The sequence below is a fragment of the Aquamicrobium lusatiense genome (genome assembly GCF_014201615.1).
GTDB lineage: Bacteria > Pseudomonadota > Alphaproteobacteria > Rhizobiales > Rhizobiaceae > Mesorhizobium > Mesorhizobium lusatiense.
This window is the reverse complement of the sequence record NZ_JACHEU010000001.1, coordinates 1,400,284-1,628,461: the sequence shown is the minus strand read 5'-3', so window position 1 is coordinate 1,628,461 and position 228,178 is coordinate 1,400,284. Positions and strand designations below refer to the sequence as shown.

The following is a 228,178-nucleotide window of genomic DNA, read 5'->3' as shown; positions in this document are numbered from 1 at the left end:
AGGCAGGTTGCAAGATCGTAGGCCAGCAGGTCGTTGCAGGCGAAATAGAAGTCGATCAGCCCCGAAAGCTCGTTGCCGAGGAAGAACACATTGTCGGGAAACAGGTCGGCATGAATGATGCCGGTGGGCAGATCGGCCGGCCATTCGCGGCCGAACGTCTCGAAATCGGCATCGACCTCGGCAGCAAGACCGGGCTCGACCTCATCGGCGCGCTCGCGCGAGGCCGCCCAAAGCTCGCGCCAGCCATCGGGACCCAGCGCATTCGCGCGGGACAGGCCGAAATCGGCGCCGGCCAGATGCATCGACGCCAGCACCTTTCCGACCTCGCGGCAATGCGCGGCAGTGGGGCGGCGCGGCCACATGCCTTCCAGGAATGTGATGATGGCGGCCGAGCGGCCGGCAAGCGTGCCGATCATCTCGCCATCGGCACGACGAACGGGAAGCGGACAGGAAAGGCCCTTTGCCGCCAGATGATCCATCAGCCCGAGAAAGAACGGCAGATCGTGCGTCGCCACCCGCTTTTCATAGAGAGTCAGGATGAAGGAGCCGCCGGTGGTGTGAAGCAGGAAGTTCGAATTCTCCGTGCCTTCAGCAATGCCCTTGTAGGAGAGCAGCTCTCCGACCGGATAATCGCGCAGGAACGCGCCCAGTTCACCTTCGGTGACATCGGTGTAGACGGCCATGCGTGCCTGCTATCGTTCGCCGTTGACGAAGGCCATGTCGGCCTTGGTGAGTTCCACATCGCGCAAAACGCGCATGACCGGAAAATCCTCGGTCTCCGTGGCAGTGATGGCAAGATCCACCGTCACCTCGAAGCGAGCCTTGAAGGCATCAATGATCTCATCGACGATGATCTCTGGCGCCGACGCGCCCGCAGACAGGCCGAGGGTCTTGATATCGCCGACGTCGTTCCATGGAATCTCGCTGGCGCGCTGGACCAGCAGCGACATGCGCGCGCCTGCCCGTTCCGCAACCTCGACCAGACGGCGCGAGTTCGACGAGTTCGGCGCGCCGACCACCAGATAGAGATCGACGCCCGGAGCCGTTTCCTTCACCGCCTCCTGACGGTTGGTCGTGGCATAGCAGATGGATTCCGCAGCCGGCGCCTGCATGGCCGGAAACCGTTCCTGCAAGGCTTCGAGAATATGGGCGGTGTCCTCGACGGACAGGGTCGTCTGCGTCACGAAGCCGAGGGCTTCCGGATCCTGCGGCACGAAGCGGCGCACATCCTCGTCCGTCTCGATCAGGGTGACCGCACCCTCCGGCAACTGCCCCATCGTGCCGATGACCTCGGGGTGCCCCGCATGGCCGATCAGCAGCACATGACGGCCATGGCGATAATGCCGGATCGCCTGCTTGTGGACCTTGGAGACCAGTGGGCAGGTCGCGTCCAGATAGAACAGATTGCGCTCGGTGGCGTCGGCGGGAACGGACTTCGGAACGCCATGGGCGGAGAACACCACCGGGCTCTGATTGTGCTCCGGCGGAATCTCGTCCAGTTCCTCGATGAAGACGGCGCCGAGGTTCTGAAGGCCCTCGACCACATAGCGGTTGTGGACGATTTCGTGGCGCACATAAACCGGCGCGCCATATTTCTTGATCGCCAGAACGACGATCTGGATGGCGCGATCCACGCCCGCGCAAAAACCGCGCGGCTGGCACAGCCGCAGCGTCAGCGGCGGCTTGGTCGTCTCAGGTGCGGCATCAGCCGGTAAGGTTTGCAGCATCTTGTCCTTCGCGTGTCAGCCCGACATGGGATGAGCACCCCTGTCCTGTCAAGGGTCAGCGGGCCGCACCCCGACGGTCAGCGCTTCGTCCTGCGCCTGCGTCCCGCAAAAGAGAACAGCATTACGCCGGCCAGCGCCGCGGCAAGCCCGTACCAGGTCACGGCATATTGAAGGTGATTGTTGGGCAGGGAAACGATGGTGACGCCTCCGGCCGGCCAGTCGCCCGGGTTCGGTGACGAATCGGCATCGAGGAAGAACGGCAGCAGGACATAGCCGTCAGGCAGGCCCGCCGATGCGGCCATGACGTCGCGGTCCTTCCAGTAGAAGATGTTCTTTGCCAGATCATTGTCGGGCACCATGCTGGACGGCTTTTCGGAAAGCGGGTTGCGGGCAAGCCCGCTGACCGTGACCACGCCGTCGACCTGCCCGGCCGACCGGGAGGACGCTTCCTTCAGCCAGTAGGGCACGAACCCCCTGTTGACCAGCAGGAAACGGCCGTCCCCGAGCTTCAGCGGCGTGTAGACATAAAAACCCGACTGGCCCTTCCATGTCGCCAGAAAATGCCGCTCGCCTTCATGCACGAAGCTGCCGGTGGCGGTTATCGGCACATAGTCGACGTCCGAGGTTTCGGCGAAAAGACGCTCCGCTTCCGCTAGGGCCAGAGGCTCGGCATGCATGCGCCGGTCGATGGTGGCGAGCAGATCCTCCTTCCAGTAGAGGCGCTGCATCTGCCATGTTCCAAGCGACAGAAGAATGGCAATGGCAATGGCTCCCAGCACGGCGGCGAGCCACAGGCGCCTGGCGGACAATGGCTTTGTCCCCGTCTCCATGCCTGAAGTCATTCGCCGTTGTCCAGCCGGCCCTGCGAAGCCTTGTTACGGTATTGCAGCGTCAGCAGAATGCCCTTGATGACGCGCAGGGAGCCGAGACTGAGGATCAGCGCAAGCGGTATCCACAAGACCAGATGCACCCAAAATGCAGGTCCGTAATTGACCTCCATCCACAGCGCCAGCCCAAGCACCACGAAACCGATGATGAGGATGACGAAGACGGCCGGACCGTCTCCCGCATCCGCATAGGAATAGTCGAGCCCGCAATTCGTGCATTCCTTGCCGACGGCCAGAAAACCGGAAAACAGCTTACCCTCGCCGCAGCGCGGACAGCGGCCGGCGATGCCGGCGCGCACCGGATCGACCGGGGCCCACAGTGCCTGATCTTCAGCAGCGGAATTCTCATTCTGTGTCATCGGCCTACCTTACAGCATGTGGCCCGAAAGTGGGAACCGGTTTCAGGACCACGACATGCGTGAAAACAAGAACTTAAAGCGCAGGTGCAATTCTGAAAAAATCCCGGCAGGGCTCAGAGCATTTGACCGGCGCTTGCCATCGACACCCTGCATCTGCCCGCCAGCCATTCAGGCAGCTTCATTGTGAGCCAGCCCCTGCTCGTCTTTCAAAAAGGGACAGGGCGGCCACGTTGCCGCGGCCGCCCTGAAATTCATTGCATTCACCTGGCCTCAGTGCACGGCGATGTCGGCACCGACAGAAGCCCAGACATAGATCGTGGCGTAAAGGAACAGCCACACCACGTCCACGAAGTGCCAGTACCAAGCAGCCGCCTCAAGACCGAAGTGCTGCTTGGGCGTGAAGTCGCCACGAATGGCGCGGATCAAGCACACGATCAGGAAGACCGTTCCGATGAAAACATGGAATCCGTGGAACCCGGTCGCCATGAAGAAGGTGGCGCCGTAGATGGAGTCCTTGAAGTTGAAGGGAGCGTGCACATACTCGTAGGCCTGCACGAAGCTGAACAGGACACCGAGAGCCACGGTGATCGCCAGACCATTGATCAGCCCCTTGCGGTCGTTGTGCAGCATGGCGTGGTGAGCCCACGTCAACGTCGTACCCGACAGAAGCAGGATGATCGTGTTGTAGAGCGGCAGATAGAAGGGGTCGAGAACCTCGATGCCCTTCGGCGGCCAGATACCGCCGGTATACTCGCTGCGGGTATACTGCACGGCTTCGCCGGGGAACAGGCTGGCATCGAAGAACGCCCAGAACCAAGCCACGAAGAACATCACCTCCGAGGCGATGAACATGATCATGCCATAGCGCAGGTGCAGGGAGACGACGCGGGTGTGATGCCCCTCATGGGCTTCCTTAACCGTATCCGACCACCAGCCAAACATGGTGTAAAGGACGATCAGCAGACCGATGAAGAACAGCCATGGCGTTGCCATGTTGATGCCAAAGACGGGAAACTCGTTGCCCTTCAGGTACTGCATCCAGAAGACGCCGCCGATGCAAAGCACAAGCGCTCCAAATGACCCGAGGAAGGGCCAGGGGCTCGGGGCCAGAATATGATAGTCATGTTGTTTTGCGTGCGCTTCAGCCATATCAGCCCCCGACATCTGCTTCGGTGTTCGTAGTTGTTACAGTGCTCCGATCGATCGAACCGGTTGTCGCCGGTGCCTCCTTGTCGATCGGGAACATGGTGTAGGACAAGGTAATGGTCTTCACATTCTTCAGCTCCGGCACATCCACAATGTCCGGATCGACGAAGAAGATCACCGGCATGTCCATCGTCTCGCCAGCGGCAAGCGTGGTGTCGGTGAAGCAGAAGCATTCCACCTTGTTGAAATAGGCGCCTGCCGTCTCAGGTGTCACGTTGAAGGTAGCGCGTCCGCCGGTTGGCCGGGCCGCCATGTTGGTGGCGGTGTAATGGGCCTGCGCCGTTTCACCGATCTTGACCGTGATAGAGCGGTCGACAGGCGCGAACTTCCACGGAACGCCGCCAGCCGTATTGGCATCGAAGCGGATCGTGATGTCACGATCGAGCACCCGGTCGGAATACTGGGTCACGCGCTGCGTGGTTCCGCCATATCCGGTGACCTGACAAAACAGCGTGTAGAGCGGAACGGCCGCATAGGCCATGCCGACCATGCCGCAAAAGAAGGCGACGCAGAGCGCAGCAACCTTGCGGTTGCTCTTCTGCCTGGCCTCATCCGTGGCTGGGGTATTGCTCATCCTTCGTCTCACATAGGCCGGTTCAGGACCGCCGGGCCAAACTTCGCCAGCGTCGCAACATAGAATATGATGACGAGTGCCACCAAGGCCAGCCCGATGGCGACGGATCGCAGACGCCGGGCCTTTTTCTGCTGTTCGGTCAGATCGACGGTTTCAAGCTTATCCATGGTGCTCATGCTCCCATGCCGCCAAGCCAGGCGACAAGGCGGTCGCCCATATAGGCAGCGAAGATGACGAACAGATAGACCAGCGAGAAACCAAACAGCTTCTTGGCCGGAACCATGGTCTTGTCATCGTCCGACATGCCCAGAACTTTCCAGGAATACCATACGAAGCCCGCACCCAGCACCAGCGATATGACGCCATAGAACAGGGTCGTGTAGCCAAGCAGCCACGGTGCGACGCCTACTGGCGCCAGCAACAGGGCATAGGCGAATATCTGGCGGCGGGTCGAAGCCGGACCGGCAACGTTCGGCATCATCGGGATGCCCGCGCGCTCGTAATCGCCCGACTTGAAGAGCGCCAGCGCCCAGAAATGCGGCGGCGTCCACAGGAAGATGATCAGGAACAGGATAACGCTTTCGAGGCTTATATTGCCGGTGGCGGCTGCCCAGCCGATCATGGGAGGAAAGGAGCCGGCCGCACCGCCGATAACGATGTTCTGCGGCGTCCAGCGCTTCAGCCACATCGTGTAGATGACGGCATAGAAGAAAATGGTGAAGGCCAGCAGCGAAGCCGAGAGCCAGTTGACGAGGACGCCAAGCGTCATCACCGACAGAACCGACAGCACCAGACCGAAGCCCAGCGCCTCGCCGGGCGTGACGCGGCCCGCCGGAACCGGCCGCTTGGCCGTGCGGCTCATTACCTTGTCGATGTCGGCATCGTACCACATGTTGAGCGCGCCGGACGCGCCCGCGCCAATGGCTATAGCCAGAATGGCGATGAGGGCGAGAAGCGGGTTCATCGTCCCCGGCGCGGCGACAAGCCCCACCACAGCCGTAAACACCACCAGCGACATAACGCGCGGCTTCAGGAGCGCGATATAGTCGCCCGGCGTCGCTTCCGACATGCGCAGCGGCGCTTCATCAATGCATCTGTCGTCGATCAGGGCCATGCGTACTCAAACGTCCGATCATTCCGTGTGGCCAAACCGCCGGCCGGAGCCGGCGGTTCGCATCAAAGTCCGTATCAGCGGATACGGGGCAACTGTTCCCACTGGTGGTAGGGCGGCGGCGACGGCAACTGCCACTCCAGTGTCGTGGCGCCCTCGCCCCACGGATTGGCACCAGCCACGCGCTTCCTCTGGAAGGCATCGAAGATACCGTAGAGGAAAATCAGCACACCGATACCGGCGATGTAGGAGCCGTAGGAGGAAACCATGTTCCAGCCGGCATAAGCATCGGGATAGTCGATGTAGCGGCGCGGCATGCCGGCCAGCCCGAGGAAATGCTGCGGGAAGAACACGATGTTCACGCCCACGAAGGTGACCCAGAAGTGGGTGTTGGCGATCGTCTCGGAGTACATGTACCCAGTCATCTTCGGGAACCAGTAGTACCAGGCAGCGAAGATGGCGAACACGGCACCCAGCGACAGCACGTAATGGAAGTGCGCTACCACGTAATAGGTGTCGTGATACATGCGGTCGAGACCGGCATTTGCCAGCTGCACGCCGGTGACGCCGCCAACGGTGAACAGGAAGATGAAGCCGATCGCCCACAGCATCGGCGTGCGGAAGGTGATCGAGCCACCCCACATCGTCGCGATCCACGAGAAGATCTTGATGCCGGTCGGAACCGCGATCACCATCGTGGCGAAGGTGAAGTAGCGCTGCGCGTTCAGCGAGATGCCCGAGGTGAACATGTGGTGCGCCCACACGACGAAGCCGACGGCACCGATCGCGACCATGGCGTAGGCCATGCCGAGATAACCGAACACCGGCTTGCGCGAGAAGGTCGACACGATGTGGCTGACGATGCCGAAGCCCGGCAGAATCAGAATGTACACTTCCGGATGCCCGAAGAACCAGAACAGATGCTGGAACAGGATCGGGTCACCGCCACCTTCAGGCGAGAAGAAGGCCGTGTCGAAGTTGCGGTCGGTCAGCAGCATGGTGATGCCGCCGGCCAGAACCGGGAGCGACAGCAGCAGCAGGAACGCCGTGATCAGCACCGACCACGCGAACAGCGGCATCTTGTGCATGGTCATGCCAGGTGCGCGCATGTTGAAGATGGTGGTGATGAAGTTGATGGCGCCGAGGATCGACGACACACCGGCGATGTGAACCGACAGGATGGCGAAATCCATGGCGGGGCCCGGCTGTCCGGACGTCGAGAACGGCGGATACATGGTCCAGCCGCCACCGATGCCGTGAGCACCCGGTGCGCTCGGCACGAAGAACGAGATCAGCAGCAGGATAAGTGCGGGAGGCAGAAGCCAGAAGGAGATGTTGTTCATGCGCGGGAACGCCATATCCGGCGCACCGATCATGATCGGGATCATCCAGTTGGCGAAACCGCCGATCAGCGCAGGCATGACCATGAAGAAGATCATGATCAGCGCGTGCATGGTGGTGAACACGTTGAACATGTGCTTGCCGGCATCAAGAGCCGCATCACCCTCGACCCCATAAACCATGGACGCAAGACCATGGAAAATCTGGATACCCGGCTCCGCCAGCTCCCAGCGCATCATGATCGACATGACGCCGCCGAGAATGCCCGACATGATCGCGAAGATCAGGTAGAGGGTTCCGATGTCCTTGTGATTGGTCGAGTAGACCCAGCGAACCCAGCCACGCGGCGCGTGGTGATCGTCATGTGTTGCAGCTTCTGCCATTTCCGGCTCCGTTACCTTGTATACCTGGGTTGCGGGCTCAATTCGCGGCGGCCAGCTTGCTGGCGGCCTCAATCTGCGCGGTCAGCGCCTTGTTCGCGGCGGGCAGGTCGCTCTTGGCGGCCGCCAGCCAGCTTTCATACTGGTCCGGAGAAACGACACGGACGGCGATCGGCATGAAGGCGTGGTCCTTGCCGCAAAGCTCGGAACACTGGCCGTAGTAGAAGCCTTCCTTCTCGACCTTGAACCAGACCTCGCTCAGACGGCCGGGCACGGCATCGCTCTTCACGCCGAAGGACGGCACAGCGAAGGCGTGGATGACGTCGGAGGCGGTGACAAGCACACGAACCACGGTATTGGACGGCACCACCATCTCGTTATCGACAGCGAGCAGGCGCGGATAGACCGACTTGTCTTCCTTGCCGGCAGCAGCCCGATCCCCCTCGTGCAACATGGCCGAGTTGAATGAAGGCCCTTCGTTGTCCTGATACTCGTAGTCCCAGTTCCACTGGTTGGCCGTCGCCTTGATGGTGAGCTTGGCCTCTTCCGGCGGAGAGTACTGGTTGGTCAGAAGCTGAAAGGAAGGAACGGCCAGCATCAGCAGCAGCACGACCGGACCGACGGTCCAGATCACCTCGATGGCGGTGTTGTGGCTGGTGCGTGACGGCACCGGGTTCCTGCTGGCGCGGAACTTCAGGATGCAATAGGCGAGCAGCACGAGAACGAGAAGCGTGACCGGTATGATGAAGGCCAGCGTGTAACCCTCGAACCATGTGATCTGGTGCATGATGTCGGTCGCGGCTGGCTGGAACCTGTATTCCCAGTCTACCGGCTGCGCCGCCCAGGCGGACGCTGCGGAAAGCAGTGCGGCGGCAGCACACAATCCCCCTGCAATGGATCTTTTCATCGCCCTATTCTTCTCCCTTGCTCGCGCATGTGCCGCGAGAATAATCCAATTGATGCCGGAACGGGAATCCCGGACAGTCGATGCTGGTTCAAACCATACTCTGTTTCCCTCCGCAAGGAAGGACCCGGCTCATCCATGCGGCATTTTTGCGCGCGTCACAAAAGCCGCGACGCTGCCATGAAACGGGCAATTATTGCTGAAAGCCGCCGCGACGCGCAAAATAGAAGTGAAAAACCGTATTATTGCCGCAGTCGAAGGCGATTGGGCGCTTTCGCATCCTTCCGCTTGGCCCATGTGCGGCTTAAAGTGAGGCGATTCGCAGTGGAGCCGTCATGAAGTCTTGGGTTTCGGGAACCTTGGCGAAGGTCACCCTTCTCGCCGCCTCTCTGGGGGCGATATCCGCATCGGGCACAGCCCTGGCGCAGCAAAGCGGCAGCGTGCGTTCCACGCATGGCGCATGGTCCGTGATCTGCGACACGCCAGCGGGTGCCACGACCGAGCAGTGCGTGATGATGCAGAACGTCGTTGCCGAGGACAGGCCGGAGATGGGTCTTTCCGTGGTGGTGCTGCGCACCGCCGACAACAAGGCGGAGATTTTGCGGGTGCTGGCGCCTCTTGGCGTTCTGCTGCCAAACGGCCTCGGCCTCAATGTCGATGGCAAGGACATCGGCCGCGCCTATTTCGTGCGCTGCTTCCAGGATGGCTGCTACGCTGAGGTGATTCTGGAAAAGCAGTTGCTCGATACGCTGAAGGCAGGCATGGCGGCCACCTTCATCATCTTCCAGACGCCGGAAGAGGGCATCGGCATTCCCGTCGATCTCAAGGGCTTCGCGGACGGCTTCGCCGCCCTGCCCTGACGAGCCCGCGTCAGCTTCGCATTGCCGAACGGGTCGTGTACGCCTACATGGCGTGCAGACCCTGATCCGAGGATGCGCCATGACCAGCCTGCTTTCCGAGTTCGACATTTCCGAAGAGCGCATCCGCACTCTGGTGGCCGATACGCTCAACGGCGCTGACGATGGCGAGCTTTTTCTCGAAAGCAGCGAAAGCGAAGCCCTGCTCTTCGACAATGGCCGGCTCAAGACGGCCAGCTTCAACACCGACCGCGGCTTCGGCCTGCGCGCGGTGGCCGGCGAGGCGACCGGCTACGCGCATTCGAGCGAACTGTCCCATGCCGCCCTGCTGCGCGCCTCCGATGCCGTCGCCACCGTCAAAAGCGGACATGCGGGAACGCTGGCCGACGCGCCTGCGCGCACCAACCGCCACCTCTATTCCGATGACAACCCGATCCCCTCGCCCGGCTTCGACGCCAAGGCGAAGCTGCTGCAGGAGATCGACGCATGGCTGCGCAATGCGGATCCGCGCGTGCGGCAGGTCACTGCCTCCCTCGCATCCTCATGGCAGCATGTGGAGATCCTGCGCGGCGACGGACAGGTGGTGCGCGACATCCGGCCCATGGTGCGGATGAACGTCTCGGTGGTCGTCGGTGACGGCGACCGCCAGGAAAGCGGCTCCTATGGAGCGGGCGGGCGCAAGGCCTTCGGCGAGTTCCTGACGGAAGACAACTGGAAATATGCTGCAAGCGAGGCGCTCAGGCAGGCGCTCGTCAATCTCGAAGCGGTTCCGGCGCCCGCCGGTACGTTCGACATCGTGCTGGCCAATGGCTGGCCGGGCGTAATGCTGCATGAGGCGGTGGGCCACGGTCTCGAAGGCGACTTCAACCGCAAGAAGACGTCCGCATTCGCGGGGCTGATGGGGCAACAGGTCGCCGCCAGCGGCGTCACCGTCGTCGATGACGGCACCATCGCCGAACGGCGGGGCTCGATCACCGTGGATGATGAGGGAACGCCGAGCGCCCTTAATGTGCTCATCGAGGACGGCAAGCTCGTCGGCTACATGCAGGATCGACAGAACGCGCGCCTGATGGGCATGAAAGCGACCGGCAACGGACGGCGCGAAGGCTATGCCCACCGCCCCATGCCGCGCATGACCAACACCTTCATGATGTCCGGCGACAAGACGCCCGAGGAGATCATCGCTTCGGTGAAGAAGGGCGTCTACGCCGTGTCCTTCGGTGGCGGTCAGGTCGACATCACCTCCGGCAAATTCGTGTTCGGCTGCACCGAGGCCTACATGATCGAGGACGGCAAGGTGACGCGACCGATCAAGGGCGCCATGCTCATCGGCAACGGGCCGGACGCCATGCATCGGGTCTCCATGGTCGGCAACGACACCAAGCTCGACACCGGCATCGGCAATTGCGGCAAGGCCGGCCAGTGGGTGCCGGTCGGCGTCGGCCAGCCGCATCTGCGCATGAACCAGATGACGGTCGGCGGCACGCAGGTCTGATGACCGATCTAAGGACGTTCGCAGTCGCGCTTGGGGCCGTGTTGACGGCCCTTTGCGCTCTACCGGCACGAGCGGCAGTTGTCTGCACGGTGATCGCAGATGCCCACACGGGCAGTGTGCTGGTGAACGAAGGCCGGTGCGAAGACCGGGTCACGCCCGCTTCCACCTTCAAGATCGCGCTGGCGGCAATGGGCTATGATTCCGGATTTCTGCGGGACGCGGGCAATCCGGTGCTGCCCTTCCGTCCGGGCTATCCGGACTGGGGCGGCGATGCATGGCGCAGGCCAACAGCCCCTGCCGCATGGATGCGCCATTCGGTCGTCTGGTACTCGCAGCAGATCACGCGCGAACTCGGCGTGGAGAAGCTGCGCGGCTACGGCCGGAGCTTCGCCTACGGCAATGCCGATTTTTCAGGAGATGCCGGGAAGAACAACGCACTGGAGCGCGCCTGGATTTCGTCCTCGCTGACCATCTCTCCGGTGGAGCAGACCGTTTTCCTGCGCAGGCTGATCACTGGGCAATTGCCGATCTCGCGCGACGCCACGGCAAGGACCATGGCGATTGTCGAAAGCAGCGAAATCTCGGATGGCTGGCGGATTTCCGGCAAGACGGGGTCTGCCTATCCCCGGAAAGCCGACGGGACCTTTGATCGCGCGCGCATGTGGGGCTGGTATGTCGGATGGGCGAGCAAGGGCGACGTGACACTGGTGTTCGCGCGTCTCGCGCAGGATGATAAGCGCGAAAAGCGCTCCGCAGGACTGCGCGCGCGGGAGGCATTGCTGGCGCAATGGAGCGCGCTCGCCATGCGGGCGGGCAGGTAAGCCCGAACCTACATCCACGAGGCCGACGATTTCGGCAGCCGGTGGTCGGGGTCGATGACGGCAAGGTCGGGCGCGCCATTGCCGTTCCAGCGCCACAGCGCCACGCAGGTGCCGCCGGGCGACATGAACGACGGATAGATCACGCCATCCCATCCCTGCCGCAGCAACTTTGCCCGCAGCCTGTGGGTATCGGGCACCTTGCCGCGATCCATCATGTCGCGCCATTCGCATTCGTGAATGGCTGGCGTCATGCCGATAGCGTCCAGCGTCTCGTCATCCGTCAGGTCGGCAAGCCGTGCGCCGCTCAGTTCAAGCCGGGCGATCAGCGCCGGGTGCTGGACGAAACCCTGATTGTATTCGGCCCAGGCCGTCGACAATTCGCGCGCCGCATAGATTGTCGGCGCGCCGACCGGATTCCAGCGCCCGCCGAATCGGGCCGCCCCGTCACCCGACAGCGGCAGATAGGCCCATTGCGGCACGAAGGCGCGCCACAGGGTCAGCGGCGCGCTGTCAGGCATAGACGCCGGAGCGCACGGCCTCCAGATAGGCGAGAACCTTGTCGGCCTTGCCCTCGCGGACGAGATCATAAGCCGTCTTGCCGGCCCAGCCGGGTATGGGCTGGTGCTTGAACCAGATCGCGGCGCGGCGTTCGTCGCCCGCCATTTCGCCGGCCATCGCCAATATGCGCACGACAGGGCTGAGCGCCGCATCGACCTTGCGCGCGCCGGTCTTGGCCGCCAGCGTGTTGCGGGCGACGCCGATCAAGGCCGCCAGCTCGGACAGGGTGACGCCAAGCAGTTCGGCCACCCGCCTCGGCGACAGGAAAGGCGAACCGCCTTCGCCGAAGCGGGAAGCATTGATTTCAAGGGCCATGGAGGTCATGATGCACCCTCCTTTCGTATTTTGAACGTCTTCTGTTCAAAATAGGCGCAATCGGCGCTCAATTCAAGCGCAGCGCTTTTACCGCCGCTTCTTCGGCTTTTCCAGCAGCGCCACCGCCTCGACATGCGGGGACCACAGGAACTGGTCGATCGGCGTGACCTTCTTCAGGCGATAGCCGCCGGCAAGCAGGATGGCGAGATCGCGCGCGAAGGTGACGGGATTGCACGACACGGCAGCCACCAGCGGCACGTCGGAGCGCGCGATCTGGCGGCACTGGTCCTCCGCACCGGCGCGCGGCGGATCGAACACCAGACCGTCAAAGGCGTTCAGTTCTTTGAAGGTGAGCGGGCGGCGGAACAGGTCGCGCTTTTCCGAGGTCACGCGCTTCAGCCCCGTCGCGAAACGGAAGCCGCGATCCAGCGCGGCAAGCGCGGCGGCCTCGCCTTCCACCGCATGCACTTCCGATTTCGCGGCCAGCCGCAGCGCGAAGCTGCCGCAACCGGCGAAGAGGTCGGCAACCTTCTTCGCCCGCGCCAGGTGCTGGCCGACCAGATCGGCCATGGTCTGCTCAGCCGGTTCCGTTGCCTGAAGGAAGGAACCCGGCGGCACAGGCACGGCCGCGGCGCCGAACAGCACCATCGGCTTCTTCGGCTCGATGATGATTTCGCCATCGACCGACAGCCGCGCCAGCCCATGGCGGACGACGAAATTCGAAGCGATCTGGCGCTGGCGTTCACCCATGCGCCCCGAATCGGAAGCCGCCACGTCAAGCCCGGACGCGGTGACGGTAACCGTCATGTGGAAGGGCTTTGGCGTGGCGCAGATCAGCGTGCCCAGTTCGCGCAGCATATCCAGCGCGCCCACGATCTGCGGCACGGCGATGGGGCATTCCTCAAGCGGCACGATCTGCGACGACAGATGCCGGTTGAACCCCAGAGCGAGGCCCGTATCGGTGCGCCGGGCGCTGAACGAAACCCGGCGGCGCGTGTGCGGCGCGCAGGGGACGAGATCGTCCACCTCGCAGTCGATGCGCGCGCCCTTCAGCACATGCACCACCTTGTCGCGTTTCCATGCGCGATAGGCGCCATCCTCCAGATGCTGCACCGCGCAGCCGCCGCAATCGCCGAAATGACGACAGGCAGGCTCGATCCTGAGCGGCGACTTTTCCAGAACGGCCATCAGCGTCGCACGGTCGCGCTCGCGGGCGGCGGTTACCACCTCCCCGGCCAGCGTGAAGGGAATGAACACCTGCCCGCTTTCGGTATTGGCCACGCCGTCGCCCTGCGCGCCCAGCCTGTCGATCGTAAAGCGCGCGCTCATCGGTCTTTCACTCCGGCCAGCAGGAATTCGCGGTTGCCGTCACCGCCCTCGATGGGCGATGGGGAGAGGCCGAGCGCGCGCCAGCCCGGCTGCCCATCCAGCCAGTCGCACAAGCTGCCGGCGACCCGCTCCGCGTCATCGGGGTTCTTCAGAAGTCCGCCCTTGCCGATGGCTTCGCGCCCGGCCTCGAATTGCGGCTTGACCAGAAGCACCGCCCTCGCCCCGGGAGCGGCCAGTTCCAGCGCCGGCGGCAGGGCGAGCTTCAGCGAGATGAAGCTGACATCGGAAACGATGAAGTCCGGGACGCGACCGCCCAGATCGGCGGCGGTCAGGTCACGTGCGTTCAGGCCTTCTATCGACGCAACGCGCGGATCGGTCTCGATCTCCCCGCGCATCTGGCCATGTCCGACATCGATTGCGGTGACGTGGGCAGCACCCCGTTCCAGCAGAACCTGCGTGAAGCCACCCGTGGATGCGCCGATGTCGAGCGCCGTGCAGCCCGCCGGATCGAAACCGAAGCCATCGAGACCGGCGATCAGCTTGAGCGCCGCGCGCGAAACATAGGCGCGGGCCGGATCGTCGATCTCCAGGACAGCATCCGCTGCAACCGTTCGGCCGGGCTTGACCGCCACCTCGCCATCAACGCGCACAGTTCCACGCTCGATCGCATCGCGGGCGCGGGATCGGCTGGCGAACAGGCCGCGCTCGATGAGCAGTTCATCGAGACGCAGCCGCCGGCTGGCAGGTGCTTCGGGCTTCATCCGCCTTCATTGACGAAAGGCGGGCTGGAACGCAAGCGTCGTCAGCGCGTCTTCCTGCTTTGCGGCTCCGGGCGCGGGTTGTCGCGGTAGCGGCCATACTGAAGAACCCTGAGCGGCTCGCGCTGTCTTTGCTCTGCCTGCTGCCGGACAAGGACAGGCTGCTGGCCGGGCGCGAAGCTGCCGCGCAGCTCTCCCATCCGTGCGGCCACGATCTCGCGCGCCGCATCGTCTATGCGGGAGTCGATACGCGTCTCGGCGGCGCCTTGCGCCGTCGCCGCCACCAATCCTGCCAGTCCGCAGAAAAACGCTTTCACTGTCATCACGCCCCTTGTCGGGGTCAGAGCTAACAGCGCGACGTTGAGATTCGACCAAAAGGAACGGTAAGCGAAACGCCAAAAACCAGCGTAAACAGAGGGTTATGATCAAACCGACAGAAGCGGATTCAAGTTTCTCATGCAACGATTCAGCAACCATGCCGCAAATGCGGCCACGGAAGCAGAAAAAGCCTTCGCGCAGATCCGCATCGTGCACTCAGGCGCGCTGGGCGCTTTCGACGTGGCCGAGCGCGGCAAAGACGGTCCCGACGATGCCGGTGCTGTCCAGCCCGGCCTCCGCATACATCTTCTCCGGCTTGCCGTGATCGGTGAACTCATCCGGCAACACCAGCGGGCGCACCTTCAGGCCACCGTCCAGCAAACCTTCATGGGCAAGGAAGTGCAGCACCTGCGCGGCGAAACCGCCTATGGCGCCCTCCTCCACCGTCAGCAGAATCTCGTGCTCGCGCGCCAGCCGGCGCACCATGTCGGTGTCCAGCGGCTTGGCGAAACGCGCATCGGCAACAGTGGTGGAAAGCCCGGCCGCGTCCAGCGCCTCGGCGGCAAGCAGGCAATCGGCCAGCCGCGTGCCGAAGGACAGGAGCGCCACGCGCGTGCCCTGCCGCATGATCCGCCCCTTGCCGATGGCCAGCACCTCGCCGCGCTCGGGCATATCGACGCCGATGCCGTTGCCGCGCGGATAGCGGAAGGAGATCGGGCCCTCGTCATATTCAGCAGCGGTGCGCACCATGTGCTTCAGCTCCGCCTCGTCGGCGGCGGCCATGACCACGAAGCCGGGCAGCGAGGCGAGGAAGGTGGTGTCGAAAGCGCCGCAATGGGTCGGCCCGTCCGCCCCCACGAAGCCGGCACGGTCGATGGGAAAGCGCACCGGCAGCTTCTGGATCGCCACGTCATGCACGACCTGATCGTAGGCGCGCTGGAGGAAGGTGGAATAGATCGCTGCAAAGGGCCGGTATCCCTCCGTGGCGAGGCCCGCGGCGAAGGTCACCGCATGTTGCTCGGCTATGCCCACATCGAAGGTTCGTGACGGAAACGCTTCTCCGAACAGATCGAGCCCGGTGCCGGAAGGCATGGCGGCGGTGACGGCGACGATTTTCTCGTCCTCCCGCGCTTCCTGGATGAGGCTTTCGGCGAACACCCTTGTATAGGCCGGCGAGTTGGCGGGGGCCTTGGCCTGCGCTCCGGTGATGACGTCGAATTTGTTGACGCCGTGATACTTGTCGGCAGCGGCTTCGGCTGGCGCATAGCCCTTGCCCTTCTGCGTCACCACATGGATCAGAACCGGGCCTTCGCCATGGTCGCGCACATTCTTCAGCACCGGAACCAGATGCTCCAGATTGTGGCCGTCGATGGGGCCGATGTGGAAGAAGCCCATTTCCTCGAACAGCGTGCCGCCGGTGACGTAGCCACGGGCATGTTCCACCGCCCGCGTGATCGCCCGGTCGGCGCGTTTGCCGAGATAAGCGGTCAGTTTCTTGCCCAGTTCGCGAACGCCCTGATAGGTGCGCCCAGAAGCGAGCCGCGCCAGATAAGAACTCATCGCGCCGCTGGGCGGGGCGATCGACATGTCGTTGTCGTTGAGGATGACGATCAGCCGTGAGCCCTGCGCGCCCGCATTGTTGAGCGCCTCATAGGCCATGCCGGCCGACATGGAGCCGTCGCCGATGACGGCGATGACATTGTTGCGCCCGCCGGCGAGATCGCGCGCCACCGCCATGCCGAGACCGGCCGAGATCGAGGTTGAGGAATGCGCCGCACCGAAGGGATCGTATTCGCTCTCGTCGCGCTTGGTGAAGCCCGAAAGTCCACCCTCCTGCCGCAGGGTGCGGATGCGGTCGCGGCGGCCGGTGAGGATCTTGTGCGGATAGGTCTGATGGCCGACGTCCCAGATGATGCGGTCGGCCGGCGTGTCGAACACATAGTGCAGCGCCACGGTAAGCTCGATCACCCCAAGACCGGCACCCAGATGACCGCCGGTGCGCGAGACGACGTCGATGGTTTCCCGGCGCAACTCATCGGCCAGCTGCGGAAGTGCGCTTTCGGGAAGGGTTCGCATGTCCGCCGGAATGCGGACCTGGTCGAGAAGCGGCGTCTCAAGAGGCTGGGTATGGGGCGTGGCGTTCATCGGTGGCGTCCTCCCGAAGCTGGAGCCTGCGGCCGGAATAGGCCGGCAGGCCGAAAATGTAAACGCCGCCCAAAGCTGGCGAGCGTTATTGCTCAGCCCTTTGGCAACGGTACGAATTCTTCCTCATCGCCCGGCACGATATCGAAGCGGCCGGTACGCCATTCTTCCTTGGCCTGCTCGATGCGTTCCTTCGAGGAGGAGACGAAATTCCACCAGATGTAGCGCTTGCTGCCCAGCGAGTCGCCGCCAAACAGCATGAAATGCGCGCCGGGCTCGGACCTCACCACGATCTCGTCGCCGGGTTTGAAAACCAGAAGCCGATCCGCCGGGAAACGATCGCCGGAGATGGAAACCTCTCCGTCCAGCGTATAGATGGCCCGTTCCTCGGCATCCTGCGGTATTTTCACGCTGGCCCCGGCCTCCAGCCGTATATCGGCATAGAGCGTCTTCGACGCCACCGAGACAGGCGAGTTCATGCCCTCGAACGAGCCGATGACGACCCTGCCCTTCACGCCCTCAGCCTCGAAGCGGGGAAGCCCGGCCTTCACCGTGTGATCGAATACGGGAGCGACCTCTTCCTTGCCATCCGGTAGGGCGAGCCAGGTCTGCAGCCCGGAGACGGACATCGGCGCGCCGCGTAATTCCTCGGGCGTGCGCTCGGAATGGACGATGCCGCGTCCGGCCGTCATCAGGTTCACGTCGCCCGGCTCGATCACCATTTCGGTGCCCAGCGAATCGCGATGCCTGATCTTGCCGTCGAACAGATAGGTGACGGTGGACAAGCCGATATGCGGATGAGGCCGCACGTCCAGAGCCTCGCCGACCCTCAATATTGCGGGACCCATGCGGTCGAAGAAGATGAAGGGGCCAACCAGCCGGCGACGGGCCGTCGGCAACGCGCGGCGGACCTGAAATCCGTCAATGTCGCGGGCATTGGGTACGACCATGAGTTCGATCTGGTCGCAGGCGAAAGCGTCGCCGACATTGGGGTCGTTTCCGGGAAAAAAGCTCATGGCCTGCCTCACAGGTTGGCGTCTGGAGCGCCGTGTGCCCTATCGGAAGCACAAGGACGCTCCAGCACTTTGGAGCATCGGAGCGAAGCTGTCCGACATTTTCGGGTTGTGCCGATGCCCATCCAGAATGCCAGAGCCTGCCTTGCACGACTTTTCTCACGTTCGGCGCTCTGATGCCTGCAATGTAGGCCGCACCAGGCCTGTCGGAAAGCACCGTTCGGATAACGGACCGTTCAATGTCCGTCGCTTTCGGTCCCGCCGCCCGCAGCTTACTCCGCGTCGAGGGGCTCGGTGCCAGCGGGCTTGCCGTCGCGGGCGAGCCTGATCTTCTCCACCTTGTCCTCGGCCGCCTTCAGCAGGCGGTCGCAATGGGCTTTCAGGGCCTCGCCGCGCTCGTAGATGCGGATCGACTGGTCGAGCGGCACCTCGCCACGCTCAAGGTCCTCGACGATCTTTTCCAGAGCGTCGAGCGCCTGCTCGAAGCTCATCGCCTTCACGTCTTCGTTGGTCGAAGCTTCCATGCATTCTATCCCTTCATCAGGCGGCCGACATGGGCCGCAACCGAAAACGCCAGCCCGTGCAGGTCGTAGCCGCCTTCCAGCAGGCTGACGAGCCGGTTGTCGCAATAGCGCGCCGCGCGTTCCAGCACATAGCCCGTCGCCCAGTCGAAATCGTCCTCGGTCAGGTTTATGTCCGCCAGCGGGTCGCGGTGGTGGGCATCGAAACCGGCCGAGATGATGATGAGGTCCGGCGCGAAATCATCGATGCGGGGCAGGATGCGGGTGCCGAAGGCCTCGCGGAACGCCTCGGAGCCCGTATCGGGTGCCAGCGGCACGTTGACGACATTCCCGAACGCGCCGGTCTCGTTGCGCCGTCCGCTGCCCGGAAACAGGGGAAGCTGGTGCGTCGAGCAATAGAGAACGCTCGGATCATCCCAGAAGATGTCCTGCGTGCCATTGCCGTGGTGGACATCCCAGTCGATGATGGCGACCCGCTCGGCGCCATGCTTCTTCTGTGCATGGCGGGCGGCGATCGCGGCATTGTTGAACAGGCAGAAGCCCATGGCCGCGGCTTTCTCGGCATGATGGCCGGGCGGGCGCGAGGCCACGAAGACATTGCTGGCAGCGCCAGAGAACACATCGTCCACCGCCGCATTGGCCGCGCCGATCGCGGTAAGGGCGGCGTCCCAGCTCTTCGGGCTCATGACGGTATCGCCATCGATGGTGGCGATGCCCTCCTCCGGCACGGCCGCACGCAGCCGCTCCACATAGCTTTCGGGGTGGGCATAGAGAAGCGTCGCCTCGTCGCCGTGCGGGGCCTCGGCGCGGTCCAGCAATTCGAATGGCTCTTCCATCAGCACGCGCTCGATGGCGCGCAGCCGGTCAGGCCGCTCCGGATGTCCCGGCGGCGTCAGGTGCTCCAGATAGACCGGATGGCTGTAGAGACGGGTCGTCATCCGACCTGATATAGGCTTTTGCCCGACTTTTTGCCATGCCAGAAGCCACGGGACGGCGCACTGTCAACAGGCGGAACCGGGCGCTGCGCCATCGAGCAGCAATCCATCCAGAAGCATCTTGAAGGCCTCCACCGCCTTGCCCGCAGCGGCGGCAGGGTCAGGCGCATTGGCGATCCACTGGGCGGCGAAGGTGGATGCACCGGTGATCAGCCTAGCGGCGGCTTCCGCGTCCATCTCCCTCACCACGCCCTCTTCCTGAAGCTCCCGGATGCCCGACGATATCACCTCGATGCAGTTCAGCGCGGTCGGCCAGGCGGAGGGATTGCCCAGAACGGCAGGACCGTCACACAGGACAATGCGCTGTATCTCCGGCTCCAGCGCCATGTTCAGATAGTTGACGTTCTGGTCCACGAAACGCTGCCAGCGGCTCGCCGACATGTCCGCAGCAGCAGCCAGACGCTCCGACATCTCGGCATCGATCTCGACGATCACCGCCAGCAGCAGACCCTTCTTGTCGCCGAAGTGGTGATAAAGGGCGCCGCGGGTCAGCCCTGCCTCGGCGGTGAAATCATCCATGGATGCCTCGGCATAACCCTTTTCGACAAACGCCTTGCGGGCGGCATCGATCAGTTTGGCGCGGGTTTCGGCGATCATTTCCGAACGTGGCTTGCGCATTCTCTCCATCCATTCACATATGTTCACTCGCATACGCAATGTATGTCAATTGACATACGCGGCGTATGTCGTTATCTCATTTCGCATACGCCACGTATGCGAAACTATGTAAGTGGCGCTCCACCAAATGTCGAGGAGCATTCCAGATGCCCAATCCCTACAGCGAGATATTCCGCGCGCCCGGCACGAAAGGCTTTGCAGCCGCCGGCTTCGTCGCGCGTCTTCCCATCGCCATGGCGCCAATCGGCATCGTGGCCATGCTGTCCCAGACCCACGGCGAATACTGGCTGGCCGGTGCGGTCTCCGCCACCTATGCGCTGACCAACGCATTTCTGGCCCCGCAGATTTCACGGCTGATCGACCGGCTGGGCCAGACCACAGTGGCCGCGCCCGCCGCCACGATTTCCGCGAGCGCCTTCCTTGTCCTGATCGTCGCCACCAACCAGCATTGGCCGGTGTGGACATTGTTCGCATCCGCCCTGCTTGCCGCCACCATGCCCAGCATACCGGCAATGGTGCGGGCGCGCTGGACCGGCATTTTCAGAGACCAGCCCGGACTGTACACGGCCTTCGCCTTCGAATCCGTCGCCGATGAGTTGGTCTATATCGCCGGTGCATCGCTGTCGGTCGGCTTGAGCGTGGCCCTGTTTCCCGAAGCCGGGATGCTGGCAAGCACACTGTTCCTCGCCGTCGGCACCGCGGCATTTCTCCTGCAGCGTTCCACGGAGCCCCGTCTGGAGCCATCGGCCGAACGCGCCACGGGGTCAGCCATCCGCCTGCGCCCGGTCCAGATCATCACGCTGGCGCTGATCTTCGTCGGGGTCATCTTCGCCACCGCCGAGGTCAGCACGGTCGCGATGACGAAGGAACTGGGCCAGCCGGGCGCGGCCAGCCTCGTGATCGGCGTCTATGCGCTGGGGTCCTTCATCGTCGGCATCATCGTGGGAGGCCTCAACCTCACGATGCCGCTGCCCCGACGGATGCTCATATCGGTAGCTGCGATCGCGCTTACCACATTGCCGCTGCTTCTCGCTGACACTGTGTTGATGCTGGCCATAACCGTATTCATCAGCGGACTGGCGATCTCGCCGACCTTCATCACCGCTTTCGGCCTGATCGAGCGGCGCGTGCCGGAAGCGATGCTGACGGAAGGCATCACGTGGGTGATGACGGGCATCGGCATCGGCATGGCGCTCGGAGCCTTCGCGGCCGGCTGGGTCGTCGACACATTCGGCGCGCACAGCGGGTTCTTCGTGTCGGTCGCAGCCGCCTTTGCCTCCCTGCTGACAGTGCTTGCCGGCCAGAAGAGCCTCGCCGGCGGCCGGCAGGAAATACCCCGAAACACTCTGGCGCAACCGGCGGAGTGAAGAGGCATCAAAGCTCGCAGGCTCCGGGGGATTTCTCCGAAGCCTGCCTTTCAAACGTCTGTCGCCTGATGCCCTGTGAACGCGAAATGCTTATCGGATTTCGGTCGAGACGATGCGAATGCCGAAGCCTTCCAGCCCGACATAATGACGCTCGCGCGAGGCAATGAGATTGATCGACGAAATGCCGAGATCCTTCAGGATCTGCGCGCCCAGTCCGATCTCACGCCACTCATTCTCGCGATTGCGGGCTTCCTCGTGATCCTCGTCTCCGCCCCGGCTGCGGCTTTCCTTCTGGCCGACACCGACGGATCCTTCCCGCAGATAGACGATGACGCCGCGCTGCTGCGCACCCATGGTCTCCATGATGCCATCCAGCCTGCCGCCCGTTCCGAACACGTCGGAAACGACATTTTCCGGATGCAGGCGCACCGGCACTTCCTCGCCATCGCGAATGTCGCCGAAGACCACGGCAAGATGCTGCATCGGGTCCCAGGGGAGCGTATAGGCATAGAGCCTGGCCTTGCCGCCGGGTGTCTCTATGTCGGTGCTGGCGACGCGCTCGACCAGCGTTTCCTGCCGCTGGCGGTAGGCGATGAGATCTGCCACCGAAACCTGCTTCAACCCGTTCTTCTCGGCGAACGCCTGCACCTGAGGCCCGCGCATCACCGTGCCATCGTCATTGACCAGCTCGGAAATGACACCGACGGGTGGCAGATTGGCCAGCTTGCACAGGTCGACGGCCGCTTCCGTATGGCCCGAGCGCATCAAAACACCGCCTTCGCGGGCGATGAGCGGGAAGATGTGGCCGGGGCGCACGAAATCGGACGGGCCGACATTGCCATTGGCCAGATTGCGCACGGTCAGCGTGCGATCGTCCGCCGAAATGCCGGTCGTCGTGCCATGCTTGAAATCGACCGAAACAGTGAAGGCGGTGGTGTGGGCGGAATCGTTTTCCGCCACCATGGGCGCAAGATTGAGCCGGCGCGCATCCTCGCGCAGCATCGGGGTGCAGACGATGCCGGAAGTGTGGCGCACGATGAAGGCCATCTTCTCCGGCGTGCAGTGAACGGCGGCGACGATCAGATCGCCTTCATTCTCGCGCCCGTCATCATCCATGACCACGACGATCTCGCCGCGCTCGAAAGCGCGGATGGCTTCAACGATCTTCTTCTGGTCGTAGGACATGAGGCTCGCTTCGCTAAAAAAAGAACGACGGAATAAGAAACGGCATAAGGCCTCGAACAGGGACGGGCAAGTCCGCCCTTTCGCAGCCGGCTACGCGTCCGCCCTGCCCGTTTGGCCGCGATGGCGCAGATAGTGATCGGCGATGGCACAGGCGACCATGGCCTCGCCCACCGGCACCGCCCGAATACCGACGCACGGATCATGGCGGCCTTTGGTGCGCACTTCCACTTCCGCACCATCCTTGTCGATCGAAAGGCGCGGGGTCAGGATCGAGGACGTCGGCTTCACGGCAAAACGCGCCACCACCGGCGCGCCGGTCGAAATGCCGCCAAGGATGCCGCCAGCCTTGTTGGACAGGAACATCGGGCGACCGTCATTGCCCATGCGCATCTGGTCGGCATTCTCCTCGCCGGTGATGCGGGCCGCTTCGAAGCCGTTGCCGATTTCCACACCCTTGACCGCGTTGATCGACATCAGGTTGCCGGCAATATCCTGATCGAGCTTGCCGTAAAGCGGCGCACCAAGGCCTGCCGGAACGCCTTCCGCCACGATCTCGACAGTTGCGCCGACCGACGAGCCGGCCTTGCGGATCTCGTCCAGATAGCTTGTGAAAACAGGAACCGAAGCCGGGTCCGGCGTGAAGAACGGATTGTCTTCGTGGCCAACGAAATCCCAGTCCCAGTTGGCGCGGTCGATGTCCTTCACGCCCATGGACACCAGCGCGCCGCGCACCACGAGGCCGGGCACTATCCTGCGGGCAAGAGCGCCGGCAGCGACCCGCGCAGCGGTTTCGCGCGCGGATGAGCGTCCGCCGCCGCGATGGTCGCGCAGGCCGTATTTGACGTCATAGGTGTAGTCGGCATGGCCGGGGCGATACTGCCGCGCGATCTCGCCATAGTCCTTCGAGCGCTGGTCGACATTCTCGATCAGCATCGAGACGGGCGTGCCGGTGGTGATCATCGTCTCGCCATCCTCATCGAAGACGAAGCCCGAGAGCACCTTCACCTGATCGGGTTCGCGCCTCTGCGTGACGAAGCGCGACTGACCCGGACGGCGTCGGTCGAGTTCCGACTGGATGTCTGCCAGCGTAAAGCGGATGCCGGGCGGGCACCCATCGACCACGCAGCCAAGCGCGGCACCATGGCTTTCGCCCCATGTGGTGACGCGGAACAGATGGCCGAACGTGTTGTGCGACATTGGCAAATCCCTGCCTTTTCACGCCGGGGCCTGTTGGATGGCCCGGTCCCGATCCGATGTTGCCAGCGTTCTATTGGCGTTTTTTGCGGTGGTCAAACCGTCATCGACGGCGTCTAAGCTTTGACACATTGGGCTGGTTCTGTTCACATCGCCGCGTCTCCGCAATCAACCGGCGTCAGGCCGGAGCAAGAAACAAGAGGACGACACATGCAAATTCGAATCGGGCGCATTTTCGCTGGCGCCGCTGCAGCCCTCCTGATGCTTTCGGGCATGGCCCTGGCCGAGCAGGCCGAAGGGACCATCAAACAGGTCAGCAAGGAAAACATGACCCTGACGCTCGATAACGGCAAGTCCTACAAGCTCAACGCCGAAATGGACGTAGACGCACTCAGCGCCGGAATGGAAGTTGTCATCGCCTACGACGTGACCGGTGGCGAAAACGTCATCACCGACATGCAGGTTGTCGAATAAGGCAGGCGTCGGCGGACAGAAAGGCTTTCAGAGCCAGTCCAGCCTGTCGCCCTGCCAGCGCAGGATGCGATCCTGCGGAATGGTGAGCGCGCAGGCTTCTTCCTTGCTCAGTCCACCGGCGAAGCGGAACAGCCCGCGGATCACTCCGCCATGGGTCACGCAGACTGAGGGACCCTGCAGGGTGCGGAATACAGGCGTCACCCGCTCCAGAAGCATCTGATAGCTTTCCGCACCTTCGCCGGGGGGCTGGAAATCCCATTTGGCAAGATGGCGCTCGCGCGTCGAGCCCGGATGCAGCGCTTCCAGCTCCTCGGCCGTATACCCCTGCCAGTCGCCGAAATTCAGTTCCTTGAGGCGCTCATCCATCCGGTAGGCCATCGGGTCGAGGCCCATCGCGCCGCGCAGCAGCTCCATCGTGTGGCGGGTGCGCGCCATCGGGCTTGCAACGAAATCATATCCTGCCGCATCACCGATCAGGCCGGCGAGCGCGCGTCCGTTGGCCGCTGCCTGCTCCCGGCCAAGGGCATTGAGATCGATGTCGGCCTGCCCCTGAAGACGAAGTTCCGCGTTCCAGTCGGTCTGACCGTGACGCACCACATAAACAGGTGCAGGCATTTTCCGGGGGTATCCTCTGACAACCTCGGCCCGGAGGCCGAAAAGAAATGTGGAGTGTCAGTCCTTGATGGTGGAGATGTCCGGCGCGTCGACCGCCTTCATGCCCACGACATGATAGCCGGAATCGACGTGATGCACCTCGCCGGTAACGCCGCGCGACAGGTCGGACAGCAGATAGAGGCCCGAATCACCGACCTCTTCCGGCGTGACGGTGCGCTTGAGCGGCGAGTTGTATTCGTTCCACTTCAGGATATAGCGGAAGTCGCCGATCCCCGATGCGGCCAGCGTCTTGATCGGACCGGCCGAGATGGCGTTGACGCGGATGCCGCGTCCGCCCAGATCGACGGCCAGATAGCGAACGCTGGCTTCAAGTGCCGCCTTGGCAATGCCCATGACGTTGTAATGCGGCATCACCTTCTCGGCGCCGTAATAGGTCAGGGTGAGCAGCGAGCCGCCATCGTTCATGATCGCTTCGGCGCGTCTGGCGATGTCGGTGAAGGAAAACACCGAGATTTCCATGGTGCGGTTGAAGTTGGCGCGCGTCGTCTCGACATAGCGCCCGTCCAGCTCCTCCTTGTCGGAGAAGGCGATGGCGTGGACCAGAAAGTCGATCTTGCCGAAATGGCGCTCGACCTCCGCAAACACCGCATCCAGGCTTTCCGGATCGGTCACATCGCAATGGCCGGCGATATGCGCGCCGAGTTCAGCCGCCAGCGGCTCGACGCGCTTCTTGAACGCCTCGCCCTGATAGGTCAGCGCGATTTCGGCTCCGTGATCGACACAGGCCCTGGCGATACCGAAAGCGATGGAGCGATTGTTGGCGACACCCAGAATGAGGCCACGCTTCCCGGCCATGAGGCCCTGTACACCCGCCATGTCAGCGTTCTCCGCAAATTGTCCGCTTGAGAGCAAGCCCTATCGCACAGGCGCTTGCGGGCTTCAAGGTCTCAAACGTCAATGAACCGACTGCCGGTCACACCTTCTTCGCGCGCATAAGCGCCTCGAGCTCACTGTCGCCGCCTTCCGGCAGCATCAGCCGGACATGCACATAGAGGTCGCCATGCCCGCCGGCCTTCGTCGGCAGACCCTTGCCCTTCAGGCGCAGCACCTTGTCGGAACTGGACCATGCCGGCACATTGACGGCCAGTTTACCGGTTGGCGTTTCCACAGCGATCTTGGCCCCCAGAACCGCGTCACGCAGGGGCACCGGCAGGTCGACATGCAGGTCGCGCCCTTCCACGGTGTAACGCGGATGGTTCAGGAAGCGGATCCTGACCAGTGCATCGCCCGGTGCGCCATAGCCCTGCGCGCCCTGCCCCTTGAGGCGGATGGTCTGCCCGTCCTCGACAAAAGCGGGAAGCTTGACGGCGATCTTGCGGCCATCGGGAAACTGGGCCGTCACCTTCGGTGTCGTTGCCGCTTCTTCAATGCTGATGCCGAGCTCGACATTGATGTCCTGACCGCGCGGAGCCTGGCCCCTGCGTTCACCGCCAGAGGAACGCGCGCCCTGCTGGCGGGCGAAGGCATCGCCGAAAATGTGACTGAAGATGTCCTCGCCGAAAGCTTCACCGCCGGGACCATTGCCACGGAACTCAAAATGCGCCCCTCCCGGCCCCTGCTGGCGCCGGAATCCGGAGAAGGGATCACCGCCGGCCGCGCCCTCAAAGCCCTGGAACAGCGGCTTGCCGTCCGGACCGATTTCGCCACGGTCGAAAGCTGCACGCTGCTTCTCGTCGCCGACGATCTCATAAGCCTGATTTGCAGCCGCGAAATGATCCTTGGCCTTCGGATCATCCGGATTCTGGTCCGGGTGATACTTCTTGGCCAGTTTTCGATAGGCCGACTTGATTTCCTTTGCCGAGGCGTTCCTTGCAACGCCCAGCACCTCATACGGGTCGCGCATATAACCTGCCTGCCAGATGAACGGGGTTGGTGTCGGCCATTATATGTACTCGCATAGGAAGAAATTCCAGAGCCGCGGGGCAATTCTTCGATCCGGCAGGCCGCGCCAGCCGGACGACGGGGTTCTCGCCTAGATCATCGGCTTGAGGAAATTCCAGCAGGCACCGCCAATAAGGCCGAGGAAGATCAGCCAGCCGACCTGATTGTTCGATCGGAACAGTTTCAGGCACTGGTCGCCGTCATCGATGTCGAGCACGAGGATCTGACGCCCCATATGGACGGCCGCGGCGATGAGGCCAGCCATGGACGGCATCGGCACCTGCGCATTGGCGAAGGCCACGGCAAAGCACATCAGCGCGCCGCCATAGAGCACGATCAGCCATGCCTTCGTATTCTCGCCGAAGAGGCGCGCGGTGGATTTGACGCCAACGATGGCGTCGTCCTCCTTGTCCTGATGGGCGTAGATGGTGTCATAGCCGATCGTCCACATGATCGCGCCGACATAGAGCAGGATGGCCGGCTCATCGACATCGCCGAACTCGGCCGACCAGCCCAGCAGCGCGCCCCACGAGAAGGCAAGGCCGAGCACGAATTGCGGCCAGTTGGTGATGCGCTTCATGAACGGATAGGCCGCCACAACCGCCAGCGAGCAGATGCCGAGCAGGATGGTGAAGCTGTCGAACTGCAGCAGAACCGCAAGGCCGATCAGCGCCTGAAGGAGGAGGAACAGCCACGCCTTGCGGCGGCTGACCTTGCCCGACGGCAACGGGCGCGAGCGCGTGCGCTCGACCTGATTGTCGATGTTCACATCAACGATGTCGTTGTAGGTGCAGCCGGCGCCCCGCATGGCGACGGCCCCGATGAAGAAGAGAATCAGCGTCGACGGCAGGGGCAGAAGCGAGTCCAGCGTATCTTCCGGGCGGGCATAGGCCGATGCCGCCATCGCAGCCGACCACCAGCACGGCCACAGAAGAAGCTGCCAGCCGATGGGACGGTCCCAGCGCGCAAGCTGCGCGTACGGCCACAGGGCGCGCGGCAGAACACGATAAACCCAATGATCGCTCGGCGCATCGGCGACGCGTCCCTGCGATGCTTTCGTCTGAATGGTTTCCATGGTGGTTCAAGTGGCAGGCGCGGGCGCGAGCGTCAAGCCGCAGGTTGAAGCACTCCGCCGCTAAACCTCGCGATACCAGAACAGGGCGATCTCGCTGCTTTGCGGGTCGAGGCCCCGATAGAGGCAGCGGTCGATGCCACCCAGACGAAAGCCATGCTTCTCATAGAGCGCGCAGGCGGCAAGGTTGTTGTTCTGCGTTTCCAGCATCAGGCCGGGCAGCTTTTCCACCTTTGTCCAGGCGATTGCCTGTTCGATCAGCGCGGAGCCGATTCCCTGCCCGCGCATGCTGCGGTCGACACCGATCATCTCGATCAGCGCATAGCCATTCCAGTTGCGTGAAAGGACCATGTGCCCTGCAAGTAGGTCATCCAGCCTTGCGATGAACAGCGCCGCCCCGTCATCAATCCCGCCGTCTTCGCCGTAATTCTTAAGGTACGGTACGACCGGGGTCCTGATCCAGTCGGCCAGCGGCTTGCCGAATTCCGGTTCGGCGAACATCTCGACCATGAAGCCGAAATCTCCCTGTCCCGCCGCCACGAATGCAGCGGTGTCGGCGCGTTCGGTTACGACAGGCATGGCTTCACCTCAGGTTGCATGTATCCCAGATGGGATTTGTCGCCAGCGGACGCAATGAGCTGAGCTTTGGTGGAAACAGCCGCAAATCGGGCATTACGCCTTGACCTTGATAGCCATCGCCAATAGCGGAAACCCTTGCAATCCGACACGCGCGAGGTCTGCCCATGAACGTTCTCCTTCTCGGCTCCGGTGGCCGCGAGCATGCGCTGGCGTGGCGGCTGGCGGCCTCGCCTTTGCTGACAAAACTTTATGCTGCACCGGGCAATCCCGGCATCGCCGAGGAAGCCGAACTGGTGGCGCTCGACATCGCCGATCATGATGCGGTGCGCCGCTTCTGCCTCGATCGGGCCATCGATCTCGTCGTCGTCGGGCCGGAAGCGCCGCTGGTGGCTGGCCTTGCCGACGATCTGCGTGCGGCAGGTATTCGCGTGTTCGGCCCCTCCAAAGCCGCAGCGCAGCTGGAAGGCTCCAAGGGTTTCACCAAGGATCTGTGCGCGCGCTTCAACATCCCGACCGGCGCCTACCGGCGTTTTTCGGCGCTTGAGCCGGCAAAGGCCTATGTGCGCGAACAGGGCGCGCCGATCGTCGTGAAGGCCGATGGCCTCGCCGCCGGCAAGGGCGTGACCGTGGCGATGACGCTGCCCGAAGCCATCGAGGCGCTGGAAGCCTGTTTCGACGGCTCCTTCGGCGCAGCGGGGGCGGAAGTGGTGATCGAGGAATTTCTTAGGGGCGAGGAAGCCAGCTTCTTCTGTCTGTGCGACGGCAGGACGGCGCTGCCCTTCGGCACGGCGCAGGACCACAAGCGCGTCGGCGACGGCGACACCGGACCCAACACCGGCGGCATGGGCGCCTATTCGCCCGCGCCGGTGATGACGTCCGAAATCATCGAGCGCACCATGCGCGAGATCGTGGAGCCGACCATGCGCGGCATGGCCGAAATGGGCCACCCCTTTCAGGGTGCGCTGTTCGTCGGCCTGATGATCGATGACGAGGGCCCGAAGCTGATCGAATACAACACCCGTTTCGGCGATCCCGAATGTCAGGTGCTGATGATGCGTCTGAAGGAAGATCTGCTTGTCCTGCTCAACGCCGCTGTGGATGGGCAGCTCGCCCATACATCCGCGCGCTGGCGCGACGAAACGGCGCTGACCGTTGTGATGGCCGCGAAGGGCTATCCGGCCTCGCCGGAAAAAGGCAGCGTCATCCACGGCGTTGAAGCTGCGGCTACAGGTGAGAATGTGGAAATCTTTCATGCCGGCACGGCGATGCGTGACGGAGAACTGATCGCCAATGGCGGCCGGGTTCTGAACGTCACCGCGATGGGCGCAAGCGCCGGCGAAGCGCAGAAACGCGCCTATGAAGCCGTCGATCGCATCGACTGGCCGGAAGGCTTCTGCCGCCGCGACATCGGCTGGCGCGCGGTGGAGCGCGAAAGAGACTAATCCTTCGCGTTGATTGATCCGGTGGCTATCGGGTCGATCCCGGCTGCGGATTCGGCGTCGGCGATCATCTGCTGGAACGCCTCCAGCTTGCCGGCTGCATATTCCGCCATTCCATGGCGATACCGGCCCCTGTAAGGCCCGCTCATGGCCACGGCCCAGCCATAACGCATCCGGCGCCAGCCCTCGCCAGCCGCTTCCGCCAGCATCAAAAATGTCGGCAACCGGGCGACATCGACGTATGCGATGGTGACTTCACCTTCCAGCGCTTCAGCGCGCGCGACGGGCACCGGCACGCGAAACAGCATATCGACCGGCACGCCGACCAGACCGCCGAAAGGCCAGGCTGTACGCAGTTCCTCTGCCGTCATCGCCGCGACGTTCACGTCGATGTCGGTCGGTGTGCCGGGCACGCGATACGGGCAGCGCCGGGCATTGCAGTTGGCCTGCGTTGCGAACTGCCACAGCGCGTAGCTCCGCCAGTTGCCCTTTGGGAAATGCATGTCGATCTCGGGCTTGTAGCGCGCATACCAGAGCGGCAGCCGCGACAGCAGCGGATAGAGATGGCGGTGGTCGGCGATATGCTGTGCGGTCGAGCCGTTGGTGTAGAGAACCGGGAAGCGCCCGACGCGGCGATGCACATGGCGCACGAACTCCTCGGCGTCGGCCAGCGACATCCATTTTTCCGGGTCGTTGTCCTCGATGTCGAGCGCCATCAGGTCATCCGGACCGGGCCGCGCGAAATCGATGAAATTGTTCGCCTGTTCGATCGGATTGCCGGGGCGGGCAAGATGATAGGCGCCCCATTCCAGGCCGAGCGCCCGCGCCACGGTGCGCCGTGTCTGAAACAGCTCCTTTGCCACCGCATGGCGGCGAAACAGCGCCCGGCACAAGCGCACCTCGGTCTCGTCACCCTTGCAGGCATAGGGCGGAGGCAACCCGTCGGAAGCCTTGTTGATGAAGCCGACGATGCGCTTGTCGCTAGCAAGCTCGGCCCAGTCTATCGAATTATACTCGTAGGCATCGATGACCAGCGCGCGGTCATCGCGTTTCCACGGCTCGCTGAAATCGGACGCAAGCGCGGCGGACGGGGCGGCAAAGGCAATTGCCGCCGCGGCGAACAGCCTGCGCCAAAAGTCTGATTGCGTTGCTCCCAAGCCGGTGTTCCTTGCGATTGACCGGCAATCCTCACCGTTTATGGTTAACAGATTGTTGACATCCCATCGGCCGCACCTTCCCCGAAGGCGAGGATCATGGGTGGGTCCGTAAAATCCGCGTGACAAAGTTTGACGTTTACGTAAAAAGGACAGGCGGGAAGCTGGCGCTCGCCGTTCCCCGCAGTCTGCAAGTGCCGCCAACAGCCTCAGGAGGAGCCCGCATGTATCGCGCACCGGTCGAAGAAATCGCCTTCACTCTCAAGCATGTGGCCGGACTGGAGGAAGCGCTCGCCTCGGGCGCGCTGGGCGATCTGGGCAGCGATCTGGTCGACGCGGTGCTGGCCGAGGCCGGGCGGTTCGCCACGGAAGAGGTAGCGCCTCTTTACAAGGCCGGCGATGAGGTCGGCGCGGTGCTGAAGGATGCGGCCGTCACCACCCCTCCCGGCTGGAAGGATCTTTACACACGCTGGCGCGAGGGCGGCTGGAACAGCCTGACCGGGCCGGAAGAATATGGCGGACAGGGCTTGCCGATGATGCTCTCGGTTGCCGTTCTGGAAATGTGGAACTCGGCCTCCATGGCCTTCGGCATCGGCCCGACGCTGACCATGGGCGCGGTCGAGGCGCTGGAAAAGCATGCCACGGATGAGCTGAAGGCCATCTATCTCGACAAGCTGGTGTCGGGCGAATGGATGGGCACCATGAACCTGACCGAACCGCAGGCGGGCTCCGACCTCGCAGCCCTGCGCACCCGCGCCGAACGCGTGGGCGACGGCACCTACCGCATCTTCGGTCAGAAGATTTTCATCACCTATGGCGAGCACGATTTCACCGACAACATCGTGCATCTGGTGCTGGCGCGCCTGCCGGACGCGCCGGCGGGAACGCGCGGCATTTCGCTGTTCCTCGTGCCGAAATTCTTCGTCAACGCGGACGGCTCGCTCGGCGCGCGCAACGACGTGTTCTGCTCGGGTCTCGAACACAAGCTCGGCATTCACGGCTCACCCACCTGCACCATGATCTATGGCGACGGTTTCGGCGGGGCGGAGCCCGGTGCCATCGGCTGGCTGATCGGTGAGGAAAACAAGGGCCTCGCCTGCATGTTCACGATGATGAACAATGCCCGTCTGGCGGTCGGCATGCAGGGCGTGGCGATTGCGGAGGCAGCGTTCCAGAAAGCGCTGGCCTATGCCAATGAGCGCCGGCAGGGCAAGGCCGCTTCCTATTCGGGCGAAGGCATGGCGCCGATCGTCCACCACCCCGACGTGCAGCGCAACCTGCTGACGATGAAGGCGCTGACACAGATCGCCCGCTCCATCTCCTACAACTGCGCCCATGCCATCGACATGGCGCGCGTGTCGGAAGGCGACAAGGCGCAGCACTGGCGCGACCGCGCCAATCTTCTCACGCCGCTGGCCAAGGCCTTCTCCACCGATGTCGGCGTGGACGTCGCTTCGCTCGGCGTGCAGGTGCATGGCGGCATGGGCTTCATCGAGGAAACGGGGGCAGCGGCCCTTTACCGCGATGCGCGCATCGCGCCGATCTACGAAGGCACCAACGGCATTCAGGCCATCGACCTCGTGACCCGCAAGCTGCCGCTTGGCGAAGGCCAGCATGTGCATGGCTATATCGGGGAGCTTGGCGCAATCGTCGACGGGCTGAAGGGGGTAGAGGGCTTTGGCCGGAGCGAAAAGTTGCTTCGCGAAGCGCTTGATGACCTCACCGAAGCGACGCGTTATCTGCAGGAAAAGCTTGCCGGCAACTCCATGCAGGAGGCGCTGAGCGCTGCAACGCCTTATCAGCGCCTGATCTCTCTGGTGGCCGGCGGCGCCTATCTCGCGCAGGCGGCCCTTGCCGGCCACGACAACGAGCGCGTTGCGCTCGCCCGCTTCTTCGCCGAGAACATGCTGGGCGAGGTCGCGGCGCTGAAAGAGCGGGTGCTGGGCGGTGCGGAGAGCCTCAGCCTTGCCGGCGCATCGCTGATAACGGCCTGACGGGCTGCGGGAGGAACTAATCTTGACCCATCACATACAGATCGAACGGCGCGGCGCGGTTCAGCTCATTCGCATGAACCGGCCCGAAAAGAAGAATGCGCTGACCCGCGCCATGTATGCGGCCATGGCCGACGCGCTGACCGGCGGCGATGCCGATCCGGCGGTGCGCGTGCATGTCTTTCTCGGCGTTCCGGGCGCCTTCTCGGCAGGCAATGATCTTGCCGATTTTCTCGCCATTGCCACCGGTGGCGAAGGCGGAACCGAAGTGTGGGATTTCCTGCTGGCGCTGGCCGGATCGCAGAAACCGATCGTGTCGGGCGTGGATGGCATTGCCGTCGGCATTGGAACGACCATCAACCTGCATTGCGACCTGACTCTGGCCACCCCGCGCACCGTGTTCCGCACTCCCTTCGTCGATCTCGGCCTGGTGCCCGAGGCAGGATCCAGCTTGCTGGCTCCGCGCCTGCTCGGGCGGCAGGGCGCGTTTGCGCTTCTCGGTCTCGGCGAGGGCTTTTCAGCCGAACGCGCCCATCAGGCAGGCCTGATCTACGGCGTCGTCCATGAAGACAGGCTTGAAGAGACGACGCTGGCGGCAGCCGAAGACATCGCCGAAAAGCCGCCGGAAGCGCTGAAGATCGCCCGCGACCTCATGCTCGGCTCCCGCGAAGAACTCAAGGAACGCATCCGGATCGAGAGCGCACATTTCCGCGAACGGCTGACGTCGGAAGAGGCGCGCAACGCGCTCATGGCCTTCATGAACCGGAAGAAGGGCTGAGCGTCAGATCAGGCCGTGATCCTTCATGGCCTGAGCCTCGTCCGGGGTGATCCAGGCGAAGATCTTTGCCTCGCCGCCCGCGAAGTTGACGAAGTAGATATTGCGGAAGGCAATTGTTCCCTTCGCCCCGTCGTGCGAGCGAAGGTAGTCGAATTCCCAGTCCGCCCGGACCATGGCGTTGGCGTCGTCCAGCATCTCCACGTCGAGGGCGATGATCTCGAACCGTGTTCCGCCGATGGCCCGGTAATTCCTGAAGCCCTGCCGCAGGATGTCCGGGAATGACGAATCTTTCGTCCCGCCCATCACGCCTGCCGGGCCAGCGCCAACGAAATGGTCGGCGAAAACGCCGGTCAGCGCATCGATATCGGCGCTGTCCGGCGCCAGAAGGGCGGCGTTGCTGTTGCGGCTGTAGCTGCGGAACAATGCCTGCGCCTGCCCTTCCCGCGTGTTCATTTCCCGCTCATGGATAGAGGCGTGTCGTCTGCCAGCCCGTACCATCGGGTTGGCGTGAGAAAACGACGCGATCGTGAAGCCGGAACGGACGATCGTGCCAGAATTCGATGGTCTTCGGCAGAATTCTGAAACCGGACCAGTGCGAAGGGCGCGGAATGCTCCCCACCGCGTGGCGGGCGGTATATTCGGCAACGGCCTTTTCCAGAGCGAACCTGCTTTCCAGCGGTCGCGACTGCTTCGAGGCCCAAGCACCGATCCGGCTGCCGCGAGGACGCGAGGCATAATATTCATCCGCCTCCGCATCCGACACGATTTCCACAGGTCCGCGCACCCGCACCTGCCGGCGCAGCGATTTCCAGTGGAAGCACATGGCCGCCTTCATGCTGCCGAGGATTTCGCGGCCTTTGGCACTTTCGAAATTGGTGTAGAAGGTGAAGCCGCGCTCATCGAAGCCCTTGAGCAGCACCATGCGCACGTCCGGCAGGCCCTCCTCATCGACAGTGGCCACCGCGACCGCGTTCGGATCGTTGATCTCGGAAGCTGACGCATCGTCAAGCCATTGGGCAAACAGGTGAAACGGCTCCTCCTCCTGCGTAAAGTCATGATCTGTTAACTTGGCATCGCTCATAGTTTTTCTCGAATTTTAACTTTCACCGGAGATGGGCGATTGTCGCGCAACGCGCAAGCTTCTGGCAACCGGCGGACTCCACGTGGGATTTCCGTCTCCGTCAGGGCAATCGCGTCCGTCGTCCTCCTGTCGCTCGGTGGCTGCGGCATGGGCGGTTTCAGCCTCGACAAAGCTGAAATAGACCGTTCGATCATCACCAGCAATGTGCCATCCACCGTGAGTGGCACGGCCACCGATGCCGGCCTCGCTGCCGACCAGATGACCATCCGCAATGCGGCTTCCGCAGCTGACCTCGAAGAACTGGCCGGACAGCCCCTGGCATGGGCCAATGCGGATACGGGTTCACGTGGCGCAATCTCGGCGATTGCCGAAACCAAAGCGAGAGGCGAACTGTGCCGCGCTTTTTCCACCAGCCGTGAAAGTTTCGACGGCGTGACGCTCTACAAGATGCGCATCTGCATGGTCGGGGCCGGCGCCTGGCGCATCGACGAGTTCAGGCCAGCCTAAAGCATGTCGCCCGAAAGTGGGAACCGGTTTCGGAATCACGACATGCATAAAAACAATAGCTTAAAGCGTAAGGAGCGAATCTGAAAGATCGCGACACGCTTTAGGATCAACGCTCAAGCGGCAATCCAGTCTGCTTGTATATCCGGCGACTCTGTGGCCGAAGATCAAGGCTGCGCGCTACTCTTTTCGACAAAGGCTCCGTCCTCATTGCGGATTCCCCGGACGCTTTTGTGCAATCCCCGCCCGTCTCAGAACGAATTTTCGGGCGGCATGTCTCGCCCCGTCCTGCAAGCTGCCTGAAATCGACGGCAGCCTCTCTCCTCAACCGAAAGAAGCCCGGCCCGTGGCTCCTGAGACCGGAACCACGGAGATACAACCTCAGGGTTGTACAAAAGCCCCCGCAGCCAGATGCCCGTCACGCATGCCGGAAGGGACCATTCATCGAAAACGGTGGTCGTGGGGCATTTTTCAGAATCACAAAAGGGAAAAAAGAAGAGGCCTCGTAAAAGGTTACGGCCGCCCCCCTATAGCGAGGCCTCTCTCGACTGGAGATCGAGATCTATACGCTCTCATAGGTTGCATTATTTGTAAATACTCTATTTATAATTGCATATCTGCCCGGTGAAACTGCACCGCCACCCGGCCTCCGGCCGCCCCCGGACATGTGCCCTTAATGCAACATTTGATTGCAATATATAAAATTGCACAACCAAAAGATGTAATTTTCCTTGCCTCAAAAGGCCGGCTGGGAAATCAATCACCACGGAAAGAGGGGGCGACTCGCACGATCTTTTCATTCGCGGCCTTCGGGCTCACAGAAAACCATTCAGTTCTGAACTGGAGAACATAAATGAACATCAAGAGCCTTCTTCTCGGCTCCGCTGCGGCACTCGTCGCAGTCTCCGGCGCCCGCGCCGCCGACGCAATCGTCGTGGCCGAGCCTGAACCCGCTGAATACGTCCGCATCTGCGACGTCTACGGCGCTGGCTACTTCTACATCCCCGGCACCGAGACCTGTCTCAAGATCGGCGGCTACCTGCGTTACGACATCGGCGTGGGCGACGCTCTGGGCCTGAAGTCGATCGACAAGAAGGACGCCTACAACTTCATCCGCGGCAATGGTAACACTGTCGACATTAACGACACCTACTTCAAGCGCATGCGCGCCCAGCTCACCTTCGACACCCGTTCGGAGACCGAGTACGGCACACTGCGCGGCTTTATTGCCACATACTATCAGCGCGATTCTGTCGAAGTTGACATTGGCAATGACACGTACTCCGACACTGAAGCGGCATGGGCTCTTGAGCATGCCATCATTCAGCTTGGCGGCCTGACCATCGCTTACACCGACTCGCTGTTCGAGACGCTGACCGACTCGGCCGGCTCGGTCATCAACGATGACATCGGCGTGACTTACACCCCTGGCAAGACCCACCTGATCGCCTACACCTTCGACGGTGGCAACGGCTTCTCCGCCACGATCGGCGTGGAAGAGGGTTCGGGCGAAGAGTACACCCTTGATTCCTACGTCCCGCATGTCGTGGCTGGCGCCTCGTTCACGCAGGGCTGGGGCAAGATTGCCGGTGTGATCGGCTACGACGCCAACTTCGGTGAAGTTGCCGGTAAGGTCCGCGTCGACTTCAACGTCAACGAAGCTCTGAGCCTGTGGGTGATGGCTGGCTATCAGGACTACAATGCTGAGCGCGCCTGGTGGTCGGACCAGTTCGATCTTTCCGGCCGCAGCAGCTACTATGGCGTCTGGGGCGGCGACTGGGCTGTCTGGGGCGGTGGTCAGTATCGCTTCAACGAGAAAGCCTCACTGGACGTTCAGCTGGCCTACGACGACAACGAAACCTTCGGTGCTGCAGTCGGCGTGAACTACGCGCTGGTTCCCGGCTTCAACATCCGTCCGGAAGTTGTGTACGCCTCGGGTTACGAGCGCGACATCAACAACAACAAGGTCGGCGGCAAGAACGACGGTTGGGGTGGTTACCTCCGCTTCCAGCGTTCGTTCTAAGATCGGTTTCACCGTCTGAACAGAAGAACCCGGCAGTTTCCTGCCGGGTTCTTTTTTTGTTGTGGTCGATTATCGGAAAGCGTCAGGTCCGGGCGATGATTTCCTCACCGTCGATCACCAGCCTCAGACCAAGATTACCGGTGCGGCGGCGGGCAAGGAAGCGGGGACGCCTGCGGGCCGGCGCACGGCCCTGCCGGCGCTCCTGCGGCGGCATGGTCTTGATCGCAGCGCCAAGCGATTCCTCCAGCGTGCGGGCCACGCCATCAGCCTCGATCAGCAGCATGGGCAGACGGTAGGCTTCCGACCAGGCGCGCCAGTCGGCCGCCACATCGTCCAGGTCATGGGCGACCAGAAGCGGCACGGACAGCATGGGATCGTCGTGCAGAAGTTCGAGCGTTACCGTGACATGGCCATCGGCGTCTTCCAGCGCGCGGGCGGCCACACCCCGGAACACATTCGACGGCAGCGCGATGACGGCCGGCAGGCCGCTCATCTCCAGCGTCCGGCGCAGGACCGCGCCGCGATGGTCCACAGTCAGGGTAACGTCGCCATGGTCCTCGCGGCTGGCGTAGCTCACCATCTGCGGCAAGCGAAAGGGGTCGAGGCGCATGTTGCGCCCCGCCCAGACTGGCTTCAGTCCAGTTTGCATTGGTGCCTTCCTGTTTTCTTCCGAGAGCCGGTATCCGGTCTCCCCGGGCCGTTTTCGGCCTCGTTATGCAGGCAAGGTAACGTGAGCCCCTTACCGGGGCGCTTAAGAAATTCGGTTAAATTTTGCTGATCTTCCAGATGGTTAGGAAAATCCAACCGGAAGGCATCGGCGTAAAGGCTCAGATAACCTTACCCGGGTTCATGATGCCGGCCGGATCGAACGCCGCCTTGACGCGGCGCATCAGGTCGATGGCCATGGGTGGCGCCGTAGCGATCAACTCGTCGCGCTTCAGCTGGCCGATGCCATGCTCGGCCGAGATCGATCCTGCGAAATCGCGCACAACATCATGCACGGCATCATTGACGGCACGGTAGAGGGCGAGGAAGGCGGCATCCTCGCCGTCTGCGGGCCGGGAGACATTGTAGTGCAGGTTGCCGTCGCCCATATGGCCGAAGCAGACCGGGCGCGCGCCGGGTGCCACCTGCTCCACGGCCTTGCCGGCCTTGTCGATAAAGGCGGGGATCGCGGCAATCGGCACAGAAATGTCGTGCTTGATAGACGCGCCTTCGGGTTTCTGGGCTTCGGGCAGGACCTCCCGGAAATTCCACAGAGCCTCGGCCTGCGAGAGGCTTGCGGCAATCACTGCATCACCGGCAACGTCTCCTTCGATCGCAGCGCCCAGTATGTCCTCTATCAGGCCACGCGCGTCTTCAGCGGAGCGGCCGGAGGAAATCTCCATTAGCACATACCATGGCCAGTCGCTCGTCAGGGGGCGCACCACGCCGGCGGCATGGGCCAGCGTGAAATCGTAAGGCCGCTGCCCGATCAGCTCGAAGGCGGTGAGTGAACTGCCGGCCCTGTCGCTGGCCATTGCGAACAGCTGAAGCGCGGCCTCCGCTGACGGCAGACCGACAAAAGCGACCTCCCTGCCCTTCGGCATTGGAAACAGCTTCAGGACCGCCGCGGTGATCACGCCAAGCGTGCCCTCCGCCCCAACAAACAGGTCCTTCAGGTCGTAGCCGGTGTTGTCCTTCTTCAGCTTGCGCAGATCGTCGAACACCTCGCCGGTAGGAAGCACCACCTCCACGCCAAGACACAGTTCGCGCGCATTGCCGTAAGCCAGCACATTGGTGCCGCCGGCATTGGAGGAGAGATTGCCGCCGATCTGGCACGAGCCCTGCGCGGCCAGCGAAAGCGGAAACAGCCGGCCAGCCTGTGCCGCCGTTTCCTGCAGGGTCTGGAGAATGACGCCGGCCTCGGCCGTCACCGTATTGGACAGGAGATCGACCTCGCGGATGCGGTTGAGCCGCGATAGCGACAGCACCACCTGCCCGCTGACGGCGTCCGGCACCTGCGCCCCAACAAGTCCCGTATTGCCGCTCTGCGGCACGATTGGCGTGCCTGTCTCGGTCGCCAGCCGCATGATGCGGCTCACCTCATCGACGCTGCCCGGCCTCAGCACCAGCGAGGTGCGGCCATGCCAGAGCCCGCGCGGCTCGATCAGATAGGGGGCGATGTCCTGCTGCGAAGTGAGCGCATGGCGCGCGCCGACGATTTCCGCGAAACGCTGCACCAGACCGGGATCAAGGAAAAGTGCTGCGTCTGCCATCGGTTCTAGTCTCCGTTCACCACATCACGCGGAGCTGCCGCCCGCGCCAGCCGGTCGTTGATCGCTTCGCCAAGCCCCGTCATTGGCACAGGCTCGACCGCAATCGCGGCAGCGCCGCTGCGGTCCAGTTCATGCATGAAGGAAAAAAGGTTGGCGGCCGCCTCGCGCAAATCCCCCGCAGGCGAAAGGTTGAGTACCGCCACCGCATTCTGCTCATTCGCCACGCGCTGCGGCCCGAAGGCCAGCAGCGCCTCTCCGGGAAGAACGCGTTCCACGCCAAGCCGCATTCCGGCCTTCGGCGCGTAATGCGACATCATCATGCCCGGCGCTTCGATGCCCTTCGCGCCGCGCTCAGGCCGCTGGCCGACAACCGCTTCGATTTCGTCCGCCGCGATGCCGCCCGGGCGCAGCAGGCGCACCCTGCCGTCCTCGACCTTGACGATGGTCGATTCCAGGCCGACCGGCGTTGCGCCATCATCCACCACAAGCCTGATGCGCTGGCCGAGATCGGCAGCAACCGCCTGGGCGGTGGTGCCGCTGATGCGCCCCGACGTATTGGCGCTGGGAGCCGCGAGCGGCCGCCCCAGAGCCGCAATCAGTTTCGCGCCGAAACCGCGCGGCATGCGTAGCGCGATAGTGTCCAGCCCGGCGGTCGCCAGCGGATGGATGCCGGCATCCGGCTGCATCGGCATGACCAGCGTGAGCGGTCCCGGCCAGAATGCCTGCGCCAGCCGGCGCGACAGCGGATCGAAGCGGCCGATGCGCTTGGCCATTGCCATGTCGCTGACATGGGCGATCAGCGGGTTGAAGCGCGGACGCCCCTTGGCTTCATAGATGCGTGCCACCGCCTCGCCGCTGGTGGCGTCACCGGCAAGGCCATAGACAGTTTCGGTGGGGATGGCGACGACCTCGCCGGCCCTCAAAAGGGCCAGCGCCGGCTCCAGAGCCTTATTGGCGGGCAGTATCTCGGCCACGCTCAGTCATCCCCTTGCCGGATTAGCCGGCGATGCGCGAGAAATCGGCAACCTCGCCGGTGGCAGTGCGGATGCGGGCAAGCAAGGCGAGGCGATTGGCGCGAACGGCAGCATCCTCGTCATTGACGAGAACCTTGTCAAAGAAGGCATCGACCGGCTCGCGCAAGGCGCTCAATGCGCGCATGGCGGCCGAAAAGTCCTCGTTTCGGATCGCATCGCGCGCGTTGGTCTCGGCCTGACCGATGGCGGTGAACAGGTTCCTCTCCGCATCGTCCCGGAACAATTCGGGTTCCACGGTCCCCGCAACGGCGGTGCCCTTCTTTTCCTCGGCTGCGAGAATGTTGGCCGCGCGCTTTGTGCCGGCCAGAAGGTTCTTGCCGTCCTCCGAATCGAGGAAAAAGATAAGGGCTTCCAGCCGCCTTGCCGCCAGAAGCAGGTTGTCGGTGTCGGCCGTCAGAACCGCATCGATGGCATCGTAGCGCGCACCTTCATCCTTCAGATAGACCTTGAAACGGTCATGCAGGAAGGACAGCATGTCGTCGGTAACGGCCTGCGTGGATGCCAGTTTTTGCGGCGCAACGATAAAATCCTGAACCGCGAAGGAGCCGCTGACATCTTTCAGCTTCAGGAGACCGAAGAAAAATTCTCTCGGGCGCTTTGAAAAGCCTTCTTCCTCATCCGTGAAGAACCATTCGCCGTAGGTATCGTCGTAAATCTTTTCGTCGACATTATCGACATAGGAGAGGAACAGGGCCGAATTCCTTCCCATGTCTTCGACGATAGCGCGGTAAGCATTCCTGATCAGCGTCCTGAGGCTGAGCCGCAGATCGTTTTCCAGAATCAGGCGGATCACGCCAAGGGCCGCGCGGCGCAGCGCATAGGGATCCTTCGAACCCGTCGGCTTTTCGTCGATGGCCCAGAAACCGACCAGCGTGTCGAGCTTGTCGGCGAGCGCCACCGCCACGGACACCGAAGCAGTCGGCACGCGGTCGGACGGACCCTGCGGCTTGTAATGTTCCTCGATCGCTGCGGCGACCTCGGACTTCTCGCCCTGCAACAGCGCGTACTTGTGGCCCATCGCGCCCTGAAGCTCGGGGAATTCGCCCACCACCTCGGTCTGGAGATCGGCCTTGGCGAGCACCGCCGCGCGTGCGGCCAGTTCCGGGTCGGCCCCCGTCAGCGGGGCGATCTCGCGCGCCAGGCCGACGATGCGCTGAACGCGCGCGCCCTGCGTGCCGAGCTTCGCGTGGAAGGTCACGCCCAGATGATCGAGACGGGCCATGCGCTGGTCGAGCGGCTTCTTCAGGTCAAGCACGAGCTTTTCGGCCGAGCCTTTCAGCTGGTCGAGATCGGGCACGTCGGCCTGGTCGGTCTTCCAGAAATGCACCGCATCCGAAAGGCGCGCACGCACCACTTTGCCGTTGCCATGGGCGATTTCCCTGCCGCCGTCCTTCGCTTCGATGTTGGAGATCAGCAGGAAGCGGTTGGCCAGAGCATCAGTCTCGCCCTGCGGGCGGGCGACGAAACACTTCTGGTTGGCGCGGATGGTGAGGCGGATGACTTCCGGCGGTATGGCCAGAAACTCCTCCTCGAATTCCCCCAGCAGCACGACGGGCCATTCCACAAGCCCGGCTACCTCTTCCAGGAGCCCCTCGTCCTCGACCAGATCGAGGCCATTGGCGAAGGCCAGATTGCGCGCATCCGTCTGGATCATCTCCTTGCGGCGGTCGGCATCGAGAACCACCTTTGCGGCTTCGAGCGAGGCGGCATAATCCTCGAAGCGCCGGACGGTGATCGCCTGCGGCGCATGAAAGCGATGGCCATAGGTGACGTTGCCGGAACGCACGCCCTCGACCTCGAAATCGATCACCACCGGCTCGCTGGTTTCGGGGCCAAAGGTGCACAGGATCGACTGCAACGGCCTGACCCAGCGCAACGCATCGCCGCCGCGCCCCGCAACACCGCCATAGCTGCGGCCCTTCGGCCCGGAGGCGGCACCCCAGCGCATGGATTTCGGCCATGGGAAGGCGCGGATGATGCCGGGCATCAGGTCGGCGATGATATCTTCCGCCGCGCGCCCCGGCCTGACGATATGGGCGACATAGAAATCGCCCTTCTTCGGGTCCGAGTGCACATGCGCTTCTTCAATGGAGGCAAGTCCGGCAGAGCGCAGGAAACCCTGAATGGCCGCTTCCGGGGCCTTTGTGCTTGGGCCCTTGCGGTCCTCGCGCACATCGCGCGAGCGGGCGGTGAGGCCGCGCACGTCGAGCGCCAGACGGCGCGGCGTCCAGTAGGCGCGCGCTGCCTCATAGGTCAGGCCGGCATCCACCAGCCCGTCGGTGACCATTTTCTTGAGGTCTTCCGCAGCCTTGCGCTGCATACGTGCAGGAATTTCCTCGGAACGAAGTTCGAGCAGAAGATCGGGCATTTATGCGGCCTCCGGCGCGCGCTGGAAGCCACCGGCTTCGGTCTGGAGAAAGGCTTCGCCGCAAGCCTTGGCGAGGTTGCGCACGCGCAGGATGTAGCTCTGGCGCTCGGTCACCGAAATGACACCGCGCGCATCGAGCAGGTTGAAGACGTGGCTGGCCTTGATGCACTGGTCGTAGGCCGGCAGCACCATGCGATGCGGCTGGCCTTCCGGACGATTGGCCCCGGCGGCGAGCAAAGCAACGCACTCCTTTTCCGCATCAATGAAATGCTGATGCAGAATGCCGGTGTTGGCATGCTCGAAATTGTAGCGGGAATATTCCTGCTCGGCCTGCAGGAAGACGTCGCCATAGGTGACTTTTTCCTCGCCTTCGCGGCCATTGAAGTTGAGGTCATAGACATTGTCGACGCCCTGCACATACATGGCCAACCGTTCGAGGCCATAGGTCAGCTCGCCCGCCACGGGAGCGCATTCAATGCCGCAGACCTGCTGGAAATAGGTGAACTGCGATACTTCCATGCCATCGCACCAGCATTCCCAGCCAAGACCCCAGGCGCCCAGCGTCGGGCTTTCCCAGTCGTCTTCCACGAAGCGGATGTCGTGCAGCAGCGGGTCGATGCCGATGGCCGCGAGCGAACCCAGATAAAGTTCCTGCAAGTCCGGCGGGCTCGGCTTCAGGATGACCTGATACTGATAGTAGTGCTGGAGCCGGTTGGGATTTTCGCCATAGCGGCCATCCTTGGGACGGCGCGAGGGCTGCACATAGGCGGCATTCCACGCCTTCGGCCCAAGCGCGCGCAGCGTCGTGGCCGGATGAAAGGTGCCGGCGCCCACTTCCATGTCGTAGGGCTGCAGAACGGCACAGCCGTAATTGGCCCAGTAATTGTGCAGCGTGAGGATCAGCCCCTGAAACGAGCGGCTGGGATGCATATGGGCAGGAAGTTCGGCGTTCACGGAAACGGCCTCGGCGGAAATGGGAAGGATGGTGCCTTCCCTAGTGCGCCGCTCCCGGAGCGTCAAGAAAAGAGCGCTGGCGAAGTGCCGGGGAATGCGAAGCACTTCGTCGCGCTTCGCATTCGCATGACAGATTTCAGCCCTTCGGTTCCGCAGCAGGCTTCGGCTTGGGGGCCGGCGCATCCTGCGCGGTGCTGGCCGTGATGGGCGGCAGTCCCTTCTGCAACTTCTTCTCAACCTCGGCCAGAACGTCCGGCTCGGGCTTGAGGTCGCGCGCATAGCTCCACTGGAAGGTTGCCTCCAGCCTGCGGCCAACGCGCCAGTAGGCGTCGCCGAGGTGGTCGTTCAGAACCGGATCCTCCGGCCGAAGGGAAACCGCGCGTTCGAGCTCGCGCACGGCATCCTCGAAGCGGCCGAGCTTGTAATAGGCCCAGCCCAGCGAATCGACGATGTAGCCGTCGCTCGGACGCAGTTCCACGGCGCGCTGGATCATCTCCAGCGCCTCCTCAAGGTTCATGTTCTTGTCGACCCAGGAATAACCGAGATAGTTCATGACCTGAGGCTGTTCGGGATTGAGCTCAAGCGCCTTGCGGAAATTCGGTTCGGCCTTCGTCCATTCCTTCAGCCGCTCGTAAGCGATGCCACGCTGATAGAAGATGTTCCAGTCGGCCGGTTCCGGCTCCTTCAGGCGTTCGACCGCCTTGTCGTAAAGCTCCGACGAGGCCCGCCAGTTTTCCTTGGCGCCGTAGACGCCGCCCAGCGCCAGATAACCGCGCATCTCGTCCGGCTTTGACTCGACCAGCGCCTTGAGATGCTCGATCGCTTCGTCGTTGCGGCCGAGATCGGCAAGGTTGAGGCCAAGCTGCAACTCGGCGATCTGCTTGTAAGGCGATGCATCGGAAATGCGCTTGTAATAGGCAATGGCGCGCTCGCCGTCCTTCATCTGCTCGGCAACACCGGCGAGCTGCACCAGCGCGATATCGCTGTCGGGCTTCAGCGCCAGCGCATATTCCAGATAAAGCCGTACGAACGGCTCGCCGCCACCCCGGTTGAGCGCGGTGGCCAGATTGGTGAGGATCTCGGACGCGCCATCTGCCGGCGTGACCACCATCGGCGCGATCTCCGCGCCGCTCCCGATGCTTTCGCGCAGGGCTTCGATTTCGGCCCGGCCGGTCACGAAATCCTCGGACTTGTCGAGAACCGCCAGCGCCTCGTCCTTCTTGCCTTCACGGGCAAGCAGACGGGCATAGGCCTCGGCGCTGCGCAGCCATGTTTCCGGTGCAGCGCCGCCAGCCGCGGTGTTTTCAAAGGTCGCCTTGTAAGCCTCGGCGGCCTTGTCCTTCAGGCCGGCCGCATCGGCGATCAGCGCGCGATGGTATGACTTGAAAAGATCGAACCATTCCGGCCCCTTCAGCTTGCCGACATAATTCACGGCATCATCGGCCTGACCGGCGCCGAGACGTGCCCAGCCGGTCATGACGCCACTGATGAGGCGGTCGAGATCGGCCTGGAGCGACAGCTTCAGCCAGTATTCCGCCTTCTGGTAGTCTTTCTTGCGGAAGGTATCGACCGCAAGCGCGAGCCGCGAAAAGCGCTCGATGTCGGGAACTTCCCTGAGCTTGTCGGCATAGGGCAGCGATTCGTCGAAGCGGCCCTGCGCGATCAGCGTCAGCATCAGGCTTTGCTGGAGCTGGGTGTCATCGGGCGCGAAAGCCAGCGCCTGCTTGTAATAGGTAATGGCGCTGTCGAGGTCGTTATCGCCTTCAGCCACGCGCGCGGCCAGATAGGCGCCGGAGAACGAGGTGATCTCGATCGGCTTTGCCGCCTCCTGCGCAACGACGACCGGGCCGCACAGAGCCAGCGCGGTTGCCACAGTCAGACCCGCGAGCCAGCGAATGCGTTGATGCGGCATCGTCATCCTTTCAGCCGAGAGCGTCCCGGACGCCTTGCCGGAACCGTCGTAATCTTCATGTGACGGCGAAGCATGGCCTTTTTGGGATCGTGCTTCAATCCGGGGTATTTTTGCATCTGCCCAACCGCACAGATGCGCCCTGGCCATTTGTACGATTACCCGCTTGCAGGCGCAATCCTGCAAGACCGGATGCCTGATGCCCTGAGCGGGTGACATAGTTGACCGGAGTGCTTACTTTTCCCTCAACAATGAGGTGAAGACAGACAATGGCTTTTTCAATCGGTGAACTGGCCCGGCGTGCCGACGTGAAGGTTCCCACGATTCGCTATTATGAGCAGATCGGCCTGATGCCGGAAACGCTGCGCACCACAGGCCAGCAAAGGCGTTACGGCTCTGCGGCGGTGACGCGGCTGGCGTTCATCCGCCATGCCCGCGAACTCGGCTTCGACATCGAGGCTATCCGCACGCTTCTGTCCCTGCAGGACGATCCCGACCAGCCCTGCGCACAGGCCGACGAGATCGCCAGAACGCGTCTGGTCGAAGTGGACAGGCGAATCGCAGCCTTGCAGGCTCTGCGCAAGGAATTGAAGCACATGGTGGATCAATGCGCGCAGGGGCGGGTCTGCGAGTGTCAGGTCATCGAGACGCTGGCCGACCGCACCCATTCGCACAAGTCATGGAAGGAACTGGGTAGCTGACGTAAAGCGTGCCGCGATCTTTCAGATTCGCCGCTTACGCTTCAAGCTCTTGTTCGCACACGTATCGTTTTCCCGAAACCGGTTCTCACTTTCGGGCGACGTGCTTCAGGGAAAGGCCGGGTCAATTGACCCGGCTGATGCAGAAGTCGATGACGTCGATCATCGCTGACTTCTGTGGCGTCGCCGGCAGCGGCGCCAGCGCGTCGCGGGCAATCTCGCCGAAGTGGCGGGCGCGGCCGATGGTGTCCGAAATCGCCGCATGGCGCGCCAGCAGGCCTATTCCCTTTTCCAGCGCGGCGTCGTCGGTCTCGTTGTCCTCGATCGCCTTCTTCCAGAAGGTGCGCTCCTGCGCCGTGCCGCGCCGATAGGCGAGAATCACCGGAAGGGTCACCTTGCCCTCGCGAAAATCGTCACCGACATTCTTGCCCAGATCGCTGCTCGATCCGCCGTAGTCCAGCGCGTCATCGATGAGCTGGAAGGCAAGCCCGAGGTTCATGCCGTAGGAGCGAAGTGCCGCGCGGTCGTTGCGCGAGGCACCGGCGACCACCGGCCCGACTTCCGCAGCCGCGGAGAACAGCGCCGCCGTCTTGGCCTTGATCACGGCGAAATGCTCGTCCTCAGTGGTTTCCAGATTCTTTGCCGCAGCAAGCTGCATCACCTCGCCCTCGGCAATGACCGAGGCCGCCGTGGACAAAATGTCCAACGCGTCGAGCGAGCCGACATCGACCATCATGCGGAAGGCCTGCCCGAGCAGAAAGTCTCCAACCAGAACGCTGGCCTGGTTGCCCCAGATCATGCGGGCCGTCTTCTTGCCGCGCCGCATGCCGCTTTCATCGACGACATCGTCATGCAGCAATGTCGCCGTGTGCATGAACTCGACAGCCGTGGCGAGCTTGATATGGCCGTCTCCGGCATAGCCGAACATCTGCGCGGCAGCGAGCGTCAGCATCGGGCGCAGGCGTTTGCCACCTGAGGAAATCAGATGATTGGCCACCTCGGGAATCATCTGCACGTCGGAACCGGCTTTTGACAGGATAAGTTCGTTGACCCGGCCCATGTCTGAAGCCGTCAGATCGACCAGCTCCTTGATGGAAGCGGTTTCGCGCTTGCCGTCCCCGAGATTGACAACGATACCCAACTATCGACTCCTGAACCAGAAAACCCGCCGATACGGCCACATATTGCCAGGACTCTAGGGAGATGGTCACGTCACGGCAAGAGGCGAATTGGCACGGCGGGGCCAGCAATTCGCCTCCGCCTCGCATGAATGAACTGGAAAATCTACCCTTCCGCTGCCTATACCTGAAACCGAATTGCATTCAGTCCCAATGGCGACAGTGAAATCATGTCCTCTTCCGTCAGGTCCCGCACCGGCAATCTCTTTTCCCGCCTCGCTCTTTCCCTGTCCACAATCGGCCTGCTGACGGGAACGCTGTTCTTCGCCGCCTCATTCACGCCTTCGCTGATTCCGCGGGATTATCTTCTGCAGGGCGTGCTGGCCGGCCTCGCCTTCGGCGTCGGATATCTGCTCGGCGTGCTTGGCGTGGGGCTGTGGACCTATCTGGAACTGCCGATGCTGAAGGGGCAGGCTGCACGCCGCGCCAAGCAAGCGGCCGGCATCGTGTGCGCCGCCATCGCGATCACTTTTTTGTGGCAGGCCTCGGAATGGCAGAATTCGATCCGCGTGCTTCTGGACATGCCGCCCGTGGACAGCGTCTATCCGTTCCGCGTCGGGCTGATCACCATCATCACCTTCACCGTTCTGCTCGGCATCACCCGCCTGTTTCGGTGGACACTGGACTTTATCGACAGGCGGCTTCAGGGCTTCATGCCGCGCCGGATTGCGGCAGTCATCGGCGTCGCGGCAGCGGTGCTGATCTTCTTCAGCCTCATCAACGGCGTCCTGCTGCGCTATGCCATCTATGTCGCGGAAAGCTCGTTCCGCGCCGCCGACGAACTGATCGAGCCGGACACGCCGCAGCCGGAAAATCCGGTCAAGACCGGCAGCGCCGCCTCGCTGCTCGACTGGGACGGCATCGGCCGGCGCGGCCGCCAATATGTCGCCACGGCCCCGTCGCGGCAGGATATTTCCGCCTTTACCGGACGGCAGGCGACGGAGCCGCTGCGCGTCTATGTCGGCCTGCGTTCGGCCGAAACGCCGCAGGAACGCGCCCGGCTGGCGCTGGAGGAACTGAAGCGCATCAATGCCTTCGACCGCTCTGTCCTCGTCCTCATCACGCCGACCGGCACCGGCTGGATCGATCCGCCGGCGATCGATACGCTCGAATATCTTCACGACGGCGACGTCGCCACCGTAGCCGTGCAATATTCCTATCTGGCAAGCTGGCTTTCGCTGCTGGTCGAGCCCGAATATGGCGGGGAGACGGCGCGCGCCCTGTTCACGGAAGTCTACGGCTACTGGACCGGCCTGCCGAAAGAGAGCCGGCCGAAGCTCTACCTCTACGGCCTCAGCCTCGGAGCCATGAATTCGCAGCGCTCCAGCGAGCTTTTCGAGGTGCTTGGCGATCCCTATCAAGGTGCGCTGTGGGCCGGCCCGCCCTATTCCAGCCAGTTGTGGCGCTCGATCACCGAGCGCAGGAACGCCGGATCGCCGGTCTGGCTGCCACGGTTCCGCGACGGCTCCTATGTGCGCTTCACCGGGCAGGAAAACGCGCTCGGCCTTCCGGGCGCAAAATGGGGCCCTATGCGCGTCGTCTACCTGCAATATGCCAGCGACGCCGTCGTGTTCTTCGATCCGCTCTCGGTCTACCGCGCGCCTGAATGGATGAGCGAACCGCGCGGCCCGGACGTATCGCCCCAGATGCGCTGGTATCCAATCGTCTCGTTCCTGCAACTGCTGGTCGATATGATGACGGCCACGACCACCCCCATGGGACATGGCCATGTCTATGCGCCGCAGCACTATATCGATGCATGGATCGAGGTGACGGACGTGCAGGGCTGGTCGGTCACCGACATAGACCGGCTGAAGGCGCACCTCGCCAGCCTGATGGAGGAGGAGCCGTGATCCACGCGTTTACATCAGCCCCTCAAACTGCGACATCTCCTGTATGATCGAGCTTGTGCGCACCAACGATGCCGTCGTCATCTCCTTCGTGGAAGCGCTGATGCGTGATGCGGGTATTGCCTGCATGGTGGCCGACCAGAACATGAGCGTCATGGACGGTTCGCTCGGCATCCTGCCGAGGCGCATCCTTGTTGATTCCGAACAGGCCGACGAGGCCCGCAGGATACTGGCCGATGCAGGAATCGCCCATGAGATCCGCGACGCATGATGGCTCGCGAAGAGCAGGCACGCCCTGACGGGCATACCATTGACGCCTTTCATCGTGGCCGCTTCTGGCTGGTCCAGCCGGCCAAAGGCGGTCATCGCGCCGGAATGGACGCCATGATGCTGGCCGCAAGCGTGCCCTCCGGCTTTTCCGGCCGGCTGGCGGATTTCGGCGCGGGCGCAGGTGCCGCCGGCCTAGCCGTTCTGTCGCGTTGTCCGACCGCGCAGGCGGTTCTGGTGGAGCGCGCGCCGGAAATGGCTGCCTGCGCTGAGGCCACGCTTGCCCATCGCGGCAATGCGCATCTTGCCGCCCGCGCCGCGGTTCTGACGGCCGATGTCGCGCTGACGGGCAAGGCCCGGCACATGGCGGGGCTTGAAGACAATACCTTCGAATACGTGATCATGAACCCGCCCTTCAACGCCGAGGCAGACCGGGCGACGCCGGCCGAACTGAGGCGTCAGGCACATGTCATGGAGGACGGGCTGTTCGGGAACTGGCTGCGCAGTGCCGCCGCCGTCATCCGCCCGCGCGGCGGTGTTTCGGTCATTGCCCGCCCCGAATCCCTGCCGGCCATACTGGAGGCCATGGAGGGCCGCTTCGGCAGCGTTGAAATCAAGGCCATCCATCCGCGCGAGGATCAGGCCGCGATACGCATCGTCGTTCGCGCGACATATGGCGCGCGCGGCAAGCTCATGCTGTGCCCGCCCCTCGTGCTGCATGAGGCTGGCAGCGGCCGCCCCCTTCATCAAAGCGACCAGATAATAAACGGCGTGGAATCACTTTTCGGCGATTGACGGCTTTGCTGCGGCGCAGCGAATGCCTACATGCTGCGCAGATCCCGGAGACATTGCCTTGAAGAGACTTCTCAACCGCCTCCTGCCGAAATCCTGGCGCTCCAACGTCACCACCATTCCCGTCATCCGCCTGCACGGAACGATCATGGCGGGCGGTTCCCAGTTCCGCCCTGCCCTGTCGCTGGCCACCACGGCGGGCCTGATCGAAAAGGCATTCGCCTTCGATGCGCCGGCCGTCGCGATTTCCATCAATTCGCCGGGCGGCTCGCCGGTGCAGTCGCGGCTCATCTTCAAGCGCATCCGCGACCTTGCGCGCGAGAAGAACCGCAAGGTTCTGGTCTTCGTGGAAGATGTGGCGGCCTCCGGCGGCTATATGATCGCGCTGGCCGGCGACGAGATCATCGCCGACCCGTCCTCGATCGTCGGCTCAATCGGCGTGGTCTCCTCCTCTTTCGGCTTTCCCGAATTGTTGAAGAAGATCGGCGTCGAGCGCCGCGTCCACACCGCCGGCAAGAACAAGGCCGTGCTCGATCCGTTCCAGCCCGAGAAAAAAGCGGATGTGGAACGGCTGAAATCGCTGCAGCTCGAAATTCACGAGACCTTCATCGACATGGTCCGGCAAAGGCGCGGCGCAAAGCTCAGCGACGATCCCGACCTGTTCACCGGCCTGTTCTGGACCGGCAAGAAGGGCCTCGAACTCGGCCTTGTGGATTCGCTGGGCGACATGCGCGAGGTTCTGAAACAGCGCTATGGCAGCAAAACCCGGCTGAAGCTGATCAGCGCGCCGCGCGGGCTCTTGTCGCGGGTCGGATCGTTCGGAACGCGCGGCCGAAACATCCCCGACATGGCGGCAGCCGCAACCACCGGCCTGATCGATGCGGCAGAGGAGCGCGCCTTGTGGTCGCGCTTCGGCCTTTGAAAAACCGCGCGCACGCGCTACCATCATGCATGATCGGCCGGATGCCTTTCGGCATCGTGCCGCAGGAGAGCTGAGATGCCGCAGATCATCTTCTTCGTCGCCGTGGGCATCGTCGCCTATATCGGCTACCGCACCTTCGTCAGGGAAGCCGAGCGGGTGACGGCAAAAATCCGCCGCGCCGAGCAGCAGCAGAAGACGGGCGCGAACGGCACGCTGGTCAAGGACCCGAAGACGGGCGAATACCGCGTCGCCAAGGACTGATTGCCGTCCGTGAACGCGATTTCCGTGCTTGCCGAGGCCGCCCCGGCCAAGATCAACCTTGCCCTGCATGTCGTCGGCCGCCGGCCGGACGGCTATCATGAGCTGGAAACCCTTGCCGTCTTCACCGAGTATGGCGACCGGCTGAGCGTCGGGCACGGGGAGCGGGACGAATTTTCCATGCACGGCCCCTACGCTGCCTGCCTGCCCGCGGACGACGGCAATCTGGTGATCCGCGCCCTCGAGGCACTCAGAATGGCGTTTCCCGGTGTGCGTTTGCCGCCCGTTTCCATACGGCTTGAAAAGAACCTGCCCATCGCTTCCGGGATCGGCGGCGGGTCGAGCGATGCGGCTGCCGCTCTCAGGGCGCTTGCCCGCCACTGGAACCTCGACGACGCCTCGCCGCTGGCAGCACTCGCGCCACGGCTGGGCGCGGATGTGCCGATGTGCCTTGCCGCCCGGCCCTTGCTGGCGCGTGGTGCGGGCGAGCGCATCGAGCCGGTGAGCGGCCTGCCCCAACTGGCGATGTTGCTGGTCAATCCGGGTGTGGAGGTGTCGACGCCGCAGGTGTTTTCCGCCCTCGCCAGCCGCGAAAACGCGCCCCTGCCCCCTTTACCGATGAATGCCAGTCTTGATGGATTGCTGGGGTGGCTTGCCGCCAGCCGCAACGATCTCGAAGTGGCCGCCCTCTCCATCGCCCCGGCCATTGCCGAAAGCCTCGCCGCACTCCGGGCCAGCGGGGCCGCCTTTGCCCGCATGTCAGGCTCTGGCGCGACCTGTTTCGGCATCTACGAGAGCAGGCAGGCGGCTGAACTTGCGGCGAAAGCCATCAGCCGCGGACGGCGCGACTGGTTCGTCGCCGCCACGTCAACAACAGGTTAGCATCATGTCCGATCAGCGCCCCTTCATCCCCGTGCGTTTCGCGGTGCTGACCGTGTCGGACACGCGCAGCCTCGCGGAAGATCGCTCCGGCCAGACGCTGGCCGACCGCATAGCGGAAGCCGGCCATGTTCTGGCCGCACGTGACATCGTGACCGACGACAGGCAGGCGATCCGCGACAAGGTGCTTGGCTGGTCGCAGGATGACGGCATCGATGCCATCATCACCACCGGCGGCACCGGCTTCACCGGCCGCGACGTGACGCCCGAGGCGCTGGAGCCGATCTTCGAGAAACGCATGGACGGCTTCTCGGAAGTGTTCCACCGCATTTCCTACAACAAGATCGGCACGTCGACCATCCAGAGCCGCGCCACCGGCGGGGTGGTCAACGCCACCTTCGTCTTCGTGCTGCCGGGCTCCCCCGGCGCCTGCCGGGATGCCTGGGACGGCATCCTCAAAGCCCAGTTCGATTACCGGCACATGCCCTGCAATTTCGTGGAGATCATGCCCCGGCTGGACGAGCATTTGCGCCGTACCAAGAGCTGAGCCCGCAGATCAGGAGCCAGCGAATCAGGGGCGGCGGAAGCCGGTCGGAGTTCCGTAGAGATAGCCGATGCGGTCGATCGCATCGCTCAGGCCCTCACGGGCCACGGTCATGGTGTGGCCGTTGGCATGGATCATGTTTTTGCTATCCGTCATGATCGCGACATGCCCTTTCCAGAACACGAGGTCACCGCGTCTCAGACCGGCGTGATCCGCGCCCGGCTCAAGCGGCTCGCCAAGGCCGGCTGCCTGCATGTCGGAATCGCGCAGCACATCGCGACCGGCCATGCGCATGGCGAGCTGGACCAGCCCCGAGCAATCGATGCCGAACCCGGAGGCGCCCCCCCACAGATAGGGCGTGCCGAGGAGGGTTTCCGCCACCGCCACATAATCCGGCGTATGCTGTTCAGCAGGCACCAGATGGCCGGCGATCACCGCCCTGCCATCGTCCAGAAGGGCATAGGCTGTGCCGCGCGTTTCGGCCGCGCCCACCACCGCGACAGCGGAGCCCAGCGACAGAACGCCGGCACGCGGAAAGCGCAGGTCGGGACCCGGATAGACGAAGGTGCGCGGCACGGAGACCAGATGCGTCGGAGCCGGGCCCCGCGCACCGGTTTCAGCCTCGCGCACATAGCCGACATAGCCGTCGCGCTCGGCCTGCACCCATGCCCAGCCATCGGCGACGTCATAGACCAGCACATCGTCGCCGAACAGAAACTGCGTGTTGACGCCGGCATCGGCGCGCGGTGCTGTCAGCACGTCCGCGACAGCCACCGATATACGCGCCGGCTGGCCCGGAACGAAGCGCTGCGCTTCAACCTGTCCCTCCAGCCGGGCATCGGCAAGGTCGGGACGATAAGCATGCAGGCGGCGGTCGGATAGGGTCACGGCGGCATCTTTCAGGTCGGAAGGTCGAGGGCTTTGGCGACAATATCATCGCCGAAGCGCTCGACATAGAGTGCCCCTTCGACGGTGCGGCGGATGAGAACGTTGCGGCGATCGTTCTCGTCTCTATGGCGCGACACCAGCTTCATCGCGCCCATCGTGTCGAGCGCGCGGGTGATGACCGGCTTGGTAACGCCGAGCTTCGCGGCTAGCCCCCGCACCGTATGCGGCGGCGGGTCGAGATAGATGGTGAACAGGATCGCCATCTGGCGCATGGTCAGATCATGCGCATCGTCGCGCACTTCGTGCAGGCACACCTGCTGCCACAGCCGCAAGGCCTGTATCGGACGCATGGAAACAACCATGCGCCCGGTTTAGCCCAAAATCGTTTCGGTTCCGTTTCAGTTTCCGAAGCGTTTCGAGATCACCTGTTCCAGCGCGCGGATGCCCTGCGCCTCGCCGCCCACCGGGGCATGCGGCCGCTCTGCCGGGGTCCAGCCGTAGATGTCGAAATGCGCCCAGGCGGCGGTGTTCTCCACAAAGCGCCTGAGGAACAGGGCGGCGGTGATCGACCCGGAAAAGCCGTCCGTGGTGACATTGTTCAGGTCGGCCACTTTCGACGCCAGTTTGGCGTCATATGGCCGCCACAGCGGCATGCGCCACAGCGGGTCCTCGACATCGGCGGATGCGGCGGCGATCTCGCCGGCCAGCGCCTCGTCGTCTGTATAGAAAGGCGGCAGATCGGGGCCGAGCGCCACGCGCGCCGCACCTGTCAGCGTCGCCATGTCGATCAGAAGCTCCGGCTTTTCCTCATCGGCCAGCGCCAGCGCATCGCCCAGCACCAGACGCCCTTCCGCATCGGTGTTGCCGATCTCGACGGTCAGTCCCTTGCGGCTTTGCAGCACGTCTCCGGGGCGGAAGGCATTGCCGGAAATGGCGTTTTCCACTGCGGGAATGAGAACGCGCAGCCGCACCTTCAGCCCGCCCGCCATGATCATGGATGCGAGCCCCAGCACATTGGCGGCCCCGCCCATGTCCTTCTTCATCAACAGCATGCCGGAGGCCGGCTTGATGTCGAGCCCGCCGGTGTCGAAGCACACGCCCTTGCCGACCAGCGTCACCTTCGGCGCGTCCTCCCGCCCCCAGCGCAGGTCGATCAGGCGCGGCGCCTTGTCGGACGCGCGGCCGACCGCGTGGATCATCGGGAAGCTGGCGGCAAGAAGATCGTCGCCGGCCGTCACCGAGACCTCTGCGCCATGCCTTGCCGCCAGGTCCCGCGCCGCCTTTTCCAGCGCGTCCGGGCCCATGTCATTGGTCGGCGTGTTGATCAGGTCGCGCGTGAGGAAGACGCTTTCCGTCAGGCGCCCGAGCCGTCCTGCATCCACCCCTTCGGGAACGGAGAGCCGCAACCGGCGACCGGGTTTCTTGCCATAGCGGGTGAAGACATAGCCGCCGAGCGCCACGGCGAGTGCGGCGATTTCCGGCTTATCAAGCGCGCCCTGCAACTGCCAGTCGCCATCCGGCAGGGCCCGCGCCAGAGCACCGAGTGCCAGCGCACTGCTTGCCCCATCGCCAAGGCCGAACACGGCGCCGCCAATGTTCCCGCTCTCGCCCGGCAGCACCAGCGTCCTGCCGGCCTGACCGTCGAAGCCGTTTGCCTGCGCCCATGCCAGCGCCTGCTCGGAAAGCCCGGCATCCGCCAGCCTGTCCTTGCCGACGAGATAAACAGGAAGGGCCCGGTCCGGACCGATTGCGGCGAATTCAACAGACATCATGCATCTCCAGCCGGCGCGTCAGGCCCGCCGGCATTTTCAGTTGGATCACTAGGACGATCACGGCTTATCAGGTCGCGAGCAGGCGATAAACAGGGTTCAAAAAGCGGCTTTGCCCCTGTCTGCGCAGGCTGAGAGCCCTATTTTAACCGGAAGGTTCGAATAAGGCCCTTCTTGCGGCTATGGTGGGCTCAGCCGATTCCAATTCCCGAACATTGATCATACAGATGAGGCAGGCGAGACAGTGACGGTCTCCATTCAAGAATTTTTCCAGTCCTATCCCTGGCTTCAGACCCTTACCGCGCTCATCGCGCTGATACTGGCGGCCCTGTTCGCCAACTTCATCGTGAAGTCGGTTCTTCTCCAGATCCTCAACCGCATCGTTGCCAGAACGGCATTCGGGCGCGACGAGGAATTGCGTCGCCATGGCGTGATAGAACGGCTGGCCAATGTCACGCCGGCGCTGGTGATCGCCGCAGGCATCGTGGCGGTGCCCGGCCTTCCGGCCGTCGTGGTCACGGTGGTGACGAATGTAGCCAATGCCTTCATGATTCTCATGGTGGCAATGGCGATCAGCGCCGCTTTCAACATCGTCGACACGCTTTATCACCGCCGGCCGGAAGCCCGGATGAAGCCCATCAAGGGCTACATTCAGGTGGTCAAGATCGCCGTCTATGTGGTCGCCGCACTGCTGATGATCGCAACCCTCATCGACCGTTCCCCGCTGATCCTGCTCTCGGGTCTCGGTGCGATGGCCGCGGTTCTCATTCTGGTGTTTCAGGATACCCTGCTTTCGCTGGTCGCCGGCATCCAGATTTCATCCACCGGCATGGTGCGGGTGGGCGACTGGATCGAGATGCCCAGCCTCAACGCCGATGGCGACGTCATCGAGATCGCGCTGCACACCGTGCAGGTGCGCAATTTCGACAAGACCATCACCACCATTCCGATCCGCAAGCTGGTCACCGATTCGTTCAAGAACTGGCGCGGCATGCAGGAATCGGGCGGACGGCGCATCAAGCGATCCATCTATCTCGACCAGACGAGCATCAGGTTCCTCTCGACGGAAGAGCTCGCAAAACTCGAGTCCTTCGGTCTGCTGGAAACCTATCTCAGGCATAAGAAAAACGAGATTTCCGAGTGGAACGGCAAGCTTGGCGAGAAGGCGAGAGTGGCAGCGAACACGCGCCGGATCACCAATATCGGCACGTTCCGCGCCTATGTGGACACCTATCTGCGCAACCATCCGGGCGTGCACAAGGGCATGACCATCATGGTCCGGCAGCTCCAGCCCGGGCCGGAAGGTCTGCCGATCGAGATCTACTGCTTCACCAACACCACCGTCTGGACTTCATACGAGGGGATTCAGGCGGATATATTCGACCACCTGTTCGCCATCCTGCCCGAATTCGCACTGGCGGTGTTCCAGAATCCAAGTGGTGCCGACCTCAGCTCATGGGCCTCGGCCCGCCCCTATCTGGCAAATCTGGAAGAGGCGAAGGAAGCGGCCGGCGTGAACTGAAGCACCCGGAAACCACCGCGAAACGGCATCGCTCCGGTGCGGCCGTTTCGCGGTAAAATATGAAGTGATCCTCGGGCGAGCCCCGTGCCATTCTCCGGCCCACCGGCGGCTGCTAGACACGGCAGGCCTTTCACAAGGCTGGTTAAATACGAGGAAAAACATGAAAACCTATATTCTTGCCCTGTCCATCATGATGGCTGCCACGCCGGCCTTCGCCTGCACGGCCGAAGAAGTACAGTCGAAGGCGATGGAGGTTTCGACCAAGATGCAGGAACTGGCCGCCACGAACCCGGAGAAGGCAATGGAGATCGGGCAGAAGCTTGCGACTGCGCAATCTCAGGCCACCACCGACCTCGATGGCGCATGCAAACTCTATGACGGCATTCTCGAAGATCTGAAGTAATCTTTTCGGGGCCTGCCCGGCGACTTCGCCGGCGCAGGTCCTTGCCCACGAGTAATACCACGCCTGTTAACGCTTCCGGCGCCCCAATTAACCAACCATTAGGGTTAACGGACTATTGATTTGCATGAGGATCGGCCGCCCTGAAACGGCCGCGCCAGCAGATGGAGGCGGGCTCTCATGCAGATTTGGCGCAATCACGCCGCGAACGGACGCCGTCTGGTAACGGCTGCTCTCGCAATTGTCCTGATGGCAAGTGTCTCGGGCTGTGGCACCGACAAGATGAAGACCGGCTCTATCGGTCGCGCCAGTGGCGGCAAATCGATGGAGACGATGTCCTCCGGTCAGTTGCGCAACGCATCCGCGAGCCTCGGCAAGGCCTATGCTGCAAACCCGAACGACAAGGCAACTGCCATACAGTTCGCCACGGTCCTGCAGATGGACGGAAATGCCCAGCAATCGCTGGCCGTCATGCGCAAGCTGGCCATCGCCCATCCGAAAGACAGGCAGGTTCTTGCCGCCTATGGCAAGGCGCTCGCGGCCAATGGCCAGTTTGAGCCGGCGCTTGACGCCGTTCGCCGGGCCCAGACCCCGGAATATCCGGACTGGCGCCTGATGTCTGCCGAGGGAGCTATACTCGACCAGATCGGCCAGAAGGACAATGCCCGCCAGCTCTATCGCAAGGCGCTCGATCTCAAGCCGGAAGAACCCTCGGTGCTGTCCAATCTCGGCATGTCCTATGTTCTGGAAGGCGATCTGCGAACTGCGGAAAGCTTCCTCGCCTCGGCGGCACGACAGCCGGGCGCCGACAGCCGCGTGCGCCAGAACCTTGCGCTGGTCGTGGGCCTGCAGGGGCGCTTCGACGAGGCCGAACGCATCGCCTCGCAGGAACTGTCGCCCGATCAGGCACGATCCAACGTGGCCTATCTGCGCTCCATGCTGGCGCAGCAGAATTCCTGGAGCCAGCTGAAGGCGCAGGACGGCAAGAAATCCGCGACAAACTGACATTTTCCGGTCCGGCGACACCCCATCCGGCAAGCCATATTGCGTTTACGTCAAGGTAAGGTGATAAGCTCGTCCCCGGCAGGCACTTCAGGCGCGTTGCTCTCTTCATGAAGGCCCGGCATCATTGCCGACCTTTCATGAAGAACAGCCGTGAACCCTGCCCAACTGGGTGATTTCACAAGCCGGACCCTGTATCGTGGCGCTCGACTTTCTGACGCTCTACATCGTCATCCTGCTCAACTCGCTGACCGTCAGCGTGATCTGGGCAGCGGTTTCCTATGTGTACCGCTCTTTCATCACCGCCCGCATCTGGCTGGCAGGCTGCCTGCTGTCGGTAATCGGCGGCGCTGTCCTGTCGCTGCAAGGCAATGAGGGCGCACTGGTCCCGGCTATCGTCGGAAACGGCTTCGTCATCTTCGGCTTCTGTCTTTTCTGGGTCGGCGTGCGCCATTTTTACGGCGCTGGCGGAGGCTGGAAGTCCAGTGTCGCCATCACCATCGTCAGCATGCTGTGCATGGTGGCTGCCTTCGAAAGCTGGAACTGGCGCAACGTCGTTTATGCAACGGCTCAATCCGTCCCGATGCTGCTTGCCGCGATTTTCCTGCTGCGCCGTCCGGAGCGAAAGCTTGGCGACTGGATCGCCGCTGCCGCCATGCTGATCGGCGTGGCTGGTCATGCGGTGGAAACAGCCCTGAATTTTGCGCTCATGGGCGGCTACACGGACCGCAGCTTCTACAATGTCGTCGAGTCCTACGCGCTTCTGTGCGTGATCTTCAGCGGCGTGGTGTGGAACTTCGGCTTTGTCGTCATGGCCATGGACCGGCTCCGCGACGAGGTCGCCGCCCTCGCCTCGAAGGACGCGTTGACCGGGCTGCCGAACCGACGCCTGTTTCTGGAACGCCTCGCCGCCGAAGTCATGAGATCGGGCCGCACCGGACGCCCCTTCGCGGTTTTCATCATCGATCTCGACCTGTTCAAGGAAATCAACGACGAGCACGGCCATGCGGCGGGCGACGATGCCTTGCGTCATCTGGCGCATATCCTGTCATCGCATCTGAGGCCGACGGACTTCCCGGCCCGCTATGGCGGGGATGAATTTTGCGCGGTTCTGCCGGAAACCACGGCGGCGCAGGCGAAATCCTGCGCATCTGCGCTTGTCGAAGCCGTACGCTCGCAGCCATGGCGCTGGCAGGGCCGCAGCTTTCCGCTCAGCGTCAGTCTGGGCGCGGCGGTGTGGTCGAAAGCCTCCCCCACTCAGCCAGAATCACTGATGGAACAGGCGGATCAGGCACTCTACGCAGTCAAAAAGCGTGGCCGCAACGGGTGCGAAGTCTTCAGCCCGGCACTCGCACAGAGCGACGCTGCTTGATCGGACGGAAGTGCAACAGCACCGGGGTTGCCTTGCGGATAGCCGGTCACAAACATGAGGGGCAGGACTGTGCCCTCTTCGGCCGCCGCTACTCGACGCTGGAACTTGAGGTGGCCTTTGGCTGATCGCCGAAGAAACCGCCATTTTCGCGCAGTTGCATGATTGCCGGGCCGATGATGACCGCAAACAGCACGGGCAGGAAAAACAGGATCATCGGCACGGTAAGTTTAGGCGGCAGCGCGGCAGCCTTCTTTTCCGCCTCGGTCATGCGCGCTTCGCGGCTTTCCGCCGAAAGCACGCGCAAGGCATGAGCGACCGGCGTGCCGTATCGCTCTGCCTGAATAAGCGCCTGCGTAACCGACTTCACCGGCTCCAGCCCCGTGCGCTCGGCCAGATTTTCGTAAGCCTGCCGGCGCTCCTGCAGATAGGAAAGCTCGGCGGTGGTCAGGATGAACTCTTCGGCAAGCTCCACCGACTGGGAGCCAATCTCGTCGGCCACCTTGCGCATCGCCGATTCGACCGACATGCCCGACTCGACGCAGATCAGCATCAGATCCAGCGCATCTGGCCAGGCGCGCTTGATCGATTCTTTACGCTTGGTGGCGCGGTTGGTGACGTAGACGACAGGTGCGTAGAACCCCGCATAGGCAGCGCCGATGCAGGCGAAAACACGGATCATCGTCGGCTTTTCCGCCATGACGCCGAGACCGAAGATGTAGAACACCGCAAAAGACAGACCGGCAAAGGGCAGGACGAGGCGGAAGAACAGGAATTTCGTCATCGGATTCTGGCCTCGGAAACCGGCCGTCTTGAGATGACGCACCGTGTTCTCGTCGGCCAGAAGGCGACGCAGATCGAGCTTGTCGACGATGTTGCGCATGCCGGTGGACTGCTGCTCGCGCAGGCCACGGCTGCGGCGCTCGGCCTCCGCCGCCAGACGCGCGCGCTGCTTCGCGCGCAGTTCGTCCCGCTCCAGCGCAACCGCTTTCATCCGGGTCTTGAGCGGATCGCCGCCGAATGCCGGGAGCAGCGTCATCATGGTTGCGAAAACAGCGATGCCGACCAGAATTGCCGTCAGGAACACCGGATCGGTCAGGGTCTTGATGGTCAGATCTGTCACGGCAAACTCCCGTTCAATGCATCCAATAAGCGCGTCCGCTTAAATCCTAGACGTCGAAGTTCATCATCTTGCGCATCACGAAAATGCCGATCGACATCCACAAAGCCGAAACGCCGAGGATCATGTTTCCGCCGGAGGTGGTGAACAAGGGCGTGATGTATTCCGGGCTCGTGAGATAGACGAGAAACGCCACGATGATGGGCAGCGAACCGATGATGACGGCCGATGCCTTTGCCTCCATCGACAAGGCTGCGACCTTGGCTTTCATCTTCTTGCGATCACGCAACACACGCGAAAGATTGCCAAGAGCCTCCGACAGATTGCCACCGGCCTGCGCCTGAATCTGGATGACGATTCCGAAGAATCCCGCTTCCGAACACGGCATGGTTTCAGGCATCCGCATGGCGGCATCGGGAATGGACAGGCCCATCTGCTGGGCATCGACGATACGACGGAATTCGCCGCGTACCGGTTCCGGTGCTTCTGAAGCAATCAGGCGCACCCCGTCGTTCAGAGGCAGGCCCGATTTCACCGCGCGCACGATGATGTCCAGCGCGTTTGGAAATTCGTTGAGGAAGGCCTTTACGCGCCGCGCACGCAGGAAGGATACGATCCAGCGCGGCAGGCCAAGGCCGCCAGCCACAAGAACGCCGGGCAGAATGACAGGCGGCAGACCAGCCACAAAGGCAACCAGCGTCAGGGCAAGTCCGCATATCGCCGAGTAGAGATAGAAACGCCCGAGGCTCAGATCGAGACCGGCCTGCCGGATCTGAAGCTTGAGAGGCGCTTTACTGACATTACGGTCCTGAAGCTTCTGCTTCTCGTCCAGTTCCTTCAGGGATTCCTGAACCGACTTGCGGCGCTTTGCTGCCTCAGCGACACGATCGCGCGAGGCCTTGACCGAGGCTCTGTCAGAGTCGGCGGCCTTGATCGTCTGCAAACGCTTACCGACGTTCTTTTCTTCGCTGATGCGGTTGAACAGAAAGGCGTAGGCCACCGCGCCGGCGCTCATGCCAGCCAGCACAACAAACATCAGGACGGTGCTGTCAATTCCGAACATTGCGGCTGCCCTCCACGCTCATGGTGCTCAATCAGCCCGCTTTTCCATGGCTTCCAACGCGACAGCCAGCCTCTGATCCTCGCCATAATAGCGGGCGCGGTCCCAGAAGTGCGGCCGGCCGATACCCGTCGAGACATGCTCGCCGATCAGCTTGCCGTTCGCGTCCTCGCCCTTGATGTTGTAGAGAACCAGATCCTGGGTAATGACGACGTCGCCTTCCATGCCGATCACTTCGGTGACGTGGGTAATGCGGCGTGAGCCATCGCGCAGGCGGGCAGCCTGAACGATCACGTCGACCGAGCCGACGATGATCTCGCGCACCGTGCGCTGCGGCAGCGAATAGCCGCCCATGGCGATCATGGATTCCATACGGCTGAGGCATTCACGCGGGCTGTTGGCGTGGATTGTTCCCATCGAGCCGTCGTGGCCTGTGTTCATGGCCTGCAGCAGGTCGAACACTTCCGGCCCGCGCACCTCGCCAACGATGATCCGCTCCGGGCGCATGCGCAGGCAGTTCTTCACCAGATCGCGCATCGTCACCTCGCCCTCGCCTTCAAGGTTAGGCGGGCGGGTTTCGAGGCGCACTACATGCGGCTGCTGAAGCTGAAGCTCTGCCGAGTCCTCGCAGGTTATGATGCGCTCGTCACGGTCGACATAGTTGGTCAGACAGTTGAGCAGGGTGGTCTTGCCCGAACCCGTGCCGCCCGAGATCACCACATTGCAGCGTACGCGCCCGATGATCTTGAGGATTTCCGCGCCTTCCGGCGAGATCGCGCCAAAACGCACGAGCTGGTCGAGCGTCAGCTTGTCCTTCTTGAACTTGCGGATGGTGAGCGCGGTTCCGTCGATGGCCAGCGGCGGCGCGATCACGTTGACACGAGAACCATCGGGCAGTCTGGCGTCGCAGATGGGTGAGGATTCATCGACGCGGCGGCCGACCTGGCTGACGATGCGCTGACAGATGTTGAGCAATTGCTGGTTGTCGCGGAAGCGAATGCCGGTCTGCTCGACCTTGCCGTTCACCTCGATATAGACGTTGCGCGAGCCGTTCACCATGATATCGGCGATGTCGTCGCGGGCCAGAAGCGGCTCCAGCGGACCATAGCCGAGAACGTCATTGCAGATGTCTTCGAGCAGTTCCTCCTGCTCGGCAATCGACATGGCGAAATTCTTGATCGCGATGATGTCGTTGACGATATCGCGGATTTCCTCGCGCGCCGCCTCGGGATCAAGCTTGGCGAGCTGCGACAGGTCGATGGTGTCGATCAGCGCGGCGAAGACCTGGCTCTTGGTGTCGTAATAGCTTTCGCTGCGCTCGCGCTGCACGCGCTTTGGCTGGGCCGCCAGCGGGGGAGCCTCGACAACACGGCGCGCAGGCGGTGGCACTGGCGCAGCCGGCTCGGCAATGCGCGATGCCGAAGCGTCCGCTGCGCCTGCAGCAGGAGCTGCCGGCGCAGGCGCTGGCCGCGAGAACAACGGCTTGTCCCTGTCGTCACTGCCTCTTTTTCCGAACATGATCGACTACCTGTCCCCTGCCCCGGCTATGCTCACTTTGCGCGCTTCAGCTTTTCAAGGATCGAGCCCAGTCCGGCCTTCTTGCGAGCCTTGATTTCGGCGCGCCCCGTCAGCACATGGGCGATGTCGTTGATGGTGGCCACAACCGGGCTTTTGGCATCCATTTCGCCCAGCATGCGCCCGTTATTGGCGGCATTGCCGAAAAGCTGCGGATCGAAGGGGATCACTGCCATCGGCTCCGTTTCCAGAGGCTCGGCGAAATCCTGAACCGAAATCTCGGGGCGCTTCGGCACGCCCGTCTGGTTGAGGATCAGCTTTGGCGGCGGATCGTTGGGCCGCAGACGCTTCAGCATGTCCATAAGGTTCTTGGTGTTGCGCAGGTTGGCGAGTTCCGGCGTCGCGGTGATCACCACCTCGTCGGCGTGCATGAGCGTGCTCTTGCTCCAGCCGCTCCAGATATGGGGAACGTCGAGGACGATGACGGGCGCGGTGCGCTGCGCCGTATCGATGATCTGGGCGAAGGCGTCGGCGTCGAAATCATAGACCCGGTCGAGCGTCGAAGGCGCAGCCAGCAGCGACAGGTTTTCCGCGCACTGGGCCAGCAGGCGGTCGAGATAGACCTCGTCGACGCGCTCGGGCGAGAACACAGCCTCGGCAATCCCCTGAGCCGGATCCTGATCGAAATTGATGTTGGCCGTGCCGAAAGCGAGATCCATGTCGGCGACGACAACCTCGGACCTGAACAGCGAGGAAATCGCCCAGCCCACATTGTGCGCAATGGTGGACGAGCCGGTGCCGCCCTTGGCTCCGACGAAAGCGATGGAACGGCCGATCGGGGCCGCTTCCGGATCCACGAAAATCGTGGCAATGACGCTGACGATGTCGGCCATCGATACCGGCGCAACCACATATTCGGAAATGCCGTTGCGGATCAGCTCGCGATACAGTCCGACATCATTGTAGTGCCCGACGACAACGACCTTGGTGGAAGGGTCGCAATGCTCGGCGAGTTGCGCAAGCTGCTCCAGCAGTTCCTTCGGCTCGCTGCGAGACTCCAGAATGATCAGGTTCGGCGTCGGCGCGGTCTGATAGAACTCTATCGCCGTGGCGATCCCGCCCATATGCACCTTCAGATGCGCCTTCGACATGCGGCGGTCATCGCCGGCACGTTCGATGGGAACCGAGACCCCTTCGCTCTCGCAGAACGCCTGGATGGAGATGCGCGGGATCGGCCGCAGCATCTGCATGGAGGTCAGGTCCTGTTCGGCGGAAATTTCCGCCTCGATCGCATGTTCATAAGCCAGATTTGTCATGCTGCTTGCCCCCCGGACAGGCCGGACTTCATCAATAGTTCACTTCGCGAGCAGTGGTGCCGTTTCCGGCTTCCCGGTAAACGTCGATAACCACGTTACGGTTTTCCGCATCTATTGTGGTCCGCCTGCGCGGACCCAGCAGGTCGGCCGGATTGGCGATCTGTGCGGCCAGATTGTTCTGGTACGAGCAGCCGAAATTCGCGTAGTGCCTGTTGTCGGACGTATCCAGAATATCCTTCGGCCAGCGCCCGCATTTGTCGGTCTGCGCCCTGATCGAGCTGTAGACCAGCCGCACCGGCGCGGTCAGTTCATCGGGCGAAGCCTGATAGCGCGCCATCGCGATGCGATTGGGCCTGACGCCGTTTGCCGCGGCCAGGCGAGCAAACTCGCGGGCTACCTTGCCGGCGGCATGCTCGTTTGCGGATCCGGCCGGGACTGCAATCGTAAGAACAGGAGCAGCACCAGTATCATATCCGTCAAGGAACCCGGCCAGCGCCTGACGCTGCATCTTGGAGACGCCCTGTGCCGAGGCAGACACCGGCAGATCCAGTGTCTTGTCCTTCTCCGAAATGACGATCGGATGATTGGTGCGATAGTCATCCGGAATGGACCCGACGACAACGCTGTCGCGATTGGCGCATCCGGCCAGCAGCGCGGCGGCGGCCACGGTCAGGATTGCGACACTTGCCCTTGCTTTGAACATTGCGCTCGACATGCCCGTTTCCCCGCTCACTTATAGATGAAGCCGACCATGCCGTGATAGCGACCGGCAGGCTTGTCGGTTTTCATGGTGCCGTAGACACGGTTCACGCGGCCAAGGAACATGGCGGCGCCATCGCTTGCGGCATTGAAATTGTCATCCGGCTTGGCCAGCTCATTGCGCGCCACCGGCTTCGACAGATAGGGCGTGACGATGATGACCAGCTCGGTTTCGTTGCGCACAAAGTCCCGGCTGCGAAACAGCGTTCCCAGAACCGGAATCTTCGACATGCCGGGCAGACCCGTAGCAACCTGACGCACGTCATCGCGCACGAGGCCCGCGATCATCATCGATCCACCAGAGGGAAGTTCGATTGTTGTGTCGGCGAGGCGCTTACGCAGGGATACCGAGTTGACCGTCATTCCTCGCCCGCCACTGCTCATGCCGGGTGACTCGTTGGTCGGTTCCGAAACAGAAGTCCTGACCTTCAGGCTGATGCGGCCCGCTGAGAGAACGACAGGTCGGAATTCGAGGCCGATCCCATACTCGATCCTGCGGTAATCAAGCACAACATCGCCATCGCGATTATCATCGTTTCTGGTGCTGGATACACCGTCAAATATGTTGAATTCACCACCAACCCGGAACGTCGCCTGTTCACCTGAAATAGCGGTGAGTGTCGGCTCGGCCAACGTTTTCATAACGCCGGCCTGCTCCATTGCGTTCAGATAACCGTCGATCAGTGTGCTTCCGGCACTGTAGCTGCCGGTAATATTGGAACTTGGGATGCCCCCAAGGCCCATTGCGTTCTCACTCAGCGCTCCCCAGGAAATGCCGTTGGAATTTCCACTGGCCAAAATGCCGACATTGAGCTGCTTCATCACGTTGCGGCTGACCTCGGCGACCGTCACTTTCAGCGTGACCTGATCTTCGCCCATGATCTGAAGCATGTTGATGATGGCGCTGCGCTGGCGCTGGCTGTCGGGATTGTTGATGTCCACGCCGGAATTCGAGGACCCGCCGGCCGCCGTCTGGGAATATTGGCCCGTCGTCGCCTCACCGCCGGTCACGAATGCATTCGCAAGCTGCTCGGCGCGCTTGGCATCCAGAGGTGTGTCGACCGTGCCGGTCAGAACCACGTTGTCGTTGACCAGTTCAACCCTGATGTTCGAATTCGGGATGAAGCGCTTGAGATAGTCTTCGATGCCGGCGACATCGCGCTCGATCGTCAGGTCGAAGCTGGCGATCTGCTCGCCGTTGGGTCCGAACACGAAGATGTTGGTTTCACCAACCGCCTTGCCGAAAAGATAAATCCGCCTCGACGTGCGCGTCACCGCGTCGGCGACGCCGGGATTGGCGACCAGAATGTCGTAAGCGTCACGCGGCAGATCGATGACCACCGATTTGTTGAGGCCAAGCTTGATGCGCTGACTGGCTGAGGTCGCGCTCACCTGGCCCGCGGCATCGGCCGTCGTCGTTCCGGACGGAACGGTGACCGCGAAAATAGCGAGAGCGGCGGCGACTGTGACCGGAAGTTTCCTGAATGACCTCATTTCCTTGCCCCCACTTCGGAAACTTCGCCGGACCGGATAAGACGCACGGTGCCGCGGCGGCCGTTGCCGCTGACCAGATAGTCTGCCTCGCTCAGGCCTGTTTCCTGCGTATCCTTGATCGAGCGCAGCGCCAGCGTGAGGCGATCCGCCATCTGCTGGGCGACGGTGATGATTTCCGACTGTCGCGGCGTCAGCTCCAGCGTCGCGGTCTGGCCAACCCGCGTCTTCTTGCCCTCCTCATCCTCCTGGATGGTCTGATCAATGGCGAGGACGCGGATGTTCTTCAGGATCGTTTCGGTGGTGAAGCCGCTGCCGCCGCCGGCATTGTCGGCACGGCGGGTCATGATGACGTCCACATAATCGTTGGGAAGGATGAAGCCGCCGGCTGATGTATCGGCTGCGATCGAAGTGGCCACCGCGCGGTGGCCCGACGGCAGGATCGACGACATGAAGCTCTGTCCTTCGTCGATCAGTTTCGCACGCCGCACCGGCTCGCCACTGTACATCGCCATGCGCGTGACGGAACCTTTCAGCTTTTCGACCGCGTCGGGTTCGTTGTCTCGCGTGATAAAGTGCTGGTTGACGGCATTTTCGGGCCATGCCGACCAGGCCACATTGGAGCCCAGCGGCGCGCCGATCGGCACATCGCCCGACACAACGGCTACATCGACCATCTTCACGGCCGGCTCACGCGGCTGCGGCTCAGCCACGACAGGCTGCGGCGGCGGAACCGCCATGTTCTTGGCGACATAGCCCGCACCGCCCGCAGCGGCGACCGCAACGCCCAAAATTATCAAACGGGATGCAGCCATACGTCCAACCCCTAAGCCCCAGAAGCATCAACCCAGGTCGGATATTGCAGCGCCAATCCTCAAATTATGGTTAATGAGCCGCTTACGAAATTGCTTAACGCAAGGTTATCGTCGCTTTCCGCCAAAAAAATACGCCGCACGGTCAGGTGCGGCGTATTGGAAGCTTGTTCCGGAAATTCTGCGTTTCAGGCGATCAGCCTGCCAGACGGGCGATGGCCCACGCGGCCAGCGCGGTTTTGGGATAGATCACAAGGCCCGCGAAACCCAGCGCAACACCGTAGGGGATACCCACGCTGGTATCGCCGAAATGGCGCAGGAACATGTTGTTGCGCGTGAAATCCGCCAGAAACGACCTGCGATACATGAGTGTGGCAAGCGTCAGCATGCCGCCGACAAACGATGCATAGATAAGGTATTCCGCCAGCAGCATGTCGAAGCCCATCCAGACGGCGGTTGCCGCCATGAGCTTTGCGTCGCCGCCACCCATGCCGCCGATGGCAAACAGTACGAAGGTTGCGCTCAGAACCAGCGCGCCCGCGGCCAGATGCATTCCCACAGTGCTCCACTCCATGCCGGTCAGCGGGGCGATCACCAGGAAGCTGCCCACCAGCACCAGAGACACGCGATTGGCGATGGTCATCGAAAGCGCATCCGAGACCGCTGCGAAGACCATGCAAAACGGGAAAATGACGAAAATCAAAGCTTCAAGCATGGAGGCCCCACCCGACATGTAATGACAGGCGCATCCTTACATGCCTTGCGTTAAAGATCGGTGAGCCTGTGCCTGAATGGCTGCATGCGAAGCTTAACCGTTGCTTCACCAAAACCGTTCATATTCCGTTGATCACTCTGGCGGAGCGGGAGAACGGGCATGGGCATGTCGAGACCGGTGTTGCTTGCGGGCGCTTTGTTCGCGGCGGGAAACTGCACAGTCTGGGCCGCAGAAACGACTGTTGCCGAGCCGGTAGTGGAAACGGCCGCGCCCGCAACAGAAGCCGGCATCGAGGTCGTCATGAACCAGGCCCGCATCGTCAAGCTGTCGCGCCCGGCCGATACGATCGTGATCGGCAACTCCGAAATCGCGGATGCATCGGTTCAGGATGCCACGACGGTAATCCTGACCGGCAAGGGATTTGGGGTCACCAATCTGGTCATTCTGGACAGCGACGGGGCTCCGATCATGGATGAACAGGTGACGGTCGCGCGCCAGACGGCATCGACGGTGCGCATCTACAGGCGCTCAGACGTGCAGACCATGTCCTGCACGCCATATTGCGAAAGCTCCCACAAGAGCGAGGCCGAGAGACTGTCTGACAGCGACATGAGGCGCGAGTAACCGGCTCATCAGGTCAACCGCATCCGGCCGCGGCAATCCAAGGTTGACGCACCCTTAATTGCCACCGTCGGAATTTAGCGATCCCCCAAACGGGACTTCAACGGCTTCCCGCTATGATCCGATCCACTGACAAAGGGGGTCGGCGGTAGAGACATGGAAAGCGTTCCCAACAGGTCCCGCACGAAGGCGAGGCGGAATCTGACGAGTCTTCTCGGCAGGTTCAGGCGCGATGCAAAAGGCAGCACGGCGATTGAATTCGGCATGCTCATCCTGCCGTTCGCCCTGCTGACCTTCGCCATTCTGGAAAGCTGCATCTCGTTTGCGGGAAAACAGATGCTTGCGAACGCCGCCGACGATGTGGCGCGCCAGTTCCGCACCGGCCAGTGGCAGGCACCGGTCACGGCTGCAGAAAAAACAGCCTTGCAGGAAAAGATCTTCACACTTGTCTGCGGCCGGATGTCGGTCATCGTCACCGAGAACTGCCCCGGACTGAAGATAGACCTTCGTCACTTCGACAATTTCACCGATGCCGCGAAACTCGGCTACGCCATCGAAGGCAAGCAGCTGGTTCTGACGGACGACGGCAAGACGGACACCAAGGGCTTCGTCATCGATCCGGGTTCGACCATGTCGCGTAACATGCTGCGCCTCTTCTACGAATGGCCGATCATCACCGACTACATGAGCAAATACATGGCACCGCTGGCAGACAACAAGACGGTGCATTTTGCCACCATGACCTGGCAGAACGAACCTTACTGACACGCGCCGCCGCACACAAACGGCTGAAGATGATCGCTGGTACGGGGGTACTAAGCATGCTGAAAAATCTGAGAGAGAAAATCGCCGGTTTCAGGCGCGACCGGCGCGGCGTTGCGGCGGTCGAGTTCGCTTTCATCGCACCGATCATGCTGGCGCTTTATTTCATGACCGTGGAAGCGGTGCAGGGCATCGATACCAGCAAGCAACTCAGCCGGCTGGGCTCCATGGTCGCCGATCTCGTCGGGCAACAGGATACTCTGACGAAGGAGGCTCTGACAGGCATCATGCGCGTTGGCCAGACGACGATGCGTCCCTACAATCGCTCCAGCCCGACGATCACGGTCACCGGGATCAAGATTTCAAAGAACAAAAGTGGCAGCCTCGAACCCAAGGTCGAGTGGTCGGGAAAACTGACGAACAACACCTACAGCACGGGTATCGCCAAAAACTCCATCGTCACCGTGCCGGAGAACATGAAGACTGACGACACGTTCCTCATAAAGGTGGAAATCAGCCTGGGTTACAGACCGATCATCGCCTGGGCCTCAGGCGCTGAAAGAACCACGGGCCTCACCGGCGCGTTCAGCAACATCAATATGAACGAGGTCTATTACGGCAGACCGCGAATCCGGCGGGAAATCGCCTGTTCCAACTGCTGACCCAGCGGCAGGCCTGACCGGCGTTTGCAGATTGCCAAGGTGCCATGCCGGGCTTATGTCTGGATCTCCTGATCAAGCTGATCCGCGTCCGCAGGACCGCCCCGCCTCGGAGGATGTGATCCTTACCATAAGGTCGTAATGGCGCGCGCTTTCGTTTTTGTTCTCGATTCCTTCGGCATCGGTGGCGCAGCAGACGCGGCCGAGTTCGGGGACGAGGGGGCCAATACTTTCGCCCACATCGCCGATGCATGCCGCTCCGGCAAGGCGGACCGGCCGGGTCTGCGCAACGGCCCGCTTCTTCTTCCCAACATGACGGCACTGGGTCTTGGTCAGGCTGCCCACATCGCTTCAGGATATGATTTCGGGCCTGCCAGCGCACCGCTGCTGCCTTCCTCCTTTCACGGAGCCGCGCAGGAGATTTCAAGCGGTAAGGACACGCCCTCAGGGCACTGGGAGATCGCCGCACTGCCGATGCGCTTTGGCTGGGGGAGATTTCCCGACACGGTGCCCGCCTTCCCCCCTGCCCTGACCGAAGCCATGATCCGCGAAGGCAACGTGCCCGGCATCCTCGGCAACTGCCATTCAGACGGCATGGCGGCAATCGAGATATTCGGGGAAGAACACATCGCCACCGGCAAGCCGATCTGCTACACATCCGTCGATTCCGTGCTGCAGATCGCAGCGCATGAAGAGCATTTCGGGCTCGACCGGCTTTATGAATTCTGCAGGATCGTGCGGCGGCTGTGCGATCCGCTCAAGATCGGCCGGGTCATCGCCCGCCCCTTCCTCGGCGAGACCGCGGACACGTTCAAACGCACCGCCAACCGGCGCGACTATGCCGTCTCCCCTCCCGAACCAACCCTGCTCGACCGGATCACCGAAGCGCATGGGCGCGTTCTGGCCGTTGGCAAGATCGGTGACATCTTTGCCCATCGCGGCGTGACCACTCTGCGCAAGGCCGCCGGCAACATGGCCATGTTCGATCAGGCGCTGGAGGCGATGAAGGAAGCGATTGACGGCGACTTCGTGTTTGCCAATTTCGTCGATTTCGACAGCGAGTTCGGCCATCGCCGCGACCCCGCCGGCTATGCGGCGGCCCTGGAAGCGTTCGACTGCCGCCTACCGGAAGCACTGGCGCTTCTGAAACAGGGCGATCTGTTCGTGCTTACGGCCGACCACGGCAATGACCCCACATGGCGTGGCACCGACCATACGCGCGAGCGTATCCCGCTCATCGGCCTGGCGCCGGGGCTGACAGGCGGGAGCGCGGGCCTGAGAACGACATTCTCCGATATCGGCGAAACGGTCGCCGAGCATCTGGGCATCGGACCCGGAAAATACGGAACGTCCTTTTACGGAGATATCGGCGGCCATGCCTGAACTGCCCGAGGTGGAAACCGTCCGGCGCGGGCTCCAGCCGGTTCTGGAAGGCGCCCGCATCGTCAGGGTCGAGACCCGCCGTCCCAACCTGCGCTTCCCCTTTCCTGAAAAATTCGCTGAACGCCTTGATGGGCGCACCATCACCGCGCTTGGCCGGCGCGCCAAATATCTGACCATGCACACAGATGGCGGCCCGGCCCTCATCTGCCATCTGGGCATGACCGGATCTTTCCGCATCGAGGACGGCAGCGACAGCGCAACACCCGGCAGCTTTCACTATGAACGCTCGAAGGATTCCGCCCACGACCATGTCGTGTTCGATGTGGTGTCGGCCGCAGCGGCGCAATACCGCGTCGTGTTCAACGACCCGCGCCGCTTCGGTTTCATGCTGTTTTCCGAGACCATCCCGGACGAGCATCCGATGCTGGCCGGCCTCGGCGTGGAACCGACCGGCAACACGCTCGATGCGGATCTGCTCGCCGCCCTGTTCCGAAACCGCAAGGCACCTCTGAAGGCTGCGCTTCTGGATCAGCGCCTGATCGCCGGGCTCGGCAACATCTATGTCTGCGAGGCTCTGTGGCGTGCGGGCCTTTCACCGTTGCGCGCGGCGGGCACGATCGCCGTTCCCGGCCGCAAGGCGGCGGAGCAGCGCCAGCGGCTCGCCGAATCGATCCGCGAGGTGATTGCCGACGCCATCGCCGCCGGCGGCTCCTCGCTGAAAGACTACATGCATACCGATGGGTCGCTCGGATATTTCCAGCACAGCTTTGCCGTTTATGATCGCGAGGGCGAACCTTGCCGGAAGCCGGGCTGCCCGGGCAAGGTGGAGCGGATCGTGCAGAGCGGCCGCTCGACCTTTTATTGCCGCAGCTGTCAGAAATAGGCTAGGTCTCTGCAGCGCTCAGGAGAGGAAACGCATGGCTTACGAAAACATCATTGTCGAAACCCGCGGCAAGGTCGGGCTGATCACGCTGAACAGGCCCCAGGCCCTCAATGCGCTGAACTCGGCCGTGCTGGGTGAACTGCTCGTCGCAACCAGGGCGTTCGATGCCGACGACAATATCGGCGCGATCGTGCTGACCGGCTCGGAAAAGGCCTTCGCGGCAGGCGCCGACATCAAGGAGATGCAGACGAAGACTTATGTCGACGTCTATCTGGGAGACCTGTTTTCCGGCTGGGAGGACTTCACCCGCACCCGCAAGCCGATCATCGCGGCGGTTGCCGGCTATGCACTTGGCGGCGGCTGCGAGCTTGCCATGATGTGCGACTTCATCATCGCCGGCGACAATGCGAAATTCGGCCAGCCGGAAATCACGCTGGGCGTCATGCCCGGCATGGGCGGCTCCCAGCGCCTCACCCGTTTCGTCGGCAAGTCCAAGGCCATGGACATGTGCCTCACCGGCCGCATGATGGATGCTGAGGAAGCCGAGCGCGCCGGTCTCGTCTCCCGCATCGTGCCTGTCGGCGAACTGGTCGGGGAAGCGCTTAAAGCGGCGGCGAAGATCGCCGATTTCTCGCTGCCGTCCGTGATCATGAACAAGGAGGCGATCAACCGCTCCTATGAAGTGACGCTGGCCGAGGGCCTGCGATTCGAACGGCGGGTTTTCCAGTCCATGTTCGCGCTGGAAGACCAGAAGGAAGGCATGAGCGCCTTCGTGGAGAAGCGCAAACCCGAATTCCGCAACAGATGAGGCCTCTCAGGAGGTCGAATTCGCGGTTTGGATGCGAAGCAAGATTGACTGACCTGTAAAGCTGAACTATAAGCCGCCCCAACTGAGGTGGCCTCGTTGCTGCCCATTTATTTTGCGCCGTGCGGGTTGCCGCAAGCGTCCACCTATTGAGATCAGAAGAGAGGCACCATGGCCAACACTCCCTCGGCCAAGAAGGCTACGCGCAAGATTGCTCGCCGCACCGCGATCAACAAGAGCCGCGTTTCACGCGTCCGCACTTTCGTGCGCAAGGTCGAAGAAGCTCTGGCCGCTGGCGACAAGGCAGCCGCCGAGACCGCTTTCCAGAATGCACAGCCCGAGCTGATGCGCGCCGCCTCCAAGGGCGTGCTGCACAAGAATACGGCTTCCCGCAAGGTTTCGCGACTGGCTCAGCGCGTTAAGGGCCTGTCTGCCTGATTCCTTAACAAGGAACCGTCAAATTCTCTGAAACCCGGCGCTCGCGCCGGGTTTTTTTCGTCGTCTGAATAAAAGCGGGAATGGCGCACCGGAAGCTTCCGCCGGGGCAGGTTTCCGGTCACCGGAAATTTTGCCGGTATGTGACTTTCCTGCTGCACCAGCGCGCCATGGGCGCCGCCAGGAATGGCAAAAAAATCCCTTTATTTTCATAAGCTTAAAGAAGGTCATCCACAGCTTGTTCATATCGGCGGGGACCGAAAGGGGACAACCGGGTGTCAAGCAAAATATTAAAAAAAAGAATCACGCCAGCTATCGTTTCCGGGCTTTCTCGAAAAGGGTTTGAATCCCAATGGCTTTCAAGATTGCTAGGCGCGAAGCCGCTGCCGTCAAGGGCAATTTGGTAACCAGATTCGCTCAAAACCAGTAAGATGTGGCCTTGCCCTTTCCACAGCGATTTCGTTAGTGTCTGGTCATCGAAAGGGACGGGCATTTAGCCCTCGACCTAATCATAACAAGACAGCATTGGCACCGTGGGCGCTCGCCCGCGTACAGGTCGGTTGTCGCTTTCGATACTGGTAGGGGACCAGTCATTCGTATGGCGCGTTGAAGTTTGGCCGGCCACAAGCCGGACGGCTTGCGTTGTCATGCGCTTGGTTTCCCTGTCGTGGAAAGAACCGGAGACGGTTCGGCCTGCGGCGAGCATATCCGGAGATGGCCAGCGGCGGCCGCGACGGACATAATCATAACGAGGCCGCCACGGGCATGATGCCCCTGGCGCAAGTGCGGGACAAGGATCACGAAATGCAGAGCGGCATGGGCAGGGAACTTGGCGGTGCTCCCTACGAGGGGGACGTTGCCAAAGGACATGACATGACAACTGTTGGGGAGGCAGATCACAAGTTCGAGCGTGTGAAGGCAAAGCTCAAGGCGCGTCTGGGTGCAGAGGTCTATTCGAGCTGGTTCGGCCGCATGAAGCTGGCTGAAGCCTCCAAGGGCGTTGTGCGCATCTCCGTGCCAACCGCCTTCCTGCGCTCCTGGATCAATGGCCACTATCTCGACCAGATTGTCGAACTGTGGAAAGAAGAGGATGCAGAGATCCTCAGGGTCGAAATCATCGTGCGCACAGCCGCAAGGCAGTCACGCGCGGCTGATGCCGAGGCCCCGGCCCAGCAGCGACGTCCGGTTTCGCGTCAGGCGCAGACGGCGCTGGCCTCCACAATGGCCAATAACGGCACCAACAACGGCAAGACCGAGCGCATGCCGGCGCAGCGTCCGGGCCCGATCGAGACCGAGTTCCGCCAGAACGTCCTCGGCTCGCCGCTGGACCCGCGCTACACCTTCTCTTCCTTCGTGGAAGGCCCGTCGAACCGCGTTGCCTTCGCTGCCGCGCGCGCCGTGGCGGAATCGCAGTCCAGCGCGGTGCGCTTCAACCCGCTGTTCCTGCACGCCACCGTCGGCCTCGGCAAGACGCACCTTCTGCAGGCGATAGCGGCGGAATCGCTGCGCCAGAACCCGCGCTCGCGCGTCGTCTATCTCACGGCTGAATATTTCATGTGGCGCTTCGCCACCGCCATCCGCGACAACAATGCGCTGACCCTCAAGGAGCAGCTTCGCGACATCGACCTGCTCATCATCGACGACATGCAGTTCCTGCAGGGCAAGTCGATCCAGCACGAGTTCTGCCACCTCATCAACATGCTGCTGGACAGCGCCAAGCAGGTGGTTGTCGCAGCCGACCGGCCGCCGGCGGAACTGGAATCGCTGGAGCCGCGCGTGCGCTCGCGCCTCAATGGCGGGGTCGCGCTGGAAATGTCGACCCCTGACCTCTCCATGCGCCTGTCGATGCTCCAGCAGCGGCTGGCGGCGGCAAAGGCTGAAGATGCCTCCATCGAGGTCGCCGACGACGTTCTTGAGCATGTGGCCCGCACCGTCACCGGCAGCGGCCGCGAGCTTGAAGGCGCGTTCAACCAGCTTCTGTTCCGCCAGACCTTCGAGCCGCAGATCACCGTGGACCGGATCGACGAGATCCTGGGCCACATCTACCGCTCCGGCGAGCCGAAGCGGGTTCGCATTGAGGACATCCAGCGCATCGTTGCCCGCCACTACAATGTGTCGAAGACGGAACTGCTCTCCAACCGGCGCACCCGCACCATCGTCAAGCCGCGTCAGGTCGCCATGTACCTTTCCAAGGTGATGACGCCGCGTTCGCTGCCGGAAATCGGCAGGCGTTTCGGCGGCCGCGACCACACCACGGTGCTGCATGCGGTGCGCAAGATCGAGGGCCTGTCGGACAACGACAACACGCTGGCGCAGGAACTTGAGCTTCTGCGTCGTCTGATCAACGATCAGGCCTGACGCGCGGCATGAAGGCGTGGCGGCTCATTGTACCGCCATGCTCCGGAGCAGCGGGCGTTCTGACGAACGCAGCCTCGCTGCTCCAGCCTGTTTTGCCTGGCCGCACTTGTGCGGCGTCAGGCTTTTCCGTCTGACTGCAAAATGCTCTAAAACCTTGTAAAACCCGCGCAACAAAGCCGTTTGGTCTTGCTTTCAGGGCGCTTTTCCTGTCAGCTTAATCCCCATTCCGGAGTGTCATGCGTCCTTCCCGAGGGCGGGGCGCTCCGGATATCTTGATTGAGCGTCGGGGGCATTGCGAAAACCGATCCCGCTTTCGGCCCGATGCTCCGAGCAATTCAGACTGTGGCAGGTTGCCGGTCCGGGAACCTGCCCTTTCCTTCAAGTGAGCCTGTTTCGTCATGCGTGTAATTCTGGAACGGTCGAACCTCCTCAAGTCCCTGAACCACGTTCACCGCGTGGTCGAGCGGCGCAACACAATTCCGATCCTCTCCAACGTGCTCTTGTCTACGGACGGTTCCAGCCTCGAACTGAAGGCTACCGACCTTGACCTCGAGATCACCGAGGCAACTGCCGCGCGGGTCGAGCAGCCCGGCGCCACCACGGTGCCGGCGCATCTGCTTTACGACATCGTGCGCAAGCTCTCCGATGGCGCCGAGGTGATGCTCAAGACCGACGAGGACGGCGCGGCCATGACCGTGACCTCCGGGCGCTCATCGTTTCGCCTGCAATGCCTGCCGCAATCGGATTTCCCCGAACTGTCGGCCGGCTCGTTCCCGCATATCTTCCGGCTGGATTCCACCGCGCTGAAGGGCCTGATCGAGAAGACCCAGTTCGCCATCTCCACCGAAGAGACACGCTACTATCTCAACGGCATTTTCCTGCACACCCATGAGGCTGGCGGCAATCTCAGACTGCGTTCCGTCGCGACGGATGGCCATCGTCTGGCCCGCGCCGAAATCGACGCGCCTGCCGGCTCCGAAGGCATGCCGGGCATCATCATTCCGCGCAAGACGGTCGGAGAGCTGCAGAAGCTGGTGGACGATCCGGACGTGGCGGTGACCACGGAACTGTCCGACACCAAGATCCGCTTCACCATCGGCTCCGTGGTGCTGACCTCGAAGCTCATCGACGGCACATTCCCCGATTACCAGCGCGTCATTCCCACCGGCAACGACAAGCGCCTCGTCATCGACCGCCAGAGCTTTGCCGCGGCCGTCGACCGCGTCTCCACCATCTCGTCCGAGCGCGGGCGCGCGGTGAAGCTTTCGATCAGCGAAGGCCAGCTGACGCTTGCGGTCAACAATCCTGACTCCGGCAGCGCGGTCGAGGAACTGGCCGCCGACTATTCGTCCGATCCCATCGAGATCGGCTTCAACGCCCGCTATCTGCTGGACGTTGCGGGCCAGCTCTCCAGCGGCGACGCCGAATTCATGCTGGCCGATGCCGGATCGCCCACGCTCATCCGCGACACCAGCGACGAGAACACGCTCTATGTGCTGATGCCGATGCGCGTGTAAGGCAGTTTGCGGGCCTCTCCGTGAGGCCCGCGCCATGGCCATGCCGCTCAGTTCCCACATCCGCAGGCTCACCCTGACCAACTTCCGCAACTATGCGGCGCTGTCGCTTGAGCTGAAGCCCGGCCCCGTTGTGCTGAGCGGCGACAATGGCGCGGGAAAGACCAATCTTCTCGAAGCAGTTTCCCTGCTCGCCCCGGGTCGCGGCCTCAGGCGCGCGCCCTATGCAGACGTGGCGCGCGAAGGCGGTGACGGCGGCTTTGCCCTGCACGCAAAGCTCGACGGGCCGGAAGGCGAGGTCGATATCGGCACCGGCATCATGGCTGGAGAGGCCGGCGAAGGCGGACGGCGCGTGCGCATCAACGGCGCGCCGGCGCGCAATGCCGACGAATTGCTGCAATGGCTGCGGGTGATGTGGCTGACGCCCTCCATGGACACGCTGTTCACCGGCCCTGCCGGTGATCGACGCCGCTTTCTCGACCGCCTCGTGCTGGCCATCGACGCCGCCCACGGCCAGCGCGCACTGGCCTATGAGAAGGCGATGCGCGGGCGCAACCGCCTGCTGGCCGAAAATTCCCGCGATGGCGCCTGGTTCGAGGCCATCGAGACGCAGCTTGCCGAGACCGGCGTGGCGATCGCCGCCGCGCGTGCGGAACTGGTGCGACTGCTGGCCGCCAAGATCGAGCAATTACCCGGCGGCGGTCCCTTTCCGCAGGCCGACATCGCCCTTTCCGGCGAACTGGAAGCGCAGGTCGGAACCATGCCGGCCGTCGATGTCGAGGAAGGTTTTCGTCGCACTCTCGCCACTGGGCGCGAACGCGACCGGGCGGCGGGGCGCACGCTGGACGGTCCCCACCGCTCCGACCTCATCGTGCGCCACCGGCCGAAATCCATGCCCGCCGAACTGTGCTCGACCGGCGAGCAGAAGGCGCTGCTGGTCGGCATCGTGCTTTCCCATGCGCGGCTGACCGGCGAGATTTCCGGCATGACGCCGATCCTGCTGCTTGACGAGATCGCCGCGCATCTGGATGCCGGTCGCCGCGCGGCGCTGTTCTCCATTCTGGAAGACATGAACTGTCAGGCCTTCATGACAGGCACAGATGCCGCGCTGTTTTCCAGCCTCGAAGGCCGCGCGCAGTTCCTCACCGTGGATCACGGAACGGTGGGCGACACGCCCGCCTGACCAACCGATCCGGCATAGCTGCGCATGACACGTCCAGCCTGACACGATATGGTCGGCGTCATGACCCTGCCCTCCCTGAACGACGATGAACTTGAGCGCTATGCGCGCCACATCGTGCTGCCGGAAATCGGCGGTGCGGGCCAGCGCCGACTGAAGGCGGCGCGGGTGCTGGTGGTGGGTGCCGGCGGGCTCGGCGCTCCGGTTCTCGCTTATCTGGCGGCAGCGGGCGTCGGCACACTCGGCATTATCGATGACGACGAGGTGTCGCTTTCAAACCTGCAACGCCAGATCATCCACGGCACGGAATCGCTGAGTCGACCCAAGGCCGAAAGTGCGCGCGATGCGATCCTGCGCATCAATCCGCATGTGAAGGTCGAGCTTCACCAGCTGCGCCTGACGCCGGGAAACGCCCCTGCCCTCGTCGCTGCTTACGACCTCACCGTAGACGGAACCGACAATTTCGAGACGCGCTTTGCAGTGGCGGATGCCTGCGAACGGGAAAGGCGTCCGCTGGTTCATGCTGCCGTCGGACGTTTCGACGGCTCGCTGACGGTGCTCAAGCCGTTCGAGGTGAATGAAGATGGCGGGCAAAACCCGTCCTATCGCGACCTGTTTCCGGAACCGCCGCCGCCGGGGCTCGTGCCCTCCTGCGCGGCGGCCGGCGTTGTCGGCGCGCTTGTGGGCGTGATGGGCACCCTGCAGGCGATGGAAGCGATCAAGCTGATCACCGGAATCGGCGAGCCGCTGGTGGGGCGGCTTCTGCTCTACGATGCACTTGCCGCCCGTTTCGACACCATCCGCTACAAGCGGAGCGCCGACAGCCAGTAGGCTTACAATCCCTCGGCGATCGCCTGGAAAGCGGCGATGCTCTCCCGCTTCATTTCTTGTCCCGTGTTGTTGTAGTCGGCATAGGCGGATGTCTTGGCAATGACGACCTTCCGCTCGGGGTTGATGTAGATGAACTGCCCGTAAATGCCGACGCCGGTGAAGTCGCCGCCTTTTCGCTCCGCCGGTATCCACCACTGATAGCCATAGCCATATGTCTTGCCGCCTCTGCCGTCGTCACGGCCCGGCATCAGGTGCGGCGCATCCGGCGTGGTGGAGGCCTTCACCCAGTCCACAGGCACGATCTGCTCGCCGGACAGCGTGCGGCCTTCATTCAGATAAAGAAGCCCGAAACGCGCATAATCCCGAAGCACGGCGTTGAGGCCGCCGGCCGCTATGGCCTCGCCTTTCTGATCCGCCAGCCAGTAGGCATCGGCTTCCGTGCCGAGCTTCGACCACAGCACCTCGTTGAAATAGTCGGCCAGGGGCTTGCCCGTTGCCCCTTCCAGCACAAGGCCCAGCACCTGCGTGTCGGCCGAGACGTAGCGGTTCACGGTGCCCTGCGGGATGTCATTCTTCAGATGCGCCGTGAATTCCGTCACCGAGCCGCGCAGGATCTGGATGATGTAGCGCACGATGTCCGAGTTGAGATCGCCATAGTCTTCGTTGAAACCGATGCCGGACGACATCTGCAGAACGTTCCTGACGCTGACGCCCTTGTAGCCGCCTTCGGCCAGAACGGGTGCATAGCTATCCACAGGCTGGCTGATGTCGATCAGGCCATCCTCGACGGCTCTGCCGACAAGGGCCGAGACAAAGGATTTCGAGAGCGACATGGCGATCGACTGGGTTTCCGGCCCATTGCCGCGCAGATAGCGCTCATGAACGATGGCGCCATCCCTGATGACGATGAGGCCTGTGGTCTGCGTGCGCTCGATCCAGTCTTCCACGGAGCGGTTCTCGCCCCCGAAGCTGTAACTTTCGGGCAGCGGACGTTCCTGCTTTTCCAGCGGGCTTGCAAGCGCGCTCTTCGGCACCCGAATCGACGGATATTTTACGAAAAGCGAGCGGAAATTCTCGTCGATCACATCGGGCTTGAAGCTGTCGGCATATTCAAGCGCTGCGCGATAGTCCTGGATCGTGTCCCAATACGTCCAGACAACCAAACCCGCCGCCGCGGTCAGCGCTGCCACGCCGCCCAGAGCCCAACGAAGAATTTTTCTCATGAATGCCCCTCCCGAACATGCGGACGATAGAGAGGCTTTTCATGCCAGACAACAGAGGCCCGGCTTACGCAAGGGGAACGGCGCGGGCGGCCTGATCAGACGCGCGTCGGGATCACCCGATCCGGCGGGCGATGCCCGTCGCAGAATGCGCGGATGTTGATGATGACCTTCTCGCCCATGTCGATGCGGCCTTCCAGCGTGGCCGATCCCATATGCGGCAGCAACACGGCCTTGCCTTTGGTGGCCAGCTTAAGCAGCTTCGGATTCACCGCCGGCTCGTTCTCATAGACATCGAGGCCCGCACCGGCCAGCTTGCCGTCTTCCAGCATCTTGATCATCGCCTGCTCGTCGATCAGGTCGCCGCGCGCCGTGTTGACCAGATAGGCGCCCGGCTGCATCAGCGCCAGACGGCGGGCAGACAGAAGATGATAGGTGGCCGGCGTCGAGGGACAGTTGACGGAGATGATGTCCATGCGCGCCAGCATCTGGTCGAGGCTTTCCCAGTAGGTCGCCTCCAGCTCGTCTTCCAGCGCCGGCATCACCCGGTGGCGGTTATGGTAATGGATCGAGAGGCCGAAGGCCTTGGCGCGGCGGGCGACAGCGGTTCCGATGCGCCCCATGCCGACGATGCCCAGCCGCTTGCCCCAGATGCGGCGGCCAAGCATCCATGTGGGCGACCAGCCTTCCCACTTCTTGCCGTCGGGCAGAATGGCCGCACCATCCGTGAGCCGGCGCGGCACGGCCAGAATAAGCGCCATGGTCATGTCTGCGGTGTCTTCCGTCAGCACGCCGGGCGTATTGGTGACAGTGATGCCGCGGGCAGTTGCTGCCGCGATATCGATCTTGTCGATACCGTTGCCGAAATTGGCGATCAGCTTGAGATTTTCGCCGGCAGCATTCAGAACCTCGGCATCGATCAGGTCGCTCACTGTCGGAACCAGCACATCCGCCTCGCGGACCGCCGCGATCAGTTCGGCTTGGCTCATCGGCCGGTCCTCGACATTCAGCCTCGCGTCGAAAAGCTCGCGCATGCGTGTCTCGACAGGGTCGGGCAGCTTGCGTGTGATGACGACGAGAGGTTTCTTCCTGCCGGCCATATTTACCCCGATCGCAGTTACCGTTGAGACCTCTTTAACCAAGACCGGCGAAACTGCAAAGCGGTCGCGGTTCGATAGCTCATGTACCAAGCCGATCCGCCGAAGACAAAGAAAAAGGGGCGGCCGCTTCATCCGCTCCATCCAACAGAATGCCTGCAAGGGAACGAAAGTGTCTGGTTTCGTGTCGTTTCGCCTTAGCCATCTTGCCCTCGGTGCAATGCTGATCGGCCTTGTTGCGCCGGTTTCCGCCGATGCCCAGTCCGCCGGCGCCCAATCCGCCGGCGCGCAGACCCAGAGTGTGCGGCTCGGCCCCTCCGGCCTGCCGCTGCCGCGCTTCGTCAGCCTCAAGTCCGCGCGCGTCAATTCGCGCGTTGGCCCGGGCACCAACTATTCCGTCGACTGGATGTACACCAAGGCCGGTCTGCCGATGGAAATCATTCAGGAATACGACACCTGGCGGCGCGTGCGCGATGCCGAGGGATCCGAAGGCTGGGTGAACCAGTCGCTGCTTTCCGGCAAGCGCACGGCAATGGTTGCGCCATGGCAGCGCGGCAAGGATGCGCGCATCAATCTTCTGCGCCGGCCTTCCGAGGATGCGGCAGTGACGGCCATGGTGGAGCCCGGCGCGATCGGCACGATCAAGTCCTGCAACGGAAAATGGTGCGAGATGAGCTTCGCCGGCCGCTCCGGCTGGATCAGCCAGTCGCTCGTCTGGGGCGCCTATCCGGGTGAAAAAGTGGAGGACTGAGCTGCTCAGTCCTTTCCAATACGGCCAAGATGCGTGTCCTGAAAGGATGATGCTTCCTTCAGCCCATATCCCAGCGCCCGATCCATGCCGACATGAGCAAGCCAGATCAGCCCGATGCTCAGAGGCAGTTCTGCCGTGAAAGCATAGCCGGCGACGGCCAGCGCGAGCCCCCACACGGTCGTGTGAAAAGCGTTGTAGAGATGAGCGCCGACACGCGGCCCGCTCATATAGCCGAGCATGGACACGTCCGGCACCAGAAGCAGAATGGCAAACAGCCACCAGTTCAGGCCTGATGCGGCATAGATAATGACGGCCGCCAACAGCAGGCCGGCACCTTCCAGCCTGAGCAGCGTCCTTGTCACTGGTCAGGTCTGATTATTGTCTGGGGCGCAGGCGGATCACGATATCGACATTGGCGATTTCCATGCCTTCCGGAGGTTCCGGAATATTGGTGACCGTCATCGCGTCGCCCTCGACGTCGAAGATACGGTTCTCGCCCTCGATGAAGAAATGGTGGTGATCCGAGGTGTTGGTGTCGAAATAGGTTCTGGACCCTTCGAGGGCCAGAATGCGCAGCAGGCCGGCTTCTGTGAACTGGTGCAGCGAGTTGTACACGGTGGCGAGAGAAACCGGAACGCCGGCGGCCAGCGCCTCCTCATGCAGTTCCTCAGCCGAAAGATGGCGATCACCCTTGGCAAAAAGCAGCTCTGCCAGCGCGACGCGCTGGCGCGTCGGCCTGAGACCGGCGTCACGAACTCGCTTATCCACAGCGTTCCTCATCCTGAGCGCTTACACTTCCATCGTTGATTTATGGCCCGGCTTCATCGCCCTGAAAACACCACCATTCCGGCAAATTCAGGAGATCAAGCGAAAACCTTCTGTGTCCAGATATATTCTTTCGGGGGCTTACGATCAATAGCAGCGGATTGACCCGGACAAACCGTCGCGTTAGAGCCACACCTTCAAGGTAAACCACGGTTTCCGGCCTGAAACGGACTGTGTTACTAGAACTAAAGGGCGCACAGCCGCTCACTTGGACGGGGACGTTTTTAATGGCCGCAGGAAAATCCAGCTACGATTACGAAGAATTGCTCGCCTGTGCTCGCGGGGAGATGTTCGGGCCGGGCAACGCCCAGCTCCCCTACCCGCCCATGCTGATGTTCGATCGCATCACCGCGATCAGCGAGACCGGCGGCGAGCACGACAAGGGCTTCATCCGCGCCGAGCTCGACATCCATCGTGATCTCTGGTTCTTCCCCTGCCACTTCATCGGCGATCCGGTCATGCCGGGCTGCCTCGGTCTTGACGCCATGTGGCAGCTGACCGGCTTCTTCCTCGGCTGGCTGGGCGAACCCGGCAAGGGCCGCGCACTTTCCACCGGCGAGGTGAAATTCACCGGCATGGTCACGCCTTCCGTGAAGAAGGTCGAATACGGCATCGACTTCAAGCGCGTCATGCGCGGTCGTCTGGTGCTCGGCATCGCCGACGGCTGGATGAAGGCCGACGGAGAGACCATATACAAGGCCACCGACCTCAGGGTCGGCCTGTTCAAGGAAGCAACGGCCTGATCCGCCACGGGTCCAGCCTGCCATCAAGGAGCACTCCATGAGACGCGTCGTTGTCACCGGCCTCGGCATCGTATCCTCCATCGGCAACAACGCCGACGAGGTCACGGCCTCGCTTCGCGATGCCAGATCCGGCATCAGCTTTTCCGATTCCTTCGCCGAACACGGCTTCCGCTCCCAGGTCTGGGGTTCGCCGACGCTCGATCCGACCGAACTGGTCGACCGCCGCGCCATGCGCTTCCTCTCGCGCGGTGGCGCATGGAACCATGTCGCCATGGAACAGGCCATCGCCGATTCCGGGCTGGAGCAGAACGACATCACAAATGAGCGCACCGGCATCATCATGGGTTCCGGCGGGCCTTCCACGCGCATTCTCGTCGAGGCTGCGGAAACCACGCTGAAGAACGGTTCGCCCAAGCGCATCGGCCCCTTCGCCGTGCCGAAGGCGATGTCGTCCACGGCCTCGGCTACCCTTGCCACGTGGTTCAAGATCCACGGCGTGAACTATTCTATCTCGTCGGCCTGCTCGACCTCCGCCCACTGCATCGGCAATGCTGCGGAAATGATCCAGTGGGGCAAGCAGGACATGGTGTTCGCTGGCGGCCACGAGGACCTCGACTGGACCATGTCGAACCTGTTCGACGCCATGGGCGCCATGTCCTCGAAATACAACGACACGCCGGCCACGGCTTCGCGCGCCTATGACGCCACCCGCGACGGTTTCGTCATCGCCGGCGGCGCAGGCGTACTCGTTCTTGAGGAACTGGAACACGCCAAGGCGCGCGGCGCGAAGATTTACGCCGAGATCGTGGGCTATGGCGCAACCTCGGACGGCTATGACATGGTGGCCCCTTCCGGCGAGGGTGCGGTGCGCTGCATGAAGCAGGCACTTGCCACCGTGAAGGGCGATGTCGACCTTATCAACACGCACGGCACCTCGACGCCGGTCGGCGACTCCAAGGAAATCGGCGCCATCCGCGAAGTGTTTGGCGACAAGGCCCCGCACATTCAGTCAACCAAGTCTCTTACCGGCCATTCGCTGGGTGCCGCCGGCGTGCAGGAATCGATCTACTCGATCCTGCAGATGCAGGCCGGCTTCATAGGCGAAAGCGCCCATATCACCGAGCTGGACCCCGAATTCGAGGGCATGCCGATCGTCCGCAAGCGCATCGATGACGCCAAGATCGACATCGCGCTGTCCAACTCCTTCGGCTTCGGCGGCACCAACGCGACCCTGGTGTTCCAGCGCTACTCCGCATAAAAGGATTCCAGAATGGATTCACTGATGAAGGGCAAGCGCGGGCTTGTCATGGGGGTGGCGAACGACCACTCCATCGCATGGGGCATCGCTCGCCAGCTGGCCGCGCAGGGTGCTGAACTGGCGTTCACCTATCAGGGCGAAGCGTTCGGCCGCCGCGTGAAGCCGCTGGCCGAACAGGTCGGCACTTCGCTGCTCATCCCCTGCGACGTGGAAGACAGCGCCTCCGTCACCGCCACCTTCGATACGCTGAAAAGCGAATGGGGCGGGCTCGACTTCATCGTCCATGCCATCGGCTTTTCCGACAAGAACGAGCTGAAGGGTCTTTACGCCGACACCACGCGCGACAATTTCGTGCGCACCATGGTGATCTCCTGCTATTCCTTCACCGAAGTGGCCCGCAATGCCGCCGCGCTGATGAACGAAGGCGGCTCGATGCTGACGCTGACCTATGCCGGCTCGGTACGGGTCATGCCCAACTACAACGTCATGGGCGTCGCCAAGGCAGGCCTTGAGGCGAGCGTGCGCTATCTCGCCAACGATTACGGCCCGCGCGGCATCCGCGTGAACGGCATCTCGGCCGGTCCGGTGCGTACGCTGGCAGGTGCGGGCATTTCCGATGCGCGCTACATGTTCAATTACCAGAGCCGCAACGCACCGCTGCGCCGCACCGTCAATATCGACGAGATAGGCAATTCGGCGCTTTACCTGCTGTCGGACCTGTCTTCGGGCGTTACCGGCGAGATCCACTATGTGGATTCCGGCTACAACATCGTCTCGATGCCGACGCTCGACGAACTCAAGCGCATGGACAGCGACAAGGGCTGAGTTCTCGCTCTACGCGCTATTTTTCAAAAAGCCGGACCGGCTCTGCCGTCCGGCTTTTTTTGTTCGGGAGAGCCCTCCCGCCGTTTTTTGCGATGCAATTCCGCTTCGCACTTTTGCCGGAATTGTCCTACCTGCGCGCCAGAAACACCTTGAAACGGTTGTCGCGGGCGATTTCCTGCGACGATCCGAAGGCGCTGGACAACACCGGCTCGTAAGGCAGTTGGCGGTTGGCCACCATGACAAGCCGCCCGCCCGGTTTCAGTGCCTTCGCGGCAATTTCGATCAGGCGCTGCCCGATGTCGGGCTCCGCCGCCCTGCCCTGATGGAAGGGCGGGTTCATGACGATCCAGTCGTAGCGGCGCTCGACAGGCTCTGCCAGAAGGTCCTGCCAGAACACGCTGGAGGCCTGCGGCACATTGGTCCGCGCCGCTTCCTGCGCCTCGAAATCGGCCTCATAAAGATCGAGCGAGGCGAGCGGTGGCGTCAGGTCGGCAATATGGGCTGCGAGATAGCCCCAGCCCGCGCAGAAGTCCGCGACATGGCCGGAAATCTTCTCCGGCAGGTGATCGAGCAACAGCTGGGAACCGGCATCCGCCTTCTCGAAGGAAAACATGCCGGGCCCGGTATGGAAGCGGCCTTCCACAATCACCGGCGGATTTTCCGCCCGCAGCCCGGCGGCGGCCTCATCGCCCTCCGGCCGGCACAGCCAGAAGGCTACGCCGTGATATTTTGGCAGAGCGTCGATCAGCGGAACCAGCGACCCTATCCGCTTGCGCAGCGAGGCGATGCCATCGTCCTTGCCGCCGGCTACAAGCACCGTTCCACCCGGCGCGACACGCTCCAGTGCCTCGGCGATCCACAGTTCGTTCTGGCCGCGATGACGACCGGCTAGCACCAGCGCCATGTCGTAATCCGTACCTTCCGCGCGGGGCATGACATTGCGGCCGGCGGATTGCAGGGCGCGCAGATGCGGCCGGAACCCCTGCACGCAATGCAGCTCCGCCGAAAAGCCTTCCGGCAGGCGGAAACCCGGTTCAGATCCGAAGAACAGAACACGGCTGTCCACTCCCGGCGCGTCCAGCGCATCGGTTTCAAAGGGATAGAAAAGGGTTTTCAGGGCTTCGCGTGTCATGAGAGGCTGATAGAGCAATTTTACCCCTTATGCAGCGTCTTTCGTGATCGGCACGGGTTTTGAATGCGCCGGCTTGCATCCGCATCCGGAAAGACCTAGCTATTGGTCGAATTCAACTGATCAGGAGCCCCGGCACGATGGATTTTTCTCTGAACGCAACGCGCATTCGCTTTGTCATCAGGGAAATCCTCACACATGCCAGCTTCGATCGTTCTTTCCAGTCTCAGCTTTTCCACGCCTGACGGGCGTCGCCTTTTCTCCGATCTCGACCTTGCCTTCGGGGCCGGCCGCACCGGACTGATCGGGCGCAACGGTGTCGGCAAGAGCACCATTCTTCATCTGATATCCGGCAGGCTTGCGCCGCAAACCGGCTCCGTGTCCGTCGACGGCACGCTCGCGGTCTTCAACCAGACTGTGCAGATATCTCCCGAGGCCACCGTTTCCAGCCTGTTTGGGGTGGATGCGCAACTCGGCATTCTGCAACGCGCCAGCGAAGGCAGTGCCACCGTCGAGGAACTGGCCGACGCCGACTGGACGCTGGCGGAGCGGATGGAGGCGGCTCTTGCCGGAATGGGCCTCGATGCCTCGCCGCACACACGCCTTCAGACACTTTCGGGCGGCCAGCGCACACGCGCCGGCCTTGCCGCGCTGCTCTTTTCCGACGCCGACTTCCTGCTCATGGACGAGCCCACCAACAATCTCGACAGGGAAGGCCGGCTGGCCCTTCACGAGATGCTCGCCGGCTGGCGCAAGGGCGCGCTCGTCGTCAGCCACGACCGCGAGCTGCTCGGCCTGATGGATGAGATCGTCGAGCTGACCACACTCGGCGCCACCCGCTATGGCGGCAACTGGAGCCATTATCAGGAGCGCAAGGCGCTGGAGCTTGCAGCGGCGCAGCGTGATCTGGACTTCGCCGAAAAGAAATCGGCGCAAGTGGCGCGCGCCGCACAGGTTGCAGCGGAGCGCAAGGCGCGGCGGGACGGTGCCGGACAGCGAAAGGCGGCGAAAGGCGACATGCCGCGCATTCTCGCGGGCGGCATGAAGGAGCGCGCGGAAAACAGCGGCGGGGCCGGCACCCGGCTTGCCGGCAGCCAGCAGGCGCAGGCCCGTGAAGCCCTCGCGGCGGCGCGCGAGCGCATCGAAGTGCTGCAAAAGCTCGCTGTTGAGCTCCCCTCCACCGGCCTCGCCGCCGGCAGAACCGTGCTGAGCCTCGACAATGTTTCCGCCGGCTATCAGCCGGAGCGTCCGGTTTTCGGTGGCATCTCGATGGTGGTGACCGGCCCCGAGCGCATCGCCATTACCGGCCCGAACGGCTCCGGCAAGACGACGCTGCTGGAGTTGATCTGCGGGCGTCTTTCTCCCCTCGCGGGAACGGTGCGCGTGACGGAGGGTGTGGCCATGCTGGACCAGCGCGCCAGCCTGCTCGATCCGTCCGCCTCGATCCGCGACAATTTCCGCCGCATCAACCCGGATGCGAACGAAAATGCCTGCCGGGCGTCCCTCGCCCGCTTCGGCTTTCGGGCGGATGCAGCGCTTCAGACGGTCTCGGACCTGAGCGGCGGGGAGTTGCTGCGAGCCGCACTCGCCTGCGTGCTCGGCGGGCCCAGACCGCCGCTGCTCATTCTGGACGAGCCGACCAACCATCTCGACCTCGATTCCATAGCGGCGATCGAGGCTGGTCTTCAGGCTTATGACGGGGCGCTTGTCGTCGTCAGCCATGACGAGGCGTTTCTCGAAGCGCTGGACATTTCCCTGCGCCTCGAACTGCCGTCAGGCCGCATTCTTCATACCGGATGAAACGAAAACGGGCGCGCCTTTCGGCGCGCCCGCATATTTCAGAGCTGAAGAAAGGCTCAGGCCTCTTCGCCTTCGGCCCTGGCTTCCTTGGCGACTTCTTTGCCGGTGGCCTGGTCGACCACCTTCATGGACAGGCGGACCTTGCCGCGCTCGTCGAAGCCCATCAGCTTGACCCAGACCTTGTCGCCTTCCTTGACCACGTCGGTGGTCTTGGCGACGCGCTGGTCGGAAAGCTGCGAGATGTGGACGAGACCGTCGCGCGGGCCGAAGAAATTCACGAAAGCGCCGAAGTCGGCGGTCTTGACGACCGTGCCTTCGTAGATTTCGCCGACTTCCGGCTCGGCCACGATGGTGTGGATCCACTTCTTGGCCGCCTCGATTTCCTTGGCGCTGGACGATGCGATCTTGACCGTGCCGTCATCCTCGATGTTGATCTTGGCGCCGGTCTTCTCCACGATCTCGCGGATGACCTTGCCGCCGGAACCGATCACGTCGCGGATCTTGTCGGTCGGGATGTTCATCACCTCGATGCGCGGCGCGAACTCGCCGAGCTGGCCACGGCTCTCGGAAAGCGCCTTGCCCATCTCGCCGAGGATGTGCAGGCGGCCGTCCTTGGCCTGGCCCAGCGCCACCTGCATGATCTCTTCGGTGATGCCGTCGATCTTGATGTCCATCTGCAGCGAAGTGATGCCGCCCGCGGTGCCGGCCACCTTGAAGTCCATGTCGCCGAGATGGTCCTCGTCGCCGAGGATGTCGGAGAGCACCGCGAAGCGCTCGCCTTCCTTGATGAGGCCCATGGCGATGCCGGCAACCGGCTTCTGCAGCGGAACGCCCGCATCCATCAGAGCCAGCGAGGTGCCGCAGACGGTGGCCATGGAGGACGAGCCGTTGGACTCGGTAATCTCCGAGACCACGCGCAGCGTGTAGGGGAACTGCTCGGTTGAAGGCAGCATCGGGCGGATGGCGCGCCAGGCGAGCTTGCCGTGGCCGATCTCGCGGCGGCCCGGCGAACCCATGCGGCCGGTCTCACCCACCGAATAGGGCGGGAAGTTGTAGTGGAGAAGGAACTTCTCCTTGTACATGCCGGTCAGCGCGTCGACATACTGCTCGTCCTCGCCGGTGCCGAGCGTGGCGACGACGATGGCCTGCGTCTCGCCGCGGGTGAACAGGGCCGAGCCGTGGGTGCGCGGCAGGATGCCGACTTCCGAGACGATCTGGCGGACGGTCTTGAGGTCGCGGCCATCGATGCGCGAGCCGGTGTCGAGGATGTTCCAGCGCACGATCTTGGCCTGGAGTTCCTTGAACACGCTGGCGACCTGCTCGGACGACCACTTTGCCTCTTCGCCTTCGGCAGGCGTGAAAGCAGCCTTGACCTTGGCCTTGGCGGCGTCGACGGCAGCGTAACGGGCCTGCTTGTCGGTGATCTTGTAGGCTTCGCGCAGATCGGTCTCGGCAATAGCGAGGATTTCGCTTTCAAGCGCGGAGAGATCGGCGACGCTATGCTCGCGCGGCTCCTTGGCGGCCACTTCGGCCAGCTTGATGATCGCGTCGATGACCGGCTGGAAGCCCTTCTGGCCGAACACGACAGCGCCCAGCATCACCTCTTCCGACAGTTCCTGCGCTTCCGACTCGACCATCAGAACGGCCTCGGCGGTGCCGGCGACGACCAGATCGAGCTTCGATTCGGTCATTTCGTCGATATGCGGGTTCAGCACATATTCGCCATTGATGTAGCCGACGCGCGCGCCGCCGATCGGGCCCATGAAGGGAACGCCCGACAGGGTGAGAGCCGCGGAGGTGGCAACGATCGACAGGATGTCCGGATCGTTCTCAAGGTCGTGCTGGACGACGGTGACGACGACCTGCGTGTCGTTCTTGTAGCCGTCAGCGAAGAGCGGACGGATCGGGCGGTCGATGAGACGCGAAACCAGCGTTTCCTTTTCGCTCGGGCGACCTTCGCGCTTGAAGTAACCGCCGGGGATCTTGCCTGCAGCGTAGGTCTTCTCCTGATAGTTGACGGTCAGCGGGAAAAAATCGAAGCCGGGCTTCGGCTCCTTGGCCGACACGACGGTGGCCAGAACCATGGTTTCGCCATAGGTGGCGAGCACGGCGCCGTCGGCCTGACGGGCGATCTTGCCGGTCTCCAGAACGAGCGGACGGCCGCCCCATTCGATCTCGACTTTGTGATAGTTGAACATGCCTTGTCCTTAATATGCGGAAAGGCCACGCGGCTGTGCCGGGCGCGGCTCATCTTTCCTGGCTTCTTTCGGGCAGCCACGGGCAAGACAACGGGAGACTCGGGGCAATTCCGGCTGAGTGCCGGAGCGAGCATCCTGCAATCCTGCCCCATGACCGTCCACGGGGTGGTTCCGGCGGCCCTTTCCGCCATGGAACCATTCGGGCCGATAGGCAGCCCGGATGTGCGACCGGCGGGAATCCTGAGATGCCCGCCGGTCAGATCAGGTCAGCGACGCAGTTCGAGCCTCTCGATCAGCGTCTGGTAGCGCGCAACGTCCTTGCTCTTGAGATAGTCAAGCAGGCTGCGGCGCTGCGACACGAGCGCGAGAAGACCACGGCGGGAATGGTTGTCCTTCTTGTGGTCCTTGAAGTGCTCGGTCAGGTTCTTGATACGCTCGGAGAGGATGGCAACCTGCACCTCAGGCGAACCAGTGTCGCCCTTGGCAGTTGCAAACTGTGCCATCAATTCTTGCTTGCGTTCGGCAGTGATCGACATCGTGCTTTTCCTTATATGTTGGAGGAAACGGGACGCCTTGAGCCGGGATGTCGTCCAGCACAGGCCACTAAGCTCGCGACAAAAAGCGCGATACAGCGGCGCATATAGTGCAATTATCCGCCAAAAGCCAGCCTGATTCAGCATGGCTGCTCCGCGCACCCTTTCCCGGCTCGATCGGGAAGCTTCGGGCCTAGAGCCATTTTCTCCATTTGAAGTAACCGAACAAAGCGATGGCCACGGCAATCATGAACAGCAATGCCGCCGGATAGCCGTAATAGGCGCGCAGCTCCGGCATGTTCCATGGCGACACGTCCGGATCGAAGTTCATGCCCCACACGCCGACGAGAAAGGTCAGGGGAATGAAGATCGTGGAGACGATGGTGAGCAGCGAGATGACGTCGTTGGTGCGCGCCTGGCTGAGCGACAGATGCATTTCGATCAGCCCGCTCAGCGTGTCACGCTGGCTTTCCACCAGTTCGATCAGGCGCATGGCATGGTCGAGCGTGTCGTTGAGGAAAACCTTGGTCTCGCGCGTCACGAAAGGATCGTCATTGCGGATCAGCGCCGCAAGCGCATCGCGCAGCGGCCACAGCACGCCCTTCAGCACGAGCATTTCCCGGCGCAGCGCATGCAATTCCTGCATCTGCCCCTTCTGCGGGCCGCCCAGCATGCTTTCCTCAACCCGCTCGATCTCGTCGCCGATTACCTCCATCGGGGCGAAATAGCTGTCCACGACCGCATCGATCAGCGCATAGGCCAGATAATCGGCCTGCCGGGCGCGCAGGCGGTTTGGGCCTTCGCTGGCAATCCGCCGGCGGACCGGATCGAAGGGATCGCCCTCGCGCTCCTGAAACGTGATGACGAATTTTTCGCCGAAGAAAACGGAAATCTGCTCATAGCGATGCATCGCAGCATCATCGACCATCCGCAGTGCGACAAAGGCGTGATCATCGAAGAAATCCACCTTCGGCCGCTGATCGGCATTGACCACATCTTCCACCGACAAAGGATGCAGGCCGAAGGTCCGGCCGATCTCGCCGATGAGGGTGACGTCAGCCAGCCCGACGCAGTCGACCCAGATGACTGGCCATTCACCGCGATTGTCGACGATGTCGGCAATGCCGGCATTCGCGATGGTGCGGAACTTGTCCGGAGCAATCAGGGTGAGGCTGAGCTTCGTGGGGCTTGCGCCAGGGTCGGCAACCAGCGTGCCGGGTGCAGCCCCTACCGGGGTGCGCCGCTTGCGTCGACGATGCTTTGTCGCCTTGCCTGCCCTCGACATGGAAGCTCCCGGTTGCCGCTGAAAATGCGGCAACCTTACCCGCTTGCGCGGTCAGTTCAAGAAAGCTTCAGCAGGTGAAGACGCGCTTGGGCTTGAACATGCCCTGCTCGATCGCGCCGATTGCAACCAGCCGGCCGCGCGCAGTGATGCAGGCCTCATCGGCTTCCACCGGAGCATCCCGGCCGCGCACCACGACCGGATTGCCGAGCCTTATCCGGTTGGCGGCGTCGTCTCCAACCGGCACCTGCGGCAAGCTTTCCAGAGCCGACAACGTATCCACCAGAAGATCATCAAGGGCTGCAAACCGTGCGCCCGCCGGACGCTCCTCGCCCTCCTGCGGCGGTGGCGGAACGGCAGCCTCAAGCTCTTCAAGCGTCACGAAATCATCCGCCGTAAAGGGATAGACCTCGGTGCGGCGCAGGTCGGCTATATGGCCGAAACAGCCGAGATCACGGCCCATGTCACGGGCCAGAGAACGCACATAGGTGCCCTTACCGCACTCGACCTCGAATATGGTCCTGTCGGACTCATGGGACACGATGTCGAGCCGTGCAATCTCCACCTCGCGGGGCGGGATTTCCACCGCAGTGCCTTCGCGGGCGATGTCATAGGCGCGTTCGCCGGCAATCTTGATGGCCGAGAACTGCGGCGGAACCTGCAATATCACGCCAGTGTAGTTGGGCAGCAGGGCGCGCACCTCGTCTTCGGCGGGGCGCTTTTCGGACGTCTTCGTGACCGGCCCTTCCAGATCGTCGGTGGAGCGCTCCTCGCCCCAGGCGACGGTGAAGCGATAGATCTTGGCCCCGTCCTGAACATAGGGAACGGTCTTGGTCGCCTCGCCCAGCGCAATCGGCAGCATGCCGGAGGCCAGCGGGTCGAGCGTGCCGGCATGGCCCGCCTTTTCAGCCTGAAACAGCCATTTGATTTTTGAAACCGCCTCGGTCGAGCCCAGGCCCACCGGCTTGTCGAGCACCACCCAGCCGGAAACCGGCCGGCCCTTCTTTTTGCCTCGGCGCGCCACTATTCCTTGTCCTCATCATCATGACCGAGATCGCGCGCCACCTCCGGGGAATGGAGGAGATCGTTGATCTTCTGGAAGTTGTCGTAACTGGTATCCAGCCGGAAGCGGAATTCCGGCATGTATTTCATCTGCCTCAGCGCCGGCGACATGCGGCCGCGGATGAAGCGGGCATGGCGGTTCAGCGCGGCGATGACAGCGTCATCATCCTTCGCGCCAAGGGGAGCGACATAGGCATTGGCGATCTTCAGATCGGGCGACATGCGTACCTCGGAAACCGAAATCACCGTCGTCTCGATCAGGTCGTCACGGATTTCACCGCGCTGGAGCATTTCCGCCAGCGCATGGCGCACCTGTTCGCCGACACGCAGCATGCGCTGCGAAGGGCCTTTTCCTGCATTGGACATATTCTTTTATCCTGAACACGCGAGCGCGGAATTGGACCGCGTCCCGCACGAAACATAAAAAGAATGGCGGCCGGGCAGGCCGCCATTCACTCCGTCGGCTGCCGGCGGATTACAGCTTGCGCGCAACCATCTCGACGCGGAAGCACTCGATGACATCGCCGGCCTGGATGTTCTCGTAGTTCTGGAACGCCATACCGCATTCCTGACCAACCGGAACTTCCGACACCTCGTCCTTGAAGCGCTTGAGCGTCTTCAGCGTGCCTTCGTGGATGACGACGTCGTCGCGGATCAGGCGCACGCCCGCACCACGCTCCACACGGCCTTCGGTCACGCGGCAGCCGGCAATCTTGCCGACCTTGGTGATGTTGAAGACCTCGAGGATCTCGGCATTGCCGAGGAACGTCTCGCGGCGCTCCGGCGACAGCATGCCGGACATCGCATCCTTGATGTCGTCGATCAGGCTGTAGATCACGTTGTAGTAACGGATCTCGATGCCGGCAGCTTCAGCCGCAGCACGCGCCTGAACGTTGGCGCGGACGTTGAAGCCGATGATGACAGCACCGGACGTCTCGGCCAGCGAAACGTCGGTCTCGGTGATGCCGCCTGCCCCCGAATGAACGATGCGCACGCGCACCTCGTCGGTGCCGAGCTCTTCCAGCGCGACGTTGATCGCCTCGATCGAGCCGGACACGTCGCCCTTGATGACCAGCGGGAACTCCTTGAGATTGCTGGTCTGGAGCTGCGACATCATCTGCTCCAGCGAACCACGCTGACCGGCATGCTTTGCGGCAGCCTTGTCGCGCGCCTTGCGCTGGCGGTACTCGGTGATTTCGCGGGCGCGCGCTTCGTTGTTCACGACGGCGAAGCGGTCACCGGCGCGCGGCGTGCCCTGCATGCCCAGAATTTCGACCGGCATGGACGGGCCGGCCTCTTCCACATGCTCGCCCCGGTCGTTGACCAGCGCGCGAACGCGGCCCCACTCGTTGCCGGCAACCAGAATGTCACCGGGCATGAGCGTGCCGGTCTGCACCAGAACGGTGGCAACCGGACCTCGGCCCTTGTCGAGCTGCGCCTCGATGACCACGCCTTCCGAGGTACGGTCGGGGTTGGACTTCAGGTCGAGGATTTCAGCCTGCAGCAGGATCGCCTCAAGCAGCTTGTCGATGCCGGTTCCGGTCTTGGCCGAAACCTCGACGTCGAGCACCTCACCACCCATGGATTCGACGAACACCTCATGCTGAAGAAGCTGTGTGCGCACCTTCTGCGGATCCGCAGACGGCTTGTCGACCTTGTTAATGGCCACGATGATCGGAACGCCGGCAGCCTTGGCATGGCTGATCGACTCGATGGTCTGCGGCATCACGCTGTCGTCGGCCGCCACCACCAGAATGGCGATGTCGGTCGCCTGCGCGCCACGGGCACGCATGGCGGTGAAGGCCGCGTGGCCGGGAGTGTCGATGAAGGTGATCTTCTGACCATCCTTCTCCACCTGATAGGCACCGATATGCTGGGTAATGCCGCCGGCTTCGCCCGACTGCACCTTGGCATGACGGATGGCGTCGAGCAGCGAGGTCTTGCCGTGGTCTACGTGGCCCATGATGGTGACGACAGGCGGACGCGACACCAGATCGTCGGGATTGTCCGCGATGTTGAACAGGCCTTCCTCGATGTCGGAATCCGCCACGCGCTTGACGGTGTGACCGAATTCGGTCGCCACCAGCTCGGCCGTATCGGCGTCGAGAACGTCGCCGGGCTTCATCATCTGGCCCTGCTTCATGAAGAACTTCACGACATCCACGGCCCGCTCGGACATACGCTGAGCGAGTTCCTGGATGGTGATCGTCTCCGGCAATGTCACTTCGCGCATAACTTTCTCGCGGGGCTCCTGATACATGGCCCGCTTGAATTTTTCCTGACGCCGGCGCATCGCCGAAAGCGAGCGGGCGCGGGCATCGCCATCTTCCGACGAGAGAGCGCTGGTCAGCGTCAGCTTGCCGCGACGGCGATCTTCCTCGCCCTTGGCCTTGGCCGGACGCGCCACTTCAGGCGTCACGATACGGCGGGGCGGCACGCTCGGGCTGCTCGGTGCGCCTGCGCGCTTGACCGGCTTCGCCTCATCCTCATCGTCAGCAGCTGCCTGAGGCGCACGACGACGCGCTTCTTCCTCGGCCCGGCGACGGGCTTCGGCTTCAGCCTGAAGGCGGGCCTCTTCTTCGGCCTGACGGCGAGCGGATTCTTCCCGCTCGCGCTTGCGGCGCTCATCTTCCTCGGCACGGCGGCGGGCGTCTTCGGCCGCACGGGCGCGATCCTCGGCCTCGCGCGACTGGGCTCCCTCAAGCGCACGACGACGCGCTTCCATCTCCTCGCGGGACAGAGCGTTCAGGACCATGCGCTCGGCCGGCGCCGGCGCGCGGGCAGGCTGCTGCGGCCTCGGCGCGACCTTCGGCGCCTGCTGCTGCACGACGGGAGCGGCTTGCTTTTCAACGGGTTCCGGGGCGGGTGCTGCTACCACTTCAGGCGCTGCCGGCGGTACGGGGGCAGGCTGCGGCTTCGGCGCAAACACGGACGGCTCCGGCTTTTCGCCAGGAATGTTGAACTTGCGCTTCTTGGTCTCGACGACGACAGCCTTCGTGCGTCCATGCGAGAAGTTCTGGCGCACGGTTCCCTGCTCCAGGCCCGGCCGCTTCAGCGTCAGGGTCTTCTTCGGCGTAACGCTCAAAGTCTTGTCATCGCCCGATTTCGTATCGCTCATTCCCAATCCTCTGCGGCATCATCTTCGCCAGCGACGGCCGCAAGCATCGCCAGATCGTCCGGGGATCCGCCCCGGTAACGGTCGAGCGCAACCATGCGCTTCTGCACCGCCGTGCCCGCGTCCGACGCGAGAACGGCTGCATGTATCACATTTGTGCCCCCCAATGCCAAACCCAATTCAGCTTCGGGGAAAAGTTTGTAGGCACGGATAGCGGGTCCGCCCAGATGCACGGTGGCACGGCGGGCCTGGCTGATCTTTCTCACGCCGTCCTCAGCGGCTTCTTCGGCATGAAGAACAAGCAGCGCCTCACCGCTGCGCACCGCTGCCTCAACCTTGGTGGCGCCAAATATGACCGCTCCCGCCTTGCGGGCAAGGCCGAGCATGCCAAGGGCGGACCGGGCCAGCAACCCGTCGACCAGAGCGCCGAGTTCAGCAGGCACGTCCACCTTGGTCTTGAAGGCGCGTGAAAACAGGTTTTTCGCCGCCGCCTTGTCTACATGTAGGCGATCGGCACTCACCCAGCAACCACGGCCGGGCAGATTTCGCTTCAGATCGGGGACGACGGCCGAATCCGGGCCGACAACGAAACGGATCAGTTCATCCGTTTCGGCTGTCTTCCTCGTGACGATGCAGGTGCGATCGTTCATATCCGACAAAGGGTGCCCCGGTCTCCATCACGTCACGCGTCGGCGTCAGCTTCGGCCTCTTCGGCCTCAGCTTCGTCGGCGGTGATCCAGCCAGCCTTCAGGCGGGCGGCTACAATCATCTGTTCTGCATCCGCATGCGAAATGCCGTGGCTTGCCAGAACGCCGGGGAAAACCTTGGTTTCCCCATCCTTGCGCTCCTTCCAGCCGGCGAGATCGTCGGCCGCATATCCGGCGAAATCCTCTACGGTCTTCACGCCGTCCTCGCCAAGCGTCACCATCATCGCAGTGGTCACACCGGGGATTTCGCGCAGTTCGTCCTCGACGCCAAGCTCCCGGCGCTTCGCATCATGCTCAGCCTCGATGCGCTCCAGATATTCGCGGGCGCGGGTCTGGATTTCGACGGCGGTGTCGTCGTCGAAACCGTCGATGGACGAAATTTCGTCGGCATCGACATAGGCCACTTCCTCGACGCTGGTGAAGCCTTCCGAGGCGAGAACCTGGCCGACCATCTCGTCCACGTCGAGCGCATCCATGAACAGGTTGGAGCGTTCCACGAATTCCTTCTGGCGGCGCTCGCTCTCTTCCTGCTCGGTCAGGATGTCGATGTCCCAGCCGGTGAGCTGCGAGGCAAGGCGCACGTTCTGACCGCGACGGCCGATGGCCAGCGAAAGCTGATCGTCGGGAACCACCACCTCGATGCGCTCGGCATCCTCGTCGAGCACGACCTTGGCGACCTCAGCCGGCTGAAGGGCGTTGACGATGAAGGAAGCGGCCGAAGGCGACCACGGAATGATGTCGATCTTTTCGCCCTGAAGCTCGCCGACAACGGCCTGAACGCGCGAACCGCGCATGCCGACGCAGGCGCCGACGGGATCGATGGAGGAATCGCGGGAGATGACGGCGATCTTGGCGCGCGAACCCGGATCACGGGCAACCGACTTGATCTCGATGATGCCGTCGTAGATCTCCGGCACTTCCATGGTGAACAGCTTCGCCATGAACTGCGGATGGGTGCGCGACAGGAAGATCTGCGGACCGCGCTGCTCGCGGCGCACGTCGTAGACATAGGCGCGCACGCGGTCGCCATATTTGTAGATTTCGCGCGGAATCAGCTCGTCGCGGCGGATGATGCCTTCGCCACGGCCGAGATCGACGATGACGTTGCCATATTCTACACGCTTGACCGTACCGTTGACGATTTCGCCGATGCGATCCTTGTACTCGTCATACTGGCGGTCGCGCTCTGCCTCGCGCACCTTCTGGACGATGACCTGCTTTGCCGACTGGGCGGCGATGCGGCCGAAATCCATCGGCGGAAGCTGTTCTGCGATGAAATCGCCGAGCTGCGCGTCGGGATTGCGCTCACGCGCCGTGACCAGCGCGATCTGCGTGGCATAATCCTCTACGGTATCGACGACCTCCATCAGCCGCTGGAGCTTCATCTCGCCCGTCTGTGGATTTATGTCGGCGCGAATGTTGGTCTCCAGACCGTAGCGCGAGCGCGCCGCCTTCTGGATGGCGTCGGCCATGGCGTCGATGACGATCTGCTTGTCGATCGACTTCTCGCGCGCGACCGCATCGGCAATCTGCAGCAGTTCAAGCCTGTTTGCGCTTACAACCATGTCTATCTCCCTGAACCGGGCCGCTTCCTCGCGACGGTTCAATTCGCTTCGTGTTCGTTTCCGTCTTCGGCGTCGTCTTCATCAAACGCGTCGTCGGTTTCGTCCTGATTCTTCTTCGCTTCCTTGCGGGCGCGATTGTCCTTCGACAACGCATCGCGGATGAGGTCATCGGTCAGAATCAGGCGCGCTTCGGCAATCGTATCGAAAGGCACCTGCACCGAAGGCTCCTCGCCATAGGCGGGCACATCGCGCAGCACCAGAATGCCTTCGTCGTTCACCTCGGTGATCCGGCCCCTGAACCGCTTGCGCTCGGCAACGAGGGTCGAGGTCTCCATCTTCACCAGATGGCCGAGCCAGGTGGCGAAATCGCCCTTGCGGACCAGCGGCCGGTCGATACCCGGCGACGAAACCTCAAGATGATACGCCTTTTCGATGGGATCTTCCACATCGAGCGCCGGCGAGACGGCGCGGCTCAGCTCCTCGCAGTCCTCCACAGTCATGGTGCCGTCTTCACGCTCGGCCATGATCTGAAGGGTGAGGCCATTCTGGCCCGACAGTCGTACGCGCACCAGACGGAAGCCGATGCCACGCAGCACCGGCAGAATGATCGCCGCAATGCGCGCATCAATGCCGCTCTCACGGATGATGCGATCATCACCGTTGTCGCGGTCGGGGCGGTCGTCGCCGGAAACTTCGCTTGCCGTCATATGATTCCTGATCCGAAGGCCGGCAGGTAACAAAAAAGAGCGGGACCGGATGGACCCACTCTTCGTCATACCGACCAAGAATTTGCACGCTATATAACCGAATTCGGCATCGGGTTCAATAGCGGGCGCGAGCCACCACCGATTTGCACGAGATGTGCGGCAGACGCAGGCCACGCATGCGGTACAGGCCATGGAAGTACCCGGATTCACCTCCTATATGTATGCTGCATCGCACAACAAGATAATGCGATGCAGCAAAGGATGAAGAGATGAACCGTTACAAGCCGTTCAACCGGCTCGGCACCTTCCTCGGCGTGATGGGAAGCGCGGTTGCCGCAGCCAGCGCCGTCGAGCGCGGCGTTGCTCCGGAAGCGCGTCACCTGCGCAAGCTGGGCATCGACCCGAAGCAGTTCGGTCAGATCCGTCTCAACTGACGGCTGAACAGCAAGCCTGTTCGGGACGGGCCGTGCCGATACGATGAAGGGCGCCCGTGCGGACGCCCTTTTTGCTTTACAGCGCCTGCTTTGCTCAATCCTCGTCGGTCGCAAACTGGGCAAGCACCTTGCCCTTGCCTTTGGCACGAAGATAGAGCGGCAGCGCCACTGCGAGGATCGCCAGAACCCACAGCAATATGGCGATCCATGAGCGGAACAGGATCGCCGGATCGCCCTGGCTTATCTGCAAAGCCTGACGCAGGCTCTTTTCCGCCATCGGTCCCAGAATGAGGCCCACCACAACCGGCGCGATCGGGTATCCGAAGCGGCGCAGCCCGTAGCCAAGAATGCCGAACAGCATCAGAAGCAGAAGGCCAAAGGACACCGGCACCAGCCCGATGAAGAAGGTCGAGCCATCGGCACCGATGGTGCCGAGCGTGGCGAACACGAGAATTCCCGCATAGAGCCACGGCTTGGGGATGGAAAGCAGTTTCACCCACAGGCCGATCAGCGGCAGGTTGAGCACCAGCAGCATGAAGTTGGCCACCAGCAGGCTGGCGATCAGGCCCCACACTAGAGGGGCGTTTGTTGCGAACAGCAACGGACCGGGCTGCAGGCCGAATTGCTGGAAGCCGGCCAGCATGATGGCCGCCGTGGCTGTCGTTGGCAGGCCAAGCGTCAGAAGCGGCACAAGTGTGCCGGCAGCCGATGCGTTGTTGGCGGCCTCCGGACCGGCAACCCCCTCGATCGCCCCTTTGCCGAATTCTTCGGGGTGCCGGGCGAAATTCTTTTCAGCCGAGTAAGAAAGGAAGCTGGACACATCGGCGCCGCCCGCAGGCATGGCCCCGATCGGGAAGCCGATTGCGGTGCCGCGCAGCCATGGTATCCACGAGCGGCGCCAGTCCTCGCGGCTCATCCACACGGAGCCCTTGACCGTTTCCACCTTTTCTTCACCTGTGTTGCGCTGGGCAACGACCGTGAAGGTCTCGCCGATGGCGAACAGCGCGACCGCCAGCGTGGTGACGGAAATGCCGTCGAACAGGTTGGGCATGCCGAAAGTGAGCCGCGCCTGCCCGGTCAGCTGGTCGATGCCGATCAGGCCAAGCGCAAGACCGATGAACAGCGAGGTCAGGCCACGCAGGGTCGATTCGCCGAAAGCGGCCGAAACGGTCATGAAGGCCAGCAGCATCAGCGCGAAATATTCGGCAGGCCCGAAGGAAAGCGCAAACTTCACGACGGAAGGGGCGATGAAGGCAAGGCCCAGCGTGGCGAGAAGCCCGGCCACGAAAGAGCCGATGGCCGCCGTGGCAAGTGCTGGGCCCGCCCTGCCCGACTTGGCCATCTTGTTGCCTTCCAGCGCCGTGACGATCGAAGCGCTTTCGCCCGGCGTGTTGAGCAGGATCGAGGTGGTCGAACCGCCATACATGCCGCCATAATAGATGCCGGCGAACATGATGAGAGATCCGGCCGGGTCGAGCTTGTAGGTCACCGGAAGCAGCAGCGCCACGGTAAGCGCCGGTCCGATGCCAGGAAGGACACCGACCGCGGTTCCAAGCGTGACGCCGATCAGCGCATAGAGCAGATTGGCAGGATCCATGGCCACCATGAGGCCCTGACCCAGCAGGCTGAATGTATCCATGTCGCTCCCCGCTCAGAAAAGGCGTTCGAGAGGACCGGCCGGCAAGGTCAGTTGCAGCCCCTTGGCGAACATCAGCCACACCAGCAGCGCGAAAACCACGCCGACGGGAAAGGTGATCCACATCTGTCCCTTGCCGAAGGCGCGGGCGGTAGCGGCAAACAGAAAGCCGGTGGCGATCGAAAAGCCTATCGTCTTCATGGTCAGCATCTGCGCCACCAGACCGCCGAGAACCCAAAGCATGGGCGGGAAATTCTGCGGTTCGCGCTCCGGAAAATGCCCCCGCATCGCCTCTATGGCGGTGAACACCGAGAGGATGAAAAGGCCGCCCGCGATTATGTAGGGAAAGGTTTTGGGGCCGACCGGCGAGTAACTCGCAACTCCGCTCGACAGCGATGTGCTCCACGCGATCACTATCGCCACAGCGGCAAGGGCGGCGGCTATGCCCAGCGCCGCCTTGTCGGGGCGGCGCCGGAGGTTACGCGAACCCATGTCGCTCATTTGACGAGACCGATGTCTTTAAGAATGGCCGTGGTGTCGTCGGTGTCCTTTTTCAACTGCTCGACGAAGGCATCGCCGGCCAGATAGGTGTCGGCCCAGCCCTTGTCCTTCAGGGTCTTCTGCCAGCTCTCGGATTTGGCCATTTTCTCGATATCGGACTGGATAGCGGATTTCTGCTCATCGGTGATGCCGGGAGCTGCCGCCACCATGCGCCAGTTCTGGATCGACACGTCGACGCCGCCTTCCCTGAAGGTCGGCGCATCGATGCCCTCGACCCGCTCGTCGCTGGAAATGCCGATAATGCGCAGCGTTCCGGCTTCAATCTGGGAAGCGAACTCGCCATAGCCCGAAATGCCGACGGTGACCTGGTTTCCGAGAATGGCGGCAAGCGCCTCGCCACCACCGGCAAAAGCGATGTAGTTGACCTTGGTAGGATCGACACCCACAGCCTTTGCGATCAGGCCGGCCGTGATGTGATCGGTGCCGCCCGCCGAGCCGCCCGCCCACGAAACGCTGCCCGGATCGGCCTTCAGCTTCTCGGCCAGCCCGGCCATGTCCTTGATCTCGGATGCGGCGGGAACGACGATCGCCTCATATTCTCCCGTCAGCCGCGCGATCGGCGTCACCTGGTCGAGCGTGACCGGCGATCCGTTGGTCAGGATCGCGCCGACCATGACATAGCCGCCGACGATGAGCTGTGAGGGGTCGCCGGATGACTGGTTGACGAACTGGGCCAGGCCGATGGTGCCACCGGCACCCGGCACGTTCAGCACCTGGACGCTGCCGGAGATTTTCTCGTCCTGAAGTGCCGCCTGCATGGAGCGCGCTGTCTGGTCCCAGCCGCCACCGGGTGCGGCCGGAGCCATGATCTTGTAATCCTCGGCCATCGCCGGCATGGCCATGGCGCCGGCAATGATGGATGCCCACACGAACTGCTTCACTGGATTTCCTCCCTTGGAGCCTGCCTCATGGCAGGCTGTCATCTGCCGGCTCCCGTGCCGGCCGGCTCATCGCTGAGCCTCGACCGACAAGTTGGCATCAGATGCAGAAGGGCGCAAGCGCCCTCATCCTAAGGTCCAAGATGCAGGCGGACGGAAAGGATTTCAGGCGCGCAGAAAGGTCAGATAGGCGGGCGTTCGGCCCTCACGCAGGGCCTTCGCCTCATAGCGGGTGCCCGGCCAGCCCTCATAGGGCGTGTGCCACTCAGCCGCCTCGCTGGCCTTCCACTCAAAAGCAGAATGCGCGCGGCAATGCAGCAGCGTCCAGTTCACATAGGTATCGATGTCGGAAGCGAAGCGAAAACGTCCGCCCGGCTTCAGCACCCGCGCGAAGCGATCGAGATTGGCAGCATTGACGAAACGGCGCTTCCAGTGCCGCTTCTTCGGCCACGGATCGGGATAGAACAGATCGATCCCGTCGAGCGACGCCGCAGGCAGCCAGTCGAGCAGCAGCGTGGCGTCCTCGTTGAAAAGCCTGATATTGTCCAGCGGCTGGCGCTCCAGCGCCGCCGTCATCTTGGCCATGCCGTTGACGAAGGGCTCCACCCCGACGAAGCCGGCATCGGGGTGGGTCGCCGTCTCGTGCAGGAGATGCTCGCCGCCCCCGAAGCCGATTTCAAGCCGCACATGCTCAACCTGCGCGGTGAAAAGCTGGCGCAGGTCCTGAGGCGCGGGGCGGGACAAATCCAGCCCCATCGTTTCGAGCCCGGAGGCGAGGGCATCCGTCTGGCCGGAGCGCAGGGGCTTGCCCTTGCGCCGGCCGAAGAACGCCTCGCTTGTGCGGCTGGGTCTGGTCGCTTCGGCAGACACGGCTTCGACTATCCCCTTCAGGCCCTTTCAGGCGGAAACCGCGTCCCGGAGTGCCTTCACCAGATCGGTCTTTTCCCAGGAGAACGACCCGTCGCGGCCGGCCTTACGGCCGAAATGGCCATAGGCCGAGGTCCTGGCGTAGATCGGCTTGTTGAGGTCGAGATGACGACGGATGCCGCTCGGCGACAGGTCCATGACCTTGCGCAACGCCTCTTCCAGAACCGATTCCTCGACCTTCCCGGTACCGTGCAGGTCGACATAGACCGACAGCGGCTGGGCGACGCCGATGGCGTAGGAAAGCTGGATGGTGCAGCGCTCGGCAAGCTTGGCGGCAACGACGTTCTTGGCAAGGTAGCGCGCGGCATAAGCAGCCGAACGGTCGACCTTGGTAGTGTCCTTGCCCGAGAATGCGCCGCCGCCATGGGGCGCGGCGCCGCCATAGGTGTCCACGATGATCTTGCGGCCGGTAAGGCCGGCATCGCCGTCAGGCCCGCCGATGACGAACTTGCCGGTCGGGTTGATGTACCAGTTGCAGTCGGCGGCGATCTTCAGGTCGCCCAGCGCCTCGCGGATATAGGGTTCCACGACCTGACGAACCTTCTTCGAATCCCAGCTTTCGTCGAGATGCTGGGTCGAAAGAACGATCTGGGTGACCTCCGTAGCCTTGCCGTTCTCGTAGCGGACGGTCACCTGGCTCTTGGCGTCGGGACCAAGCTTGCCGACGTCGCCCTCGCCCTTGTGGCGGGCGGCAGCCAGCAGCTCAAGGATCTTGTGGCTGTAGTAGATCGGCGCCGGCATCAGGTCCGGCGTCTCGCGGCAGGCGTAACCGAACATGATGCCCTGATCGCCAGCACCTTCCTCGCCCTGACGGTCGGCGGCATTGTCGACGCCCTGACCGATATCCGGCGACTGGCCGTGCAGCAGCACGTCGATTTTCGCCGTCTTCCAGTGAAAGCCGTCCTGCTCGTAGCCGATCGCCCTGATCGCCTTGCGGGCGGCAGCGCGGATCTTCGAGGGGTTGATGACGGCGTGACCCGAAGCGTCCTCGAGGATCTTGCCGTCCTTGTCCTTCTTCAGCAGCGTTTCAGGCACGCGTACTTCACCTGCGATCACCACGCGGTTGGTGGTGGCCAGCGTCTCGCACGCCACGCGCACTTTCCAGGGGTCCATGCCGCTTTTCTTCGCCTCGCGATAAACGAGATCGACGATTTCATCGGAAATGCGGTCACAGACTTTGTCGGGATGGCCTTCGGACACGGATTCCGAAGTGAAGAGATAGTTCTGACGGCTCACGGGATGTCCCCTCTGGAAATGCCGAAGCTCCGTGCCCGGCGTTGCGTCGATATGGCGCGCAACGTGTTAGCGGGGTGGCGCGCGAGTCGTCAAGCTATGGGAATGCCCTCGGGGAAGGACTTTCTCTCAGGCTGCGAACGGCAGCACTTATTTGTCGGTATCGTCGGGAGAAAGAGCTTTGATCAGTTCAACAATCTTGCGACGTACCTTCGGATCCTCGATGCGGCTGAAGGCCCGGTTGAGTTGAATGCCTTCCGCACTGGAGAAGAAATCCATCACCAGCGTAGTGGAAGCTTCTTCGGCGAAACCCTCGCCCGCAGTCAGCTCATCAGTCGGCGCGTTCTCGAAAAAAAACGCCGGCGGCACTTCCATGATCGACGCGATCGCCTGCAGGCGGCTTGCGCCCACACGGTTGGTGCCTTTCTCATATTTCTGAATCTGCTGAAAGGTAATCCCCAGACTCTCGCCAAGCTTCTCCTGGCTCATGCCCAGCATGTTACGGCGCATTCGTATGCGGGCGCCTACATGCGCATCGATCGGGTTAGGCTTCTTTTTGCTCTGATCCGCCATTCGTTCCTCGCCGAATTCCTCCGGCATCTCGTTATTTAAACGCCTTACTTTTTCGGCCCGCACATGGCTCGAATGGGTCCGTGAACCTAACACAAAAAAGCGATCTCAATAGAATATGAAATTCTAATATATGACGAGTCAATTCGTTCGTAGGCTCTGCCTTACATTCACGACAAAGGCACCGATCACAAGAAGCATCACCAGAATTATGCCATTTATGCGACGCTGGCGCTCAGTTATGGTTTCCGCAAGGTAAATGGGAATGCGAGAATCGATTATTCCCTGAGTGCCGATCGCCAGCCCGTCGACGACGATGCCACTTTGTCCGACAACTCCGGAAATGCCTGTATTGGCGGCCCGCAACAGCGGCCGTCCGGTCTCGACGGCACGCAGCTGGGCTTGCCGGAAATGCTGATAAGGGCCCGGCGTGTTGCCGAACCACGCGTCGTTGGTGACATTGATCATGATATCCGCGGAAGCAGAATCGGCGGCCACCAGCCCGGGGAAAATCACCTCGTAGCAGATGAAGGGCGAGGCTTTGACGCCATCCGGCAGGGAAATATCCCTGCGCTGGTTGCCGGCATCAAAGTTCATCGGCCCGGCGACGAGCTGCTCGATGCCGATCGAAGCGAAGAGATCGGCGAAGGGGATGTACTCGCCGAACGGAACCAGATGCACCTTGTCGACCGCATCGACGATTTCGCCCTTGTCGTCGATCGCAACGACAGAATTGTAATAGCGGGTGCGGGTTCCCGGCCCCGACGCCGCTTCTTCGCGCACTATGCCAGCCACCAGCAACTGGCCCTCCTGCAAGACCTCGCCCAGCGTGGTCAGAGCGTCGGGGCGGTCGGTGAACAGGAAGGGCACGGCCGTCTCAGGCCAGATGATAAGCTGCGGCCGCGCCTGCCCTTGTGCCGGCGGCCGCGCCGACAATTCGATCAGCGACGCGAAGATGCGATCCCGGACTTCCTTGTCCCATTTTTCAGAAAGGTCGACATTCGGCTGGACGATGCGCACCTGAAGATATTCAGACGCTTCGGCAACCGGCTTGGTAAGCCGATAATAACCGAACCCCGCATGTGAGATCAGCAGAAGCACGAACAGCGCCGCCCCCAGGCGCCGGCCTGATTTGTCCACCAGAAGCGCTGGCAGCGCGAAGACGAATACGGCCAGCGCGTTGATGCCGTCCATGCCGATCACCGAAACGCTCTGCATCAGCATCGGCACCGGCATGGCAGAATAGCCGATGGCGTTCCACGGAAAGCCGGTAAAGAGAAAACCGCGCAGCCACTCGGCGATCGCAAAGCCTGCGGCAAGGGCGGCGATCCGGCCGATGCCGCTGCCCCACATCGCGCGGGCGATTGCCGCCGCCAGCCCGTAGAAGAAGGCGAGCAGCAGCGGAATGCCGATCATGGCGAAAGGAAGCGCCCAGGCAAAGCTCTCGGCCTCGACCAGCAGGGCCGTGCCGATCCACCACAGTCCGCCGAGGAAATAGCCGAAGCCGAACCACCAGCCCACCGCAAAGGCAGGTTTCAGGCGCCCGATGCGACTGACGGTGGCGTCGCCGGTGGTGCCGTCGAGCAGCCAGACCAGAATGGGAAAGGAAATGAAGCAGGCTGCCGGAAAGTCATAAGGGGCCTGCCCCAGAACGGCAAACATACCGGCGAGAAAGGCGACCAGCGCCCGCCGCCATCCCCAAAGCAGCACTATCCGGCCGGCAAGGCGTTGCATGAGACCTTCCGATCAACGCGAATCACAGATCAACCTAGCAGGCGCGAGTCCGCAGGCCAAACGCTACAGTTGTACAGAAACCCGCCGCAGTTCGCCCGATCAGGCCTGCTCAGCCCTAATTACGCGCTTGCGGCGTTCGCCCTTGGACAGCTGCACGATCCGCACGCGCTTGATGCGGCGCGGATCGGCGTCCAGCACATGGAACTCGAAGCCGGGAACGGCCTGAACGACCTCGCCACGCGCCGGCACACGGCCAAGCGTGTTGAAGATCATGCCGCCGATCGTATCGACGGATTCGCCATGCTCGCCGGGCGCGAAGTCCTCGCCGATCATGGCCTGCACGTCCTCGATCTCGGCCTTGCCGTCGACAATGAACACGCCGTCGCCCGCCTTGGTGATCAGCGCTTCCTCGTCGTCGTGCTCGTCCTCGATGTCGCCGACAACCATCTCGACGATGTCCTCCAGCGAGGCCAGACCGTCGGTGCCGCCATATTCGTCGATGACCAGAGCCATCTGGATGCGCGCTGCCTGCATGCGGCCCATCAGGTCGGAAGCCAGCATGGACGGTGGCACGAACAGCACCGGGCGCATGAGGTTGAGTTCGCCGATGGTGCGGGAAAGATCGACCTGTGAGAGGTCGAGCTGAGCACCGGTCGGGGTGGTCTTGCGAGTCGTGCGGCGCTTCTTGCCTCGGGCAAGGCGCGTGATGTGGCCGAGCAGATCGCGGATGTGGACCATGCCGCGCGGATCGTCCAGCGTCTCGCAATAGACCGGCATGCGCGAGTGGCCGGACTGCTCGAACACGGTCATCAGATCCGCCAGCGTGGTGCCAAGCTCGACCGCCTCGATATCGGCGCGCGGCACCATGACGTCCTCGACGCGAACCTCGCGCAGCCGCAATATGTTGTTGAGCATCGCCCTTTCGCCGGGCGAAAACGCCTCGCCATCGACACCGGTCTCGGCAAGGGCGTCGACGATCTCTTCGCGCAGGTTCGTGCCGTTGCGCGGCCTGAACAGGGCCTTGAACTTCTGGACAAGCCCGGGTCCGGCAGGCGTGGCCTCATGCGGCTGGCTGCCGGTTACGGTACTCGGACTGGGGTCCTCGTCCGGATTCTCGGGCAGGTCCCGAGCGCTGCCTGCATCATTTTGCCGGGCAGTATTTGGCGTGTCGTTCATCGTCGTCCGGTCAGTTTCTCAAAAACGTAATTACGCATAGGGATCGGGAATGGCAAGCCTTGCCAGAACCCGTCGCTCCAGAGCTTCCATTTCCTCGGCCTCTTCATCACTCTCGTGATCGTATCCGAGAAGATGCAGCAATCCGTGCACCAGAAGATGACAGATATGGTTCTCAAGCGGCTTGTTTTCCAGCTCCGCTTCGCGAAGAACCGTCTCGGCCGCCATCACGATATCACCAAGCATCGGCGGCTGGACATCTTCTTCCGGCTCAAATGCGGGGAATGACAGCACGTTCGTCGGCTTGTCCTTACCCCGCCACTGGGCATTGAGTTCCTGAATGCGGGCATCATCACAGAAGACGACGCTGAGTTCGCTCTGCCCCGTCCATCCCGGCTGCAATTCGTCGACAACAGCGCCGACGGAACGTTCCACGAGCCCCAGAAGCTCGCTCTCAGGCGGCCAGTCGCCTGCCTCCAGCAAAAGGTCTATATCCACGGGAAGCGGCGCGGACGCCGCCGGATTGCGATCTTTCATGGGCATCGCAGCGCGTCAGCCTTCCACGCCGAGACCGCGCGAAACCTTGCCGTCGCGGTCATAGGCCCTGACGATTTCGGCCACCAGCGGATGGCGAACCACGTCGACATCGTTGAAGCGCACGGTGACGACACCCGAAACGCCATCCAGCACGCGCAGCGCCTCCACAAGGCCCGATTTCGTATTGGGCGGCAGGTCGATCTGCGTCGGATCGCCGGTGACGATCATGCGCGAATTCTCGCCGAGACGCGTCAGGAACATCTTCATCTGCATGGAGGTGGTGTTCTGCGCCTCATCAAGGATGACAGCGGCATGCGAGAGCGTGCGCCCGCGCATGAAGGCGAGCGGCGCGATCTCGATGACGCCCGCACCAATCGCCCGCTCCACCTTGTCGCCCGGCATCATGTCGTAGAGCGCATCGTAGAGGGGCCGCAGATAGGGATCGACCTTCTCCTTCATGTCGCCCGGCAGGAAGCCGAGACGCTCGCCCGCTTCCACCGCAGGCCGCGACAGGATGATGCGCTCGACCATGCCGCGCTCGAGCAGCATGGCGGCATGCGCCACCGCCAGATAGGTCTTGCCCGTGCCGGCAGGGCCGACGCCGAAGACCAGCTCCGACCGCTCCAGCGCCCGCATATAGGCGTCCTGATTGAGTGAGCGGGCATAAATGGTTTTCTTGCGGGTGGAAATCTGCGCGGCCGACATCTTGCCCTTGCGCTCCATGGTGGGCAGCACCAGCTGGTCGTCGGCCGCCACGGCCATGCGCACGGCGCCATCGACATCCGACTGGCCGATGTCGGCGCCCTTCTGGAGAATCTCGTAGAGACTGTCGAGCGCGCGGCGCGCCTGCTCGGCCGCCACCGCTGAACCACGGATCGTCAGCTGGTTGCCGCGGGAGCGGATATCGACGCCGAGCTTCTGCTCCAGCCGCGCCAGATTCTCGTCAAACTGGCCATACAGGGCGCCGGCCAGCTTGTTGTTGTCGAAGGTGAGTACGATGTGGGCCATATCTGAAGCCCCTGACGGGGCGCTGGAAGATGGGCCGTTACCGGACGTGGCATCGGGGCTCGTATTCGTCAGGTCGGTTGCGCTCAACCGTCTCTCCAGATCTGCCGGGGCCGGATCATACGGGTCATCCGCGATCAGACCGGGTCGGCGAACAGGCTGTTGAAGCCAGTCTTCGTGATTCGCACGTCAATAATGTCACCGATTTCGGCGACCTTTTCATCAACAATAACGGGCTGCAGCCACGGAGAGCGACCCACCTTCTGTCCCGGCTGGCGGCCAGGTTTCTCGATCAGCGTCGACATGGTGCGGCCAATCATCGAAGTGGTGAACGCCTGCTGCTGTTCATTGAGCAGCGCCTGAAGCCGCCGCAAGCGCTCGTCCTTGACCGGCTCGTCGACATGGCCTCCCATCTCCGCACCCGGCGTGCCGGGGCGCGGCGAATATTTGAACGAGAAGGCCGAGGCATAGGAAACCTCGCGCACCATCTTCAGCGTGTCCTCGAAATCGGCTTCCGTCTCGCCAGGGAACCCGACGATGAAATCGCCCGACATGGCTATGTCGGAACGTGCCGAACGAATGCGCTCGATCAGGCGCAGATAGTCGGCACCAGTGTGGCGGCGGTTCATCGCCTTGAGGATGCGGTCCGAACCCGATTGCACCGGCAGGTGCAGATAGGGCATCAGCGCGCCGAGATCGCGGTGGGCGGCGATCAGGTCGTCGTCCATGTCGCGCGGATGGCTGGTGGTGTAGCGCAGGCGCGCAAGGCCCGGAATTTCCGCCAGCCGGAACAGCAGGCGGCCAAGGCCCCATTCGGAACCATCCGGCCCTTCGCCATGCCAGGCGTTGACGTTCTGGCCCAGCAGCGTCACCTCGCGAACGCCGGCATCGGCCAGCCGCTCGGCTTCCGCCACGATCTGGGAAACCGGGCGCGAGACTTCCGAGCCGCGCGTGTAGGGCACCACGCAGAAGGTGCAGAACTTGTCGCAGCCTTCCTGCACGGTGAGGAAGGCGGTGACGCCACGTTTCGCCACCGCCGCGCGTTGCAGCTTCGGCAGATGCGCGAACTTGTCCTCGATGGCGTATTCCGTCTCAACGACCTTCTCGCCGTTGCGGACCTTTGCCAGCACATCCGGCAGGCGATGATAGGTCTGCGGGCCGACGACCAGATCGACGGCCGGCGAGCGGCGTAAAATTTCGCTGCCTTCGGCCTGCGCCACGCAGCCGGTGACGCCGATGACCAGTTCGCCGCCATTGATCTCGCGCTCGGCCTTCATTTCACGAATGCGGCCGAGTTCGGAATAGACCTTTTCCGCTGCCTTCTCGCGAATATGGCAGGTGTTGAGCAGCACCAGATCGGCGTCTTCGATCACTTCGGTCGCCACATAGCCATCGGCGGCCAGCGCATCGGTCATGCGCTGCGAATCGTAGACATTCATCTGGCAGCCATAGGTCTTGACGAAGACCTTCTTCGGCGTGCCCTTTTCGGTCGGGAGCGTTGTCGTCTGTTCCATCGGCGGGCTTCTACCAGCAAAACCCAGCTGAATCTATGGCTTTGGGCGCGACCCTTCCGGCTCGCGCAGGGCCGCGGCAAACTGCGCGCGCACCCTCTCCTCCACGATGCGCGCCGCCTGCTTGCGGTTGTCGCCGGCGGCGAAGATCACCGGCTCGCCAAAACGCACTTCCACATCCATCGCGCCGCTGGCTATGAGGTCGCGGGCATGCGAGGCGAGATCCTGATCGCCGATCCAGCTTGCCAGAGGCCGGAAGCGGCGGCCGAGCGGCATGCCGTGCAGGCGCGTGTAGGCAATGGCCACCGGCTGGATGGCGACTTCCTTTGCTGCACCTTCGGCGACCGCCATGGTGGCGGCGCCAAACAACGTGCTCTTGAAGGGCAGCATCATGTTGCCGTCGCTGGTGGTGCCTTCGGCGAACAGCACCATGGCCTCGCCATTGACCAGCCGAAGCGCGATCTCGCCGGCCTGATCGCCGGACTTGCGCCGCCGTTCGCGCTCGATATAGACGGTGCGCTGCAGGCTCGACAGAAAGCCGACCAGCGGCCATGTCTGCATATCGGCCTTGGCGATGAAGCGAACATCCGTAATCGCACCCAGAACCGGAATGTCCGTCCATGAAATATGATTGGCGACGATGAGCAGCGGGCGCTGCGCTGCCGGCTGGCCGGTCACATGCACACGTATTCCCAGTCCGCGCAGGACGACGCGGTGCCATAGCCTCAGGATGACGGTTTCCCGCCACAGCCCCGTCTTCATGGCAACCAGTTGCAAAGGCACCAAAACCAGCGTCGCCATGCCGACGAAGATCAGCGCGAGCACGATCCTGATCCTTGCGATCATGTGAACGGCACCCGCTTCATCGGCGCAGATCGCGGCGCATGACGAGCGCGCTGGTCGGTGCCTGAACGGGCGTCTGGTAATAGTTTGGCCGCTTGCCGACTTCCAGAAAGCCGAGGCGGCGATAGAGCCCGACGGCGGCAGGATTGGTCTCGTCCACCTCGAGGAACAGCGCTTCGGCGCGGCGGGCGTGAAGCTCGCGCAGCACCGCATCCATGAGCTGCCAGCCGAGGCCGTAGCGGCGGTGCGCGCGCGCCACCACGATGGTCAGGATCTCGGCCTCGCCTGCGGCAAGCCGGGCCAGCACGAAGCCGACCGGATCGCCCCTGCCCCGCCCCACGGCGCGTGCGGCAAACCCGAACACGGTGTCCTGTCCCAGAAGCGAAATAAATTCCTCATCCGTCCATGGGCGGCTGAAACCTTCGCGGTGAAGAGCGGCGGCAGCTCCGCTTTCTTCCGGCGACAGGGGCTGCAACGCATATTCCCGGCGCAGCGATGACAGAAAGGGTATGCGCATGCGAAGTCTCTCCTCCCGGCCCCCCAGAGCATTTCTGCTTTTCCCTGAATCGCAGAAACGCTCCAACCTTTTGTTTTGACGCAATTCCGAACGCAAAACCGCTACGCACTTTTGCTGGAATTGCTTTCGCCGTCATGAACCGCTGCGCGGCAGCACGAAGCCGGCCTGTGGCCTGGCATCGGCGTCACGCAGATAAAGCGGGCGCGGCTTTTCACCCGCCCCCTTGTTCGCGGCAAGCCGCGCGTAAACAGCGATGTCGGCGGTGCGCTCCGGCACCGCGCTGTCGAAGACCTGATCCGCCGTATCGGAGAGTTGTGCCGCTGCGGCTCCGGCCAGAACGGCGTTGACCTGTCCGCCAAGACGCGCAGCCGCCTCCGCCGACATCACCGCCGGGCCAGACAGGGGCTGCAACTGCGCATCGTAAAGGGCTGCATGAATTTCGCCGCGGCCGCCATCAAGGGCAGCAAGCACCGCCCGCCCGGGAAACTGCTGCGCGGCTTCCGCCGCCAGCGCCTCAAGCGTGGTCACGCCGATTGCAGGAATGCCGAGGGCCAGCGCCAGACCGCGCGCGGTCGACACGCCGACGCGTATGCCGGTGAAGGAGCCGGGGCCTATGGACACGGCAACAGCATCGAGATCAGCAAAAGTCCGGCCGGCCCGATCGAGCGCGGCATCGATGACGGCCATCAGGTGTTCGGCATGGCCTTTGCCCAGATCACGAACCTCGCGTCCCAGTTCCCTATCCGAACCGGTATCGCAGACGCAGGAGGCGCAGAGGCCGGCGGAGCAGTCGATGGCAAGAACGATCATGATGTGCAGGGGCTAGCGCATTTCCGCTTTTCTCCGAAGCGTGGAATTGCGCCAACCCTTTGTTTTGACGCAATTCCCGACGCAAAAAGCGCTTCGCACTTTTACTGCAATTGCTCTAGCGCAAGACGAGCCCCGCCACAAGCCGTGGCTCAGGCGTCATTCCCCAGCTTCGCCTTCAGTTCGAGACGACGCTTGTGCAGCAGGGGCTCCGTGTAACCGCTCGGCTGCTCGCGACCCCTGAAGACCAGATCGCACGCCGCCTTGAAGGCGATGGAGGCTTCGAAGTCCGGCGCCATCGGGAGATAGAGCGGATCGCCTTCGTTCTGGCGATCGACGATCGCCGCCATGCGCTTCAGCGTCTCCATCACCTGTTCCTCGCTGCACACGCCATGATGCAGCCAGTTGGCGATGTGCTGCGAGGAAATGCGCAGCGTCGCGCGGTCTTCCATCAGGCCGACATCGTTGATGTCCGGCACCTTGGAGCAGCCGACGCCCTGGTCGATCCAGCGCACCACGTAGCCGAGGATGCCCTGCGCGTTGTTGTCCAGTTCGAGCTGAATGTCTTCCGGGGTCCAGTTCGGACGCACGGCAACCGGAACCGTCAGCAGGTCGTCCAGCTTCGCCTTCGGACGGCTGCGGATCGTGTCCTGCACGGCATGAACGTCGATCTGATGATAATGGGTGGCGTGCAGCGTGGCGGCGGTCGGCGACGGCACCCATGCGGTGTTGGCGCCTGCCTTGGGATGAGCGATCTTCTGCTCCAGCATCGCAGCCATCATGTCCGGCATCGCCCACATGCCCTTGCCGATCTGGGCGTGGCCGGACAGGCCGCACTGCAGGCCGGTGTCGACGTTCCATGCCTCATAGGCACCGATCCACGCCGCCTGCTTCATGTCGCCCTTGCGGATCATCGGGCCGGCTTCCATGGAGGTGTGGATCTCGTCACCGGTACGGTCGAGGAAGCCGGTGTTGATGAAGGCCACGCGCGCCGAGGCGGCGCGGATGCACTCCCTGAGATTCACGGTGGTGCGCCGTTCCTCGTCCATGATGCCCATCTTGATGGTGTTGCGGGCCATGCCCACGAGGTCCTCGACGCGGTCGAAGATCTCGACAGCGAAGGCCACCTCTTCCGGCCCGTGCATCTTGGGCTTGACCACATACATGGAGCCGGTGCGGCTGTTGGCGCGGCGGCCCTTCGGGCCGACATCATTGAGCGCGATCAGGGCGGTGATCGCCGCGTCCATGATGCCTTCCGGAATTTCCGAGCCGTCGCGCAGCAGGATCGCCGGGTTGGTCATCAGGTGGCCGACATTGCGAACCAGCATCAGCGAACGGCCGGGCAGCACCAGTTCGCCGCCACCGGGCGCGGTGTAGTTGCGGTCGCCATTCAGACGGCGGGTGAAGGTGCGGCCATCCTTGACGATTTCCTCGGCGAGGTTGCCGTTCATCAGGCCGAGCCAGTTGCGATAGACGACGACCTTGTCCTCGGCGTCGACAGCGGCGACCGAATCCTCGCAGTCCTGAATGGTGGTGAGTGCGGCTTCGATCACCAGATCGGAAATGCCAGCCTTGTCGTCCTTGCCGATCACGCTGTCGCGGTCGATGACGATTTCGACATGGAGCCCGTTCCTGCGGAGCAGAACCGCCGAAGGCGCAGACGCCTCGCCGCGATAGCCGGCGAACTGGGCCGGATCGGCAAGGGCGGTCTCGCCGACCACCAGCTGGCCGTCCTTCACAGAGAGGGCGCCAGCATCAGCCCACGAGGCGGTCTTCAGCGGCGCGCTTCCGTCGAGGAAGTCGCGCGCCCATGCGATGACCTTCGCACCACGCTTCGGATTGTAGCCCTTGCCCTTTTCCGCACCATCGGCGTCGGAAATCGCATCGGTGCCGTAAAGCGCATCATAGAGCGAGCCCCAGCGCGCATTGGCGGCGTTGAGCGCATAGCGCGCGTTCATGACCGGAACGACGAGCTGCGGGCCGGCCACCTCGGCGATCTCGGGATCGACATTGGCGGTGGTGACTTCGAAATCCGGGCCTTCCGGCACCAGATAGCCAATCTCGCTCAGATAGGCCTTGTAGGCCTCCAGATCGTTCGGCGCGCCGTTTTCACGGTACCACTGGTCGAGCTTTGCCTGAAGGTCTTCGCGCTTCTGCAGCAGCTGGCGGTTCTTGGGGGCCAGATCGTGAGCGATCTCCGATACGCCGGTCCAGAATTTCTCAGCATCGATCCCGCTGCCAGCCAGTGCTTCGTCAGCTACGAAGTCGTGCAGTACGCGCGCAATGCGCAGCCCGGCGATCTCGATGCGATCCGACATTCCCAAACCTCCACATAAGGGCCCGTTGCGGCAGTGCAACATAATCGGGCCCGGCTTTGACACGAAAGGGCGCGAAGGGTCAATGACGGGGTTGGCTCAGAAGGGCGATTGATTTGGCTCAGATGCCGGTTTTGCGGGAAAATCGCCGTCAGCGCTCGCTGTCCAGCCAGATCGTCACCGGGCCGTCATTGACCAGCGTGACCTTCATGTCCGCGCCGAAAACGCCATTGGCGACAGGCACGCCATGTGCCGCAACGGCAGCAGAAAAATGCTCGTATAGCCGTTTGCCGTCGTTGGGCGCGGCAGCGGTTGAGAAGCCCGGCCGGTTGCCTCTGGTCTCGGCCGCCAGCGTAAACTGGCTGACGATGAGCGCACTGCCGCCCACATCCAGAAGCGAGCGGTTCATGCGGTCCTGTTCGTCACGGAAGATGCGCAGATTGACGACCTTTCGCGCCAGCCATTCAGACTGGGCCTCGGTATCACCCTGCATGGCGCAGACCAGCACCAGAAGGCCGGCGCCGATTTCACCGACATTTTCGCCATCCACCGTGACGCTGGCCTCACTGACCCGCTGGACAAGTGCGCGCACGACGAGGCGTCAGTCGCCCATCTTGAGCGCCTGGATGAAGGCTTCCTGCGGAATGTCGACCTTGCCGAACTGCCGCATGCGCTTCTTGCCTTCCTTCTGCTTTTCCAGAAGCTTGCGCTTGCGGGTGGCGTCGCCACCATAGCACTTGGCGGTCACGTCCTTGCGCAGGGCCGAGATCGTCTCTCGCGCCACGATCCTGCCGCCTATGGCCGCCTGAATCGGGATCTTGAACATGTGCTGCGGGATCAGTTCCTTGAGCTTCTCGCACATCACGCGGCCGCGCTTTTCCGCCGCCGAACGGTGAACGAGCATGGACAGCGCATCGACCGGCTCGTCGTTGACGAGGATCGACATCTTGACCAGATCGCCCTCGCGATAGTCCGTCAGATGGTAGTCGAACGAGGCATAGCCCTTGGAAATCGACTTCAGGCGATCGTAGAAATCGAACACCACTTCGTTGAGCGGCAATTCGTAGACCAGCATGGCGCGCTTGCCGACATAGGAGAGATCGGCCTGAACGCCGCGGCGGTCCTGACAGAGCTTGAGGATCGAACCGAGATAGTCGTCCGGCGTAAGGATGGTGGCGCGGATCCACGGTTCCTCGATATGGGCGATCTTCACCACGTCCGGCATGTCGGCCGGGTTGTGAAGCTCCTTCACCTCGCCATTGTTCATAACCATGCGGTAGACGACGCTTGGCGCGGTGGCGATCAGGTCGAGGTCGAACTCGCGTTCCAGCCGCTCCTGAATGATCTCCAGATGAAGCAGGCCGAGGAAGCCGCAGCGGAAGCCGAAGCCCAGCGCGGCGGATGTCTCCATTTCATAGGAGAAGGACGCATCGTTGAGGCGCAGCTTGCCGACGGCGGAGCGCAGATCCTCGAAATCGTCGGCATCGACCGGGAACAGGCCGCAGAACACCACCGGCTGCGCCGGCTTGAAGCCCGGCAGCGGTTTCGTCGTCGGGCGACGATCCTCGGTGATGGTGTCACCGACGCGGGTGTCGGCCACTTCCTTGATGGAGGCGGTGATGAAACCGAATTCACCCGGGCCGATCTCGTCGACATTCAGCATTTTCGGCGTGAACACGCCGGTGCGTTCAACCGGATATTTCGCGCCGGTGCCCATCATGCGGATGGTCTGGCCCTTTTTCAGCACGCCATCGATGACGCGCACCAGAACGATGACGCCCAGATAGGAATCGTACCATGAATCGACCAGCATCGCCTTGAGAGGGGCGGTGCGGTCGCCTTCCCGCGGCGGCGGCAGCTTGTTGACGATGGCTTCCAGAACGTCCTCGATGCCGATGCCGGTCTTGGCCGAGATCATCACCGCCTCGGAAGCGTCGAGACCGATCACGTCCTCGACCTGTTCCTTGATGCGCTCAGGCTCGGCGGCCGGCAGATCGATCTTGTTCAGCACCACGACGATCTCGTGGTTGTTGTCGATGGCCTGATAGACGTTTGCGAGCGTCTGGGCTTCGACGCCCTGCGAAGCATCCACCACCAGCAGCGAGCCTTCGCAGGCCGAAAGGCTGCGCGAAACCTCATAGGCAAAGTCGACGTGGCCGGGCGTGTCGATCAGGTTGAGGACATAATCCTCACCATTCTTCGCACGATAATTCAGGCGCACCGTCTGCGCCTTGATGGTGATGCCGCGCTCCTTCTCGATATCCATGTTATCGAGAACCTGCTGCTGGCCAGCCATCTCACGCGCGTCCATGCCGCCCGTCAATTGGATGAGGCGGTCGGCGAGCGTGGACTTGCCATGGTCGATATGGGCGACGATGGAGAAGTTGCGGATGTGATCGAGGGGTGTGGTCATAGTCGCGGCCTTTATCAGGCGGACCATCCCTCGGCAAGCAGGAGCGCACAGCTCCTGCCCGCATCATGCCGGGATCAGGCGATATCCGCCTTTATTTCGGTTCGCCGGTAACCGGATCGAAGCGGATTTCGACCTTGGCCTTGTCGGTCGTGTAATAGGTCACCTCATAGAGCCCGCGATCCCACTCGATCTCATCGATGTATCGAAAGCCGTCGCGCTGCTCGACCTTGGAGATGATCTCCGAAAGCTTCAGCGCATTCTGCGGCGGGGCCCTGTCGTTGTCCTGCGCATGGGCGGGGGCGAAGCCTGCTCCGGCCACAAATGCAGCTGCAAGCAGGGTCGGGACGATCTTTCGTGTCATTCGCTCGGACTCCGTTCCGTTTCCGATTATGCCATCATCTAGGTGTGCAGGCAGGCAGGAAAAACAATGGCCAGCCGACAATTCCGGTCTTTTTTCGGAAAATGGGGAAAGTCTCAAATCTGCTCTGTCTGCGTGTGGATAGTAACTGTCGCAAAATATAATCGCATACGGCCAGACTTTCGCACCTGATATTTGCGGCAGAAATTCTCCTCAAAAATCAGCGCCGGCGATTTTCGTCGCGAAACTTACCGAGACTGTTTGAAAACGCCAATCAGGCTTCACCCGAAGATTCTGACGGTCGGCAAGATGGACAGGACAGCAATTTGCCGCCCGCCTCAGACGATCAGCTGCAAGTCGGCGGCGTTGACGTGGAAGAAGTGGGTTTCGTGCGCCAACGACAGCTCGACTTCGGCGGAACCATCGGTTCTCAACGCCACCACCCGGAACGGCTGACGCATTATGCCCTCACGGATCACCTTGATTTCCTCTGCCGGCAGACCGGTTAAGAGCGGTTCAAGATCACCAGAAAACCGCACTGGATCGCCGTTTTTTATCTGCAACACGCTATCTCCTGTCGCAAAAACCCCAAAGATTACCCCGAAACTCTTTCAGCGATTTCTGGTGCCGATCGTAGCTGATAGATTGCTGGCATGGCGCATCTTTCAGGCACCGATCATTCCCAACTGCTGCTTCTGCCTCAGATGGTTGACGACTATGTAGGGCCGGACACTCCGGTTCGCTCCACAGTCTCTACTGGTTTTGCGACAACTCAGCCCGCAAACAGCTCAGGGAACCCATGCCGGTCAGTCAGGGCCGCGAGAATCTTGTCTTTGTCGGAGATGAAGGCCCGCCCCTCAAAAATACCGGTCTGATGCGGTGATGTTTCGCCTTCGGCCAATATCAGCAAGGGAAGAGACTGGTTTTCTTCACCTATGAGGGCGACGACCTCCTGCCTTGGCCGGGGCCACGCGACGCGATCAACATGAAGCCTTTTCGCCAGATCAGGGAAAGACGCTAACAAGCCATCCAAAAGTGCGCAGTGCCAGCAGAAGAAGCGCCTCGCGGGGTATGCCGGAACTTCAAAGCCCTGTCGAAGTAGGATCAATCTATCCTGTTTCACAGCGGTAGTTCCTTTCCTTGAATCTGTGGCGAAAATCCCGGCACCTGCGACAGCTTCGATGCTGGCTTTTCGCAGCGTACATAGAGCAGGCTTTGCGAACCCTCTGCAACCGGCAAAAACCAAAATTCAAGCTGAGATCCTGTCGGGAAATGTCAGCAGGCGCATTGACTTTGCCGGCGGCGCACCGACATTCGGGCGGCCAGAAAAAATTTCCAGTCCGAAGCGATCTTCATGCAGCCAGCCATATCCATATCCGGCGTGTCGAAAACCTATGCCAGCGGCTTCAGCGCCCTGAAGCATATCGATCTCGACATCAGGCATGGCGAGATCTTCGCGCTTCTCGGCCCCAACGGCGCCGGCAAGACGACGCTGATCTCGATCGTGTGCGGCATCGTCAACCGCAGTTCCGGCACTGTGACAGTAGAAGGAGCCGACATAGACCGCGACTATCGCACGGCCCGTTCGCTGATCGGGCTGGTGCCGCAGGAGCTGACCGTGGAGTCGTTCGAGACCGTGCGCTCCGCCCTCACCTTCAGCCGCGGGCTGTTCGGCAAGCCGCCGAACCCGGCGCTGATCGAGAAGATTCTGAAAGACCTGTCGCTTTGGGACAAACGCGACGCCAAGATCATCACCCTTTCGGGCGGCATGAAGCGGCGCGTGATGATCGGCAAGGCGCTGGCGCACGAGCCGCGGATCCTGTTTCTCGACGAGCCGACCGCCGGCGTCGATGTGGAGTTGCGGCAGGACATGTGGGCGATGGTGCGCCGTTTGCGCGAAAGCGGTGTGACCATCATCCTGACCACGCATTATATCGAGGAGGCCGAGGAGATGGCCGACCGCGTCGGCGTCATCAACCACGGCGAAATCGTGCTGGTCGAGGACAAGGCAGAGCTGATGCGCAAGCTCGGCCGCAAGCAGTTGCGGCTGGAATTGCGCCAGCCGCTCGGCGCGGTGCCCGAGGCGCTGGCCGGCTATGAGTTGGAACTATCGGCCGATGGTGGCGCACTCACCTACACCTACGACAACCAGAGCGAACGGCCCGGCGTCGCCTCGTTGCTGCGCGACCTCGAAATTGCAGGCATCGCTTTCCGCGATCTCGACACGGTCAACAGCTCGCTTGAAGAAATCTTCGTCAATCTGGTCAGGAAGGCGTCATGAACCATCACGCAATCTGGGCCATCTATCGCGTGGAGATGGCGCGCACCGTGCGCACTCTCATGCAGAGCGTCATTTCTCCGGTCATCTCGACCTCGCTCTATTTCGTCGTCTTCGGCGCGGCCATCGGCTCGCGCATCGACCAGATCGACGGCGTCAGCTACGGCGCCTTCATCGTGCCGGGGCTGATCATGCTGTCGCTGCTCACGCAGTCGATCTCCAACGCATCCTTCGGCATCTATTTCCCGAAATTCGTCGGCACCATCTACGAGCTCCTGTCGGCGCCGGTCTCCTATCTGGAAATCGTCATTGCCTATGTCGGGGCGGCGGCGACCAAATCGGCAGCCATCGGCCTGATCATACTGGCGACATCGTCGCTGTTCGTGCCGCTGCATATTGAACATCCGTTCTGGATACTCGCCTTCCTCATCCTCACGGCCGTGACGTTCTCGCTGTTCGGCTTCATCATCGGCATCTGGGCCGGCACGTTCGAGCAGTTGCAGCTCGTGCCGCTGCTGATCGTCACGCCGCTCACCTTCCTCGGCGGCTCTTTCTACTCGATCGACATGCTGCCCGGCATCTGGCGCACCATCACGCTGTTCAATCCGGTGGTCTATCTGGTGAGCGGCTTCCGCTGGGCCTTCTTCGGCAAGGCAGACGTCTCGCTGGGCTTGAGCCTCGGCATGACGCTGGCGTTCCTGTTCGCCTGCGTGGCCGTCATCGCATGGATCTTCAGGACAGGCTATCGCCTGAGGACATAGTGGACGATTCCCGCCCACACCCTTGACCGCCGGCACCACTTTCGGAAACAAACCGGCAAAGAAGATGCACAGGGAAAAGTCAGGATGAAGCCGATCACCGCCCTCATCGGACGGATCGAACTGCCCATGCTGCTGGCCGGCGTCATCGTCGCGGGCGGCTTGTGGGGTTTCCTGGAACTGATGGAGATCGCCACGGACCGGGCCCCCCACGCCCTGGACAGCGAAATCCTGCTGTGGTTCCGCGTCGAGGGACACCCAGACGTGCCGATCGGCCCCACGTGGTTGCCCAAGATGGTGCGCGACATCACAGCCCTCGGCAGCGCCGCGGTGCTGACGCTCATAACGGCCGCGACCGCCCTCTACTTCTTCGTGGTGCGCCGGCCGGCGAGCGGACTGTTCGTCATCGCCGCCGTGGCGAGCGGGCAGATCGTCGCCACCTTGCTGAAGACCGGTATCGACCGTCCCCGCCCCGATGTGGTGCCGCATCTGATGCAGGAAAGCTCGCTGTCCTTCCCCAGCGGACATGCGATGATCTCGGCACTCGTCTATCTGACGCTTGGCGCACTGGCCAGCCAGACCGCACACAATCAGGCGACGCGTATCTACATCCTGTCGCTGGCGGTGTTCGTATCGCTGCTGGTCGGCATTTCGCGCCTCTATCTCGGCGTTCACTGGCCTTCGGACGTGATGGCCGGCTGGTGCGCCGGTTTCGCATGGGCCATGCTGTGGTGGATGGCGGCGCGGCTGATACAGCCGAACGGAGGCCCGGACACGGATTCTAGTGGTAAGGTTTCAAACATTCATAATGATGTTTGACACATCACAATGAAAGTATCATATATTCATATTGCAGATCCAGACGGGAGACTGTGCCGGTGATCACAGCAGCGCAGATGCGCGCCGCGCGAGCACTCGCCGGCATCGACCAGAAGACGCTTGCAGAGCGGGCCGGTGTTTCGCTTCCGACCATCCAGCGGATGGAAGCCAGCGATGGCGTGGTCCGGGGCGTGGTGGACACGCTGATGAAGGTGATTCAGGCGCTCGAAGAGGCCGGGGTCGAACTCATCGGCGAAAACCAGCCAAGCGAGCGCGGCGGACGGGGCGTGCGCCTGCGGACCCGCTAGGACCGTTCAGCGTTTCACGGAACCGCCGAACGGCTTCAGGTCTTGTTCTGGGGCATTTGCGAACGGGAAAGGTGTGTCCACTTTTCCCGGAGACGCTCTTGCCGCAGCCTTCCTGCGGATCGGCAAACAGGTCGCGACGGCGGCCGGCGATCATTCCGATGCCGACAGTGCCGCCACGCAACGGTGTGAGCGAAGGCCGAGACATGAAACAGCGCCGCAGATCGAGGCAGCGTCCCCAATCCAGCAACCCCTCCTTCCGGGAGCTTTTCACGCCGAAACTGGTGACCGTCCTGCGGGAAGGCTATCACCTTCCCCAGTTCAAAGCCGACGCCATCGCGGGCCTGACCGTCGCCATCGTGGCGCTGCCGCTTTCCATGGCGATCGCCATCGCTTCCGGCGTCGGTCCCGAAAAAGGCCTGTTCACGGCCATCGTCGGCGGTTTCCTCGTCTCGCTGCTCGGGGGCAGCAGGTTCCAGATCGGCGGTCCGGCCGGCGCCTTCATCGTTCTGGTGGCGTCCACGGCGGATCGCCACGGCGTCGACGGCCTCGTGCTGGCAACTATGATGTCGGGAGTGCTGCTGGCGGCGGCCGGGTGGCTCAGGCTCGGCACCTATATCAAGTTCATTCCGTATCCCGTCACCGTCGGCTTCACCGCCGGCATTGCCGTCATCATCTTCGCCAGCCAGCTGACCGACCTGTTCGGGCTCACGCTGACAGAAAAGGAGCCGGGCGACCTGATCCCCAAGCTGATGGCGCTTTTCAATGCCGCGCCGACCGTCAATGCCGGCGCGGTGGCGATCGCGGCGCTGACGATCGCCGTGATCGTCGGCCTGAAACGCTGGCGTCCGTCATGGCCGGGCATGCTGATTGCCGTCGCGCTCGCTTCGGTGGTCGCGGCCGGCCTCGATGTCGAGACCATCGGCACCCGCTTCGGCGGCATCCCCTCGATGCTGCCGAGCCCCACCCTGCCGGCGATGAGCGCGGAGAAAATTCTTGCCGTGCTGCCCGATGCGGTCGCCTTCACCCTGCTGGGCGCCATCGAATCGCTGCTTTCGGCCGTGGTGGCGGACGGCATGACCGGGCGGCGTCACCGCTCCAACTGCGAGCTTGTGGCGCAGGGCGCCGCCAATATCGGCTCGGCCCTGTTCGGCGGCATCTGCGTGACGGGCACCATCGCCCGCACCGCCACCAATGTGCGCGCCGGCGCGCATGGCCCGGTCTCGGGCATGCTGCATGCCGTGTTCCTGCTTGCCTTCATGCTGCTGGCGGCACCATTGGCCAGCTATATCCCGCTGGCGGCATTGGCCGGGGTGCTGGCCGTGGTGGCGTGGAACATGATCGAGCGGCCCGCCTTCCGCGCGCTGATCCGTTCCTCGCGGGGCGATGCGGCGGTGCTGCTCATCACGTTCGGGCTGGTGATCTTCCGCGACCTGACCACCGGCATCGTCGTCGGCTTCTCGCTCGGCGCGCTCATGTTCATCGACCGCATGGCCAAGTCGGTCGAGGTCGAGGCGGAAGCGCCCTTCATGGCGGAAGACCTTGCCGACACCGCCAATGGCGAGCGCGATGCCTATGATGCGGCAGCCGCCAGCGATCCCGATACCGTCGTCTACCGCATCTCGGGCGCATTCTTCTTCGGCGCGGCCTCAACAGTCGGCAGCGTGCTCGACCGGATCGCGGATCAGCCGAAAACCTTCATCCTCGACTGTTCCGGCATTCCGCTGGTGGATTCCACCGGCGCCAACGTGCTGGAAGGGGTCGCGCACAAGGCGGCCAGACAGGGCGTCCTGTTCTACATCGCCGGCGCGTCGCCACAGATGCGCAAGCTGCTTACCGCCCACGGCGTCAAGCCGCCACTGGTGCACTATCGCGCCACCGTCGCCTCGGCGAAGGCGCATGCCCGCGCGCAGGTCCGCCAGTCGCAGCCGGAGGCCGAGCCTGCCTGACGAACGGCAGGAAAGCCGCGCTTCAGGGTGTTTCGTGGGGAAAACCGTTCAGCGCCAGCGAGGCGTTGGAATAGCGGATCTCGCTCGTGATGTCGGGCCCGAGCCAGTCCGGCAATGCATCATTCTGCACCCTGTCCGGCGTCTCCAGCTCGGCTATGACAAGGCCGTCCAGATCGCCTGAAAAGACATCGACCTCATAGAGGTAACCGGCGTGGCGCACATGATGGCGGGTCTTGGTGATGACCTTGCCAAGGGCGAAGGCCTGCATTTCCCGCGCCTCGTCCAGCGGAATGTCATACTCGAACTCGTCGCGCACGTTCAGGTCGCTGCCGAATTTGAGCGTCAGCCGGGCCTTGTCCCCGTTCGAGATGCGCACGCGGATCGAACGCTCGGCGGTGACGGCCAGATAGCACTGGACGATGGTGATGCTGGCCTCTGACCTCGCCAGCCACGCATCGCTCTTCACCAGAAACTTTCGTTCGATTTCCTTGGCCATGCCCATCAGGTAGGCCATCGGGACGGCAAGCGCATCTGTTTTTTCCGCCGCCCTGCGACAGGACGGCACCCGGCAAGCCGTTGACTTCACCAACCTCGACACCTAATTTAGAATAATTCTAAAGTAGATCGAGATCATCATGCTTTCCCGTGTTTTCGGCTTCGGCCGCCGCTCCTTCGAGTCCCTGTCCGAGCAGGAAATCCTGGCACTTGCCATATCGTCGGAGGAGGACGACGCGCGCATCTACCGGGCCTATGCCGACGGGCTGGAGGAGGACTTTCCGCATTCGGCAAAGATATTCGAGGCCATGGCCGAGGAGGAGGACCGGCACCGCGCCGCGCTGATCGATCTGCACCGCAAGCGCTTCGGCGAGCGCATACCGCTGATCCGGCGCGAACATGTGAAAGGATACTATGAGCGCAGGCCCGACTGGCTGGTGCGGCCGCTGGGCATCGACAAGGTGCGCGCCCGTGCCGAAGACATGGAGCGGCAGGCCTTCGCCTTCTACACCGAAGCCATGAAGCGCACCACCGATGCCTCGACGCGCAAGCTGCTCGGCGACCTTGCCGCGGCGGAACAGAGCCACGAAGGGCTGGCGCACCGGCTTGAAGAACGGCATGTGCCGGGCGCCGTCCGCAACGAGGAGGCTGAAACCGAGCGGCGGCGGTTCATCCTCACCTATGTGCAGCCGGGTCTTGCCGGACTTATGGACGGCTCGGTGTCGACGCTCGCCCCGATCTTCGCCGCAGCCTTTGCCACGCATGATACGTGGCAGACCTTCCTCGTCGGCCTCGCCGCCTCGCTGGGCGCCGGCATCTCGATGGGCTTCACCGAAGCGGCTTCGGATGACGGCAGGCTTTCCGGCCGCGGCTCGCCGGTGAAGCGCGGCTTCGCCTCGGGCCTCATGACAGCGCTGGGCGGCCTTGGCCATGCCCTGCCCTATCTGATCCCGGATTTCTGGACGGCAACCACCGTGGCGATCGTCATCGTCTTCTTCGAGCTGTGGGCGATTGCCTATATTCAGAAGCGCTACATGGAAACGCCGTTCCTGCGCGCAGCGTTTCAGGTCGTTGTGGGCGGCGGGCTGGTATTTGCAACCGGCGTTCTCATCGGCAACGCCTGAGCCTTAACCAAGACGGTTTTTCTTCGGGATCGGGCGAAACCGCCGCGACGGCGGGGTTGCGACATGCGGCCGGAAAGCAACAGTCGGCGGAGATCGGCACAGGGGCCAGAAAAGACCGCCAAACAGCCGCAATCCGGTCATGAAGCAGCGCGTTTTACGGGAAAAGTTAAGATCGCGTTCACCACCTATTCATGCTCAGTCGGTAGGGTGTCCGCACTTCGGAAAAACCGTCCGAAACGGAACAAAGACATGACGCTCGTGAACCTTATGCGCCGCCTTTTCGCAGCCATGCGCGAGATGATCGCGCCTTCATACAAACCCGAACGCCACTATATGCGCGGGCCCGGCCCCGCCACGTCCCGCCGCATGGGAAACAGGACATGACGGCCGGCACCATGACCGACAGAAGGTTTCCCGGTACAGCCGTCCGCAAGGGCGTGGACATGGCAGGGCGCGCAGCCCGCGCCACCACCTATCACGCGCCGCGCGCTGCGGATCTGCGCCGCCGCTGAGTTTCCGCATATCGAAATGAAGGAACGGCCCGCGCCTTCAAGGTACGGGCCGTTTTCGTTCGCTCAGCCGCCAAGGCCCTCGAACAGCACCGTCGACAGATAGCGCTCGGCGAAGGATGGGATGACGACCACAAGGGTCTTGCCTGCATTCTCAGGGCGCGAGCCGACCACGGTTGCCGCCTGAAGGGCAGCACCCGAGGAAATGCCGACCGGAACGCCTTCCAGCCGCGCCACCAGACGGGCGTTGGTGATGGCGTCTTCGTTGGAGACGGTGACGATCTCGTCATAGACGGCGGTATCAAGCACCTTCGGGGCAAAACCCGCGCCGATGCCCTGAATCTTGTGCGGACCCGGCGCGCCGCCGGAGAGAACCGGGGAAGCCTCAGGCTCGACGGCAATCACCTGCACGGAAGGCTTGTGCTGCTTGAGAACCTGCCCGACGCCGGTGATGGTGCCGCCGGTGCCGATGCCGGAAACGAAAATGTCGACCTCGCCATGGGTGTCATTCCAGATTTCCTCGGCAGTGGTATGGCGATGGATTTCGGGGTTGGCGGGGTTCTCGAACTGCTGGGGAATAACCGAATCGGGGATCGTGGCCGCCAGCTCGTCAGCCTTGGCGATGGCGCCCTTCATGCCCTTCGCGCCTTCGGTCAGCACCAGTTCGGCGCCGAGCAGGCTGAGCATCTTGCGGCGCTCGATCGACATGGTTTCCGGCATGGTCAGGATCAGGCGGTAGCCCTTGGCGGCAGCCGTGAAGGCAAGCGCGATGCCGGTGTTGCCGGAAGTCGGCTCAATCAGCGTGGTCTTGCCCGGCGCGATCCTGCCCTCAGCTTCCAGCGCCTCGATCATGGCTACACCGATACGGTCCTTGACGGAAGCGATCGGATTGAAAAACTCCAGCTTGGCGACGAGACGCGCCACGATGCCCTTCTCAGCCGCAAAACGGTCAAGGCGCACCAGCGGCGTGTCGCCGATGGTCTGGGTGATGGAATCGTAGATGCGGCCGCGGCCGGGAGCTTTGATGGAGGTTTCTGGCTTGGTCATGGAACTCGCTTTCGCACGGAATTGAGCTTTCTTGGCGGCTACCGCAACAGATAGGGTGCCATGCGCCAATATCCGAGCGGTTTTATTGCTCAGATAATCGCACCAAGGGAAACTTGTTCCGAATTTCAGATCAAACCGAGTATAAAAATCCAAACCCGTAAGATCGCGACATGCCTAGTGTCGGGCGGCGATCGCGGCCGCAGCGCCGACCATGAAGGTCGCGGCAGTGCGGTTGAGCATCTTGAGCGCGCGCGGCGAGGACAGGAACCAGCGCGCCCGCGAAGCCAGAACCAGATAGGGCATCAGCGAGATGGTCAGGACGACAGCCGTGATCACCACAAGGATCGCGTAGTCGGATGGCGTAATGCTTTTCAGGTCGATGACCGTCGGCGTGATCGCCAGATAGAACACCATCGTCTTGGGGTTGCCGAGTGTCAGCGTCAGGCCTCCGAGAAAACTCGAAAACAGCCCGCCGCGCGCCTTGCCGGCCTCGACATTTTCCGGGGTGATGCCTTCGCGCCAGAAGCGCCAACCGAGCCAAGCGAGATAAAGGACTCCGAACCATTTGATGGCCGTGAACACCATGCCGAACTGCTGGGCGACGAATGCCAGCCCCAGAACGGCCGCCGTCAGATAGAACAGGTCGCCAAGGAGCAGGCCGAGCAGCATGGCGAAGGAGGAGCGAAAGCCGGAGCCGAGCGCCCTTGCCACAAGCGCGGTTACACCGGGCCCGGGGATGACCGCCGCAATGCCGAGAGCCGCACTGTAGGCAAGGAAAGTTGCGGGCGTCATGGAAATGTCCGTGAATGTCTCAAGAATGGATGGTCGCTTCTTGCATGTCGCCGCTGCGGGCGAAAATACCTGTACAGGCCTTTGATTGCGCCAGCCAGAGAAAGATTGGCTGCTCAGGCGGTGCGGCAACAGCGCCATTGCCCTGAGGCGCTCTTTTCGCTATGTGCGCTTGAGATGATTTAGGAGGGGTATTTCCTATGGCTGAACATTTGCCCGCGGGTCCTGTCGAACTCGGCGCTCAGATGGATTATTCCGAGCACGAAAAAACCTACAGGATGTTCACTGCCCTGACCAAATACTGCACCCTCGCCTGCGTTGCCATTCTGGTGGCCATGGCGTTCGGCTTCTTTGCAGGCGGCGCCGTCTCAGGTCTCATTGTTTTCATTCTGACCTTCGTGGTCGGCGCCTATCTGCTGCGCTGATTGCCTGTGCGGACCCTCGGAGCGCGATGCACGAGGGTCATCGCCTATGTCGATGAGGCTGCCTGAGGCCAAAAAGGATTTCGCCCGACGCAGGGTGAAGAATGCCTGATCAGCCCTGATTTCGGCGCTGTCGCCCGATCCGGTGCGGAACAGGCTTCCATATCGCCGCAGCGCGTTTGATGAAGCCTCTCGGGCATCAGCCATCCCACCGCCGGCGAGAACAGCATCGACAAAGATTTTGACATTCGCTGCCCCTAAAAAGCGGGGGAGCACCTGATGTCTGGTTTGCAAATCATCCCCGATCAGATTTTAGTGCTGTGATGCGTCCTATGGTGCACGATCTCAGCTTTTCCGCAGCGACATGCAATGTAGCGTGGACGCTTCCCGGAAGGATTGGCGACCTGCGTGTTCCATAGCGCTTTCTTCGCGCTGGCGACTTTCACCGGCACTGTATAGCTTGGCCGGCAATGCCATCACTCTGGTGATCGTGGGCCGCGCATGGCTTGCCGCCATCAACGGGTTCGGCGATTTCCCCGCCATCCAGTCTGTAGTGGCCGGGCTCAGGAAAAAGGACGGACGATGAGACCTCTTGTAAAACTGCTCCTGCCTGTTGTTGCAGCCATTTCCATCCTCAGTTCCGCTGCTTTTTCCACGCCGGCAGACGCCCGTCCGCTGACCGATGCGGAAAAGGACAAGCTGCAGCAGACCGTCGAGACCTTCGACAAGGCCATGCGCGACGAGGATTATGAGCAAGTTGCCAACACCATTCCGCCGCGCGTGATGGAATTCATTGCAAAGCAGGCCGGCCTTGAGGTCGATGCGCTACGCACCGTGGTCATCCAGCAGATGGAGGTCGCACTTGCCGCCGTCACGCTGGAAGATTTCGGCATGGATATGAAGGCGCTGAAAGAAGCCGAGCTTGCCAATGGCGACCCCTATGCGCTGATTCCGACCGAAACCGTCATGACTTCGGAAGCCACCGGGACAATGCGGGTTCAGTCGGAAACGCTGGCGTTGCTGGACGAAGGCCAGTGGTATCTCGTGCGCGTCAACGACCTTCAGCAGGTTGCCATTCTTCGTCAGGTCTATCCGGCGTTTTCGGCGGTTGAGTTCTCCGGCGGCAAGGTGGAAGCCTCGGAGTAGAAGTTCGCCGACCAGAAACGTTTGTCTGCTGCATCACCGTTATTCTGTTCAGTCTGTGCCCGCGCTGGCGGCGCGGCTCATTATGATTTGTGATCGCCAGACCCACGAGGCAAACAGCCCGGAGACCATACCGGGCCGTTTCGCGAAAACCGCCGCCATCAGCCCCAGCGTCCGGCCACCGGCGTCCAGATCACGTCCTCGATGCGGGCGGCCCCTGCCGCAAGCATCACCAGACGGTCGAAGCCCAGTGCTATGCCGCTGGCATCCGGCATGATCGCAAGGGCGGCCAGAAACTCCTCGTCGATAGGATAGCGCTCGCCGTAAATGCGCTCCTTCTCGTCCATGTCCGCCTCGAAACGCTTGCGCTGTTCGACCGGATCGGTGAGTTCGCCGAAGCCGTTGGCAAGCTCTACCCCGCAGCAATAAAGCTCGAAACGCTCCGCCACACGCGGATCGTGCGCAGCGGAACGGGCAAGTGCTGCCTCGACGATCGGGTATTCGCACAGCACGGTTGCCCGCCCCTGCCCCAGTTGCGGCTCCACGCATTCGACCATGACGCGACTGTAGAGATCGGACCATGTGTCGTCAGGCGCCGTGCGCAGGCCGGCCTGCACCAATGCCGCATGGAGCCCTTCGCGATCCGTACCGCCATCCGCCGCTACGGTCGCCAGAAGATCGATCCCGGCATGACGCTGAAAGGCTTCGGCAACGGTGACGCGCTCGGGCGCGGCATAAGGGTCGGCCTCGCGGTTGCGGAAGGCAAATTTCCGCACACCGGCCTGATCGGCAGCCAGCGCCAGAAGCCGCGCGCAATCGCCCATCAGGCTCTGATAGGTCTCGCCCACCCGATACCATTCGAGCATGGTGAATTCAGGATGATGCAGAGCCGAGCGCTCGCGGTTGCGATAGACCGGACCCATGGAGAAAATGCGCTGCTCTCCGGCAGCCAGCAGCTTCTTGCAGGCGAATTCCGGCGAGGTATGCAGATAAAATGGCTGCTCGCTTCCGTCCGGCCGGATTTCGGCAGTGGCGAAGGCCGAAAGATGCGTTTCGTTGCCGGGCGAGATCTGCAGGGCCGCCGCATCGACCTCGATGAAGTCCTGCGATGCGAAGAAACCGCGGATCGCTGCTGCAATGCGGTTGCGCAAAAGGAGGCGTGGCCGGCGGTCGGCATGGACATGCGGGGTCCACCAGGGAGAGGCTTCTACTGTCATTTTCGGATCGTCTTCAAGCTGATGTTTTTGAACCGGCTGGCGATTTGCGCACTTATAGTTTAAAGCGCGCACTATGGCTGCCACAGCCGTTTGGCCGCAACACGATTTTCAGGAAGAACACTAGTGAAGGTAATTGCCAGCTCCCTCCGTAAAGGCAATGTCGTCGACAAGGACGGCAAGCTCTACGTGATCCTGTCCGCCGAGAACATCCATCCCGGCAAGGGCACGCCCGTCACCCAGCTCGACATGCGCCGCATTTCCGACGGCGTGAAGGTGTCCGAGCGCTACCGCACCACCGAGCAGGTCGAGCGCGCCCATGTCGAGGACCGTGAGCACACCTTCCTTTATCAGGATGGCGAAGGCTTCCACTTCATGAACCCGGAAAGCTACGACCAGATCGCGGTGTCGGCGGACGTGGTCGGCGACGCCGCCCCCTATCTGCAGGAAGGCATGTCGGTCACGCTTTCCGTGCATGAGGGCGTCGGCATTGCACTGGAACTGCCCCAGCGCGCCGTTTACGAAGTGGTCGAGACCGAGCCGGTCACCAAGGGCCAGACGGCATCTTCCTCCTACAAGCCGGCGATCCTTTCGAACGGCGTGAAGTCGGCAGTGCCGCCGCACATCACCGTCGGCACCCGCATCGTCGTCATGACCGCCGACGGTTCCTACGTGGAACGCGCCAAGGACTGAGCGTTCGCCCCAACCATACGGGACGCAATCATGAAAACCGCGCTTGTCGCCGCAATCGCCCTCCTGCTGGCAGGAGGCGCGGCGCGCGCGGACGACCCTCCTTTGCGGATGGGCGTGGAGGGTGCCTACGCGCCCTTCAACGCGGTCGGACCGGACGGCAAGGTGCATGGCTTCGACATCGATTTCGGGGAAGAGCTGTGCAAGCGCCTGCACCGGCGCTGCGAATGGATGGTGGTGCAGTGGGACGGGCTGATCCCCGCCCTTCAGGCGGGTAAGTTCGACGTGCTGATGTCGTCGGTGACCATGACGCCGGAACGCCATCAGCAAGTACGCTTTTCAAAGCCCTACTATTTCTCCTATGGGCTGATGATAGCCCGCAAGGATCAGCAAGACCTGCAGTTTAGCCGCGAGGGCCTGGACGGACGCGCCATCGGCGTGCAGGCATCGACCACGCATGAGCACTGGCTGCGCGAGCGCTTCGGCACGGCCATCTCCATTCATGCCTATCCTTCCAGCGACGACATGTTTCTCGACTTCCAGAACGGCCGGCTGGATGCGGTGTTCGCCGAGTCTGTCGCCATGTTTCCGTGGATGGAGCGCAATGGCGGGATCGATGCCTATAAGCAGATCGGCCCCGACATCACCGACCCTGCGCTGGGCACGGAAATGGGCATCGCAGTCGCAAATGGCAACGATGCGCTCGGAAGCGAAATCGACAGGCTGATCGATGAGATCGTGGCCGACGGAACCTTCCGGAAGATCGAACGCAAATATTTCGAGACGTTGCGCCTCAGACCCTGAAGACGCCGGCTTCGGGCCACCGAAAAGAAAAGCCGCGCCGGAAAAAAATCCGGCGCGGCTTTTTCTATCTTTTTCTATAAAGTCCTGCCCGATCAGATGTCGAGATTGGCGACGCTCAGCGCGTTGTCCTGAATGAACTCGCGGCGCGGCTCGACCTCGTCGCCCATCAGGCGGGCGAACAACTCGTCGGCGCCCGACGCATCGTTGACCTTGACCTGCAGAAGCGAGCGGACATTCGGGTCCAGCGTGGTTTCCCAAAGCTGCTCGGCGTTCATTTCGCCCAGTCCCTTGTAACGCTGCATGGTGAGTCCGCGACGGCCAATCGCAAAGACGGCATCGAGAAGCGCCAGCGGCCCGGAGATCGTCTGGCTGCCTTCCTTGCGGCGCAGCACCGGCTGCTGGCTGTAAATCTCGCTCAGACGTGGCGCAAAGCGGTCGAGCTGGCGCGCGTCGGCCGAATTGATCAGCCCCATGTCGAGATGCACGATCTCGCGCACGCCGCGCACCGTGCGCTCGAACGAATAACCGCCCGGGCCCTCGTTGGAGCGGGAGGTGGTGCCTTTCCAGCCACGCTCCGTATCTTCCGAAATCATGTCGAGCCGCTCGGCGATGGCTTCGGCCATCGCGGTCGCCTGACCGAGATCGTTGAACAGCTCCGGATTAAGCCCGCCGGCGATCGCCGCCTGCTCCACAACCGAGTGGCTGTAGCGCGTGTGCAGACCATTGAGCAGCTGGCGCACGGCCAGAGCATCCTCGACAGCCGCCCGCAGATCCTGCCCGGTGCGCACTTCGCCGGAGCCCAGCGTGAGCGATGCATCCTCAAGACCGGTGCTGATGAGGTAGTCCTCGAAAGCCGCCTCATCCTTCAGATATTGCGAGCTCTTGCCGCGCGTCACCTTATAGAGCGGCGGCTGGGCGATGTAGAGGTGGCCGCGCTCGATCAGCTCCGGCATCTGGCGGAAGAAGAAGGTGAGCAGCAGCGTGCGGATATGAGCGCCGTCGACGTCGGCGTCGGTCATGATGATGATCTTGTGATAGCGCAGCTTGTCCGGGTTGAACTCGTCCTTGCCGATGGACGTGCCCAGCGCAGTGATCAGCGTGCCGATCATGTCGGACGACAGCATGCGGTCGAAGCGTGCGCGCTCGACATTGAGGATCTTGCCGCGCAGCGGCAGAATCGCCTGATTCTTGCGATCGCGTCCGCCCTTGGCGGAGCCGCCTGCCGAGTCACCCTCGACGATGAACAGTTCGGACTTGGCGGGATCGCGCTCCTGACAGTCTGCCAGCTTGCCCGGCAGGGAGGTGATGTCGAGAACGCCCTTGCGGCGCGTCAACTCGCGCGCCTTGCGTGCGGCCTCACGGGCGGCCGCGGCTTCCACCACCTTGCCGATGAGCACCTTCGCCTCGGCCGGATGCTCTTCCAGCCATGTGCCAAGCGCCTCGTTGACGAGGCTTTCCACTACGGGACGCACCTCGGAGGAAACCAGCTTGTCCTTAGTCTGCGAAGAGAACTTCGGATCAGGAACTTTCACCGAAAGTACCGCCGTCAGGCCTTCGCGGCAGTCGTCACCGGTCAGCGATACCTTCTCCTTCTTGGAGATGCCGGAATTATCGGCATAGCCGGTCACCTGACGGGTCAGGGCGCCACGGAAGCCGGCCAGATGGGTGCCGCCATCGCGCTGGGGAATGTTGTTGGTGAAGCACAGCACATTTTCGTGGTAGCTCTCGTTCCACCACATCGCCACCTCGACGGTGATGCCATCGCGCTCCGAACGGATGGCGATCGGCTTGTCGATCAGCGGCTTCTTGGCGCGGTCAAGATATTTGACGAATTCTTCCAGCCCGCCATCATAATGCAGTTCCTGACGCTTCACGTCGGCATGACGGTTGTCGGTCAGGATGATACGCACGCCGGAATTGAGGAAGGCCAGCTCACGCAGCCGGTGCTCCAGCGTGCCGTAATCGAAATCGATGACCCCCTTGAAGGTGTCCGGCGACGGCAGAAAGCTGACGGCGGTTCCGCTGCGGCCTTCATAGGTGCCGGGCTCGTTGGTGACTTCGTACTCACCCACCACGGCCAGCGGCGCATCCGCCACGCCATGCGAAAAGCTTACCTCATGAATCTTGCCGTTGCGGCGGATGCTGAGTTTCAGCCAGACCGACAGCGCGTTGACCACCGACACGCCCACACCATGCAGACCACCGGAAACCTTGTAGGAATTCTGGTCGAACTTTCCGCCGGCGTGAAGCTGGGTCATGATGACCTCGGCAGCAGAAACGCCCTCGGTCGGATGCAGATCGGTCGGAATGCCGCGACCGTTGTCGGCCACCGTGCAGGAACCATCCGGATTGAGCGTGACCGAAACCAGATCGGCGTGGCCGGCCAGCGCCTCGTCAATGGCGTTATCGACAGCCTCGTAGACCATATGGTGCAGGCCCGAGCCGTCATCGGTGTCGCCGATATACATGCCCGGCCGCTTGCGGACGGCATCCAACCCCTTCAAAACCTTGATGGAATCGGCACCGTACTCAGCCGGCGCGGCGGCCTGATTTTCGGTCGTATCGCTCATGAAATACTTTCGTCTCTCTGTCGCGGAGGCGGGTGCCCGAAAACATCGCGAATCGAATGCCCACCGATCCGCCAGATATAGGCGTTCCGGGCCTTTTTTCCAAGTTTTCCAAGGAGTTTGCCACTGAAAAACGACCCCGCCGGAGCATCTCCGGCGGGGTCGTCAGGGTAATGATGGATAAGACGTGCCTGCGTATCAGGCCGCGGCGGCGGCCTTCACCTGCGAACGAAGCGCCTTGAGCGCGCCTGCCCAGCGGTCCAGTTCGTCCAGCATGGTGGTTGCGCCGTTGGTGATCAGTTCGTTCGGCCTGAATTCACCGTCGGCCAGGAACTGCGGATAGCCCGGAACCGGCACGCCTTCGGGGATGGGCACGACCTTGAGGGCTGCCAGCAGCGGCTTGGCCGATTCCACGGCGCGCAGGCCACCGGAAACGCCGCCGTAGGAGAGGAAGCCGGCAGGCTTGTAGTTCCATTCGGTGGACAGATAGGTGATGGCGTTGAGCAGCGGCGCGGGAATGATCGAATTGTATTCCGGCGTCACGAACACATAGGCGTCGCCTTCGGCGATGGTCTGCGACCAGCGCTTTGTATGGGCGTTTTCGTACTGGCCGAGGCGCGGATGCTTCGGCTCGTCGAACAAGGGCAGATTGAACTCGGCGATGTCGACCAGAACCGGGTCGAACTTGCCATGCTGGCGGGCGAATTCAACGAACCAGTTCGCGAAGATCGGCCCCACGCGGCCCGGCCGCGTGCTGCCGACGATGATGTTGAGCTTGTGCGTCAATGTAGGAATCCCTGTGATCCGGAGCATTTCCAGTCGAAGCGAAGTCGCTTCGGCGTCGGACAATGCGGTAAAAACAAGAGACCCGCACATTTCCGGTGAGCGTCCGGCTCACCGGAAATGTGCGGGGTCACCAAAAGTGACCAGCGCCAGATGGGCCTTTTATGCGCCTGCGGCAAGAGATGATTTTTCCCGAACCGTTGATTTTCGAGGGTGACGGTGCGTTCACGATTCATGCACGATGGAGAATTGCTGTGGACGCAAGGGTGCGGCGAACCTAGATATCGGGCATGGCCACCGTGACGGAAGCAGTCCCTTTCCCCTTTGTGCCCCCGGCTCCGAAGCCGCGCACCAGCCCGCCTTCGACGCTGGAAATGATGCGGATCGTCTACCGCAATCCGCTCGAATTGTGGGGCGAGCCTTCCTACAACGAGCCGTGGATTTCGATCAGCGGCATCGGCGGGCCGCTGGTCATTGCCAACGATCCCGGCCTTATCCGCCACGTGCTGGTCGACAATGCGAAGAACTACAGGATGGCCACGGTGCGCCAGAAGGTTCTGCGGCCGATCCTGCGCGACGGGCTGCTGACCGCCGAGGGCGCGGTGTGGAAGCGGTCGCGCAAGGCGATGGCGCCGGTGTTCACGCCGCGCCACATATTCGGCTTCGCGGCCCCCATGCTTGCCTGCACCAACACCTTCGTGGAGCGCTACGAGCAGGGCGGCACGTTCGACATCGCCCACGACATGACGATGCTGACCTACGAGATCCTGGCCGAGACGCTGTTTTCCGGCGAAATCGCCGGCGAACCGGGCAGCTTCGCCCGCCAGATCGACCGCCTGTTCGAGACCATGGGCCGGGTCGATCCGCTCGACCTCTTACGCGCGCCGGACTGGCTGCCGCGCCTCACCCGCATCCGCGGCCGCCGCACCATGGCCTATTTCCGCCAGATCGTGGCCGACACCATGGCCTTGCGACGCGCGCGCATGGAGCGCGATGGCGACTGGGTGCCGAACGACTTCCTCACCCTTCTGCTGCGCGCCGAAGGGCCGGACGGGCTGACCCGCGCCGAGATCGAGGACAACATCATCACCTTCATCGGTGCCGGCCACGAGACCACGGCGCGGGCGCTGGGCTGGACGCTCTACTGCCTTGCCGAAGCGCCATGGGAGCGCGAGCGGATCGAGCAGGAGATCGACACGGTTCTGGCGCGCGAGCCCGATCCGGTAAAATGGCTGGACGCCATGCCGCTGACGCGCGCCGCCTTCGAGGAGGCGCTGCGGCTCTATCCTCCCGCGCCGTCCATCAACCGCGAGCCGATCGAGACCGACCACTACAAGGACCTTGAACTGCGCAAGGGCGCGCAGGTTCTGGTGATGCCGTGGACCGTGCACCGCCACCGCAAGCTCTGGGAAGCGCCGGATGCCTTCATGCCCGAGCGCTTCCACCCTGAAAACCGCGACCGCATCGACCGCTACCAGTATCTGCCGTTCGGAGCCGGGCCGCGCGTGTGCATCGGGGCGAGCTTCGCCATGCAGGAGGCGATCATCGCGCTGGCGGTCATGCTGTCGCGTTTTCGGTTCGAGACGGTTCCCGAAACGCGCCCATGGCCGGTGCAGAAGCTGACCACCCAGCCGCAGGGGGGCCTGCCGATGCGGGTGAGCCGGCGGTGAGCGCCCGCACGGTGACGGTGCGTGTCCGGGGCCGCGTGCAGGGCGTCGGCTTCCGCTACTGGACGCAGGAAGAGGCCGAACGGCTCGGCCTTGTCGGCTGGGTTCGCAATGAAGCGGACGGCTCCGTCAAGTCGCTGTTCAGCGGGGCGGACGAGGCCGTTGCCGAAATGCTGGAGCGACTGCGCCAGGGTCCGCGCGGTGCCGTGGTCAGTGATGTGGAGATTTTGCCGCCTGGGGTGCAGAACGTGCCGGCCGATTTTCGCATCCTGCGCTGACGACGCCTCATCCGACCGCCCCGCGGCCACCTTCTCCGTTAAAGGAAGAAGGGACCCCACATCAGCTATACCGCCAAGCCCCCCCTTAATTGCACAGGCGACCATGCAGCACTTTCCTTCTCCCCTTGCGGGAGAAGATGGACTGGCGCGCCATGCCAGAACGGATGATGGGTATTCAGGCAGGCGCTGCCTTCGGCTACCGCCCGTAAAATATATTCTCCACATGTACCGGCCAGCGCCATGGCAGCACGGCGACCATGTCGAAGCGCAGGGAAAACCGGCCATAGTCCGGCTGGCGCGACAGCCAGATGTCGGCGGCGGCTTCGATGCGGCGTTCTGACTGGCGCGCGATCGCCTCCATCGCATCGACCAGCGAGCGCCGCGCCTTGACCTCGACGATGAGCACCAGATCGCCGCGCCGCGCGATCAGGTCGATTTCGCCAAGCCGCGTGCGGTAACGGCGTTCCAGAATGCGGTAGCCCTTGATCATCAGCGCCAGCGCGGCCAGCCATTCGCTGTAATGGCCGCGCCGATAGGCGGCCTTGCGGCGATTGTCCTTGCGTCGATTGTCGTTGGGTCGGGGGGCCGGAGCGTCAGCCACCGCCGCCCTCCTTCAGGGCAAGAAGGCGACGGTAAAGCTCCTGCTTGGGCTGGCCGGTCATGCGGGCCGCTTCAGCGGCTGCCTTCGAAGCCGGCATTTCAGCCGCAAGGCCGATGAGAAGCGCATCCACATCGGCCGGCGCCGCATCCTCATCCGCAGCGGGACCGACGCAAATGACGACCTCCCCCTTCGGCGTGTCGGCGGCGGCATAGTGAGCCGCGAGTTCGCCAAGGGTTCCGTGGCGGGCTTCCTCGAAAGTCTTGGTCAGTTCACGGCATACCGCTGCCCGCCGTTCCGCCCCCAGCACCTGCGCCATCGCATCGAGCGTATCCGCCACGCGGCGCGGTGATTCGAAGAAGATCAGCGTCGCCGGCACCGCCTGCCACTGCTCCAGCCGCGTACGCTTCTGGCCTGCCTTGACCGGCAAAAAACCCGCGAACAGGAAGGCATCCGAAGGCAGGCCGGAGACGGTGAGGGCCGCGAGCGCCGCCGACGGTCCCGGTATGGGCACGACGCGCAGGCCGCGCTCCAATGCCTCGCCGACCAGCCGGTAGCCCGGATCGGAGACCAGCGGCGTGCCGGCATCGGAAATCAACGCGACGCTTTTGCCTTCCTCCAGCGCCGCCATCAGCCGGGGGCCTGCCTCAGCCGCGTTGTGCTCGTGATAGGCTGTCGTGCGGCGGCGGATGCCGTAGCGCTCCAGCAAAACGCGCGACACGCGCGTGTCCTCGCAGGCAAGCACATCGGCAGCCGCCAGCGTTTCCAGCGCTCGGATGGTGATGTCGGCCAGATTACCGATTGGCGTCGCCACCAGATAGAGCGCCGGCTCCAGCGGCCGGGCCGGAAATTCGGCCTGTCCGATCAGGAAGGAGCGTCTCGAAGTCCCGGAATCCATGCCATGTCCTTTTTCAGAAAGACGGTTTGGCATGGCTTGCGCGCCTTGCAAAGCCCGTGCCACAAGCCGCCACAACCAAAGCCCGCGGAAAGACATCCATGACAGCCTCCCTCCCCGCGATTTCCGATCTGCGCGATCAGCCGGAGTTTGCCGAAATCATCGCCGATCGCGTCTGGCAGGCATGGTGGCGCGAACAGGGCGTCGCCCTCTCCGAGATCGAGGCCATGGTGCACGAATGCATGGATGGACAGGACATCCCGCTTTCGCTGGTTGCCCATGAAGGTCCGGATTTCTACGGCTGCGCGCATCTGATCGCCAGCGACCTCGATGAGCGCCCGCAATACACGCCATGGGTTGCCGCCGTCTGGGTCGAGCCAAAGGCGCGCAAGGGCGGGCTCGGCGCGAAGCTCGTGCTCGCCGCCGTCGAGCAGGGGTTTTCGCGAGGTTTCGACACGGTCTATCTCTGTGCCGAACCACATCTGGCGTCCTTCTACGAAAAAATGGGATGGCGCTGCACCGAGAAACGCGTCGCCGACCTCAGCGTCTTCTCGATCTCGCGCTGAGCGGTTTTTCGCCTAACGATAGGCGACCAGAACGGCACCGGCCGCGATGAGCATGACACCCAGCCAGTTGGCGAGCGACAGGCGCTCGCCCAGAAAGATCACGCCGAACACGGCCACCAGAACGACGCTCAGCTTGTCGATGGGCGCGACCTGCGCCGCCTGCCCGAGCTTCAGGGCCCGGAAATAGCACAGCCACGAGGCGCCCGTCGCCAGACCCGACAGCGCGAGAAATATGTAGGTTCTGCCCGAAATGGAGCCGAGCGGCTGCGCCTGCCCGGTCGCCATGACGATCGCGGCGATGACCAGCAGGATGACCGCCGTACGGATCAGCGTGGCAAAGTCGGAATTGACGTTTTCAACGCCCACCTTGGCGAAGATGGCGGTAAGGGCCGCGAAACCGGCCGAAAGCAGCGCCCAGAACTGCCACGAGGAAAAGGAAAGGTTCATGCAATGCCCCGCCGGATTGTGGGCCGCCATACTGGATCGGCGGCCGGCGAAAGGAAAGTCTTCAGAGCTCCGGCGATACTCTATCGATAATTCAGATCGTCCTTTGTGCTTCCGTATGGACGCACAAAGGACGATCTGCAGCAGCGGGCGTTCTGACGAACGCTGCTCCGGCTTGTTTTCGTTGGCCGCATTTGTGCGACGTCAGACGATTCCGCCTGACTGCGAAATGCTCTACCGCGCCAGTTCCGCCACCAGCGAGTTCAGCACGATCATGCCGGAGGGCGTGGCGCGCAGGCCTGAATTGCCCACCGGGGCGACAAGTCCCTCCTCCTGCAAAATGGACAGCTGGCGGCGCGGCAGCGTGCGCCCTGACAGGGTCTCGAAGCGAGCGAGGTCGATGCCCTCGACCAGACGCAACCCCATCATCAGGAATTCGTCGGCCTCTTCCTCGCGGGTCAGCCGCTCGCCATCCACGGTGCCGTGGCCCTGCCGCTCCACCAGTTCCGCCCAAGTCTCGGGATGCCTTTCGGCGATGGTGACGATGCGCGTGCCGTCTTCCACGAAGCGGCCGTGCGCGCCGGGACCAATGCCGACATATTCGCCATAGCGCCAATAAACGAGGTTGTGCCGGCTTTCCGCTCCGGGGCGCGCGTGGTTCGACACCTCATAGGCCGGCAGGCCGCGCGCGGCGGTGACTTCCTGCGTGAGCTGATAGAGATCGGCGGCGAGATCGGGCACCGGCATCTCGAATTTGCGGGCCGCATGGAGCTTGTGGAAGGCGGTGCCTTCCTCGATGGTGAGCTGATAGAGCGACAGATGATCGGCGGCATGGCCGATCGCCTCGTTCAGTTCCGCCTCCCACGCCTCCGGTGTCTGGCCGGGCCGCGCATAGATGAGATCGAAGGACAGGCGCGGGAAGATCTCGCGCGCCAGCCTGATCGCATGGAGCGCCTCGGAAACGTCATGCAAACGGCCGAGGAAACGCAGATCGGCGTCATTGAGCGCCTGCACGCCCAGCGAGACGCGGTTGACGCCGGCTGCGCGATAGCCGCGAAAACGCTCCGCCTCGACCGAGGACGGATTGGCCTCCAGCGTCACCTCTATGCCGGCGGGAACCGTCCAGTTACGGGCGACCTCCCCCAATATCGCGTCCACGGTTGCTGGGTCCATCAGCGAGGGCGTGCCGCCGCCGATGAAGATCGACGTCACCTCGCGAGGGCCGGTGCGTGCCCGCATCGATGCCATTTCGGTGGCGAAGGCGCGCACGAAACGCTGCTGATCGACCTTCTGATGGCGCACATGGCTGTTGAAGTCGCAATAAGGGCACTTGGCCGCGCAGAACGGCCAGTGGAGGTAAACCCCGAAACCGGGAGAGCGATCCAGCGTCACGCCACTCCCAATCGTGCTCGGGCGAACTTCTGGAAGGCGCGAGCACGGTGCGACAGCGCGTCGGGCGCACCGGGCTTCCAGCCGTGCTTCTGCTCGGCACTCATCTCGCCGAAGGTCCTTTCATAGCCATCCGGCAGAAAGACCGGATCATAACCGAACCCCAGTTCGCCGCGCGGCGGCCACACCAGATGGCCTTCCACCTCGCCGCGATAATATTCCGCCTCGCCATCGGGAAAGGCAAGGCAGATCACGGCAACGAAACGGCCTGTGCGCTGCTGCGGCTCCACCGCGCCCGCCTTCTGCATGGCGGCTTCGGCCTTTTCCATGGCCATGCCGAAATCGCGCTTGCCATCCGGCTTTTCGGCCCAGTTGGCGGTGTAGACGCCCGGATCGCCGTCCAGCGCGTCGATGCACAGGCCGGAATCGTCTGAAAGAGCGGGCAGGCCGGTAGCACTGGCCGCCGCGAAAGCCTTGATATAGGCGTTTTCCTCGAAGGTGGTGCCCGTTTCATCCGGCTCGGGCAGACCGAATTCGCGCGCCGACTTCGCCTCGAAGCCGAAAGGCGCCATCAGGTCGGCAAATTCGCGCAGCTTGCCTTCATTATGGCTGGCGACGACGATCTTCTTGTCCAAAGGATGCATTACAGGCCCCAGATACGCGGTTCGGCGAATTCCAGCGAATTGCCGGAAGGGTCGCGGATATAGATGGAACGGCCACCTTGAGGCCACTCGAAATCGGCTTCGATGGCAATGCCCGCCGCTTCCAGCCGGCTCTTCCACGCGTCGATCTCATCGGCGCTGGCGGCAAAGCACAGATGCCCCTGCCCTGTCGTGCCGTGCGGCGGCACCGGCAGCCGCACATCGGGCGCGGGCGGCTCAATCGTCGCCCCGGCATTGAACAAAAGCACCACGCCCTGCCCGCAGCGGAAGAACACATGCCGCCCCTCCACCTTCGCAATCCGTTCCAGACCCAGCACGTCACCATAGAAAGCCTCGGCGGCAGCAAGATCGGTCACGTAGAGCGCAGATTCAAGGACGGCAGCGGGCTTCATGGCATCAGAGCTTTCAGGCGACGGCCAGCTTCTGCAACTCGACCAGCCGGGCGATGCCGTTGCGGGCAAGTCCCATCAGCTCGGCGAACTGCGCGTCGGTGAAGGGCTCGCCCTCGGCGGTGCCCTGGATCTCGACGATGCCGCCCTTGCCGGTCATGACGAAATTGGCATCGGTGCCGGCGGCGGAATCCTCCAGATAATCGAGGTCGATGACCGGCTGGCCATCATGGATGCCGCAGGAGATGGCGGCGACGTGATCCTTCAGCACCCGCTGCACATTCACCATCTGGCGCGCTTCCATCCAGCGCAGGCAATCGTGGAGGGCGATCCATGCGCCGGTGATCGAGGCCGTGCGCGTGCCGCCATCGGCCTGAAGCACATCGCAGTCGATGGTGATCTGCTGCTCGCCCAGCGCCTGCATGTCGACGACGGCGCGCAGCGACCGGCCGATGAGACGCTGGATTTCCTGCGTGCGCCCGCCCTGCTTGCCGGCAGAAGCCTCGCGGCGCATGCGCTCGCCGGTCGAACGCGGCAGCATGCCATATTCGGCCGTCACCCAGCCCTTGCCGGAATTGCGCATCCAGCCTGGCACCCGCTCTTCGAGGCTTGCGGTGCACAGAACGTGGGTATCGCCAAATTTCACGAGGCAGGAGCCTTCGGCGTGCTTTGAAAAGCCGCGCTCGAAGGAGATGGCGCGCATTTCGTCTGGCTGGCGTTTGGAGGGGCGCATGTCGTGTCTTTCCAATCCTGTGATTTTGCGGGCTTGTAGCCCTCCACGGCTGCTTGCGCAAAGGAAAACGGCTTGCTTGCACTGGCGCCCGCCGCGTCTATATCCTTTGTATAGAGGTACGACATGACAAAGCACAGTTCAGCCCCGACACCGCCGGTTCCCGCATCGCAGTGGCAGTCGCTGGATACGCGCTCGCGCGAGATCTTCCGGCGTCTCGTCGATTCCTACCTGAAGGACGGCGAGCCGGTGGGTTCGCGCAGCCTGTCGCGCATTCTGCCCTCGACATTGTCGCCGGCCACGATCCGCAACGTGATGAGCGATCTGGAGCATCTGGGCCTGATCTACGCGCCGCATGTCTCGGCCGGGCGCCTGCCGACGCAGGCGGGCCTGCGCTTCTTCGTCGATGCCTTCATGGAGATCGGCGACCTCGGCGACGAGGAACGGCGCAGCATCGAGACACAGATCAAGGCTTCGGGCAACGACACTTCTCTCGAACACATGCTGACGGAGGCGAGCCAGCTCCTGTCCGGCATGTCGCGCGGGGCAGGCGTCGTGCTGGCGGCCAAGAGCGAGGCGGCGCTCAAGCACATCGAGTTCATCCAGCTTGAGCCGACAAAGGCGCTGACCGTGCTGGTCTCGCAGAACGGCGATGTGGAAAACCGCATCATCGACCTGCCGGCGGGCGTCACCGTCTCGCAACTGCACGAGGCTTCCAACTTCCTCAACGCCCACATCCGCGGGCGCACGCTGGCCGAGGCGCGCACTGAAATCTCGCGCATCAAGGAAGAAACGCGCGCGGCCCTCGATTCGCTGTCACAAGCGCTGGTGGAAAAGGGGCTGGCGGTGTGGGCGGGAGCCGAAAGCGACCTGCCGGCGCGGCTGATCGTGCGCGGCCGGGCGAATCTTCTGGAAAACATCACCGCGCAGGCGGACATGGAACTGCTCAAGAACCTGTTCGACGACCTTGAGACGCAGGACGGCCTGCTGCAATTGCTCAACCTCGCCGAAGAGGGACCCGGCGTGCGCATCTTCATCGGCTCGGAGAACAAGCTGTTCTCGCTGTCAGGATCGTCGCTGGTGGTGGCGCCCTATCGCGACGCAGAAGCGCGCGTGGTGGGCGCGCTCGGCGTCATCGGCCCGACGCGGCTCAACTATGCCCGCATCGTGCCGATGGTCGACTACACCGCACAGCTCGTGTCGCGGATGCTGCGCTGAAAAAGGCGCGCCACATCACGTCCTCGTGTGATGCATCGCCGCGCCCGCTTTCCTAAAGTGCCGCCTGACGGGCCGACAGCGGAAGGAGGACGGCATGATCCACCTCATGAAACGGGTCGCGGCGGCTTCGGTCCTGCTGGCGGGTACTGCCGCGGTGGCGCAGGAAACCGGCGCGACGCTGACCGGCGAAGCGGCGTTCGGCGGCTGGCGGGACGACAGGCCGGGCATTCGGCGGCATTTCACGCCGCAGGACCTTCCCGCTCCCTTTGCGACAGAGTCCACCTCCAACAGCGCGCGGCGGGTCAGCCCGCCGGAAAATGTCAGCCCCCAACTGCCAAAGGGCTTTTCCGCACACATGATCGCTTCCGGCCTCGGCGGGCCGCGTATCGTGCGCGTGGCCCCGAATGGCGACATATTCGTTGCCGAATCCGGCGCCGATCAGGTGTCGGTCTACCGTCTTGAAGACGGCAGCGCGAAGCCTGTGCAAAACTCCGTCTTTGCCGGCGGGCTGAACCAGCCCTACGGCATCGCCTTTCATCCCGCCGCCGATCCGCAATGGGTTTATGTCGCCAACACCGACAGCGTCGTTCGCTTCCCTTACAAAAGCGGCGACCTCGAAGCCTCTTCCGAACCCGAGGTCATCGTTGCCGAGCTTCCTTCCGGAGGCCACTGGACCCGCGACCTCGCCTTCTCCGCGGACGGCGAAACGCTCTACGTCTCGGTCGGCTCGCAATCGAATGTCGCCTCCGGCATGGGCGAGGCGCCCGGAGGGCTGGACGCATGGCGAAGCGCGCAGCCGATCGGCGCAGGCTGGGGTTCCGAAACCGACCGCGCCACGGTGCTCGCCTTCGACGCGGATGGCGCGAACCAGCGAATCGCTGCGACGGGACTGCGCAATTGTTCGGGACTGGCATTGCAGCCGGCCACGAACGCGTTGTGGTGTGCCGTCAACGAGCGCGACGGCCTGGGCGATAACCTGCCCTTCGACTATGCGACAAGCGTAAGCGAAGGCGCATTCTACGGCTGGCCGTGGTACTATATCGGCGATCACGAGGACCCGCGCCATGCCGGCTCAAGGCCCGACCTCGCCGACAAGGTGACGGTGCCGGACGTGCTGATCCAGGCGCATTCCGCGCCGCTCGGCATCGCCTTCTACGAAGGCGACCAGTTCCCTGCCGCCTATCGCGGAGATGCCTTCGTTGCCCTGCACGGCTCATGGAACCGGGGCCTGATAACGGGCTACAAGGTGGTGCGCCTGCTGTTTGACAATGGCCGGCCGACGGGTGCCTATGAGGACTTCATGACCGGCTTCGTCCTCTCCGACGGCTCCGTGTGGGGACGGCCGGTCGGGGTCGCGATTGCCCGCGACGGCGCCCTGATCGTCAGCGAGGACGGCAGCGGCACGCTGTGGCGCATCGCCTATCAGGGGAGCCGGTAAAACGGCTCCGCTTCCGGACGACCTGCTTCAGGCCAGACGATCCGGGATCATGCGGCCCGGAATCACGCGGCGTGGTGCAGATATCGGGCGCTGGGCAGGATGGTCAGCGGCTGCAACTCCCCTGCCCCCACCTTGCCGAACAGCAGGCGACGCTCGGTTTCGGTCGAGCGGAAGAAGGGGAAGCGCGCATAGTAGCGCTCGCGGTTCTCGATGGCGTTCGTGCGGAACAACACCACCTTGTTGAACACGCCTGGATAGCCGCGCGGCTCGCTGATCTGTTCCGAATTGTAGATGCGCCGATAGAAGCCGGCATGGTCTTCCCGCACCGTGGAAAGCCCGTATGGCGCATTGAAATAGATGCAGGCCATGCCCGCCAGCCGCAGCGTCACGTAGATCAGATGCGGATATGCGCGTGCCAGTTCCGGATCGGAGGCAAAACGGCTCATGCACACGAAGGTGTCGCCGGCTTCCAGCATGGGGCGCACGATGTCCCCGAAGGCCTGAACAGAGGGCGATATCGGCGTTTCGAGCGTGACGTGATGGATGCGCATGGTGGAAACCAGATTCTGGTCCACATAGACACCGAACCGATAGACGTTCGGAGCATCGTCCAGTTCATCGATGATCGTGCGCCGATCCGCGTCCGGAACCATGTCGTTGAACCGGTAGGCCTTGTAGCGCAGCCGGTATATGTCTTCCAGATCCTCGCCCTTGTCGCAGCGGCGATATTCGGACCGGTCGAGCAGTTCGAATACCTTGTTGGCGAAGCCCGAGCTGGATAAGCCCGGCTTTAGCTGTTCCGCGTCCGCATCCAGCTTCAACTGCCGGGTCACCATCGGCTTACCCTCTGTCATGCCGCTCTCAAAGCACGGTAAGGGTTGGAACACATCAGTAAAGTTTTAATTAAAGAAATCCTGTTTTACCCGGAATTAACCTTAATAAAACGACATCGCAGTGCAAGGGAAGCAGCCGGAGGCTGCGCCAGGCCAAGGCGGATCTGCTATTTGCGGGTTGCGCCCGAAGCCACCAGCTCGTCGTGCGCGAATGGCCAGCGCGCCGTCGACATGGTTTCGATGCCGGATGCGCTGAGGGCCGCACCGAACAGGAAACCCTGCACCAGCTCAGGCTCGACCTGTCGCGACAGAATGCGCAACTGCTCGAAGGTCTCGACGCCTTCAATGGTCACGGCAAGCCCCAGCGACCGCGACAGGGCCACGATGCCCTTGAGCAGTTCGAGCGACCGCGGATTCTGCGTCACGTCGGACAGAAAGGAGCGGTCGATCTTGACCTTGTCCAGCGGCAGCTTGTGCAGGTAGCTGAGGCTGGAATACCCGGTGCCGAAATCGTCCAGAGCAATCCTTACGCCCAGCGATTTCAGTTCCTGCAGAAGCTGGCGCGTCTCGGATTTGTCGTCCAGAAGCGCCGTTTCCGTCACCTCGACTTCAAGCCGGTGCGGCGGCAGGCCGGAAGCTTCCAGCGCATTGCGCACCTTCTGTATGACGTCGCTGTTGCGGAAGTCCTTGGCGGAGAGGTTGACCGAGACATTGGTATGCTCAGGCCATTTCATGCATTCCGCACAGGCGGCATTCAGCATGAAGGTGCTGATCTGGGAGATGATGCCCATTTCCTCAGCCAGCGGAATGAAGACGCCCGGCGACACCGGGCCCAGCGCTGGATGGTCCCACCGGCACAGGGCCTCGCAGCCGGAAATGCGCATGGTCGCCATGGTCACGATCGGCTGATAGACGACGCGCAACGTGCCCGCCTCGACGGCCGCGCGCAGATCCGCCTTCATTCTCTGGCGGTCGCGGAACGCCGCATCCATCGACGATTCGAACAGCTGCCAGCCATTCTTGCCCAGTTCCTTGGCCTTGTAGAGCGCGAGGTCGGCCTTGACGATCATTTCGTCAACCTCGCTGAACTCAACACGCGACAGCACCGCACCGGCGCTCACCTGAATGCGCAGCACATGGCCGGCGACATCCACTTCGCCTTTCAGTCCGGCAAAAATCTCGTCCATCATGCGGGTGAACTGGCTTTCGCTCTCCACCCTGTCGAAGAAGAGAATGAACTCGTCGCCACCGAAACGGCTTATCTGGATGCCCGGTGCGGCAAACTCCGCAAGCCGCTCCGCCACGGCATAGATGAGACCGTCACCCACGGGATGGCCAACGGTATCGTTGACGCTCTTGAAATCGTCCAGATCGATGGTTGCGATGGCGCAGTAGCGTTTCTGATCGCCCGTGCTGAGGCTTTCCTCGACCAGTTCATGAAAATAGGCCCGGTTCACCAGCCCGGTCAGGCTGTCGTATCGGGCCATGAAGCGGATGCGCTCCTCCGCCTCGACGCGGGCGGTCACGTCCTCGAATGTGATGACGCCGAGTTCCTGGCTGCCTTCGCGGGCCGAAAACTCGTAGTGCTGGCCATTTGCAAAACCCACCAGAACCTTGCGATCGCGACCCTCCCGCAGCGCCTTTGTCAGCTGTGTTTCGACAAGCTGGCAGTCCTTGCGGGTCAGCATGCCGCTGACCACGCCACGCATCAGAAGCGAATGGACCGAACGTCCCAGCAGATCGTCAGGCGAATGGATCGAGAGCAAACGGGCCGCCTCGGCGTTCGCCACCACAACCTTTCCGTCAGGGTCCAGCATGATGAGCCCGTGCGGCATGGTGTTGAGCGCCCGGTTGAAACGCTGAGCCAGCCGGTTGGCGAGCTTTTCAGCCGAGATCGCCGTGAACAGCACGTCCCGCACCGTATCTGCATAGCGATGGATCGCCAGCAGGAAGGGCGCGGAGAGCAACCCCAGCGCAACATGGTAGAAGTCCCCACGCAGGATGAAGCCCAGAGCCATCGGGCAGGCCAGCGTCAGGATCAGGATGTTGACCATCCTCGGCGATCCGTAGTTCCGGCCGGCAATGCCTGTCGCCGTGGCCAGCACGATACAGACCGCGGCAATCTCGGCGAACTCATCCTGTGCGGTATAGATCGCGGTAAGGCAGAAAGTGCCGAGAACGAGACCATGCATGGCCCCGTAGATGATGTAGCGGGTTTCGCGGCGATATGCTTCCTGACGCGTCTCGATGGGCGGCAGGGCCGAGAAGCGGCGCATGTTCATGACGCGCACGATACCGACAAGCACCAGAACAGCAGCCAGAACCAGATAGGAGGGATTTCCGGTTTTCGCGCCCACGATGCACATGAGGGCCGTCTGTGCGGAAATGCCTATAGCAAGCGTGAAGCCGTCGCGGAAAAGCGTCTCCACGAACGGAATGTAGACGTCGTCAGGCAGCTCTTTTCGCTTGATCGCGGTCACATTCGGCACTCACCCCATGCGAAGATGATGACACATTCGCATTAAAAAAACTTTTAGAAACGGGGAGGTGGCGGACTTATCCGACGTCGCTCTCATATCCCCGGTTCAAATCATTTCAAGACAGGATGCATCTATCCCCACCCAGGGCGCAATAGCATCCGGACCTGACGTCAACCTTGTCTCCTTCACAGCGGCATGAAGTTCATGATAAATCCTGCCCGAAGCACAGTTCCTGAAACTTACCGGATTCACACATCATGGCGCAGCCGCTCGTTGCCGTCTCCACGGACGTCAGGCAGTTTGAGAATTACACTTGGCATGCCGCGCCCCAGCAATATCTGGAAGCGGTGATCACCGGCGCCGGCGCCCTGCCCGTGCTGGTCCCCTCTTTCGGCGATCGGCTCGATCTGGATGCGCTGCTGTCGCGGGTCGATGGCGTCATGCTTACGGGCTCGAAATCGAACGTTCATCCCTCGCTTTATGGCGGTGATGCCAGCGAGGAAAACGGCCCCTACGATTCAGCGCGCGACTCGACCACCCTTCCCCTTATCCGCAAGGCCATCGGGCGCGGCGTCCCGCTGCTCGCCATCTGCCGCGGCATACAGGAGCTGAATGTGGCGCTTGGCGGCACCCTCGCCAGCGAAATTCAGGAACGCGAGGGTTCGCTCGATCACCGGGCGCCGGCGAGCGACGATCAGGACAAGCGATTCGCCATCCGCCAGAAGGTCAGCATCCGGCCGGGAACCTGCCTTGCCGGTGTCTTTGGAGCCGGCGACATCGAAGTAAATTCCGTTCACCGGCAGGCAGCCGACCGTCTGGGCGAAAACCTTCAGGTCGAGGCCGTGGCCGAAGATGGAACGGTCGAGGCCGTGTCCGTGAAAGGGGCCCGCGCCTTCGCGGTCGGCGTGCAGTGGCATCCCGAATACTGGGTGAAGTCCGACAGCGTTTCGCAAAAAATCTTCCGGGCCTTCGGCGATGCCGTGCGCCTCCACGCGGCGGCGAGGCCGGAAGCGCGCGTAGCGGCCGAGTAAACCGGCCGCCTGGCGCTACTTCGCCTTCACATGCGCCGTTTCAGGCACCGGTGTCAGCGCCTTGCGCGCACCAAACCACGACACGAGATTGTCGACGCACAGATCGGCCATGGCCCTGCGCGTCGGCACTGACGCCGAAGCAACATGCGGCAGGAGAACGGTGTGCGGCGCATCGAGAAGGGCCTGCGGCACGTACGGTTCATGCGCGAACACATCCAGCCCGGCGGCGGCGATCGTGCCATCTGAAAGTGCAGCCGCCAATGCATCCTCATCGACCGTCGTTCCACGGCCCGTATTGATGAGAACGCCATCGGTACCGAGCGCTTTCAGGATTTCGGCGTTGATCGCCTTTTCCGTCGCAGCCCCTCCGGGCGCGATGCAGATCAGCGTATCGACAGCTTCAGCAAGATCCTTCAGCGTGGCATGATAAGCATAGTCCACGCCATCGACAGGCCGGCGATTGTGATAGGCGACCGTAACGCCGAAGGCTTCCAGACGTTTGGCCACCGCAAGCCCGATCCGGCCGAGGCCGAAAATGCCGATGCTGCGCCCGCGCAAACTGAGAGGGCTCAGCCGGTAGAAGCCCTCTTTTGCCCACCTGCCCTGCCGCAGCCATGCCTCTGCGCCGGGCAGCTCGCGCAGGGTGGACAACAGGAGAGCAACGGTCAGATCCGCAACCTCTTCCGTCAGAACATCCGGCGTGTTGGTGACCATGACCCCTTTCGCACCGGCATGAACGGCATCCACGGAATCATAACCGACGCCGAAATTGGCGATGATTTCCAGATTGGGGAACGCATCGATGAAATCCGCATCGATGCCCCCGAAGGCAGAGATAGCACGCACCGCAGCAATATCCTGCGGCGACAGAAGCGACGGGTCGGCGCGCTCAATGTGCACAAGCCGGAACGCCTCGCCGATGCGTTTTACGGCATGGCCATGCAGATTGCCGCAAACGAGGACAGTGGCCGGCCCGGACGAAATCGACATGAATTCAGCGCTCCACGGGGCGACCGGTCGACTGGCGAACATGCAGTTCCGGTCTTATCAATTCCTGGGTCTGGCCCACCGTCTGGCCATTGAGCTTGTCGAGCAGCGCGCTGGCGGCACGGCGGCCCACCTCACGCTGGCCGTTCCACACGGTGGTCAGGGCCGGTGTCGCGATCGCGGCCTCTTCCAGATCGTCATAGCCGGTAACCGAAATGTCCACGCCCGGCGTAAGCCCGGCGCGGGAAATGCCGTTCATGAGGCCTATGGCGACGAGATCGTTCCAGCAGCAGGCGGCGGTGGGCTTGTCCTTCAGAGCGAGCAACTGGTTCGCAGCTTCAAACCCGCCCTGCTTGGTGCGCGGGCCGGCTATGCGCCATGTCGGCTGCACTTCGAGCCCTGCTGCCTGCATGGCATTGAGATAGCCCTGATAGCGGTCGCGCCCGGTCGAAGTCTGGTCGTTGCCGCCGACCATGGCAATGCGCTTGTGGCCAAGCGAGATCAGGTGATTGGTGGCAAGTGCGGTGCCATAGGCATCGTCTCCACGGAAAACCGGTACATGCGCGCCCTCGACGTCGCGCGCGATCAGGACGGCAGGCAGGCCATTTTCCTCCGCCATGCGAATGTCGGCAGCCGGTGTGTCGATGGCCGGCGACATGATCACGCCATCGGCACCCAGCTGCAGGAGGGTGTCGATAAAGGTGCGCTGCTTGTCGAGCTTGTCGTAGTGGTTGGAGAGCAGGAAAGTCTGCCGCGAGCGGTCCAGCTCATGCTCGATGGAACGCAGGATCTCGGCGTAGAACGGGTTCATGATGTCATGCACCACGACACCGACAATGCCCGAACGCGAGGTGCGCAGGGACGCAGCGCGACGGTTGTAGATATAACCGATCTCGCGCGCATGTTCCTTGATGCGTTCGCGCGTGGATCCCGCCACCAGCGGGCTGTCCCGCAGGGCAAGAGATACCGTTGCCGTCGATACGCCCAGCGCGTCGGCAATGGTGGAAAGCTTGACTTTCTGAGCCAGCGTTGATGCTCCCCCGCTAAACAATTTAAATTTTTTTAAAAGCGTTTAGGCCATCGCTGCGGGTCGAGTCAAAGCTTTTTCGCCACCTCCGCCACATCGGCATCCGCAACGGCGCGGTTGAGAACCCGCAGGCGATGCTCGCGGTGCACGATGTACAAGCCACTGGCCATGATGATGCCGGCGCCGGCAAGCGTCCAGACATCCGGGAACTGGCCGAAGACCAGCCATCCCGCCGCGATGACCCACACCATCTGCATGTAGGGATAGGGCGCGAGCGCCGTCGCGGTAGCGCGCCGGTAGGCCTGAATGAGGCACCAGTGGCCGAGCCCGCCGAACAGCCCGAGCAGCAGCAGCAAGCCCCACTGCAGCAGCCCGACCGACGGCCACTGCGTGAACCAGAGCGTCGGCGTCAGCAGGATCATCGGCGCCAGTGCCGAATAGAGGATGAGGCTTTCGGCGGTTTCCGTGGCCGACATGCTGCGTGTCATGATGATGTAGACCGAGTTCGACAGCATCGAGCACAGCGCAAACACATGGCCGATGCCGAACACGCCTATGCCCGGGCGCGTGATGACCAGAACGCCGATAAAGCCGACCACAATGGCCAGCCAGCGGCGCCACCCGGCCCATTCGCCAAGTAGCGGCCCGGCGAGCGCGGTGATCACCATCGGCCCGAAGAAGTAGATCGAGGTGGTCTCCGCCAGTTGCAGATAGCGCAGCGCCAATATGTTGAAGATGGTGGAGCCCGCCAGCAGCGCGCCTCTTATGAGGTGCGCGAATGGCTTGGAAGTTCGGAAACGGTCCGTTCCCTGCCAGCCTCTGAACAGCGCAGCGACCAGCGCGACATGACTGGAAAAGCGTATCCAGGCGATAAAAAGAGGCGTCACCCCGGCAAGCGCCAGATATTTGATCGACGTGTCGAGAAACGTGAACAGCACATAGGCCGCGGCCATATAAACAATGGCCGCAGTTGGAGCTGCGCTGTCTTTTGAATGACTGGAACTGTTCACGTCAAAGCCGGACGGGTAATCTCGACATCCAGCTTTGGGCCAGTCGCCCTGTGCCCGCAAGCCTCAAAGCGTCTGGCCTGAAATGTAAGCGCTGCTGGCCTCAGGCCTCGACCTTGGTCGCGGTTGCCGGCTCGGCATCGGTTGCGGCTGCATTCTTTGCATCCGGTTTCGTTTCGGCCTCGGTTTCGGGCTCATCGTCGATGAACACGATTTCCTCATTTGTGAGGTTGGCCTCGATGCGGGCCAGGAGCTTGGCCAGCGTCTTCTGCTCTTTCTTGTCGAGCCCTTTGAGAGCCTGCTTCTCCGTCTTCTTCACCGACTTCTCGATCGATACGATGAGATCACGGCCAGCCTCTGTCAGAAAAATGTGAGCCTGGCGGGCATCGAAGATGGAGTTGCGCTTTTCCAGAAAACCCTGCGCCTGCAAGCGGTTGATCGTCTTGGTGATGGTTGGCGGGCGCACGCCCAGCCGATCCGCAAGAGTGCCGGGCGTCTGGCCGTCCTCACGGTCCAGAGCGAGCATGATCTGATCCTGCCCCGCGTAGAAACCGTGCTCCAGAAGTCGTGCAGCAAGCGCTGTGCGGGCAAGCCGCGCAGCCGAATGCAGCCGGCTCATCGTTGCAGTTCTGTCAGCTTTGGCCATGGTTTCCCTCTCGACCGCATCAGCATCGCAAACATGGCCCGGCAGGTCACGGTTTGCAATTGCGCTTTCAAATTCCACACCCGAAACAGCTTTGCCGGCAAGTTTCGCAGCATGTATGACGGCTAATGGCAGATGTTTATTTCAGTTAGATGACAAACAATCCGTCAGGAGGATTTGTCCGACAGAGCCTTTGTTTTGCCCCGTGCAATCGCGGCCGCGACGTCCTATATGGGTCACATATCCATTTCGAGGTTCCCATGAGCGACACCCAGACGCGCGACACCCAAGTGAACGAAGCCGGGGTCAATGAAACCGGGACGCAAATCCCCGTGACCGTGCTGACCGGCTATCTCGGTTCCGGCAAAACCACGCTGCTCAACCGCATCCTGTCGGAGAACCACGGCAAGCGCTATGCGGTCATCGTCAACGAATTCGGCGAGATCGGCATCGATAACGACCTCATCGTGGAATCCGATGAGGAAATCTACGAGATGAACAATGGCTGCGTGTGCTGCACGGTGCGTGGCGACCTGATCCGCGTCGTCGAGGGCCTGATGCGCCGGCCCGGCCGCTTCGATGCCATCGTGGTCGAAACGACCGGCCTCGCCGACCCAGCACCGGTAGCGCAGACCTTCTTCATGGACGACGACGTTCGCTCAAAGACGAAGCTCGATGCGGTCGTGGCGCTGGTCGACGCCAGGCACCTGCCGCTTCGCCTGAAGGATTCGAAGGAAGCCGAGGACCAGATCGCCTTCGCCGACGTCATCGTCCTCAACAAGACGGATCTCGTGACCGAAGACGAGCTGCGCGCTGTCGAAGCCACGGTGCGTGCCATCAATCCGGCGGCGAAAATCCACCGCACCCAGCGTTCCGGCGTCGATCTCGCAGAAGTTCTCGATCGCGGCGCCTTCGACCTGAAACGCGCGCTGGAGAACGATCCGCACTTTCTTGAAGCGCACGATCATGTCTGCGGCCCGGATTGCGACCATGACCATCATCACCACGATCATGACGGGCATGATCATCATGGACATGAGCACCATCATCACGACCATCACGGCCACGACCACGTCTCGCCGATCCATGACGTGACGGTGCAGTCCGTATCGCTGCGCGGTGGCGAGATGGACCCGAAGAAGTTCTTCCCGTGGATCGAGAAGGTCACCCAGCTCGAAGGCCCGAATATCCTGCGCCTCAAGGGCATCGTCGCCTTCAGGGACGACCCGGACCGCTACGTCATACAGGGCGTGCACATGATCATCGAAGGCGACCACCAGCGCGCGTGGAAGGACGGCGAGAAGCATGAAAGCCGGCTGGTGTTCATCGGCCGCGAACTCGACGCGGAGCGCCTGAAGAAGAGCTTCGAGGCTTGTCAGGCAGCCTGATCGTTCACCTGAACGGCTGGCCGGGCGTCGGCAAGCTCACCATCGGTCGCGTTCTGGCGAACCGGCTCGGCGCGCGGCTGGTCGACAATCATCTTTTGCATGACGTCGCCATAGGCTGCACCGGGCTTGCCGATCCCGGCAGATGGCCTCTCTATGAACAGGTGCGGCACGCCGCCTACGAAGCGTTGAAGGACAGGCCGGACGCAGAAACCTTCGTGATGACGAATGCGCTTTGCGCCAGCGATCCACGCGAACGGCAAGCGTGGGATCATGTCATCGATCTGGCCATGGCACGCAATGCAGCGCTGGTGCCCGTCGTTCTCGAAGCCGGTTTCGAGGAAAATTCCCGAAGGCTACGCAGCCCGGAGCGGGTGGGCCGCAAGCTGGCCGATCCCGCTGTCCTCGCCACTTTCATGACGGCTGACAGCATCCAGAAGCCCGACGTGCCGGATCTGTTGGTGCTTGACGTGACGCGGCTTTCCGCCGATCAAGCTGCCGACGCGATTTGCCGCCATCTGCGGTCAGGGGCCGGCGAGCGGTTCCAGCCCGCGACGGACAGGCACCGCAATCTCCAGCCATGAAGCAGGCAAGCAGATATACCCATGCCCACAGTCGCCCCACTTGATCTAGAAGGCCATTGCGTGGCCGCCGTCTTTCTTGGAAATGTGCCGCATTTCGCGCTTGCCGACGGCTCCATTCACCGTCTCGACGAGGGCCACAAGACCGCGCAGGCCAATGACGGGCTGCTGTGCGCCTTTTACGACGCCGCCAGCGACCGGCTGATCACCGGCGGCGAGGACGGCAAGGTGTTCGCCGTGAAGGCCGGCGGCGCGATCGAGGAATTGGCGGAAGCCGGGCGCAAGTGGATCACCAGCGTTGCGGCAGGCCCGCAGGGCGCCATTGCCTATGCTTCCGGGCGCAATGCCTTCGTCCGCTTTGCCGACGGCAAGGTGAAGGAATTTTCACATCCTCGCTCGGTCGAGGGCATCGCCTTCGCGCCGAAGGGCATGCGCATCGGCGTTGCCCGCTACAATGGCGCGACGCTGCATTTCCCGGCCGCCGAAGGCAAGCCCACCGAACTTGAATGGGCGGGAGCCCATACGGGCATCACCTTCTCGCCGGACGGGAATTTCCTCGTCACCACCATGCAGGAGAACGCCCTGCACGGCTGGAAGCTGGCCGACGGCAAACATATGCGCATGAGCGGCTATCCGGCCAAGGTCAAAAGCCTGTCATGGTCGCCCAAGGGGCGCTGGCTGGCCAGTTCCGGTGCGCCGGCGGCCATCGTCTGGCCCTTTCAGGGCAAGGACGGGCCTATGGGCAAGGCGCCGCTGGAGCTTGGCACGCGCGGCAATTCGACGGTCACCTGCGTAAGCTGCCACCCGAGCGAGGACGTTGCCGCCATCGGCTATGACGATGGCATGATCCTTGCCGCCCGTTTCGCCGACGGCAAGGAAGTGCTTCTGCGGCGCGGCGGCAAGGGTGCGATCACCTCCATGGCATGGGACGGCGACGAGCGCCGGATCGCCTTCGCCAGCGCCGCCGGAGACTGCGGCATCATCGACATAGCCGGCTGACACGTCCGCACATGCCCTGCCGAGTGTGGCGGGGCTGGACCGCTGGGCCACAGCTTCGGCAAAGTGGCCGGTTGCCGTGCGCAAACACCCCCTTATAGTGGCGGCGTTTGTTGATCATGGGCGGAACATGGCGGGCATCGGGCAGGAGCGCATCAAAGGGCTGCGTGAGAGCGAGGCGGAAGTCTTTCGCAGGGCGCGGCCGAAAACCGCCGCCAGTCTCGGAAACGGCATTGCCGGTTTCCTCGATGGCGTCCCCATGCACTGGATGAAGGACTGGCCGACGCCCTTTCCCATACTCGTCGGTCAGGCGCGCGGCGCCACCATCACCGACATCGACGGCAACCGGCTGGACGATTTCTGCCTCGGCGACACCGGGTCCATGTTCGGCCATTCGCCGCCGCCGGTGGCGCGCGCCATCCGCCGGCAGGCGGGGCGCGGCCTCACCTACATGCTACCCTCGGAAGACGCGCTGGCCATCGGCCCGCTGCTGCAGGAGAAATTCGGCCTGCCCTTCTGGCAGATCGCCACCACCGCCACCGATGCCAACCGCTTCGCGCTGCGCATCGCGCGGGCGGTGACGGGTCGCGAAAAGATCCTCGTCTTCAACGGCTGCTATCATGGCTCGGTGGACGAGACCATGGTGCGGCTAAGCAACGGAAAGCCGATCAATCGACAGGGGCTGGCCGGCGAATTCCGCGACCTGACGCGAACCGCGAAGATCGTGGAGTTCAACGATATTCCAGCCCTTGAGGCAGCGCTTGCCGACCGGGATGTGGCCTGTGTCATCACCGAACCGGTCCTGACCAACTCTTGCATGGTGCTTCCCGATCCCGGCTTTCACGACGCACTGCGCCGACTGACCCGCGCCACAGGCACGCTGCTTCTGATCGACGAGACGCACACCATCTCGACCGGCCCGGGCGGCTACACGCGCGCCTTCGGGCTGGGGCCGGACCTGTTCGTGCTCGGCAAGCCGGTGGCCGGCGGCGTGCCGGCCAGCATATGGGGGATGAGCGAGGATATCGCCTCGCGCTATGCCGACTATCGGCGCACCCATGAACCGGGCTATTCCGGCATGGGCACAACGCTTTCGGGCAATCCGCTGCAGTTCGCCGCCATGCGGGCGACGCTGGATGAGGTGATGACGGCGGAAAACTACGCGCATATGGAGCATCTGGCCCGCCGCCTCGACGCCGGGCTCACTGCCGTCATCGACCGCTACCGCCTGCCATGGCATGTGGCGCGGCTCGGCGCGCGGGTCGAGTTCATCTGCGCGCCCGGGCCGCTGAAAAACGGCGGTGAGGCGGAAGCCGCCCATGCGCCGGAACTGGAAGCAGCACTCCATGTCGCGCTCGTCAACCGCGGGGTGCTGATCGCGCCCTTCCACAACATGATGCTGGTTTCGCCGGCGACGCGACCCGCACAGGTGAACCGGCTGATAAGCGCTTTCGGCGACGTCGTTAAACGGCTCACCGATTGATCATATTCGCTCTGTCGGCTACCCCATGCGGTGAAGCCGCATTCCTCCCGGAGACCACCCATCATGACCTCCCCATCGGGCTCGACGCCCGGCGAAGCCCAGGCCTTTCTCGATGCTCATCCGGAGATCGAGGCCTTCGACATCCTGCTGACCGATGCCAACGGCATCGGGCGCGGCAAGATCATCCGCCGCCATGAGCTGATGGGCCTTTACAAAAGCGGCCGGCACATGCCGATTTCGATCCTCGGCCTCGACATTACCGGCGAGGATGTCCACGAAACCGGGCTGATCTGGGATTCGGGCGATGGCGACCTGCGCGCATGGCCGATCCCCGGCACGCTGGTTCCCCTTCACGGCACCAGCCCCGCGCGCGGACAGGTGCTGATGGCCATGTACCATCTCGACGGCGCGCCGATGAGCTCCGACCCGCGCCACGCGCTGGAACGGCAGGTGAGCAAGCTCGCGGAAAAAGGCCTGCACCCGGCCGGCGCCTTCGAGCTGGAATTCTTTCTCCTCGCCAACGAACGCGACGGCGACGGCAAGGTGCAGCCGGCAGGCGCGGTTCTGGATGGCCGGCGCTCGGCCAAGACGGAGGTTTATTCCGTCGACCATCTGCACGGCATGGAGCCCTTGTTCTCCGACATCTATGCGGCGGCGAAGGAACAGGGCATTCCGGCCGAAACGGTCATTTCCGAATACGCGCCCGGTCAGTACGAGCTTACGCTTAACTATCGCAAGGACGTGCTGCGCGCCGCCGACGATCTCATCATGCTCAAGCGCATCGTACGCACGCAGGCGCGTCGCCATGGCGTGACCGCCTGCTTCATGGCCAAGCCGATCGAGGAATATGCAGGCTCGGGCATGCATTTCCATGTGTCGCTGCTGGACAGGGAAGAACGCAATGCCCTTACCGAGCGAGAGGGAGAAACATGGTCCCCGCTGCTGCTTCAGGCACTGGGTGGACTGGTCGCAACCATGGCCGAATCCATGCTGGTGTTCGCGCCCCACGCCAATTCATGGCGGCGCTTCGTGGCGCAATCCTATGCGCCGGTCGCGCCGACATGGGGCGTCAACAACCGTTCAGTGGCATTGCGCGTGCCTGCGGGCGACGCAAAAAACCGGCGCATCGAGCACCGTCCTTCCGGCGTCGACGCCAATCCCTATCTGGTTGCCGCCACCATTCTGGCCGGCATCATCAAGGGCATCGAGGAACAGCTCGATCCCGGCCCTGAAACCACCGGCAACGGCTACGAAACCGACACCGGCGACAGCACCATGCCGGCAGACTGGCGCGCGGCAATCGAGGCGGCGAAGGCCTCCGCATTCCTGCGCGAGGCGCTGGGCGCGGATCTTCACAACACCTTCACCGCCATCAAGCAGGCGGAATATTTCCGGGTCGCGCGCACGGTGGCGGAGCTGGATTACCACCTCTACCTGCATGAGGTGTAGGCAGGAAAAGTAAGCTTCTACTTACGGAAAGATTCAGCGCACCAATATGGCGCGCAAATCGTTGACATTGGTGCCGGTCGGCCCCGGCACGAACAGGTCGTCCACGGCATCGAAAGCGGTCCACGCATTGTTGGCGGCCAGGAGAGCGCGCGCATCGATGCCGGCGCTCCGCATGCGGCGCACGGTCTCACCATCGCAGAAGGCACCCGCATTGTCCTCGGAGCCGTCGATGCCGTCGGTATCGGCGGCCAGCGCGTGAATGCCATCAAAGCCGTCGATACCCAGCGCGAAGGAGAGCAGGAATTCGCTGTTGCGGCCGCCCTTGCCTTTGGCGCGCAGCGTCACCGTGGTCTCTCCACCTGACAGCAACAGAACGGGCTTTGAGAACGGCCGGTTGCGCGTGGCGATCTCGCGGGCGATGGCCGCATGGACCGAACCCACCTCGCGCGCCTCGCCCTCGATGGAATCGGACAGGATGACAGCCTCTATACCCTGCCTTTTCGCTTCCGCTGCGGCGGCCTCCAGCGACACGGCGGCCGAGGCGATCAGCTTCACCTCGTTACGGGAGAAGCGCTCGTCATCGGGATGCGGGGCGTCCGCCTCGGGCGAGTTCAGATGTGCCATCACGGCCTGCGGCAGTTCGATGCCATAGGCCTCGATGGCTTTCAGTGCGTCGGCCCGGCTGGCTGCATCTGGAACCGTGGGGCCAGAGGCCACCAGTGCCGGATTATCACCCGGAATGTCGGAAACGATCAGCGAAACGACGCGCGCCGGATGCGCCCACGCTGCCAGCCTGCCGCCCTTGATGGCTGAGACATGCTTGCGGATTGCGTTCATGACCGAGATCGGCGCGCCCGAAGCAAGCAGCGCCTCGTTGACGGCGATCTCGTCGTCCAGCGTGAGCGAACCGGCGGGCGCCGGCAGCAGGGCCGAGCCGCCGCCGCAGACCAGCGCCACGACCAGATCGTCCGCGCTCAGGCCCTCCACCTGACGCAGGAGGCGCTGCGCAGCGTCCAGACCGGCCTTGTCAGGCACGGGATGCGCGGCCTCGATCACCTCGATGCGTTGTGTCGGCGCGCTGTAGCCGTAGCGAGTCACGACCAGCCCCTCCAGCGGACCTTCCCAGACCTTCTCGAATGCAGCCGCCATCTGCGCCGCGCCCTTGCCCGCCCCGATGACGATGGTGCGCCCTTTCGGCGGCTTTGGCAGGTGCTCCCGGATGGTGCGCTCAGGATCGGCCGCGGCAACAGCAGCCTCGAAGATCGACGTCAGAAAAGGCTTCGGGTCCACCACTACCGGCTCCTCCTAATGGCTCCGGCTTTCTGTACGCACTGGCCGGTATCGTCAAGCCATCCCTTCCCTTGCGGGAGGCTTAACCGGCCAGAATGCTCTTCGCCGGCTTGCCCGAGACATAGACCTCGCGCACGGCACGGTCGTCGCCCAGTGTCTGCAACAGGAAAAGCTCCTCGGCCAGCGACCTCACCGTTTCCATGCGCAGTTCCATGACCGAAGTGGCGCGGCTGTCCAGCACGATGATGTCGGCATCGCTGCCTTCATCCAGCGTACCGACGCGATCGGCAACCGAAAGCGCTTCGGCATTGCCGCGCGTGATCTGCCAGAAGGACTGGAACGGATTCAGTTTCTCGCCCTGGATGGCGATGACCTTGTAGCCCTCATCCATGGTGCGCAGCATCGAATAGTTCGTTCCGCCGCCAACGTCGGTAGCCGCCGCGATGCGCAGCGGTTTTTCGCGGCGACGGAAGCGCTGATAGTCGAACAGGCCCGAGCCGAGGAACAGGTTGGACGTCGGGCAGAATACAGCGACCGAGCCGGCATCCGAGATCACATCCGCCTCGCGCTCGGAGAGGTGGATGGAGTGGCCAAGCAGCGTGCGCGACCCCAAAAGACCGTAATGGGCATAGACGTCCGTATAGTCCTTAGCCTGTGGGTAGAGTTCGCAGGTATAGGCGATCTCGTCATGGTTTTCCGACAGATGGGTCTGGATATGCAGGCCGGGAAACTCCTTCGCCAGCGCGCCGGCCATTTCCATCTGTTCAGGCGTCGAGGTGATGGCGAAGCGCGGCGTGATGGCGTAGTGCTGACGGCCTTTGCCGTGCCATTCGGCGATCAGCGCCTTGGTATCGTCATAGCCTGACCGCGGCGTGTCGGTGAGGCCGTCCGGCGCGTTGCGGTCCATCATCACCTTGCCGGCAATGTTGAGCATGTCGCGATCATGAGACTCGGCGAAGAAGGCTTCCGCCGATTCCCTGTGCACCGAGCAATAGGCGGCCACAGTCGTGGTGCCGTGGCGAATCATCTCGTCAAGGAACAGGCGCGCAATGCGGCGGCCGTGCTGGGCGTTCAGGAACTTGGTTTCTTCCGGAAAGGTATAGGTGTTGAGCCATTCCAGCAGTTCAGCGCCATAAGAGGCGATGACCTGCATCTGCGGGAAATGCGCATGGGCGTCGATGAAGCCGGGCACCACCAGATGCGGCCGGTGGTCGATCACCTTCGCGCCCTCCCCGGCTTTCGCAGCGACATCGGCATAGGCGCCGGCGGCAGCGATCCGGCCATCCCTGAGCAGCAGGCCGCCGTCCTCCTCGTAGCGCCATGCGCCATGGTCGTCGATCGCTTCTGGCCAGCGCAGGAAAGTGAGCGTACGGCCGCGCAGAAGGGTTTCGGTCATGACAGGTTCCCTGGCTCTTTCGGCTGAGGATGGTCCGGCGCATCAGCCCGCCGGAAGGCTTACATCATTCGCGCCCGTCTTCGAACCATGCAATGAGCAACTGGCGTTCCCGGTCGGTCATCTGGGTGACGTTGGCGGGCGGCATGGCATGGCTGCGGCCTGCCTGAAGATAAATTTCGCGGGCATGGGAGGCGATCGCCTCGTCGCTGTCCAGAACCACGCCCTTGGGCGCATGATAGATGCCGTCATAGAAGGGCTCGGATGCATGGCACATGGCACAGCGCCCCATCACCGTATTGCGCACGGCGGGAAAATGCGTCGAGGCGATGTAGACTTCACCCGTTGCAGTAGTGGCGGCCTTTGGCTCGCCGGTCAGCACCTTCGGCACGGTCGACAGCCAGATGATGATGACGAACAGGATGGCCGCCGCCAGCCAGGTCCAGGTCGGGTTGCCCTTGCGGGCATGGCCGGTGTTGAAATAGTGGCGGATCAGCACGCCGATCAGGAACACCAGCGAGGCGATCACCCAGTTGTACTGCGTGCCGAACGCCAGCGGGTAGTGGTTCGACAGCATCAGGAACAGGACGGGCAGCGTCAGGTAGTTGTTGTGCACCGAGCGCTGCTTGGCGATCTTGCCGTATTTCGGGTCCGGCTTGCGGCCGGCGATGAGGTCGGCGACCACGATCTTCTGGTTGGGAATGATGACCATGAAGACGTTGGCCGACATGATGGTGGCAGTGATGGCGCCCAGATGCAGGAAGGCGGCGCGGCCGGTGAACAGATGCGTCAGCCCCCAGGCAATGAACACCAGAATGCAGTAGAGGAAGATCATCAGGCCGGTGTCGCTCTTGCCGAGGAAGAGCTTGCACAGATTGTCGTAGGCCAGCCAGCCGACGCCGATGGTGGCCAGCGAAATGCCGATGCCGACGGGAACCGACACGTCCAGCACGTTGGGGTCGATCAGGAAGAGGTCCGCGCTGGCATAGTAGACCACGCACAAAAGCGCGAAACCAGACAGCCAGGTGGCGTAGCTCTCCCATTTGAACCATGTCAGATGTTCGGGCATGGCCGCCGGCGCGACCAGATATTTCTGTATGTGGTAGAAGCCTCCGCCGTGGACCTGCCACTCCTCGCCGAACGCGCCTTCAGGCAGGCCGGCACGCTGGCGCAGCCCGAGATCGAGGGCGACGAAGTAGAAGGACGAGCCGATCCACGCAATGGCGGTGATGACGTGCAGCCAGCGCACGGCAAACGACAACCAGTCCCAGAAAATAGCGAAATCCAGCATGCTCCACCCCTTGTCGGCAGACGACAACTTTACGGACTGTCCTGCGAACGAAAAGAGCCCATTGGCCCGATGACTTTCAAAAAAAAATGGAAAATACTATTGTCGTTCCACGCAGCCGCATGAAAGCCACGAAACCCGCATGGCCTATCTCGACAATATCGCCGTTTTCGTCCGTGTCGTCGAACTGGGGAACCTGTCGGCGGCAGGACGGGATATGCGCATTTCGCCGGCCGTCGCGTCGAACCGTATCAAGGAGCTGGAAAAGCACCTCGGGGTGCGGCTGTTCAACCGCACCACGCGCCAGCTGATGCCGACCGAACAGGGCAATGTTTTCTACACCGGCGCGAAGCAGATCCTCGATGCAGTCGCCGAGGCAGAGGCGGCGGTGACGGCTCTTTCCGGCCAGCCGCGCGGCACCATCCGCGTCACAGCGCCGCTGGGGCTTGGCCGGCGCCTGATCGCGTCGGGCATTCCCGAGTTCCACGACAAATATCCCGACATAGAGGTGCGCCTGCGGCTTTCCGACCACAATGTCGATATTCTGAAAGAGGGCATCGACGTCGCGTTCCGGCTGGGGGTGATCGAGGATTCTTCGCTGCGCCTGCGCGGCATTCTGGAATGCGAGCGGGTGCTGGTTGCCTCGCCGGATTATCTGGAACGGCGGGGCGAGCCGGCCGACATCAACGAACTGATCCAGAACAAGCATGATTGCCTGATGCTGCGTTTTCCGGGATCGCGCGAGTTCTACTGGATTCTCCAAACGCCGAACGGGCCGCAGAAATTCGAGTTTCGCGGGCCCTACGACAGTGACGACGGCGACGTGCTGACGGAATGGGCGCTCGGGGGGCGCGGCATCGTCAACAAACCGCGTTTCGAGGTGGAGCCCTATCTGCGAGAGGGACGCCTGCGCGTCATTCTTCAGCAGACCCCGCCAACTCCGGTGCAGCTTGCCGCTGTCTATCCGCACAAGAAGCTGCAGGACCCGAAAGTGCGCCTGCTGCTCGATTTCATGGCGGAACGCTGCCAGAGGCTCATTCGCGACGCACTGGAGCGGCGATCCCCGGACGCGCCGGCGGATACAGCTGCCAAAAAGCCGCAGCACGCTTGAGGAACCGATCGCGGAAGCGCACATTGTTGTGTGAGGGGGCGGGGTTTTTGCCGTGCCCCGTCGAACAGCAAATGAATGGAGCTTCCCAATGGCAACGATCCAGACCCATAATGACCTGAAATCCAACACGCGCGCGTCCTCGATCGAGGTACTGAACGCGCGGCTGGCAGATGCCATCGATCTGGCGCTGATCACCAAGCAGGCACACTGGAACGTGAAGGGTCCTCAGTTCATCGCCATCCACGAGATGCTCGATACGTTCCGCACTGAACTGGACGAACATGTCGACACCATAGCCGAACGCGCCGTGCAGCTCGGCGGCACCGCCTACGGCACGTCGCAGGTCGTTGCCAGGGAAACCACCCTCAGGCCGTACCCGACCGAAATCCACAAGACCAAGGACCATCTGGCCGCACTCATCGAGGCCTATGCCGCCGCTGCCAAGGGCGCGCGTGATGCCATCAGCGAGACGGACGAAGCCGGCGATGCCGATACCGCCGATATCTTCACGGCCTATTCGCGCTCGCTCGACAAGTTCCTGTGGTTCCTGGAAGCCCACACCCAGGAAAAGGAATAACCGCCCTACGATCCGGGCCGGGCGGCGTTGCTTTTTCCTGCCTCAGACATGGCAGACAGGCTGCGCTGCCCGACAACGTAGAACGCCAGCGACGACATGATCTCGGCGGCGGCAAGTGCTGCGATCACCGCGGGCCGCTTGTCGCGCACCGCCTCGCCGCCGATTGGCGAAATCAGCCGCGCGAACTGCATTTCCGTGCCGCCTGCGGTCTTGAGAAACCAGCTTCGGAAGGTGGCCTTCTTGGTTTTCGAGCCGATCATGCCGACATAGGCGGCGTCGCTGCGCTTCAGGGCTTCGGCCACGATCAGGAAATCCAGCGCGTGATCGTGGGTCAGGATGGCGAAGGCCGAGCCGGCAGGCGCCGCTCGCACCGCCTCCTCCGGCATCGGCGTCAGCATCGTTTCCACGCCGGGCGAAATACCTTCCAGTTCGTTGGCCCGGGTTTCGACGACGATCGCGCGCACGGGCAGAAGCGCCACAGCCGCCGCGATCGCCTTGCCGACATGACCGCCGCCGAAGATATAGAAGTGAGGCAAACCCGCCTCCTCCTGCTCCGCCTCGCGGATCAGCGCGGATGCCAGCTCGTCATCGCCAAGCCGGATTTCAACCTCGACGCGTCCTCCGCAGCACTGGCCGATTTCCGGACCCAGCGGCACATCGAGCATGGTGGACGCATCGTCGGGTCGGCCGAGAACCTGCCGTGCCTTGTCGATCGCCATATATTCGAGCTGGCCGCCGCCGATGGTGCCGTATGTGGTCAGCATCGACACCAGCATCCATGTGCCGGTCTCACGCGGCGTGGAGCCTTTGGTTCCCGCGACCCTGACCTGCGCGAACCTGCCCGCACCGGCAAGGAAGGATTTCAGATTGCGAACGGTCGAGGCCACTTCATGCCTCCGCACATGTCCCGGCTTTGCAAACAGACAAATCTCTCATGCCCTTAAGATAGGCTCCCAACACGCACGGCGCTACTTTGCAAGCTGCGCCTTCAGCCGCTCCACGGCCATCAGCACCCGTTCCGGCGTGGCCGGTGCGTCGAGGCGCGGACAGATCCGGTGATCGGCAACGCTGGCAACGGCATCCGACAATGCATGCAGCACCGCAAGCCCCAGCGGCAGAGGCGGCTCACCCACAGCCTTGGAACGATGGATGGTCGGCTCATAGGCCTCCGACCAGTCCGTCAGCGCCACGTTGAAGATCTTTGGTCGGTCGGATGCCAGCGGTATCTTGTAGGTGGAGGGTGCATGGGTGCGCAGGCGGCCCTTGTCGTCCCACCACAATTCCTCGGTGGTCAGCCAGCCCATGCCCTGGATGAAACCGCCCTCTATCTGCCCGATGTCGATGGCCTTGTTCAGCGAACGGCCGGTGTCATGCAGGATATCGGTGCGTTCCACGACATACTCGCCGGTCAGCGTATCGACCGAGACTTCCGAACAGGCGGCGCCATAGGCATAGTAGTAGAAAGCGTGGCCACGCCCTTTGGCGCGGTCCCAGTGGATTTTCGGCGTCTTGTAGAAACCCGCAGCCGAGAGCTGGATGCGGTTCATGTAGGCCTGCCGCACCAGTTCGTTGAAGGCGATCTCCTCGTTGCCGACGCGCACCCGGTTGGGCAGGAACACCACCTGATCACGCGGAATCTGGTGCTTTTCGGCGGCAAAGTCGATCAGACGGTCCTTGATCTGCCGCGCTGCGTCCTGTGCGGCCATACCGTTGAGGTCCGCGCCCGATGAGGCCGCCGTCGGCGAGGTGTTGGGCACCTTGGCCGTGGTGGTGGCGGTGATCTTCACACGGTCGAGATCGATCTGGAATTCTTCCGCGACAACCTGCGCGACCTTCAGATGCAGGCCCTGCCCCATCTCCGTGCCGCCGTGGTTCATGTGCACCGAACCGTCGGTGTAGACATGGACCAGCGCGCCGGCCTGGTTGGACTCGGTCTTGGTGAAGGAGATGCCGAACTTCACCGGCGTCAGCGCCAGCCCCCGCTTGACGACCGGACTTCCGGCATTGAACTCGGCAATAGCCTTGCGACGCCCGGCATAATCCGCGCTCTCTTCCAGCTCGGCCACGATGCGCTGGATGATGCAGTCCTCGACCTTCTGGTGATATGGCGTGAGATTGCGTGTCCCTTCCACGCCCATCGCGTCGTAAAAATTGAGCTTGCGGATTTCCAGCGGGTCCTTGCCGACCGCGAAGGCCACCTCGTCGATGACACGCTCCGCGCCCACCATGCCCTGCGGCCCGCCGAAGCCACGGAAGGCCGTGTTCGACACGGTGTTGGTGTAGAGCGGCGCTGATTTCGCAAGCACATGCGGGAAGAAGTAAGCGTTGTCGCAGTGGAACAGGGCACGGTCACCCACCGGACCTGAGAGGTCCGCCGAAAAACCGGCGCGAAGCGCAAAGGTGTAGTCGATGCCGAGAATGCGGCCCTCATCGTCGAAGCCGACATCGTAGTCGATGGCGAAATCGTGCCGCTTGCCAGTCGCGGTCATATCCTCGTCGCGGTCGAGACGCAGCTTGACGGCGCGCTTCAGCTTCTTGGCGGCGATGGCCGCCAGCGCCGCGCACTGGTTGGCCTGCGTTTCCTTGCCGCCGAAGCCGCCGCCCATGCGGCGCACCTCGATGGCGACCGAATGGCTCGGAACCCCCAGCGCATGGGCGACCATGTGCTGGGTTTCGCTCGGGCCCTGCGTGGAGCAATAGACGAGCACGTCCTCGTCCTCGCCCGGAATGGCCAGCGACACCTGCCCTTCGAGGTAGAAATGATCCTGCCCGCCAAGGCGCATGCGGCCCTTCACCCGGCGCGGCGCGCTGGCAAGAGCAGCTGCGGCATCGCCACGCTTCAGCGTCAGCGGCGTCGTCACCTGCTTGTGCGTTTCCACATCGACATCCCAGATATCAATGACCGCCGGCAGTTCCTCATATTCGATCTTCGCCAGCCTCGCGGCGCGGCGCGCCTGCTCACGCGTCTCGGCAATCACGCAGAAGATCGGCTGGCCGTGGAACTCCACCTTGCCGTCGGCCAGCACCGGATCGTCATTCATGCCGCTGGGCGAAATCTCGTTGACGCCGGGAACGTCGCTGGCCGTCAGCACATCGATCACGCCGGGAGCAGACCGCACCGCGGACAGATCCATCGAGCGGATGGTGCCATGGGCAATATTGGCGAGGCCGAGGCCCGCATGAAGCGTACCGAAAGGCTCCACGATGTCGTCGATATAGACGGCCGTGCCGGTCACGTGCTTGTGCGCGGAATCATGGCGCGGCGATGCGTGGACGCCGCCGACGATCTTCTCGGCCTTGAGATTGCTTGTGTGCTTCGTCATCGATCCTGCCTCCCCGGTGCCTAAGCACCTCGCGGCCACTCAGGCCGCAACGGTATATCTCGATACGCGCGCCGGGACCTTCGCCCCGGATGTTTCCAGATGGAAGCGGCGCAACAGGTTCTTCGCCGCCAGCATGCGATATTCCGCCGTGGCGCGCATATCGGTCAGCGGTGCAAAATCCTGCTCATAAGCAGGGATAGCCGCTTCGATCGTCGCTTCCGTCCACGGCTTTCCGGTCAGTGCGGCCTCGACCGCGCTTGCCCGTTTCGGTGTCGCCGCCATGCCGCCATAGGCAATGCGGATTTCCTTCACCGTGCCATCGCCGGCAAGTTCGAGAAAAAACGCGCCCAGCGTTGCAGTGATGTCTTCCTCGCGCCGCTTGGAAATCTTGTGCACGGCATAGTGGATGCCATCACCCGGCACCGGCACATGAACGGCCTCGACGAACTCGCCCGGCTGACGATCCTGCTTGCCATAGGCGATGAAGAACTCTTCCAGCGGGATGGTACGCCTTTCGCTGCCCTTGCGCAGGGTGAGCCTGCTGCCAAGCGCGATCAGCGGCGGCGGCGTATCGCCGATCGGCGAGCCATTGGCGATGTTGCCCCCGATGGTTCCCATGTTGCGGACCTGCTCGCCGCCGATGCGGGCCACCAAAGCACCAAGTGCCGGAATACGCTGCGACAGGAAAGCGAAGGCTTCGTTGTAGGTGACGCCCGCGCCGATGGTGATGACGCCATTTTCCTCGCTCATCGAGCGCAGTTCCCGCACGCCGCCGATGAAAACGGCCGGCGAAATGTTGCGCATCATCTTGGTAACCCAGAGGCCTACATCGGTGGAGCCTGCCACCACGGTCGCTTTCGGCTCCGCCTCCAGCACCGCGGCAAGATCATCGACATTCGCCGGCACGATCAGGCGCGCACTGCCCTCGCCGACCTCGACGCGGGTGCCATCGTCCATCCGTGCCAGCCGCGCGAGGATCGAGGCGCGCTCATTGGCCAGCGGATCCTCGCTCACCCGACCATAGGTGGAGATGGCCCGCGCGGAGCGGATGATCGCCTCATAGCCGGTGCAGCGGCACAGATTGCCCTGCAGCGCCTTCTCGATCTCGAAATCGGAGGGATTGGGCGAGCGCATCCACAACCCGTAGAGTGACATGACGAAGCCCGGCGTGCAGAACCCGCATTGCGAACCGTGGAAATCCACCATCGCCTGCTGCACCGGATGCAGCCTGCCCTCGTTCGGCGCCAGATGCTCGACCGTCACGACATGACAGCAATCGAGCGATCCCATGAAGCGGATGCAGGCGTTGACGCCTTCGTAGACGAGTTCATCACCCACCCGCTTGCCGACCAGAACCGTGCAGGCCCCGCAGTCGCCCTCGGCGCAGCCTTCCTTGGTGCCGCGCAGGTTTTGCGACAGGCGCAGCCAGTCGAGCAGCGTCATGTCCGGCGCTGCGGAGGTCAGCACCACATCACGGTCGTTCAGAATGAAGCGTAGCTCGTTGCGTATTGCTGCGGCCATCGCTTTAGCTCCCCCGATAGGTGGAGTATCCGTAGGGCGATATCAGTAAAGGCACATGATAGTGCTTCGGTTCCGCCATGCCAAACCGGATCGGCACGATGTCGAGGAAGGCAGGCTCCGGAAGCGCATTGCCCTGCCCGCGCAGATAGTCGCCCGCAGCGAACACCAGCTCATATTCGCCGGTGCTGAATTCATCACCGGCCAGAAGCGGCGCGTCACAGCGGCCATCGGAATTGGTGACAACGGTCTTCACGGAGGTGCGGCGGTCGCCCTCGATGCGAAACAGTTCGATGGACAGCCCTGCCGCAGGACTGCCGGATGCCGTATCAAGCACATGCGTTGTCAGACGGCCACCCGCCGCCTCTGCCGTTGCTCCCACCTGTTCGCCTCCCGTTCAAGGTACGCCGAATATGCAGCATATGTCATAATTGCAGCATTTGATTGTGCGCCATTTAGCAGCGCCATATAAGAGCCGCCGCCTGACTGGAGCCCAAAAACACTTTCAAATTTTTTGAGGGGAATGCAGCCCTTTCCCTTTGGGTACTCTGTCGACCGTAATTGCCAGCCCGGAGTTTCGAACATGCGTTATCTGCGTGACATGCGCGGCTATGGGGCCAATCCACCGGGTGCGGCATGGCCGGGCGGCGCGCATGTCGCCGTGCAGTTCGTGGTCAATTACGAGGAAGGCGGCGAAAACTGCATCCTTCATGGCGACAAGGCTTCGGAAGCCTTCCTCTCTGAGGTGACCGGTGCCGTGCCATGGCCGGGCAAACGCCACTGGAACATGGAATCCATCTACGAGTACGGCGCCCGCGCCGGCTTCTGGCGGCTGCACCGGCTGTTTACCGAAGCCGATGTGCCGGTCACGGTCTATGGCGTCGCCTCCGCGCTTGCCCGCTCGCCCGATCAGGTCGCGGCGATGCAGGCTGCGGACTGGGAAATCGCCTCCCACGGCCTGCGCTGGATCGACTATCGCGACCACGAGGAAGACGCCGAGCGCGCCGACCTCATCGAGGCGATCCGCCTGCATACGGAAGTAACCGGCGAGCGGCCGCAGGGCATGTATCTTGGCCGCACATCCGTGTGGTCGGTCCGGCTGGCGGCTGCCGAAGGCGGCTTCGACTACATCTCCGACACCTATGACGACGACCTGCCCTACTGGCTCGACCATGACGGCCACGGCAACGCCATTGCTCCGCAACTGGTCATTCCCTACACGCTCGATGCCAACGACATGCGCTTTGCCATTCAGGCCGGCTTCACCGAAGGCGAGCAGTTCTTCACCTATCTGAAGGACGCCTTCGACACGCTTTATGCGGAAGGCAAGGGCGGCAAGGCGAAGATGATGTCGGTCGGCCTGCATTGCCGCCTGATCGGGCGGCCGGGCCGCGTGGCGGCGCTGAAGCGCTTCATCGACTATGTCAAAAGCCACGACAAGGTCTGGCTGCCGCGCCGCATCGACATTGCCCGCCACTGGCAGACGCATCATCCCTACAAGGCTCCGGCGCTCCGTCCCTCGCGCATGGACGAGTCGAGCTTCGTCAAGGCCTTCGGCGGCATCTTCGAGCATTCGCCATGGATCGCCGAGCGCGCGTGGAAGCTGGAACTGGGTCCCGCCCACGACAGCGCCGGCGGGTTGCACAATGCGCTCTGCCGCGCTTTCCGCTCGGCCAGCGAAACCGAGCGTCTGGGCGTGCTGACCGCCCACCCCGACCTTGCCGGCAAGCTGGCGCAGGCGAAACGCCTGACGCCCGAATCAACCGCCGAACAGGCTTCCGCCGGGCTGGACGCACTGACCGACGAGGAGCGCGAAACCTTCACCCGGCTCAATTCCGCCTATGTGGAGAAGTTCGGCTTCCCCTTCATCATCGCGGTCAAGGACAACACAAAGGCGAGCATTCTCGCCGCATTCCAAACCCGCATCGACAACGACCGCGCCACGGAATTCGCGACGGCCTGCCGGCAGGTCGAGCGCATCGCCCTGCACCGCCTCAGAGATCTCCTTCCCCTGTAGGAACCCAATCATGGACATGACCGCCATGCCGAAACGCACCTATTATGCCCCGCAAGGCGGTCTGCCGCCCCAGAGCGACCTGATCACCGACCGCGCCGTCTTCACGGATGCCTATGCAGTGATCCCGCGCCGGGAGTTCAGTGACATCGTCGCCTCCTACCTGCCCTTCTGGGACAAGACGCGCCTGTGGGTCATCGCCCGTCCGCTTTCCGGCTTCGCCGAGACCTTCTCGCAATACATCATGGAAGTGCAGCCTGGCGGCGGCAGCGACCGGCCTGAGCCCGATGCCAACGCCGAAGCCGTACTGTTCGTGGTCGAAGGCGAAATTACGGTGACGCTCGACGGCCAGTCGCATCGCATGGCACCGGGCGGCTACGCCTTCCTGCCGCCCGCCAGCGGCTGGACATTGCGCAACGAAGGCGCGCAGACGGCCCGCTTCCACTGGATCCGCAAGGCCTACGAATTCGTCGACGGCATCGACGTGCCCGATCCGATCTTCACCAATGAGAACGACATCGAGCCCGTGGCCATGCCCGATACCGATGGCAAATGGGCGACCACCCGTTTCGTCGATCCGGTGGATGTGCGCCACGACATGCATGTCACCATCGTCACCTTCAAGCCGGGCGGCATCATTCCCTTCCCCGAAACCCACGTCATGGAGCACGGGCTCTATGTGCTGGAAGGCAAGGCGGTCTACCGGCTCAATCAGGACTGGGTAGAGGTGGAGGCCGGCGATTACATGTGGTTGCGCGCCTTCTGCCCGCAGGCCTGCTATGCGGGCGGCGCCGGCAATTTCCGCTATCTGCTCTACAAGGACGTCAATCGTCACGCGGCTCTCGGCGGATTCGGGAGACAGGAATGACCACGGCGATCATCGCCCGGCCGCTGACACGCGACAGCTTCGCAGCCTTCGGCGATGTCATCGATACCGACTGCGACACGCATTACCCGATCAATGCCGGCAAGTGCGAGCGCTATCACGATCTTGCAAAGGTTGAGGTGGCGGGACCCAATTGCCGGGTCCTGATCTCGATCTTCTGCGGCACGCCCTATGCGTTTCCGCTCCAGCTTTCCATGGTCGAGCGCCATCCTTTCGGCAGTCAGGCCTTCATGCCGCTGTCACCGCGCCCGTTTCTGGTCGTGGTCTGCCCCGACGAGCCCGATGGTCCCGGCGTGCCGCAAGCTTTCGTCACCGCGCCCGGGCAGGGCGTGAACTATCACTGCAATGTATGGCACGGCGTGCTGACGCCGATTGGCGAGCCGCAGAATTTCGTCGTGGTCGACCGCGGCGGCGACGGTTCCAACCTGGAAGAATTCTACTTCTCCCATCCTTATGAAATCCAGCTTCCGGAAGGTTTTGCCGCATGAGCGACGTTTCCCTGATCGACCGCCTGCTCGACGTGATCGAAAGCGACATCGTGCCGAAGACGGCGGCTGGCGTGGAACAGGGAAACAAGCTTTTCGGCGCGGCCCTGCTGCGGAAATCCGACCGCTCGCTGATTCTGGCCGAAACCAACAACGAGACCGAAAACCCGCTCTGGCACGGTGAAATGCACTGTTTGAAGCGGTTCTACGAAATGCCGAAGGCCGAACGGGTCGATACGAAGGATGCCATTTTCGTCTCCACGCACGAACCCTGCTCGCTGTGCCTGTCGGCCATCACATGGGCCGGTTTCGATAATTTCTACTATCTGTTCAGCCATGAGGATTCACGCGACAGCTTCGCCATTCCGCATGACCTGAAGATCCTCAAGGAGGTCTTCACGCTGGAACCGGGCGGCTACAATGCCGAAAACGCCTACTGGAAGAGCTTTTCCATTCGCAGGCTTGCCCGCGAGACACCGGAGCCGGAGCGGACGCGGCTGGCAAAGCGCATAGAAGATATCGCTGCGCGCTATGACGAATTGTCGGCGGTCTATCAGTCCGGAAAGCAGGATAACGACATACCGCTCAACTGACGGAACTGTCTTTTTCGCGACATTTGGAAGCGCCGCCGCCCGAACGGGCGGCGGCTTTATCATTTTCAAAAAATTTGCGTTCCGGCGCTGCCGTTACGCCGCAAACCCGCTAAAAACGGCGTTTCTTGTCTATTTACGACATATCCGTTACGGTGTGCCGGGCAATTTATTGCTCCAGATGCGACATACAAATTACGCCAGAGCGTGTCGCATTCCGTCCGGTGCGGGGTTGACCCAGGTCCCATTATTCCCCGTAATCAGAAGAATAAGAACGGCCGTAAGGTCCAGACAAAGAGATAAGGGAGCTCTGAATATGTCAGCGGAACTCGATTTTTTAAGCCGTGCAGTTGCCACGGGCAGGCTCAGCCGCCGCGATTTCCTTGGCCGGGCCGCTGCACTGGGCGTGAGTGCCGCGCTGGCGAACATGATGCTCTCGGGCGCGGCGCAGGCCCAGACACCCCAGAAAGGCGGCGCGCTGAAAATGGGGCTGGTTGGCGGCGAATCCACCAACAGCCTCGACCCGGCCCAGTTTCTGACGCAGGTGCCGCAGAATTTCGGCTGCACATGGGGTGAGACCCTGGCCATCCAGTCGCCGGCAAACGGCAGCGCCCAGCCGGTGCTTGCCGAATCCTGGGACGCTTCGGCCGATGCGACCGAATGGTCGTTCAAGATTCGCAAGGGCGTGACCTTCCATAACGGCAAGGAACTTTCGCCTGAAGACGTTGCCCAGACCATCCGCCGCCATTCCGATGCCGACACCAAGTCGGCCGCCGTTGGCATTCTCGGCGATATCAACGAAGTCGTGGTCGACGGCGACAATGTCGTCTTCAAGCTCAAGCGCGGCAATGCCGACCTGCCTCTGCTGCTGACCGATTACCACCTGATCATCCAGCCGAATGGGGGCTTCGACGATCCGACGGCCGGCATCGGCACCGGCCCCTACAAGGTCGAGGTCAACGAGCCCGGCGTGCGCCACATGTCGGTGAAGTATGACGGCTACTGGAACGACGATGTCGGCCATGTCGATTCGGTCGAGATCATCGTTATGAACGATACCACGGCCCGTATGGCGGCGCTGCAGTCCGGGCAGGTGCACATCATCAACCGCGTCGAGCCGAAGACGGTGGCCCTGCTCAAGCGCGCGCCCGGCGTGGTGATCGTCAACGTGCCCTCCAAGGGGCACTACATCTTCCCGATGTTCTGCAACACCGCGCCCTTCGACAATGCGGACCTGCGGCTGGCGCTGAAGCTTGCCATCGACCGCGAGCAGATGATCCAGCAGATCATGCAGGGCTACGCCTCGGTCGGCAACGACTTCCCCATTTCGAAGAGCTATGCGTTGTATCCCGAAGGCATCGAGCAGCGCAGCTACGATCCCGATCAGGCCAAGTTCCACTACGAGAAATCCGGCCACAGCGGGCCCATCCTGCTGCGCACCTCCGATGTCGCCTTTCCCGGCGCCGTCGATGCCGCCCAGCTTTTCCAGCAAAGCGCGGCAAAGGCGGGCATCCAGATCCAGGTGCAGCGTGAGCCGGGTGACGGCTACTGGACGGAAGTGTGGAACAAGCAGCCCTTCTGCGCTTCGTACTGGGGCGGACGGCCGACGCAGGATTCCATGTATTCGACCGCCTACATCACCGGCGCCGACTGGAACGACACGCGCTTCTTCAACGAGAAGTTCGACAAGATCATTCTCGAAGCGCGTGCCGAACTGGACACTGCCAAGCGCACCGACCTCTACCGCGAGGCGGCCACCATCGTGCGCGATGACGGCGGTCTCATCCTGCCGATGTTCAACGACTTCATCGACGCCCATCGCGAGGAAGTGCAGGGCTGGGTCCTCGATCCCAACCACGAGACCTCGAACCTGAAGGCGGCAATCCGCGTCTGGCTGAAGCAGGGCTGAGACGCGCACGGATGGGAAGTGCCCATATTCTGCGGCTGATCGCCCAGCGTCTCGTGCTGGGCGGTCTGCTCCTCCTCGCCGTGTCTGTGCTCATCTTCGCAGGCACACAGATCCTCCCCGGTGATGTCGCCCAGTCCATACTCGGGCAATCGGCGACGCCGCAGGCGCTCGAAAACCTGCGCCGGGAGCTCGGCCTTAACGACCCGGCCTATATCCGCTATTTTCGCTGGCTGGGCGGCGTGCTGACGGGCGATTTCGGCACTGCCCTTTCCAACGGGCGAGACATTGCCGACGCGCTGGGCGGACGGCTGAAGAACACGCTGTTCCTCGCCACCTGCGCGGCAGTGATCTCGGTGCCGCTGGCCATCCTGCTGGGGCTTCTGGCGGTGCGCTACCGCAACGGGGTCATCGACAAGACGATCTCCGGCTTCGCGCTCGCCTCCACCTCGCTGCCGGAGTTCTTCATCGGTTACCTGTTCATCCTGTTCTTCGCCGTCAAACTGCAGTGGTTCCCGGCCAGTTCGACCGTTTTCGACACCATGTCGTTTAGCGCGCGCCTGCAGGCCATCGCGCTTCCGGCGCTGACGCTGACGCTGGTGGTGCTGGCGCACATGATGCGCATGACCCGCGCCGCCATCCTCAACGTCATGCAGTCGGCCTATATCGAGACGGCGGAACTGAAGGGGCTGTCGGCGTTCGAGGTCATCCGCAGGCACGCCATGCCCAATGCGGTGGCGCCCATCGTCAACGTGGTGATGCTGAACCTTGCGTATCTGGTGGTCGGCGTCGTCGTGGTCGAGGTGATCTTCGTCTATCCGGGCATGGGCCAGTATCTGGTCGATCACGTTTCCAAGCGCGACGTGCCGGTGGTTCAGGCCGTGGGCCTGATCTTCGCCGCCGTCTACATCGGCCTCAACATCATCGCCGACATCGTTGCGATTCTGGCCAATCCTCGTCTCCGGCATCCGAAGTGAGGGCGGCCCTTGTTTGACATCAGACATATTCCGCCAAGCGCCCTTGTCGGCCTTCTGCTGACCGCGCTGTTCCTGTTCGCGGCTCTTTTTGCGCCGTGGATCGCGCCCTACGGCAATGGCGAGATCGTCGGCGAGGTATGGGGGCCGATGTCGGCCACGCATCCGCTCGGCACCGACAATCTCGGCCGCGACCTGCTCTCGCGCATGATCTACGGCGCGCGCATCACCATCTTCATCGCAGTGACGGCGACAGCCCTCTCCTTCATCCTCGGGTCGGTGCTCGGCTTCACCGCGGCGGTGGTCGGCGGCTGGATCGACCAGACCCTGTCGCGCTTCGTCGATCTTCTGATGTCGATCCCGACGCTGATCTTCGCGCTGGTGGTGCTGTCGGTGCTGCCTTCCACACTGGCGACGCTTATCCTCGTCATGGGCATTCTCGATGCCACCCGCGTCTACCGCCTCGCGCGCGCCGTGGCGGCGGACATCAATGTCATGGACTTCGTGGAAGCCGCCAGACTGCGCGGCGAAGGCCGTTCATGGATCATATTCCGCGAAATCCTGCCCAATGCGCTGTCGCCGCTGGTGGCGGAGCTTGGTCTGCGCTTCATCTTCGCGGTGCTTTTCCTGTCGGCGCTCTCCTTTCTTGGCCTCGGCGTGCAGCCGCCCGATGCGGACTGGGGCGGCATGGTCAAGGAAAACAAGGACGGCATCGTGTTCGGCATTCCCGCCGCACTCATTCCGGCGGGTGCGATCGCGCTTCTGGCAATCTCGGTCAATCTGGTTGCCGACTGGGTGCTGAACCGCACCTCCGACCTGAAGGGAGGCCGTGGCGATGGCTGAACAGGAACGGGCAGACCGGCAGGCCGCCCCGCAAGACGATGTGCTCGACATCCGCAACCTGCGCATCGAGGCGACCGTCTACCCTCCGGGGGAAGATCCCAAAACCATCGTCATCGTGGACGACGTGTCGCTCAGGGTCGGGCGTGGCAGGGTTCTGGGACTGATCGGCGAATCCGGTGCGGGCAAATCGACCATCGGCCTGTCCTCGATGGGCTACGGGCGCGGCGGCGTGCGCATCACCGGGGGCGAAGTGATCCTCAACGGCCGCGACATTCTCGGCAACGCACGGGGCTTGCGCAGGATACGCGGCAAGGAGGTTTGCTATGTCGCCCAGTCGGCGGCGGCGGCCTTCAATCCTGCCCGCAAGCTCATGCAGCAGGTGATCGAGGCCACGCTCGAACATGGCGTCTCCAGCCGCGAGGAGGCGCAAAAGCGCGCCGTCGACCTGTTTCGCCAGCTCAGCCTGCCCGATCCGGAAAACATCGGCGACCGCTATCCGCATCAGGTATCGGGCGGGCAGTTGCAGCGCGTCATGACGGCCATGGCGCTGTGCTCCAGGCCCGACCTCATCGTTTTCGACGAGCCGACCACGGCGCTCGACGTCACCACCCAGATCGACGTTCTTGCGGCTATCAAGAACGCCATCCGCGAAACGGGCGTGGCGGCGCTCTACATCACCCACGATCTCGCCGTCGTGGCGCAGGTTGCCGACGACATCATGGTGCTTCGCCATGGCAAGACGGTGGAATGGGGCGATACGCGCCAGATCATCGAGGCGCCGAAGCAGGACTACACAAGAGCGCTGGTTTCGGTGCATGCGATCAGCCATGAGGAGCAGGCGCCCTCGCCGTCTCCCATTCTCACCGTCGACAAGGTCACCGCTTCCTATGGCGGCGGCCAGGTGAAGGTCCTGCGCGACATCTGCGTCGACATTCATGCCGGCCAGACGCTTGCGGTGGTGGGTGAATCAGGCTCCGGCAAGTCGACGCTGGCGCGCGCCATCACCGGCCTTTTGCCGCCGGAACAGGGCAGCATCACCTTCGACGGGCGCACCCTCGCCAACCGGCTGGACGACCGGCCAAAAGAAGATCTGCGCCAGCTCCAGATGATCTACCAGATGGCGGATGTGGCTATGAACCCGCGCCAGACGGTGGGCACCATCATCGGCAGGCCGCTGGAGTTCTATTTCGGCATGCGCGGCGCCGAGCGCGATGCGCGCGTGGCCGAGCTGCTCGACAAGATCGAGATGGGCAAGGGTTTCGCCGACCGCTACCCGGCCGAGCTTTCAGGCGGCCAGAAGCAGCGTGTGTGCATCGCGCGTGCTCTGGCGGCCCGGCCGAAGCTCATCATCTGCGATGAGGTGACTTCGGCGCTCGATCCGCTGGTGGCGCACGGGATCCTCGAACTGCTGCTGGAATTGCAGGCAGAGGAAGACGTGGCCTATCTGTTCATCACCCACGACCTCGCCACCGTAAAGGCCATCGCCGATTCCATCGCCGTGATGTATCGCGGCGAAGTCGTGCGCTATGGCCTCACGAGCGAGGTTCTGGCGCCGCCCTTCGATGCCTATACCGACCTGCTGCTCTCATCCGTTCCGGAAATGAAAGTCGGCTGGCTGGAGAAGGCGATCGAAAGCAGACGGATGGATGCGGGCGGAAACTGAGGCCTGTCGCCGGGTCCGGCACGCCGGCTGCGGGAGACAGGCCTGGTGATAAACGTCAGCGGGACTCAGGCGGCGCTGCGGCCGGGCTCATCCTGTTCGAGCAGGGCGCGCATCTGCCTTGCCAGATGGACCTGAAGGCGGCCGGCCACGGCGCGGTCCCATTCGCCACAAGCTTGACTGGCGGCCGGACGCGGCAGCGCCATCAGCCGGTCGATGATGGAGTCAGTGCCCCCGTTCGACAGGAGGGCGTCGATTTCGCGATCTTCTTGCATATCGGTTCGCCTCGTTGAGCTTGTTTGCGAGGCTAGTTATACGACGCCCGTGACGGCTGCATGAAGGCAGCAAGGCGGCATTGTGGCGGCAAAAGCGGATCGCTTTTTCACATTTCCCGCAAACCGGCGAAAAAGCCGGCAGCAGGACTTTTGCGACCTACAGGCGCTTTTCAAACAGGACGGTGGTGAGGCCGCTCTTCCATTCCTCGTCCGGATATCGCCCCATTTCGACATATCCGAGGGACTTGTAGAAGTTCTGGCTCTGCTCGTTGAAGGTGTCGGTTTCGAGCCGTGCCTGCCGGAATCCCCGGGCCGACATGTCCTGCTCGGCCCGTTCCATGAGGCAGCGTCCAACGCCCCTGCGCTGAAAAGCGGAACTGACGTGCAGGGCATCGACGAAATCGTCGACGCAATGGATCAGCCCCGCGATCTCGCCGCCGATTTCGGCCACCAGCATATCGGCGCCGGCGCGTTCCACGAAGCGGCCGCCAATATCGGTGTCGAGATAGTTGCGGATGGAGGCCTCGGTGATCTGCGGCCTCCATGTGCTCTCGAACGTATCACGCAAAATGGCCTTCATGGCCGGAAAGTCCTGCGGGCGCGCCGGACGCACAATGATCTCACCCGTCATTTCAGCCCGCACACTCACACTTACACATAACGATTGACCACATTCTCCAGATATTCCTGACGGCCGGAGCGCGGCTGCGGCTCGATCCCGTCCTTCACCACGCGTTCGGCAACCTGCTCAAGCGTACGCCTGCCGGCAAGCATGGCGTTCGCCTCCTCGCCGTTCCAGCCGGCATAGCGTTCTTCGAGCGGTCTGATAAGGGCCTTGTCGTCGATCATGCGGGCGGCAGCCTTCAGGCCCCGCGCGCAGCAGTCCATCGCGCCGATATGCGCAATCAGCAGATCCTGCGGATCGAGCGACTGCCGGCGCAGCTTGGCGTCGAAATTGGTGCCACCGGTGGTGAAGCCGCCGGCAAGCAGCACCTGATAGTAGGCCAGCGCCATTTCCGGCACATTGTTGGGGAACTGGTCGGTGTCCCAGCCAGACTGGTAGTCGTTGCGGTTCATGTCGATGGAACCGAAGATACCCAATGCAGCGGCCAGCGCCAGCTCGTGCTCGAAGGAGTGGCCGGCGAGGATGGCGTGGCCCTGCTCGATATTGACCTTCACCTCGTTTTCCAGACCGAAATCCTTCAGGAAGCCGTAGACGGTGGCGACATCGTAATCATACTGGTGCTTGGTCGGTTCCTGCGGCTTCGGCTCGATCAGGATCGTGCCCCTGAAGCCGATGCTGTGCTTGTAGTCGACCACCATCGACAGGAAGCGGCCGGCCTGCTCGCGCTCGCGCTTCATGTCGGTGTTGAGCAGCGTCTCGTAGCCCTCGCGTCCGCCCCACAGCACGTAGTTCTCGCCTTCCAGCCGTCTGGTCACGTCGATGCATGACTTCACCGTGGCGGCCGCATAGGCGAACACCTCCGGATCGGGATTGGTGGCGGCACCCGCCATATAGCGGCGGTGGGAAAACAGATTGGCCGTGCCCCACAGCAGTTTCACGCCGCTCTGGGCCTGCTTCTTCTCGAAGATGCCGGCGATCTCATCAAGACGCGCGGCGCTCTCGGCGAAGTTTTTCCCTTCCGGGCGCACATCGGCATCGTGGAAGCAGTAATAGGGAACGCCGAGCAGCGAGAACATCTCGAAGGCCACATCCGCCTTGAGGCGGGCCTTGTCCATGTCGTCGCCAAACCATGGCCGCTCGAAAGTCTGACCGCCGAAGGGATCGCCACCCGGCCAGGCAAAGGAATGCCAGTAGGCGACGGCGAAGCGCAGATGGTCCTCCAGCCGCTTGCCCTGCACGATCTCGTCGGGATCGTAGAAGCGATAGGCGAGCGGATTGGTGCTTTCCGGGCCTTCATAACGGATGGGCTCGATATCGCCGAAGAAGCCGGTGCTCATGCTGAAACTCCCTTGATGGCTGGATAGAGGGCGCGGTAGCGCCGACGGGCCTCTTCATACGCCTGCGCCAGCCCCGCATCCGGCTCGATGGTGCGACTGGTGGCGGGCAGCGTGCACACGCTGAACGGATCGGCTCCGGTGGCGGCGATGAGACCGAGGCGGGCCGCGCCGAAGGCGGCGCCGAAATCGCCGTCGGCCGGCACGTCGACGGGAATGCCAAGCGCGGTTGCGATGGCTTTCAGCCAGTAGAGCGAGCGCGAGCCGCCGCCGATCGCCGTCACCCGCTCCAGCCGCGTGCCGGCGCTGACCAGAGCGTCGAGACTGTCGCGGAAGGCGAAGGCAACGCCCTCCAGCACCGCCTGCGTCAGCGCCGCACGGCCGCTTTCATGGGCAAGGCCGGCAAAGGCACCGCGAATGGTTGCATCATTGTAAGGCGTGCGCTCGCCCGACAGGTAGGGCAGGAAGGTGACGCCCGACGGCGCCCTGAGGTTGTCACCCAGTTCGGCGGTAAGTTCGCCGGCCTCGCGACCGGCGATGCCGGCCAGCCAGTTCAGCGAGTCCGTCGCCGACAGGATGACGCCCATCTGGTGCCATGTCTGTGGCAGCGCATGGCAAAAGGTGTGCACGGCACTGGCCGGATTGGGCAGATAGGCAGAGTTGGCGGCAAACAACACGCCGGAGGTGCCGAGTGAGACAAAGGCATGGCCCTCGCCCACCGTGCCCATTCCACAGGCGGACGCCGCATTATCGCCAGCCCCGCCGGCGATCGGAGTACCGGCCTGCATGCCCCATTGCGAGGCCAGTTCCGCGCGCAGCGTGCCTGCCGGTTGCATACCTTCCACCAGCGTCGGCATATGGCTCTCATCCAGCCCCGTCGCCGCCAGCAACTCGACGGACCAGCGCCGCTTGCCGACATCCAGCCACGAGGTGCCGGCCGAATCCGACATTTCGGACATATGCTCGCCGGAAAGCCACAGGCGCAGATAATCCTTCGGCAGCAGCACTTTCGCCACGCGGGCGAAGATTTCCGGCTCGTTCGCCTTCACCCAGACGAGCTTCGGCGCGGTAAAGCCCGGAAAGACGATATTGCCCGTAAGCTCGCGAAAGCGCGGGTCTGCATCGAGCATGGCGGCCTCGGCGTGGCTGCGCGTGTCGTTCCACAGGATGCAGGGCTGCAGCACATGGTCGTCACGGTCGAGCAATGTGGCGCCATGCATCTGACCGGAGAGACCGATGCCCCTGACGGCGGCCAGCTCGTTCGGATGCGACGCCTTCAGTTCGCCAATGGCATGCTCGCACGCCTCCAGCCAATGGGCCGGGTCCTGCTCCGACCAGCCCGGATGCGGGCGCGAAACATCGAGCGGGCCATGGCCGGATGCGACCGGCTGCTGGTCGCCGTCGATCAGAAGCGCCTTGACGCCCGAGGTGCCCAGATCGAGCCCCAGATACATGAAGTCCTCCCGTTCCGCTAACTCAGCGGAAAACAGGAAACGCAAAACGACACTTTTCGTTCGGCTCCCTGATTTATTTCGACTATCGTAAAAATTGCCGTCCCGCCAGCCAAATGTGCCGCCAAAGGGGGCTGGACCAATGGGGCGGAGACAAATTTTCCCCAGCTCCGGTGATTTGCCATCTTGTCGTCACGAATGACAATGTAATAACATCACATCAATCGATATCGAAACGGACGCACATTCGCCTTATGGCTGCTCCCTGCATAACATTCAGCGACCTGACGCTGGGCTACAACAGCCATCCGGCCGTTCATCACCTCTCCGGTGTGGTGCGCAAAGGCTCGCTGACGGCCGTGGTCGGCGCCAACGGCTCCGGCAAATCCACGCTGATGAAGGGTGTGGTTGGCATGCTGAAGCCGATGGTCGGCTCCGTTACCGTCACGCCCGGCACGCGGGTCGCCTACCTGCCGCAGCAGTCCGAACTCGACCGCACGTTTCCCGCGCGGGTGGTCGACCTCGTCTCGCTCGGCCTGTGGCCGAAGCGCGGCCTGCTCGGCCGCCATACGGCGCAGGACCGCGCTGCTGTCTCCGAGGCGCTGATGGCTGTGGGGCTCGAAGGATTCGAGCAGCGCCCGATCGACACGCTTTCGGGCGGACAGCTTCAGCGTGCCCTGTTTGCACGTGTGCTGGTGCAGGATGCGGAGCTCATCCTGCTCGACGAGCCGTTCAACGCCATCGATGCCCGCACCATGACCGACCTGATCGCGCTCATCAAACGCTGGCATGGCGAGAACCGGACCGTCATGGTCGTCGTGCATGACCTTGATCTGGTGCGCACCCATTTCCCGGAGGCGCTGCTTCTGGCGCGCGCGCCGATTGCGTGGGGCGAGGCGAAATCCGCGCTGGCGGCCGAAAATCTGCTGCGGGCCCGCCAGTTCCATGAAGCATGGGACGAGACGGCGCCCTGGTGCGCCTCCCATGACGAGCACGATCATGGGCATGGGCACGGGCATGACCATCATGCCCACGGTGACGGCCACCATCACCACAACCACGAAGATTCAGCGCCCGTGGCCCGCAAGGGGGCCGCGTGATGGAAGCGCTCCACGAATTCCTGATCGCACCGTTCACCGAATTCGCCTTCATGCAGCGCGGGCTGCTGGGCGCGGTGCTGCTGTCGCTCAGCGCCTGCCCCATCGGCGTGTTCCTGATGCTGCGGCGCATGAGCCTGACCGGTGATGCCATGGCCCATGCCATCCTGCCGGGCGCAGCCGCCGGCTTCCTGCTCTACGGCTTGCAGATCGTGCCGATGACCATTGGCGGGCTGCTGGCCGGTGCCATCGTCGCGCTGGGCGCGGGAGCGGTCTCGCGTCTGACCGTCCAGAAGGAGGATGCTTCGATGGCCGCCTTCTACCTGATTTCTCTGGCGCTTGGCGTCACCATGGTGTCGCTGCGCGGCTCCAGCGTCGACCTGATGCATGTGCTGTTCGGCACCGTGCTCGCCCTCAACAATGACGCGCTTTCGCTGATCGGCATCGTCGCGGTCGTCACGCTCGCATCGCTTGGCCTGTTCTGGCGCGCGCTGGTGGCGGAATGCCTCGACCCGCTGTTCCTGCGCTCGGTGTCGAAGCTCGGCTCGCCGGTGCATTTCATCTTCCTCGGGCTGGTCGTGCTCAATCTGGTGGCCGGCTTCCAGGCGCTCGGCACGCTGTTGTCGGTCGGCCTGATGGTGCTGCCGGCTGCTGCCGCCCGCTTCTGGACCCAGCGCGTCGAGACCATGGCGATGCTGGCCGTGGCCTTCGGCCTCGTCTCGTCGGTGAGCGGCCTGCTGCTCTCCTACCATGCGGCGCTGCCTTCCGGCCCCGCAATCATCCTTTCCACCGGCTGCCTCTATTTCGTGTCGGTGCTGTTCGGCCCGCGCGGCCTGCTGGCGACCCGCCGGCCGCGCCCCGCCCACCGGATCGCCTGAAAACAGGAACTGGAAACTTCGAGAATGACCCTCTTCCGTAAGCTCGCCTCAGCCCTGATTGTTATAACATTAAGCTCGACCCTACCCGTCTCCGCAGCTGAAAAGCTCAATGTGATCGCCAGCTTCTCGATCCTCGCCGACTTTGCGCGGCAAGTCGGCGGCGACCGCATCGAACTGCGCACCATCGTCGGCCCCGACAGCGACGCCCATGTCTACGAGCCGAAACCCGCCGATGCCATCGCCGTCGCAAAGGCAGACGTGGTGCTGGTGAACGGCCTCCTGTTCGAGGGCTTCCTCCAGCGCCTGATCGAGGCGAGCGGCACTTCCGCCGCGGTGGTGGAAGCCACCAAGGACGCCGAAATCCTCAACGACCCTGCGGGCGGGCACTATCACTATGTCGGCGGCAAGGCAGTGTTCCATGAAGCCCCGCTCGACCCGCATGCCTGGCAATCGATCGCCAACGCGAAAGTCTACGTGAAGAACATCGCGGACGCCTTCTGCAAGGCGGACACCGAGGGCTGCGCCACCTACGAGGCGAACGCTCAGGCCTATGACGGCAAGCTCGACGCGCTCGACAAGGATATCCGCAAAACGGTCGCCGCGATCCCGCAGGATCGCCGTGTCTTCGTCGTTGCCCACAATGCCTTCCGCTACTTCGAGCATGCCTATGGCGTCACCTTCCTCGCGCCGCAGGGCGTCTCCACCGACGCGGAAGCCTCGGCGGCCGATGTCGCGGGCGTGGTGCGTGAAATCGCCGGCAAGCGTGCGGTGGCCGTCTTCGCGGAGAATATTTCCAATTCGCGGCTCGTAGAGCAGATCGCGTCCGAAGCCGGGCTGAAACTCGGCGGCACGCTTTATTCCGACGCGCTGTCCAAAGAGGACGGCCCGGCCGCGACCTATGCGGACATGATGCGCCAGAACCTCGCCACCATCAGGGATGCGGCCGGCCACTGACCCCGAAACCGCCCGCGCCCTCTAGGCCGGCCGGCGCTTGCCTGAGACGCCGGCCGTCCCTGCCCGAACTTCGCAGCGAGCGCGAACACACCCGGATTGCGTTCGATTTCCGTAAATGTGTAATGTAATAACATCAAGGAGAGTGATATGAGAAAATTCTTCTGCGCGGCCTCGGCGCTGGCGCTGGGAGCCTGCCTTTGGACCGGCCCCGTGCTGGCCGACGAGGACGATGTGACGGCGTGGCGGCTGTTCGTCTCCGACCATGACCAACCCGTGGTCAATGTCATCGACGCCCTCGACGGTGACAAGCTCAGCACCTTCCGGATCAAGGGACCGGCATCGCTCTACCGCACCGAAAGCGGCCAGACCGTGTTTGCCGTGCAGGGCGCGGCCGGCACCGTATCGGCCATCTCCACCGGCATCGCCTTCCATGACCATGGCGACCATGGCGACATCGACGTGGACGATCCCGAACTGCTCGACACCACGCTGGAAGGCTCCAGGCCGGCCCACTTCGTGGAGCGCCAGGGCAATGTCGCGCAATGGTTCGACGGCGAGGACAAGGCCCGCTTCTTCACCGAGAAGGCAGCCCTCGAAGGCAAGCCGCAGCTGCGCGAGATCGGCGTCGTCGCCCCGCATCACGGCGTGGCGGTGCCATTCGACAAGCATGCTGTCGTGACCATCCCCAACCCCGAGGATGCCTCCAAACGCCCGATCGGCGCGCGGCTCGTCGACCTCGACGGCAAACCGGTCGGCGAGGACGTGGCCTGCCCCGGGCTGCATGGTTCGGCCGGATCGGGCAGTCTTTATGCACTGGCCTGCGACACCGGCCTGCTCTTGATCTCGCAGGACGGCGACGTGCCTGAAATCCGCCACCTGCCCTATTCCGACAAGCTGCCCGAGGGCAGTTCCTCGACACTGATCGGCGGCAAGGGGCTGCAATATTTCGTCGGCAACTACGGCCCGGACCGCATCGTGCTGGTCGACCCCTCGGAACAGGACGCCTTCCGTCTGGTGCAGCTTCCCACGCGCCGCGTTCATTTCGCCGTCGACCCGATCCGGTCGAAATTCGTCTACGTCATCACCGAGGACGGCCAGCTTCATCAGGTGGACGTTCTGAAGGGCGAGATCGCCCATTCGCTCAAGCTCACCGAGCCCTATTCCATGGATGGGCACTGGAGCGATCCTCGTCCGCGCGTGACCGTCGCCTCCGACAAGGTGTTCGTCACCGATCCGCTGAACAGCAAGATCCACATCGTCGATGCAGGTTCCTTTGAAAAGGCCGGCGAGATCACCGTCGAGGGCAGGCCCTTCAACATCGTTGCCGTGGGTGGCACGGGCAAGTCGCATGATCACGAGGGCGAGGATGGCCATGATCACGCTCATGAACATGGGCATGACCACGGCGATGACCATGGGCACCACCATGGCGACGATCAGATCTACAAGGGCTACTTCAAGGATGATCAGGTCAAGGACCGCGCCCTGACGGACTGGGCGGGGGACTGGCAGTCGGTCTATCCCTACCTGAAAGATGGCACGCTCGACCCTGTGATGGCGCACAAGGCCGAAGAAGGCGACAAGAGCACGGAGGAATACAAGGCCTATTACGACATCGGCTACCGTACCAATGTCGAGCGCATCACCATCAACGGCGACACCGTGACGTTCTTCGAGGACGGCAAGCCGCTGAAGGCCCGCTATGCCAGCGATGGTCATGAAATCCTGACCTACAAGGCCGGCAACCGCGGCGTACGCTTCATCTTCAAAAAGGTGGAAGGCGATGCGGCTGCGCCGGAATTCATGCAGTTCAGCGATCACAAGATCGCGCCGGATGCCTCCGATCACTACCACCTTTACTGGGGCAACGACCGCGCTGCCCTTTTGGAGGAAGTGACGAACTGGCCGACCTACTACCCCTCGTCGCTGGATGCAAAAGGCATCGTTCACGAGATGCTGGAGCACTGATTTCCAGCACGGACATCGTGTCTTTCGCGTCCGGCCGCTGCGGCCGGACGCTCCGTTTCGACAATCTTCAGGATCAGGAGGCCAGCCATGCCAGACATAGCCATGCCAGAAACAACCGGGCCAAACACAGCGGGGCGTAACCGCCGCCTGCCGGTGACGGTGCTTTCCGGCTTTCTCGGAGCCGGCAAGACCACGCTTCTCAACCACATTCTCAACAACCGCGAGGGTCGCCGCGTGGCGGTCATCGTCAACGACATGAGCGAGGTCAATATCGACGCAGCACTTGTGCGTGACGGAGGTGCGAACCTGTCACGCACCGACGAGCAGCTCGTGGAAATGACCAATGGCTGCATCTGCTGCACCCTGCGCGACGATCTGCTGAAGGAAGTGCGCCGCCTCTCGCAGGAAGGCCGCTTCGATTATCTGCTGATCGAGGGAACCGGCATCGCCGAGCCGCTGCCCGTCGCCGCCACCTTCGATTTTCGCGACGAGAATGGCGACAGCCTCTCCGACGTTGCCCGGCTGGACACCATGGTCACGGTGGTCGATGCCGCCAACCTTCTCACCGACTACGGCTCGCAGGATTTCCTGCGAGATCGCGGCGAGATCGCCGGCGACGCGGACGACCGCGCCATCGTCGATCTTCTGGTCGAGCAGATCGAGTTCGCCGATGTCATCATCCTCAATAAGGTGTCCGACACACCGGCGCGCAATCTGGACATGGCCCGCAGGATCGTGCGCTCCCTGAACCCCGATGCCGAGCTGATCGAAACCGATTTCGGCAATGTGGCGCTCGACAAGGTACTCGACACCGGCCGCTTCGATTTCGACAAGGCCGAGACCCATCCGCTCTGGTTCAAGGAGCTCAACGGCTTCGCCGACCATGTGCCGGAAACGGAAGAATACGGCATCCGCTCCTTCGTCTATCGCGAGCGCCGGCCGTTCGTCCCGGTGAAGCTCAAGGCGTTCGTCAACCGCTCGTGGCCGGGCGTGGTGCGCGCCAAGGGCTTCTTCTGGCTGGCGACGCGCCCGCACTATGTCGGCGAACTCAGCCATGCCGGCGCGCTGGTGCGCACGGGCAAGCGCGGCCTGTGGTGGGCCTCGGTGCCGAAACAGCGCTGGCCCGATCATCCCGAATGGCACGCGGCCATGCGGCCCTATCTCGATGACATGTGGGGCGACCGCAGGCAGGAGATCGTGTTCATCGGCTGCGACCCGATGGACGAGGCCGCGATCCGGGCCGAGCTCGACGCCTGCCTCGTGCCCGAGCGGGATTTCATGCCCGGCCGCTGGCGCGACCTGCCCGATCCCTTCCCGAGTTGGGAGTCGCAGGCCGCCTGACAGGCAAACGGAAATGCAACCGTTCCGGGAAAGCTTCACGGTTTGTAAACCATGACTGCTGAAAATACCTGCGAGTGCCGGACCTTGGGGGCCCGGCCGGTATCGCAGGATCAAACACATGTCAGAGTTGCCGCGGAACCAGTCATCGCCGGCCGCAGGCGAGCCGGGTGCGCCGGTTCTTCCCCGCCGCCTGCTGCTGCAGGGCATGGGCGCAACCGCGCTGATGGCCGCCAGCGGCTGCAGCACAGCCTCATCGGGCTTTGATGCGCTGAACCTCGATTACGGTTCCACCGGCTCGATCAAGCCCATGCGCCCCTCGATCAGCGTCGATCGGCAGATCACCAGCCCGGATGTCATGTATGCGGCGGTGACGGACGGCGGCTTTTCCGTTCCGGAAGTGCCCTATCAGAAAATCAAGCCGCAGTTCCGCCGCCAGATCGTGGTCGACCCGACCGGAGAGGCGCCCGGAACGATCGTCGTTCATACCAAGGAATGCCTGCTCTATCTCGTGCAGCCGGGCGGCGAGGCGATCCGCTATGGCGTGGGCGTCGGCAAGGCCGGCTTTTCGTGGTCGGGCCGCGCCAACATACAATATGGCCGCGAATGGCCCACCTGGACACCGCCGCGCGAGATGATCCAGCGTAGGCCCGAACTGGTGAAATGGCAGAACGGCCAGCCCGGCGGTCTCGACAATCCGCTCGGCGCGCGCGCCCTTTACATCTTCCAGAACGGGCAGGACACGCTCTACCGCATCCATGGTTCTCCAGAATGGTGGAGCATCGGCCAGTCCGTGTCGTCAGGCTGCGTGCGGCTGATCAATCAGGATATCATCGACCTCTACAATCGGGCCTCGAAACGCAATCCGGTGGTCGTTATCTGACCCACTTCCCGAATCGGTTTGAATATACGACTGCGCGTCGATACAAGACGCGCAGTCGTATATATTTCGAACATTCGGGAGGTCAGCATGGCCGGAACTTTCGTCATCGCGCAAGGCGGCGGCCCCACCGCGGTCATCAACCAGACGCTGGCCGGCGCGGTTCTTGAGGTTCGCAAGCGCCACCCCGGCGCGCGCGTGCTCGGTTCCCTGCATGGTGTGCGCGGCATACGCGACGGCAACTATGTCGATCTCACCGACCTTCCCGAGGAACGGCTGCGCCTCATCGCCGGCACTCCCGGTTCGGCGCTGGGTTCCACCCGCGACAAGCCAGATGCCGCCTATTGCGACCTGATCCTGTCGGGCCTGAAGAAGGTCGACGCGGAAGCCTTCATCTATATCGGCGGCAACGACACCGCCGGCACCCAGCAGATTCTCAGCGATGCTGCCGGCGGTTCCATCGCCATGGTGCATGCGCCCAAGACCATCGACAACGATCTGGTGGAGAACGACCATACGCCGGGCTTCATCTCGGCGGCCGAGTTCGTCGCCGGAGCGTTCCTGTCGGTCGATCTCGATTTCCGGGCCCTGCCCGGCATCTATGTCGGCATCGTCATGGGCCGTCATGCCGGCTTCCTCACCGCCGCGTCCGCCGCATGGCAGCAGGACGAGACGAGCGGCCCGCACCTCATCTATGTGCCGGAACGCGCCTTCGACATTCCACGTTTCATCGATGATGTCCGCTCGACCTACGACCGCCACGGGCGCTGCGTGGTCGCGGTGTCGGAAGGCGTGTCCACGGCCGATGGCAGAGCGCTTGTCGAAAGCCTCGTACCGCCGGAGCGGCTGGAACGCGACCAGCACGGCAATGTCAAGCTTTCGGGCAGCGATCTGACCGCAGCGCTGGAACACGCGCTTGCCGAACATCTTCCCGGCAAGCGCGCGCGGGTGGATGCCTTCGGCTTCCTGCTGCGCGGCAATGTCGGCTCCATAAGCCAGACAGATGCTCGTGAAGCCTTCGAAGCCGGCGCTTTCGCGGTGCAGGTTGCGGGCGAAGGCAGCGGCTCGGTTGCACTCCAGCATGACGGCAGCACGGTCCTCGCCAAAGTTCCGCTCGCCGATGTTGCCGGCAAGACGCGGCACATGCCGGACAGCTTCCTGCACCGGCAGGAAAACCGGCTTTCCGAAGAAGGCTATGCCTATCTGAAGCGGCTGGTGCCGGCGAAGCACAAGGTCGGGCAGCCCTTCGTGTAGCAACGACGGAGCCGCGCCTCATAGCCTGACAGCTCAGCGCGCAACCGTCCTGCTGCTGTAGTGGTCGCTGCTCTTCTTCTCCTTGCGGTCTGCCGGCAGGATCGCAGCCCTCAGGGTTTTCATCGCCAGTCCTCTTGCGAGTGCTGCGGCACTGTCTGCGTGCCGCGCGAGCACCACGGCCTGCCTGCGTGGCAAAAGCAGCCCCTGCGCCAGAGGCCCCGGCCGTGAAAGCATGCGCGCGAGGAAGGGTGCCCGGCTCGACCGGTCTCTCGAAAAACGCGCTGCCGCGCCGGATCGGGCTGCGTGAACCGCCACGGCTTCCGTCCAGTCGCCGAGCAGGCGCGCGCCCGGTTCCAGCAGCAGCAGCCAGTCGCCTTTCGCCGTCTTGACGGCATCGGCGATGCCGCCTGTCGTCCACACGCAACCTGCATGTTCCGCGACCTGACGTGTTGCGTCGCCGGAGCCCAGATCGCAGACCACGACATCACGCACCAGCCCCTCCACCGCGCCCGACACCAGCGAAGCGAGCGTCCGTGCCAGAGCTTCCTCGTCGTTGCATGTCTCGATGATGACGCTGAGCATACGTGCCTGATAGCCCACAGGCTGGAACAGCGCCAGTTGCAAGTCGGCCCAGCCCAGTTCACATAACAAAGTTCTTGCTTTGTTCTCATTTTTGGATAGGAATAATTTCATGAGAACAGAGATTCGCCAGTCTCAGCCCACCTCTTGGGAGAAGGCCAGGATGGAACCAATCGTGCAGGCGGATGTTGCAGCTTTCGGAACGGGACGCAGCGAAATGGCCAATGCGATGATAGAGCAGAGCGGCCTGCGCCTGAGGCCTGACAGGGCCCGCGGGCGCGCCGCCGGCATCAATCCCTCCGGTCGCTATGAGACGGTCAGCCGCCATGTGTTCGACGATGGCTGGGAAAGCCTTGAGGAACTGCCGCCGTTCAAGACGGAAGTTCAGGTGGAGCGGCCGCGCACCATCATCACCCGCAACAGCTCCCCCGACATTTCCTTCGACCGTTCGGTGAACCCCTATCGTGGTTGCGAGCATGGCTGCGTCTACTGCTTCGCACGCCCCACCCATGCCTATATGGGCCTGTCACCGGGATTGGATTTCGAGGCCAGGCTGTTTGCCAAGCCGGATGCGGCGCGCCTTCTGGACAAGGAACTGTCGAAGGAAGGCTATACGCCGCGCACCATCGCCATCGGCACCAACACCGATCCGTACCAGCCAATCGAGAAGCAGTACCGGATCATGCGCGAGATACTGGAAGTCCTGGAAGCGCGCGGCCATCCGGTCGGCATCGTCACCAAGTCGGCGCTGGTCACCCGTGACATCGACATATTGGCACGCATGGCGGAGCGGGGCCTTGCCAAGGTGGCCCTGTCGGTCACAACCATGGACCGCAGGCTGGCCCGCACGATGGAACCGCGCGCGGCGACGCCGACGAAGCGGCTGGAAACCATTCGGCAGCTTGCGGATGCGGGCATCCCGACATCGGTTCTGGTGGCGCCGATCATCCCGGGGCTCAACGATCAGGAGCTGGAGCGCATCCTCGACTCGGCGCGCGCCGCCGGGGCACGCGAGGCCGGCTATGTGGTGCTGCGTCTGCCACTGGAAGTGGCGCCCATCTTCAAGGACTGGCTGCTGCGCAACTATCCGGACCGCTACCGGCACGTCATGTCCCTGATCCGCTCCATGCGCGACGGCAAGGACTATGACGCGGAATGGGGCAAGCGCATGAAAGGTGCCGGCCCCTACGCATGGCAGATCGGCCGGCGCTTCGAGATTGCAGCAAAAAAACTTGGCCTCAATACACAGCGCCTCAGCCTGCGAACCGACCAGTTCGTAGCCGGCAAGCACAGCGAACAGCTGATGCTGCTCTGAAACCGGGGGCAGGCCGGAATTGGAAGAGAATGCCGGCCTGATGTCTGCCCTGCCACAAAGACATTGAAGCGGCGGGATCCGGATCTGGTCTCCCGAGGCTTCGGGAGCCGATTGGAACGGCGCCGGCGCGCACGCGGGAGAACGGCACCAGCGTCTGTGTTGCCTGTAGCCATTCGCGCAAAATCGGGTCGGCTGGATCGGCAGCGGTTTGTGTTTGGAGTTGAGTGAGACAAGGGCTGAGAGGGTTTCTGTGGAAAGCAGGACTGCTCTTGAATGTTCGTCCTGACAAGCCGTCGTCCCGGCTTGTCTTCGGCCGGAAGGCGTTCCCCCCGCCTCCGGCTTCCCCTGCCCGCCGCTCCCCTCGGCGGCAGGGGCTTGCGGAGAATCGGGGCCAGTGCGAACTTCGCCGCATCATGGTTCGCTTACGCCCCGATTCTCCACTTCTCTTCGATATTGTCCAACGCCCCGATTTCTCGTTCGAGACATCGGCAAGAGCCGAAGGACTGTGGCCTGTGGCAGGCATGGATGAGGCGGGGCGGGGTCCCCTCGCGGGTCCTGTTGTGGCGGCGGCGGTCGTGCTGGACCCAGACAATATTCCGCCGGGGCTGGACGATTCCAAGCGCCTCAGCCATGCCCAGCGCGAGGCTCTGTTCGAAACGGTGCTGAGTGCGGCCCGCGCTGTCGGCATCTCTTCTGTCTGCGCTGAAAGCATCGATGCCGGCGACATCCGCAAGGCCAGCCTTGAAGCCATGCGCCGCGCCATCTGCGCTCTTTCCGTTCAGCCGAAGCTTGCGCTCGCCGATGGCCGTGACGTACCGCCCGGCCTGCCCTGCCTCGGACGCGCACTGGTCAAGGGCGACCAGCGCTCGCAATCCATTGCCGCAGCCTCCATTGTCGCCAAGGTGATGCGCGACCGCATGATGGCCGATTGCGGGCGGATACATGCCCATTACGGGTTCGAGATCCACATGGGTTACGCAACGGCCCGCCATCGCACGGCCATCAAGGCCCACGGCCCGGTAAAGCGGCTGCACCGGATTTCCTTTGCCCCTTTCCGCAAAGCGGAAGGCGAAGGATAATCGCAGCTCCGGCTTTCGGGTCTGCTCCATCCCGGCCTTGCCGACGAACCGAATACAAGCCGCCTCGCGCTTTGCCGAACGCGCACTGCAAGCTTTTTGACTGTTTCGCCCAACCGTGAACGCGCCATTTCCGACAATGACGTGTCGAACAGGGTGATTGAAGCTGGGCGCTTCTGTGCCTCAATGCTACTGGCCAAAGTCAATGGAGTGGCGCCGGCCTCTGTGCGCCCATGCCGCTTGCTCAAAAGAAAAAGCCGCCGGGTCTCCCCGGCGGCTTTCAATTCTTTCAGGAACGAACCTTGCTCAGTTGAGCCGGGCCTTCACTTCCTCAACAGACTTCCTGAACAAATCAGCGTCGGCCTTCGCATCGGCCTTGTCGGCCAGCACCTTGCGGGCGGCTTCGACGGCAAGCTCGACTGCGCTGGCGCGCACTTCGCTCACGGCATCGCGTTCGGCCTGAGCGATCTTCTGCTCGGCCATGGCGGTGCGGCGTGCGACATAATCTTCCGTCTTGCGCCTGGCATCCTCGGCAAGAGCGGCGGCCTCGCGTTTCGCGACGTCGACGATCTCGGAGGCTTCCAGCTCGGCGGCCTTGCGTTTGGCCTGATACTCGGCCAGCAGAGCCTGTGCTTCCTCACGCAGGCGCTTTGCCTCTTCAAGCTCGTTGCGGATGCGTTCGGCGCGCTGATCGAGCGCCTTGGAAACCATGCCCGGCACCTTGATGTAGATGCACAGAGCGATGAAAATCACCAGTGCGACGGTAGCCCAGACTGTGGCGAGAGATGTTGCGTCCATAGTCTGTGCCCTCAACCGGCGACGGATTTGACGGCGGCAGCCACACCGGCCTTGTCGGCCTTGCCGACGAGCTGCTCGATGATGGCGGAAGCCGTGGATTCAGCGATGGAGCCGACATCCTTCATGGCGCTGGACTTGATCGAAGAGATGTGGGCCTCCGATTCCGCCAGCTTCTTGTCGAGCTCGGCCTCAACCTTCTTGCGGGCGGCATCGGCTTCAGCCTCCGCCGCATCGCGGGCCTGCTGGCCGATGGCCATCGCGCCGGCGCGGGCCTCGGCCAATTCCTGTTCGTAGGCGGCCACCGCAGCGTCCGCCTCTTCCTTCATTTTCGCGGCCTGATCGAGATCGCTGGCAATCTTGCCGGAGCGCGTCTCGACGATGCCGGCAAGACGCGGCATCGCAACCCGCTTCAGGAACAGGTAGAAAAGACCGAAGGTGATGGCCAGCCAGACAATCTGCGAGGCGAAGCTCTCAGGATTGAAGGGCGGAAACAGACCTTCCTCGACAGCCTCGTGCGGAACTTCCGTCCCGATCACAATGCCTGTCTCGGTCGCGCCCTGATCCGCAGGCGCCGTTTCTTGCCCGTAGGCTGGTGTCACGAACATCTTTCGTCCCTGTCATTCGGGCCGGCCGGTTTGCGGCGCGGCCCCATTCAAAGGCAAATCAGCCGAACAGCGCCAGAAGGGCGATGAGCAGCGAGAAGATGCCCAGAGCTTCCGTCACGGCGAAGCCGAACACCAGGCGGCCGAACTGACCGTCAGCGGCGGACGGGTTGCGCAGCGCGCCGCCCAGATAGCTCGAGAAGATGTTGCCGAGGCCAATGGCCGCGCCGCCCATGCCAAGGCACGCGATACCGGCACCGATGTACTTTGCTGCTTCAGCTTCCATTTCTTCAACTCCTTGTGGAATGGCTTTTCAGGTTTCGTCGACGCAGACCGTCTGCGAGCGATTTCGTCAATGCCCCGGATGCAGGGCGTCGTTGAGATACATGCAGGTCAGGATCGCAAACACGTAGGCCTGCAGACATGCAACCAGCACTTCGAGACCGGTGATCGCAACGGTCATGATCAGCGGCAGAACCGCACCGGCAACGCCGACGCCACCAAGGGCGCTCAGCGATACGATAAAGCCCGCGAACACCTTCAGCGTGATGTGGCCGGCCAGCATGTTGGCGAACAGACGCACGGAGAGGCTGACGGGGCGCGACAGGAACGACACGACCTCGATGATCGCAACCAGCGGGATCAGGATTGCGGGAACGCCGCTCGGCGCGAACAGCTTGAAGAAGCCGAAGCCGTGCTTGGCGAGACCGTAGACCAGCACCACGCCAATCACCAGAACCGACAGGGCGAAAGTGACGATGATGTGACTGGTGACGGTGAAGAAATAGGGGAACAGCCCGAGCAGGTTCGCCACCAGAATGAACATGAACAGCGAGAACACGAACGGGAAGAAGCGCATGCCCTGGGTTCCGGCGGAATCCTTAAGCATGTTGGCGATGAATTCGTAGGTCAGTTCGGCGGAAGACTGCCAGCGCGTCGGCACCAGATGGCGTCCGGCAGTGGCGAGATAAAGGAATGCCGACGCCACCAGAACCGTCACCAACATGAACAGCGACGAATTGGTGAACGAAAGATCATATCCGCCGATTTCGATCGGAACGATCTTGTTGATATGGAACTGGTGGATCGGGTCGACCTTGTCAGCAGCTGCCACGTTCAGTCCTCATACGGCCGTTTCCGGCCTTTCTCATTGCCTTCGCGCCCGAAGCGCGCTTACTTTAAATCTTTGGGTCCGGACCCGGACTTCGTCTGTCCGAAACCGGCCACCATGCCGGCCGAACGCAGAACGTTCAGAACGCCAGCCGCAAAACCGACAAGCAGGAAAACAATCAGCCCCCAAGGCGATGTCCCGGCAAGATGGTCAACCATCCAGCCAATCGCTATACCCACCACCACACCGGCGATGAACTCGCTGGACAGCTTGAACGCCTGGCCGTAACCAGTCGAACCGCCCGCTTGCGCGTTGTCTTCCCCCTCGATCGCCTTCGGATGCCGTGCTGCCAGAGATGCCCCAAGCTCACGCCGACGGCGTTCAAGTTCGTCGTCGCGGATGTCGCCTTTGCGGTCATTCCGGGGGCCGGTCTCTCCGGTTCCGTCTGGCCCATTGTTGCCGGCCATCGTAACCTCCCTGCCCGGCCGAAAGTCCGCCGTCGGTCTGCATCCAGTTGGCGCGCAACATAGTTAGAGCCCTCCCGCCCGTCAAGCCACGTGGGAGTTTTCAAAAGCAAAGTATTATGCTTGTAAAATCAGCATCTTAGCCAGATGCGACATCGTGCCCGTCGGCTCGCACCCACAAGGAAGGGAGAATCTCCCCCTTCACGCCGCCACTTCGCGAGGTATCAGCTCCAGCCACCGCCATAGGTGCGATAGAAGATATGAAGGCCGATCTTGGTCATCCTCTTCATGCTTCTGGCCCAGCCGGGGCTGACATAGCTGGCGTAGTAATGGGTGGACGATCCCACTTCAGGCAGGAAGATCTTGCCCGCCGTAACCGCAAGAGCGATTTCTTCGGCAACCTTGTAGTGGCGCGGCTCGGTCACGCGCTTCTTGCGGCCATCGCAGGCAAAGGAAAACTGACAGCGGTTGAGCCAGTGGTCGTTCTGATAGACGACGCCGCAGATCGAGGCCGGATAGGTCGGATTGCGGACCCGGTTGAGAACGACCTGCGCCACGGCGGCCTGCCCGCGCACGGATTCGCTGCGCGCTTCGAAATAGATGGCGTTGGCGAGACACTTCTGCTCAGCCCTGGAGAACACGGAAGCCGGCAGCGGATTGCGCATCCAGGCATGGTCGCCCTTGCCCATCGGCGGAATGAAGCGCCCGCCACCGGGCTCCTCTTCCTGCAAAAGCGCCTTGAACGGCGAGGATTTGGCGTAATCGACAGTGGCCGGCGCATAGGCGGTGGCCAGAATATCCGGCTTGTCGTTGTTGACGAGGCTGGCCAGCATGCTCGAGACGCCCGGCGTTGCCTTCGGCTCCTCGCGCAGGTGGAAAGCGGAAGCGATCTGTACTTCCTTGCCTTTGATCTTCGGCTTGGCAAAAGCCATCTTCATGCCGCCATCAAGGCTCTTGCGCAGCATCAGCGACGACGTGCGCTCGAAGATGGACCCTGCGTTGAAGTTTTTAGGCGGAGCTACCGGCGCGATCTTGACCAGACGGCTGCCTTTGCCCTGACGCACCACGCGGTCCTCATCCGGGACTTCCTCGATGATGCCGTTCTTGGAGCGGAAGGCCACTTTGCCGACACCCGGCAGCGCCACCCCCGACCCTGCAAGGGAGGCTGCGGAAACCGCCGAAGCAGCGGAAGCCTGGAAAGGCATTTCAGCTGCCTGCGTCGAGCCGACGACAGACTTCTCTATATAGGCGTTCCAGCGCGCATTGGCGTCGAGACCGGAAACGAGGCTGGTCATATCCTGAAAAGCGGTAACGGTCGGGAATCCAACCCAGATACCCAGTCCGACGAGCAGGGGAGCGATGAACGAACCTTGCCTGCCACCGGCGGCGGCCAGCGGCCGCTTCACGACACGTCGATGCACGGAAACTCTCCAGAACGCTACAGAACTCACTGGAATCGAAAATGATGCATTAACCTTGATGGGCGGTTAACGGAGCAGGATTTCCTGTCACAAATCCAACCTGACAAGCCGGCACGAATCGGCTTCAGTCCGGGCAGTCATTTCAGCGCGAGGACAGTCGATTGACGATCACCATGTACGGCATCCCCAATTGCGACACGATCAAAAAGGCGCGGAACTGGCTGGAAGGTCAGGGCATCGCCTATACCTTCCATGATTTCCGCGCCGACGGGCTGGACGAGGGCACACTGGAAGGCTGGATCGGCAAAGTCGGCTGGCCGGTCCTGCTCAACAAGGCCAGCACGACGTTTCGCGGCCTTTCTGACGCCGACAAGCAGGATCTCAGCGAAGACAAGGTCAAGGCGCTGCTGCTCAATCATCCCACCATGATCAAGCGCCCGGTGCTGGACATGGGCAAGAAAGTTCTGGTCGGCTTCAAGCCCGATATTTACGCGGCAGAGGTGAAGGCATAGGCGGATAACGCCCGACAGCCTTTGCAGGCAAGGTTCCGACCGGATTCCCGGACCTCCGAGAAAAGCTTCAGGTTTCCCGGAGATACGCAGCCAGCGCGACGGCGTTGTTGTGCTCCGCGTCATGGGCGGCGAACAGAAGCGTGACCTTGCCTTTGGCCATCAGGGCACGCAACTCGGCAAGGGCATCCGGCTTGCCGTGAAGCTCGGCTCTGTGGCGCTTCTGAAATTCCGGCCAGCGTTCAGGATCATGACCGAACCAGTGACGCAGTTCGTCGCTCGGCGCGACATCCTTCAGCCACAGGTCGAGATGCGCCTTTTCCTTGCTCAGGCCCCGCGGCCAGAGCCGGTCGACCAGAACGCGCCGCCCGTCGCTTTCCGCGACGGGCTCGTACACGCGCTTGACGGCCAGCTCAGGCATGTCGATTTCAGGCCCACTCGCCGGCGCGCATCACCGGCACCCTGCGGCCATCTTCATGAACGCCATCGATGTCGACCTTGTCGGAGCCGATCATCCAGTCGATGTGGATAAGGCTCTTGTTGCCACCCTTTGCGGCAACCTCGTCCGGCGTGAGCTTGTCACCGCCGACAAAGCACTTGGAGTAGCACTGGCCAAGCGCGATGTGGCAGGAGGCATTCTCATCGAACAGCGTATTATAGAAGAGAATGCCGCTCTTCGAGATCGGGGAGGAATGCGGCACCAGCGCCACCTCGCCCAGCCGGCGCGCGCCCTCGTCCGTATCCAGAACCTTGTTGAGAACGTCCGCGCCCTTCGACGCCGTGGCCTCGACGATGCGCCCTTCCTCGAAGCGCACCGAAATATCGTCGATCAGCGTGCCCTGATAGGACAGAGGCTTGGTCGAGGAAACATGGCCGGAAACGCGCAGGCGGTGCGGCGTGGTGAACACTTCCTCGGTCGGGATATTGGGATTGCAGGTAACGCCGTTCTTTGCGGTGGAAGCCCCGCCCATCCATTCATGCCCGTCGGCAAGGCCAAGCGTCAGATCAGTGCCCGGGCCGGTGAAATGCAGAGAATGGAAGCGGTGGCCGTTCAGCCACTCGGTGCGCTTTGCCAGCGCCGCGTTATGCTCCCGCCATGCTGCGACCGGATCGTCATTGTCAACGCGGCTCGCCGCGAAGATGGCTTCGGCCAGCTTGCCGACGGCCACCTCGTCGGACACGCCCGGAAACACCTGCCGCGCCCATTCCACTTCCGGATAGGCAAGGATGGTCCAGTTGATGTCGAAGCCGGTGATCTTTTCCAGCGCCGGCTGGTAGGCGGTGGAGTTGGCCTTGTTGGCGCGGGCCACTTTCGCCGGGTCCTGCCCCGACAGGAGCGAAGGGTTGTCGCCGCGCACGGCAAGGCGGGCAGCATTCTGCGCATAAGCCCTGGCCATGCCCTCATGCAGCCAGCCGGCGGCACGGTCGAAGCTGGCATCCGAGCCATAGCGGAAGCGGGCGAGCGTGATCTCGTCATCGGAGAAGATCGGCGTCACCAGACCGGCGCCCGCCTTGTAGGCCTGCTCTACGATACGGCGCGTCAGCGGCAGGGCGGCAATCGAGGAGGTCAGCACCAGATCCTGCCCCGGCTGAAGCTGAAGGCCCACTTTGATCGCCACCTCGGCCAGCCGGTCGAGCTTCACCGGATCGATGACGCCTGAAAAATCGCCGGCGGCCGAAAGCGAGGGGGCATGTGCAGTCATGGGTGGAAAATCCTGAAGATCAGTTGCGTCGAAATCTATAGATAGACCCGTAGCCAATGGCTTTCCAGCCTTGTGCGGGCATGGTGCGCATCTGGCCCAACGAAAGCCGGATTGTATCGCTGGCAAGCGCAAATATTGTGGGCGCCATGAACGCCGCATCCGCCTCCCCCGTCCGATTCGCCCTTGCCGGAACGATTGCGCTTGCCGTTGCCATGGGCATCGGCCGGTTCGTCTACACCCCGATCCTGCCCGGCATGATGGACGGGCTCGGCCTGTCGGCATCCGATGCGGGCCTGATCGCCTCCGCCAATTATGTCGGCTATCTGGTCGGGGCACTGGTGGCTGCGGGCGGCTGGGCGCAGGGACGCGAGCGCGCTGTCGCACTGGCAAGCCTTGCGCTCAATGCGCTGCTTGCAGCGGCAATGGGGCTGGTCAGCGGAATAGGTTCTTTCATCGTCATCCGCTTTCTGGCCGGTGCCGTCAGCGCCATGACCATGGTGTTCATGGCCAGCATCGTCTTCAGCCATCTGGCGAAGAGTGGCCGCAACGAGCTGCAATCCCTGCATTTCAGCGGCGTGGGGACCGGCATCGCCATTTCGTCGCTGCTGATGGTGGCGCTGGCGACGACACAGGCGGACTGGACGGCGGGATGGTACTGGTCCGGCGCGATTTCTTTTGCCGGTCTGGTTCTCGTTGCCTTCCTCGCAAATGAAGGCCCGGCCGGCAGCGGCGGTTCCGGCCGCGAGCTGCCACTCCCCCGGGATGCGGCCCTTTACAAGATCATCCTTTCCTACGGGTTGTTCGGCTTCGGCTATGTGATCACCGCCACCTTTCTCGTCGCCATCGTGCGCCAGAACGGCGAAACGCGCGTGTTCGAAGCACTGGTTTGGCTGGCAACCGGCGTTGCCGCCGTTCCTTCGCTCTTCCTCTGGCAGAGCTTCGCCCGGCGCTCTTCGATCTATAAAGCCTATGCCCTTTCCTGCATCCTGGAAGCGATCGGCGTGGCGGCAAGCGTCATGATCTCGGGTCGAGCGGGACCGCTTGCCGGCGGCATATTGCTGGGCGCTACCTTCATGGCCCAGACGGCGCTCGGCCTGCAGGCGGCGCGCCAGCTTGCGCCGCAGGCGCCCCGGCGCGTCTTTGCCATCATGACCGCCTCCTTCGGGCTCGGCCAGATCATCGGACCGCTGGTTTCGGGACTGCTGGTCGAGTGGTCTGGGAATTATGTGTCCGCCTCCCTGCTGGCCGCTGCCGTGCTTGTCGTCGCGGCGGGCATCGCGTCGTCGGCGGCTCCCCCGCTGAACAAGGTCGCATAATTCTGCCTTCATTTTTCCGGCTTATTGTCGGCAGGTCCCGTCCATGAAAAGCAGCGGTCCGGCCGGGGCTCGGAGCGAATTTGAGGCTTGCCCCTTCCATGCCGGGGAATTTCAGCTAAAACGCAGGCGAACGCACCGCCACGGCGGCAAGAAACGGTTTTGAGTGAATGGCCGACGACAGCTTTATCCGCGAAGTCAATGAAGAGATCCGCAAGGAACAGGCAAAGGCCGTCTGGGACCGGTTCGGCCCGATCCTGATCGCCATCGCCATTCTGGTCGTTCTCGCAACCTCGGCCTTTGTCGGCTACCGCCACTGGGACGAAAGCCGCGCCAACCGTTCGGGCGATGCCTTCTCGCAGGCGCTTACCCTTGCCAATGAAGGCAAGCAGGAGGAAGCGCTGGCCGCGCTCGCGGAAATCCAGAAGGATGGCTACGGGGCCTATCCGGTTCTGGCGCGTCTGCGCGCCGCCACCTTCAAGGCCGACAGCGGCGATGTGGCTGCCGCCGTCACCGAACTCGATGCCGTATCCGCCGACAGCGCCATTCCGCTTGGCCTGCGCGACATGGCGAAGCTGCGCGCCGCCCTTCTTCTGGTCGACACCGGCTCCTATGCCGACGTGTCCGCCCGTGTCGAGGCGCTCGCCGTGGATGGCAATGCGCTGCGCCATTCCGCCCGCGAGGCGCTTGGTCTTGCAGCCTGGAAGGAAGGCAAGTCCGCCGACGCGCTCAAGCTGTTCGACCAGATCGTCGACGATGAGCAGGCGCCGCAGAACATCCGCCAGCGCGCTACCCTGATGTCCGAACTGATCCGCGGTTCGGGCGATGCGTCGTGAGACATGAGCTTCAAAGCCGCAATCATCGGCCGGCCTAACGTCGGCAAGTCCACGCTCTTCAACCGTCTGGCCGGGCGCAGGCTGGCGCTTGTCGACGACACGCCGGGCGTAACCCGCGATCGCCGCACCCATGCCGCCAAGCTCTACGACCTTGCCTTCGAGGTGATCGACACGGCCGGTTTCGAGGATGCGCCGGCAGCCACCCTGCCCGGCCGCATGCGCGCCCAGACCGAGATCGCCATCGACGAGGCCGATGTCATCTTTTTCGTGGTCGATGCCAAGGCAGGGCTGATGCCCGACGACCGCACTTTCGCCGATGTGGTGCGCCGCTCCGGCAAGCCGGTGGTGCTGGTTGCTAACAAGGCCGAAGCGCGCGGCGCTCAGGGCGGATTGCTGGAGGCGTGGGAACTCGGCCTCGGCGAACCCGTGCCGGTCTCGGCCGAGCACGGCGTCGGCATGCCGGACCTGCGCGATGCCGTGGTCGAGGCGCTGGGCAAGGAACGCGCCTTCGGCAAGGACGAAGACGAGGACGACGGGATACCTGCCGCCAGCGAAGTGCTGATCGGCGAGGACATCGCCGACCCCGAAGCCGATGCGCCGGCCTATGATGAAAGCAAGCCGCTGCGCATCGCCGTGGTCGGTCGCCCCAATGCAGGCAAGTCGACGCTCATCAACGCGCTGATCGGCGAGGAACGTCTGCTGACCGGGCCGGAAGCGGGCATCACCCGCGATTCCATCTCCGTCGACTGGGAGTGGCGCGGACGGCAGATGAAGCTGTTCGACACGGCCGGCATGCGCCGCAAGGCAAAGGTGCAGGAGAAGCTTGAAAAGCTTTCCGTGGCCGATGGCCTGCGCGCCATCCGCTTCGCCGAGATCGTCATCATCGTGCTAGACGCCACCATTCCCTTCGAAAAGCAGGATTTGCAGATCGCCGACCTCATCATCCGCGAGGGACGCGCGCCGGTCATCGCCTTCAACAAGTGGGACCTGATCGACAATCCCCAGCAGCTGCTGGCGGAACTGCGCGAGAAGACCGAGCGACTGCTGCCGCAGGTGCGCGGCATTCAGGCGGTTCCGGTTTCGGCAGAAACCGGGCGCGGCCTCGACAAGCTGATGGAAGCGGTGGAGCGCACCCACAAGGTGTGGAACAGCCGCGTCTCCACCGGCAGGCTGAACCGCTGGCTGGAAGGCATCCTCGCCCATCATCCGCCGCCCGCCGTGGCCGGACGCCGGCTGAAGGTCAAATATGTCACGCAGGCCAAGACCCGCCCGCCGGGCTTCGTCGTTTCCTGCTCGCGGCCGGAAGCCATGCCGCAGTCCTATGTGCGCTATCTGATCAACAATCTGCGCGAGGCCTTCGACATGCCCGGGGTGCCGATCCGCGTGGCGCTGCGCACCTCCGACAACCCGTTCGCCGGCCGCGCCCGCAAGAAGAGCTGACAGGTCGAGCTTTCCTGACCCGGCTTGGCAAGGCTGTTGCCGCCGGGTAGTGTGTTCCTGAATGGCCCGGAATACAGGGCCGGGGGAAGCCACGGGCCGCATTTCATCATTCTCGTCCCGGCAGGTCTCCTGCAGCTTCAACGGGGACGAATCAAAATTCCTGGGAACAGGACACATCGGTCGGGCCGACCGCCAGCCACAAACGGTGCGCGCACGCAGCACCACCCCGCTCATTCTTTCATTGCAATCCATTCTGCCGGTGCAATGCCCGGCCCGAACGCGCGTGGCTTCCGAAAAGCCGCGCGCGTCGCCACCCCTATGTTCAACCAACCCGGAGGTATCAATTGAGTGAAGCGATCAGGGAGGTGCTGGACTGGCTGAAGAGCCGGCCTGACATCCACAGCCTGAGGGCCGCTGTGTGCGACCTGAACGGCATCATGCGCGGCAAGCGCATACCCGTCGATCAGGCTGCCAAGGCACTGGAAGGCAAGTTGCGCATGCCCTACTCGGTGTGCGGGGTCGACGTCTGGGGCGAGGACATCGTCGGCAACAAGCTGGTCTTCTCGACCGGCGACGCCGATGGCATCTGCCAGTGGACCGGTCGCGGCATCCTGCCGATGGACTGGACCGCCCATCCCACCGCACTCATTCCGCTCTGGCTGTCCGATGAAAGCGGCGCGCCCTTCCTTGGCGATCCGCGCCGGGCGCTGGCCCGCATTCTCGACCGCTACAAGGCGCTGAAGCTGACGCCGGTCGTCGCCACCGAGCTGGAATTCTATCTGGTCGACCCGAAGCCTGCCCGCCCGCGCGGCCCGGTCTCGCCGATCACCGGCCGCCGGCTCGATTCCGACGCGGCCCTTTCCATCGATGAGATCGACGACTTCGAAGGTTTCCTGCACGAAGTCTACGAGGCCTGCCGCCTACAGGACATTCCCGTCGACTCGGCCATTGCCGAGAACGGCGTCGGCCAGTTCGAGATCAATCTCAACCATGTTCCCGACGCACTGCGCGCCGCCGACGACGCGATACTCTTCAAGCGAACCGTCAAGGGCATCGCGCGCAACCACGGCTTCATCGCCTCCTTCATGGCGAAGCCCTATGGCAAGCGTTCCGGCAGCGGGTTTCATGTCCATTTCAGCCTGCTCGATGAAGACGGCAACAACGTCTTCGATGACGGCACGCCGCGCGGCTCCGACATATTGCGCCATGCGGTGGGTGGACAGCTCGCCGCCATGGCGGAAAGCACACTGGTGTTTGCCCCGCACTTCAACTCGTTCCGCCGCTTGCGTCCGAACTCGCATGCGCCAACCGCCGTTGCCTGGGGCTATGAGAACCGTATGGTCGCGATCCGCATCCCCGGCGGTCCAAACGCAGCACGCCGCATCGAGCATCGCGTGGCCGGGGCCGATGCAAATCCATATCTTGTGCTGGCTGCCATATTGGGGGCGGCGCTCATCGGCATCGAGAAGCAGCTGAACCCCGGGGAACCGGCGACAACCGATGTTTACGAACGCGACATGACCAAGTTGCCGCCCGACTGGGCCTCGGCGATTGCCAGCTTCGAAAACGGAAACCTCGTCGCGGAGATCTTTCCGGACGCGCTGCGCGGCTCCCTCGTCGCGTGCAAAAAGCAGGAACTGGAGACCTTTGCCCTGAGGGTCAACAATTTCGAATTCGAGACCTATCTGGAAGCGATCTGATACCAGCCGGCGGCGGATCGGTTTCCGCCGCCGCATCTTCCTGTGGTTATACCCGTGTTTCTCGTCGGCAGGGAGTTCCGGACGGCATCAAAATGCGTCAGGAATGCCGCCGCCTGCCCGGTCCGGCAAAAAACTTCCGATGAAGACTTTGTGCACAGGCAGCCTTTGGATTGTGGGCATAAGATAAATTCATCCATCAAATTCAAAATCAACCTGTTGACACCAGAACGGCTCCTGATACTAAATGTAGCCATCATGGTTCCTTTCAGCGCCAATATGGATCTGGAGGGCTAAGAGGGAAGTCGGTGCCCTTGCGAGGAAATCCGACGCTGCCCCCGCAACTGTAAACGGTGAGTCGTTGTCCCTTTTCGTGTCACTGGTGCGTTTCAGGCACCGGGAAGGCCGGACAGCGACGATGAGCCGTGAGCCAGGAGACCTGCCGTGATACTGCACGAAACTCGGGCGGGGTGTCCCGGAGGTGCGCTTGCCCACGTGGCCTGAGCCACGCCATCGGGCATGCGTTGCCGTCAGTTCCCCCGTCCACAGCGCCACGGGGATAAGATGCCGGCGACCACTGCACTCCAGACGAACGGGACCGATGCGGTTCCACCTTCCATCGAAAACGAAGCCCGGACCCCGACGGAGCCCGGCTACCGCATCATCCGTCGCAACGGATCGGTCACGCCCTTCGATCCGACCAAGATCACCGTTGCGCTGACCAAGGCGTTCCTGGCTGTCGAAGGCTCGGTGGCGGCCGGCTCGCGCCGCGTGCACGACGTGGTCAAGGACCTGACCGAGCAGGTCGTGGGCAACCTCACCCGCCGCATCGGCGAAGGCCGCACCTTCCACATTGAAGACGTGCAGGATCAGGTGGAACTGGCGCTGATGCGCTCGGAGCACCACAAGGTCGCCCGCGCCTATGTGCTCTATCGCGAAGAGCGCGCCCGCGAGCGTGCGGCCGCCAAAGCCGCCGCTCCTGAATCCGCCGCGCCGTCGCTCCACGTCACCCGCGCCACCGGCGAAAAGGTTGCGCTGGACGAAGCCCGTTTCCGCCGCATCGTCGAGGAAGCCTGCGAAGGGCTGGAGGCTGTCTCCCCGCAGCCGATCCTCAACGAGGCGCTGCGCAATCTCTATGACGGCATCACCGAGGACGAACTGTCGCTGGCGCCGATCCTTGCCGCGCGCACGCTGGTCGAGACCGAGCCCAACTACAGCTTCGTTTCCGCCCGCCTGCTGCTCGACCGGCTTCGCCGCGAGGCGCTGAGCTTCGTCACCGGCCGCTCCGAGCAGGCCACGCAGGCCGACATGGCCGAGCGCTATGCGACCTATTTCCCGGAATTCATCCGCACCGGCATCGAGGCCGACCTGATCGATCCCGAACTCGGGCGTTTCGACCTCAAGCGCATCGGCGCCGCCCTCAAGGCCGAACGCGACCTGAACTTCCAGTATCTGGGCCTGCAAACGCTTTACGACCGCTATTTCCTGCACACCAGGGGCAAGCGCTTCGAACTGCCGCAGGCGTTCTTCATGCGCGTCGCCATGGGCCTCGCCGCCCGTGAGATCGACCGCGAGGCGCGCGCCATCGAGTTCTACAACCTGTTGTCGTCCTTCGACTTCATGTGCTCGACGCCGACCCTGTTCAACTCGGGTACGCTCAGGCCGCAGCTTTCGTCCTGCTTCCTGACCACCATCGGCGACGACCTCGACGCCATCTTCAAGGGCGTGAAGGACAATGCGCTGCTCGCCAAATATTCCGGCGGCCTCGGCAATGACTGGACGCCGGTGCGTGGCCTCGGCGCCCACATCAAGGGCACCAACGGCGAGAGCCAGGGCGTGGTGCCGTTCCTGAAGGTGGCCAACGACACCGCCATCGCCGTCAATCAGGGCGGCAAGCGCAAGGGCGCGGTCTGCGCCTATCTGGAAACATGGCATGTCGACATCGAGGAATTCCTCGACCTGCGCAAGAATACCGGCGACGACCGCCGCCGCACCCATGACATGAACACGGCCAACTGGGTGCCGGACCTGTTCATGGAGCGCGTCGAGGCCGACGGCGAGTGGACGCTGTTCTCGCCCGACGAGGTTCCGGACCTGCACGACCTTTACGGCACGGCCTTCCGTAACGCCTATGAAGCCTATGAGGCCAGGGCCGCGGCCGGCGAACTGCGGGTCTGGCGCAAGATTCGCGCGCTCGACCTGTGGCGCAAGATGCTGACCATGCTGTTCGAGACCGGGCATCCGTGGGTCACGTTCAAGGATCCGTGCAACATCCGTTCGCCGCAGGGCCATGTCGGTGTGGTGCACTCCTCCAACCTGTGCACGGAAATTACCCTCAACACGTCGAAGGACGAGGTTGCCGTGTGCAATCTGGGTTCGATCAACCTTGCCAATCATGTGTCCGAGCAGGGTCTCGACCTCGACCGCCTCGCCCGGACCGTGGGCACGGCGATGCGCATGCTCGACAACGTTATCGACATCAACTTCTACACCATCCCCGAAGCGCGCGCCTCGAACCTGCGCCACCGCCCGGTCGGCCTTGGCCTGATGGGCTTCCAGGACGCGTTGCAGGCGATGCGCATTCCCTATGCTTCGGAAGGGGCTGTCGAATTCGCCGACCGCTCGATGGAAGCGATCAGCTACCACGCCATCTCCGCTTCGGTGGATCTCGCCGCCGAGCGCGGCCGCTATCCGAGCTTCGAGGGATCGCTGTGGTCGAAGGGCATCCTGCCGATCGACTCCATCAGGCTGCTGGAAGAAGCGCGCCCCGGCGTGGACATGGATTCCACCTTCACCCTCGACTGGGCGAGCCTGCGCGAGCGGGTGAAGGAAACCGGCATGCGCAACTCCAACACCATGGCGATCGCGCCGACGGCGACGATCTCCAACATCTGCGGCGTGGCGCAGTCGATCGAGCCGGCCTACCAGAACCTGTTCGTCAAATCGAACATGTCCGGCGACTTCACCGTGGTGAACGCACAGCTCGTCCACGACCTCAAGGCGCGCGGCCTGTGGGACGAGGTGATGGTCTCCGACATGAAGTATTTCGACGGATCGGTGGGCCAGATCGACCGCATCCCCGACGACCTCAAGGCGCTCTACGCAACCGCCTTCGAGATCGATTCCTCGTGGCTGATCGAGGCTGCCTCGCGCCGCCAGAAGTGGATCGACCAGGCCCAGTCGCTCAACCTCTACATCGCCAATCCGAGCGGCAAGAAGCTGGACGAGCTTTACCGCTTCGCATGGAAGAAGGGCCTCAAGACCACCTATTACCTGCGTTCGCGCTCGGCCACCCATGTCGAGAAGTCGACGCTCAAGGGCACCGACGGCAAGCTCAACGCCGTTTCGCCGGCCAGCATGGCTGCAGCGGAAGCCGCGACGCCCATCGTGGTCGACCCAAGTGCGGCATGGGGCAAGGCCTGTGCCATCGACGATCCCGACTGCGAAGCCTGCCAGTAAGCAGGCCCCTGCCCTCCCCGGTCGGGGAGGACAAAGCCGACAGGACGGGATGGGGTGATGTGACCCCATCCTGTGCCTCACCATTCATGCGATCCCGACCGGCCTATGCCGACACCTGAAGCGTCAGGAATGGGGTGCGCCAAGCCTTTCCGGAGAAATAAGATGCTCGACTGGTCCGAACCCAAAAACAACCCTTCCATCCCGCTTCCGGGCAAGGATGCGCCTGCCGGCGACGCCACCGGGCTTGGCGAGATCGAGCGTGGTGCGGCGCGCGTCACCGTCGATGAAAAGCGCATGATCAATGCGCGCGCCGACGTGAACCAGCTTCTGCCGCTGAAATATCGCTGGGCGTGGGAAAAGTATCTCGCCGGCTGCAACAACCACTGGATGCCGACCGAGGTCTCCATGCAGGCCGACATCGCGCTCTGGAAGTCGAAGGACGGGCTGACCGAAGACGAGCGGCGCATGCTCAAGCGCAATCTCGGCTTCTTCGCCGCCTCCGAATCGCTGGTCGCCAACAACATCGTGCTGGCCATCTACCGTCACCTCACCAACCCCGAATGCCGCCAGTATCTGCTGCGTCAGGCCTTCGAGGAGGCGATCCACACCCACACCTTCCAGTACATAGTGGAAAGCCTCGCGCTCGACGAGGGCGAGCTGTTCAACATGTACCGCGAGGTGCCGTCGATCACCGACAAGGCGGCGTGGGCGCTCAAGCACACCCAGAACCTCGACAACCCCGACTTCAAGACCGGCACGCCGGAAGCCGACCAGTCGTTCCTGCGCGATCTCGTCGCCTTCTACGTCATCTTCGAGGGCATGTGGTTCTACACCGGCTTCGCGCAGATCCTGTCGCTTGGCCGCCGCAACAAGATGGTGGGCATCGCCGAGCAGTATCAGTACATCCTGCGCGACGAATCGATCCATCTGAACTTCGGCATCGACGTCATCAACCAGATCAAGCTGGAAAACCCGCATCTGTGGACGAAGGAGTTCCAGGATGAGGTGCGCGGCATGATTTCGGACGCCGCCGAACTGGAAGCCGCCTATGGCCGCGATACGATGCCGCGCGGCTTCCTCGGCCTCAATGCGGCGCTGTGCGAGCAGTACATGCACTTCATCGCCAACCGCCGCTGCGCCCAGATCGGCCTTGCCCCGGTGTTCGCGGAAACCGAAAATCCGTTCCCGTGGATGAGCGAGGCGATGGATCTGAAGAAGGAAAAGAACTTCTTCGAGACCCGCGTCATCGAATATCAGAACGGCGGCGCGCTCGCCTGGGATTAAGCCCGAACGACGGCGTAATCACGCGACATCGCCTGTCGTCCTGCGACGAGGCGATGTCGTTTTCACATGTCCCCCGCACCTGCGAATGATGTTTAGATCGCTGTAGCCCAAGGCATCTGCCTGTTTCCGCCTTCGTCCGAAACAGGCACGCGCCCCGGCACAGTGGTTTCGACTGATCGCGGTGGGCGGTCAGGGAGCGAATGGCGGGTGACCCCTCGCGGGGCCGTTCATTCCCAAATCACCACCAAGTTCAGTCCTTTGGCGAGGACAGGACATGGACGCCCGTACGAGAATGCTTGAGCTCATCCGCACCCGCAAGCCGGGTCATGCGCTGGAGCAGCCCTTCTACACCGACCCCGATTTCTACAAGCTGGATCTGGAGCTGATCTGGTATCGCGACTGGCTGTTCATCGGCCATGATTGCGAGCTGCCAAAGCCTGGCAGCTTCTTTACCGTGCAGATCGGCGACTATCCGGTGGTGATCGTGCGCGATCGCGAGGGGAAAATCCAGGCGTTCCACAACTCCTGCCGCCATCGCGGCAGCCGTGTCTGCACCACGGCGAAAGGCACGCAGGCGCGTCTGGTTTGCCCCTACCACCAGTGGACCTATGATCTCGACGGCAAGCTTCTGTTCGCGCGCCAGATGGCCGATGATTTCGACCCCAGCTCCTATTCGCTGAAGCCTGTCGCCTGCGAGGCGACCGGGGGCTACATCTTCATCTGCCTGGCCGACCAGCCGGCCGATTTCGCGCCATTCCGCGCCATGATGGCCCCCTATTTCAATCCGCACCGCCTCACCGAAGCCAAGGTCGCTTTCGAGACGACGACGGTGGAGAAAGGCAACTGGAAGCTGGTCTGGGAAAACAACCGCGAGTGCTATCACTGCGCCAGCAACCATCCGGAGCTCTGCAAGACCTTTCCGGAGGCTCCGAATGTCACCGGCGTCAACGATGTCGAGAGCGATCCCGAGATGATAGCCCACTGGGCCAAGTGCGAAGCCGCCGGTCTGCCGTCCCATTTCCGCATCAGCCCGGACGGCCAGTATCGCGCCACGCGCACGCCGCTCCTGCGCGATTCCGTCAGCTACACGATGAACGGCAAGGCCGCGGTGAAGCGCAATCTGTCGGATCAGGTCAATGCCGACCGCATCGGCAGCCTGATGCTCTATCACTACCCCACAACGTGGAACCATGTCCTGATCGACCATGCCGTGACCTTCCGCGTGCTTCCACTCGGGCCGGAGGAAACCATGCTCACCACCAAATGGCTGGTGCACAAGGATGCGGTCGAAGGCGTCGATTACGACCCGCATGAACTCGCCCATGTCTGGATGGAAACCAACGAGCAGGACCGCCGCATCGTCGAGGAAAACGCCTTCGGCATCCGCTCGCCCTCCTATGAGCCCGGCCCCTATTCGGAACTTCATGAGGGCGGGACCATCCAGTTCGTGCAGTGGTATGCGGATTTCCTCGAACCGAGGCTGGCAGGTGACGGAAAAACGCGCCTGAAGAACGTCGCCTGACGAAGGAGGAGACGGTGAACGTCATGACCGATCCCGGCCTCTACCGCCATCTCGATGAGATGGCGCCGTGGAACGATCGCCTTCAGGTTCTGGAGGTGATCGGCATCACGGACGAGGCGCCGGAGGTGAAGACCTTCACCTTCCGCTCGGATGCGCAGACATGGTTCCGCTACATGCCGGGTCAGTTCATCACCCTCGAACTGCCGGTATCCGACGAGCCGATCATGCGCACCTACACGCTGTCGTCGTCGCCGTCGCGGCCGTTTTCCATCTCGGTCACGGTCAAGGCCCAGGCGGACAGCATCGGCACGCGCTGGATGTTCGACAATCTTGGCGTCGGCGCGCGCCTCAAGGCCTATGGGCCGGGCGGCGATTTTTCGCATCACACCCATCCGGGCGCCAAATATCTGTTCCTGTCGGCGGGATCGGGCATCACGCCGATGATGTCGATGCTGCGCTGGTTCAGCGACTGCGCGCCGGGCACCGACGTCACCTTCGTCAACTGCGCCAGGCGGCCGGAAGACATCATCTTCCGCAAGGAGCTGGAACTGCTGAATTCGCGGATGCCCGGCCTGTCGCTGGCCTTCATCGTGGAGGAGCGCTCTCCGCGCGAAGGCTGGTCCGGCCATATGGGACGCGTGGATGCGGTGCGCCTGCCACTGCTCGCACCCGACTTCCATGAGCGCGAGATATTCTGCTGCGGGCCGGAACCCTATATGCGTGCCGTGCGCGACATGCTGCAGCAGGCCGGTTTCGACATGGCCTTCTATCATCAGGAAAGCTTCGGCGCGCCGCCGGTGGAGCCCGTATCCCCGCCTTTCGCCGAGGCGCAGACGGAAGCCGCCGAGCAGGCGGCCCCGGTTCAGGAGGTTGTGCCGGTGCACTTCAGCCTGTCGGAGGTAGACGGCGAATGCCTGCCCGGCCAGACCGTCCTGCAGGCGGCACGCGCCAGCGGCGTGCGCATTTCAGCCGCCTGCGAGTTCGGTCTGTGCGGCACCTGCAAGGTGAGGAAGATTTCCGGCCAGGTTGAGATGAACCACAATGGTGGCATCCTCGATGACGAAATCGCCGAAGGCTATATCCTCGCCTGTTGTTCAAGGCCGCTGGGCGAGCTGGAAATCGAAGCCTGACAACTCTGAAGTAGCCGGCCCGATGACAGTGGGCCGGGTCTGAGAATACGCGCCCGCAGCCGGCAAGTCCGGCGGCGGGCCTCCACAGCATCGATAATTCAGATCGTCCTTTGTGCGTCCGAGTGAACGCACGACGATCTCATCAGCTTGCCAGCGCCCGCAATTCGCGCGCCGCCGCCACCATGTTGACCAGCGCCGGCTTCACCTCTTCCCATTTGCGGGTCTTGAGGCCGCAGTCGGGGTTGATCCAGATCTGGCTGTCGGACAGGCGCTTGCGCGCCAGTTTGAGCAGGTCCGTCATCTCTCCCGTATGCGGAACGCGCGGGGAGTGAATGTCATACACGCCCGGCCCGATCTCGTTCGGATATTTGTAATTGCGGAAGGCATCGAGCAGCTCCATGCGCGAGCGCGAGGTCTCGATGGAGATCACGTCGGCATCCATCGCCGCGATAGCATCGATGATGTCGTTGAACTCCGAGTAGCACATATGGGTGTGGATCTGGGTCGCATCCTCCACGCCCGTCGATGCCAGCCGGAAGCTGCCGACCGCCCAGTCGAGATAGGTCTTCCAGTCCGCCCTGCGCAGCGGCAGGCCTTCGCGCAGCGCTGCCTCGTCGATCTGGATCATGACCGCGCCTGCCTTTTCAAGGTCGACCACCTCGTCGCGGATCGCCAGAGCGATCTGGCGGCAGCTTTGCGAGCGCGGAATGTCGTCGCGCACGAACGACCAGTTGAGAATGGTCACCGGGCCGGTGAGCATGCCCTTGACCGGCCTGTCGGTCAGCGACTGCGCATATTGCCACCAGCGCACCGTCATCGGTTCGGGGCGCGAGACATCGCCGTAGATGATGGGCGGACGGACATAGCGGGAGCCGTAGCTCTGCACCCAGCCGGCCTGCGTGAAGGCGAAACCGGCAAGCTGCTCGCCGAAATACTGCACCATGTCGTTGCGCTCGAACTCGCCATGGACCAGCACGTCGAGACCGATCTCCTCCTGCCAGCGGATCGCGGTTTCCGTCTCCCTGCGCAGGAAGGCTTCGTAGTCGGCAGCACTCAGTTCGCCCCTGACGTGGGCGGCGCGTGCCTTGCGCACCTCGGCCGTCTGCGGAAACGAGCCGATGGTGGTGGTGGGGAATTTCGGCAGATCGAGCTTGCCGGACTGCTTTTCACGCCGTTCGGCGAACGTGCTCTTGCGGCGTTCCATGGCCCCGGTGACGGCAGCAAGCCTGTCGCCCACCTTCCTGTCGTGCACGCGCGGAGATTTACGGCGCGAGGTAATGGCGTCGGCCGATGCCTGCAGGGCATCCGCAACCCCGGCGCGGCCCTCCGACACCGCATGCCCCAGCACGACCAGTTCGTCGAGCTTCTGCGTGGCGAAGGCGAGCCAGGATTTCAGCTCCGCGTCGAGCGCCGTTTCAAGCTCCAGATCGACCGGAACATGCAGCAGCGAGCAGGATGACGCGATCTCGATACGATCGAGCGGACGCGCCTCCACCACCGGCTTCAGATAGTCCAGTATGGCATTGAGATCGGCTCGCCAGACATTGCGGCCATCGATCACCCCGAGTGACAGCACTGTGTTGGAGGACAGTTTTGCCGCAACGGCCTCAATCTGCTCCGGCGCGCGGGCCAGATCGACATGAAGTCCCGACACGGGAAGCGAAGCGGCGAGGTCGCGATTGTCGCCAAGCGCGCCGAAATAGGTGGCGAGCATCAGGCTGAGCGCGGGGACCTCCGTGGCGAAATGATTGTAGGCGGTTTCGAGGGCGGCGCGTTCGCCGGCTTCGAGATCGAGAACCAGACAGGGCTCATCGATCTGCACCCAGTCCGCGCCGGCCGCGTGCAGGCGGTTCAGCAGGTCGGTATAGACCGGCAGAAGCTTGGGCAGCAGCGAGAGCAGATCGAACTCCTCGCCGCCGGACTTGGCAAGCCGGAGGAAGGTCACCGGCCCGAGCACGACCGGGCGCGTGTGGATGCCGAGCGCCTTTGCCTCAAGAAAATGATCGACCGGCTTGGTGGTGGCCAGCACGAATTCCTGATCAGGCGCCAGCTCGGGCACCATGTAATGATAGTTGGTGTCGAACCACTTGGTCATCTCCAGCGCCGAGGTGGAATGGACATGGCCGGGATGACCGCAGCCGGCATCCCCCTCACTGCCGCGCGCCATGGCGAAATAGGTGTCGAGCGGCACCTCGCCGCCGGTCCAGCCATAGCGCTGAGGGATCGCGCCGACCATGACGGCCGTGTCGAGCACATGGTCGTAGAGCGAGAAATCATTGGACGGAATGCGCGTGACGCCCTTTTCGGCCTGAAGGCGCCAGTTGTCTGCGCGCAGACGTCTGGCCGTCTCGAGCAGCGCCTCGGCGCTGTCCTTGCCCGACCAGTAGTTTTCAAGTGCGAACTTCAGTTCGCGGCGGCGGCCGATGCGCGGCACGCCGAGCGTTGCGACGGAAACTTTCGATTTGGCCATTCCATAAACCCCGATGGTTGGGGCGGATGCGCAAGGCAGCCGTCAACACCCGCACGATACGGGCATATCATGGCCTCCGGGACACCCCGCCCGTGGACGTGTTTTCGTCATGGCAGGTCTCCTGGCTCACGGGTCATCGCCTGCGTCCGTCTTCCCAGGGCTTTCACCCCAGTGACCTGAATGGACGCAAGGCTATCCGTCTACAGTTGCGGGGGCAGCGCCGGCTTTCCCATGGAAGGCACCGGCTTCCCTCTTAGCTTCGGGGCAAAAGTCCGCCCCGAAGAACCACGACGCCTTCAATCTCGGCGTTTCGACAAACGATGTCAATATCACATAAAGAAATGTTTATATCGTGATTTGCTTTACTGGCAATACTCTTGCTAGGCGCGCAATGCCTGCGCCGGGCTCTGGCGATAGGCGATCAGCGCGGGCAGCAAAGTTGCAATCGCACAGGCAAGCAACAGGCCGGCCAGCGTCCACAGATCAGCCGTCTGGAATTCGACCGGCATGGCGACACCGCTGCTTTTGGCCAGATGCGAGGAGATTGCCCGCACGATTGCATAGCCGATCGCGAAGCCGGCAATGACGCCTGCCGCGACGAGCATGAAGACCTCCAGCCAGACCATACCCATCACCACAGGCCGCGGCGCGCCGAAGGCCCGCAAGGCGCCGATCTGGCGCCGGCGCTGGAGAACGTGAACCGCCACCACCATGAGAATGGCGGCACCGACAAGCCCCTGCGCGCCCATGGCCACGAAGCCGAGCACGCGGCGGGCATCGCCGAGCGTTCCGTAAAGCCGGGTCAGCACCTCACCGGGAAAGACGGCGAGCGTCGTTTCGGTGCGGTATTGCTGGCGCAGATTGTAGGCATCGGCAATGCTCTTCGGCTTGACCAGAATGGCGGGCACGCCCGGATTGTCGGCGCTCAGCAACGCGGCCTCGTCAACCGGATCGCCCGCGAAGCCCGGCCCGTGGTCGTGCCCGTGATCGTGCGGAACGTGAGCTACGGCGGCCAGCCCTGCCGTCTCCGCCTCGTGATCGTGGTCGGCATGTGCGGCCCACACGGACTGGATCGGCACCAGTATGGCCCGGTCCCACGGCGTGCCGGTTGGCGCCATGCGGCCGACGACGCGGTATTCCACATGCGCATGCACCTCGCCCGCCTCACCCACGCTGCCATGGAAGGGGTGGAAGCTGTCGCCTATATCCCGCGTCACCTGGGAGCCGACGATGGCGTCGCCCAGATGGCTGAAGCCCTCGCCCCCGGCCAGTCCGCCCAGCATGGCAACGGCATCGCCGGTGGTGCCGACGATGGGATAGCCGCCCACAAAGTCGCCGAAACCCACCGGGATGGCGTTTTCAACGCGCGGATCGGCGCGCAGGGCCGACAATGTCGCCGGCGGCAGCAGTTGCAGCGGTGCTGGCTGGAGAAAGATGGACGACAGGATAAGCTGGGTTTCCGAACCGGCCGCGCCGACGACCAGATCGAAGGCCGCGGCGGCGCGGGCACTGCCAAGCCGCAATGCGCGCTCCTGCAAGGTAACGGACACGCCGAGCGCCGTCGCCAGCGCGATCAGCAAGGCGAGAATGAGCGCACCGATCCAGTTGCGGCGCAGGTCGGCAAGAATGAAATGAAACATCCGGTATCAGATCCTCATGCAGCCAGACGGCCGTTTTCGAGCCGCAGCGTGCGGCTCATGCGGCCGATCAGCCGCTCGTCATGGCTCGCCACGATCAGCGTGGAGCCCGCCTCTTCGGCCAAATCGACCAGCAGGCTGGCGACGGATGCGCCGGCTTCCGCGTCGAGGCTCGCGGTCGGCTCATCCGCCACGATCACGCCCGGACGGCCGACCAGAGCGCGCGCCACAGCCACGCGCTGCATCTGGCCGCGCGACATCGTGCCGACGAACTGATCGGGGCGCTGGATACCGACCCGCGCCAGCAGGTCGCGGGCCCGCGCCTGCATTCCGTCTGGCAGGCGCAGGTGCGACAGGCGCTGCGGCAAGAGCACATTGGCCTCGGCCGAAAGGCCGGGGAACAGATGGAAATCCTGCATGACGAGGCCGACATTGCGGGCCCGCCAGCGATCGCGCCCGCCTTCCGGCAGCGCGGCTATATCCTCGTCGTTCCAGACCACGCGGCCGGCTCCTGCCCGCTCCATGCCCGTCACGATGTTGATGAAGGTGGTCTTGCCCGACCCCGAAGGCCCCGCCAGAGCAACCATTTCCCCGGCTTCCAGCCGCAACCCGGCCAAATCGAGCGCTGGCACGGGAAGTCCCGGATAACGGACCTGAAGCCCTTCGATTGACAGAGCCTGCATCACTCTAAACCCTTCGGAAATCGGCGTTGACGATGCGCAGCAGGCTGACGAAACCCGTATCCGGATCGGTCCACGAGCCGACTTCGAGCTTGCCGGAGACCTCGATGGTGGCATTTGCCTGCTCGAAGGTCTGCGCCCGGTCCAGATAGACGACGATGATGTCGTCCGGCCAGTCCGCATCGGACGAGCAAAACGGACACAGCGCCATGGGAATTTCGGTGAGCACGAAGAAATTGGCTTCCGCCTTCAGGGGCGGCGCCATGAAGCCGCGCATGGCGACCGGCTTGCCTTCCAGAGCCTTCACTTTGTCGGAAAAGGTCAGGCCCAGCACGCTGACCTTGCCATAGAGTTCATTGAAGGAAATCGGGCTCGGTGCCGAACGGGCCGGCCTTGCCGAAAGGCAGAGCGCGGCGGCACCGATCATGGCGAGCGCCTGCCGGCGATCCGGGGCGGTGTAGATCATCGCAGCCTCCTTGACTGAACGGGTGCAGGCCCGGAGACGATCCGGGCCTGCTCTCTGTTGTTTCCGCAATTACTTCTTCTGTGCGGCTCCAAGGGCCAGAACGTCGGCCAGAACGCGGTAGACGTCGCTCTGCTCCATGTAGCCTTTGAAGTTCTCGGAGCCGGGGCCGGTGGCCTGCAGCACCACGTCGTCAACGGCGTGCACGCCGGTGTCGCCGTCACGCGGAATGTTGCCTTCCACGAACACCGCGCCGGGAACATCCTTGTAGGCTTCGTTGGCGATGTACTTCTTGTTCTCGTCCTGAATGGCCGGAACGAACGGACCGTCGAGCTTCGGACGGAAGGTTTCGTAGTGGTCCGGGCCGTTGTTGGCGGCCAGGAACAGGCGGCGCGAGACATCGACGCTGTCGGGATAGCCGTCGCCGTTGGAATCGACGTAGTTCGGGAAACCGGCCTCGGCATAGGTGCCGACCTTCTCGCGCATCTGGTCGCCCGGCTTCTCGTCGTCGACCGTGCCGATGATGGAAACGCCGTGGGTGTGGTCGCCGGTGACGACGATAAGCGTATCGGGGTTCTTCTCGGCGAATTCGCGGGCAACGCCGATCGCCTTGTCGAACTCGATGGTGTCGACGACCGCGCGGTCCCAGTCGAGCGGGTGGGACATCTTGTCGACATTGGCCGCCTCGACGATCAGCACGAAACCTTCGGCGTTCTTAGAAAGCTGGTCGATTGCCGCCTTGGTCATGTCAACCAGGCCTGGCTGCTCGGGGAACTTCTCGACCGTGCCCTTCTTCAGGAATTCGCGGTCGAGGGTGGTGTCCATGTTGCCGGTGTGGAAGAGGCCCAGCACCTTGCCGGTGTTGGAGCCGGCGGCGGCCTCAAGCTCGCCCTTGGTGGTTGCCAGCGTGTAGCCGGCTTCCTTGAAGCCTTCGATGTGATCGGTGTCGTCCTTGCGCTTCGAGCCGGCAACGGACTGCGGCAGGAAGTAGGCCGAACCACCGCCGAGGATGACCTCGGGCTTCAGATCGAAGATCTGCGTGTTGATGGCGGCCTTTTCAGCGCGGCGGCGGGTGTGGGCGAAGAGTGCTGCCGGCGTCGCGTCCTGGAGCTCGGAGGTTGTGACGATTCCGACCGACTTGGAAGTCTGGCGGCGCAGCGCCTCCACCAGCGTCTCGACCTTCGGGTCATCGAACGGATCGGCGGTGCGATCGGCGTAGACGCCAAGCGCGTTCACGGCGCTCTTGTGGCCGGTCATGTAGGCCGACATGGTGTTGGCGCTGTCGGTGGCGACCGATTCGGTCGACGAGGTACCAATGAAGGCCATGCGATCAAGATCGTCCATGTTGAGGCGGCCGTTGGCCTTGCCCTCGGTCATGCCTTTGGACATGATGCGCGCGGCGGTGCGGTGCGCGACCGACAGACCGTCGGCGATCAGGAAGATGACGTTCTTGGCCTTGGGCTCGGCAGAGGTACCGTAAACTTCCCAGGTCACGGTCTTCTCGTCATCTCCCGCCTTGGCGACGACGGTGTAGGTGCCGGGCTCGGCGATCGTCACGCCTTCCAGACGCACGGCCGAAGCCTCGACGCCATCTTCCTTCTCGATGAAGGTGGCTTCCTTGCCAAGAACTTCCGCAGCCGGCTTGCCGTTGATGGTGACGGTGACATCGGAACCCGCGACAACACCATCGAACTCGACTTTCACGTCGAAGGGCGAAGCGGTGAGAATCGTCGCCCTGTCGAGCGGGTAGACCGTGGCGGCGCCGGCAACGGCCGGAACCAGTATGGTTGTTGCGGTCAGAATGGCGAGTAGGCTTCGCATGATCGGGTTCTCCGTAAACTCAAAAAAGAGACCCGCTAGCTAGGACCCGCACGTTACAGCACCATGACAGCTCGCGGTCGGGCTGATGACAGCCTCCTTCCATTCGCTGGTCAGCGGCGACGTCGCTTGACAGAACCGGGCGCTTGAAACATAGATGGCTTCATTCCGAGGGGGGCGCCGTACGGCGCTGAGATGGCAGTGAGCCGGACCCTTGAACCTGATCCGGGTTATGCCGGCGTAGGAACGGAAAAAGGGCCTTCGGGCAATCCTGCCAATTCTTCGCACACCTGGATCTCCATGATGACAAGTCGGGAGATCGCCATGCAGCATCGATACGAATTCCGCCCGCCGACACGATTCCGCTTCTAGGGAATCGCGACATGCCGGCTGTTCTGGCAGCATTGCGCACCATGCTGGTGCTGGTGGCCTCATGGCAGGCCATCGTCATGGCCTTTGCCCCGCCGCGGTACATATTGCCCGCGCCGCTGGACGTCGCCGCCGCCTTCCAGCGACAGCCGCTCTATTTTTTCGACAACATGCTGGTGACGCTGGCCGAGATCGCCGCCGGGTTTGTCGCCGGTACGCTCGCAGGCGTGGCGACTGCGCTTGCCATCGCCAGCTTTCCGCGCCTTGGGCGCGCGGTCTGGCCCGTGGTGTTGGTTCTGCAAGCCTTTCCGGTTTTCGTCATCGCGCCGCTGCTGGTGCTGTGGTTCGGCTTCGGCATGACCTCCAAGGTGGTGATGACGGCGCTCATCATCTTCTTTCCCGTGGCCTCCGCCTTTGCGGACGGGCTGCGGCGCACGCCGGCGGAAATCGTTGATGCCGCCGCCCTCACCCCCGCCAGCCACCGCCAAACGCTGTTTCTGCTGCGCGTGCCGCTGGCCATCCCGGCTCTCGTCTCCGGGTTGCGGGTCGCCGCTCCCCTTGCTCCGCTGGGAGCAGTGATCGGTGAATGGGTGGGCGCATCAGCAGGGCTCGGCTTCGTCATGGTTCAGGCCAATGCCCGCATGCAGACAGACACCATGTTCGCGGCCATGGCCGTCATCGCCGTTCTCACCCTGACGTTGCGGCGGGCTGTCGATGCCCTCGCTCCCCTTCTCACGCCATGGGCACGCGAAGGCGAATTCTCTCCCCATCATCAGCAAAGGAAGTCCTCATGATCCGATCCTGCGCGCTCGCGCTTCTGCTTTCCGTCGCCACGGCCGGTGCCGCCCATGCCGCCGACAAGCTCACCGTGATGCTGGAATGGTTCGTCAATCCGGACCACGCGCCGCTGGTGGTGGCAAAGGAGCTCGGCCTGTTCGAGGAAGCGGGACTTGAGGTGGAGCTGGTGCCGCCTGCCGATCCCTCGATCGTGCCGCGCGCGGTGGCCTCCGGCAAGGCCGAGATCGGCATCCACTATCAGCCGAACCTCTATCTCGACCATGATGCCGGCGTTTCGCTGGTGCGCTTCGGCACGCTGGTCGAGACCCCGCTCAACACGCTCACGGTTCTGGCCGACGGACCGATCAGGGAATTGAAGGACCTCGAAGGCAAGAAGATCGGCTACTCGGTTTCCGGCTTCGAGGACGCCATAATTTCCCGGATGCTGGGAAGCGCCGGCGTCGACAAGGACAAGATCGAGCTGGTCAATGTCAACTTCGCCCTGTCGCCGTCGCTGATCAGCGGGCAGGTGGATGCCACAATCGGCGGCTACCGCAATTTCGAGCTGACCCAGATGAAGCTCGAAGGCCATGAAGGCCGCGCTTTCTTCCCCGAGGAACACGGCATTCCGGTCTATGATGAGCTGGTATTCATCACCCGCCCGGAACTGGCCGGCGACGACCGCCTCAGGCGCTTCCTTACCGCGGTGGAGAAAGGCGCGATCCACCTCACCAATCACCCGCAGCAGGGGTGGGAGCTGTTCATAAAGGCTTATCCGGATCTCGATGACGAGCTGAACAAGGCCGCGTGGCACGACACGCTGCCGCGCTTCGCCAAGCGGCCCTCGGCCCTCGACCGCGCGCGCTATGCCCGCTTCGGGGCATTCCTTGAGGAAAGCGGGCTGATCAAGAAGGCCCCTGCGGTCGAAGACATCGCGGTGGAACTGCAATGAGCGCGATCCAACACGCGGCCGGCCTGCTGGATGGGGTGCGCCGGCGCCGCCCGCGCGTTCATTGCCTCATGAACGGCGTGGTTCCCAAATTCGTCGCAGACGGGCTCTCGGCACTGGGCGCGATTCCCTCCATGACCTCCTCGCCCGAGGAGGTGGGCCATTTTGTTGCCAAGGCGGACGCGCTGCTGGTCAATCTCGGCACGCTGGATGCTCAGTGCCGCGAGGCCATCGGCATCGCGGTGGATGTTGCCGCGAAGCAGGGCCGGCCATGGACGCTCGACCCCTCCCATTGCGACTACTCGCCGCCGCGCGCCGCCTTCGCGCAGGACCTGCTAACGCGTGGCCCCGCAGTGCTGCGCGCCAATGCGGCCGAATTCGACTTGCTTTCCGTGCCGGCCGGAGTGGTGGCGGTACGAACCGGCAGACAGGACCGCATCGCGTACAATGGTTCGGCGTTCTCGGTGGTCAACGGCCATCCGCTGACTGCATTGGTGACAGGAACCGGCTGCCTTTCCGGTGCCGTCATCGCCGCCTTCCTCGCCATCGAGCCCGATCCCTATCTGGCCGCATGCGCGGCCATGCTTGCCTTCGGTGTGGCAGCCGAGATGGCGGGCACGGCGGCTGCCGGGCCGGGCAGCTTCGAGCCTGCCCTTCTCGACGCGCTGGCCAATCTCGAAGGCGCTCACATTCTTTCATTTGCAAAGGCAGATCATGAACAGGGTTGACTACAGGCTGAACGCCATCATCGACGGCGCGCTGCGCCCGCTCGGCAATCTGGCTGAAATGGCCGGCATCGCCGCGCGCAATGGCGCCACCATCATCCAGTACCGCGACAAGGAAGCCTCGACGCGGGAGATGATTGCAGAGGCGGAAGCGATCCGTGCAGCGCTTTCCGGAACCGGTGTGCCGCTGGTGGTGAACGACCGTGTGGACGTCGCCCTTGCGGCGGGTGCGGGCGGCATCCACATCGGCCGCGACGACATGCCGTCCGAAACCGCGCGCCGCCTGCTCGGCCCCGATGCCATCATCGGCCTCACCGTGAAGAACGAGGCGGATGCCGATGCGGCCATCGCCGCTCCCATCGACTATGCCTGCATCGGCGGCGTGTTCGAGACGCTTTCCAAGAAGAACCCGGATGCGCCGGTCGGGCTCGAAGGATTTCGTGCCCTGCGCGCACGCATCCGCGCAGCGAAACCCGAACTGCCGGTCGGCGCGATTGCCGGCATCGACACGGCACGCGCCGGCGAAGTGGTGCGGGCAGGCGCATCGGGCGTGGCGGTGATCTCGGCCATTTTCCGCGCCGCTGACATTGCCGCCGCCACCCGCGAACTGCGGGCGGCCGTGGACAGCGCCGGAGACAATGCCGGAGGTCGGCCATGACAGCCATCGCACTCACCATTGCCGGCTCGGACAGCGGCGGCGGGGCCGGCATACAGGCCGACCTCAAAACCTTCTCGGCGCTCGGCGTCTTCGGCACCAGCGCCATCACCGCGATCACCGTGCAGAACACGCAAGGCGTGCGCGACGTCGAGGACATCAGCCCGGGCATCGTCGCCGGCCAGATCGACGCGCTCTACGAGGACATGGAGATCGGCGCCGCCAAGATCGGCATGGTCTCGCGCATCGATACGATCATGGCCATCGCCAGCGCCCTGCGCCGCCACAAGGTGCGGCCAGTGCTCGATCCGGTGATGGTCGCCACTTCCGGCGACCGTCTGTTTCAGGCCGACGCCATCGAGGCGCTGCTCAGCGAGTTGCTGCCGCAGGCCATCATCGTCACGCCCAACCTGCCCGAGGCTGCCCTGCTCAGCGGCAGGCCCGTGGCGGAAGACGAGGCGCAGATGATCGCGCAGGCGGAGATCCTGCTGAAGACAGGAGCAAGCACTGTCCTGATCAAGGGCGGGCACGGCACGGGACCGGAAAGCACCGACCTTTTGCTCGACGGCTCCTCCCTGACCCGGCTTTCGCGCCCGCGCATCGATACGCCCAACACG

General features: G+C 62.9%; 221 protein-coding genes, 2 pseudogenes and 3 riboswitches (2 of these 226 running past the window's edge). Of the genes and pseudogenes, 97 read left to right on the top strand and 126 right to left on the bottom strand.

All coding sequences use genetic code 11. The annotated features are described in order from the left end of the window. The 10 genes from HNR59_RS07800 to coxB all read right to left on the bottom strand — a co-directional run. Positions 1-683: the 5' portion of a homoserine kinase gene (locus tag HNR59_RS07800; protein ID WP_183828245.1), read on the bottom strand. The gene continues 280 nt to the left of window position 1, outside the view; the window shows 683 of its 963 coding nt (coding positions 1-683); it begins with the start codon at positions 681-683; the stop codon falls past the left edge of the window. A gap of 9 nt (positions 684-692) precedes the next feature. Beyond that, the gene (gene ispH, locus HNR59_RS07795) at positions 693-1,727 is read right to left on the bottom strand and encodes a 4-hydroxy-3-methylbut-2-enyl diphosphate reductase (RefSeq protein ID WP_183828242.1); all 1,035 of its coding nucleotides are present in this window, start codon (positions 1,725-1,727) and stop codon (positions 693-695) included. 77 nt (positions 1,728-1,804) lie between these two features. Continuing rightward, complete coding sequence (locus HNR59_RS07790; RefSeq protein ID WP_425488630.1) at positions 1,805-2,536, bottom strand: SURF1 family protein; 732 nt, start codon at positions 2,534-2,536, stop codon at positions 1,805-1,807. A 29-nt stretch (positions 2,537-2,565) separates the two neighbouring features. Beyond that, the gene (locus HNR59_RS07785) at positions 2,566-2,973 is read right to left on the bottom strand and encodes a DUF983 domain-containing protein (protein WP_183828238.1); all 408 of its coding nucleotides are present in this window, start codon (positions 2,971-2,973) and stop codon (positions 2,566-2,568) included. A 270-nt stretch (positions 2,974-3,243) separates the two neighbouring features. Beyond that, positions 3,244-4,122, bottom strand: a complete 879-nt coding sequence (locus HNR59_RS07780; RefSeq protein ID WP_183828235.1) for a cytochrome c oxidase subunit 3 — start codon at positions 4,120-4,122, stop codon at positions 3,244-3,246. A 1-nt stretch (position 4,123) separates the two neighbouring features. Then, a complete protein-coding gene (locus tag HNR59_RS07775) occupies positions 4,124-4,753 on the bottom strand; it encodes a cytochrome c oxidase assembly protein (RefSeq protein WP_183828232.1) in 630 nt (209 codons plus the stop codon). An 8-nt stretch (positions 4,754-4,761) separates the two neighbouring features. Beyond that, entirely contained in the window at positions 4,762-4,920 is a 159-nt protein-coding gene (locus HNR59_RS07770) for a hypothetical protein (protein ID WP_183831611.1), read from the bottom strand. Between the two features lie 5 nt (positions 4,921-4,925). Next, on the bottom strand, positions 4,926-5,867 hold the full coding sequence (locus HNR59_RS07765; protein WP_183828229.1) for a heme o synthase: 942 nt from the start codon (positions 5,865-5,867) through the stop codon (positions 4,926-4,928). A gap of 74 nt (positions 5,868-5,941) precedes the next feature. Next, the gene (gene ctaD, locus HNR59_RS07760) at positions 5,942-7,588 is read right to left on the bottom strand and encodes a cytochrome c oxidase subunit I (protein ID WP_183828226.1); all 1,647 of its coding nucleotides are present in this window, start codon (positions 7,586-7,588) and stop codon (positions 5,942-5,944) included. 37 nt (positions 7,589-7,625) lie between these two features. Beyond that, positions 7,626-8,492, bottom strand: a complete 867-nt coding sequence (coxB, locus tag HNR59_RS07755) for a cytochrome c oxidase subunit II (RefSeq protein ID WP_183828224.1) — start codon at positions 8,490-8,492, stop codon at positions 7,626-7,628. Positions 8,493-8,824: 332 nt separating this feature from the next. Between coxB and HNR59_RS07750 the strand changes: the two genes are divergently transcribed. From HNR59_RS07750 to blaOXA, 3 genes are all read left to right on the top strand, one after another. Further along, the gene (locus tag HNR59_RS07750) at positions 8,825-9,349 is read left to right on the top strand and encodes an invasion associated locus B family protein (protein ID WP_183828221.1); all 525 of its coding nucleotides are present in this window, start codon (positions 8,825-8,827) and stop codon (positions 9,347-9,349) included. Positions 9,350-9,428: 79 nt separating this feature from the next. Next, positions 9,429-10,841 carry a metalloprotease TldD gene (gene tldD / locus HNR59_RS07745; RefSeq protein WP_183828217.1) on the top strand — a complete coding sequence of 471 codons (1,413 nt, stop codon included), beginning with the start codon at positions 9,429-9,431 and terminating at the stop codon, positions 10,839-10,841. Beyond that, complete coding sequence (gene blaOXA / locus HNR59_RS07740; protein WP_183828214.1) at positions 10,841-11,662, top strand: class D beta-lactamase; 822 nt, start codon at positions 10,841-10,843, stop codon at positions 11,660-11,662. Before tldD ends, blaOXA begins: the two co-directional genes overlap by 1 nt. An 8-nt stretch (positions 11,663-11,670) precedes the next feature. Here blaOXA and HNR59_RS07735 read toward each other — a convergent pair whose 3' ends face one another. From HNR59_RS07735 to HNR59_RS07690, 10 genes are all read right to left on the bottom strand, one after another. After that, on the bottom strand, positions 11,671-12,180 hold the full coding sequence (locus tag HNR59_RS07735) for an RES family NAD+ phosphorylase (RefSeq protein ID WP_183828211.1): 510 nt from the start codon (positions 12,178-12,180) through the stop codon (positions 11,671-11,673). Further along, on the bottom strand, positions 12,173-12,544 hold the full coding sequence (locus HNR59_RS07730; protein ID WP_183828208.1) for an antitoxin Xre/MbcA/ParS toxin-binding domain-containing protein: 372 nt from the start codon (positions 12,542-12,544) through the stop codon (positions 12,173-12,175). The genes HNR59_RS07735 and HNR59_RS07730 overlap by 8 nt, the downstream gene beginning before the upstream one ends. Positions 12,545-12,622: 78 nt before the next feature. After that, positions 12,623-13,864: a class I SAM-dependent RNA methyltransferase gene (locus HNR59_RS07725; protein ID WP_183828204.1), complete on the bottom strand. Its 1,242-nt coding sequence runs from the start codon at positions 13,862-13,864 to the stop codon at positions 12,623-12,625. Further along, positions 13,861-14,625, bottom strand: a complete 765-nt coding sequence (locus HNR59_RS07720; protein WP_183828200.1) for a TlyA family RNA methyltransferase — start codon at positions 14,623-14,625, stop codon at positions 13,861-13,863. The genes HNR59_RS07725 and HNR59_RS07720 overlap by 4 nt, the downstream gene beginning before the upstream one ends. A gap of 41 nt (positions 14,626-14,666) precedes the next feature. Then, positions 14,667-14,945, bottom strand: coding sequence for a hypothetical protein (locus HNR59_RS07715; protein WP_183828197.1), 279 nt, complete (start codon positions 14,943-14,945; stop codon positions 14,667-14,669). Positions 14,946-15,156: 211 nt separating this feature from the next. Beyond that, complete coding sequence (dxs, locus tag HNR59_RS07710; protein WP_183828194.1) at positions 15,157-17,085, bottom strand: 1-deoxy-D-xylulose-5-phosphate synthase; 1,929 nt, start codon at positions 17,083-17,085, stop codon at positions 15,157-15,159. 92 nt (positions 17,086-17,177) lie between these two features. Then, entirely contained in the window at positions 17,178-18,098 is a 921-nt protein-coding gene (locus HNR59_RS07705; protein ID WP_183828191.1) for a pirin family protein, read from the bottom strand. A gap of 269 nt (positions 18,099-18,367) precedes the next feature. After that, entirely contained in the window at positions 18,368-18,619 is a 252-nt protein-coding gene (locus HNR59_RS07700) for an exodeoxyribonuclease VII small subunit (RefSeq protein ID WP_183828188.1), read from the bottom strand. A gap of 5 nt (positions 18,620-18,624) precedes the next feature. Next, positions 18,625-19,554 (bottom strand): histone deacetylase family protein, encoded by a 930-nt coding sequence (locus HNR59_RS07695; RefSeq protein WP_183828184.1) that lies wholly within the window; start codon positions 19,552-19,554, stop codon positions 18,625-18,627. Between the two features lie 63 nt (positions 19,555-19,617). Next, complete coding sequence (locus HNR59_RS07690) at positions 19,618-20,229, bottom strand: TetR/AcrR family transcriptional regulator (protein ID WP_183828181.1); 612 nt, start codon at positions 20,227-20,229, stop codon at positions 19,618-19,620. Positions 20,230-20,375: 146 nt separating this feature from the next. Here HNR59_RS07690 and HNR59_RS07685 point away from each other — a divergent pair, with 146 nt between their 5' ends. After that, positions 20,376-21,596: an MFS transporter gene (locus HNR59_RS07685; RefSeq protein ID WP_183828178.1), complete on the top strand. Its 1,221-nt coding sequence runs from the start codon at positions 20,376-20,378 to the stop codon at positions 21,594-21,596. A gap of 90 nt (positions 21,597-21,686) precedes the next feature. On the opposite strand, the gene ribB is transcribed toward HNR59_RS07685, so the two are convergent. Both ribB and aroC read right to left on the bottom strand, forming a co-directional pair. Next, complete coding sequence (gene ribB, locus HNR59_RS07680; RefSeq protein WP_183828175.1) at positions 21,687-22,781, bottom strand: 3,4-dihydroxy-2-butanone-4-phosphate synthase; 1,095 nt, start codon at positions 22,779-22,781, stop codon at positions 21,687-21,689. A 90-nt stretch (positions 22,782-22,871) separates the two neighbouring features. Then, the gene (gene aroC / locus HNR59_RS07675) at positions 22,872-23,978 is read right to left on the bottom strand and encodes a chorismate synthase (protein WP_183828172.1); all 1,107 of its coding nucleotides are present in this window, start codon (positions 23,976-23,978) and stop codon (positions 22,872-22,874) included. A 207-nt stretch (positions 23,979-24,185) separates the two neighbouring features. Here aroC and HNR59_RS07670 point away from each other — a divergent pair, with 207 nt between their 5' ends. Beyond that, on the top strand, positions 24,186-24,449 hold the full coding sequence (locus HNR59_RS07670) for a DUF1344 domain-containing protein (protein ID WP_183828169.1): 264 nt from the start codon (positions 24,186-24,188) through the stop codon (positions 24,447-24,449). 27 nt (positions 24,450-24,476) lie between these two features. On the opposite strand, the gene HNR59_RS07665 is transcribed toward HNR59_RS07670, so the two are convergent. The 5 genes from HNR59_RS07665 to HNR59_RS07645 all read right to left on the bottom strand — a co-directional run bounded on the left by HNR59_RS07665 (position 24,477) and on the right by HNR59_RS07645 (position 28,656). Next, positions 24,477-25,064 carry a histidine phosphatase family protein gene (locus HNR59_RS07665; RefSeq protein ID WP_183828166.1) on the bottom strand — a complete coding sequence of 196 codons (588 nt, stop codon included), beginning with the start codon at positions 25,062-25,064 and terminating at the stop codon, positions 24,477-24,479. A 57-nt stretch (positions 25,065-25,121) separates the two neighbouring features. Further along, positions 25,122-25,940, bottom strand: coding sequence for an enoyl-ACP reductase FabI (gene fabI, locus HNR59_RS07660; protein ID WP_183828163.1), 819 nt, complete (start codon positions 25,938-25,940; stop codon positions 25,122-25,124). Positions 25,941-26,037: 97 nt separating this feature from the next. Continuing rightward, positions 26,038-26,967, bottom strand: coding sequence for a DnaJ C-terminal domain-containing protein (locus HNR59_RS07655; RefSeq protein WP_183828160.1), 930 nt, complete (start codon positions 26,965-26,967; stop codon positions 26,038-26,040). A gap of 129 nt (positions 26,968-27,096) precedes the next feature. Then, entirely contained in the window at positions 27,097-28,080 is a 984-nt protein-coding gene (gene ubiA / locus HNR59_RS07650) for a 4-hydroxybenzoate octaprenyltransferase (protein WP_183828157.1), read from the bottom strand. Positions 28,081-28,140: 60 nt separating this feature from the next. Then, entirely contained in the window at positions 28,141-28,656 is a 516-nt protein-coding gene (locus tag HNR59_RS07645) for a GNAT family N-acetyltransferase (protein WP_183828154.1), read from the bottom strand. A 164-nt stretch (positions 28,657-28,820) separates the two neighbouring features. On the opposite strand from HNR59_RS07645, the gene purD reads away from it, so the two are divergent. Next, positions 28,821-30,098 carry a phosphoribosylamine--glycine ligase gene (purD, locus tag HNR59_RS07640; RefSeq protein ID WP_183828151.1) on the top strand — a complete coding sequence of 426 codons (1,278 nt, stop codon included), beginning with the start codon at positions 28,821-28,823 and terminating at the stop codon, positions 30,096-30,098. Here the strand turns inward: purD and HNR59_RS07635 are convergent. Continuing rightward, the gene (locus HNR59_RS07635) at positions 30,095-31,252 is read right to left on the bottom strand and encodes a glycoside hydrolase family 25 protein (protein WP_425488629.1); all 1,158 of its coding nucleotides are present in this window, start codon (positions 31,250-31,252) and stop codon (positions 30,095-30,097) included. The genes purD and HNR59_RS07635 overlap by 4 nt on opposite strands. 221 nt (positions 31,253-31,473) lie before the next feature. Here HNR59_RS07635 and HNR59_RS07630 point away from each other — a divergent pair, with 221 nt between their 5' ends. Both HNR59_RS07630 and HNR59_RS07625 read left to right on the top strand, forming a co-directional pair. Beyond that, complete coding sequence (locus HNR59_RS07630) at positions 31,474-33,243, top strand: acyl-CoA dehydrogenase family protein (protein WP_183828148.1); 1,770 nt, start codon at positions 31,474-31,476, stop codon at positions 33,241-33,243. 22 nt (positions 33,244-33,265) lie between these two features. Beyond that, entirely contained in the window at positions 33,266-34,018 is a 753-nt protein-coding gene (locus tag HNR59_RS07625) for a crotonase/enoyl-CoA hydratase family protein (RefSeq protein ID WP_183828145.1), read from the top strand. A gap of 3 nt (positions 34,019-34,021) precedes the next feature. Here HNR59_RS07625 and HNR59_RS07620 read toward each other — a convergent pair whose 3' ends face one another. After that, the gene (locus tag HNR59_RS07620) at positions 34,022-34,471 is read right to left on the bottom strand and encodes a hypothetical protein (protein WP_183828141.1); all 450 of its coding nucleotides are present in this window, start codon (positions 34,469-34,471) and stop codon (positions 34,022-34,024) included. A 7-nt stretch (positions 34,472-34,478) separates the two neighbouring features. Continuing rightward, positions 34,479-35,099, bottom strand: a complete 621-nt coding sequence (pdxH, locus tag HNR59_RS07615) for a pyridoxamine 5'-phosphate oxidase (protein ID WP_183828138.1) — start codon at positions 35,097-35,099, stop codon at positions 34,479-34,481. A 39-nt stretch (positions 35,100-35,138) separates the two neighbouring features. Between pdxH and HNR59_RS07610 the strand changes: the two genes are divergently transcribed. Both HNR59_RS07610 and HNR59_RS07605 read left to right on the top strand, forming a co-directional pair. After that, complete coding sequence (locus tag HNR59_RS07610) at positions 35,139-35,606, top strand: RT0821/Lpp0805 family surface protein (protein WP_246374529.1); 468 nt, start codon at positions 35,139-35,141, stop codon at positions 35,604-35,606. Between the two features lie 850 nt (positions 35,607-36,456). Further along, complete coding sequence (locus HNR59_RS07605) at positions 36,457-37,626, top strand: porin (RefSeq protein ID WP_183828133.1); 1,170 nt, start codon at positions 36,457-36,459, stop codon at positions 37,624-37,626. 82 nt (positions 37,627-37,708) lie between these two features. Here HNR59_RS07605 and HNR59_RS07600 read toward each other — a convergent pair whose 3' ends face one another. From HNR59_RS07600 to HNR59_RS07575, 6 genes are all read right to left on the bottom strand, one after another. Continuing rightward, positions 37,709-38,275: a DUF6101 family protein gene (locus HNR59_RS07600; protein WP_183828130.1), complete on the bottom strand. Its 567-nt coding sequence runs from the start codon at positions 38,273-38,275 to the stop codon at positions 37,709-37,711. A 178-nt stretch (positions 38,276-38,453) separates the two neighbouring features. Further along, a complete protein-coding gene (locus HNR59_RS07595; protein WP_183828127.1) occupies positions 38,454-39,884 on the bottom strand; it encodes an FAD-binding oxidoreductase in 1,431 nt (476 codons plus the stop codon). A 5-nt stretch (positions 39,885-39,889) separates the two neighbouring features. Further along, positions 39,890-40,858 (bottom strand): L-threonylcarbamoyladenylate synthase, encoded by a 969-nt coding sequence (locus HNR59_RS07590; protein ID WP_183828124.1) that lies wholly within the window; start codon positions 40,856-40,858, stop codon positions 39,890-39,892. 22 nt (positions 40,859-40,880) lie between these two features. After that, positions 40,881-43,286, bottom strand: coding sequence for a glycine--tRNA ligase subunit beta (gene glyS / locus HNR59_RS07585; RefSeq protein ID WP_183828120.1), 2,406 nt, complete (start codon positions 43,284-43,286; stop codon positions 40,881-40,883). Continuing rightward, positions 43,287-44,240 carry a glycine--tRNA ligase subunit alpha gene (locus tag HNR59_RS07580; protein WP_183828117.1) on the bottom strand — a complete coding sequence of 318 codons (954 nt, stop codon included), beginning with the start codon at positions 44,238-44,240 and terminating at the stop codon, positions 43,287-43,289. It abuts the gene before it with no gap. A gap of 136 nt (positions 44,241-44,376) precedes the next feature. Beyond that, positions 44,377-46,152, bottom strand: coding sequence for a tetratricopeptide repeat protein (locus HNR59_RS07575; protein ID WP_183828114.1), 1,776 nt, complete (start codon positions 46,150-46,152; stop codon positions 44,377-44,379). Positions 46,153-46,418: 266 nt separating this feature from the next. Between HNR59_RS07575 and HNR59_RS07570 the strand changes: the two genes are divergently transcribed. After that, positions 46,419-46,850 carry a MerR family transcriptional regulator gene (locus HNR59_RS07570; protein ID WP_183828111.1) on the top strand — a complete coding sequence of 144 codons (432 nt, stop codon included), beginning with the start codon at positions 46,419-46,421 and terminating at the stop codon, positions 46,848-46,850. Between the two features lie 121 nt (positions 46,851-46,971). On the opposite strand, the gene HNR59_RS07565 is transcribed toward HNR59_RS07570, so the two are convergent. Then, positions 46,972-47,988 (bottom strand): polyprenyl synthetase family protein, encoded by a 1,017-nt coding sequence (locus HNR59_RS07565; protein ID WP_183828108.1) that lies wholly within the window; start codon positions 47,986-47,988, stop codon positions 46,972-46,974. 207 nt (positions 47,989-48,195) lie between these two features. Between HNR59_RS07565 and HNR59_RS07560 the strand changes: the two genes are divergently transcribed. From HNR59_RS07560 to moaB, 7 genes are all read left to right on the top strand, one after another. Beyond that, a complete protein-coding gene (locus HNR59_RS07560) occupies positions 48,196-49,878 on the top strand; it encodes an alpha/beta hydrolase (protein ID WP_183828105.1) in 1,683 nt (560 codons plus the stop codon). Positions 49,879-49,921: 43 nt separating this feature from the next. After that, positions 49,922-50,146 (top strand): putative signal transducing protein, encoded by a 225-nt coding sequence (locus HNR59_RS07555; protein ID WP_183828102.1) that lies wholly within the window; start codon positions 49,922-49,924, stop codon positions 50,144-50,146. Then, positions 50,143-50,937 (top strand): tRNA1(Val) (adenine(37)-N6)-methyltransferase, encoded by a 795-nt coding sequence (locus tag HNR59_RS07550; RefSeq protein ID WP_246374528.1) that lies wholly within the window; start codon positions 50,143-50,145, stop codon positions 50,935-50,937. Before HNR59_RS07555 ends, HNR59_RS07550 begins: the two co-directional genes overlap by 4 nt. A gap of 58 nt (positions 50,938-50,995) precedes the next feature. Further along, entirely contained in the window at positions 50,996-51,856 is an 861-nt protein-coding gene (locus HNR59_RS07545; protein ID WP_183828099.1) for a S49 family peptidase, read from the top strand. 75 nt (positions 51,857-51,931) lie between these two features. Further along, a complete protein-coding gene (locus HNR59_RS07540) occupies positions 51,932-52,117 on the top strand; it encodes a hypothetical protein (protein ID WP_183828096.1) in 186 nt (61 codons plus the stop codon). A gap of 9 nt (positions 52,118-52,126) precedes the next feature. Beyond that, positions 52,127-52,996 (top strand): 4-(cytidine 5'-diphospho)-2-C-methyl-D-erythritol kinase, encoded by an 870-nt coding sequence (locus HNR59_RS07535; RefSeq protein ID WP_183828092.1) that lies wholly within the window; start codon positions 52,127-52,129, stop codon positions 52,994-52,996. Positions 52,997-53,000: 4 nt separating this feature from the next. After that, positions 53,001-53,540, top strand: a complete 540-nt coding sequence (gene moaB / locus HNR59_RS07530; RefSeq protein WP_183828089.1) for a molybdenum cofactor biosynthesis protein B — start codon at positions 53,001-53,003, stop codon at positions 53,538-53,540. A gap of 24 nt (positions 53,541-53,564) precedes the next feature. Here the strand turns inward: moaB and HNR59_RS07525 are convergent, their stop codons facing one another. Genes HNR59_RS07525 through HNR59_RS07515 form a run of 3 tightly spaced genes read right to left on the bottom strand, consistent with a single transcriptional unit; the run spans position 53,565 to position 56,194 of the window. Beyond that, the gene (locus HNR59_RS07525; RefSeq protein ID WP_425488628.1) at positions 53,565-54,425 is read right to left on the bottom strand and encodes a C40 family peptidase; all 861 of its coding nucleotides are present in this window, start codon (positions 54,423-54,425) and stop codon (positions 53,565-53,567) included. Between the two features lie 11 nt (positions 54,426-54,436). Then, positions 54,437-54,787 carry a MarR family winged helix-turn-helix transcriptional regulator gene (locus HNR59_RS07520; protein ID WP_183828086.1) on the bottom strand — a complete coding sequence of 117 codons (351 nt, stop codon included), beginning with the start codon at positions 54,785-54,787 and terminating at the stop codon, positions 54,437-54,439. Between the two features lie 36 nt (positions 54,788-54,823). Further along, on the bottom strand, positions 54,824-56,194 hold the full coding sequence (locus HNR59_RS07515; RefSeq protein ID WP_183831434.1) for a leucyl aminopeptidase family protein: 1,371 nt from the start codon (positions 56,192-56,194) through the stop codon (positions 54,824-54,826). Positions 56,195-56,450: 256 nt separating this feature from the next. Here HNR59_RS07515 and HNR59_RS07510 point away from each other — a divergent pair, with 256 nt between their 5' ends. The 4 genes from HNR59_RS07510 to HNR59_RS20975 all read left to right on the top strand — a co-directional run bounded on the left by HNR59_RS07510 (position 56,451) and on the right by HNR59_RS20975 (position 60,490). Beyond that, positions 56,451-57,716 (top strand): mechanosensitive ion channel domain-containing protein, encoded by a 1,266-nt coding sequence (locus HNR59_RS07510; protein WP_183831433.1) that lies wholly within the window; start codon positions 56,451-56,453, stop codon positions 57,714-57,716. 160 nt (positions 57,717-57,876) lie between these two features. After that, positions 57,877-58,119 (top strand): hypothetical protein, encoded by a 243-nt coding sequence (locus HNR59_RS07505; RefSeq protein WP_183828084.1) that lies wholly within the window; start codon positions 57,877-57,879, stop codon positions 58,117-58,119. A gap of 177 nt (positions 58,120-58,296) precedes the next feature. Beyond that, positions 58,297-59,121: a tetratricopeptide repeat protein gene (locus HNR59_RS07500; RefSeq protein WP_183828082.1), complete on the top strand. Its 825-nt coding sequence runs from the start codon at positions 58,297-58,299 to the stop codon at positions 59,119-59,121. Between the two features lie 196 nt (positions 59,122-59,317). Then, on the top strand, positions 59,318-60,490 hold the full coding sequence (locus HNR59_RS20975) for a diguanylate cyclase (RefSeq protein ID WP_183828080.1): 1,173 nt from the start codon (positions 59,318-59,320) through the stop codon (positions 60,488-60,490). A gap of 88 nt (positions 60,491-60,578) precedes the next feature. Here HNR59_RS20975 and HNR59_RS07490 read toward each other — a convergent pair whose 3' ends face one another. The 8 genes from HNR59_RS07490 to HNR59_RS07455 all read right to left on the bottom strand — a co-directional run bounded on the left by HNR59_RS07490 (position 60,579) and on the right by HNR59_RS07455 (position 69,275). Further along, positions 60,579-61,610: a type II secretion system F family protein gene (locus tag HNR59_RS07490; RefSeq protein ID WP_183828077.1), complete on the bottom strand. Its 1,032-nt coding sequence runs from the start codon at positions 61,608-61,610 to the stop codon at positions 60,579-60,581. Positions 61,611-61,656: 46 nt separating this feature from the next. Further along, positions 61,657-62,670: a type II secretion system F family protein gene (locus tag HNR59_RS07485; protein ID WP_183828075.1), complete on the bottom strand. Its 1,014-nt coding sequence runs from the start codon at positions 62,668-62,670 to the stop codon at positions 61,657-61,659. A 27-nt stretch (positions 62,671-62,697) separates the two neighbouring features. Continuing rightward, positions 62,698-64,185 (bottom strand): TadA family conjugal transfer-associated ATPase, encoded by a 1,488-nt coding sequence (locus tag HNR59_RS07480; protein ID WP_183828073.1) that lies wholly within the window; start codon positions 64,183-64,185, stop codon positions 62,698-62,700. 32 nt (positions 64,186-64,217) lie between these two features. Next, positions 64,218-65,498, bottom strand: coding sequence for a CpaE/TadZ family protein (locus HNR59_RS07475; RefSeq protein WP_183828070.1), 1,281 nt, complete (start codon positions 65,496-65,498; stop codon positions 64,218-64,220). A gap of 31 nt (positions 65,499-65,529) precedes the next feature. Beyond that, on the bottom strand, positions 65,530-66,213 hold the full coding sequence (locus HNR59_RS07470; protein ID WP_183828067.1) for a CpaD family pilus assembly protein: 684 nt from the start codon (positions 66,211-66,213) through the stop codon (positions 65,530-65,532). Between the two features lie 14 nt (positions 66,214-66,227). Further along, positions 66,228-67,751 (bottom strand): type II and III secretion system protein family protein, encoded by a 1,524-nt coding sequence (locus HNR59_RS07465; RefSeq protein ID WP_183828064.1) that lies wholly within the window; start codon positions 67,749-67,751, stop codon positions 66,228-66,230. After that, positions 67,748-68,563 (bottom strand): Flp pilus assembly protein CpaB, encoded by an 816-nt coding sequence (gene cpaB, locus HNR59_RS07460; RefSeq protein WP_183828061.1) that lies wholly within the window; start codon positions 68,561-68,563, stop codon positions 67,748-67,750. Before cpaB ends, HNR59_RS07465 begins: the two co-directional genes overlap by 4 nt. A gap of 193 nt (positions 68,564-68,756) precedes the next feature. After that, positions 68,757-69,275 (bottom strand): A24 family peptidase, encoded by a 519-nt coding sequence (locus HNR59_RS07455; RefSeq protein ID WP_183828058.1) that lies wholly within the window; start codon positions 69,273-69,275, stop codon positions 68,757-68,759. Positions 69,276-69,434: 159 nt separating this feature from the next. Between HNR59_RS07455 and HNR59_RS07450 the strand changes: the two genes are divergently transcribed. The 11 genes from HNR59_RS07450 (at position 69,435) to HNR59_RS07400 (ending at position 80,706) form a co-directional block, all read left to right on the top strand. After that, positions 69,435-69,899, top strand: a complete 465-nt coding sequence (locus HNR59_RS07450) for a pilus assembly protein N-terminal domain-containing protein (protein WP_246374527.1) — start codon at positions 69,435-69,437, stop codon at positions 69,897-69,899. 153 nt (positions 69,900-70,052) lie between these two features. Next, positions 70,053-70,661, top strand: a complete 609-nt coding sequence (locus HNR59_RS07445; protein ID WP_183828055.1) for a TadE/TadG family type IV pilus assembly protein — start codon at positions 70,053-70,055, stop codon at positions 70,659-70,661. A 29-nt stretch (positions 70,662-70,690) separates the two neighbouring features. Beyond that, positions 70,691-71,320, top strand: coding sequence for a TadE/TadG family type IV pilus assembly protein (locus HNR59_RS07440; RefSeq protein WP_246374525.1), 630 nt, complete (start codon positions 70,691-70,693; stop codon positions 71,318-71,320). 138 nt (positions 71,321-71,458) lie between these two features. Beyond that, positions 71,459-72,700: a phosphopentomutase gene (locus HNR59_RS07435; protein WP_183828052.1), complete on the top strand. Its 1,242-nt coding sequence runs from the start codon at positions 71,459-71,461 to the stop codon at positions 72,698-72,700. After that, a complete protein-coding gene (gene mutM, locus HNR59_RS07430) occupies positions 72,693-73,583 on the top strand; it encodes a bifunctional DNA-formamidopyrimidine glycosylase/DNA-(apurinic or apyrimidinic site) lyase (protein WP_183828049.1) in 891 nt (296 codons plus the stop codon). Before HNR59_RS07435 ends, mutM begins: the two co-directional genes overlap by 8 nt. Before the next feature lie 34 nt (positions 73,584-73,617). Next, on the top strand, positions 73,618-74,391 hold the full coding sequence (locus tag HNR59_RS07425) for an enoyl-CoA hydratase (RefSeq protein ID WP_183828046.1): 774 nt from the start codon (positions 73,618-73,620) through the stop codon (positions 74,389-74,391). 168 nt (positions 74,392-74,559) lie between these two features. Continuing rightward, positions 74,560-74,826 carry a 30S ribosomal protein S20 gene (rpsT, locus tag HNR59_RS07420; RefSeq protein ID WP_183828043.1) on the top strand — a complete coding sequence of 89 codons (267 nt, stop codon included), beginning with the start codon at positions 74,560-74,562 and terminating at the stop codon, positions 74,824-74,826. A gap of 801 nt (positions 74,827-75,627) precedes the next feature. Beyond that, positions 75,628-77,181: a chromosomal replication initiator protein DnaA gene (gene dnaA / locus HNR59_RS07415; RefSeq protein WP_183831429.1), complete on the top strand. Its 1,554-nt coding sequence runs from the start codon at positions 75,628-75,630 to the stop codon at positions 77,179-77,181. 398 nt (positions 77,182-77,579) lie between these two features. Beyond that, positions 77,580-78,698: a DNA polymerase III subunit beta gene (gene dnaN / locus HNR59_RS07410; RefSeq protein ID WP_183828040.1), complete on the top strand. Its 1,119-nt coding sequence runs from the start codon at positions 77,580-77,582 to the stop codon at positions 78,696-78,698. 40 nt (positions 78,699-78,738) lie between these two features. Then, positions 78,739-79,878 (top strand): DNA replication/repair protein RecF, encoded by a 1,140-nt coding sequence (gene recF / locus HNR59_RS07405; protein ID WP_183831427.1) that lies wholly within the window; start codon positions 78,739-78,741, stop codon positions 79,876-79,878. Between the two features lie 60 nt (positions 79,879-79,938). Then, entirely contained in the window at positions 79,939-80,706 is a 768-nt protein-coding gene (locus tag HNR59_RS07400) for a molybdopterin-synthase adenylyltransferase MoeB (protein WP_183828037.1), read from the top strand. A gap of 2 nt (positions 80,707-80,708) precedes the next feature. On the opposite strand, the gene HNR59_RS07395 is transcribed toward HNR59_RS07400, so the two are convergent. Then, complete coding sequence (locus HNR59_RS07395) at positions 80,709-81,929, bottom strand: serine hydrolase domain-containing protein (RefSeq protein WP_183828034.1); 1,221 nt, start codon at positions 81,927-81,929, stop codon at positions 80,709-80,711. 95 nt (positions 81,930-82,024) lie between these two features. Further along, the gene (locus HNR59_RS07390) at positions 82,025-83,026 is read right to left on the bottom strand and encodes a 2-hydroxyacid dehydrogenase (protein WP_183828031.1); all 1,002 of its coding nucleotides are present in this window, start codon (positions 83,024-83,026) and stop codon (positions 82,025-82,027) included. Between the two features lie 169 nt (positions 83,027-83,195). Here HNR59_RS07390 and HNR59_RS07385 point away from each other — a divergent pair, with 169 nt between their 5' ends. Further along, on the top strand, positions 83,196-83,774 hold the full coding sequence (locus HNR59_RS07385; protein WP_183828027.1) for an SH3 domain-containing protein: 579 nt from the start codon (positions 83,196-83,198) through the stop codon (positions 83,772-83,774). A 5-nt stretch (positions 83,775-83,779) separates the two neighbouring features. On the opposite strand, the gene HNR59_RS07380 is transcribed toward HNR59_RS07385, so the two are convergent. Further along, positions 83,780-84,136 carry a DUF4260 family protein gene (locus HNR59_RS07380; protein WP_183828024.1) on the bottom strand — a complete coding sequence of 119 codons (357 nt, stop codon included), beginning with the start codon at positions 84,134-84,136 and terminating at the stop codon, positions 83,780-83,782. A 13-nt stretch (positions 84,137-84,149) separates the two neighbouring features. Then, positions 84,150-84,554 (bottom strand): iron response transcriptional regulator IrrA, encoded by a 405-nt coding sequence (gene irrA, locus HNR59_RS07375; RefSeq protein ID WP_183828021.1) that lies wholly within the window; start codon positions 84,552-84,554, stop codon positions 84,150-84,152. 272 nt (positions 84,555-84,826) lie between these two features. On the opposite strand from irrA, the gene fabA reads away from it, so the two are divergent. The 3 genes from fabA to fabI (HNR59_RS07360) are packed head-to-tail and all read left to right on the top strand — an operon-like array spanning position 84,827 to position 87,425. After that, positions 84,827-85,342, top strand: coding sequence for a 3-hydroxyacyl-[acyl-carrier-protein] dehydratase FabA (gene fabA / locus HNR59_RS07370; RefSeq protein ID WP_183828018.1), 516 nt, complete (start codon positions 84,827-84,829; stop codon positions 85,340-85,342). A 37-nt stretch (positions 85,343-85,379) separates the two neighbouring features. Beyond that, positions 85,380-86,600 (top strand): beta-ketoacyl-ACP synthase I, encoded by a 1,221-nt coding sequence (fabB, locus tag HNR59_RS07365; RefSeq protein WP_183828015.1) that lies wholly within the window; start codon positions 85,380-85,382, stop codon positions 86,598-86,600. Between the two features lie 12 nt (positions 86,601-86,612). Beyond that, entirely contained in the window at positions 86,613-87,425 is an 813-nt protein-coding gene (gene fabI, locus HNR59_RS07360) for an enoyl-ACP reductase FabI (protein WP_183828011.1), read from the top strand. Positions 87,426-87,552: 127 nt separating this feature from the next. Here the strand turns inward: fabI (HNR59_RS07360) and HNR59_RS07355 are convergent, their stop codons facing one another. Next, positions 87,553-88,557, bottom strand: coding sequence for a class I SAM-dependent methyltransferase (locus tag HNR59_RS07355; protein WP_183828008.1), 1,005 nt, complete (start codon positions 88,555-88,557; stop codon positions 87,553-87,555). A gap of 195 nt (positions 88,558-88,752) precedes the next feature. Here HNR59_RS07355 and HNR59_RS07350 point away from each other — a divergent pair, with 195 nt between their 5' ends. Then, positions 88,753-90,354: an ABC-F family ATP-binding cassette domain-containing protein gene (locus tag HNR59_RS07350; RefSeq protein WP_183828005.1), complete on the top strand. Its 1,602-nt coding sequence runs from the start codon at positions 88,753-88,755 to the stop codon at positions 90,352-90,354. A gap of 56 nt (positions 90,355-90,410) precedes the next feature. On the opposite strand, the gene pnp is transcribed toward HNR59_RS07350, so the two are convergent. From pnp to rimP, 9 genes are all read right to left on the bottom strand, one after another. Then, positions 90,411-92,552 carry a polyribonucleotide nucleotidyltransferase gene (gene pnp / locus HNR59_RS07345; protein ID WP_183828002.1) on the bottom strand — a complete coding sequence of 714 codons (2,142 nt, stop codon included), beginning with the start codon at positions 92,550-92,552 and terminating at the stop codon, positions 90,411-90,413. Between the two features lie 266 nt (positions 92,553-92,818). Further along, a complete protein-coding gene (rpsO, locus tag HNR59_RS07340; protein ID WP_183828000.1) occupies positions 92,819-93,088 on the bottom strand; it encodes a 30S ribosomal protein S15 in 270 nt (89 codons plus the stop codon). A gap of 190 nt (positions 93,089-93,278) precedes the next feature. Then, positions 93,279-94,370 (bottom strand): magnesium/cobalt transporter CorA, encoded by a 1,092-nt coding sequence (gene corA, locus HNR59_RS07335; RefSeq protein ID WP_183827998.1) that lies wholly within the window; start codon positions 94,368-94,370, stop codon positions 93,279-93,281. Between the two features lie 67 nt (positions 94,371-94,437). Continuing rightward, positions 94,438-95,391 (bottom strand): tRNA pseudouridine(55) synthase TruB, encoded by a 954-nt coding sequence (gene truB, locus HNR59_RS07330; RefSeq protein WP_183827996.1) that lies wholly within the window; start codon positions 95,389-95,391, stop codon positions 94,438-94,440. Next, positions 95,391-95,795, bottom strand: coding sequence for a 30S ribosome-binding factor RbfA (gene rbfA, locus HNR59_RS07325; RefSeq protein ID WP_183827994.1), 405 nt, complete (start codon positions 95,793-95,795; stop codon positions 95,391-95,393). The genes truB and rbfA overlap by 1 nt, the downstream gene beginning before the upstream one ends. A gap of 109 nt (positions 95,796-95,904) precedes the next feature. After that, positions 95,905-98,547 carry a translation initiation factor IF-2 gene (infB, locus tag HNR59_RS07320; RefSeq protein ID WP_183827992.1) on the bottom strand — a complete coding sequence of 881 codons (2,643 nt, stop codon included), beginning with the start codon at positions 98,545-98,547 and terminating at the stop codon, positions 95,905-95,907. Then, complete coding sequence (locus HNR59_RS07315; protein ID WP_183827989.1) at positions 98,544-99,194, bottom strand: RNA-binding protein; 651 nt, start codon at positions 99,192-99,194, stop codon at positions 98,544-98,546. Before HNR59_RS07315 ends, infB begins: the two co-directional genes overlap by 4 nt. A gap of 32 nt (positions 99,195-99,226) precedes the next feature. Continuing rightward, positions 99,227-100,816, bottom strand: a complete 1,590-nt coding sequence (nusA, locus tag HNR59_RS07310) for a transcription termination factor NusA (protein ID WP_183827986.1) — start codon at positions 100,814-100,816, stop codon at positions 99,227-99,229. A 38-nt stretch (positions 100,817-100,854) separates the two neighbouring features. Continuing rightward, positions 100,855-101,523, bottom strand: coding sequence for a ribosome maturation factor RimP (gene rimP, locus HNR59_RS07305; RefSeq protein ID WP_183827983.1), 669 nt, complete (start codon positions 101,521-101,523; stop codon positions 100,855-100,857). A 269-nt stretch (positions 101,524-101,792) separates the two neighbouring features. Here rimP and HNR59_RS07300 point away from each other — a divergent pair, with 269 nt between their 5' ends. Then, a complete protein-coding gene (locus HNR59_RS07300; protein WP_183827980.1) occupies positions 101,793-101,957 on the top strand; it encodes a hypothetical protein in 165 nt (54 codons plus the stop codon). Between the two features lie 94 nt (positions 101,958-102,051). Here the strand turns inward: HNR59_RS07300 and HNR59_RS07295 are convergent, their stop codons facing one another. The 20 genes from HNR59_RS07295 to HNR59_RS07200 all read right to left on the bottom strand — a co-directional run bounded on the left by HNR59_RS07295 (position 102,052) and on the right by HNR59_RS07200 (position 122,098). Then, on the bottom strand, positions 102,052-103,596 hold the full coding sequence (locus tag HNR59_RS07295; RefSeq protein ID WP_183827977.1) for a tripartite tricarboxylate transporter permease: 1,545 nt from the start codon (positions 103,594-103,596) through the stop codon (positions 102,052-102,054). 12 nt (positions 103,597-103,608) lie between these two features. Further along, a complete protein-coding gene (locus HNR59_RS07290) occupies positions 103,609-104,094 on the bottom strand; it encodes a tripartite tricarboxylate transporter TctB family protein (protein WP_183827974.1) in 486 nt (161 codons plus the stop codon). Continuing rightward, entirely contained in the window at positions 104,091-104,996 is a 906-nt protein-coding gene (locus HNR59_RS07285; protein WP_425488658.1) for a Bug family tripartite tricarboxylate transporter substrate binding protein, read from the bottom strand. Before HNR59_RS07285 ends, HNR59_RS07290 begins: the two co-directional genes overlap by 4 nt. Positions 104,997-105,197: 201 nt before the next feature. Continuing rightward, positions 105,198-105,902, bottom strand: a complete 705-nt coding sequence (trmB, locus tag HNR59_RS07280; protein WP_343060722.1) for a tRNA (guanosine(46)-N7)-methyltransferase TrmB — start codon at positions 105,900-105,902, stop codon at positions 105,198-105,200. Between the two features lie 27 nt (positions 105,903-105,929). Then, positions 105,930-107,195: a methionine adenosyltransferase gene (metK, locus tag HNR59_RS07275; RefSeq protein ID WP_183827970.1), complete on the bottom strand. Its 1,266-nt coding sequence runs from the start codon at positions 107,193-107,195 to the stop codon at positions 105,930-105,932. 147 nt (positions 107,196-107,342) lie between these two features. Continuing rightward, positions 107,343-107,765, bottom strand: a complete 423-nt coding sequence (locus HNR59_RS07270) for a helix-turn-helix domain-containing protein (RefSeq protein WP_183827967.1) — start codon at positions 107,763-107,765, stop codon at positions 107,343-107,345. Between the two features lie 138 nt (positions 107,766-107,903). Then, the gene (lnt, locus tag HNR59_RS07265; RefSeq protein ID WP_183827964.1) at positions 107,904-109,496 is read right to left on the bottom strand and encodes an apolipoprotein N-acyltransferase; all 1,593 of its coding nucleotides are present in this window, start codon (positions 109,494-109,496) and stop codon (positions 107,904-107,906) included. 99 nt (positions 109,497-109,595) lie between these two features. After that, positions 109,596-110,672: a hemolysin family protein gene (locus HNR59_RS07260; RefSeq protein WP_183827961.1), complete on the bottom strand. Its 1,077-nt coding sequence runs from the start codon at positions 110,670-110,672 to the stop codon at positions 109,596-109,598. Positions 110,673-110,702: 30 nt separating this feature from the next. Continuing rightward, on the bottom strand, positions 110,703-111,206 hold the full coding sequence (ybeY, locus tag HNR59_RS07255) for an rRNA maturation RNase YbeY (protein ID WP_246374633.1): 504 nt from the start codon (positions 111,204-111,206) through the stop codon (positions 110,703-110,705). 15 nt (positions 111,207-111,221) lie between these two features. Next, entirely contained in the window at positions 111,222-112,214 is a 993-nt protein-coding gene (locus HNR59_RS07250) for a PhoH family protein (protein WP_183827955.1), read from the bottom strand. Positions 112,215-112,348: 134 nt separating this feature from the next. Then, entirely contained in the window at positions 112,349-113,725 is a 1,377-nt protein-coding gene (miaB, locus tag HNR59_RS07245; protein ID WP_183827952.1) for a tRNA (N6-isopentenyl adenosine(37)-C2)-methylthiotransferase MiaB, read from the bottom strand. A gap of 33 nt (positions 113,726-113,758) precedes the next feature. Continuing rightward, a complete protein-coding gene (olsA, locus tag HNR59_RS07240) occupies positions 113,759-114,568 on the bottom strand; it encodes a lyso-ornithine lipid O-acyltransferase (protein ID WP_183827949.1) in 810 nt (269 codons plus the stop codon). 16 nt (positions 114,569-114,584) lie between these two features. Continuing rightward, positions 114,585-115,082: a GNAT family N-acetyltransferase gene (locus HNR59_RS07235; protein WP_183827946.1), complete on the bottom strand. Its 498-nt coding sequence runs from the start codon at positions 115,080-115,082 to the stop codon at positions 114,585-114,587. A gap of 132 nt (positions 115,083-115,214) precedes the next feature. Beyond that, positions 115,215-115,892 (bottom strand): tRNA (adenosine(37)-N6)-threonylcarbamoyltransferase complex dimerization subunit type 1 TsaB, encoded by a 678-nt coding sequence (gene tsaB, locus HNR59_RS07230; protein ID WP_183827944.1) that lies wholly within the window; start codon positions 115,890-115,892, stop codon positions 115,215-115,217. A gap of 149 nt (positions 115,893-116,041) precedes the next feature. Beyond that, a complete protein-coding gene (locus tag HNR59_RS07225; RefSeq protein ID WP_183827941.1) occupies positions 116,042-118,207 on the bottom strand; it encodes a malate synthase G in 2,166 nt (721 codons plus the stop codon). Between the two features lie 148 nt (positions 118,208-118,355). Beyond that, complete coding sequence (dtd, locus tag HNR59_RS07220; protein WP_183827938.1) at positions 118,356-118,796, bottom strand: D-aminoacyl-tRNA deacylase; 441 nt, start codon at positions 118,794-118,796, stop codon at positions 118,356-118,358. Positions 118,797-118,805: 9 nt separating this feature from the next. Next, positions 118,806-120,617 carry a translation elongation factor 4 gene (lepA, locus tag HNR59_RS07215; RefSeq protein ID WP_183827935.1) on the bottom strand — a complete coding sequence of 604 codons (1,812 nt, stop codon included), beginning with the start codon at positions 120,615-120,617 and terminating at the stop codon, positions 118,806-118,808. A 91-nt stretch (positions 120,618-120,708) separates the two neighbouring features. Further along, positions 120,709-120,978, bottom strand: coding sequence for a PepSY domain-containing protein (locus tag HNR59_RS07210; protein ID WP_183827932.1), 270 nt, complete (start codon positions 120,976-120,978; stop codon positions 120,709-120,711). Between the two features lie 335 nt (positions 120,979-121,313). Next, the gene (locus HNR59_RS07205; protein ID WP_183827929.1) at positions 121,314-121,541 is read right to left on the bottom strand and encodes a hypothetical protein; all 228 of its coding nucleotides are present in this window, start codon (positions 121,539-121,541) and stop codon (positions 121,314-121,316) included. A 206-nt stretch (positions 121,542-121,747) separates the two neighbouring features. Further along, positions 121,748-122,098 (bottom strand): DUF3088 family protein, encoded by a 351-nt coding sequence (locus HNR59_RS07200; RefSeq protein ID WP_183827926.1) that lies wholly within the window; start codon positions 122,096-122,098, stop codon positions 121,748-121,750. A 231-nt stretch (positions 122,099-122,329) separates the two neighbouring features. Here HNR59_RS07200 and HNR59_RS07195 point away from each other — a divergent pair, with 231 nt between their 5' ends. The 5 genes from HNR59_RS07195 to HNR59_RS07175 all read left to right on the top strand — a co-directional run bounded on the left by HNR59_RS07195 (position 122,330) and on the right by HNR59_RS07175 (position 127,084). Beyond that, positions 122,330-123,256 carry an ABC transporter ATP-binding protein gene (locus tag HNR59_RS07195; protein WP_183827923.1) on the top strand — a complete coding sequence of 309 codons (927 nt, stop codon included), beginning with the start codon at positions 122,330-122,332 and terminating at the stop codon, positions 123,254-123,256. Then, positions 123,253-124,014 carry an ABC transporter permease gene (locus HNR59_RS07190; protein ID WP_183827920.1) on the top strand — a complete coding sequence of 254 codons (762 nt, stop codon included), beginning with the start codon at positions 123,253-123,255 and terminating at the stop codon, positions 124,012-124,014. Before HNR59_RS07195 ends, HNR59_RS07190 begins: the two co-directional genes overlap by 4 nt. 84 nt (positions 124,015-124,098) lie before the next feature. Further along, positions 124,099-124,830: a phosphatase PAP2 family protein gene (locus tag HNR59_RS07185; RefSeq protein WP_183827917.1), complete on the top strand. Its 732-nt coding sequence runs from the start codon at positions 124,099-124,101 to the stop codon at positions 124,828-124,830. A gap of 59 nt (positions 124,831-124,889) precedes the next feature. Further along, entirely contained in the window at positions 124,890-125,138 is a 249-nt protein-coding gene (locus HNR59_RS07180) for a helix-turn-helix domain-containing protein (RefSeq protein WP_183827914.1), read from the top strand. Positions 125,139-125,341: 203 nt separating this feature from the next. Then, the gene (locus HNR59_RS07175; RefSeq protein ID WP_183827911.1) at positions 125,342-127,084 is read left to right on the top strand and encodes a SulP family inorganic anion transporter; all 1,743 of its coding nucleotides are present in this window, start codon (positions 125,342-125,344) and stop codon (positions 127,082-127,084) included. A 22-nt stretch (positions 127,085-127,106) separates the two neighbouring features. On the opposite strand, the gene HNR59_RS07170 is transcribed toward HNR59_RS07175, so the two are convergent. Continuing rightward, positions 127,107-127,580: a CYTH domain-containing protein gene (locus HNR59_RS07170; protein ID WP_183831421.1), complete on the bottom strand. Its 474-nt coding sequence runs from the start codon at positions 127,578-127,580 to the stop codon at positions 127,107-127,109. 139 nt (positions 127,581-127,719) lie between these two features. Between HNR59_RS07170 and mbfA the strand changes: the two genes are divergently transcribed. The 3 genes from mbfA (at position 127,720) to HNR59_RS20900 (ending at position 129,215) form a co-directional block, all read left to right on the top strand. Next, the gene (mbfA, locus tag HNR59_RS07165; protein ID WP_183827908.1) at positions 127,720-128,703 is read left to right on the top strand and encodes an iron exporter MbfA; all 984 of its coding nucleotides are present in this window, start codon (positions 127,720-127,722) and stop codon (positions 128,701-128,703) included. A 249-nt stretch (positions 128,704-128,952) separates the two neighbouring features. Continuing rightward, positions 128,953-129,087, top strand: a complete 135-nt coding sequence (locus tag HNR59_RS20905) for a hypothetical protein (RefSeq protein WP_281379406.1) — start codon at positions 128,953-128,955, stop codon at positions 129,085-129,087. Continuing rightward, positions 129,084-129,215, top strand: a complete 132-nt coding sequence (locus HNR59_RS20900) for a hypothetical protein (RefSeq protein WP_281379405.1) — start codon at positions 129,084-129,086, stop codon at positions 129,213-129,215. The genes HNR59_RS20905 and HNR59_RS20900 overlap by 4 nt, the downstream gene beginning before the upstream one ends. A gap of 63 nt (positions 129,216-129,278) precedes the next feature. On the opposite strand, the gene cysK is transcribed toward HNR59_RS20900, so the two are convergent. Further along, positions 129,279-130,259 (bottom strand): cysteine synthase A, encoded by a 981-nt coding sequence (cysK, locus tag HNR59_RS07160; protein ID WP_183827905.1) that lies wholly within the window; start codon positions 130,257-130,259, stop codon positions 129,279-129,281. 174 nt (positions 130,260-130,433) lie between these two features. Then, positions 130,434-131,051, bottom strand: coding sequence for a LysE family translocator (locus HNR59_RS07155; protein WP_183827902.1), 618 nt, complete (start codon positions 131,049-131,051; stop codon positions 130,434-130,436). Between the two features lie 197 nt (positions 131,052-131,248). Here HNR59_RS07155 and HNR59_RS07150 point away from each other — a divergent pair, with 197 nt between their 5' ends. From HNR59_RS07150 to HNR59_RS07145, 3 genes are all read left to right on the top strand, one after another. Continuing rightward, positions 131,249-131,473 (top strand): aa3-type cytochrome c oxidase subunit IV, encoded by a 225-nt coding sequence (locus HNR59_RS07150; RefSeq protein WP_183827899.1) that lies wholly within the window; start codon positions 131,249-131,251, stop codon positions 131,471-131,473. Between the two features lie 457 nt (positions 131,474-131,930). Further along, a complete protein-coding gene (locus HNR59_RS20895; protein WP_281379404.1) occupies positions 131,931-132,056 on the top strand; it encodes a hypothetical protein in 126 nt (41 codons plus the stop codon). Further along, positions 132,053-132,616, top strand: a complete 564-nt coding sequence (locus HNR59_RS07145; RefSeq protein WP_183827896.1) for a hypothetical protein — start codon at positions 132,053-132,055, stop codon at positions 132,614-132,616. The genes HNR59_RS20895 and HNR59_RS07145 overlap by 4 nt, the downstream gene beginning before the upstream one ends. A gap of 158 nt (positions 132,617-132,774) precedes the next feature. Here HNR59_RS07145 and epmA read toward each other — a convergent pair whose 3' ends face one another. Continuing rightward, positions 132,775-133,830 carry an EF-P lysine aminoacylase EpmA gene (epmA, locus tag HNR59_RS07140; protein WP_183827893.1) on the bottom strand — a complete coding sequence of 352 codons (1,056 nt, stop codon included), beginning with the start codon at positions 133,828-133,830 and terminating at the stop codon, positions 132,775-132,777. A gap of 123 nt (positions 133,831-133,953) precedes the next feature. On the opposite strand from epmA, the gene efp reads away from it, so the two are divergent. Both efp and HNR59_RS07130 read left to right on the top strand, forming a co-directional pair. After that, positions 133,954-134,520: an elongation factor P gene (gene efp / locus HNR59_RS07135; protein ID WP_183827889.1), complete on the top strand. Its 567-nt coding sequence runs from the start codon at positions 133,954-133,956 to the stop codon at positions 134,518-134,520. A 30-nt stretch (positions 134,521-134,550) separates the two neighbouring features. Further along, positions 134,551-135,321 carry a transporter substrate-binding domain-containing protein gene (locus tag HNR59_RS07130; RefSeq protein WP_183827886.1) on the top strand — a complete coding sequence of 257 codons (771 nt, stop codon included), beginning with the start codon at positions 134,551-134,553 and terminating at the stop codon, positions 135,319-135,321. 92 nt (positions 135,322-135,413) lie between these two features. On the opposite strand, the gene gyrB is transcribed toward HNR59_RS07130, so the two are convergent. Both gyrB and HNR59_RS07120 read right to left on the bottom strand, forming a co-directional pair. Continuing rightward, positions 135,414-137,891, bottom strand: a complete 2,478-nt coding sequence (gene gyrB, locus HNR59_RS07125; protein ID WP_183827883.1) for a DNA topoisomerase (ATP-hydrolyzing) subunit B — start codon at positions 137,889-137,891, stop codon at positions 135,414-135,416. A 195-nt stretch (positions 137,892-138,086) separates the two neighbouring features. Then, a complete protein-coding gene (locus tag HNR59_RS07120) occupies positions 138,087-138,674 on the bottom strand; it encodes an NADPH-dependent FMN reductase (RefSeq protein WP_183827880.1) in 588 nt (195 codons plus the stop codon). A 287-nt stretch (positions 138,675-138,961) separates the two neighbouring features. Here HNR59_RS07120 and HNR59_RS07115 point away from each other — a divergent pair, with 287 nt between their 5' ends. Together HNR59_RS07115 and HNR59_RS07110 are read left to right on the top strand one after the other, a co-directional pair. After that, positions 138,962-140,341 carry a cytochrome P450 gene (locus tag HNR59_RS07115; RefSeq protein WP_183827877.1) on the top strand — a complete coding sequence of 460 codons (1,380 nt, stop codon included), beginning with the start codon at positions 138,962-138,964 and terminating at the stop codon, positions 140,339-140,341. Further along, complete coding sequence (locus tag HNR59_RS07110; protein WP_343060711.1) at positions 140,338-140,616, top strand: acylphosphatase; 279 nt, start codon at positions 140,338-140,340, stop codon at positions 140,614-140,616. Before HNR59_RS07115 ends, HNR59_RS07110 begins: the two co-directional genes overlap by 4 nt. Positions 140,617-140,812: 196 nt before the next feature. Here the strand turns inward: HNR59_RS07110 and HNR59_RS07105 are convergent, their stop codons facing one another. Both HNR59_RS07105 and rsmI read right to left on the bottom strand, forming a co-directional pair. Then, positions 140,813-141,217, bottom strand: coding sequence for a YraN family protein (locus HNR59_RS07105; RefSeq protein WP_183827871.1), 405 nt, complete (start codon positions 141,215-141,217; stop codon positions 140,813-140,815). Beyond that, positions 141,210-142,112, bottom strand: a complete 903-nt coding sequence (gene rsmI, locus HNR59_RS07100; RefSeq protein ID WP_183827869.1) for a 16S rRNA (cytidine(1402)-2'-O)-methyltransferase — start codon at positions 142,110-142,112, stop codon at positions 141,210-141,212. Before rsmI ends, HNR59_RS07105 begins: the two co-directional genes overlap by 8 nt. A 98-nt stretch (positions 142,113-142,210) precedes the next feature. Here rsmI and HNR59_RS07095 point away from each other — a divergent pair, with 98 nt between their 5' ends. Then, the gene (locus tag HNR59_RS07095) at positions 142,211-142,675 is read left to right on the top strand and encodes a GNAT family N-acetyltransferase (RefSeq protein WP_183827866.1); all 465 of its coding nucleotides are present in this window, start codon (positions 142,211-142,213) and stop codon (positions 142,673-142,675) included. A gap of 12 nt (positions 142,676-142,687) precedes the next feature. On the opposite strand, the gene HNR59_RS07090 is transcribed toward HNR59_RS07095, so the two are convergent. The 5 genes from HNR59_RS07090 to rph all read right to left on the bottom strand — a co-directional run bounded on the left by HNR59_RS07090 (position 142,688) and on the right by rph (position 146,292). After that, entirely contained in the window at positions 142,688-143,122 is a 435-nt protein-coding gene (locus HNR59_RS07090; protein ID WP_183827863.1) for an EamA family transporter, read from the bottom strand. Between the two features lie 231 nt (positions 143,123-143,353). Then, a complete protein-coding gene (gene hemW, locus HNR59_RS07085) occupies positions 143,354-144,511 on the bottom strand; it encodes a radical SAM family heme chaperone HemW (RefSeq protein WP_183827860.1) in 1,158 nt (385 codons plus the stop codon). Next, on the bottom strand, positions 144,508-145,152 hold the full coding sequence (rdgB, locus tag HNR59_RS07080) for an RdgB/HAM1 family non-canonical purine NTP pyrophosphatase (protein ID WP_183827857.1): 645 nt from the start codon (positions 145,150-145,152) through the stop codon (positions 144,508-144,510). The genes hemW and rdgB overlap by 4 nt, the downstream gene beginning before the upstream one ends. Then, positions 145,152-145,562 carry a VOC family protein gene (locus HNR59_RS07075; protein WP_183827854.1) on the bottom strand — a complete coding sequence of 137 codons (411 nt, stop codon included), beginning with the start codon at positions 145,560-145,562 and terminating at the stop codon, positions 145,152-145,154. Before HNR59_RS07075 ends, rdgB begins: the two co-directional genes overlap by 1 nt. Before the next feature lie 13 nt (positions 145,563-145,575). Continuing rightward, a complete protein-coding gene (gene rph, locus HNR59_RS07070; RefSeq protein WP_183827851.1) occupies positions 145,576-146,292 on the bottom strand; it encodes a ribonuclease PH in 717 nt (238 codons plus the stop codon). Between the two features lie 123 nt (positions 146,293-146,415). On the opposite strand from rph, the gene hrcA reads away from it, so the two are divergent. Together hrcA and HNR59_RS07060 are read left to right on the top strand one after the other, a co-directional pair. Further along, positions 146,416-147,507 carry a heat-inducible transcriptional repressor HrcA gene (hrcA, locus tag HNR59_RS07065; protein ID WP_183827847.1) on the top strand — a complete coding sequence of 364 codons (1,092 nt, stop codon included), beginning with the start codon at positions 146,416-146,418 and terminating at the stop codon, positions 147,505-147,507. Positions 147,508-147,601: 94 nt separating this feature from the next. Further along, entirely contained in the window at positions 147,602-148,945 is a 1,344-nt protein-coding gene (locus HNR59_RS07060; RefSeq protein ID WP_246374523.1) for a PQQ-dependent sugar dehydrogenase, read from the top strand. Between the two features lie 62 nt (positions 148,946-149,007). Here the strand turns inward: HNR59_RS07060 and HNR59_RS07055 are convergent, their stop codons facing one another. Further along, positions 149,008-149,799 (bottom strand): N-acyl amino acid synthase FeeM domain-containing protein, encoded by a 792-nt coding sequence (locus tag HNR59_RS07055; protein WP_246374522.1) that lies wholly within the window; start codon positions 149,797-149,799, stop codon positions 149,008-149,010. Between the two features lie 146 nt (positions 149,800-149,945). Then, complete coding sequence (locus HNR59_RS07050) at positions 149,946-152,258, bottom strand: putative bifunctional diguanylate cyclase/phosphodiesterase (RefSeq protein WP_183827844.1); 2,313 nt, start codon at positions 152,256-152,258, stop codon at positions 149,946-149,948. Positions 152,259-152,515: 257 nt separating this feature from the next. Here HNR59_RS07050 and HNR59_RS07045 point away from each other — a divergent pair, with 257 nt between their 5' ends. Further along, entirely contained in the window at positions 152,516-153,289 is a 774-nt protein-coding gene (locus HNR59_RS07045) for a gamma-glutamyl-gamma-aminobutyrate hydrolase family protein (protein ID WP_183827842.1), read from the top strand. 15 nt (positions 153,290-153,304) lie between these two features. On the opposite strand, the gene HNR59_RS07040 is transcribed toward HNR59_RS07045, so the two are convergent. From HNR59_RS07040 to HNR59_RS07025, 4 genes are all read right to left on the bottom strand, one after another. After that, positions 153,305-154,279 carry a 2-hydroxyacid dehydrogenase gene (locus HNR59_RS07040; RefSeq protein ID WP_183827839.1) on the bottom strand — a complete coding sequence of 325 codons (975 nt, stop codon included), beginning with the start codon at positions 154,277-154,279 and terminating at the stop codon, positions 153,305-153,307. 4 nt (positions 154,280-154,283) lie between these two features. Next, the gene (locus HNR59_RS07035; protein ID WP_183831415.1) at positions 154,284-155,303 is read right to left on the bottom strand and encodes a LacI family DNA-binding transcriptional regulator; all 1,020 of its coding nucleotides are present in this window, start codon (positions 155,301-155,303) and stop codon (positions 154,284-154,286) included. Positions 155,304-155,371: 68 nt separating this feature from the next. Beyond that, positions 155,372-156,256 carry a DMT family transporter gene (locus HNR59_RS07030; protein ID WP_183827836.1) on the bottom strand — a complete coding sequence of 295 codons (885 nt, stop codon included), beginning with the start codon at positions 156,254-156,256 and terminating at the stop codon, positions 155,372-155,374. A 157-nt stretch (positions 156,257-156,413) separates the two neighbouring features. Beyond that, entirely contained in the window at positions 156,414-156,956 is a 543-nt protein-coding gene (locus HNR59_RS07025; RefSeq protein ID WP_183827834.1) for a MarR family winged helix-turn-helix transcriptional regulator, read from the bottom strand. A 257-nt stretch (positions 156,957-157,213) separates the two neighbouring features. Here HNR59_RS07025 and HNR59_RS07020 point away from each other — a divergent pair, with 257 nt between their 5' ends. The 5 genes from HNR59_RS07020 (at position 157,214) to HNR59_RS07000 (ending at position 162,847) form a co-directional block, all read left to right on the top strand. Continuing rightward, complete coding sequence (locus tag HNR59_RS07020; RefSeq protein WP_183827831.1) at positions 157,214-158,341, top strand: CobW family GTP-binding protein; 1,128 nt, start codon at positions 157,214-157,216, stop codon at positions 158,339-158,341. Then, the gene (locus HNR59_RS07015) at positions 158,326-158,922 is read left to right on the top strand and encodes a DEAD/DEAH box helicase family protein (protein ID WP_183827828.1); all 597 of its coding nucleotides are present in this window, start codon (positions 158,326-158,328) and stop codon (positions 158,920-158,922) included. Before HNR59_RS07020 ends, HNR59_RS07015 begins: the two co-directional genes overlap by 16 nt. A 21-nt stretch (positions 158,923-158,943) precedes the next feature. Continuing rightward, entirely contained in the window at positions 158,944-159,918 is a 975-nt protein-coding gene (locus HNR59_RS07010; protein WP_183827825.1) for a WD40 repeat domain-containing protein, read from the top strand. Positions 159,919-160,045: 127 nt separating this feature from the next. Further along, positions 160,046-161,398 carry an aspartate aminotransferase family protein gene (locus HNR59_RS07005; protein WP_183827821.1) on the top strand — a complete coding sequence of 451 codons (1,353 nt, stop codon included), beginning with the start codon at positions 160,046-160,048 and terminating at the stop codon, positions 161,396-161,398. 63 nt (positions 161,399-161,461) lie between these two features. Further along, positions 161,462-162,847: a glutamine synthetase family protein gene (locus tag HNR59_RS07000; protein ID WP_183827818.1), complete on the top strand. Its 1,386-nt coding sequence runs from the start codon at positions 161,462-161,464 to the stop codon at positions 162,845-162,847. 33 nt (positions 162,848-162,880) lie between these two features. Here HNR59_RS07000 and HNR59_RS06995 read toward each other — a convergent pair whose 3' ends face one another. From HNR59_RS06995 to HNR59_RS06985, 3 genes are all read right to left on the bottom strand, one after another. Next, positions 162,881-164,140 carry a DUF4147 domain-containing protein gene (locus tag HNR59_RS06995; RefSeq protein WP_183827816.1) on the bottom strand — a complete coding sequence of 420 codons (1,260 nt, stop codon included), beginning with the start codon at positions 164,138-164,140 and terminating at the stop codon, positions 162,881-162,883. Positions 164,141-164,219: 79 nt separating this feature from the next. Then, positions 164,220-165,533 carry a guanine deaminase gene (guaD, locus tag HNR59_RS06990; protein WP_183827812.1) on the bottom strand — a complete coding sequence of 438 codons (1,314 nt, stop codon included), beginning with the start codon at positions 165,531-165,533 and terminating at the stop codon, positions 164,220-164,222. Positions 165,534-165,597: 64 nt separating this feature from the next. After that, entirely contained in the window at positions 165,598-166,821 is a 1,224-nt protein-coding gene (locus tag HNR59_RS06985) for a urate hydroxylase PuuD (RefSeq protein WP_183827809.1), read from the bottom strand. A 139-nt stretch (positions 166,822-166,960) separates the two neighbouring features. Between HNR59_RS06985 and HNR59_RS06980 the strand changes: the two genes are divergently transcribed. Further along, a complete protein-coding gene (locus HNR59_RS06980) occupies positions 166,961-167,929 on the top strand; it encodes a LysR family transcriptional regulator (RefSeq protein WP_183827806.1) in 969 nt (322 codons plus the stop codon). 88 nt (positions 167,930-168,017) lie between these two features. Beyond that, the gene (dps, locus tag HNR59_RS06975; protein WP_183827803.1) at positions 168,018-168,506 is read left to right on the top strand and encodes a DNA starvation/stationary phase protection protein Dps; all 489 of its coding nucleotides are present in this window, start codon (positions 168,018-168,020) and stop codon (positions 168,504-168,506) included. Between the two features lie 5 nt (positions 168,507-168,511). Here dps and xdhC read toward each other — a convergent pair whose 3' ends face one another. From xdhC to uraH, 4 genes are all read right to left on the bottom strand, one after another. After that, positions 168,512-169,393, bottom strand: a complete 882-nt coding sequence (gene xdhC, locus HNR59_RS06970; protein ID WP_183827800.1) for a xanthine dehydrogenase accessory protein XdhC — start codon at positions 169,391-169,393, stop codon at positions 168,512-168,514. An 81-nt stretch (positions 169,394-169,474) separates the two neighbouring features. After that, positions 169,475-171,829, bottom strand: coding sequence for a xanthine dehydrogenase molybdopterin binding subunit (gene xdhB, locus HNR59_RS06965; RefSeq protein WP_183827798.1), 2,355 nt, complete (start codon positions 171,827-171,829; stop codon positions 169,475-169,477). A gap of 39 nt (positions 171,830-171,868) precedes the next feature. Continuing rightward, positions 171,869-173,350 (bottom strand): xanthine dehydrogenase small subunit, encoded by a 1,482-nt coding sequence (gene xdhA, locus HNR59_RS06960; RefSeq protein ID WP_183827795.1) that lies wholly within the window; start codon positions 173,348-173,350, stop codon positions 171,869-171,871. A 4-nt stretch (positions 173,351-173,354) separates the two neighbouring features. Continuing rightward, entirely contained in the window at positions 173,355-173,729 is a 375-nt protein-coding gene (gene uraH / locus HNR59_RS06955) for a hydroxyisourate hydrolase (RefSeq protein WP_183827792.1), read from the bottom strand. Positions 173,730-173,930: 201 nt separating this feature from the next. On the opposite strand from uraH, the gene puuE reads away from it, so the two are divergent. The 8 genes from puuE (at position 173,931) to HNR59_RS06915 (ending at position 182,708) form a co-directional block, all read left to right on the top strand. Next, entirely contained in the window at positions 173,931-175,364 is a 1,434-nt protein-coding gene (gene puuE, locus HNR59_RS06950) for an allantoinase PuuE (RefSeq protein ID WP_183827789.1), read from the top strand. Positions 175,365-175,374: 10 nt separating this feature from the next. After that, positions 175,375-176,229: a bifunctional allantoicase/(S)-ureidoglycine aminohydrolase gene (locus HNR59_RS06945; RefSeq protein WP_183827786.1), complete on the top strand. Its 855-nt coding sequence runs from the start codon at positions 175,375-175,377 to the stop codon at positions 176,227-176,229. Continuing rightward, a complete protein-coding gene (locus HNR59_RS06940) occupies positions 176,226-176,735 on the top strand; it encodes an ureidoglycolate lyase (protein WP_183827783.1) in 510 nt (169 codons plus the stop codon). The genes HNR59_RS06945 and HNR59_RS06940 overlap by 4 nt, the downstream gene beginning before the upstream one ends. After that, entirely contained in the window at positions 176,732-177,325 is a 594-nt protein-coding gene (locus HNR59_RS06935) for a nucleoside deaminase (RefSeq protein WP_183827780.1), read from the top strand. Before HNR59_RS06940 ends, HNR59_RS06935 begins: the two co-directional genes overlap by 4 nt. Positions 177,326-177,638: 313 nt before the next feature. Continuing rightward, positions 177,639-179,231: an ABC transporter substrate-binding protein gene (locus HNR59_RS06930; RefSeq protein WP_183827777.1), complete on the top strand. Its 1,593-nt coding sequence runs from the start codon at positions 177,639-177,641 to the stop codon at positions 179,229-179,231. Positions 179,232-179,242: 11 nt separating this feature from the next. Continuing rightward, positions 179,243-180,205: an ABC transporter permease gene (locus HNR59_RS06925; RefSeq protein WP_183827774.1), complete on the top strand. Its 963-nt coding sequence runs from the start codon at positions 179,243-179,245 to the stop codon at positions 180,203-180,205. A 9-nt stretch (positions 180,206-180,214) separates the two neighbouring features. Further along, positions 180,215-181,045, top strand: coding sequence for an ABC transporter permease (locus HNR59_RS06920; RefSeq protein WP_183827771.1), 831 nt, complete (start codon positions 180,215-180,217; stop codon positions 181,043-181,045). Further along, a complete protein-coding gene (locus HNR59_RS06915) occupies positions 181,038-182,708 on the top strand; it encodes an ABC transporter ATP-binding protein (protein ID WP_183827768.1) in 1,671 nt (556 codons plus the stop codon). The genes HNR59_RS06920 and HNR59_RS06915 overlap by 8 nt, the downstream gene beginning before the upstream one ends. A 65-nt stretch (positions 182,709-182,773) precedes the next feature. Here HNR59_RS06915 and HNR59_RS06910 read toward each other — a convergent pair whose 3' ends face one another. The 4 genes from HNR59_RS06910 to xylB form a co-directional block, all read right to left on the bottom strand. Further along, a complete protein-coding gene (locus HNR59_RS06910; RefSeq protein ID WP_183827765.1) occupies positions 182,774-182,980 on the bottom strand; it encodes a hypothetical protein in 207 nt (68 codons plus the stop codon). Between the two features lie 157 nt (positions 182,981-183,137). Then, on the bottom strand, positions 183,138-183,560 hold the full coding sequence (locus tag HNR59_RS06905; RefSeq protein WP_246374521.1) for a GNAT family N-acetyltransferase: 423 nt from the start codon (positions 183,558-183,560) through the stop codon (positions 183,138-183,140). A 71-nt stretch (positions 183,561-183,631) separates the two neighbouring features. After that, positions 183,632-184,942 (bottom strand): xylose isomerase, encoded by a 1,311-nt coding sequence (gene xylA, locus HNR59_RS06900; RefSeq protein WP_183827759.1) that lies wholly within the window; start codon positions 184,940-184,942, stop codon positions 183,632-183,634. Next, complete coding sequence (gene xylB, locus HNR59_RS06895; RefSeq protein ID WP_183827756.1) at positions 184,939-186,393, bottom strand: xylulokinase; 1,455 nt, start codon at positions 186,391-186,393, stop codon at positions 184,939-184,941. The genes xylA and xylB overlap by 4 nt, the downstream gene beginning before the upstream one ends. Before the next feature lie 251 nt (positions 186,394-186,644). On the opposite strand from xylB, the gene aztA reads away from it, so the two are divergent. The 8 genes and pseudogenes from aztA (at position 186,645) to HNR59_RS06860 (ending at position 194,759) form a co-directional block, all read left to right on the top strand. Next, the gene (aztA, locus tag HNR59_RS06890; RefSeq protein ID WP_183827754.1) at positions 186,645-187,490 is read left to right on the top strand and encodes a zinc ABC transporter ATP-binding protein AztA; all 846 of its coding nucleotides are present in this window, start codon (positions 186,645-186,647) and stop codon (positions 187,488-187,490) included. Further along, on the top strand, positions 187,490-188,365 hold the full coding sequence (gene aztB, locus HNR59_RS06885; protein WP_183827751.1) for a zinc ABC transporter permease AztB: 876 nt from the start codon (positions 187,490-187,492) through the stop codon (positions 188,363-188,365). Before aztA ends, aztB begins: the two co-directional genes overlap by 1 nt. A gap of 24 nt (positions 188,366-188,389) precedes the next feature. Further along, positions 188,390-189,319: a zinc ABC transporter substrate-binding protein AztC gene (aztC, locus tag HNR59_RS06880; protein WP_183827749.1), complete on the top strand. Its 930-nt coding sequence runs from the start codon at positions 188,390-188,392 to the stop codon at positions 189,317-189,319. 147 nt (positions 189,320-189,466) lie between these two features. Continuing rightward, positions 189,467-190,642: pseudogene (gene aztD / locus HNR59_RS20970) on the top strand (zinc metallochaperone AztD); the annotation flags it as partial. Positions 190,643-190,696: 54 nt separating this feature from the next. Further along, positions 190,697-191,287: pseudogene (locus HNR59_RS20965) on the top strand (metal-binding protein ZinT); the annotation flags it as partial. Positions 191,288-191,374: 87 nt separating this feature from the next. Beyond that, positions 191,375-192,628: a zinc metallochaperone GTPase ZigA gene (zigA, locus tag HNR59_RS06870; RefSeq protein ID WP_246374520.1), complete on the top strand. Its 1,254-nt coding sequence runs from the start codon at positions 191,375-191,377 to the stop codon at positions 192,626-192,628. Positions 192,629-192,746: 118 nt separating this feature from the next. Then, positions 192,747-193,508, top strand: a complete 762-nt coding sequence (locus HNR59_RS06865; protein WP_183827743.1) for a L,D-transpeptidase — start codon at positions 192,747-192,749, stop codon at positions 193,506-193,508. 87 nt (positions 193,509-193,595) lie between these two features. Beyond that, on the top strand, positions 193,596-194,759 hold the full coding sequence (locus HNR59_RS06860) for a diphosphate--fructose-6-phosphate 1-phosphotransferase (protein ID WP_183827740.1): 1,164 nt from the start codon (positions 193,596-193,598) through the stop codon (positions 194,757-194,759). A gap of 33 nt (positions 194,760-194,792) precedes the next feature. Here the strand turns inward: HNR59_RS06860 and HNR59_RS06855 are convergent, their stop codons facing one another. Then, positions 194,793-195,383, bottom strand: a complete 591-nt coding sequence (locus tag HNR59_RS06855) for a glycosyltransferase (protein ID WP_425488627.1) — start codon at positions 195,381-195,383, stop codon at positions 194,793-194,795. Between the two features lie 118 nt (positions 195,384-195,501). On the opposite strand from HNR59_RS06855, the gene HNR59_RS06850 reads away from it, so the two are divergent. After that, positions 195,502-196,653, top strand: coding sequence for a PA0069 family radical SAM protein (locus HNR59_RS06850; RefSeq protein WP_183827737.1), 1,152 nt, complete (start codon positions 195,502-195,504; stop codon positions 196,651-196,653). Between the two features lie 413 nt (positions 196,654-197,066). After that, the gene (locus tag HNR59_RS06845) at positions 197,067-197,732 is read left to right on the top strand and encodes a ribonuclease HII (RefSeq protein ID WP_183827735.1); all 666 of its coding nucleotides are present in this window, start codon (positions 197,067-197,069) and stop codon (positions 197,730-197,732) included. A gap of 303 nt (positions 197,733-198,035) precedes the next feature. Here HNR59_RS06845 and HNR59_RS06840 read toward each other — a convergent pair whose 3' ends face one another. The 6 genes from HNR59_RS06840 to HNR59_RS06815 all read right to left on the bottom strand — a co-directional run bounded on the left by HNR59_RS06840 (position 198,036) and on the right by HNR59_RS06815 (position 202,125). Continuing rightward, positions 198,036-198,527, bottom strand: a complete 492-nt coding sequence (locus HNR59_RS06840; protein ID WP_183827732.1) for a F0F1 ATP synthase subunit B — start codon at positions 198,525-198,527, stop codon at positions 198,036-198,038. A gap of 11 nt (positions 198,528-198,538) precedes the next feature. Beyond that, complete coding sequence (locus tag HNR59_RS06835) at positions 198,539-199,132, bottom strand: F0F1 ATP synthase subunit B (RefSeq protein WP_183827729.1); 594 nt, start codon at positions 199,130-199,132, stop codon at positions 198,539-198,541. A 58-nt stretch (positions 199,133-199,190) separates the two neighbouring features. Next, a complete protein-coding gene (locus tag HNR59_RS06830; protein WP_035024691.1) occupies positions 199,191-199,415 on the bottom strand; it encodes a F0F1 ATP synthase subunit C in 225 nt (74 codons plus the stop codon). Between the two features lie 66 nt (positions 199,416-199,481). Continuing rightward, positions 199,482-200,243 carry a F0F1 ATP synthase subunit A gene (locus HNR59_RS06825; RefSeq protein WP_183827726.1) on the bottom strand — a complete coding sequence of 254 codons (762 nt, stop codon included), beginning with the start codon at positions 200,241-200,243 and terminating at the stop codon, positions 199,482-199,484. A gap of 59 nt (positions 200,244-200,302) precedes the next feature. Beyond that, entirely contained in the window at positions 200,303-200,707 is a 405-nt protein-coding gene (locus tag HNR59_RS06820) for an AtpZ/AtpI family protein (protein ID WP_183827723.1), read from the bottom strand. A gap of 221 nt (positions 200,708-200,928) precedes the next feature. Next, a complete protein-coding gene (locus HNR59_RS06815) occupies positions 200,929-202,125 on the bottom strand; it encodes a cell wall hydrolase (RefSeq protein WP_183827720.1) in 1,197 nt (398 codons plus the stop codon). A gap of 161 nt (positions 202,126-202,286) precedes the next feature. On the opposite strand from HNR59_RS06815, the gene HNR59_RS06810 reads away from it, so the two are divergent. Then, positions 202,287-202,637: an ArsC family reductase gene (locus tag HNR59_RS06810; RefSeq protein ID WP_183827717.1), complete on the top strand. Its 351-nt coding sequence runs from the start codon at positions 202,287-202,289 to the stop codon at positions 202,635-202,637. Between the two features lie 67 nt (positions 202,638-202,704). Here the strand turns inward: HNR59_RS06810 and HNR59_RS06805 are convergent, their stop codons facing one another. Beyond that, positions 202,705-203,055: a DUF488 domain-containing protein gene (locus HNR59_RS06805; RefSeq protein ID WP_183827714.1), complete on the bottom strand. Its 351-nt coding sequence runs from the start codon at positions 203,053-203,055 to the stop codon at positions 202,705-202,707. Between the two features lie 7 nt (positions 203,056-203,062). Then, entirely contained in the window at positions 203,063-204,337 is a 1,275-nt protein-coding gene (locus HNR59_RS06800) for an aminopeptidase (RefSeq protein WP_183827709.1), read from the bottom strand. Positions 204,338-204,483: 146 nt separating this feature from the next. On the opposite strand from HNR59_RS06800, the gene HNR59_RS06795 reads away from it, so the two are divergent. The 8 genes from HNR59_RS06795 (at position 204,484) to HNR59_RS06760 (ending at position 217,018) form a co-directional block, all read left to right on the top strand. Then, the gene (locus HNR59_RS06795) at positions 204,484-205,653 is read left to right on the top strand and encodes a YbfB/YjiJ family MFS transporter (RefSeq protein WP_183827706.1); all 1,170 of its coding nucleotides are present in this window, start codon (positions 204,484-204,486) and stop codon (positions 205,651-205,653) included. Positions 205,654-205,820: 167 nt separating this feature from the next. Further along, a complete protein-coding gene (locus HNR59_RS06790) occupies positions 205,821-206,486 on the top strand; it encodes a tetratricopeptide repeat protein (RefSeq protein ID WP_183827703.1) in 666 nt (221 codons plus the stop codon). Between the two features lie 3 nt (positions 206,487-206,489). Next, positions 206,490-207,926 (top strand): ribosome biogenesis GTPase Der, encoded by a 1,437-nt coding sequence (der, locus tag HNR59_RS06785; RefSeq protein ID WP_183827700.1) that lies wholly within the window; start codon positions 206,490-206,492, stop codon positions 207,924-207,926. A gap of 344 nt (positions 207,927-208,270) precedes the next feature. Continuing rightward, positions 208,271-209,626, top strand: a complete 1,356-nt coding sequence (locus HNR59_RS06780; protein WP_183827697.1) for a glutamine synthetase family protein — start codon at positions 208,271-208,273, stop codon at positions 209,624-209,626. Positions 209,627-209,865: 239 nt separating this feature from the next. Then, positions 209,866-210,084: riboswitch (cobalamin riboswitch) on the top strand. Positions 210,085-210,187: 103 nt separating this feature from the next. Further along, positions 210,188-213,082, top strand: coding sequence for a ribonucleoside-diphosphate reductase subunit alpha (locus HNR59_RS06775; RefSeq protein ID WP_183827694.1), 2,895 nt, complete (start codon positions 210,188-210,190; stop codon positions 213,080-213,082). 162 nt (positions 213,083-213,244) lie between these two features. Continuing rightward, positions 213,245-214,366, top strand: coding sequence for a ribonucleotide-diphosphate reductase subunit beta (locus tag HNR59_RS06770; protein ID WP_183827692.1), 1,122 nt, complete (start codon positions 213,245-213,247; stop codon positions 214,364-214,366). A gap of 274 nt (positions 214,367-214,640) precedes the next feature. After that, positions 214,641-215,888: an aromatic ring-hydroxylating oxygenase subunit alpha gene (locus HNR59_RS06765; RefSeq protein WP_183827688.1), complete on the top strand. Its 1,248-nt coding sequence runs from the start codon at positions 214,641-214,643 to the stop codon at positions 215,886-215,888. 23 nt (positions 215,889-215,911) lie between these two features. Next, positions 215,912-217,018, top strand: a complete 1,107-nt coding sequence (locus HNR59_RS06760) for an FAD-binding oxidoreductase (RefSeq protein ID WP_183831409.1) — start codon at positions 215,912-215,914, stop codon at positions 217,016-217,018. Positions 217,019-217,160: 142 nt separating this feature from the next. Here the strand turns inward: HNR59_RS06760 and metE are convergent, their stop codons facing one another. The 5 genes from metE to HNR59_RS06735 form a co-directional block, all read right to left on the bottom strand. Beyond that, positions 217,161-219,488, bottom strand: coding sequence for a 5-methyltetrahydropteroyltriglutamate--homocysteine S-methyltransferase (gene metE, locus HNR59_RS06755; RefSeq protein ID WP_183827685.1), 2,328 nt, complete (start codon positions 219,486-219,488; stop codon positions 217,161-217,163). A 94-nt stretch (positions 219,489-219,582) separates the two neighbouring features. Beyond that, positions 219,583-219,793: riboswitch (cobalamin riboswitch) on the bottom strand. Between the two features lie 75 nt (positions 219,794-219,868). Continuing rightward, positions 219,869-221,128 carry an ABC transporter permease gene (locus tag HNR59_RS06750; RefSeq protein ID WP_183827682.1) on the bottom strand — a complete coding sequence of 420 codons (1,260 nt, stop codon included), beginning with the start codon at positions 221,126-221,128 and terminating at the stop codon, positions 219,869-219,871. Positions 221,129-221,142: 14 nt separating this feature from the next. Continuing rightward, a complete protein-coding gene (locus tag HNR59_RS06745) occupies positions 221,143-221,808 on the bottom strand; it encodes an ABC transporter ATP-binding protein (protein WP_183827680.1) in 666 nt (221 codons plus the stop codon). A gap of 4 nt (positions 221,809-221,812) precedes the next feature. Beyond that, complete coding sequence (locus HNR59_RS06740; RefSeq protein ID WP_425488626.1) at positions 221,813-222,271, bottom strand: hypothetical protein; 459 nt, start codon at positions 222,269-222,271, stop codon at positions 221,813-221,815. 69 nt (positions 222,272-222,340) lie between these two features. After that, positions 222,341-224,089 (bottom strand): alkaline phosphatase, encoded by a 1,749-nt coding sequence (locus HNR59_RS06735; protein ID WP_183827677.1) that lies wholly within the window; start codon positions 224,087-224,089, stop codon positions 222,341-222,343. 158 nt (positions 224,090-224,247) lie between these two features. After that, a riboswitch (TPP riboswitch) is annotated at positions 224,248-224,350 on the top strand. A gap of 119 nt (positions 224,351-224,469) precedes the next feature. Here HNR59_RS06735 and HNR59_RS06730 point away from each other — a divergent pair. The 5 genes in view from HNR59_RS06730 to thiD are tightly spaced (each overlapping or abutting the next) and all read left to right on the top strand, a layout consistent with a single transcriptional unit that may run on beyond the window. Further along, positions 224,470-225,249, top strand: a complete 780-nt coding sequence (locus tag HNR59_RS06730; protein ID WP_183827673.1) for an ABC transporter permease — start codon at positions 224,470-224,472, stop codon at positions 225,247-225,249. After that, entirely contained in the window at positions 225,246-226,184 is a 939-nt protein-coding gene (locus HNR59_RS06725; RefSeq protein WP_210307225.1) for an ABC transporter substrate-binding protein, read from the top strand. The genes HNR59_RS06730 and HNR59_RS06725 overlap by 4 nt, the downstream gene beginning before the upstream one ends. Beyond that, positions 226,181-226,909, top strand: a complete 729-nt coding sequence (locus HNR59_RS06720) for a hydroxyethylthiazole kinase (RefSeq protein WP_183827670.1) — start codon at positions 226,181-226,183, stop codon at positions 226,907-226,909. Before HNR59_RS06725 ends, HNR59_RS06720 begins: the two co-directional genes overlap by 4 nt. Next, positions 226,896-227,564 carry a thiamine phosphate synthase gene (thiE, locus tag HNR59_RS06715; protein ID WP_183827667.1) on the top strand — a complete coding sequence of 223 codons (669 nt, stop codon included), beginning with the start codon at positions 226,896-226,898 and terminating at the stop codon, positions 227,562-227,564. Before HNR59_RS06720 ends, thiE begins: the two co-directional genes overlap by 14 nt. Beyond that, positions 227,561-228,178, top strand: the 5' portion of a protein-coding gene (thiD, locus tag HNR59_RS06710) for a bifunctional hydroxymethylpyrimidine kinase/phosphomethylpyrimidine kinase (RefSeq protein ID WP_183827664.1). It continues 180 nt past the right edge of the window; 618 of the gene's 798 nt are visible here — the first part of the coding sequence; the start codon lies at positions 227,561-227,563; its stop codon lies beyond the right edge, outside the window. Before thiE ends, thiD begins: the two co-directional genes overlap by 4 nt.

Bases quoted from the DNA above. Each gene is read 5' to 3' on its own strand.
- ubiA (WP_183828157.1), bottom strand. From the start codon at position 28,080: ATGGAAACCATTCAGACGAAAGCATCGCAGGGACGCGTCGCCGATGCG.
- purD (WP_183828151.1), top strand. From the start codon at position 28,821: ATGAACGTTCTCCTTCTCGGCTCCGGTGGCCGCGAGCATGCGCTGGCG.
- HNR59_RS07450 (WP_246374527.1), top strand. From the start codon at position 69,435: ATGGGCATGTCGAGACCGGTGTTGCTTGCGGGCGCTTTGTTCGCGGCG.
- HNR59_RS07130 (WP_183827886.1), top strand. From the start codon at position 134,551: ATGAAAACCGCGCTTGTCGCCGCAATCGCCCTCCTGCTGGCAGGAGGC.
- HNR59_RS07670 (WP_183828169.1), top strand. From the start codon at position 24,186: ATGCAAATTCGAATCGGGCGCATTTTCGCTGGCGCCGCTGCAGCCCTC.
- HNR59_RS06830 (WP_035024691.1), bottom strand. From the start codon at position 199,415: ATGGAAGCTGAAGCAGCAAAGTACATCGGTGCCGGTATCGCGTGCCTT.
- HNR59_RS06840 (WP_183827732.1), bottom strand. From the start codon at position 198,527: ATGGACGCAACATCTCTCGCCACAGTCTGGGCTACCGTCGCACTGGTG.
- cysK (WP_183827905.1), bottom strand. From the start codon at position 130,259: ATGACCAAGCCAGAAACCTCCATCAAAGCTCCCGGCCGCGGCCGCATC.
- HNR59_RS07470 (WP_183828067.1), bottom strand. From the start codon at position 66,213: ATGTCGAGCGCAATGTTCAAAGCAAGGGCAAGTGTCGCAATCCTGACC.
- ctaD (WP_183828226.1), bottom strand. From the start codon at position 7,588: ATGGCAGAAGCTGCAACACATGACGATCACCACGCGCCGCGTGGCTGG.
- recF (WP_183831427.1), top strand. From the start codon at position 78,739: ATGCCGCTCAGTTCCCACATCCGCAGGCTCACCCTGACCAACTTCCGC.
- fabA (WP_183828018.1), top strand. From the start codon at position 84,827: ATGGCCGCAGGAAAATCCAGCTACGATTACGAAGAATTGCTCGCCTGT.
- HNR59_RS07780 (WP_183828235.1), bottom strand. From the start codon at position 4,122: ATGGCTGAAGCGCACGCAAAACAACATGACTATCATATTCTGGCCCCG.
- HNR59_RS07770 (WP_183831611.1), bottom strand. From the start codon at position 4,920: ATGGATAAGCTTGAAACCGTCGATCTGACCGAACAGCAGAAAAAGGCC.
- rbfA (WP_183827994.1), bottom strand. From the start codon at position 95,795: ATGTCCAATGCAGGAAAAGGCCCTTCGCAGCGCATGCTGCGTGTCGGC.
- aztC (WP_183827749.1), top strand. From the start codon at position 188,390: ATGACCCTCTTCCGTAAGCTCGCCTCAGCCCTGATTGTTATAACATTA.
- blaOXA (WP_183828214.1), top strand. From the start codon at position 10,841: ATGACCGATCTAAGGACGTTCGCAGTCGCGCTTGGGGCCGTGTTGACG.
- HNR59_RS07455 (WP_183828058.1), bottom strand. From the start codon at position 69,275: ATGCTTGAAGCTTTGATTTTCGTCATTTTCCCGTTTTGCATGGTCTTC.
- HNR59_RS06915 (WP_183827768.1), top strand. From the start codon at position 181,038: ATGGCTGAACAGGAACGGGCAGACCGGCAGGCCGCCCCGCAAGACGAT.
- HNR59_RS07440 (WP_246374525.1), top strand. From the start codon at position 70,691: ATGATCGCTGGTACGGGGGTACTAAGCATGCTGAAAAATCTGAGAGAG.
- HNR59_RS06940 (WP_183827783.1), top strand. From the start codon at position 176,226: ATGACCACGGCGATCATCGCCCGGCCGCTGACACGCGACAGCTTCGCA.
- HNR59_RS07645 (WP_183828154.1), bottom strand. From the start codon at position 28,656: ATGCCTGTCGTAACCGAACGCGCCGACACCGCTGCATTCGTGGCGGCG.
- rimP (WP_183827983.1), bottom strand. From the start codon at position 101,523: ATGACGGCAAGCGAAGTTTCCGGCGACGACCGCCCCGACCGCGACAAC.
- HNR59_RS07605 (WP_183828133.1), top strand. From the start codon at position 36,457: ATGAACATCAAGAGCCTTCTTCTCGGCTCCGCTGCGGCACTCGTCGCA.
- HNR59_RS06745 (WP_183827680.1), bottom strand. From the start codon at position 221,808: ATGCAGGCTCTGTCAATCGAAGGGCTTCAGGTCCGTTATCCGGGACTT.
- HNR59_RS07075 (WP_183827854.1), bottom strand. From the start codon at position 145,562: ATGAAGCCCGCTGCCGTCCTTGAATCTGCGCTCTACGTGACCGATCTT.
- HNR59_RS07555 (WP_183828102.1), top strand. From the start codon at position 49,922: ATGATCGAGCTTGTGCGCACCAACGATGCCGTCGTCATCTCCTTCGTG.
- HNR59_RS07515 (WP_183831434.1), bottom strand. From the start codon at position 56,194: ATGTCTGTTGAATTCGCCGCAATCGGTCCGGACCGGGCCCTTCCTGTT.
- HNR59_RS07025 (WP_183827834.1), bottom strand. From the start codon at position 156,956: ATGGCCAAAGCTGACAGAACTGCAACGATGAGCCGGCTGCATTCGGCT.
- HNR59_RS07295 (WP_183827977.1), bottom strand. From the start codon at position 103,596: ATGGATACATTCAGCCTGCTGGGTCAGGGCCTCATGGTGGCCATGGAT.
- epmA (WP_183827893.1), bottom strand. From the start codon at position 133,830: ATGACAGTAGAAGCCTCTCCCTGGTGGACCCCGCATGTCCATGCCGAC.
- HNR59_RS07250 (WP_183827955.1), bottom strand. From the start codon at position 112,214: ATGGCCCACATCGTACTCACCTTCGACAACAACAAGCTGGCCGGCGCC.
- HNR59_RS07005 (WP_183827821.1), top strand. From the start codon at position 160,046: ATGGCGGGCATCGGGCAGGAGCGCATCAAAGGGCTGCGTGAGAGCGAG.
- HNR59_RS06910 (WP_183827765.1), bottom strand. From the start codon at position 182,980: ATGCAAGAAGATCGCGAAATCGACGCCCTCCTGTCGAACGGGGGCACT.
- corA (WP_183827998.1), bottom strand. From the start codon at position 94,370: ATGTCGAGGGCAGGCAAGGCGACAAAGCATCGTCGACGCAAGCGGCGC.
- dps (WP_183827803.1), top strand. From the start codon at position 168,018: ATGGCAACGATCCAGACCCATAATGACCTGAAATCCAACACGCGCGCG.
- infB (WP_183827992.1), bottom strand. From the start codon at position 98,547: ATGAGCGATACGAAATCGGGCGATGACAAGACTTTGAGCGTTACGCCG.
- HNR59_RS06935 (WP_183827780.1), top strand. From the start codon at position 176,732: ATGAGCGACGTTTCCCTGATCGACCGCCTGCTCGACGTGATCGAAAGC.
- pdxH (WP_183828138.1), bottom strand. From the start codon at position 35,099: ATGAGCGATGCCAAGTTAACAGATCATGACTTTACGCAGGAGGAGGAG.
- rsmI (WP_183827869.1), bottom strand. From the start codon at position 142,112: ATGGATTCCGGGACTTCGAGACGCTCCTTCCTGATCGGACAGGCCGAA.
- HNR59_RS07060 (WP_246374523.1), top strand. From the start codon at position 147,602: ATGATCCACCTCATGAAACGGGTCGCGGCGGCTTCGGTCCTGCTGGCG.
- HNR59_RS07550 (WP_246374528.1), top strand. From the start codon at position 50,143: ATGATGGCTCGCGAAGAGCAGGCACGCCCTGACGGGCATACCATTGAC.
- HNR59_RS07730 (WP_183828208.1), bottom strand. From the start codon at position 12,544: ATGACCTCCATGGCCCTTGAAATCAATGCTTCCCGCTTCGGCGAAGGC.
- HNR59_RS07785 (WP_183828238.1), bottom strand. From the start codon at position 2,973: ATGACACAGAATGAGAATTCCGCTGCTGAAGATCAGGCACTGTGGGCC.
- HNR59_RS07020 (WP_183827831.1), top strand. From the start codon at position 157,214: ATGAGCGACACCCAGACGCGCGACACCCAAGTGAACGAAGCCGGGGTC.
- HNR59_RS07425 (WP_183828046.1), top strand. From the start codon at position 73,618: ATGGCTTACGAAAACATCATTGTCGAAACCCGCGGCAAGGTCGGGCTG.
- xylB (WP_183827756.1), bottom strand. From the start codon at position 186,393: ATGTATCTGGGGCTCGATCTGGGCACCTCGGGCGTCAAGGCGCTTCTG.
- HNR59_RS07150 (WP_183827899.1), top strand. From the start codon at position 131,249: ATGGCTGAACATTTGCCCGCGGGTCCTGTCGAACTCGGCGCTCAGATG.
- HNR59_RS07750 (WP_183828221.1), top strand. From the start codon at position 8,825: ATGAAGTCTTGGGTTTCGGGAACCTTGGCGAAGGTCACCCTTCTCGCC.
- rpsO (WP_183828000.1), bottom strand. From the start codon at position 93,088: ATGTCGATCACTGCCGAACGCAAGCAAGAATTGATGGCACAGTTTGCA.
- mbfA (WP_183827908.1), top strand. From the start codon at position 127,720: ATGCTTTCCCGTGTTTTCGGCTTCGGCCGCCGCTCCTTCGAGTCCCTG.
- HNR59_RS06845 (WP_183827735.1), top strand. From the start codon at position 197,067: ATGGTTCGCTTACGCCCCGATTCTCCACTTCTCTTCGATATTGTCCAA.
- HNR59_RS06980 (WP_183827806.1), top strand. From the start codon at position 166,961: ATGGCCTATCTCGACAATATCGCCGTTTTCGTCCGTGTCGTCGAACTG.
- HNR59_RS07170 (WP_183831421.1), bottom strand. From the start codon at position 127,580: ATGGCCAAGGAAATCGAACGAAAGTTTCTGGTGAAGAGCGATGCGTGG.
- HNR59_RS07210 (WP_183827932.1), bottom strand. From the start codon at position 120,978: ATGACACGAAAGATCGTCCCGACCCTGCTTGCAGCTGCATTTGTGGCC.
- dxs (WP_183828194.1), bottom strand. From the start codon at position 17,085: ATGAACGCCACGCCCCATACCCAGCCTCTTGAGACGCCGCTTCTCGAC.
- HNR59_RS07055 (WP_246374522.1), bottom strand. From the start codon at position 149,799: ATGACAGAGGGTAAGCCGATGGTGACCCGGCAGTTGAAGCTGGATGCG.
- HNR59_RS07765 (WP_183828229.1), bottom strand. From the start codon at position 5,867: ATGGCCCTGATCGACGACAGATGCATTGATGAAGCGCCGCTGCGCATG.
- tsaB (WP_183827944.1), bottom strand. From the start codon at position 115,892: ATGATCGTTCTTGCCATCGACTGCTCCGCCGGCCTCTGCGCCTCCTGC.
- HNR59_RS06795 (WP_183827706.1), top strand. From the start codon at position 204,484: ATGAACGCCGCATCCGCCTCCCCCGTCCGATTCGCCCTTGCCGGAACG.
- HNR59_RS06925 (WP_183827774.1), top strand. From the start codon at position 179,243: ATGGGAAGTGCCCATATTCTGCGGCTGATCGCCCAGCGTCTCGTGCTG.
- HNR59_RS07480 (WP_183828073.1), bottom strand. From the start codon at position 64,185: ATGTTCGGAAAAAGAGGCAGTGACGACAGGGACAAGCCGTTGTTCTCG.
- HNR59_RS07570 (WP_183828111.1), top strand. From the start codon at position 46,419: ATGGCTTTTTCAATCGGTGAACTGGCCCGGCGTGCCGACGTGAAGGTT.
- HNR59_RS07735 (WP_183828211.1), bottom strand. From the start codon at position 12,180: ATGCCTGACAGCGCGCCGCTGACCCTGTGGCGCGCCTTCGTGCCGCAA.
- HNR59_RS07185 (WP_183827917.1), top strand. From the start codon at position 124,099: ATGAAGCCGATCACCGCCCTCATCGGACGGATCGAACTGCCCATGCTG.
- HNR59_RS06760 (WP_183831409.1), top strand. From the start codon at position 215,912: ATGACCGATCCCGGCCTCTACCGCCATCTCGATGAGATGGCGCCGTGG.
- HNR59_RS07390 (WP_183828031.1), bottom strand. From the start codon at position 83,026: ATGGCCGGCAGGAAGAAACCTCTCGTCGTCATCACACGCAAGCTGCCC.
- aztB (WP_183827751.1), top strand. From the start codon at position 187,490: ATGGAAGCGCTCCACGAATTCCTGATCGCACCGTTCACCGAATTCGCC.
- aroC (WP_183828172.1), bottom strand. From the start codon at position 23,978: ATGTCGCACAACACGTTCGGCCATCTGTTCCGCGTCACCACATGGGGC.
- ybeY (WP_246374633.1), bottom strand. From the start codon at position 111,206: ATGAAAGATCGCAATCCGGCGGCGTCCGCGCCGCTTCCCGTGGATATA.
- HNR59_RS07090 (WP_183827863.1), bottom strand. From the start codon at position 143,122: ATGAACCTTTCCTTTTCCTCGTGGCAGTTCTGGGCGCTGCTTTCGGCC.
- HNR59_RS07145 (WP_183827896.1), top strand. From the start codon at position 132,053: ATGAGACCTCTTGTAAAACTGCTCCTGCCTGTTGTTGCAGCCATTTCC.
- HNR59_RS07045 (WP_183827842.1), top strand. From the start codon at position 152,516: ATGGCGCAGCCGCTCGTTGCCGTCTCCACGGACGTCAGGCAGTTTGAG.
- gyrB (WP_183827883.1), bottom strand. From the start codon at position 137,891: ATGAGCGATACGACCGAAAATCAGGCCGCCGCGCCGGCTGAGTACGGT.
- HNR59_RS07500 (WP_183828082.1), top strand. From the start codon at position 58,297: ATGCAGATTTGGCGCAATCACGCCGCGAACGGACGCCGTCTGGTAACG.
- HNR59_RS06750 (WP_183827682.1), bottom strand. From the start codon at position 221,128: ATGTTTCATTTCATTCTTGCCGACCTGCGCCGCAACTGGATCGGTGCG.
- HNR59_RS06800 (WP_183827709.1), bottom strand. From the start codon at position 204,337: ATGACTGCACATGCCCCCTCGCTTTCGGCCGCCGGCGATTTTTCAGGC.
- lnt (WP_183827964.1), bottom strand. From the start codon at position 109,496: ATGCAACGCCTTGCCGGCCGGATAGTGCTGCTTTGGGGATGGCGGCGG.
- xdhB (WP_183827798.1), bottom strand. From the start codon at position 171,829: ATGACGAAGCACACAAGCAATCTCAAGGCCGAGAAGATCGTCGGCGGC.
- HNR59_RS07235 (WP_183827946.1), bottom strand. From the start codon at position 115,082: ATGCGCATACCCTTTCTGTCATCGCTGCGCCGGGAATATGCGTTGCAG.
- HNR59_RS07155 (WP_183827902.1), bottom strand. From the start codon at position 131,051: ATGACGCCCGCAACTTTCCTTGCCTACAGTGCGGCTCTCGGCATTGCG.
- xylA (WP_183827759.1), bottom strand. From the start codon at position 184,942: ATGAGCACCGGCTTCTTCGGCGATATCGAGCCCATCCGTTATGAAGGC.
- HNR59_RS07435 (WP_183828052.1), top strand. From the start codon at position 71,459: ATGGCGCGCGCTTTCGTTTTTGTTCTCGATTCCTTCGGCATCGGTGGC.
- cpaB (WP_183828061.1), bottom strand. From the start codon at position 68,563: ATGGCTGCATCCCGTTTGATAATTTTGGGCGTTGCGGTCGCCGCTGCG.
- HNR59_RS06720 (WP_183827670.1), top strand. From the start codon at position 226,181: ATGAGCGCGATCCAACACGCGGCCGGCCTGCTGGATGGGGTGCGCCGG.
- HNR59_RS07630 (WP_183828148.1), top strand. From the start codon at position 31,474: ATGTATCGCGCACCGGTCGAAGAAATCGCCTTCACTCTCAAGCATGTG.
- HNR59_RS06850 (WP_183827737.1), top strand. From the start codon at position 195,502: ATGGAACCAATCGTGCAGGCGGATGTTGCAGCTTTCGGAACGGGACGC.
- HNR59_RS07485 (WP_183828075.1), bottom strand. From the start codon at position 62,670: ATGTTCGGAATTGACAGCACCGTCCTGATGTTTGTTGTGCTGGCTGGC.
- dnaN (WP_183828040.1), top strand. From the start codon at position 77,580: ATGCGTGTAATTCTGGAACGGTCGAACCTCCTCAAGTCCCTGAACCAC.
- HNR59_RS07465 (WP_183828064.1), bottom strand. From the start codon at position 67,751: ATGAGGTCATTCAGGAAACTTCCGGTCACAGTCGCCGCCGCTCTCGCT.
- HNR59_RS07620 (WP_183828141.1), bottom strand. From the start codon at position 34,471: ATGAACACGCGGGAAGGGCAGGCGCAGGCATTGTTCCGCAGCTACAGC.
- HNR59_RS07775 (WP_183828232.1), bottom strand. From the start codon at position 4,753: ATGAGCAATACCCCAGCCACGGATGAGGCCAGGCAGAAGAGCAACCGC.
- guaD (WP_183827812.1), bottom strand. From the start codon at position 165,533: ATGACCGAAACCCTTCTGCGCGGCCGTACGCTCACTTTCCTGCGCTGG.
- HNR59_RS06835 (WP_183827729.1), bottom strand. From the start codon at position 199,132: ATGTTCGTGACACCAGCCTACGGGCAAGAAACGGCGCCTGCGGATCAG.
- HNR59_RS06945 (WP_183827786.1), top strand. From the start codon at position 175,375: ATGGACATGACCGCCATGCCGAAACGCACCTATTATGCCCCGCAAGGC.
- HNR59_RS06775 (WP_183827694.1), top strand. From the start codon at position 210,188: ATGCCGGCGACCACTGCACTCCAGACGAACGGGACCGATGCGGTTCCA.
- HNR59_RS06725 (WP_210307225.1), top strand. From the start codon at position 225,246: ATGATCCGATCCTGCGCGCTCGCGCTTCTGCTTTCCGTCGCCACGGCC.
- xdhA (WP_183827795.1), bottom strand. From the start codon at position 173,350: ATGGCCGCAGCAATACGCAACGAGCTACGCTTCATTCTGAACGACCGT.
- HNR59_RS07315 (WP_183827989.1), bottom strand. From the start codon at position 99,194: ATGAACGATCGCACCTGCATCGTCACGAGGAAGACAGCCGAAACGGAT.
- HNR59_RS07290 (WP_183827974.1), bottom strand. From the start codon at position 104,094: ATGAGCGACATGGGTTCGCGTAACCTCCGGCGCCGCCCCGACAAGGCG.
- HNR59_RS06865 (WP_183827743.1), top strand. From the start codon at position 192,747: ATGTCAGAGTTGCCGCGGAACCAGTCATCGCCGGCCGCAGGCGAGCCG.
- HNR59_RS07715 (WP_183828197.1), bottom strand. From the start codon at position 14,945: ATGACAGTGAAAGCGTTTTTCTGCGGACTGGCAGGATTGGTGGCGGCG.
- dnaA (WP_183831429.1), top strand. From the start codon at position 75,628: ATGCAGAGCGGCATGGGCAGGGAACTTGGCGGTGCTCCCTACGAGGGG.
- HNR59_RS20900 (WP_281379405.1), top strand. From the start codon at position 129,084: ATGACGGCCGGCACCATGACCGACAGAAGGTTTCCCGGTACAGCCGTC.
- HNR59_RS07540 (WP_183828096.1), top strand. From the start codon at position 51,932: ATGCCGCAGATCATCTTCTTCGTCGCCGTGGGCATCGTCGCCTATATC.
- fabI (WP_183828011.1), top strand. From the start codon at position 86,613: ATGGATTCACTGATGAAGGGCAAGCGCGGGCTTGTCATGGGGGTGGCG.
- olsA (WP_183827949.1), bottom strand. From the start codon at position 114,568: ATGATCGCAAGGATCAGGATCGTGCTCGCGCTGATCTTCGTCGGCATG.
- HNR59_RS07400 (WP_183828037.1), top strand. From the start codon at position 79,939: ATGACCCTGCCCTCCCTGAACGACGATGAACTTGAGCGCTATGCGCGC.
- HNR59_RS07700 (WP_183828188.1), bottom strand. From the start codon at position 18,619: ATGGAAGCTTCGACCAACGAAGACGTGAAGGCGATGAGCTTCGAGCAG.
- der (WP_183827700.1), top strand. From the start codon at position 206,490: ATGAGCTTCAAAGCCGCAATCATCGGCCGGCCTAACGTCGGCAAGTCC.
- HNR59_RS07355 (WP_183828008.1), bottom strand. From the start codon at position 88,557: ATGACACGCGAAGCCCTGAAAACCCTTTTCTATCCCTTTGAAACCGAT.
- HNR59_RS07690 (WP_183828181.1), bottom strand. From the start codon at position 20,229: ATGCGCAAGCCACGTTCGGAAATGATCGCCGAAACCCGCGCCAAACTG.
- HNR59_RS07600 (WP_183828130.1), bottom strand. From the start codon at position 38,275: ATGCAAACTGGACTGAAGCCAGTCTGGGCGGGGCGCAACATGCGCCTC.
- hrcA (WP_183827847.1), top strand. From the start codon at position 146,416: ATGACAAAGCACAGTTCAGCCCCGACACCGCCGGTTCCCGCATCGCAG.
- fabI (WP_183828163.1), bottom strand. From the start codon at position 25,940: ATGGCGGGTGTACAGGGCCTCATGGCCGGGAAGCGTGGCCTCATTCTG.
- ribB (WP_183828175.1), bottom strand. From the start codon at position 22,781: ATGTCCTACGACCAGAAGAAGATCGTTGAAGCCATCCGCGCTTTCGAG.
- irrA (WP_183828021.1), bottom strand. From the start codon at position 84,554: ATGAGGAACGCTGTGGATAAGCGAGTTCGTGACGCCGGTCTCAGGCCG.
- HNR59_RS07655 (WP_183828160.1), bottom strand. From the start codon at position 26,967: ATGCGCGACCCGTATGAGGTGCTGGGCGTTGCAAGGAACGCCTCGGCA.
- aztA (WP_183827754.1), top strand. From the start codon at position 186,645: ATGGCTGCTCCCTGCATAACATTCAGCGACCTGACGCTGGGCTACAAC.
- nusA (WP_183827986.1), bottom strand. From the start codon at position 100,816: ATGGTTGTAAGCGCAAACAGGCTTGAACTGCTGCAGATTGCCGATGCG.
- HNR59_RS06770 (WP_183827692.1), top strand. From the start codon at position 213,245: ATGCTCGACTGGTCCGAACCCAAAAACAACCCTTCCATCCCGCTTCCG.
- HNR59_RS07195 (WP_183827923.1), top strand. From the start codon at position 122,330: ATGCAGCCAGCCATATCCATATCCGGCGTGTCGAAAACCTATGCCAGC.
- HNR59_RS06820 (WP_183827723.1), bottom strand. From the start codon at position 200,707: ATGGCCGGCAACAATGGGCCAGACGGAACCGGAGAGACCGGCCCCCGG.
- HNR59_RS07575 (WP_183828114.1), bottom strand. From the start codon at position 46,152: ATGCCGCATCAACGCATTCGCTGGCTCGCGGGTCTGACTGTGGCAACC.
- metE (WP_183827685.1), bottom strand. From the start codon at position 219,488: ATGGCCAAATCGAAAGTTTCCGTCGCAACGCTCGGCGTGCCGCGCATC.
- HNR59_RS06765 (WP_183827688.1), top strand. From the start codon at position 214,641: ATGGACGCCCGTACGAGAATGCTTGAGCTCATCCGCACCCGCAAGCCG.
- HNR59_RS07260 (WP_183827961.1), bottom strand. From the start codon at position 110,672: ATGAACGACACGCCAAATACTGCCCGGCAAAATGATGCAGGCAGCGCT.
- HNR59_RS07190 (WP_183827920.1), top strand. From the start codon at position 123,253: ATGAACCATCACGCAATCTGGGCCATCTATCGCGTGGAGATGGCGCGC.
- moaB (WP_183828089.1), top strand. From the start codon at position 53,001: ATGTCCGATCAGCGCCCCTTCATCCCCGTGCGTTTCGCGGTGCTGACC.
- HNR59_RS07350 (WP_183828005.1), top strand. From the start codon at position 88,753: ATGCCAGCTTCGATCGTTCTTTCCAGTCTCAGCTTTTCCACGCCTGAC.
- HNR59_RS06730 (WP_183827673.1), top strand. From the start codon at position 224,470: ATGCCGGCTGTTCTGGCAGCATTGCGCACCATGCTGGTGCTGGTGGCC.
- HNR59_RS07225 (WP_183827941.1), bottom strand. From the start codon at position 118,207: ATGTCGGATCGCATCGAGATCGCCGGGCTGCGCATTGCGCGCGTACTG.
- HNR59_RS07395 (WP_183828034.1), bottom strand. From the start codon at position 81,929: ATGAGAAAAATTCTTCGTTGGGCTCTGGGCGGCGTGGCAGCGCTGACC.
- HNR59_RS07705 (WP_183828191.1), bottom strand. From the start codon at position 18,098: ATGAGCTTTTTTCCCGGAAACGACCCCAATGTCGGCGACGCTTTCGCC.
- thiE (WP_183827667.1), top strand. From the start codon at position 226,896: ATGAACAGGGTTGACTACAGGCTGAACGCCATCATCGACGGCGCGCTG.
- HNR59_RS07300 (WP_183827980.1), top strand. From the start codon at position 101,793: ATGAACCGTTACAAGCCGTTCAACCGGCTCGGCACCTTCCTCGGCGTG.
- HNR59_RS07445 (WP_183828055.1), top strand. From the start codon at position 70,053: ATGGAAAGCGTTCCCAACAGGTCCCGCACGAAGGCGAGGCGGAATCTG.
- miaB (WP_183827952.1), bottom strand. From the start codon at position 113,725: ATGGAACAGACGACAACGCTCCCGACCGAAAAGGGCACGCCGAAGAAG.
- HNR59_RS07665 (WP_183828166.1), bottom strand. From the start codon at position 25,064: ATGCCTGCACCTGTTTATGTGGTGCGTCACGGTCAGACCGACTGGAAC.
- HNR59_RS06740 (WP_425488626.1), bottom strand. From the start codon at position 222,271: ATGATCTACACCGCCCCGGATCGCCGGCAGGCGCTCGCCATGATCGGT.
- HNR59_RS07285 (WP_425488658.1), bottom strand. From the start codon at position 104,996: ATGGCCATGCCGGCGATGGCCGAGGATTACAAGATCATGGCTCCGGCC.
- HNR59_RS07720 (WP_183828200.1), bottom strand. From the start codon at position 14,625: ATGAAGCCCGAAGCACCTGCCAGCCGGCGGCTGCGTCTCGATGAACTG.
- puuE (WP_183827789.1), top strand. From the start codon at position 173,931: ATGCGTTATCTGCGTGACATGCGCGGCTATGGGGCCAATCCACCGGGT.
- HNR59_RS07685 (WP_183828178.1), top strand. From the start codon at position 20,376: ATGCCCAATCCCTACAGCGAGATATTCCGCGCGCCCGGCACGAAAGGC.
- rpsT (WP_183828043.1), top strand. From the start codon at position 74,560: ATGGCCAACACTCCCTCGGCCAAGAAGGCTACGCGCAAGATTGCTCGC.
- HNR59_RS07475 (WP_183828070.1), bottom strand. From the start codon at position 65,498: ATGACAAATCTGGCTTATGAACATGCGATCGAGGCGGAAATTTCCGCC.
- HNR59_RS07000 (WP_183827818.1), top strand. From the start codon at position 161,462: ATGACCTCCCCATCGGGCTCGACGCCCGGCGAAGCCCAGGCCTTTCTC.
- HNR59_RS06805 (WP_183827714.1), bottom strand. From the start codon at position 203,055: ATGCCTGAGCTGGCCGTCAAGCGCGTGTACGAGCCCGTCGCGGAAAGC.
- HNR59_RS20905 (WP_281379406.1), top strand. From the start codon at position 128,953: ATGACGCTCGTGAACCTTATGCGCCGCCTTTTCGCAGCCATGCGCGAG.
- HNR59_RS07095 (WP_183827866.1), top strand. From the start codon at position 142,211: ATGACAGCCTCCCTCCCCGCGATTTCCGATCTGCGCGATCAGCCGGAG.
- HNR59_RS07040 (WP_183827839.1), bottom strand. From the start codon at position 154,279: ATGTCGATTTCGTCCGGGCCGGCCACTGTCCTCGTTTGCGGCAATCTG.
- ispH (WP_183828242.1), bottom strand. From the start codon at position 1,727: ATGCTGCAAACCTTACCGGCTGATGCCGCACCTGAGACGACCAAGCCG.
- coxB (WP_183828224.1), bottom strand. From the start codon at position 8,492: ATGAAAAGATCCATTGCAGGGGGATTGTGTGCTGCCGCCGCACTGCTT.
- HNR59_RS07560 (WP_183828105.1), top strand. From the start codon at position 48,196: ATGTCCTCTTCCGTCAGGTCCCGCACCGGCAATCTCTTTTCCCGCCTC.
- HNR59_RS06790 (WP_183827703.1), top strand. From the start codon at position 205,821: ATGGCCGACGACAGCTTTATCCGCGAAGTCAATGAAGAGATCCGCAAG.
- tldD (WP_183828217.1), top strand. From the start codon at position 9,429: ATGACCAGCCTGCTTTCCGAGTTCGACATTTCCGAAGAGCGCATCCGC.
- HNR59_RS06985 (WP_183827809.1), bottom strand. From the start codon at position 166,821: ATGCTGGATTTCGCTATTTTCTGGGACTGGTTGTCGTTTGCCGTGCGC.
- zigA (WP_246374520.1), top strand. From the start codon at position 191,375: ATGCCAGACATAGCCATGCCAGAAACAACCGGGCCAAACACAGCGGGG.
- pnp (WP_183828002.1), bottom strand. From the start codon at position 92,552: ATGTTCAACTATCACAAAGTCGAGATCGAATGGGGCGGCCGTCCGCTC.
- HNR59_RS07520 (WP_183828086.1), bottom strand. From the start codon at position 54,787: ATGGTTGTTTCCATGCGTCCGATACAGGCCTTGCGGCTGTGGCAGCAG.
- HNR59_RS07115 (WP_183827877.1), top strand. From the start codon at position 138,962: ATGGCCACCGTGACGGAAGCAGTCCCTTTCCCCTTTGTGCCCCCGGCT.
- fabB (WP_183828015.1), top strand. From the start codon at position 85,380: ATGAGACGCGTCGTTGTCACCGGCCTCGGCATCGTATCCTCCATCGGC.
- HNR59_RS07595 (WP_183828127.1), bottom strand. From the start codon at position 39,884: ATGGCAGACGCAGCACTTTTCCTTGATCCCGGTCTGGTGCAGCGTTTC.
- HNR59_RS07505 (WP_183828084.1), top strand. From the start codon at position 57,877: ATGAAAACCTATATTCTTGCCCTGTCCATCATGATGGCTGCCACGCCG.
- lepA (WP_183827935.1), bottom strand. From the start codon at position 120,617: ATGACCACACCCCTCGATCACATCCGCAACTTCTCCATCGTCGCCCAT.
- HNR59_RS07695 (WP_183828184.1), bottom strand. From the start codon at position 19,554: ATGACGACCCGTCTCTACAGCCATCCGGTCTATCTGGAGCACCTGACG.
- HNR59_RS06905 (WP_246374521.1), bottom strand. From the start codon at position 183,560: ATGAAGGCCATTTTGCGTGATACGTTCGAGAGCACATGGAGGCCGCAG.
- rph (WP_183827851.1), bottom strand. From the start codon at position 146,292: ATGCGCCCCTCCAAACGCCAGCCAGACGAAATGCGCGCCATCTCCTTC.
- HNR59_RS07030 (WP_183827836.1), bottom strand. From the start codon at position 156,256: ATGGCCGCGGCCTATGTGCTGTTCACGTTTCTCGACACGTCGATCAAA.
- HNR59_RS06930 (WP_183827777.1), top strand. From the start codon at position 177,639: ATGTCAGCGGAACTCGATTTTTTAAGCCGTGCAGTTGCCACGGGCAGG.
- glyS (WP_183828120.1), bottom strand. From the start codon at position 43,286: ATGCCCGATCTTCTGCTCGAACTTCGTTCCGAGGAAATTCCTGCACGT.
- HNR59_RS07270 (WP_183827967.1), bottom strand. From the start codon at position 107,765: ATGGCGGATCAGAGCAAAAAGAAGCCTAACCCGATCGATGCGCATGTA.
- mutM (WP_183828049.1), top strand. From the start codon at position 72,693: ATGCCTGAACTGCCCGAGGTGGAAACCGTCCGGCGCGGGCTCCAGCCG.
- HNR59_RS07010 (WP_183827825.1), top strand. From the start codon at position 158,944: ATGCCCACAGTCGCCCCACTTGATCTAGAAGGCCATTGCGTGGCCGCC.
- HNR59_RS06860 (WP_183827740.1), top strand. From the start codon at position 193,596: ATGGCCGGAACTTTCGTCATCGCGCAAGGCGGCGGCCCCACCGCGGTC.
- HNR59_RS07725 (WP_183828204.1), bottom strand. From the start codon at position 13,864: ATGAGCGCGCGCTTTACGATCGACAGGCTGGGCGCGCAGGGCGACGGC.
- HNR59_RS06735 (WP_183827677.1), bottom strand. From the start codon at position 224,089: ATGCGAAGCCTACTCGCCATTCTGACCGCAACAACCATACTGGTTCCG.
- rdgB (WP_183827857.1), bottom strand. From the start codon at position 145,152: ATGCATCCTTTGGACAAGAAGATCGTCGTCGCCAGCCATAATGAAGGC.
- HNR59_RS07175 (WP_183827911.1), top strand. From the start codon at position 125,342: ATGAAACAGCGCCGCAGATCGAGGCAGCGTCCCCAATCCAGCAACCCC.